The sequence below is a fragment of the Diaphorobacter aerolatus genome, assembly GCF_014489535.1.
GTDB classification, from domain to species: domain Bacteria; phylum Pseudomonadota; class Gammaproteobacteria; order Burkholderiales; family Burkholderiaceae_C; genus Diaphorobacter_A; species Diaphorobacter_A aerolatus.
The window spans coordinates 3,708,667-3,939,352 of record NZ_CP060783.1; the positions used below are offsets into that span (position 1 = coordinate 3,708,667).

Here is a 230,686-nt window from a genome sequence, read left to right on the forward strand (position 1 = left end):
GCAATCCCGTCAAGCTCTCGGGCGCCCAGCCTGCCGAGTTCACTGCGCCCCCTAGGCTCGGTGCGCAGACCGAGGCGGTGCTTGGCGCGGAACTGGGCTACTCGCCGGAGCGCATCGGGGAACTCCGTGCGGCCGGCGCCATTGGTTGATTGAGGAGCGAGTCATGGAGCAGATATTCATCACCGACGTGGCACCGCGCGACGGCTTGCAGAACCAGCAGATCGAGGTGTCTACCGAGGCCAAGCTGGAACTGATCGCAAGGCTTGTGTCGGCCGGAGTCAACAGCGTCGAGACGACGAGTTTTGTCTCGCCCAAGGCCGTGCCGCAGATGGCGGATGCGGGCGAGCTGGTGCCGCAGGTGAATGCGCGCTGGCCGCAACTGCGCAGCTCGGTGCTGGTGCCCAACCTCAAGGGTCTGGAACGCGCACACGCATCCGGTGCCAAAGAGATCGCCGTCGTGCTTTCGGCCACCGAAACCATGAACCGCAAGAACATCAACATGGGGCTGGCCGAGGCGCTAGAAGTCAGCGAAAAAACGCTGGCCGCCGCGCACGCGCTGGGCCTGAAGACGCGCGCCTACGTGGCCGTGGCATTTGAATGTCCGTTCGAGGGCGAGACCTCGCTCGATGAAGTGCTGCGCCTTGCCGCGCGCATGCATGCGGCGGGCGCGGGCGAAATCGTGATCGCCGACACCATCGGCGCCGCCGCTCCGGCGCAGGTGAAGGAACGCATGACGGTCATTCGTGATGCCGTCCCGCTGTCGCAACTCGCCATCCATCTGCACGACACGCGCGGCATGGGCGTGGCGAACGCTTGGTCGGCGCTTGAGGTCGGCGTGCGCCGCTTCGATGCCAGCGCGGGCGGCATTGGCGGCTGTCCGTTTGCGCCGGGCGCGGCGGGCAACCTCGCCACCGAAGACCTGGTGTTGATGGCGCGGCAAAGCGGTTTCGAGACCGGCATATCGCTCAACGGCCTGCTGGACGCGGTGGCGTTCGCCGAAGCGCAGTTGCAGCGGCCATTGGGTGGGCGCAGCGGTGCCTGGCTGCGCCGCACGCGCGCCCAGCGCGAGACGACGGCAGCGAGCGCCTGAACCCGTTGCGCCGCAAAAAAATCGAGAAGGAGACAACGCCATGCACACCCCAAGCCCACATCCGGCCCTGAATCGCCGCACCTTGCTCAGCGCGTTCACCTGCCTGTCGGCAAGCGCCGTCATGCCTGCGTTCGCTCAGGGCGATGCCGCACAATTTCCCGGCAAGCTCGTGACGCTGGTCGTTCCGTATTCGGCGGGCGGCGGCACCGACATCATCGGCCGTATGCTCGCGCAGAAGCTCGGCGAGCTGTGGGGCAGTCAGTGGTCGTCGAAAACCGCACAGGCGCGAACGGCGTGATCGGCACGCAGCACGTGGCCAAGGCCGCGCCTGACGGACTCACCTTGCTGCTCGTCGTCGGGTCGCATGTGATCAATCCGGTGCTCATGAAAAGCCTGCCCTACGACACGATGAAGGCCTTCACGCCGATTACCAACATTGCCACCTCGCCCATGGTGCTGGTGGCGGCCGCCGACGGGCCTTACAAGACGCTCAAGGACTTTGTGACCGACGCGCGCAAGCAGGATACGGCGGTCGGCTATTCGGAAGGGCAGACACGCCTGACCGGAGAGTTGATCCGGCAGGCCGGGAATCTGAAGATCACCGGTGTGGCCTACAAGGGCGGCGCGCCGATCATGGTCGACGTGATGGGCGGACATCTGCCTGCGGGCGTGACTAGCGTGCTCACGGCGTTGCCGCATGTGAAATCAGGCAAGCTGCGCGTCATCGGCGTGGCCGCACCCAAACGCATGGCGATCTTTCCCGACGCGATGACCTTCCAGGAGGCTGGTCTGACCGGCGTGGAATCGTTCAATTGGTATGGCATGTTTGGCCCGGCCGGCGTTCCCGACGCCATCGTCGCGAAGATCAATCAGGGACTGCACAAGGTGGCCGAAGACCCGGCGGTGGTCAAGCAGATGCAGGATCAGGGCGCAAACATCGTGCTCTCGCCGCCCGCGGAGTTCCGCCAGTTTCTGGAAAACGAGGCGAAGAAATGGAGCGCCGTTGCACAGCGCGGGGGAATCAAGCCCGAGTAGTGCAGCACGGCTTTCAATGAAAAAAACTCAGGAGACAAGCACATGAAGATTTCGCGCGTGAACATTGCGCTGCTTTCGCTGGGCCTCGGCCTTGCAGGCGCGGCACACGCCCAGGAGGCCGCATGGCCGACCAAGCCGGTGCTGCTGATCATGCCCTACACCGCAGGCGGCCCGGCCGACGCCATCCTGCGCGCCATCGCACCCGATCTGCAAAAGCGCTGGGGGCAGCCACTGGTCATCGACTACAAGCCTGGCGCGAACGAAGTGCTGGGCGCAATGGAGGTGGCCAAGGCCAAGCCGGATGGCTACACGCTGCTGATCGCCACCGATGCGACCTATGCGCTGAACCCGCTGCTCAAGACCAAGCTGGCCTTCAATCCCGAGAAGGACTTCGCTCCTGTATCGCTCATGATGCGCGCGCCGCTGCTGTTGGTGACCAGTCCGCAATACCCGGCGAACACCGTCAAGGAACTGGTCGAATACGCACGCAAGCATCCCGAGAAATCGAGCTATGCGTCCACCGGCATCGGCGGCTCCAACCATCTGGCGATGTCCTGGTTCAACAAACAAAACGGCATCCAGAGCGTGCATGCGCCGTACAACAACCTGAGCCTGTCCTTGCAGGATGTGGCGGCTGGCCGCGTCGATATGTCGCTGGTCGTCACGGGCGGCGCGCGCGCATTTCTCGAAAAGAAAAACGTCAAGCCGCTCGCGGTCAGCGGCAGCCACCGCCAGCCCCTGATTCCCGACGTGCCGACGTTTGCCGAGGCGGGCTTCAAGGACTACGAGGCATCGGTCTACTTCGGTCTTGCGGCTCCGGCGGGCACGCCGCTGGCGATCCGTCAGCGCATTGCGGCGGACATCGGCGCGCTGATCAGCGCGCCGGAGTTTCAGAAAAAATATTTGTCCATCTACGGCTTTGACGCGGTGGGCAGCACGCCGGAGGCGTTTGCCGCGTTTCTCCAGAGCGACAAGGCAGCGACGATCAAGCGCATCGAGGCCGCTGGCGTGCAACCCGAATGACAGCAGAAGGATTTAGTTCATGAACAGCAACAACACCAACGCAACAACCGGCCATGAAGTGGATGCACAGTGGGTGCATCTGCAGTATTCCGAGGCCGCGCAATTCAAGACGGTATATGGGTTCTCGGGCCAGCAGGGCGTGGTTCATCTTGAGGGCATCCGGTACGTGCCGCGCGGGGTTTCCTGCGACACCTTGCTGGTCTATATGCACCCGGCGAGCACGTTGCAATTGCTGCCCATGCCCACCGCGATGGCACGGGCCGGCGTGCACGTGCTGTGCGCCGGCAGCCGTTATGCGCGCAACGACACCGCGCTCATCATGGAGCACGTGGTGCGCGATCTTGGCGAGTACATGCGCCACGCGCGCGAGGTCTGGGGTTATCGCAAGGTGGTGCTCGCGGGCTGGTCGGGCGGTGGTTCGCTGTCGCTGTACTACCAGTCGCAGGCCGAGTCGCCGAGCGTCACGCACACGCCTGCGGGAGATGCCTACGATCTCACGAAGGCCGGACTGCTGCCTGCGGACGCCTTCGTGCTGCAAGCCGCGCATGTCTCGCGCGCGGTGGTGCTCCAGGACTGGATCGACCCGAGCGTGCTCGACGAGGACAATCCCGACGTGCGTGATGACAGCCTCGATCTCTACCACCCCGACATCAAGCCGCCCTACAGCGCCGAGTTCATGGCGCGGTTTCGCCAGGCCCAACAGGATCGTGTGCAGCGCCGCACGGCATGGGTGAAGGGCATGCTCGAAGAACTCAAGCGCCGCAATGGTCGCGAGGTCGAACGCGGATTCGTCACGCATCGCACGATGGCCGATCCACGATTCCTCGACGCCGCACTCGATCCCAACGACCGGCCCATCGGCGTGTGCTACATGGGCCACCCCGAGACGGCGAACAGCGGGCCCATCGGTCTCGCGCGGTTTTCGACGCTGCGCGCCTGGCTCTCGCAATGGTCTCCGCAGGACACGAACGCGCTGGGTGACCGCTGCGCGCAACAGATCACCGTGCCGTTCCTGGCCCTCGAGCACAGCGCCGACGACGCCGTGCCGCAGCAACATACGCGCATGGTGTTCGAGAAGGCGCGCAGCACCGACAAGGAAATGCAGGTGATCAAGGGCGCGACGCATTACTTCGTCGGCCAGCCCGAGCTGCTGCAGAGCACGGTCGAATTGACGTTGCGCTGGTTGAAGGAGCGCGGCTTTTGCAACCCATGATTGCTAAGGAACGGAGATCGCCATGCAGTTCAGGAAAAGACACCTCGTAGCAAGCGCCGCGCTGCTGGCGTCGGCAGCATTGCTGCCGCTCTCGTCCGCTTGGGCCGACACCTACCCGAGCAAACCGATTCGCCTGATCGTCCCGTTCGCGCCCGGCGGCGTGACCGACACCGGCGCGCGCGTGGTGGCCGAAAAGCTCGGCGAGCGACTCGGTCAGCAGGTGGTGGTGGACAACAAACCGGGTGCCTCGGGCAACATCGGCACGCAGCAGGCCGCGACGGCCGCACCCGATGGATACACGCTCGTGGTCGGTTTTGACGGCACCATGGTGATCAATCCGCATGTCTACAAGAAAGTCCCGTTCGATACGCTCAAGGATTTCGCGCCGGTCAGCAAGATTGGCGATGCGGCGTTGATCATCGTGACGCATCCATCCGTCCCTGCGAAGGATCTGCCCTCGCTCATCGCCTATTCGAAGAGCACGCCCGCCGGTGTCTCCTATGGCAGCGCGGGGACTGGCAGCACGCCGCATCTCGCGGGTGAGCTGCTGAAGGCGAAGACCGGCGCGAACTTCGTGCACGTGCCCTACAAGGGCGGCGGCCAGGCCATGGCCGACGTCGTCGGCGGCACGCTGCCCATGCTCTACACCGCCGTGGCGGGCGCCTATCCGTTCGTGAAGCGCGGACAGATCAACGCGATTGCGATTTCGTCTGCGAAGCGACTGCCGTCGCTGCCTGATGTGCCCACGGTGGCAGAGTCGGGCGTGCCGGGATTTGTGGTCAATTCGTGGATCGGAATCCTCGCGCCCGCGAAGACGCCGCAGGCCATCGTCGACCGGTTGCAGAAGGAACTGAACCACGTGGTGCATCTCCCCGAGATCAAGGAGCGGCTCGCCTCGCTCGGTATCGAGTCGTCGGGCAACACACCGGCCGAGTTCCGCGCCGAGATCGAGGCCGACCTCAAGAAGTATGCCGATGTGGTGAAGACTGCAAACATTCGTATGGAATAGTGCTATTGCCAACCGGATCCGCCTGCAACGCGTTAGAGTGCCGTCCTCATGAGCATCTGCAATGGATCAGAATGATGGCAATGCGTCGGAACTCAACGGATTCAACGGGAAGGACACTTCATGGGAATGATGCGCATGGCGCGTGCGGGTTTGGTGGCGGCTCTTGCGGTGGTGACCATGCTGGTCGGCTGTGACGATCAGCGCATCAAGGAGCTGGAGGAAGGCGTCTCCACCGAGATGGACGTGCGCGCCAAATTCGGCGAGCCGGAGTATGTCTGGCAGGAACCCGACGGTTCACGCACGTTTGAATACAACCGCCAGCCCATGGGGGCTCGCAACTACATGATCACCATCGGCACGGACGGCAAGATGAGCGCCCTGCGCCAGGTGCTCGCGCCGCACAATTTCGAGAAAATCCAGCCCGGCATGTCGCAGGTGCAGGTACGCCGCATCCTCGGCATGCCCGCCAAGGCCGTGCCCTACGAACTCAAGCAAACCGTCGAGTGGGACTGGAACTGGATCGATCCGCCGACACGGCAGATGCATTTCACGGTCGTGTTCGGGCCCGATCATCTGGTCAAGAACAGCTACAGCGCGGAGAAGTTGCACGACGGGCCGTGACAAAATGGCCTGTGCACTAGCGGTTTATTCATCAATGAATTAATTCAGCGATTGTTCGGAAATCTATGAATAATCGTTGCCGCTGATCGAATTGCAGCCGTGCTGTATTTATTTATAGATTTTCAAAAATACCATTTTTTGCTACGATCTATGAATGCCTCGTCAAAACACAAGCCCTTCCGACTACCCGCTTGCTGTCTTGCAGCAGATTGAGCGGCTTGCACAGAACATCGTCATTGCCCGCAAGCGACGGGGCGAGACGCAGGGTCAGTGGGCCAGGCGTCTCGGAGTTTCGCAACCCACGATGGCCCGCATCGAACGCGGAGATCCTTCGGTCGCGATGGCTTCCTATGTGATGTGTATGTGGCTCATCAATCAGGCCGAAGGGCTGGCGGATCTGGTTGCGCCTGAAAAGGATCATGCCGCGCTGGAACGCGAGGTGCAAAAGGTGGCTGGATCCGCCGTTCGTAGCGGCGTGTCACGCAAGCCTTGGCCCGTCGTTCGAGAATCCCGGCAGCCATCGCGCGTGTCCGAGCCGCAGCCAAGGCCACCGGCCGGAAGTGGCAACGCGGCGGCGGTGGCGGCGGGTCTGGCAGCTCTGGTGAATTCCGATGCCAAGCCGCATGCCGGAGATTCCGAAAAATGAGCGGCACCCGCGTAGACCCGCGCAGCTACGTGCCGCAGGATCGGCTCTACCTCTGGGCGCTGATCAATCCGGCGCAACCGATGCTGGCTGGCGAGCTGGGGCTCTCACCACTCATTCCCGACTGCGCGACTTTTCGCTACGACGCAAAGTGGTGGCACTTTCCATTGAGCGAAGACCTACCGCTCTTGAGTGACCATGAATTCAGCGCAGGCGAGAAGGCCAGCGCACCCGGTGCCATCGATGACGCGCGCCCGGACCGTTGGGGCGAACGCATCATCCGCCATATCGACCGGCCCGCTCGGCTGTCGATTCTGGAAATGCTGCTGTTTGCGGGCGATGATCGCTTTGGTGCGCTGGGCGTTTCCATCTCGGCACAAAAATACATCCCGCGCCATCTCGGGCCTTATCCGCGATTGCGCGATTTGTCGCAATTGAATGCCGCCATCGAGGACATTCAGGCCCACGCTCCACTATCCGACGCCCTGCAACGGCTGGTGCAGCCCGGCGTCACCCTTGGGGGCGCGCGGCCCAAGGCCCTGTTGCAGACCGATGACGGCCCTTGCGTAGTCAAGTTCAGCGAGTTGGACGATGCGGTGGACACGCCGCTTGCTGAACATGCCACGATGACGCTGGCGGCGCTTGCAGGCATCGAGGTTGCCAGCACCAAGGCCTTGCCGATTCCGCAGCGCCGCCTGCGCAGCAAGCGCCACGCACTAACGATCAAGCGCTTTGATCGCATGGGCGATTTGCGTCTGCATTGCGTGTCTGCGCGAACCTTGCTGCGCGCCGCGCGACTCGAAGAAAGCTATCCAGCGCTAGCCACAGTATTGCTGCGCATCGCCCATCCGGACCGCCAGCAGTCAATGCGCGAGGAGCTGTTTCGACGCATGGTCTTCAACATCCTGATGGACAACACCGACGATCATGAACGCAATCACAGCGTCCGACTGGGCTTCGACGGTTACTATGAACTCACTCCTGCCTATGACGTGCTGCCGTCGCTGCAGAACCTGGGCTACCAGGCGATGATTGTCGGGACAGCCGGTGCGGAGTCGAGCATCGACAACGCGCTCACTCAAATCAATGAGTTCGGCATCAAGCAGGCACGTGCCTTGGAACTGATACGACGGGTCGCGCAAACCGTCGATCATTGGGAAGCGCATTTTGTGCGCGAGGGGGTGAGCCCTGCGGACATGGAATTGCTGCGTGCCAGCATCGACAGGGACGCGCTCAAGCGGCAGCGCAGGGAATTCTGCTGAACAGGAATACCGCGCTTCATTGAGCCGAATTCGAGGAGGCTCCAGTAGGTGTGACAGCCCTGGACGGCTCCACGGACGAAGGCGTGGCCGGGGGCGCGTTGTGCGGCTCGCGATAGCGGATCGTGATCCCGCTGCCGTCGTCCTTCTCATCGTCGCCGAGCATCGCGTCAGCCGCCTTGCCCACGCCCTTGCCGACGATCTTTACCGTGCCGATGGCGGCATCTGCGGCAAGGCCCACGACCGAAGTGGTCACGCCGATCACCGTGCAGCCGGACAGCGTGCACGCGGTCAACGTTACGCCGAGCCATGAAAAAGCCCCTCGCTTTTGGGGATCGAGGGGCCTTTGATTTTTCATGCCGTTAGCTGGGCGCCACCAGTGCTCGATCAATGGATGCGCATGCCCGGCGTGGCACCGGGAAAAGGTTCGAGCACATAAATGCCGGGGTGGGCCTTTTCATCCGCGTGGCTTGCGGCGAGCACCATGCCTTCGCTCACGCCGAACTTCATCTTGCGCGGCGCAAGATTGGCCACCACCACGGTGAGCTTGCCTTGTAGTTGCTCGGGTTTGTACATGCTGCTAATGCCGCTGAACACGTTGCGCATGCGGCCTTCGCCCACGTCGAGCGTGAGCTGCAAAAGCTTGGTCGAGCCTTCCACCGGCTTGCACTCCACGATCTGCGCAATGCGCAGGTCGATCTTCGCGAAGTCGTCGATGGTGATGGTCGGCGCGATTTCCTCGCCGCCGGGCAGCACGGCCTCAACGACGGGAGCGGGCGGCGCTTCGAACAGCGCGTCGAGCTGCTTGACGTCAACGCGCTGCATCAGATGCTTGTACTCACCGATCTGGTGATCCCTGCCGAGCGGCTTGCGGATGTCGTCAAAGAATTCGGGCGGCACGATCAGGAAGTTGGCGACCTCCGCAGCCACCTGCGGCAGGATCGGCTTCAGGTAGATCGTGAGAATGCGGAAGGCCTCGATGCAGGTGGTGCACACGTCCTGCAACCGTGCCTGCATGTCCTCCTTCTTCGCCAGTTCCCACGGCTTGTTGGCATCCACGTAAGCGTTCACGCGGTCGCACAGCAGCATCACTTCGCGCACGGCGCGCGAGGTGTCGCGGTTTTCATAGGCCGCGATGATGGCCGGCTTTTGCTCGCGCAACTGGGCGATCAGCGCCTGGCCGTCAGCGCCCATCTCGCCGAGCTTGCCGTCAAAGCGCTTGACGAGGAAGCCCGCCGCGCGCGAGGCGATGTTCACGTACTTGCCGATCAGATCGGCATTCACGCGCGCCATGAAGTCTTCCGGGTTGAAGTCGATGTCCTCGTTCTTGCCGTTGAGCTTGGCGCCCAGGTAGTAGCGCAGCCATTCGGGATTCATGCCGAGGCTCAGGTATTTGAGGGGATCAAGGCCGGTACCGCGGCTCTTGCTCATCTTCTCGCCGTTGTTCACCGTCATGAAGCCGTGCACGCAGATCTTGGTCGGCGTCTTGCGGCCGCTGAACTTGAGCATCGCGGGCCAGAACAGCGTGTGGAACGTGATGATGTCCTTGCCGATGAAGTGGTACTGCTCGAGCGCCGGATCGGCCATGTAGGCGTCGTAGTCTTCACCACGCTTGTTCAACAGTTCCTTGAGCGATGCGAGGTAGCCGACCGGTGCATCCAGCCAGACATAAAAATACTTGCCCGGCGCATCCGGAATCTCGATGCCGAAGTAGGGCGCATCGCGGCTGATGTCCCAGTCGTCGAGGCCCTCGCTGGTCGAGCCGTCGGGGTTGGTGCGAACGCCGAACCATTCCTTGATCTTGTTGGCCACCTCGGGCTGAACATGCTGGCTGTCCTGCGTCCATTCGGTGAGAAAGGCCACGGCGCGCGGATCGGAGAGCTTGAAGAAAAAATGCTCCGACGACTTCAGCACCGGCTTGGCCCCGAGAGCGCGGAATACGGCTGGATCAGATCGGTGGGCGCGTACACGGCACCGCAGACTTCGCAGTTGTCGCCATACTGGTCCTTGGCATGGCAGCGCGGGCATTCACCCTTGATAAAGCGGTCGGGCAGGAACATGTTCTTCTCGGGATCGAAGAACTGCTCGATGGTGCGCGTCTCGATGAAACCGGCCTTCTTCAGATCGAGATAGATCTGTTTGGAAAGCTCGTGGTTCTCGGCGCTGTCGGTGTTGCTCCAGTTGTCGAAGGCAATGTGAAAGCCGTCGAGATACTGCTTGCGGCCCGCGGCGATGTCGGCCACGAACTGCTGCGGCGTCTTGCCCGCCTTCTCGGCGGCGATCATGATCGGCGCGCCATGCGCGTCGTCGGCACCGACAAAGTGAACCTCGTTGCCCTGCATACGCTGCGCACGCACCCACGTGTCGGCCTGGATGTATTCCATGATGTGGCCGATATGAAAGTTGCCGTTGGCATACGGCAGTGCGGTGGTGGCGAAAATCTTGCGTGCAGTCATCGGTTCGGGCTTTCGGTGAGCCCGCGAAATGCGGGTTCGGACGGAACCGGACATTGTAATTGGTGAAGACTTTCAGCGCGCCTGCCACGGCGACGCCCAGCCGAAGAACGCGCAGATGTCGTCGCGCCTGGCGATGGCATCGGCGCGCCCGAGCGCCATCAGTTCCTGCGTGAAACCGGTCTCGAACAGCAGATAGCTCGCAAGCGCCGCGCCCCCACGGCGGGCGAGGTCTTCTGGCCTTCGCCGGGCATCTTCACACCCACCGCGCCGAGCAGGGTGCGGATGGTGATCGGCAGATCGATGATGTGCCGCGCGGCAATTTCATCGATGCGCTGGCTGGGCGAGAGCACCAGCAGATTCAGTGGCCGAAGCGGGCTGCGCGCGCGGGCTTCGGCGGGGATCAGGGACAGCGTCTGGTTGATGCGTTCGGCGCGTTCGATGTCGACCGAGAGCGCATCCAGAAAGATGCTCGACAGCGCATGTCCGCCAATCTGTGCGAGCGAGGGGTAGGGCGGCTCGGCACCGTGAGGCAATTGCGCCTCGGGCTCCCGCATGCGACCTGCGCCGACGATCAGCACGCGATCAGCGCCGAGATGGATGGCCGGCGCAATCGGCGCGGTCTGTCGCATCGAGCCGTCGCCCAGATAGTGGGCCTGGCCGCTGAATGACACCGAGCGCGCTGGAAAGATGAACGGAATGGCCGATGACGCGAGCAGATGGCTGTGCGTGATGTCGGCGCGGACCGCCTTGCGCTGCGAGCGAATCCACGGCGCGCGCTCGTCGCGCGACTGGTAGAAGGTGATGTGTTCTCCCGTGGTGTAGCTCGAAGCCGTCACGGCCAGCGCGCTCAGGTGGCCGTCGTGAATCAACTGGGGCAATCGGTCGAGTTGCACCAGTTCCTTGAGCAATCCCGCGAGCGGCTCGTTGTTGAGCAGCGCGTGCGGCCTGACCTTGCGCCAGCGCGCAACCGTCCATCCGAGCGACAGCAGGGTCAGCCAGTGCGCGCCGCTGCGCATCACGCTCAGCGAGTCGGCGCGGTAAACCTGTTCGGCCCGGAAATTCCGCCAGACACCGGCCAGCTTGCGCACCGTGTCGTCGAAATGGTCGGCACCGCAGGCCAGCGCGGCGGCGTTGATCGCGCCTGCCGAGGTGCCGCACATGATCTGGAACGGGTTGCGCTCGTGCCTTTGATCGCAGGCGGCACGCAGATCGGCAATCGCCTCCATGACGCCCGCCTGATACGCCGCGCGGGCACCACCGCCGAGAGAACCAAACCTGTGATCGGGGCGGGGCCGGGCGGTGCTTGCATGGCGGTGGACGGAGGATGATCAGCGGGTGCGGGACCTGGATTTCAGCAGCATGGCGGCAAGCGCGTCACCTTCGAGCAGCAGCAGGCCGTGCTCCTTGGCATGGCCCGCGCGCTGTCGGAGACGCTGCCCTGCAGCACCACGTACACACCATGATCGGCCTTGAGTCGCTGCACGGCATCGCTGAGTTCCTTGAGCGACTCCAGGCCATGATTGGCGGCCTTCCAGCGGCGCGCGCTCACGAGCGTGAGCGTGCCATTTTTTTCGAGTTGCAGATCGACCGCAGCAGTCTGGCCCGCCACGCGCTGCACGGACTGGCCTTCATTTTTCCAGGCGTTTTCGAGTGCGGCGCAAAAGTCCTTCCACGACATTGCGGCGGCCTCGGCGCGGATGGCTTCGACCTTGGCACCGCTCGGGGCCTTGAACTGGCGCCATGCAGCCATGCAGCCGATGACGAAGATCGGCGCAGCGCCCAGCGCCGCAAACGGCGCGATGTCCCTGGGCAGCCATGCCAGGCACGCCGTGACGATGGCGGCGGAGATTGCAAAACTGATCCACCACGGCGAACGCAACAGGATTGCGAACAGGGAGTTCTCGGCCATCTTCAACTTCAAGGGACACCTGGCTTCATGAAAGGGATGAAAAAAGGGAAATTCGGGGAATGCCACGCGCCGGCGCATGGAACTCAGCTTCGATAGACTACCCGACTCCTGAGGAGTAATTAAAGTATGGCCATTACAGAACAGGGTCTCATGGAGGCCCTCGCCCACGTTCGCGACCCCTACACTGGCAAGGATTATGTGAGCACGCGCGCGCTGCGCAACGTCACCATCAGCGGCGGCGATGTCGCGTTCGACGTGGAAATCGGCTATCCGGCCAAGAGCCTCGTGCCTCAGTTGCGCCAGGAACTGGTGTCTGCGGCCAAAAAGCTTGCGGGCGTCGAGAACGTGTCGGTCAACATCGCGAGCAAGATCATTGCGCACTCGGTACAACGCGGCGTGCAGTTGCTGCCGGGGGTGAAGAACATCATCGCCGTGGCCTCCGGCAAGGGCGGCGTGGGCAAGAGCACCACCGCCGTGAATCTGGCACTGGCGCTGGCCGCCGAGGGTGCGAATGTTGGCCTGCTCGATGCGGACATCTACGGGCCGAGCCAGCCGCTCATGACCAACACCAGCGGCAAGCCCGAGAGCCTTGATGGCAAGCTCATGGAGCCCAAGCGCAGCATGGGCCTGCAGATCAACTCCATCGGCTTTCTGGTGGACGACGAACAGGCCATGATCTGGCGCGGCCCGATGGCCAGTCAGGCGCTGGAGCAGCTCATCATGCAGACGCGCTGGCAGGATCTGGACTATCTCGTTGTCGACATGCCGCCCGGCACGGGCGACATCCAGCTCACCATGTCGCAGAAGGTGCCGCTCACCGGCGCGGTGATCGTGACCACGCCGCAGGACATTGCGCTGCTGGATGCCAAGAAGGGCATCAACATGTTCCAGAAGGTCAACGTGCCGATTCTGGGGCTGGTCGAAAACATGGCGGTGCACATCTGCAGCAACTGTGGTCACGCCGAACACATCTTCGGCAATGAGGGCGGCAAGCGCATGGCGCAGGAATACGGCATGGAGTACCTCGGCGCGCTGCCACTCGCGATGTCGATCCGCGAGCAGGCTGACAGCGGCAAGCCAAGCGTCGTGGCGGAGCCGGATGGCGACATCGCCGCGATCTACAAATCGATTGCCCGCTCGGTCGCGGTGAAGATCGCGCAGCAGGCCAAGGATTTTTCGGCCCGGTTTCCGACCATCACGGTGAGCAAGAACACCTGAGCGGCGGTGCCGCCGGATGGAAAAATAAGAATGGCACGGCGGATAAAAAGAGGCGAAAGTAGCCGCATCGCCGCCTTCGGGAGACAGCACCATGAGCGAGCAGAAGATCGAGTTCTACAAGGGCCCAGCGGGCGGCTGGGGCGCGCTCAACAGCGTGAAGAACGCGCTGCTTGCGCACAACATACCGCTCAAGGGCGTGAAGACGCTGCTTGCTGCCAACCAGCCCGATGGTTTCGACTGCCCTGGCTGCGCATGGCCGGATCGCAATCACGCATCGACGTTCGAGTTCTGCGAAAACGGTGTGAAGGCCGTGGCCGCCGAGGCGACGGCGCGGCGCGCAGGCCCCGAGCTGTTCGCGCGGCATACGGTCAGCGAGCTGGCAGCGCAAAGCGATTTCTGGCTTGAAGATCAGGGTCGGCTCACGCAGCCGATGGTGTATGAGGCCGCCGATGATCGCTACCGGCCCATCGGCTGGGACGATGCGTTTGCGTTGATTGCGCGGCATCTGAACGCGTTGCCCGATCCGGATCAGGCCATTTTCTACACCTCGGGCGCACCAGCAACGAGGCCGCTTTTCTCTATCAATTGTTCGTGCGCGAGTTCGGCACCAACAATTTCCCCGACTGCTCCAACATGTGCCACGAACCAAGCGGCAGCGCGATGCGCTTGCAGATCGGCGTGGGCAAGGGCACGGTCGAGCTGGTGGACTTCGAGCAGGCCGATGCGATCTTCATCTTCGGCCAGAACCCCGGAACCAACCACCCGCGCATGCTTGGCGAGCTGCGTGAGGCGCACCGACGCGGCGCGCGCATCGTGAGCTTCAATCCGCTGCGTGAACGCGGCCTTGAACGCTTCGTCGATCCACAGGATAAGCTGGAGATGGCGACCCTGAGGTCCACGCCGATCAGCACGCATTACTTTCAGCTGCGCGTGGGCGGTGATCTGGCGGCGGTCAAGGGCATGATGAAGCATGTGCTCGAGCAGGACGACGCACATGGCGACGTGCTGGACCATCGGTTCATTGCCGAACACACGAGCGGCTTTGACGCACTCGCGCACAGCCTGCGCAGCGAAGCCTGGCAGGTGCTTGAGCAGGAGTCCGGCCTCACCGAGGCGCAGATGCGCAGCGCGGGCGATGTCTATGTCGGCGCGAAAAACGTGATCGCCTGCTGGGGCATGGGCATCACCCAGCACATGCACTCGGTGGCGACGATCCAGATGATCGTGAACCTGCTGCTGCTGCGCGGCAACATCGGCCGCCCCGGCGCAGGCGTATGCCCGTGCGCGGCCACAGCAATGTGCAGGGCGACCGCACCATGGGCATCTGGGAGAAGCCGCCCGCCGCGCTGCTTGATCGCTTGCGCGAGGTCTACGGTTTCGCGCCGCCGCGCGAAGATGGGGTCGACACGGTGAAAGCCATCGAGCACATGCGCGACGGCAAGGCCAGGGTGTTTTTTGCGCTCGGCGGCAACTTCGCGGCAGCCACGCCCGACACCTACGAGACCTGGAAGGCGCTCGGCAACTGCGATCTCACCGTGCACGTGGCCACCAAGCTCAATCGCAGCCATGTGGTGCATGGCAGGCAGGCGCTGATCCTGCCGTGCCTGGGTCGCACCGAGATGGACATCCAGAACGGCAGGCCGCAAGGGGTGACCGTTGAGGATTCGATGAGCATGGTCCACATCTCCATGGGCATCAACCTGCCCGCCTCGCAACATCTGCTGTCCGAGCCCGCCATCGTCGCGCGGCTTGCGCATGCGACGCTGGGCGAGCGCAGTCGCGTGGACTGGTTGCGTCTGGCGGGCGACTACGCGCTGATCCGCGACGACATCGAGAAGGTCTTTCCGGACTTCGCGAATTTCAATCAACGCGTCGCAACGCCCGGCGGTTTTCGTCTGCGCAACACGGCGAGCGAACGCGTGTGGAATACGCCTGCGGGCAGGGCGACGTTCTTCGCGCACGACGTGCCGCGCGACACGCCTTCGCACCGTGCACGCGAGCGCATGCGCGATCAGCGCGTGTTCACGCTGCTCACCACACGTTCGCACGACCAGTACAACACGACCATTTATGGCATGGACGACCGGTATCGCGGCGTGTTCGGCCAGCGCCGCGTGGTCTTCATCCATGCAGATGACATCCGCGCACTCGGCATGCAGGATGGGGATCGCGTCGCCATCCACACCGTGTGGGACGACGGGCAGGAGCGCTGCGTCGAGGGCTTCCGGCTCGTCGCCTACGACATCCCGCGCGGCAACCTGGCCGCGTACTACCCCGAGACCAACGCGCTCGTGCCGCTGACGGCGGTGGCGGCGAATGCGGGAACGCCGACGTCCAAATCGATCCCCGTGGTGCTGCGACCGCATCTGAAAGAGGTCACTCAATGACGGCAGACGCCGCGCTTCCGCTGGCGCTGCGCCTCGTGATGGCGCTCGACGAAGAACTGCGCGCCCACGGCGATGATCGCGTGTCCGTCGCGCGGCTGTGCAAGATGCTGGACGCAAGCGCCAGTGCGTTGATGCGCGAGGCCACCCTGCTTGGCGATGCGGAAATCGCCGGCCAGCGCGGCCCGGGACTGCTGCGCATGGAGCAGGAAAACGGGCGCTGGATGGTGCGACTGACGGATGCCGGACTCGCGCTGCTGGTTCGACAGCGCGCGTGCGGCGAGTCCACGGGAGATTGATGGAGTTGCGGTTGCGGGCGCGTGCGCCCGCGACGATCAGAAGTCCCGCTCAAGCGCCAGTATCTGCGCGGCGATTTGCTCCACGTCGGCCTGCGTGAGCGCACTGGCCTCGATGCGCTGGCGCTGTTCCCAGGTGTCGAAATGGCTGGATTGCGAGCGCTGGTAGTGCGGGTCGTAGTGCAGCCGCATCAGCTCGTCAAACAAGGGCGACAGCGACCTGTCGCGCGCCCAGGTCTGCCAGCGCCCCACGGTTTCCTTGCCCAGCGATTCGGTCAGCACGCCGAGTTTGCCCACAAGCGCTTCGACGTCGTCTCCGAGGTAGGCATAGTCGCGCAGCAGGTAGGCAAGGCGCGCTTCGTGCGTGGCGGCGATCTCGATCGTGGGAGCCGCGCGCATCTTCGCGACCAGTGGCAACGGAACGGTCAGGCGGCCGATGCGCGCGCTTTCGCCTTCCACATAGAGCGGACGCGACAGATCGAGTGTCTCCAGCACCGCGCCGATCTGGGTTTCAAAATTCTTCTGCGTGGGCTGGGGCGTGCCCGGCAGCGTACCGAGCAGCGAGCCCTTGTGTCGCGCGCAGTGTTCAAGGTCGAGCATCTGCGCGCCCTGCGCCTCGAGCGCTTGCAGCACGCGTGTCTTGGCGCTGCCGGTCGCGCCGACGATCACCCGCAAATCGAGTCTGGGAACAATGTCCTCGATCTGCGAGATCACATGTCGGCGAAACGACTTGTAGCCGCCCGCGAGCTGCTGGGCGTCCCAGCCGACGAGTCGCAACCAGTGCACCATCGAGCCACTGCGCATGCCGCCGCGCCAGCAATACACCAGGGGTTTCCAGTTCTCGGGCATGTCTGCAAGCTGGTGCTTGAGGTGTTTTGCCAGATTCGCCGCAACCATTGCACCGCCGACGCGCCGCGCCTCGAACGCGCCCTGCTGCACATAGAGCGTCCCGACAATGGCGCGCTCTTCGTTGTCGAGCACGGGACAGTTGATCGCGCCAGGAATATGGTCCTCGGCGAACTCCGCTGGCGAGCGGGCATCGATGATGGCGTCGAACCTGTGGCGATCTGCGGGGCGTACGGGCTGGAAATGGGACATGGGTGCTTGCGATCCGGTGTCGGCACTATACCGGCAGCGTCCGCCGCCATGCGATGGCGTTTCCCCGCGCGCAACGATGCATTTGTCCACGCGGACCGGGGAACCCCGCAAATCTGGGATGATGGATGCAACTCTGTTTGCTTTTCACTGATTTGCCATGACATCCGCAACCCCGTCCCCCCATCCTGCTGCGCCCTTGCCTCGCCTCACCTCGCTTTCGCATGGCGGTGGTTGCGGCTGCAAGATTGCACCCGGCGTGCTGTCGGAGATTCTGAAGTCGAGCGGCGCCAATGCCGTGATTCCACCGGAATTGATGGTGGGAATCGAGACCTCGGACGATGCTGCGGTTTACCGTCTCAACGACGAGCAGGCACTGGTGGCGACCACCGATTTTTTCATGCCGATCGTCGATGATCCCTATGAGTTCGGGCGCATCGCGGCGACCAATGCGCTGTCCGACGTCTACGCGATGGGCGGCAAGCCGATCATGGCGCTGGCGCTGGTGGCCATGCCGATCAACCAGTTGCCGCTCGAGGTGATTGGCGCCATCGTGCGCGGCGGGCAGGACGTATGCCGCGCCGCGGGCATTCCGATTGCGGGCGGCACACCATCGATTCGGTGGAGCCGATCTACGGCCTCGTCGCGATGGGCCTGGTGCACCCGGATCGCGTGCGCCGCAACGCCGCCGCGAAGCCGGGCGACGTGCTCGTGCTGGGCAAACCGCTGGGCGTGGGCGTTTATTCGGCGGCGTTCAAGAAGCTCAAGCTGAGCGACGCAGGGTATCGCGAGATGATCGCCAACACCACCAGGCTCAATACCCCCGGCCCGCTGCTGGCCGAGTTGCCCGGCGTGCATGCCATCACCGATGTGACGGGCTTCGGGCTTGCGGGGCATGCGCTCGAGATGGCGCGTGGAGCGGGCTTGCAGGTGGTGGTCGATTGGGCCAGGGTGCCACTGCTGCCGGGCGTGGTGGAACTCGCGCAGGACGGCAACGTCACCGGCGCAAGCGGGCGCAACTGGGCGGCTTACGGCGAGCAGGTGCAGCTTGCGCAGGGACTGCATGCGACGACGCAGAATCTCGTGAGCGATCCGCAGACCTCGGGCGGCCTGCTGGTGTGCTGCACGCCGGACAGCGTTACCGAGGTGCTGGCGATTTTCGCGCGCGAGGGCTTTGGTGACGCGGCGGTGATCGGGCATGTCGAGGGCGGTGCGAGCGGCCTGCGCGTCGAGTGACCACGAGCCCATTGAAGTGATGAGCCATTCGGACAATTCCCATTGGTTGTGCGCAAGGCGGTGATCGAAGACACCGACACCATTCTGCGTTTCGTGCGCGATCTCGCGATCTATGAAAAGGCCGAGCACGAGGTGCTCACCACGCCCGAACACGTGCATCGGACGATTTTCTCGACCGACGCAACGGCGCACGCGCTGGTCTGCGAGCAGGACGGCGTGGCGCTCGGCATGGCCGTCTATTTTTTCAACTACTCCACCTGGCAGGGCCGCAACGGAATCTATCTGGAAGACCTCTATGTCGATCCGGCCGCGCGCGGCAAGGGCGCGGGCAAGGCGTTGCTCAAGGCGCTCGCGCGCATCGCCGTGGAAAAGGATTGCGGCCGATTCGAGTGGAGCTGTCTTGACTGGAATACACCGTCGCTTGAGTTCTATGACAGCCTCGGCGCGCTGCCGCAAAAGGAATGGATCCGCTACCGGTTGACCGGCCAGGCCCTGCTCGACCTCGCGGCGTGATTGCCGCGCTTGCAAGACAAGGGGCCTTTGTCCATCACGTCCCGGCGCGCTCCAGCATGGCATGCAGCAGCACGTTGCACCCGGCAGCGATGTGTTCCGGTTTGGCGTCCTCGATCTCGTTGTGCGAGATGCCGTCCTTGCAGGGAATGAAGATCATCCCGGCAGGCGCGAGGCGAGCCATGTAGACCGCATCGTGCCCGCGCCCGACACGGCATCCATGTGGGAATAACCGAGCGTCTCGGCCCCTCGGCGAACGGCTTCGATGCAGTCGGCGTTGAAGGGTTGCGCGGGATAGCTCGACACCAGATCGATCTTGATCGGCAGTCCGGTTTCCTCGCTGACCCGCGCGGCCACGGCGCGGATGTCTGCGTCCATGGCTTCACAGTCCGCATCGCTTGCATTGCGCAGATCGATGCTGAACTTCACCTCGCCGGGAATCACGTTGCGACTGTTCGGATGCACGTTCACCATGCCGACCGTGCCACGTCCGTGCGGCGGATGGCGGTGCGCGCAGGCCACCACTTCCTGCATCACGCGGGTGGCGACCTGTAGCGCGTCCTTGCGCAGCGCCATCGGCGTCGGACCGGCATGCGCCTCCATGCCGGTGACCGTGCAGTCGTACCAGCGAATGCCGAGCACGCCGGTCACGACGCCGATGGTCTTGTCGTTGTCTTCGAGCACCGGCCCCTGTTCGATATGCGTTTCAAAGTAATGCCCAATCGGGTGATCGCCGGGTTCCTCAGGGCCGATATAGCCAATGCGTTCGAGTTCCTGCTTCACGCTTTTGTTGTCGTTGTCCTTGGCGGCATAGGCGTGTTCCAGCGTGAAAGCCTTGGCGAAAACGCCCGAACCCATCATCACGGGAACAAAGCGCGAGCCTTCCTCGTTGGTCCAGAAAGCGACTTCGATGGGCGCCTCGGTTTCGATGTTGTGATCGTTGAGCGTGCGCACCACCTCGATACCTGCGAGCACGCCGTAGTTGCCGTCGAACTTGCCGCCAGTGGGCTGCGTGTCGATGTGGCTGCCGGTCATGATCGGCGCAAGACTGTTGTTGCGGCCTGCGCGGCGCATGAAACCGTTGCCGATCTTGTCGATGGTGACGCTCATGCCGGCCTCTGTAGCCCAGCGCGTGACGAGGTCACGGCCCTGCTTGTCCAGGTCGGTCAACGCCAGACGGCAGACGCCGCCCTTGGCCGTTGCACCGATCTCGGCAAGCTCCATGAGCGATTGCCAGAGCCGGTCGCCATTCACGCGCAGCTTGCTGATGACATCGGTGTTGTTGCTTGTCACTTTGGTGTCCATGTCGGTTATCTCCTGATGGTTATTTTGCAGCAGTTGCGAGTCGGCTCGCATGGTTTTCAACCGCCGTGGATGCGAGGTCCTGGATGCGGTCTTGCTGTGACCGAGACCCCCAAGGCCGCGAGCCGCCGACGACTGTACGAGCCCTTGAATTGTGCGAACAGGCCAGGACAGGGTATAATCCGTCCACGCGCTATGCACAGTCTCACCTTTTCTTAGCGCACGTACAACCCTAATAGGCCCCTTGGCTATTCCGGTTCATCCTTTATGAAGACACGGCTGCGGCCCTTGCTCTTCGGCGTTCGGTGAGTTTTTCCAAGTCCATTCCGGGCTTGCGGTTTCCCCTCTTTTTCGCTTGCAGCGTCTTTTTTGGCGCCTCGGAAAAAGAATCTCCAACTCACATTTTTTCGCGCTTCGGTTGTCGAAGGCGCGGACACCGAACATGTTCATCCCCAGCATCGTCGAACGAGTGGGTAGTTACCTCGTAACGCCACTCGTCAAATCCAACGACAGCGGCCAGTTTCTGGCCTCTGTGTCCATACGTCGCGGCGCCTACGACCGCATATTCCGGTTCGCGAGCAGCTTCCCGACCAGCGCTCAAGCCATGCAGCACGCGCTTGTCGAAGGCCGGGGCATGGTGCTCAGCAACCAACTCAACTGAACTGAAAAAGAACCAAGGCGGTGGTCCCTGACCGACCACCGTTCACTCTAGGAGTACTGTGTCAAAAGAAGAACTCATCGAAATGCAAGGCCGGGTTGACGAAGTGCTGCCCGACGCACGATATCGCGTCACGCTGGAAAACGGACACCAGCTCGTCGCCTATACCGGTGGAAAGATGCGCAAGTTCCGCATCCGCATTCTGGCCGGAGACAAGGTCACTCTGGAGATGTCTCCATATGACCTGACCAAGGGCCGCGTGACCTTCCGCCATATCGAAACACGCTCTGGCGCACCTGCGAAAACACCGTTCCGCAAGCGCCATTGATTCGCTCATTTTTTCAAACCCCAACGGTCCAGTTGTTCTGGCCCGTCTCACAACCAGGAAATTCAAAATGAATAATCGTCTCTACGTTGGCAACCTTGCCTACTCGACCACCAATGAATCGCTGACCCAGGCGTTCGGTGAATACGGCTCCGTCGCCAGCGCCAAGCTGGTAATGGACCGTGAAACCGGCCGCTCCAAGGGCTTCGCCTTTGTGGAAATGGAAACCGACGCTGACGCCCAAGCGGCGATCAACGCCCTCGACGGCAAGTCCATGGACGGCCGCGCCATCAAGGTGAACGTCGCCCGTCCCCAGAGCCCGCAGCGGCGGCTTCAGCGGCGGTGGTGGTGGCGATCGCGGCGGCTATCGCAACAACCGTTATTGAGATGACGTGACGGCGGTGCTACGGCGTCGCCTTGCGGATTCAAAAATTGAAAGCCCGGTCAATATTGATCGGGGCTTTTGTTTTGTCTGGGCGTGATGGGACTCTCATAAATTCCGTGTGTGAGGCATATGTTGAGCAACGGGATTTCTTAGGTCCCGCTGCCCAGTCAACTCGTCTTCGGTCTGGTCTTGGTGCCTGCGTAGTTGGAGGACGTACTTGCGATTTTTCGATGAGGGACTTATGAGAGCGAAATGCTGAAATTCAACACGGCTTTCGACGAGCCGTTATCTCGTGCCAAGCTTCGCGCACCGAATTCTGACACGCCCGAATAATATTTTCCTTTGCTTTGGTGCTGGAATGCGATTTGCATCTTTCGTATACTGGAAGACCAATTGGTCACAAATATCGCCATGCCAATCTTTATTACTCCCGGGCCACTGTGCTCGTCTTCATCCCAGTTCAAGGCGCTGGGTTCACAAGGCAATAGAGATTTGGCTCACCCGCAGCTCCGGCCAGGGCCAATCTGCGCTTCTTCAACTTATGAGCCCAAGCGGTTGAGTTTGGTCGATGAAGTGAATCTTTCTCCGCTCCAATTTACGTCTGGGAAAATGTGCCGGCGAGATGAGCATCTTCTGGGCTTTCTGCCAACAGTAGAAAAGGAGAAGACAGTTCTAGTGGCTGTGATCGTCGGTGGTTTGACCAGCACCAATCCGTTCGGTCACGTCGCGATAGCCATTGAGGGGTACGGCACCTTCTCATATGGAACGGACACGCCCGCAGGCACTGGACTGAGCGACTATCTTGCTAAACAAGGCGGGTACCGCTCTAGTGTTGTCTATTCTATTGAGACGACGGAAGCGCGAGCGCAATTGATAGCAGCGCGTGCAAAAAGTTTTGTTGGCAAGAAGTTACCAGATCCAACCAAAGACCCTAGAGGTTTCGCAGATACTTGCGCAACTAGAACAATCAAGGCGCTGGAGGCTGGCGGATATAGCAATCCCAAGCCGACGCTATTTGGCAGTGCGCCGTCAATGTTCCCTCGGGACGCTGAGAATTACGGTCGTGAATATGGTACGCAACTTCAATTGAAAAAAGGCGATACCGTTCCTGACATCTTCAAAAAATTTCAGAAGAAAGATTGAGATGCCCTTTTTGGCTGCCATTCTGGTCGTTGTTTGCATGTCAGGGGCGGCGGTGTTCACATTTTTTATTTCGGGATCTGCATCCGAAAAATATGAAACTTCGCTGCTGCAAGCTCAGTGGGAAACCATCGACAAATCGGCGGTTCAGGTGCCTCAAATCATTCACGTGCAGTCTGAGCGTGAATACGTCGTACTGGCCGAGCCATACAAGGGCGAAGTGCTTTTGACGTTGATGAATCCCGAAGATGATAAATCGGTAAGAACATTTCCCAGCGATGCATATGTCCCTTCCCGTGCTGCTGTTGCACTCGCCAAAGCTACGCCACAAGCAAGCACCGAAGTGGTCAGGCAGTTGAGCGCAAGGGTTAAGTGACCTGTTGGGTGGCTCGCGCTTTTCACTGCCGGTGCGTGTGCTATATCGCTGGCCGACGTAGTTGGCCGTCAACTTTATTGGTTTGGGGCGGAAAAGAGCAGGAGTCGAACCTACCGACCGCGCTTGGCGCAATCCACCGGGTTTGAAGCCCGGGCGCCCCACCGGGGACGCTTCTCTTCCAATATTCTCGCAATCATGAGGATGATCGGGAATACGACTTGTTTGTTTGCTACTCGCTTGCTCGCTCTCGCGTCGCTCAGTCCGTCTTGCTGCTGCTCGCGCTATCGAACAGAGAGGTGCCGGGTCTGAGCAGGTGCTGGTCTTTCACGCGGCGGGTGAAGCCCACGCGATCAAAGAATTCCAGCAATTGAATTGCGCGTTTGCGGCCGAGGCCGGTGGCGTCGCGGAAGGCTGCGGCCTCAAGGCCTGCATCCGACGAATTGCACCAACGCGCGATTTCTGCGAGACGCTCGATTGTATCGAGCGGATAGAACAAATCCTTCACCACCTGAAAAACTTGGCCACGGCGCGCAAGGCTTGCCAGCGTCTGGCGGATCATCGTTTCGGGGATTTGCGTATCAGCGGCCAAGGTACGTACCCAGGGCGGATCGAATTGCCCGTTGACGAGCAGTGGCAGCAAGCGTTCCGCGATCTGTTGCTCGGCCTCGTTCATGCGCACCGCGTGTTCGGGGCGATGCAGCCAATGGCCGCTGCGCATGATGCTGCCGTCAGCCACGAGTCGTTCGACGAGGAAAGACCAGAGCGCGTCGTCGGCGCGTGGCACGGCGAGGCGTTTGAGGCGCTTGACGTCCGGCCCGATTTCGTCAGGTGAGGTGGTGTGAAACGACTGTAGCCGCTCCAGCACATGCGCTTTCAAGGATTGCAGCGCGGCGGGCGACAGGGCCATGTTGCCATTGGCAAAGCGTTCGGCCTCGCCGGGCAGCGCGATGGCGGCCGGTCCCGTCATGCCTTCTGCGCGAGCGGTCTGTTGCAGATCGAGGCCGTGTGCGGATTGCGCGAGCAGGGCGCTCCATCGCGTCGCACGATCCGGCAATGCCTGGGCTTTCAGCGCAGCGATGCGTTCCGGCGTGCCGCGATAACGCTGTGGTGCAAACGGATCGAGCACGCGTATGCCGGCCAGGGTGCGGGTGGCCGAGGCGTCTCGCAGCACGCCGCGATCTCCGTGCCAGGCGGCTATGCTGCTGCGCAGAACGATTTGTGCGAGCGCGGTTTCCCCGGGCTCAAGCACCGGGCGCTCCAGCAGCACGATGCTGCCGACGACGTCGCTGGTGCCCATGTGCACATGCACGTGGGTGCCCGAGCGCAGAGCGCGTTCCTCGTCGGGCCACAGCGTGCATTCCACGTCGATTCGCGTGGTCGAAAGCGCAATGCCGACGTTGCTGATCCAGTCCCCGCGACGCACCTCGTCCTTGGCGACACCGGCGAGCGCAAGCGCCGAGCGCTGGCCTTGCGTGGCCGATTCGGCCTGGCGGTTCAGCGCGTGGATGCCGCGCACGCGCACGCGTTTGCCGCCCGGGCTCAGCGCGAGTTCGTCTCCGACGGAGACCGTGCCGCTGGTGATGCTGCCGGTCACCACCGTGCCCACGCCAGTGAGCGTGAACGCGCGGTCAACGGCCATGCGGAATGCGTGCGGGCTCGAAGATGCAGATGAGGACGAGGACGATGAACCAGCCGCGTCATGCTCAGCGGCCTTCTTCAACAAGTGCTGGCGCAGGGATTCCATCCCCTCGTTGGAGATGGCCGAGACTTCGAACACCGGCGATCCGGCCAGCGTCGTGGCGGCCAGCAGCGTGTCGATTTCCGCGCGCACCTGCGCCAGTCGCTCGGCACGCGTTGCGGCGTCGAGCCGGTCGATCTTGGTGATCGCAACGGTTGCACGTTGCAAGCCCAGTAGCGAGACCACGGCGAAATGCTCGCGCGTCTGCGGCATCACGCCATCATCGGCGGCGACGACGAGCAGCGCGTGGGCAATGCCCGTGGCTCCGGCGAGCATCGTGTGCAGCAGCTTTTCGTGGCCCGGCACATCGACGAAACCCAGAGCGACACCGTCATCCGCATGCAGGTAGGCGTAACCGAGTTCGATGGAAATGCCGCGTCGTTTTTCTTCAGGGAGCCGGTCGGTCTCCACGCCCGTGAGCGCGCGAACCAGCGATGTCTTGCCGTGGTCGATGTGTCCTGCGGTGCCGATGATCATGGGCTCAATGTTCTGCTGCGGTGTCGGGCCAGGGAGTTCAAGCGTCTGCCATCGCGGTGGCAAGGGCTGCAAGCTGCGCGGTGAACGTGGCTTCGTCGCGCGCTTCGAGGCAGCGCAGGTCGAGCCACAGCGTGTCGTCCGCAATGCGCCCGATGACGGGACGTGGCAGCCCGCGCAGGGCGGCTTCGAGCTTTCCGAGTGCGCGTCCGGCGCGTTTGACGTGCATGGGGCGAATCGCGAGGCCGTAGCTTGGCAGCGTGTCCACGGGCAACGCGCCGCTGCCGATCTGGCTGAGCATGGGGGCCGCACTGACCTCGTATTCGTCACCGACGGCGGTCTGCAACGGGATGGCGAGGGCCTGTGCCTGCGCCTTCATCTGGGCCTGCGGTCGCGTGAACAGGCGCAGCGTGGTCAGGCGTTCTGCGAGGCGTTCGGGCGAGAGATAGAGCTGCAACACCGGCTCGAGCGCCGCGAGCGTGAGCTTGCCCACGCGCAGCGCGCGCTTGAGCGGATTCTTCTTGATCGTGGCGATCAGGTCCTTGTTGCCGACGATGAGTCCCGCCTGCGGGCCGCCGAGCAGCTTGTCGCCGCTGAAGGTGACGAGGTCCGCGCCCGCCGTGATGGTCTCGCGCACCGTGGCCTCGTGCGGCAGGCCGTATTGCGCCAGATCGATGAGCGTGCCGCTGCCCAGATCGACCGCGAGCGGCAGGCCGCGCGCGTGGGCAATCGCGGCCACTTCGGATTCCGGAACGCTTTTGGTGAAGCCCGTCACCTCGTAGTTGCTGCAATGCACCTTCATGAGGAGCGCCGTGTCGCCGGTGATGGCCTCGGCGTAGTCCTTGGGATGCGTTCGATTGGTGGTGCCGACCTCGATCAGCGTCGCGCCTGCGCGGCTCATGATGTCGGGGATGCGGAACGCGCCGCCGATCTCGACGAGTTCGCCACGCGAGACGATCACTTCCTTTTTTGCTGCCAGCGCGTTGAGCGTGAGCAGCACCGCTGCCGCGTTGTTGTTCACGACGGTGGCGGCTTCTGCGCCGGTCAGCTCGCGCAGCAGATCGTTGACGAGATCGTCACGGTCACCGCGACCGCCGGTGGCCAGATCGAATTCGAGATTGGCGGGCGTGGTCAGGGCCTGCACCACGGCCTGCACGGCCGCATCGGGCAGCAGGGCGCGACCGAGATTGGTGTGCAGCACGGTGCCGGTCAGGTTGAACACCGCCCTGAGCCTCGGCGCGAACTGGTGAGCAAGCCGCGCCGCCGCCTGGGCGGCGATGGCGTCTGGCGCCAGGTGCTCTGCGGAGACCTCACCCGCGAGCGCGGCGGGACGCAGCGTGTCGATCGCGTCGCGCACGGCCCGGGTGCTGGCGCTGGCGCCGTATTCGGCGATCAGCGCCTTGAGCGCGGGCGTGCCGAGCACACGGTCCACGGCGGGCAGGCGAGCGGCGAATGAGGGCGGTGCGTGTTCGGCGGTCATGGCGCTTGAGAGGGGCGTGGATGCGTCAGGCGGTGGCGTCGGGCGGCGCGTCCGTCTCGGCCATGGGCAGCAGCGGGTTGATGCTTGCGCGGGCGAAGTCGGTTTCGCTCATCAAGAGGTCCAGCATCAGCGTGGCGAGGTCGTCGGCCAGCGGTTCCGCGAATGGATCCTTCTCCTGGTTGGAGATCTTGCGGTAGGTGTGGCACACGTCGCAGGTCTCGGCGAACACCGTGTCGTCCGCGCCCTCGAGCTTCTTGTATCTCACGCCCTTGGTGCTTTCACAGTGGCTGCATTTGACGCGCACCATGTGCCATTCGGTGCAGCAGGCACCGCAATGCAGATAGCGCAGGCCGGCATCGCGTCCGCCGATGCGGATCACGCTCGCAACCGGCGCCGTGCCGCAGATCGGGCAGACCGTGGCCGGATCGGTGTAGGGAACATCGCTTTCCGACAGGCGACCCGCGCGGTCGGCGAACACCACCTGCAATGCGGCCATGACGATGGGCGCGGCCGCGAGGTCGGCGCTCTCCGTGAGCAGGCCGATGAGCACGCGGCGCGCGAGCGCATCGCGGTCTTCACGGCCCATGCCCGCGAGTGCGGCAAGGGTCGGCTTGAGCGGGTCGGGGATGTCCTTGCCGGACTGGAGGTCGGCAACGATCTGGTCCAGCACGGCGTGCCATGCGGGATCGACGTGACTCGCTGCGGGCAGCAGCGGCATCGAATGTTCCTGGGCCTGCGCGATCAGCGCGCTGTCGGGCGCGGCGGTTTGGACGCTCGCGGCTGCCTTGTGCTGGGCGCGAACGAGTTGCGCGAGAAACCGCAGGTAGTCGGCGATGGGATTGCCATCGGCCTGCTGCTCGAGGCGAGCGGCGCGCTCGGCAAACAGTTGTGCGGTCTGCGGCAGGCGCACGCGCTGGGGATTGGTACGGTCGAGAGCTTCGATATCGCCCGGTTGAAGAATGCGTTGCACTGCGATGGAACTCCAAAAAAGAAACTGCCGCCGACCGGCACGCAAGCAGGCAATCGGCGGCAGGGCAGGGCGAGTGTGGCTATGTTAGCTGTTGTCGCCCGTCATCTTGCGATACCAGCCGCGATGGTGCTGTTTTGCCCATGCGCGTGTCACGGTGCCGTACAGCATGGCGCGGATGGTGCCGCGCGTCCAGATGGCGGCGTAGACGTGCAGGATGATCAGGCCGATCATCCAGACGGCGGCCACCGCGTGCAGCACCGATGCGAAGCGCACCAGGCCGACGGGCAGGTTGAGCCACGCGCGCCACATCATCACGCCGGAGATGATGAGCAGCAGCATGCCGATCACCAGACCCCAGAACAGCACCTTCTGGCCGCCGTTGTACTTGCCCTGCTCGGGCATGTTGTGATCGTTGCCATCCACCATCTTGTTGACGTTCTTGAGCCATTCGATGTCGCGCTTCTCGATCAGGTTGAGCGACGCGAATCGCAGCGCCATGACCATGAAGAACACGAACATCACCACGCCCACATAGGGGTGCAGAATGCGCGTCCACGGCCCACCACCAAACAGCATGGTGAGCGGATAGAACGCCGGATGGAAGAACGCCAGGCCCGAGAGCGCGAGCAGGATGAAGCAGATGCCCACAATCCAGTGGTTCAGGCGCTCCGAGGCCGTGTAGCGCGGCAAGTCGTGGGGATTGCGTCTCATGGCATCATCTCCTCATTCTTCTGCTTGGGAGTGGCACCCACGCCCTTGGCATCCATCTCGTCTTCCAATTCCTTGGAAACGTCGTTCGGTCCCTTGGTGATGTAGTGGAACAGGCTGCCGAGCGCGGCTGCACCGAGTGCAAACATGGCCAGCGGCTTGGAGACACCCTTCCACACGCTCACCATCGGGCTGATGGTCGGCGCATCGGGCAGGCTGGCGTACAGCGACGGCTTGTCTGCATGGTGCAGAACGTACATCACGTGCGTGCCGCCTACGCCTTGCGGGTCGTAGAGGCCGGCGTTCTTGAAGCCGCGTTCATTCAGGTCCTGAATGCGTTCGGCCGCGTGGTCCTTCATCGCCTTCTTGGTGCCAAAGACGATGGCGCCGGTCGGGCAGGTGGTGACGCAGGCCGGTTCGCGGCCCACCGCGACGCGGTCGGAACACAGCGTGCACTTGTAGGCCTTGTGGTCCTTCTTGGAGATGCGCGGCACGTTGAACGGGCAGCCGGTCACGCAGTAACCGCAGCCCACGCAGTTTTCCTCATGGAAATCCACGATGCCGTTGGTGTACTGCACGATGGCGCCCGGCGAAGGGCAGGCCTTCAGGCAGCCGGGGTCGGCGCAGTGCATGCAGCCATCCTTGCGGATCAGCCATTCCAGATTTCCCGTGGCCTCGTTGTCGTATTCGGTGAATTTCATCACCGTCCACGCGTTCTCGGTCAGGTCGGTCGGATTGTCGTAGGTGCCATGGCATTCGCCGGGCTCCTGGCGCAGATCGTTCCACTCCATGCATGCCGTCTGGCAGGCCTTGCAGCCGATGCATTTGGAGACGTCGATGAGTTTGGCGACCTCGCCGGACTGCGGCGACCGCGCCTGGGGCGGCGGGGTCGTCGTGGCCGAGAGGCGCATGATATCGAGTGATTGCAGTGACATCAGTGGCTCCTCTTAAACCTTCTCAACCTTCACGAGGAAGGTCTTGAATTCCGGCGTGTTGCTGTTTCCGTCGCCGACGAACGGCGTCAGGATGTTGGCCAGATAACCCGGCTTGGTCAGGCCCTTGAAGCCCCAGTGGATCGGTATGCCCACGTGGTGCACCGTCTTGCCCTCGATCTTCATCGGCTTGATGCGCTTGGTGACCACGGCCACGGCCTTGATCGCGCCCCGCTTGGAAGACACCCTGACCCGGTCGCCCGCGGCAATGCCCAGTTCCTTGGCCAGCGCCTCGCCGATTTCGACGAACTGCTCCGGCTGCGTGATGGCGTTCACCAGCGAGTGCTTGGTCCAGTAGTGGAAGTGCTCGGTCAGGCGGTAGGTCGTGCCGACGTGCGGGAACTCGTCCGCCTTGCCGAAGGTTTCCCAGATGTGCGGGAACACCCGTGCCGCCGGCGAGCTGGTGGCCTTGGGGTTGTTCGGGTACATCGGGTTCTTGCCGATCGGCGTGTCGAACGGCTCGTAGTGCGTTGGGAACGGCCCTTCGGCCATGCCCTTGCGCGCAAAGAAGCGCGCGACGCCTTCGGGGTTCATCAGGAACGGACCGTTGCCGGTTTCCGGCGCAATGCCGACGCCCGTGTCGGGTACGTCCGCGCCCACCCAGGCCTTGCCATTCCATTCCACAAGCTTGCGCAGCGGATTGAACGGCTTGCCCGCCACGTCGGCGGAGGCCCGGTTGTAGAGCACGCGGCGGTTCGCGGGCCAGGCCCACGCCCAGTTCAGCGTGTTGCCGATGCCGGTCGGGTCGGAGTTGTCGCGGCGGCCCATCTGGTTGCCCGCGCTCGTCCAGGCGCCTGCGTAGATCCAGCAGCCCATGCCGTCGTACCGTCATCGCGCAGTTCGCCGAATCCGGAGACCTGCTGGCCTGCGGGGCGCAGCACCTTGGTCGCATCCGCCGGGTCTTTGAGATCGGCCAGCGCCTTGCCGTTGTACTCCTTGGCCAGCTCTTCCGACGACGGATGGGCAGGCTGGGCGTACTTCCAGTCGAGGTTCATGATCGGATCGGGGAACGCGCCGCCGTCCTTGCCGTACAGCGCCTTCAGGCGGATGTGCAGCGCGGACATGATGGCCACGTCGGTCTTGGCTTCACCCGGTGCCTCGGCGGCCTTCCAGTGCCATTGCAGAACACGCGACGAGCTCACGACCGCACCATCTTCCTCGGCGAAGCAGGTGGTGGGCAGACGGAACACTTCGGTCTGGATGGACTTGGTATCCACGTCGTTGAACTCGCCGAAGTTCTTCCAGAACTCGGAGGTCTCGGTCGCGAGCGGATCCATGACGACCAGGAACTTCAGCTTGGACAGGCCGTCACGCACCCGCGTGCTGTTGGACAGCGCCGCGATCGGGTTGAAGCCCTGCGCGATGTAGCCGTTGACCTTGCCTTCGTTCATCAACTGGAAGATCTGCAGCATGTCGTACTGCTTGTCCAGCTTGGGAAGGTAGTCGTAGGCCCAGTTGTTCTCTGCCGTCGCGGCATTGCCCCACCATGACTTCATCAGGCTGACGTGGAACTTGGGATAGTTCTGCCAGTAGCTCATCTGGTTGGCGCGCAAAGGTTTTTGCGTGCGTGCCGTGATGTAGCCCTGATAGTCCTGCTCGGCCTGATTGGGCAGAGTGAGGTAGCCCGGCAGGCTGTTGGACAGCAGGCCCAGATCGGTCAGGCCCTGGATGTTGGAGTGACCACGCAGCGCATTCATGCCGCCGCCCGCCACGCCGATGTTGCCGCACAGCAGTTGCACCATCGCGGCGCAGCGCAGGATCTGCGAGCCGGTGGAGTGCTGCGTCCAGCCGAGCGCGTACATGATCGTCGCGGCGCGACCGGGCACGGCCGTCGAGGCGAACTTCTCGGCCACGTGCAGGAACTTCTCCTTGGGCGTGCCGCAGACGCTCTCCACGCGTTCGGGCGTGTAGCTCTCGTAGTGCTTCTTCATGAGCTGGTAGACGCAGCGCGGGTTCTGCAGCGTCGCGTCGGTCTTGACGTAGCCGTCTTCACCGAGCTCGTAGTCCCAGCTCTTCTTGTCGTAGGTGCGCTTTTCTTCGTTGTAGCCCGAGAAGATGCCGTCCACGAATTCAAAGTCATCGCGCACGATGAAGCTGAAGTCCGTGTAGTTCTTCACGTACTCGTGGTGGATCTTGTCGTTCGTGAGCAGATAGTTGATGAGACCGCCAGAAAGACGATGTCACTGCCCGAACGGATGGGCGCGTAGAAATCCGCCACCGAGGCTGAACGGTTGAAGCGCGGATCGACCACCATGAAGTGCGCCTTGTTGTGCGCCTTCGCTTCGGTGACCCACTTGAAGCCGCAAGGGTGCGCTTCGGCGGCATTGCCGCCCATGATCAAAATAACGTCCGCATTCTTGATGTCGACCCAATGGTTCGTCATCGCTCCACGGCCAAACGTCGGGGCAAGACCTGCCACCGTCGGGCCGTGTCAAACACGGGCTTGGTTATCGAATGCCAGCAGGCCCATGAACGGGCCACCTTGTGTGTGATGTATCCGGCCTCGTTGCTCGATGCCGAAGCGGCGAGCATGCCGGTGGTGAGCCAGCGGTTGACCGTCAGGCCGTCAGCGGTCTTGGCGACGAAGTTCGCATCGCGGTCGTCCTTGAGCAGCTTGGCGATGCGGGTCAGCGCGTCGTCCCAGGACATGCGCTTCCACTCGCTGGATCCGCGCGCGCGGTACTCGGGTACAGCAGGCGGTTGGGGCTGTTGATGAAGTCGAGCAGCCCGGCGCCCTTGGGGCACAGCGTGCCGCGGTTCACCGGATGGTCGGGATCGCCCTCGACGTGGATCACGGAGGAATGGGCGTTCTTGCCGCCCGAACCCAGCGAATACATCAGGAGGCCGCAGCCGACCGAGCAATAGGTACAGGTCTGACGCGTGACCGTGGCCGACGTGAGCTTGAACTCACGCACCTCCGCAAGTGCAGCCGTGGGCGAAAAGCCCATGGCCACGAGGCTGGAGCCAACCAGGCCCGCCCGCTCATGCGGAAGAAATGTCTTCTGTTCATGTCCATGACAGATCCTCCTTGGTTGATAGTGATTGGAAATTCATCGCAGTAGCTTCAGGGGAACTGATTTCATGCGGCACGGACGACAGGCCCATGCCAAATGCTCCAGTGCGTTCAGGCGCTGGAGGACTCAACAACCGGTCGTGGTCACGATGTCGGCGAAGTGCTGCGGTGAAGCAGACGGGGGTGCATGTCCACTTTCGCGAGAATTGGCTGGATGCGCTTGACATCGTGGCTGATAGACGAGTGCTGATAATCTTAACTGTTTGATTCAATCCCCTCAACGAGGTACAGGTCTAGAGGGAAACGCGGAATGGCGCACTGGTATCGTTGTGGTATGCAAAATTCCGATAGCAATTCCACGAGTGACGGCGGCAGTTGCCAGATGGCAGAAATGAATGCGGTGACGCTGCCCGCGCTGGTGAGCGTACAGGCGCGCCAATGGGCCGTAGGTCAGGAGCAGCCGCAACTGCTGTCACGTGAGGTGTCGGCCGAGGTGCCGGTGGCCATGGTTTTCAATGGCATTTCACACGCGGTGATGATGGCAAGTCCTACGGATTTGGTCGAGTTTGGCGTTGGTTTTGCGATCAGCGAAGGCATCGTCGATGGTCGCGACGATTGCCGCGACGTGGAATTCCGCGTCCATGGTGCTGGAACACCCGACGCCAGTTGCGCCGTTCACATGGAAATCGCGTCGCGCCATTTCGTGCGCCTGAAGGAGCAGCGCCGGACCCTGGCCGGGCGCACCGGTTGCGGCGTCTGCGGAATCGACAGCATTCAGGCGCTCGATCTGCACCCGAGCAGGTGCCCGCGCCCGAATGGCGTTCGCAGTTCGGTGTGGAGGCGATCACTGCCGCGTTCTCTGCGCTTTCCGCCAAGCAGGCGCTCAACGCGCGTTCCGGTTCGCTGCATGCGGCGGGTTGGGCCAGGCCCGATGGCACGCTCGGCCCTGTGATGGAAGATGTCGGACGCCACAATGCGCTCGACAAGCTGATAGGCAAGCTGGCGCTCGCAAACGAACTCGGCCAGCCGGGCTTCGTCGTGATGACCAGCCGCACCAGCTACGAACTGGTGCGCAAGTGCGCGCGCGTCGGCATTGCCGCGTTGACCACGATCTCCGCGCCCACGTCGCTGGCGCTGCAACTGGCCGACGAAGCCGGCATGCAGCTCTGGGGATTCTGTCGTCCGCCATCGGCCGTGCGCTACGTCTGAAATGGACCTGTCGCTGAGCCGTTTCATCTGCCGTTTGACTTTCGCCCCCATTTTGAATTGATCTGATATGAGCAACGTAACTTCCATTTCCGCAGGGGCTCTGGGCTGGCGGACCCTGTGGCGCGATCTGCGCGCGGGCGAGTTGCGCTTGCTCATCGTCGCGGTAACGCTCGCGGTCGCGGCGCTGACCTCCGTGGGCTTCTTTTCGGATCGTCTGCAAAGCGGTTTGCAGCGCGATGCCTTGCAGTTGCTTGGCGGTGACATCGTGATCGTGAGCGACAACGCAACGCCCGAGCGCTTCGTGCAGGAAGCCGCAAGGCTCGGCTTGAAGAGTTCATCGACGCTGAGCTTCCCGACCATGGCGCGAGCCAGCGACGCGCAGGGCGGGGCCAGCAAACTCGTGGCGCTCAAGAGCGTGGATGCCAGCTACCCGCCGCGTGGGCAATTGCAGGTGGCCACGCAAGCGGCGCAGCCGGGCTCGGGCACCACGGAGATTCCCGCTGCGGGCGAGGTCTGGGTCGATGCACCCTTGCTCGATGCGCTGGCCATCGGTGTGGGGGACGCGCTGCTGCTCGGTGATGCGACGTTCAAGGTCGGCCGCATCATCGTGCAGGAGCCTGATCGCGGCGCGGGCTTCATCAGCTTTGCGCCGCGCGCGCTGATCAATGCGCAGGATCTCAACGCCACGGGACTGGTTCAGCCCGCAAGCCGCATCACCTACCGGTTCGCGGTGGCTGGCGAAGCGCCGCGCGCGGTGCAGCAGTTCAAGGACTTTGCGACGCGGCTCACCGATGCGCACGAGGTGCGCGGCGTGCGCGTGGAGTCGCTGGAGAGCGGCCGCCCGAGATGCACCAGACGCTGGTGCGAGCACAGAATTTTCTGAACCTGGTCGCGCTGCTGGCCGCCCTGTTGTCCGCCGTGGCCGTGGCGCTTGCAGCACGCGGCTTTGCCAATGAACACCTCGACGCCTCGGCGATGCTGCGCGTGCTGGGGCAGAGCCAGCGCACCATTGCCTGGGCCTACGCCATCGAGTTCGCGCTGATCGGTTTGTTCGCCAGCCTGCTCGGTGTGGCGCTGGGCTTTGCGGTGCACTATGTGTTCGTGTGGATGTTCGCGGGCTCGTGAATGCGGTGCTCCCGGCGGCAAGTCTGTGGCCGGTGCTGTTCGGTCTTGGCGTGGGGCTCACGCTGATGTTTGCGTTTGGTCTGCCGCCGGTGTTGCAGCTCTCGCAGGTGCCGCCGCTGCGCGTGATCCGCCGTGACGTCGGTGGCTTCAAGCCGGTGTCGCTGGCGGTGCTGGGCGTCGGCATGGCGGGCTTTGCCGTGCTGCTGATGGCGGTGAGCCGCGACCTGAAACTGGGCGGCATCGCGGTCGGCGGATTTGCGGCGGCGGTGGTGCTGTTTGCCGCGCTGGCCTGGCTTGCGGTGAAGGCGCTGCGCCGTCTGGTGAACGAGGCCACGGCACCGCGCTGGCTGGTGCTGGCGACGCGGCAGATTTCCGCGCGTCCCGCCTATGCGGTGGTGCAGGTCAGCAGTCTGTCGGTGGGCTTGCTGGCGCTGGTGTTGCTGGTGCTGCTGCGCACCGATCTCATCAGCAGTTGGCAGAAGGCCACGCCACCCGATGCGCCCAATCGCTTCGTGATCAACGTGCTTCCCGAACAGGCCGAAGGTTTCCAGCAGGCGCTCAAGCAGTCGGGCGTGCAGAAGTTCGATTGGTATCCGATGATTCGCGGCCGTCTGGTGGCGGTCAACGGCAAGGACGTCAGTCCCGACGATTACGCCGAAGACCGCGCCAAGCGACTGGTGGACCGCGAGTTCAATCTCTCGAATGCGGCCGAGCCGCCCGAGCACAACCTGATCGTCGGTGGCGCCTGGAAGGCCGGGGAGCAGGGCGCGCTGAGCGTCGAGGAAGGCATTGCAGACACGCTGGGCCTGAAGCTGGGCGACACGTTGCGCTTTGACATCGGCGGCATCCAGAACGAAGCGAAGATCACCAGCCTGCGCAAGGTCGATTGGGCGTCGATGCGCGCGAATTTCTTCGTGATGTATCCGGTCGCGAATCTTCCCGACGTGCCCGCCACCTATCTGGCCGCCTACCGCGCGCCGGACCGACCGGGCTTCGACAACGCGCTGGTTCACGAGTTTCCGAACATCACCAATGTCGATCTGAGCGCCACGCTGCAGCAGGTGCAGACCGTGCTTGGGCAGGTGATTCGTGCGGTGGAGTTCCTGTTCGGCTTCACGCTCGCGGCCGGTCTCGTCGTGCTGTTCGCGGCGGTGACCGCCACGCGCGAGGAGCGTGCGCGCGAGTTCGCGATCATGCGCGCCGTGGGTGCGCGTGGGCAGTTGCTGCGCCAGGTGCAGCGCGCGGAGTTGGCTGGTGTCGGCCTGCTCGCGGGTTTTCTCGCGAGCATCTTGGCGGTTGCCGTGGGCTGGGCGCTCGCCCGCTACGTGTTCGATTTCAATTGGAGCGCACCGCTGTGGGTGCCGCTGGCCGGAGCCGTGAGTGGCGCCTTGCTGGCGCTGGCTGCGGGCTGGTGGGGTCTGCGCGAAGTATTGCGCCGACCGGTGGTGGATACGCTCAGGCGCGCGGCGCAGTAATAGTTTGCACGGCGCCGTGAATGACGTGGGCGTCCGTTATGCTCGACCGCAGCGACTTTCTACATGACTGAACCATGGGTGACAGAGAATTTTTCCGACCGGCTCGCGAGTGCCGAAATAGAGACCATGCCGCAGGAAACCCCAACCGTGGCTGAGGCACGCGTCTCGTTCCTGCGCTGGATGGTGGAGGGGTTGCGCGCGTCGCTGCTGCTGCGTCCGCGCATTGCGCTCGATGCCGTGCCGGGGCCGTGGAAGCTCGCCTTTCTGGTGTTGATTGCCAACCTGATCGACGTGGCCATGGACCGCCTGTCCCTTCCGGACGAGGTGCAGTTCAACTACCAGGGGTGGCTCGGACAGTGGAGCCTGTGCCTCATTACGCTGTGGTGGGCCTGGTGCCTGATGCCGCGCGCCCAGATGGGCGCATTGCCCGCGCTCGGTCGCGCCGTGGCCTGGTTTGCGTTGCAGACCTGGGCGGCGTTGCTGCCGCTGGTTGCCTACTACGGCGTGATGTACTGGATCAAGGTGGCGGACGACCAGTCGGTTCCTGCCTGGGTGGACGACCTCTCGATGAGCCTGGTGGCCGTGGTCTGGATGTTTGCGGTCTTCTGCAAGCTCGCGCGTGTCTACTTTGGCGGCTGGCTGCGCGCATTCGTGCTGACGGTGGGCTTGTTCGTGATCGTCATTGCGGCGTTCTCCAGAACCGATGCCGAGACCTGGCTCGCCACGCCGGACGAGGCCGCGCAGGTGGAGGTGGTGCCCGGCGAAGATGACTCCGATGACGGCAACGATGACGGCGACGACACGCCGGACTCTTCGGAGTCGCAATGGATGGAGGCCGCCCGGAGAACCCTGGAAGTGGTTTGAGCAATGCGGCGTCCGCAATGCCGGACAATCACCGGTTTCCAGCGCAGATTTTTCTTTCTATTTTCGTATGTCCGACGAAGCCATCGATCCCAACGCTTCTCCCGTCACGCCCTTTGAATGGATTGGCGGCGAAGCCAAGGTGCAGGCGCTGGTCACGCGCTTCTACGACCTGATGGATCTGGAGCCCGTTTACAAGGAATTGCGCGCGGCGCATGGGCCAGCACTCGATGATGCGCGGCAGAAACTGTTCTGGTTTCTCTGCGGCTGGCTCGGCGGCCCGGACTACTACCAGGAGCGCTTTGGTCACCCGCGTCTGCGTATGCGGCATTTTCCGTTTGCCATCGGCATTCAGGAGCGGGATCAGTGGGTCGCCTGCATGAATCAGGCGATGGAGGAGACCGGCGTGCCCGACGATCTGCGCGAGCGGCTCAACCAGAGCTTCATGGGCACGGCGGACTGGATGCGCAACCGGTAGGCCCGCGTTCGACCTGTGTTGGCGGCCAGCGCGACGGCCTCGGGCGACGGTTCGCATCAAAACAACGTCATGCACGTGTCAAATCTGCTGACCAGACTCTGGACTTTTGAATTGCAGAGTCCATCTTTATGTCGCACCCCTCATCAGCGCTCCATCGTCGCCATGTTATTGCCGCTGCTGCGGCCTCCGTGGTGCTCGCCGCCTGCGGCAGCAGCGATCATGACGTCGATCCACAGACCCAGCCCGCAACCGCCAGACTGGCCGTGCTGAGCACGACCGATCTGCACTTCAACGTGCGCAGCTATGATTATTTCAAGCTCGCCGAAGACAAGAGCTACGGCTTTGAGCGCACGGCCACGCTGGTGCGCGCGGCGCGCAAGGAGTTTCCGAACACGCTGCTGGTGGACAACGGCGACACGATCCAGGGCACGGCGCTGGCCGACTACGAAGCCGTCGTCAAGACGATTCCGTGCACGCAGCAGCTCTCGATGTACAAGGCCATGGGCGCGCTGGGCTTTGACGCCGGCACGCTAGGCAATCACGAATTCAACTACGGCCTGCCGTTTCTCAATCAGGTACTCGGCGGTGGAATGGACGTGGAAGGGGTCGATGCCAAGCAGAAGTGCTCGGGCAACGGCTATGCGACCGTTCTGTCCAACGTCTACAGCAGCAAGAGCAAGAAGCCCTTGGTGCAGCCCTACACCATCCTGGAGCGCACGGTCGTCGCCAAGGACAAGGATGGCAAGGACGTCAAGCTGCCGATCAAGATCGGTGTGATCGGCTTCACCACTCCCGGCATCATGAACTGGGACAAGCGTTATCTGGAAAACAAGGTCTACACGCAGGGCGCGGTGGAGGCGGCTCAGCAGTACCTGCCGGAGCTGAAGAAGAACGGTGCACAGATCGTCGTGGCGCTGCTGCACGGCGGGCTCGACGGGACGGCCTACTCCGCGACGATGGAGAACCCCGGCCTGCACCTGTCCAAGGTCCCCGGCATCGACGCGATGGTGATGGGCCATCAGCACGGCGTGTTCCCCGACACGGCGGCCACACCCGCATTCACGCTGACCGGTGTGGACAACAAGGCGGGCACCGTGAATGGCGTGCCTGCGGTGATGGCCAGTTCCTGGGGCAAGGCGCTGGGCGTGATCCAGTTGTCGCTCAAGTGGGATGGCAAGGCGTGGAGCGTGGACAAGACGGCCAGCAAGAGCGAGTTGCGCAACATCCAGAGTGGCAAGGACGCAGCCGGTAAGGCAGTCTACGTGGACGCCGATGCAACGATTGCGCCGCTGATCGAGCCGCAGCATCAGGCGGCGATCACGTACGTGAAGACACCAATCGGCACCACCGATTTCCGCATGAGCACGCTGTTCGCAGACGTCGGCGACCCGGGCGCGATCCAGTTGGTGAACCAGGCGCAGCGCGACTACGTGGCCGCGTACATCCAGTCGAATCTGCCGCAGTACAAGGATCTGCCGGTGCTTTCGGTGAGTGCGCCGTTCAAGTCGGGATTCCAGGGCGCGGCGGACTACACCGACGTGGCTGCGGGCTCGCTGTCGATCTCGAGCGCGGCCGATCTGTACCTCTATCCGAACACGGTCTACGCGGTGAAGGTCAACGGCGGCGACATCAAGGACTGGCTCGAGGCCGCTGCCAAGCGCTTCAACCAGATCGACCCCGCGAAGACCGGTGAGCAGCAGCTCATCAGTACCTTTCCGGGCTACAACTTCGATATGTTCACCACGCCCGACGTGCAGTACCAAATCGACGTGACGCAACCCGTCGGCAGCCGCATCAAGAACCTCACCTACCTGGGCAAACCCATCGAGGCGGCCAAGGAGTTCGTGATCGCAACCAACAACTACCGCGCGACCAGCGGCAAGAGCTTCATTCCCAAGCTCGACGGTTCGTCCACCATCTGGGCATCGCCCGACGCGAACCGCGATGTGGTGATCGACTACGTGAAGAAGAACGCCAGCATCACGCGCAACACCAACGGAAACGCAAAGAGCTGGAAGTTCACGCAAGTGGCGACCGCCGGTGACGTGGTATTCAGCTCCGGCGCAGGCGCACTGAGCGTCGCGCAGGCGGCAGGCCTGGCAAACGTGACCTTGCTCGCCGCCGACGACGGTTCGGGCAAGGGCACGTCGAAGTACAAGCTCGATCTGTCCAAGTAACAAGTCCGCGACGGACTTGCGAACAAACCGCCGGTCATGATGACCGGCGGTTTGTTCTTTTTTCTTTCAAGGCGGCGCTGCGATTTCCGTTTTTACGGACGCCAAAGGCATGCGTTGGCCGAAAGGCTTGAGCGGTCGAGCACCGCCTTGAGGTCCATGACGACATAGCGCCCGTCCGTTTTTGTCAGGCGTTCGATGAGTCGTTCGAGCGACAGCGCCATATTTTTGAAAGCCAGATGCGGCACGTTCAGCATGACGGCGTCGGCCGGCCTCAATTGCTCGATGTCGATGAGATCGAAGCCGTATTCGTGCCTGAACTCGACCGGATCGGCGTGCGGATCGGCGACCTGCGTCGTGATGCCGTATCTGCGAAGTTCCTTCACGATGTCCGCAATTTTCGAATTGCGGATGTCGGGCACATCTTCCTTGAAGGATGCACCGAGAACGGTGACCATGACGCCCGGGCGCATGAGCCCCTCGAGCGCGAGGCGCTTGATCAGTTGATTGACGAGAAACCCCGCCATCGAATCATTGGTCTCGCGCGCTGCAAGAATCAGCTTGGCGGGATAGCCTTCCACGGCGGCCTTGTGGCTCAGGTAGTAAGGGTCCACCGAGATGCAGTGGCCACCCACGAGCCCGGGCTTGAACGGCATGAAGTTCCACTTGGTTCCCGCCGCTTCGAGCACCTCGTGCGTGTCGATACCAAGCCGCGAAAAGAGCTGGCTGACCTCGTTCATGACGGCGATGTTCACGTCGCGCTGCGTGTTCTCCAGAATCTTCGCGGCCTCTGCGACCTTGATCGTGCTCGCGGCATACACCTCGGTGATGCGCCCGTAGATGCTTGACAGCAGGCGCAAGGTTTCGGGCCTGTCCGCAGAGACCACCTTGACAGTGTTGTGCAGCGTATGCACCCGGTCTCCGGGATTGATGCGCTCCGGCGAATAGCCGATGGAAAAATCCGCCGGATACGAAAATCCAGAGGTTGCGCACAGCAACGGCAGGCACTCTTCCTCGGTCGCACCTGGGTATACCGTGCTTTCGTAGACCACGACGGAGCCTTTGCGCATTTGCTGAGCCACGATACGTGTGGCGCTCAGCACGTGGCTCATGTCGGGAACGTGGCCTTCTTTGACGGGCGTGGGCACGGTGATGATGTATACATGCGCCTGCGACAGCGCGTCCGCGTCCGATGTGATGAGCATTTCGAACCTTGTATTCATCGCTTCGGGAGTCAATTCGCCGGTGTCGTCCTGGCAGGTCGCTAGTGCCTCAATGCGTGATTTTTTGACATCGAATCCAATGACCGGGAAATGTTCGGCCAGCGCAAACGCAAGCGGTGCGCCGACATATCCGAGCCCGACCACCGCGATACGGTTGGAAATGCTTTCGGTTTGGAAGTCGGGTGAGGCGGCGTATGGCAAGCTCATAGTGGTATCAGAATCATTGACCATTTCGTGTCATCCATGCTTTCAGGTAATCGAGTTGTGATTGCGCGCTCGCAATCTGTGCGTGCAGGATGTATTGCTCTACCGCCATGCTCCGTTTCATCCGTTCGCCGTCGGTCGTCGATACCGACGCGAGACGCAACTGAGCGGAGGTGAGTAGTTCTTGACGGGCCTGATAACTTTCGAGCAGAAGTTCTCCTGCGGAGATCCGACCTAGTACGGCCTCCTTTGCACGCAAGAACGTTTGAGTCTGGTCACCATGTTTTTCACGCAACCATTGGGTAGTCAATTCAACGACACGAGCGCTTGCGCGTTCCGATTCGGCCTGCCCGATATTCCAGGATGCTGTTACGGCGACAAAGCCCTGTCTGTTGCTGGAATTCAGATTGGTCCGCATTCCGGCTGCGTAGCTCACGTCCCACGCGTTTGGACGATTCAAACGCGCGCCAAGATCCACGACCTGCGCGCGAGCGTTTACTGCTCGCTCCAATAGCACTTGAATGGGCTCTTCAGCCTCGGGTAGCAGGGACTGAGCATGAACCTTGCGTACGCGTGCCGTGGCTATTTCGCGGCGCACCATTTCGACCTGATCGAAAGCGGCCTTCACGTCGGTGAGACGAGATTGCTGGGCCATCAGAAGTTCTTGCTCCCATCGCAGATTCGTCTGAGCTGAGGTCAGCGCATGTTGCCATTTGTCTTCGGCGCGAATGATCGAAAGGAGCTCTGCTCGCGCTTCGGCTTGGCCAACCTGCTCAAGCAATTGCCTCTCGCTGCGGTAGGCATTGCACTCCGCCAAGGCCAACTGAGTGGTGAGTTTCGCACGTTGATGTCGCATCCACGAGTGACGCACCCCGACGGTCATAGAGCGTTCCGCTGTGACCGGGTCACCGATACTTGTGAAGACATCCGGCGATGCAAGCAACGCACTGGTGGCCTTGGACTGTGCTTCGGACAATTGGCAGAACGTGTCAATTTCGGAGGCGTGGCCTTGGGCCGTAGTGGTCAAAAAAATCAATGCCATTGGTGCTGACATTACGATTTTTCGACAGCGACGAGAAATTTTTTTCATTGAGATTCACCCCTCTTTGGATATTCAAAGAAACAATGGGGCCGAACCGAGAAAGAGAACCTGCTCTTTCGCAGCAGACGGGTTTTCGAGATCAAGCTGGATGAGAAAACCGCGAATATCACGCTGAAATATGGGGTGAAAGCCCTTTTCTTCGTCGCTACCTATCCATTTGACAGTGCCGACGCGAGCGCAGGCTACGACCTTAGCCCAGCAAGAATATATGGCTTTGCCCATCGCAACGGCGGATTCGTTTTCGTAGGGCACGAACGCAAATAGGGCGGACAATTCGTTGTCTTGTGCAATGCGAAAGTAAGGTGTGGCCTCGACCGTGTCCACAATGGCTTGAAGTTCCTGGATTTCTGTATTCTTGTTTTTCAGTTCGGCGTTGTTTCGAAACCTCTGGATTTCCAGTGCGGCAAGTTGTTGTTTGAGTGTTGCGACGCGCGATTGAGACTCCAATGCCTTGCTCGATTTTGCATCACCGCGCATGGTGTCGATACCGCTGTTGAGATCATGAATTTGTTGGCTGAGCGCGACCGTCCCCAATTTGGCTGAGGTAACGTTACTTTCCATTGAAACAACCTGAGCTCGAGCACGCGCGGCGACCTCCTTGGTAATCAGTCCGGCCGCCAATTCCTGATCAATGCTTTGTTCTGTCGCCTTGCTTGCCGCGAGAATGGTGCTGGCACGGTAGTCATCGGCCATTTTGGACGATTTCAATTGGCTAATTGATTTGACGAATGCCGCATTCGCCACAGTTTCTTCCCGCAGTGCCAGGTCATAGCGAGCCATCAAGTTCCCCACGGCGATGGCTTGCTCATCGATGACAGCGATTTCGCGCCTCAGGCTTTCACTCGCAATTTGCAGCGTTGCGAGTCCTTGGCGTGCTCGAAATGCTTCTGCGCCTGTAGCCATGACCCGCGGAGACGCTTTTGTGAGAATGATGGGTGCGACCCATGTGCGATTGGCTGAATAAAGAATTATGGTAAAGAAATAAGATGAAGCGACCAAAAGCACGGTTATGAGTATCGCAGCTGCCAAGGTTCGATACGATTGCAGGAATATTTTTTGAAATACAGTCATCGGGGAAAAATTTCGATAAAGCGCACGACGCTTATCCGTCAATGGCGGAAGAAAATATATGAGATTTATTAATTTGGACGGTAAATCGTCTTGAGAAACGTTATCAGGAATTCAAGGTGCGGAAGATATTTCACGGGTGCCCCATGAGCCGATATCAAATGTGCAAAGAGCTAGTAGCGTGATGATAACGGAATCCATCATGAACCATGCTCCCCGAGAAGAGCCTTTATTGGGTATTTGATTGGCACGGAACCGGTGGCTATGGTTTGAATGGATCGGTTATAAACAAGTGCTGTGACAACAAAAAAAGAACAGAACATCAAAAAAGAAATTGCAAGTACATCAAGAGTATGTCCTAGCCCCGCCATGGGAATGGCTGTAATCAGATATAATGCCCATATTATGATGAGTAGTTCAGGAATGATTGCGACGGCTGCTGCGCGAACCCCCATGATTTGGAAATGCTGAGGCAATCGCATCAAAGTCCAAAATGTGTCCCGCATTGCAGACCTGCGCCAACGCAGTTGTTGCCCAAACAACTCATTAAACCGTGTAGGTGCAGAAGTCCAGCATATCGCTGCCGGATTGATCAGAGTTTTCCATCCTCGCATAAGAATCATGTGAGTCATAAATCGATCTTCGCCATCTCGCACCTTCATCCCGAACCAGTTTCGCGCGCGAACCTGCGACGCGACTGACAAAAATACCTCGCGGCGCATTGCAAACAGGCACCCACTGATGCAGAACACGCGCCCGTGCACGTTCTGAATCATCTTTCCTACCTGGAAGGTCATGAAATACACAAGCGTCTGGCAGAGTGTGAAAATGTTTTCGTTGACATTGAGGATGCCGATGTGCCCGCCCACAGCGCCTACTTTCGGGTCGCAGAAACATGCAACCAGTTCGCGAATCACTTTGGTATCGAAAATACAATCGCTGTCGATGCAAATCACGATCTCGCCATTGGAACGCGCAAGAGCGTTGATTATGCTGATGTGCTTTCCTGAGTTGACGGAATTTCTCAGCACTTGAATATGATGAGGGTGCTTGGACTGAGCTTTCAATAGGTAATCATAAGAGTCATCAACACTACAATCATCAATGGCCACGATCTCCAGTTTATCTGTGGGCCAATCCGCATTGAGAACGCTGTTGATTGTCTCGAGGACATGCATCCCCTCGTTGTATACCGGCAGCAAAATGCTCACGCGAGGCTGATGGGTATAGTCCTTGAGAGGTTTGGCGGCTTTGGTGATAAGTCTGAGAAGCAGACCTCCTGTAAAAAAGTAACAAAGAAGCATGAGCGGCACTAAATGCCACAGTTGACGCTGTACTTCAATCATCAATAGTGATTCCGCGAAAATATGATGGCATTACCATAAAGTCAGATGCATATTGGTTTATGAGTCAATTGAATGGTCTACGGTATCCCGGTAAATGGATTTATAGTTGTATTCTTGCACCGATGCCAATCGACTATTTTTCGAACGTGAAATTATGTATTGTGAATAAGGTTGTGAAAAAAATATCAACCGTATTGGTTTGATTTTTATCATCTAAAGCTTTAGACTTTAAACGCGCTTGTGAGTATTTATAGGTATTTATTTGGAGAAGAGATTGTTTGATTATTGATGCGCCCTGATGGAGAATCGAATCTTCATTGTTGTGGGTGAGCTTAAATGCGAAAATTGGGCGACTTTCTATCGCGTTATTTTGTATTTTGCGGAGAATGCTGAGGATATTGAGGTGGATATTACTCGGGGATTTATGCATCCCTGTGCTTTGAGTAATTAATTAACTCGTTTGGACTCGCGCATCGTTCAACTGAGCGATGGCAGTAAATCATCAGCCTTGGGGCAAGGCTTGACTGATTGAGGCTGGTCGTAGCGCGCGAACCGTCGTCTGATAGCCATATCCATCGAGAGGATTTTCAATGCGGCAGACCACCCAATTCCGCGTTGTTATCTGTGCTTCGATCCGATTCGTGGTGAGGATCCCTTGCGCTGCTGAGGCTGAAGCAGCACCACCAGCGCCCCGGCGCCACCCTCCGCGGGCGGGCCTGTACAAACGCCAGTACTTCCTTTTTCTGTACCAGCCAGCTTTGCACGCGGCCCTTGAGTACGGGCGTCTTTCCGGGCGAGCCCAGACCTTTTCCGTGTACCACGCGCACGCAGCGGATGCCGGTGCGGAACGAAAGGCGGATGAATTCGCCAAGTGCCTCGCGCGCCTCTTCGGTGCGCAGGCCATGCAGGTCGAGCTGGCGCTGGATGCTCCACTGGCCCGAGCGCAGTTTGCGAGTGACGTCGGCGCCGATGCCTGGGCGGCGAAAGCTCAATTGGTCGTCGGTGTCAAGCAGGGTGCTGACATCGAATGCGTCGCTCAGCGACTCGCGCAACACGCGTTCTTCATCCAGCTCGCGCTGTACGGGCAGGGGTTCGGGAGGCTCGGGCGTGTGCCACAAGCGGTCGTTCTGGCCGCGCAGGGCCTGGACCGTTCCGACCGCGTTGCGAAACAGGTTGTGCTCGCGCTGTGCCTTGCGCTGCGCTTCCGCGAGCGCGCGTTGGCGCTCGGCTTCGCGGGCGGTGGCCTCTGCGATGGCGTTGCGCAAGGTCTTGAGATCGGCGAGGGAACGGATTTTGATGTTTGACATGGCACAAACCGGGCAATGGTGTTTGTACCGCATGCGGGTGGGGTTTGGGGAAGAGGGGTAACTGGGCGGCTTAAGTGGGTGGGGTGCTAAGGGGTTGAGGTTGGAGGCCGGGACTGCCCCCGGCGGGGCAATCACTTTTTGCTTGCGCTCAAAAAGTAATCAAAAACGCGCTTTGAAGTCACGCGGTGGAACTCACTTTGCGCTGACGCGCGCCGTTCGGACAACCCCGCGAGTCAGTGGAATGCGGGGAGGAGTGCTCGGCACTTCGCGTTGCTCGTGCCTTTGATTGGCACGGGCTGCCCCGGCAGGGCAATCACTTTTTGCTTGCGCTCAAAAAGTAATCAAAACGCGCTTTGAAGTCACGCGGTGGAACTCACTCTGCGCTGACGCGCTCCGTTCGGACAACCCCGCGAGTCAGTGGAATGCGGGGAGGAGTGCTCGGCACTTCGCGTTGCTCGTGCCTTGGGTGGCACGGGCTGAGGTGGTGGTTATGCGGTTTGGTTCGGAGGGGAGGGATCGCCCCTGGCGGGGCAATCACTTTTGGCTTACATCGTTCCGTCGTCTGCCATCGACAGTGCTACGCCCTTGGCGACGATGAAATGATCGAGCACGCGCACGTCGACCAGGGCCAGTGCCGATTTGAGCAATTGGGTGAGCTGGATGTCTGCCGCGCTGGCCTGGACCTTGCCGCTCGGGTGGTTGTGGGCGAGGATTACGGCGGCGGCGTTGTGGTGCAGGGCGCGGATGACCACCTCGCGCGGGTAGACGCTGCTTTGGGTCAGGGTGCCGCGAAACAGTTCTTCCATGGTGATCAGGCGGTTCTGGCTGTCCAGGAACAGGACGGCGAAGACTTCGTGCGGTTTGGCGGCGAGCTGTAGCAAGAGGAATTGCTTGACGCTCTGCGGCGAATCAAACACCGTGTCACGGCTCAGTTGTTCCTTCATGGCGCGGCGGGCGAGTTCGAGGACGGCGATGAGTTCCGCGCGCTTGGCGGGACCCAGGCCCTTGATGCGCTTGAGATCGCCGTCGCTGGCGTTCAGCAGGGCGGATATGCCGACAAAGCCCGTTGGAATGGCGGCTGGCTGGGCTTCGCTGGCCGGCTCGCGAATGCTCGTGGGGTTGGGGCGGGCAGGCCGATCAGCTCCTGCGCCAGTTGCAGCACGCCCTTGCCTTGAATGCCGGTGCGCAGCAGGATCGCCAGCAGTTCGGCGTCTGACAGGGCCTGCGGGCCGCGTGCCAGCAGCTTTTCGCGGGGGCGTGACTCGGTGGGCAGGTCTTTGAGGGGCATGTCGGTACGGCCAACGCCGGGATAAGGGAATCCCCGATTTTTTACAATGGCGGCTGTTTAGCGAGGCCATTCATGTCAAGTTCCACTCCCTCTACCGATTCCTCCGTGCCCACCGTGCAGGCCGGATCCTTTCTCACGCTGCACTATCGGCTGTCGGGGCCTGCCGGGGACGTGATCAACACGTTCGATGGCCAGCCCGCGACACTGACGCTCGGCACGGGCGAACTGGCCGAGGCCGTGGAGGCCAGGCTCATCGGCATGGCCGAGGGCACGCGTGCCACCTTCGAGTTGCCGGCTGGTGTGGCCTTCGGCGAGCGCAATCCGGACATGAAACAATGGCTGGCGCGCAAGGTGCTCAATGATCTGGGTGATCCGATGGAGCAATACACCGTCGGCGATGTGGTGCAGTTTCCCACGCCCGACAACGCGGGCACCTTTGCGGGCACGGTGCTCGACGTGCGGGAAAGCGACGGCGCGGTGCTGTTCGATTTCAGCCACCCGCTGGCCGGCCTGCCGGTGACCTTCGAGGTGCAACTGATCGGCGTTCTCTGATCCTCAACAGAACACAAAGTAAACGACAGCCCCATGCAAAAACCCCAGGAAATCGTTCTCGCCGAGCCGCGTGGCTTCTGTGCCGGTGTGGATCGCGCGATCGAGATCGTCGAGCGCGCGCTGCAGAAGTTCGGTCGCCCGATCTACGTGCGCCATGAAATCGTGCACAACACCTACGTCGTGAACGATTTGAAGAACAAGGGCGCGATCTTCATCGAGGATCTGAACGAGGTTCCGCCCGGCGCTACGCTGGTCTTCAGCGCCCACGGCGTGAGCAAGGCCGTGCAGCGCGAGGCCGAGGAGCGAGGCTTTCAGATTTTCGATGCGACCTGCCCGCTGGTGACCAAGGTGCACGTGGAAGTCGCGAAGCTCGCCAAGGAGGGCTACGAGTTCATCATGATCGGCCATAAGGGGCACCCCGAGGTCGAGGGCACGATGGGCCAGCTCTCCGAGGGCATTCACTTGGTGGAGGACGTGCAGGACGTCGCGACGGTGGCGCCTGCGCAGACCGAGCGTCTCGCGGTCGTGACGCAGACGACGCTGTCCGTTGATGATGCGGCGGCGATCACGGCGGCCGTGCGTGCGCGCTTTCCGAGCATCCGCGAGCCCAAGCAGCAGGACATCTGCTACGCGACGCAGAACCGCCAGGATGCGGTCAAGGTGCTGAGCCCGCAGGTCGATCTGGTGATCGTTGTCGGGAGCCCGACAAGCTCCAACAGCAATCGTCTGCGCGAGCTGGCGGCGCGGCTGGGAACGCCGGCCTACATGATCGACAGTGCCGAAGAACTCAGACACGAATGGTTCGACGGCATTGCCCGCGTGGGACTGACGGCGGGTGCCTCGGCGCCCGAGGTGTTGGTCAAGGAGGTGATTGCGCGCATCAAGGAGCTGGGTGCGACCTCGGTCCGCAAGATGGATGGCGTGGAAGAAACGCTCAAATTTCCGCTGCCCAAGGGGCTCAAGATCGATGCCGCGACGGGGCTGGAGATCGAGGTGCGCAAGGCTCCAGAGACGGGCGCTTGAGCATATTGTGAGCACGGCGTGGATGCTTGGACTCCGAGGGACTACTCATCTATTAATAGCGCTCAAGCTATAGTGGTTGTAGGATTAGATCGCATTGTCATAAAACCACCATCATCGTCGCGCTTACGCGCACTATGATGTCCGTATTGCGCTTCGGGTACTGTCCGAGCCCGGCATGCGCAAATTCATACAATTTGGGCTTCTTTACACCGGGGGAGTGCATCGGGCTCCCTGATCATGGAAATAGCAATACTTTTCGCCCTCATCCTGCTCAATGGCTTGTTTGCCATGTCCGAGCTGGCCTTGGTTTCTGCGCGCAAGACGCGACTGCAAAAACTTATAGATGAGGGCGACAGCGGCGCAAAGGCAGCCGTCAAGCTGGGCGAAGATCCCACGCGTTTTCTCTCCACCATCCAGATCGGCATCACCTCGATCGGCGTGCTCAACGGTATCGTCGGTGAGGCGGCGCTTGCGCAGCCGCTCGGTGCCTGGTTCGTCAAGATGGGCATGGAGGCCAAGATGGCTGGCTATGTCTCGACCGGTCTGGTCGTGGTGATCATCACCTATTTCTCCATCGTCGTCGGCGAACTCGTGCCCAAGCGCCTGGGCCAGAGCTATCCCGAGACGCTCGCCCGCCTGGTCGCGCGCCCGATCAACTGGCTGGCCATTGCGACCAAACCGTTCGTGCGGCTGCTCGCGAGTTCCACCGAGTTCCTGCTGCGCGCGCTCGGCGTGAAGGAGGGCTCGAGCAGCGCCGTGACCGAAGCCGAAATCCACGCCGTGCTGGCCGAAGGCACGAGCGCGGGAGTGATCGAGACGCACGAGCACCAGATGGTGCGCAATGTGTTCCGCCTGGATGATCGCCAGATCGGATCGCTGATGCTTCCGCGTGGCGACGTGGTCTATCTGGATGTCGAAGACCCGTTCGAAGCCAACCTCAAGCTGGTCGAGGAATCCGATCATGCGCGCTTTCCCGTGGTGCGCGGCAGCATGGAGAACGTGCTTGGCGTGATCAACGCGCGCCAGTGGCTTGCCCGCGCGGTGCGTGATCCGGCCGCGCGTGATCTGGCGGATCAGCCGCTCAAGGCCGCGCTCTATGTGCCCGAGACCATCAACGGTCTCGAGCTGCTCGACGAGTTTCGCCTGTCCGACGTGCAGATGGCTTTCGTCATCGACGAATACGGCGAGGTGCAGGGCATCGTCACGCTGCAGGATTTGATCGAGGCCATCACCGGGGAATTCCAGCCGCGCGACCCCGAAACCTCCTGGGCCATGGAGCGCGAAGATGGTAGCTGGCTGCTCGATGGCCATATTCCCGTGCCGGAACTCAAGGATCGGCTGCATCTCGCCAGCGTGCCCGAAGAGGATCGGGGCCGTTATCACACGCTGAGCGGCATGCTGATGTTCCTGACGGGCAAGCTGCCCGCAGAAACCGATGCCGTGCAGTGGGAGAACTGGCGCTTCGAGGTGGTCGACATGGATGGCAAGACCATCGACAAGGTGCTCGCCACGCGCCTGCCCGAGCCCGAGATCGATCTCACCGCAGAATCCATCTCCAGTTGATCGACTGACCGGAAGTCAGCGCACATTCAACTGCGCGTGCCGCGCGTCGTACTCATTGCGGCGTGCGGTTCGTTGTTGCAACAACAGTCTAAAATTCGCCCTCTATGCTTGACATCCTCCAACTCCGTAAAGACCTCGATTCGGTCGTCGCTCGTCTCGAGACCCGCAAAAAGCCGCAGACCTTTCTGAACGTGCCGGCGTTTACGTCTCTGGAATCCGAACGCAAGACGATACAGAAGCGCACCGAGGAGTTGCAGGCCAGGCGCAATGCGCTGTCCAAGCAGGTGGGCATGCTCATGGGCAAGGGCGAGAAGGACGCTGCGGAAGCGGCCAAGGCCGAAGTGGCGGCGCTCAAGGGCGAACTCGACTCGTCCGCCACGCGCCTCGACCAAATCCAGGTGGAAATGCTCGGCATGCTGCAGGCCGTGCCCAACCTGCCGCATGAAAGCGTTCCCGTCGGTGCCGACGAGCATGCAAACGTGGAAGTGCGCAAGTGGGGTGATCCGCGCGCCTTCGACTTCGAGGTGAAGGATCACGTCGACGTCGGCACCCCGCTGGGCCTGGATTTCGACATGGGCGTGAAGCTCTCGGGCGCGCGTTTCACGGTGATGAAGGGCGGCATTGCGCGACTGCACCGCGCGCTCTCGCAGTTCATGCTCGACCTGCAGACCGGCGAGCATGGATACACCGAGTGCTATGTGCCCTACGCGGTCAACACCGATTCGCTGCGCGGCACCGGTCAGTTGCCCAAGTTCGAGGCCGATCTGTTCGCGGCGCGAAAGGGCGGGCAGGAAGGCGAGCCCGTGCCCGACAACACGGCGCTCTACCTGATTCCGACCAGCGAAGTGCCGCTCACCAACTTCATGCGCGACGTGATCGTCGCTGAGGCCGAACTGCCGATCCGCCTGACAGCTCACACGCCGTGCTTTCGCTCCGAGGCGGGCAGCTACGGTCGGGACACGCGCGGCATGATCCGCCAGCACCAGTTCGACAAGGTCGAGATGGTGCAGATCGTGCATCCCGACAAGAGCTACGACGCGCTCGAGGAGATGACCCGCCACGCCGAGGCGGTGTTGCAGAAGCTCGGCCTGCCGTATCGCGTGATGCTGCTCTCGACCGGCGACATGGGCTTTGGCGCGACCAAAACTTATGACCTCGAAGTGTGGCTGTCGGGCCAGAACGCCTACCGCGAGATCAGCTCGATCTCCAACTGCGAGGCCTTCCAGGCGCGCCGCATGCAGGCGCGTTTCAAGAACGCTGCGGGCAAGAACGAGTGGGTGCATACGCTCAACGGCTCGGGACTCGCCGTGGGGCGCACGCTGGTGGCGGTGCTCGAGAACTACCAGAACGCCGACGGCTCGGTCACCGTCCCCGAGGTGCTGCGCCCGTACATGGGTGGCATTGCAATGCTCAGCCCACAAAAATAATCGCCCCCTCTTGTCATCCGCACAGATGACCACACGTTAAGGACTTGCTGAAACGGTTTCAGCAAGGGCCTGTTCACACAACCCACGGGGTCGCGCAAGCCAGACAGGGCCGCTCATGCTAGGCGCGTGACGCCGCGCGGGTAGGCACCCGCGCAAGGAACGCAACGCCGCAGGGGCGGCCCTGTCTGGCTTGCCCGAAGGGTTGTGCAGTCTTGGGCGGTCTGCGGCGTTGCAGTCTCTCGCAAGGTACCTACCTTGCTTCGAGCCTGCGCCTTGCATCCCATCCCAAGACTGCACAACGCGATCCCCGTGCGTTGGGTGAACAGGCCCTAGTCCTTTTCTCTTTGGATGGGAGTGCCTGCCATGTGGAAGCTCGGTCGTCTGTTCACTATGTTCCGCAAGGAAATCATGCTTGCCTGGGCCGTGCTGCGCGACCCGCGTGCACCGAATGCGGCCAAGCTGGTGACCGTCCTGGCGGCGCTGTATGTCGTGAGCCCGGTGGACTTCGTCTCGGACTTCATTCCCGTGCTCGGGTGGCTTGACGACGGGCTGATTGCCTATTTCCTGCTGCAGGTGGCCTTCAAGTTCCTGCCTGCGGATTTGCTGGATACGCTGCGCTCGCGCGTCAGCGCCCGCACTGCGGCAAAGGCGGCGGCGCGCTGAGTTTTTCCTGCTGGCGAACGGTTGAAAACCAAGATCGATAGAGGTATCGACGCGATTGGAAAATAAGAACAATTATCATCGGGCATGCTCTCAGACCCGACACCGTCCACCGCCCTGGGCGAGCCCATGCTGCCCGCGCACCAGCGCATTCCCGCCGACATCCATTCGCTGCCCGACTACGAGCGTCACGCGATCCGGCATGTGGAGCGCGATGCCTGGAACCACCTCCAGAGCGGAGCCGACCGGGAGGTGTCGCTCAGGCGCAATCGCGAAGCATTCGATGCGCTGAAACTGCTGCCCGAGCCGCTTGCCGATCTGTCGGGTGCGCATACGCGCACGCAACTGCTGGGCAGCGAGCATCTGAGCCCGATCATGCTCGCGCCGGTCGCCTATCAGCGTCTGGTGCATCCGCAGGGCGAACTGGCGACGGTGCGCGCGGCGATGGCGATGCAGACCGGCATGATGGTGAGCACGCTCGCCACGCACACGATGGAAGACATCGCCCAGGCCGCGCAGGCTGCCAGACGCGAGCTGGGGCGCGGGGCATCGCTGTACTTCCAGTTGTACAGCCAGCCGCTGCGCGAGGACACCCTGAGCCTTGTGCGCCGCGCCGAAGATGCGGGTTACGAGGCCGTGGTGTGGACCGTCGACGCAGGCATCAAACGCTCGCGATTTACGCTGCCGCCGGGTATCGATCCGGTCAATCTGCGCGGCGCGGCAAGCCCGCCGCGCCAGACCTCGGATCTGATGAGCGAACACATCGTGTTCGGCACGCCACTCGCAACCCAGGCGCCGGATTGGGACGATCTGGCCTGGCTGCGCAGCCAGACGGCGCTGCCCCTCATCGTCAAGGGCATTCTGTCGCCGACTGCGGCCAGCCGCGCGGTCGCCATGGGCGCCGACGCCATCGTGGTCTCCAACCACGGCGGGCGTGTGCTCGATGGCGTGGTCGCTCCCATCGAAGTGCTGCCCGCCATCCGCGCGGTCGTGCCGAGCCATGTGCCTCTGATCCTCGACAGCGGTGTGCGGTTCGGAACCGACATCGTCAAGGCGCTTGCGCTTGGCGCGACCACGGTGCTCGTGGGCAGGCCTCAGCTTCATGCGCTCGCGGTGGCCGGCATGCCCGGGGTCGCGCACATGCTGCATGTGCTGCGCGCGGAGCTGGAACTCGCCATGGCGCAAACGGGCTGTGCCATACTTTGCGATATATCAAAACGATTGATATATACAAATTGATAGCATTGTCTTGAAATCGTCGCGGCCGGCACCATCTATGTCCTATCGACGGATGCAGACCGGGCAGCGACTCACTGCACCTCACAAAGGAGCTGATTCACATGAACGCAATCAACAACCAACCCCAGCCACTCATTCTGAGTGCGCAAGCAATTGAAGGCCGCCTTCCCGGCCTTGATCCCTTCATCTTCGGGCCTACCACCAGGATCTCTATCCCGAAGGCAATGGCAAGCTAGGCCCGGACGCGGCGCTGCTCAATGGCCGCGACATCGGCATGGATTTCGCACGCCGCGACGGCTGGAACATGTACCACGGGGACACCGTTCCGGGCTTTCCGGCGCATCCACATCGCGGGTTTGAAACCGTGACCATCGTGCGCAAGGGTCTCGTCGATCACGCCGATTCGCTGGGTGCGACGGCGCGCTATGGCGAAGGCGACGTGCAGTGGCTCACCACCGGTGCGGGTGTGCAGCATGGCGAGATGTTTCCGATGGTGCACGAGGACAAGGGCAACACGCTCGACCTGTTCCAGCTCTGGCTGAACCTGCCTGCCAAAAACAAGATGGCCGACCCGGATTTCACGATGTTCTGGGCCAACGATATTCCGCATGTGGTGAGCACCGATGCGAATGGACGCCGCAGCGAGGTCGAGGTGGTCGCGGGCGACTATGCGCCCGTCGATGGCACGGCGGACAAAGGCGTGACCAAGGCCCTGCGTCCTCCCAAGGCCTCATGGGCGAGCGAGCCGAATGCCGACGTGGCGATCTGGATCGTCACGATGGAGCCGGGCGCAAGCCTCACGCTGCCTGCGGCGGTGGCGGGCCTGAATCGCGCGATCTACCTCACGACCGGCAAGACGCTGACCGTGGGCGACAACCGCTTCGATCAGCGCGTGATGCTGACGCTGCAGTCCGATCAGCCCGTGCCGCTCAAGAATGAGGGCAGCGAAACCATTGAGGTGCTGCTGCTTCAGGGCCGCCCGATTGGTGAACCGGTGGTGGCGCGCGGACCATTCGTCCTGACGACCGAGCAGGATCTGATGAAGGCGATGCACGACTTCCAGCGCACCGAATTCGGCGGCTGGCCATGGCCTACGCGTGCGCACACGCATGGCAAGGAAAAGCGCTTTGCCAGACATCCCGACGGGCGCGTGGAAACGCCGACGGAGTAATGCCAACTGGCGAGGGTCGAATGCGGCTCCTGCCCTCAACACCGACGGGCCCGAAAGGGCCCGTTTGCACATCTGTCGATGCCTTGCTGGCCGATCACGCCCATGCGGCGAAGAAACAGCATCACGGCGACGCCAGAATGCCGCCAACCGCGCGGGTGAGCGCCAGCACCATGCCCACGCCCGAGCCCATCGGAAGGCTGAGCAGGTAGCCGCTCATTCGCTCAGGTCTTCACGCCATCCGCAAGCACCGGCTGCACCAGCCATTCGCGGCCCTTGAGCATGCCATCCCAATAGACAGGCGGAAGAATGCGTTCCTTGAGCAGCCATGCGAGCGACGAGGGCCGCGTGCCATCGATCAGCCACTTGGGGAACGAAGGCGCGAGCTTGCCGCCGTAGAGAAATTCGGCCAGCACGATCTTGCCGCGCTCCACCGTCAGCGGGCACGAGCCGTAGCCGTCGTAGCTTGCCAGACCGTTGAGCACGCCGCGCGCGACCAGCACGTTGTTGGCAACCACCGGCGCCTGCTTGCGCGCCGCCGCCGCGGTCTTGGCATTGGTGGTGTTGGTGCAGTCGCCGAGCGCGAAGATGTTCTCGAACTTCTTGTGACGCAATGTGGACGGATCGACGTCAACCCAGCCGGCCGCATCGGCGAGCGGACTCACGCGGATGAAGTCGGGCGCTTTCTGCGGCGGCACGGCGTGCAGCATGTCGAACGGCAGGGTCACGCGATCCTTGCTGCCGTCCGCGTGGGCGCGCGCGAACGTGGCCTCCTTCTGCGGGCCGTTCACCGACACGAGCTGGTGCGAGAACTGCAGATGAATGTCGTAGGCCTTCACGTACTCCATGAGCGCGGGCACGTAGTCGGCCACGCCGAACAGCACGGCGCCGGCGTTGCAGAACTGGATGTCGATGTTCTTGAGCACGCCCTCGCGCTTCCAGTGATCGGCCGAGAGATACATCGCCTTTTGCGGTGCGCCCGCGCACTTGATCGGCATGGGCGGCTGGCTGAACACGGCCTTGCCGCCCTTGAGCTGCTGCACGAGTTCCCAGGTGTAGGGCGCCAGGTCGTAGCGATAGTTCGACGTGACGCCATTGCGTCCCAGTGTTTCGGCGAGCCCTTCGATGCCGTTCCAGTCGAGTTTGAGGCCGGGGCAGACCACCAACTGCTGGTACTTTACTACGCGGCAGCCATCGAGCACCACGGCATTGCGTTCGGGCTCGAACGCGGCCACCGCGACCTTGAGCCATTTCACGCCCGGCGGCAGCACGCTTGCCATGGTGCGTGCGGTATGAGACGGCGGAAACACGCCCGCTCCGACCATGGTCCAGCCGGGTTGGTAATAGTGCACGTCGGCGGGATCAATGATGGCGATGTCCAGGCCGGGCTTGCGCGTGAGCAGGCTGGCCGCCACCGAGATGCCCGCAGCGCCCGCGCCGACGATGACGACGTCGTGCGTCGCATCCACCACGTCCAGCGGCGTGCGCCCGCCGTTGGTGATGCGCCGTACCACGCCCGAGAGGTCGTAGCCCGCACTGCGCGCGGTCTCCAGAATCGTGGCGACGGGGCCTGGGCGCGCGCCTGGCTCAGCGCCCAGAGCGTTGCCGAGCGTGTGCCGGTACGGCAGTAGGCGAGCACTGGACCGGGCAGTTGCGTAAGCTGCGTGCCGAACTGCTGAGCCTGCTCGTCGGTCACCTTGCCGGATTCGACCGGCAGATAGGCGGCCTGCAAGCCGGATGCATTCGCGGCGCGTTCGATTTCGTTGAAACCCGGCTGATCGCCGGCCTCGCCGTCGGGGCGATTGCAGAGGATGGAGCGGTAGCCGGCGGCGGCAATGGCGGGCAGGTCGGCCGCAGTGATTTGCGCGCTGACGGCCAGCTCCTTGTTCAATGCCTTGATGTCCATGACGGTCTCCTGTTGTATGGTTTTGGACGCGCTGTGGACGCTGCCCGAATCACAGCGCGTTGATCGGAATCTTGAGGTAGTGGATGCCGTTGGCTTCGGCCGGAGGCAGGTTGCCCGCGCGCATGTTCACCTGCACGGAAGGCAGCAGCAGCACGGGCATGGCGAGCGTGGCGTCGCGCGCCTCGCGCGTGGTGACGAATGCGTCTTCCTCGATGCCATCGTGCACATGCACATTGTTCGCGCGCTGCTCGGCAACGGTGCTCGTCCATCGGAGTTCGCGCCCACCGGGCTGGTAGTCGTGACACATGTGGAGCATGGTCTCGGGAGGCAGCGAGAGCACGCGCGCAATCGAGTGGAACAGCGTGCGCGCGTTGCCGCCGGGAAAGTCGCAGCGCGCGGTTCCGTAGTCGGGCATGAACAGCGTGTCGCCGACGAAGGCGGCGGCGGGGCTTCGGGCGCATTGGCATCCTGCACCACGTAGGTCATGCAGGCGGGCGTGTGGCCGGGCGTGTGCATGGCGCGCAGTTGCAGATTGCCGATCGCAAACTGCTCCTCGTCCCGAAACAGATGATCGAACTGGCGACCGTCGCGCGCGAAACCTTCTTCTGCGTTGAACAGCTTCCCGAACACGTTCTGCACGGTGCGGATGTGCGCGCCGATTCCGACGCGGCCGCCGAGTTGCGACTTGATGAACGGCGCAGCGCTCAGATGGTCGGCATGCACGTGGGTTTCGAGAATCCAGTCGACGGCTGCACCCAGTTCGTTGACGCGAGCGACGATCTGCTCGGCCCCTTCACGCGAGGTGCGGCCCGACTTGGGGTCGTAGCCAAGCACGCTGTCGATGATGGCGCAGTGATTGCTGGCCTCGTCGAGCACGATGTAGCTGAACGTGCTGCTGTCCTTGTCGAAGAAGTGCTCAATTCGCATGGTGCCGGTTGCGTCGATGGTGTTTCATCATTGCGTTTTTCTTGCATGTTCACGTTCTGTGATCTAGGGCCTGTTCACACAACGCACGGGGATCGCGTTGTGCAGTCTTGGGATGGGATGCAAGGCGCAGGCTCGAAGCAAGGTAGGTACCTTGCGAGAGACTGCAACGCCGCAGACCGCCCAAGACTGCACAACCCTTCGGGCAAGCCAGACAGGGCCGCCCCTGCGGCATGAGCGGTCCTGTCTGGCTTGCGCGACCCCGTGGGTTGTGTGAACAGGCCCTAAATCAATTCAATAAACGTGCCAGCATCTGTTGAGTTGTTGGAAATCAAGGCAAGTGATTGTTTTGAAACGAGCTTTCCATCGTCTCCATGCGGCATGGATATTTGATGATGCGCAACGAATGGCAGTCTTTAACTCCCAAATGGCAGTTAATCTGCCATATGTCAGAATGGCTGCCATGCCAGCATCAGCCGCCAAACCACAGCCCAGTTCGCAATTGCCGCCGTCGTTGTCGCCGTCGTCTGCACCCCAGGTTCAGGCCTTGATCTCGTTTCTCGAGAATGACGCTCAGCCCGCCATCGTGTTGGATGCGCAATACACCATCCTTGCGGGCAATGCCGCGTATCGCCAGCAGTTCGGCACCGACGCGAGGCCATTCCTCGGGCAGAAGTGCTTTCGGGTTTCGCACGGCTACGACGCGCCTTGCGATCAGTCGGGCGAGCACTGCCCGATGGCGCAGGCGCGGGCGTTGCGGGCGCCGGACCGTGTGCTGCACGTACATCACACGCCGCGCGGGCCGGAGCATGTGGATGTGGAGCTTCGTCCGATCATGGACGAGCACGGCGAGATCGTCGCCTTCGTCGAACGACTGAACACCTTGCGCCATGCATCGCCGATTGCCGGACAGGCGCAGTTGGTGGGGCGTTCACCGGCCTTCAATCAGGCGCTCTCTGCGGTGCAGCGCATTGCGCCGTCGCGCCTGCCGGTGCTGCTGCTCGGCGAGTCCGGCACGGGCAAGGAATTGTTCGCGCAGGCCGTGCACGAGGCCAGCACGCGCGCGCAGGAACCGTTCGTGATCGTCGATTGCTCGGGGCTGCCCTATGACCTGTTCGAGAGCGAACTCTTCGGTCATGAAAAGGGCGCGTTCACCGGCGCGCACGTGCGCAAGGTGGGGCTCGTGGAGACCGCTCATGGCGGTACGCTGTTCCTCGATGAAATCGGCGACGTGCCGCTCGCGCTGCAGGTCAAGCTGCTGCGCTTGCTTGAGAGCGGCACGTTCCGGCGCGTGGGCAGTGTGGAGACGCGGCAGGCGGATGTGCGGCTGGTGGCCGCCACGCACCTGCCGCTGGATGCGATGGTGCGCGATGGCCGTTTTCGCAAGGATCTGTTCTATCGGCTCAATGCCTTGCCGATCCGTCTGCCTGCGCTGTGCGAACGGCCCGGCGATATTCCGCTGCTGGTCGAATCATTCCTGCGCCAGCAGGAGCCGGGCGGCAAGGCGCGCGCGGTCACCGCCGGGGCCATGGCGCGTCTCGTCGGTCATGCGTGGCCCGGCAATGTGCGCGAGTTGCGCAACGTGATAGCGCGCGCACGCCTGTTTGCCGATGGGGGTGCGATTCGCGAAGAGCATCTGCCCGAGGAGTTGCATGCGGCGACCGGGCCTTCCGGGCCGGGGCCTGTGTTGAGCAAGCCGCCGCCGCCATCCGTCGTCATGCGCTCCCGTGAGGTCTCGGATGATGCGCTGAGTGAACTGGCCGCCGACCGCCGCATGAGCCGCAGCGCGCTTGCGGCGCGGCTTGGCGTCAGCGAGCGCACGCTGTATCGCAGGCTGCGTAGATTGCAACTCCCGTAGCGTCTTCCTTGTTTGCGTAACTTTGTCTTTTTTGTATCGACATTTGTTTTTGATAGGCAAAACACCAATCCATGGAGCGGGCACAAGCTGCTAATGTCAGCTGGCTTTTCCGCACCCATGGCGCGGTTGCGCCGATCGGTTCGTGATCGATTTCGGCGGTAAAGACGCTGCGCCTGCATCACTTGCACAACAAAGGAGACCTATATGCAAACAAGAAAATTCTGGCCACTCGCACCGTTGGCACTGGCGGTGTTTCTCGCCAGTTGCGGCGGCAGCAGCCACAACAGCGACGACGCGTCGAACCTGATCGTCGATACCAACGCCAACAGTTGCACGACGCTGGGCAGCAATGGCGGATCGGTGGTGGTGGGATCGGGTGTGGCAGGTGATCCCGCATCGCCCGAACCTGCGTCCGGTTACCGCGTCGGCCTCAAGGCCAAGACCTCCAGCAGCTACATGGCCATCGCCAACACGCCGCTTGCAACCAAGGCCGGTTGCGATGTGCTCAAGGCCGGTGGCACGGCCGTTGATGCGGCCGTTGCGATGCAGGCCGTGCTGGGTCTGGTGGAGCCGCAGTCGAGCACCATTGCCGGTAGTGCGTTCATGGTTTACTACGACGCACAGAGCAAGAAGGTCGTCGCCTATGACGGTCGCGAAACCGCACCCGCAGCGGCCACGGGCTACTATCTTTCGCGCCAGAACCAGGCCGATCCGAACTCCGGCGCGCCGCTGCCGAGTGCGCGCCGCAGTGGCCGCTCCATCGGCGTTCCGGGTGTGCTGCGCATGCTCGAGATGGCGCAGAAGGAGCACGGCAAGCTGCAGTGGAATGGTCTGTTCGACTACGGCATCAAGCTCGCGGATGATGGCTTCAAGATCCCTGGCCTACTCGGCGATGCGATCAAGAGCAACGCCACGAGTCTTGCGCTCGATGGCAATGCGATGGCCACGTATTTCCACGCCGATGGCACGCCGCGCGTGACCGGCGAGACGATGACCAACAAGCCCTACGCGAGCACGCTGCGCGCGATTGCCAGCGGCGGCGCGGATGCACTGCACAAGGGCGACATTGCCAAGGCCATCGTCGCCAAGGCCGGGCAGACCGTCGGTGACGATGCCGCCAAGACTCCGATGACCCCGAGCCTGATGACGCTCGAAGATCTGGCCGCCTATCAGCCCAAGAAGCGCGAGCCGGTCTGCGTGAACTACCGCAGCGCCTACCATGTGTGCACCATGTCGCCTCCCTCGTCGGGCGGCATCGCGATTGCCCAGGGTCTCGGCATCCTGAGCCAGTTCGACATGAAGGCGTATGCGCCCGCAGCGCCGCTCAACGAAGGCGGCGTGCCGAGCGTCATGGGCGTGCATCTGTTGACCGAGGCCGAGCGTCTCGCCTATGCGGATCGCGACAAGTACGTGGCCGACACCGACTTCATTCCGCTTCCCGGCAAGGGCGTGTCCACGCTGCTCGATCCCGACTACCTGAAGAAGCGCGCATCGCTGATCAACGTGGACAAGAGCATGGGCACCGCGCAGGCCGGTGATCTTGGCGCGGTGCCGTTGGGCGTGGACAAGACGGTCGAACATGGCACAACGCATATCTCCGTCGTCGATGCTTATGGCAACGTAGTGTCGATGACGACCACGGTGGAATCCAGCATGGGCTCGTTCCACATGGTCAACGGTTTCCTGCTCACCAACCAGCTCACCGACTTCTCGGCAGCTCCGGTGGACAGCGCAGGCACGCCGATTGCCAATCGCGTGGCGCCGGGCAAGCGCCCGCGCAGCACCATGGCTCCGACCCTGGTGTTCAAGGGCGACAAGCCGGGTGACTTCGTGATGGCCACCGGCTCGCCGGGCGGCGGTGCGATCATCCAGTACGTGATGAAGACCGTGGTCGGCGCGCTCGACTGGGGACTCGATGCGCAGCAGGCCACTTCGCTGGTGAATACCGGTGCATCCAACAGCCCGACCACCGGCATCGACGGCTCGAACACCTCGCTTGATCTGACGGCGCTGATCGACGGTCTTAAGGCCAAGGGCCACACCGTGAACACGTCGGCGCAATCGAGCGGCGTGGCAACCATTCTGCGTGTCACCAAGGATGGCAAGACGCTGCTTCAGGGTGGTGCCGATCCACGGCGCGAAGGCATCGTGCTCGGGGATGGAGCGCTTTGATCGTCGGAGCGATGAAGGCGTGAAGCAGGGCGGCTTGCGCCGCCTTGCGGTCGTCACCCTCGGTGACCGATCCCTCAGATGACAACAGGGCGCTTCGTGCGCCCTGTGTTTTTGTCAGTTCATGGGATGGCTGGACATCATTCCAGCAATTGCCTGCACACGTTCTTGCCTGTGGTGGTCAGTTGCAGGCTGCCGCCCACCCATTCCAGCCAGTACAGCGACACCAGATCGTCGATCACCTCGTCGTCGATTTCGTTGGCGCGGCGTTTTTGCAGCAGTTCGGCCACCTTCGGCAGGACGCCGCGCAGCGTTTCCCGTCGGGCCTGCGGGACAGGAGACACTTGGTTCATACGAGCCCTTCTTTCTTCGAGCAGAAATGAGAAACCAGCCTACACCCTTGCCGGGCCGGGCGCTTCGGGAAATCCGTTGTGCGCCGCGTGGCTGATGTGACGCCCGGGCGCCGATGACTCCGCGCAGACAAGCAGTCCATTTTGCTGCATTTCCGTGAGCTTGCAAGCACGAGTTTCAGGCGAATGTGAGGGACGCGACGCCGCATTCGCGTGAGCGGACCGGGCGGGGCGCTGGAATGCAGGTGACAGCCAGCGATTCTCTCTGCCCGAATTGGCGGCATGATGCGTTTTCATCGCCAGCATGCAGGAACCCGTCCGGGACTGCACACCGACCGCAACAGGACACAAGGAATCACGCGCATGCCGCAAGACAAGCTCTCCTATCCGATGGATGCCCCGGCCGCCGGCCACTGGCGCGAAGTCTGCAAGGGCGTGTACTGGGTGCGGCTTCCCATGCCGCTGGCGCTCAATCACATCAATGTCTGGGTGCTCGAAGATGGCGATGGACTGGCGATCGTGGATACCGGTCCGCGCACCGAGGAAACGGTGGACATCTGGACCCGGCTGCTCGCCGCCGAGCCCTTCAACCGCAAACTCACGCGCGTGTTCGTCACCCACATGCATCCCGACCACGTCGGCATGGCCGGCTGGCTCACGCGGCGCTTCGGCGTGCGGCTGTGGATGTCACGACTCGAATATCTGACCTGCCGCGTCGCGGTCTCCGACATGAGCCGCGAGGCCCCCAAGGATGCGGTCGATTACTTTCATGAAGCAGGCTGGCCGGACTCGGCCATCGAGAAATACCGCGCGCGCTTCGGTGCGTTCGGCAAGATGATCTATACCTTGCCGGATAGTTTCCAGCGGCTCTCGCACGGCCAGCAACTGCGCATTGGAGATGGTGATTGGCAGGTGATCATCGGACGCGGCCATTCGCCCGAGCATGCCTGTCTGTACAACGCCCAGGAGAAGCTGCTGATTTCGGGCGATCAGGTGCTGCCGCGCATTTCATCGAACGTCTCGGTGCATCCACTGGAGCCGCTGGCCAATCCCATGGGCGAATGGATGGAGTCGCTCGACTGGCTGGAGAAGAACATTCCGGATGACGTGCTGGTGATGCCTGCGCACGATGAATGTTTTCACGGCCTGCATGCGCGCCTTGACCATTTGCGCAATGGCCAGCACCAGTCGTTTGAACGTTTGCGCGAGGCGCTGGCCAAGGAACCGATGCGCGTGGTGGATACGTTCAGCGCACTGTTCTCGCGTCCCATCGATGCCAATTCGATGCACTATCACCTCGCGACCGGCGAGGCGCTGGCGTGTTTGAACTATTTGCTGGATCGCGGCGAAATCGGCCGCGTGGTGAAGGACGGCGTGGCTTGGTACGCCGCCGCGTGATGAAGACCTGTCGAAGCTCGTCGGCGAAGGCGCCGATGACGCCTTCGCCGACGCTGCTACCGGATCGGTGGCAGCGGCCTCGCGCTTCTCTCACTTCCTCTTTTTATTTTTTGCCCGGCGTCGCAGCGAATTTCAGGGGTGTCGTCCTGTGCGCCGAGTGAATCTATTGAAACCTATTCGTTGATAGCATACGTGAAGGCGATGCTTTGTCGTCATCCAAGGGATCCAGAATATGCAAACAAACGTTGATCGCCGAAAACGGATGCGTGTTCGTAGCTATGAAAGCGCGGTGGGAAACGCGCGTAACCACGGTCATGAAATTGTCACTGGAAGCGACAATCATGCGTCGTTTCCCTCTGGAGCAATCGTGTTGGCGGATGGTGGGACGGGAGTGGCGTTCATGGTCGGCGCGGCATTTTTGGGTTGTTGGTTTTTTCAAACACCAGGTTCCGCGCCACAACTGAGGTTGGGGGAAATTTCGTGAGTGATGCAACGTCGCAGAGGCCGCTGGCGGCGCCGGATTCGGGCCTGATCTGTGGCTGGCGGTTCTTCCAGCATTCGAGCCAGCCGGCGCAGCCCGTGACGGCGGATGAGGCGGCGGCCTGGCTGGCCGCGCACGACGCAGCGACCGCCGCTGCGGACCCTGCCGACGCCGGTGCCGATGCAGGTGAAGCAGCGCCCGGCAAGGAATTTCTTTGGCTGCACTTCAATCTCTCGAATGCGTTGTCGCAGCGCTGGCTCGCGCGATACGCTGCGCTGCCCGACACCTTCTTCGAGGCCTTGCAGGAGGGGCTGACCTCCACGCGCATCGAGCGCGCCGACGACTGGCTGGTTGCGGTGCTCAACGACGTGAATTTCGAATTCAACTTCGAATCGGCCGATCTCGCGACGCTGTGGATCGGCGTCAATGACCGCCTGGTGGTCTCGGCACGCTCCAAGCCCTTGCGCTCGGTCGATGAGCTGCGCGCCGCGGTGCGCAGCGGCGACAATCCGGCGACGACGGCGGAGCTGCTCGAACATCTGATGCGGACCCAGGCCGACGTGCTGGTGCGCGTGGTACGCGAGACCACCGCGCGCGTCGATCAGATCGAGGACGCGATTCTTGCGCGGCGCTACGAGCATCCGCGCGCGCAACTGGGCAAGCTGCGCCGCCTGCTGGTGCGATTGCAGCGCCTGCTGGCGCCTGAGCCCGCCGCGCTGTTTCGTTTGCTTCAGCATCCACCGGGCTGGATGAGCGACGATGACCGTCAGGGTCTGGCGGCGGCCAGCGAAGAGTTCTCGCTGATGCTGCGCGACATGATGACGCTGCAGGATCGCATCCGCTTCCTGCAGGAAGAAGTGGCGGCCGCGCTCAACGAGGACAACGGCAACAGCCTGTTCGTGCTGACGGTGGTGACCGTGCTGGCGCTGCCGATCAACATTCTTGCGGGCCTTTTCGGCATGAACGTCGGCGGTATTCCGCTTGCGCAGGACGAACACGGTTTCTGGATCGTCGTGTTCATCGTCTTTGCGTTCACGGCAATTGCGGCATGGCTCGCGTTTCGCAGGAAGCGGCGCGACAAATAGCCGCGCGCGCCGTCACTCCTTCTGCGTGGCCGCGAGGCTCTCCAGAATCACTTCGAGCTGCGGACTCATCGGCAGATTGAGCGTCTGACCGCCGCCTGGCAGCTTGCGCTGGAACCAGCGCCGGTACTGGCGCTCGATCTCGCCATCGGCCGCCAGCGCCTGAAAGGATTCGGCGACGAGTTTCGCGAGTTGCGGATCGTCCTTGCGGAACATGACGCCATAGGGATCGTATGACAGGAAGTCACCTACCACCGCATACTGTCCCCGGCCGCCGGGTGTCTGCGCGATCAGGCCATAGAGCAGCACGTCGTCGGTGGCAAACGCGTCGGCGGTGCCCTGGGTCACCTGAGCGAACGATTCGGCATGGTCGCGCATCGGCGTGATCTGCAGATCGAGCTTGAAGCGATCGGACAGCTCGCGCAGCGTCTTCTCGTTGGTCGTGCCCGCGGTGACCGCGACCTTACGGCCCTTAAGCTGCAGGTAGTCGCGCACCGGCGAGCCCTTGCGCACCAGCAGCTTGGTGCCCGCGACGAAGAACGTGGGCGAGAACGCGACCGTCTTCTGACGCTCGCGGTTGCTGGTGGTGGAGCCGCACTCGAGATCGGCACGTCCCGAGGTGATGGCGTCGAATCGTGTGGCGGAAGTGACCGGCACCCAGCGGACCTCGACTGGCCGGTTGACTGCCTTCGCGATGGCCTGGACCAGCAGCCTGCACAGCTCGATCGAGTAGCCGATCGGCTTGCCCTGCGTATCGAGATAGGAGAACGGCACCGAGCTGTCGCGGTAGCCAATCGCCACGGCGCCGCTCGCCTGCACCTTGGCGAGCGTTCCCTCCAGATGCACGGGCGCGGACAGGCTGCTCAGCCAGGCCGTGCTGGCCACGGAAGCCGCATCCTGCGAGGGCGTCTGCGCCAAAACGGCGGTGCTGCAAATGAACGCCAGCGACAGGCACCAGACCCGTGGATGGCAACCAATGAGAGAGTGCACCTTCATCACGGCACCTGCGTTCAGGCCACGTCGGGTGTGGGCAGTGGCTGCGCCTCGCGCGCGGCCTCCGCATCGAGCTTGAGCGCGTGCGCTGCGGCTTCGTCCTCGGGCAGCAGTTCGCCCTCCCACTTGGCAACGACTGCCGATGCAATGGAGTTGCCGACCGCGTTGGTCGCCGAGCGGCCCATGTCGAGGAAGGTGTCCACGCCCAGAATCAGCAACAGTCCGGCTTCGGGAATGTTGAACTGGTTCAGCGTTGCGGCGATCACCACCAGCGATGCGCGTGGCACGCCCGCCATGCCCTTGGAAGTCAGCATCAGGATCAGCAGCATGGTGATCTGCGTGCTCAGCGGCAGATGGATGTCGTAGGCCTGCGCGATGAACAGCGTCGCGAAGGTGCAGTACATCATCGAGCCATCGAGGTTGAACGAGTAGCCCATCGGCATGACGAAGCTCGAAATCTTGCGCTTGACACCAAAGCGGTCGAGCGCGTCGAGGATCTTCGGGTACGCCGCCTCGGAACTGGCCGTGGCGAACGAGAGCATGAACGCTTCCTTGATGAGGACGATCAGCTTGAAGATGCGCGGGCCGAGGAACACGAAGCCAGCTCCCACGAGCAGACTCCAGAGCAGGAACAGGCCGAGGTAGAAGTCGCCCATGAACACGGCGAACTTGAGCAGGATGCCAAGGCCGTTGACCGCCACCGTGGCTGCCATCGCGGCGAACACCGCCAGGGGCGCGAGCTTCATCACGTAGCCGGTGATCTTGAGCATCACGTGCGAAAGCTCATCGATGGCCGAGACCAGTGTCTTGCCTTTCTCGCCAAGCGCCGCGAGCGCCACGCCGAAGAACATCGAGAACACGACGATCTGCAGAATCTCGTTGTTGGCCATTGCCTCCGCAAACGATTTCGGGATCAGATGGTTCACGAATTCCTTGAGCGTGAATTTGCCCGTCGCGAGGTTGGCCGAAGCACCGATGTCGGGCAACGGCAATCCCAGATCCTTGCCGGGTTGCAGCACGTTGGCAAGAATCAGTCCCAATATCAGGGACACGAGCGATGCGGTGACGAACCAGGCCATGGCCTTGAGGAACACGCGGCCCACGGACGCCGCATCCCCCATGTGCGCAATGCCGACAACCAGCGTGGAGAAAACCAGCGGTCCGATGAGCATCTTGATGAGTCGCAGGAACACGTCCGACATGATCGAGATGTAGCCCGCGATTTCCTTGGCGGCGTTCTTGTCGGGGAAATTGGCAAACACCATCCAGCCGACAAAAATGCCCAGCACCATGGCACCGAGGATCAGATACGCCGCAGGCATCTTCTTCTTGCCGACGGGCTTCGTTGCGGATGTTGCAGACATGCTCGCCTTTCCTTCCAATAGATATGGTTGTTGTATTTCGTCAGTCATGTTGTTGACGCCTATGCCGATTGTCCATCTGGTTTCTACCAGTAGCGGCGAGCGCGCGAGGAATGTGGCACACGCTTGGACAGCATTTACGCCATCCACTGTCGGGCCCTTTTTTTTGCCCACTACGGCCTACAGAATTTGTAGGAAACCGCCGCTTTTGTGAGCCGTTGGCATGGGCAAAAAATCAGGTTCCCGGGATGCCCCACGCCATCCCCGAAGTCAGGAATCACCATATGAAATTCATCTTGAACGAGCAGCCGGTCGAGCTGCAGGGCATCGCGCCCGATACGCCCTTGCTTTACGTTCTGCGCAACGACATGCAGCTCAACGGCCCCAAATACGGCTGCGGGCTTGGAGAGTGCGGGGCCTGCTCCGTGCTCATCGATGGCAGGGTCGCCCGCTCCTGTTCGATTCCGCTCAGCGTGGTCGAAGACGCGCACGTCACCACGCTTGAAGGCTTGTCACCCGCCGGCACCGCTGCCGCCAAGGCCGCTGTGGCGCAGGACGTGCAGATGCAGATGCTCGGCAAGGACGCCATCGAGGGCTCCGGCGCAGCCAGGCCATCCGCCCCGGCCTCGGGCGCGGCGATCACGCTGCACCCGGTGCAGCAGGCCTTCATCGAGGAGCAGGCCGCGCAGTGCGGCTACTGCACCAACGGCATGGTGATGGCGCTGGTGGCGCTGTTCGACAAGCAGCCGACGGCCAATGATGAGCAGGTCAAGCTGGCGCTGTCCGGCAATTTGTGCCGCTGCGGAACCCATGTGGAAATCATGCGGGCGGCGGCGCGTGCACGCGAATTGATTGCCCAGGGCGCCGCCACGAAAAAGATCAAGGAGGCCGCATGATCACGAAGACCGACACACCGGCCATCGCCCTCACGCGCCGCCAACTGCTCAAGGCCGGCGGCCTGGTGATGGTGGCATCTGCCACGGCAACTCATCTGTTTGCGCAGAACGCCGCACCGGCCGCACCGCCGGTCCCAGCATCGGTCGCGAAAACATTTCCCGTGCCTGCCGACAATCGCGTGGACAGCTTCATCGCCATCGGCCCCGATGGCAAGGTGACGGGATTCTGCGGTCACGTTGATCTCGGCACCGGCGTGCGCACGGCGCTCGCGCAGATGGTCGCCGATGAACTTGACGTGGCCTTTGATCGGGTCACCATGGTGCTCGGCCATACCTTCAGGACGCCCGATCAGGGCCCGACCATTGCCAGTGCCACGATTCAGGTCACCGCCAAGCCCTTGCGGCAGGCGGCGGCGCAAGTGCGCGAACTGCTCGTGACGCTGGCCGCGCAGCAATTCGGCGCGCCTGCATCGGCCATCACCACGCGCGATGGCGTGGCCCATGCGGGTGGCAAGCAACTGACCTATGGTGAGCTGGTGCAGGGCCAGAACCTGCAACTGCCGCTCAACGCCGAAACCGTGTTGCGACCCTCAAGCCAGTTCAGGCACATGGGCCAGTCGGTCGCACGTGTCGATATTCCGAACAAGGTGCTGGGCGCGCTCACCTATGTGCACGACCTGCGCCTGCCGGGCATGGTGCATGCGCGCGTCGTGCGTCCACCCTACGGTGGCGCGGATGCGGCTGCGCCGTTCGGCAGTGCGCTGGTTTCGGTGGACAAGGACTCGGTCAAGCATCTGCCCGGCATTCTGAGTGTGGTGGTGCAGGGCGACTTCGTCGCCGTGGTGGCCGAGCGCGAAGAGCAGGCGATTGCCGGCATGCGGCAGCTCAAGGTGCAATGGAAGGAATGGGCCGGTCTGCCCGATCTGTCGCTCAACGGACTGCACGCGACGCTGGTCAATCATCCCAAGAAGGATCGCAATCTGGTCGTGGAAGACGGCGCGCAGGACGCGATCAAGAATTCCGCCACCGTGATCGAGGCCGACTACGTATGGCCATATCACATGCATGCATCGATCGGTCCATCGTGCGCCGTGGCGCGCGTGACCGACGGCGTGGTCGAAGTCTGGTCCGGCACGCAGAACCCGCACGACGTGCGCAAGGACATCGCCAAGCTGCTCGGTGTGGACAACGATGCGGTGAACATTCTGCGCATGGAGGCATCGGGCTGCTATGGCCGCAACGGCGCGGACGATGTGAGTGCCGATGCCGCGCTGATCGCCAGGATCACCGGCAAGACCGTGCGTTTGCAGCTCATGCGCGAGCAGGAGAACGCGTGGGAACCCAAGGGCACGGCGCAGCTCATTCGCGTGCGCGGCGGGCTGGACGACAAGGGCCATGTGACGGGCTACGATTTCCGCACCTGCTATCCATCCAACGGCGCAACCGTGCTCGCCCTGCTTCTGACTGGCAAGGTGGCGAACACGGCAGTCGTGCAGGAAATGGGCGACCGCACGGCGGTGCCGCAGTATGAATACCCAAGCGCCACATCCTCAGCCAGGATGCCGCGCCGATCGCGCGCGCGTCGTGGCTGCGTGGCGTGTCCGCACTGCCCAACGTGTTCGCCCACGAATGCTGGATCGACGAGTGCGCCTACCGTGCCAAGGCGGACCCCATCGAATACCGCCTGCGTTATCTGAAAGACCCGCGCGCCGTGGCGTTGATCGAGACGATGAAGACGCAGTCGAACTGGCAGGCAGGTCCGGCGTTCCGGAGTCCGACGGCTGCGGGCGAGCGACTGGCGAAGGGTCGCGGCTTTGCCTACGCGCGCTATTTCCACAGCAAGTTTCCGGGCTACGGCGCGGCGTGGTGCGTGTGGGTGATCGACGTGACCGTGGACCGGCAGACCGGCAAGGTCGCGGCCCGGAAGGTCTACGTGGCGCAGGACACGGGTGCGATGGTCAACCCCGCCGGGGTGCGCCATCAGGCCCACGGCAACATCGTGCAGGCAACGAGTCGGGTGCTCAAGGAGTTCGTCACGTTCGACGGACAGGGCGTGACGGCGCTCGAGTGGGGTGGTTATCCGATCCTCAGATTCCCCGAGCTGCCGGAGATCGATCTGCAGCTCGTCGAGCGGCCCGATGAGGCGCCGATGGGCGCGGGGGAATCGGCCTCGGTGCCGAGTGCCGCAGCGTTCTCGAACGCGATTTTCGACGCGATCGGCGTGCGCCTGCGCGAGGTTCCGTTCACCCCCAGCCGTGTGCTGGCAGCGCTCAAGAACGCGCCTGCTGCACCCGCCGCCAATGCCGCAGCAGCTGCTGCGAGCCGATGAAAAGAGGGGGAACCTACATCATGCGTACCTTGAAAAAACTCGTTCTCATCGTGCTCGTGCTGCTGATCATCGTGATCGGCGGCTTCTTCGCGCTGACCCATCAACCGGCCATCGAACCCACGGCGCAGCCACCGGCCGGCAGCTTTTCACAGCAACAGATCGACAAGGGGAAATTGCTCGCGGCCATGGGCGATTGCGCGGTGTGCCACACGGCGCCCGGTGGTGTCAAAAACACCGGCGGCCTGCCGATGGCGAGCCCGTTCGGCACGATCTACACCACCAACATCACGCCCGATATCGACACCGGCATTGGCCGCTGGTCGTATGAAGCATTCGAGCGCGCCATGCGCCACGGCGTCAATCGCGATGGAAAGTATCTGTACCCGGCATTTCCGTACACCGCGTTCACACGCGTGAACGACGAGGACATGAAGTCGCTCTACGCGTTTCTCATGACGCAACCGGCGGTGAAGCATCAGCCGCCGGAGACGGCGCTGAAATTTCCGTTCAACATCCGTGCCGGCATTGCCGCATGGAACTGGGTGTATCTGAAGAAAGGCCCCGTGCCCGAAGACACCACCAAACCGCCCGAATGGAATCGCGGTGCCTACCTCGCGGAAGGCCTGGGCCATTGCAGCGCCTGCCATTCCCCGCGCGACCAGTTTGCGGGCGAGTTGGGCGGCGCGCAGAAGTTTGCGGGCAGTACGCTCGATGGCTGGAGCGTTCCCGCGCTGACATCGAAGACCAGCGCTCCGCTGCCCTGGACGGCCGAGGATCTCTACGCCTATTTCAAGCACGGCTTCTCGCCGCGCCACGGCTCGGCGGCGGGGCCGATGGCTCCCGTGATCCACGGCCTGTCGCAGCAAAGCGATGCGGACCTCAATGCGCTTGCCAGCTACGTCATGTCGTTCAAGGACGGCAACGCCAAGCCGGGCGACGCCGAAGCATTTGTCGCGGACAAGTTCAAGGAGTCGAAATTCGCCCTCGATCATGAGGGCTACCGATTGTTCGAAGGTGCGTGCGCGAGCTGTCACAGCGACGCGACCGGAGTGAAGGACAGCATGTTCGGCGTGCGTCCGCAGTTGGCGCTGAATACCAACCTGTATTCCGATTCACCGAACAACGCCGCGCTGGTGATCCTGAACGGCATACAGACCGCCGCCACGCCGACGACCGGCACCATGCCCGCGTTTCGCCACAACCTGAGCGACGCGCAGATCGCCACGCTGCTCAACACCATGCGCGCGCAATTCGGTCTACAGCCCTGGGCCGATCTGCCCGCTCAGGTCGGCAAGCTGCGCAAGGACAAGGAACCCGGCGCACACCGTTTGAGCGCGCACTGAAGCGAAGGCGTTTTCACACGACCCGGGCCTGTGTACACAACGGGGAACACGATCCATGTGTTCCCCTTTTTGCTTTCGCCTTCGCGTTCCGCCGCTTGCGATATAAAACCGCTATATTTCCAGCCATAGCGGCATGGCGCACCATCGCTGTGGCCAGCGCCCAAAATTCAAACAATCCGATTCGGGAGTCCATTTTGAGCCAGCAATTTCTCGTCATTTCAGGGGGAGAACTGTGGTTGCACGAGGCCGATGGCCGCAGCACGCAGATCGTCTCGCCGTTCGCCAAGGAAATGCTGCAGCGCGAGGCGGATCGGCAGCGCACCACGTCGTGGAAGCACGCCGACCGCGAGGACAGCAAGGGACTGATCGGCCCCGCGCTGTGGGGGCGTTCGGCGGGAGGCGATGGCAATCTGGCACCGGCGCGCTTTCTGCATGTGTGCAAGGCCGGTGAGCCGCGCACCATCTACTACGTGATGACGGTCGGGCGCACGGTCGGACTGTTCAGATACCAGCTCGATGAGCAGCGCGAGATTCGTCTCTTCCATCGTCAACAGACACAGATTCTCGGCCTGGCCTATTTGCCGCAAACCCGGCACGTCGTGCTTGCGGCCATGCATGGCGATGGCACGGCGCACCTTGAGGTCTATGACGAGGAAGGCACGCAAAAGGGCGCGATCACGCATGGCGACAGCATCGACGCCGCGCCAGCCGCCATGCCGGGTGCCGAGTCCACCGTGGTCTACCAGTCATGGGGGCTTGCGCGCAATGCGGACTCGGGTGCGGTCGTGGGCCTGGGTCAGTCCGCCGTGCATTGGGTGGACTATAAGGCGGGTGAAATGGACAGCCTGCTCGACGACAAGGAATGGGATTTCGTCGCGCCGCGCATTTCCGAAGACCGCGTGCTCTACTCGATTCGCAGACCTGCCGACAAGCCGTTGCACGAAAAGGCGGGCGGCGCCGCCAAGGACGCGCTGCTGATGCCGCTGCGCCTTGGCAAGGCGGTGTTCGGTTATCTGAACGTGTTCTCGATGCTGTACGGCAAGGAGCCGCTGCGCTCGGCCGGCGGACCGCGCGCGCCGGGGCTCGACCAGGATCTCGGTTCGCTCTGGCTGCACGGGCGGCGCATCGAACTCTCCAAGGTCCGCAACGACCCGGAATACGCGGGCAATCTCGTGCCCGCGTCCTGGAAGCTCATCGCCCAAGCAGGGCGCAACGCAGCACCCGAAGAGATCGCCAGCCATGTCGCGCAGTTCGACGTGCAGGCCGATGGCTCGCTGCTTTACTCGAACGGCTACGACATCTACCACTGGCAGCGCGGCAGCGCTCGCAAGCTCGCGCGGCGCGAACTGGTCGAAGGGCTGCTCGGGCTCTGACGTTGCAGCCGATCAGCGGGCGTTTTTGCCTTGTGTGATGGTGCGCGCGACCGCGGCAATCGCAGGCTCGATGGACTTGGTGTCGGCCTTGCCCTCTGTGACGTAGACCGCAGCAATGATCGGCGGGCGTTGCGGTGGCCAGAAGATGCCGACGTCGTTGACCGATCCGTTGCCCGAGGTGCCGGTTTTGCTGCCGATGATCCACCCCTGCGGCAGGTCTGCCGCGAGCCGTGATCGATTGGTGCGCGTGGCCTGAAGCCATTGCGTCAATTGCGCGCGGCTGGCGGGCGACAGCACGTCGCCGAGCACGAGTTGCTGCAGCAGCTTGACCATGGCGCGCGGCGTGGTGGTGTCGCGCGGATCACCCGGTGCGCTCTCGTTCAACGCGGGCTCCCAACGGTCAAGACGCGTGGTCTCGTCACCGAGCGAGCGGGCGAACGCGGTGAGTCCCTGCGGACCGCCGAGGGTCTGCAGAATCAGGTTGGCGGCCGTGTTGTCGCTCACGGTGATGGCGGCGTGGCATAGCTCCGCCAGCGTCATGCCCTCCTTGCCGACATGTTTTTCGGAGACGGGCGAGTATTCGACCAGCGCTTCGGCACCAAAGCGGATGCGGCGGTCAAGCTGTTCGCGGCCCTGATCCACGCGTTGCAGCACATGGGCTGCGGCCAGCCATTTGAAGGTGCTGCACATGGGAAAGCGTTCGTCGAGACGCTGGCCTTCCCAGCGCCCGTTCGCTGTGTCGAGCACGGCCACGCCAAGCCGTCCAGTGGACAGCGATTCGAAGTCCGACCACGGCTTGACGGGCGTACTGGCTTGCGGCGCGGAAGAGCATCCGGCCAGCGGCAAGGTGGCGGCGGCACAGGCGCTCAAGGTGTAGAGAGTGAACTGGCGACGTAGCATGGTGCTTGGCTTTCTTTCTTTGGTGGGTTGTATGGGTCCGGGGCAACGGTTGCAAGAATGCCAGCGAAGAGCGGCTGCGTACAATCAGGGTACATAACATTCATAACATTCATAACATTCCTGTGATGAAACGAAAGCAGCCAATCCTTGCCATCGCGTTGCAAGCGCCGTGGAGTCTTGGCGATTGCGGTGGCTCACGGTTTGCGGCGCTGTTCCTGCTGGCGCTGGCCGTCGCAAGGCGCGCCGGACATGTCGGCGTGCCAGCCCACGACCTGCACTTTGCCGGTCAGGCGGGTTCGGCCTTTCCCATGGCGCTGAGCCGGGCGTTCAAGCAATTCTCACGGGCCGGTATTGCGGTGGGATGGGGACGCAATACGGGCGCGGACATCGCCACGCTGTCCCTGCGCGGACGCATACATGGCCCGTTCTGGCTGGCCGATGGCGAACTGGAGCGCCTGAAGTTCTCAACCAACGGCAGGGCGGTCGCACCGGCGTCGCTCAAGAGCCTGCTCTGCACGATCACGGGTGCGGCAGCAGGATCGACGGATGTTCCGGCGCATGCTGATCTTGAGGCACGACTGGATCGATGGATTCGCGTTTTCGTGCTTCGCCAGTCTGCCGAAGAGGGGCGGCTCGCAATGCCCGAGGTGATGGACGGACTCTCGCGGGTGCGCTGGGACGCATCGCAAGGCCGCGATGCGTCACAGCGCTGGGCGCTGTCGTTGCAGGCGCGTTATGCGCGGCTTGCGCGGCAGGGTGGCGAGGCGCGGGCGTTGTATCGCGAGCTTCACCGGCTGTGCCGCTCGCCCGATCCAGTCGACGAACATGAAGAGTTTTTGCAGCGCACGCCGGTGCTCGAAGCCATGTCGGAGATCGGGCTCGCGTGGTGTGACCATCAGGACGACCGCAGCGCGGCGGCGTTGATGCGTTTGGAGCAGATGCGGTATCTCTTTGAAGGAGACGCGAGCCAGGCCTCGTTGCGACTCAGCTCGCGGCTCGCGGCGGAGTATTTCAATTTGCGCGCGCTGTGCAGGCGTGCCCTGCTGCTGGCGAGAACAAGCGACCAACGCGCGCACGATGCTTGGCAGGTGCTGCGCGATATGCAATTGGCGCTGGTGTGCGCGGTGGAAACCGATTCGCTCACACTCATGGAAGCGGTGGCATCCAACCTTGGCTATTCGTTGTGGCTGCTGGCTCCCGCGCTTCAGGAGCGGCTCGGTGCGAACGCCGGGCGACGCCTTGCGGTACGCTGGATCCTGACCGGCGAGGCGCTGGCCCGCCGCCACGGATTGGGGTCGGGCTCGTACTGGAACATCATCTACATCTGCCGCATTGCGCGTGGTGCCGTGGTGAACATGGGCGAGGATGCGGGTGCCGCAATCCCGTTCGTGAATTGGAGCGCACGCGTCTGGACGCTTCAGGAGCTGCGTTCCGAGCTTGCGCAGAGCGACGGCGATGCCAGCGATCCGGCGGGCCGCGAACTGCGTTCGCTTTGCGAGCTTCTGCTGCCTTCGTCGCTGCCGGACTGGCTCACGCTCACCACCCGCATGCTCGCGGCGGTCAGCGAGGATGCGGGCGATGCAAGCATCTCTGCCATTCAACGCTGCGCGGCAATGCTGGAGCATCTCTGGCAACTCGTGCTGCACGACAGGGCCGTCCCTGCGGCATCCCTGCGGCGCAGTCTGGAGTCGCGACTCGCATCGCTTGAGGTGGCCCAGCGCAAGTACTTCAGAGCCGATCTGGCGCGGCTGCCGCGTCTGTGACGCCGACGGCTGCGTTGGCGAGCATATTTCGGGGGCTTTGTCCGTGAGCGGAAATAGACTGTTCGCTATATTTCGATCAGTTTTCTCAACACATGTTTTCACGCACGTTTACTTATCAAAGCGCATTTGATCCAGTAAACCAAGGGTTTTCCCGCTGATTTCTCACGGTGTTTTTAACATCCCGCATTGCAAATTCGCCCGTTTGGAGTACAGACAAGCGCGCCAAATAACGATCTAATTCGTTTATCGGGCTTTGGTTTCTGATTGTGTTCATGAGAAACGTCGCGTTGCCGAAGTTTTGAGAATTCATACGACGACAGCAGGGTAGGGCGAGCCGAGTGGCTCGAAGGGAAGAAGCGCACGGGAGGTGGAGATCAGGCTGCAGCCATAGCAGCCGGAAGGCGTTTGATGCGGCAACCCAAAACAGTGGGCCGCCAGGCGAGATCGGAAGAAGATTCAAGCCGATGCAGCAAGCTGAACCAATGGTGGGGGAGGAGTTGCTGAGGGAGGTAAGCGCGGGCCGATACTGTGATGGTGTCGGCCCGTTCTGTTTTCCGCGAGGCGCGCGGTGAAGCGACAAGGCTGTGAAAGTCGCGATGAACAGCGAGATCAATCGCTGGTGACCGGCGTCCCGGCACAGTGATGTTGCAACACCACAATAGTCAATGTAAATAAAAACCAATATCATTCGCATTCTTTAAATTTACGTGAATTTTCAGAATGCTGATCCTGAGTTGGGTGGCGGCGATTGCGCCTGCCTGGTTTTTCTGTCTGGCCGCTCCCCGGTTTGATTCTCGCGTGCGCGGTGCCTTGGGCTTTGTGGCGGGCTCCGCGTTGCTGGCGCTGGCCACGGCGGCGCTCGTCTGGCAGGGTTTGGGTTTGGGCGAGGCCCTGGCCTGTGCACTCGGATTGTTGATGTTGGCCGTGCCATGCGTGAGCTGGTTTCATGCGGCGCGAACCAAGCGGCTCAAGGCATGAGCGCCGAAGCGTTGGACAAGGATTCGCCAGTGCACCGCCATCTGTTTTTCAAGGGGCTGGTGGCGCTCCTGCTTGGATTTCCGCTGTCGCTCTGGATCAGTTGGCTGCTCATGTACAGCGGCTGGGGCCGGTGATCGCGCCCGCGCGCGATCAAATTGCCATGTGGCTGGTGGTGCCGCTGTGGTGCATTTTTCTCTGCGTGGGTTTTCTGGCGCGCACCCGTCTGCGTTGCCTCGTGTGGTTCGTCGGTGCCAATCTTGGAGCGGCTGCGCTTTGGTGGGTTCTGCAATGAAGATCAAGGCGCAAACCCTTCGCGACTACCTCGACGTTCACAGTTGGGTAGGCATCGTCTGCGGCCTGTTGTTGTTCATCGCGTTCTACGCCGGTGCGTTCTCGATGCTGGAGCCCGAGATAAGGCAATGGACGCAGCCTGCAGTCTCCAAGCTCGACGTGAGTGCCGATTCCGACCAGGCGGTTCAGCAATTCCTGGCTCAACACCCGGACGCCAAAGGCCGGTTAAGCCTGCGCCTGCCGGGTGCAGACAGCGCGACCCCGCTGCTGCGGCTGTCCACGCGCGAGAGTGAGCAATGGTTCGAGTTGCAGCGCGATGGCAAGGTGCGCGAAGCCGGTGTGACCAGGGAGGCCGACAACAGCGGCAATTTTGTCGACTACCTGCACCGCAAGGGCGGTCTTCCGCTGCCGCTCGAATGGGCCGAACCGGTGATCGGCGTGGTCTCGCTCTTGTACGCGCTGGCGCTTTTCTCGGGCATCGTGGTGCTCCTGCCGTCGCTCGTGAAGGATTTGTTCTATCTGCGCATCGGTGCCAACTTCAAACGCATGTGGCTTGACGTGCACAACCTGCTGGGAGTCGCGAGCCTGCCGTTTCATATCGTCATCGCCCTGAGTGCGGCGGTGTTTGGCCTGCATGACTGGATCTACGCCGCGCAGGACCGGTTCATCTACCGCGATGGCTTGCAAGCCACGGTGCAGCGCGACGGCGTTAAGCATCCCGACGTGCAGCGCTCACAGTGGCTGCCGCCCACCGAGCTGATTCGCCAGGTACGTGAGCAGGCGCCGAATTTCGAACCCGTGGCGCTCGACTACGTCGGACTGGGCGGCAAGCGCACCGTGCTGATGATGGCGGGTTCGGACGACAGGCATTTCAAGCGCGGCGCGCAGTACGGCATGGCGTTTGTGAATCTGGCAACGGGCCAGATCTACGATCGCATGTATTTCCCCGGCGAGAAGGGAAGTGCGCTGAGCGCCTCGCTGGTGAGCTTTTTCTCGCTGCACTTCGGCAGCTTTGGTGGCAACCCCGTGCGCGTGCTCTATGTACTGCTCGGGCTCAGTGGCGCGCTGATTTTCTATACCGGCAATCTGCTGTGGATCGAGTCGCGCACCAAGCGCCTGCGCAAGACGCGCGAAATCGAAAAGCGTCCCCTGCATGTGCGCGTCATGTCCCACGCCACGCTCGGTGTCTGCGTCGGGTGCGCTGCGGCATTGCCCGCGACGCTGGTGGCCTCGCGATTGCTCGCGCCCCACGTGGTGGATATCGACAGCGTTCATCAGTGGACTTTTTATGCCCTGCTGTCGGGCTGCGTGGCGTTTGCAATGCGACTCGGCGCGACGCGCGCAGCACCGGCCCTGCTCTGGCTTGCCGCGCTCTGCAATGCAATGGTTCCGGCGCTGGCGTTGTTGAACCTTGCGCTGCCTTCGCTGTTCGCCGATGCGGCCTCGCGCACGTACCACGCCAACTTCCTGTTGCTCGAAGGGCTGTGCGCATTGCTCGCGTTGTTCTTTGGCTGGTTGGCCGTGCGCTATCGCAAGCGTGGGGGCTAGCACCTGCCGCGCGTCTTCCGTTTTTTTCTACCTCCAACATTCCACAAATTTCTTGCCATGCCATCACGTTCCGCCTTCAAGCCGCGTCTCAACCTCATTGTTCTAGCGCTCGTCGCCGCAAGCGCGGGTTCTGCGTCGCAGGCTCAGACCGCAACGCAGGACGCTGCGGGTGAAGCCCAGGCGCAGCAACCAGAAACGCTCCCGCAGGTCAACGTGCGCGACAAGTACGAGCGAGAGGATCTGCCGACGCTCGCACCGGGCCGCAAGGCCGCCAATGGCGCGCGTCTGGGCATTCTGGGTGCCACGTCGATCGTCGACGCGCCGGTCCATGTCAACGCCTACACGCGCGAGCTGGCCGAGGACTGGTCTGCGCTTTCGCTACAGGACGTGCTTGAGAACGATGCGGCGGTCGTCTTCACCACCAACAAGGGCCACTTGCTGCAGAACTTCAATCTGCGCGGCCTAGACGTGGGCGCCATGGACATCGCCACCAACGGCCTGTACGGCATTGCGCCCGCCAATTCCGTGCCGATTGAAATGTTCGAGCGCGTGGAGGTCATGCGTGGCCCGAACGTGCTGCTCTCCGGCATGCCGCCGCTGGCCAGCGTGGCGGGTTCGGTGAACATGGTGACCAAGCGCGCGCTCTCGCAGCCGGTTGCGGACCTGACCACCACTTATGTCTCGGACTCCTATTTCCAGGTGCATGCCGACGTGGGCAAGCGTTTTGGTCCCGAGCAGCGTCTTGGCGTGCGTTTCAATGGCGTGTATGGCTCGGGTGACATGGGCGCTGAAGACGAGACACAAAAACGCAAGATGGGCGCACTCGCGCTCGACTATCTCGGCGACAGATTCCGCGTGTCGCTCGATGCCTATAACAGCGTCAACAAGATCGATGGCGGCAGCCCCGGCATGTTCAGCTTTCTCGGCTCCGCAGCGATCCCCGGAGTGGGCATGGTGCTTGCGCCGCCCAGGGGTGACGTGAACATGTTCCGCGGCACCCATGGCCAGTACGACAACAGCGGCCTGCTCGCGCGCGCGGAAGTCGATTTCAATCCGAACTGGCAGGGCTACTTTGCCGTGGGCGCGTCCGAAGCAGAGGGCAAGGGCCTGCTGTTCGGCACGCGCGCCATCGTGACGGGCGCGAACGGCGCAACGCGCGGCGCGGTCTACAACGTGCTCACCAAGTCCGAACGCCGCACGGCAGAGGCCGGCGCAATCGGCAAGTTCGCCACCGGCAGCGTCCAGCACCGCATGCAGTTGTCGCTCAACGTCCTCAAGCACAAGGAAGGCACGTACAACACGCCGTGCAACTATTGCTACAACACCAACATGTACGACCCGGCGACGCCGAGCTTCCCGGCCGCTCCTGCCTGGAAGGGCTATACCACCGAAAACGAATTCCGTTCGGTGGCACTTGCCGACACCCTGAGCTTCGCCGACGAGAAGGTGCTGCTGACCCTGGGAATGCGTCATCAGACCGTGAAGACGCCGATGGTCGGCGGCGTTGCTTCCGACTACAGCAAGAGCCACCTCTCGCCCATGGCGGCGGTGATCGTGCGCCCCTGGGGTGAAAATGTCTCGCTCTTTGCCAACTACACCGAAGGCCTGGAGCAGGGCCGCATCGTCGGCACCGGATTTGCCAACGCGGGCGAGTCGCTGGCTGCCATGAAGACCCAACAGGGCGAGCTCGGAGTGAAGGTCAGGATGGGCGAGACCACGCACACGCTCAGCACCTTCCAGATCGAAAAGCCCTCGATCATCACCAACCGCAGCAACAACGTGCAGGCGATCGACGGCAAGCAGCGCCTGCGCGGACTGGAGTGGAGCGCATTCGGCAAGCTCGCACCCACGGTATCGCTGCTCAGCGGCGTGGAATACATCAAGTCCCGCCAGCTCAACACCGGCCTCGAAAACTATGGCGTTCCCAAGCTGCGCGCACGCATCGGCCTCGACTGGGAAACACCGGTCAAGGGCCTGACCGCCGGTGGCCGCCTGCTCTACACCGATGGCCAGTGGACCGATTCCGGCAACAAGCTGCGCGTGCCATCGTGGACGCGCCTCGATCTCACGGCCAAGTACGAAACCAGGTTCGGCAACACTCCCGTGCGCTTGAACGCGAGCGTGGAAAACGTGGCCAACAGGAAGTACTGGATCGGCACGTTCGCCGACGGCTTCGTGATGCCGGGCGCGCCGCGCACTTACCGGGCGTCGGCTACGGTGTCGTTCTGAGACTGAGTCACACCAGACGCGGGCTGGTGGCAGCCAGCCTGCTGCCGTTCCGCATCGTCCAATTCCGCGCCAGCGCGAGCCACGGCCCTTGATGGGAATGAGCAGCGAGAAAAGTCATACGGGACTTGCCATCGAGCGATCCACCAAGCAGTGAAACTGCAGGCAGTGGCCAAATTCGTTGCTGACTGGAAACGTTGGTGCGAACGTATTGTCAACAATTCTCATTTCGTTGAGTCGCGGATTCCGACGTCTTGCCCTGAAAGGGTGGTCGGTCAAGTTAGGTGGGCGCGTTCAAGACATGTGAGTGCTTATGAATTTTGGTTACTACCATATTCTTCCTCATAATCACTGTGTATCATCGGTAGCTGTTGTCTATTATTCTCAAATAATCCCCTCTGATACCGATTGCCTAAAGGGAATGCACATGTGGAGTTTTCAACGGAACAAGCTGGCCGCGGGCAAGCTTTCAGGGCGCCGGCCTCATATCGATATGAACATGGGTGCCATGGCGGTCAGTGCTGCCAATCGTAGTGAATTGAACCCGGGCAAAGTCTTGGCGTTGATATGTGCGTTGGCCTCCTCATCTGCGGCCTGGGCCGTGCCTGGCACACCAAGTGCGCCGCAAGTGGTGTTTCAGGAAGATTTCGACAATACGGGCATTGTCCAACCCACACTCGGCCCCAATGGCACGAGCGGAACCGATCCTGCGCAAGCGACGATGCTTCACACCTATGTGAGCGCTGCCCAGGACATCAATGGTGCCTTGGGGCAGACTTACATCGCCTCAGGCGTCTATTCTGGCGATGTCAACGTACCATTTTGGGAAAATGCGCAGTGGTGCAATGGCATATGGATGAAAGGCGACGTAGCCGGCAGCCAACCTTATCCCACCGCTGAGCTTCCTGCCCCTACGTGCGTGGAGTGGCGGGCGCAAATGGCAATGAGCCCAAATACTGCAGCGGCAACGGATACGCGAGCCCCCAGGATTCGTGGAAATGGTTGCAAGTGCTCTCGAACGTGCTCGGTCAGGTGACCAAATCGACGTCCGGGCCGGCGGATGCGAGCGCCACGGGCAATCACGCGATCGCCGCCTTCACCAATTTGCCTCTCAATCGCGCCGCCGCTGCCGGGACACCGGCCAACGTGGTGATTGAAACGGTCAAACCCATTCCAGTTCGCAGTGGCGGCCGCTTCGTCACTTTTTCTGTGGCCACAGCTGCAATGGGCTGCGCCGGTCCTACGAAGGATCCAAAGGTCTACAACCCGCAGTTCAATTTCAACTTGATCGACTTGACTAACAGCAACGTCGTTGAATTGACGCCTGTTGCGGTAGATCCTTGTACCCAGGGCGCGCTTTATGATGGGGCGCAGTTGCCTGCGCCAGCGAGTTCATATGGCGGCAACAAACCTGGCGTTTACGCAGGTCAGATCTTCGGCTCGAAGACGTACAAACTGGCTGGCAACTCGGTCAAGCTGCAGGTCACCAGTGAAAATTCCAATGGCGACAGCAACGACGCCGCATTCGACAACCTGCTGCTGATTGACGTAACGCCGCAACTGGATAAGTCGTTTGCGCCGGCGGCCATTTCACGCGGACAGAACGCGACCTTGACGTTCACCATCACCAATTCGAGCAGCCAGATCGGTTGTACCGGTGCCACTTGCCCGCTGCTGGAAGCCAGCGGCTGGGAGTTCTCCGACACCTTGCCTGCCGGACTGGTTTTTGCAAGTCCAGCCAATGCGCAAACCTCGTGCGGGCAGGAACGTCGGTGGGCACTAGTGGCACCAATGTTCTGAACGTCACCAATGGCCTGATCGGCGCCGGTGTTGCGTCGTGCACCGTAACGGTCGGTGTGGCGCTCGATCCTGCGGTCGCTATTCCAGCGGGAGGTCTCGATCTGACCAATGGTCCCGCCGTGCCGGGCGGCCCGACCACGGGGCCCGGCGTCATAACCACTCTTTATCTGAATTCCCCCAGCTCAGCCACCATCAAGGCATTGCCCAGCGCAGACATGCTGGCCGTCCGGCGGCATCTCAGGTCGTGAAGGCAGGAACACCTGTGACGGTCACGACCCAATGCAGGAATGCAGGCCCCGATGTCGCTGTGCAGGCCACGTGTCTGGTGAGCGGTATCCCGCCGGACGCTGGAAGCATCATGCAATCGTGCGTGCCGGCCTCTGGTTCGGCGAGCCTGAACCCTGGCGAAGCCATTGTCTGCACGACCACCTTCACGCCCCAAACCCGGGCACCGTTTCGTTGCTCACCGTCGCCGGGTCGACTTCGACTGATCCTGTGCCCGCGAACAACGAGGCGCCCAGTCCGGTGAATGTGGTGGTATTGGCCGCGGATATGCAGGCCACATCTGCGGTCACGCAGACCGTGAAGGTCGGCACGCCGGTTACCGTCTCTACGCAATGCGTGAACTTGGGGCCCGATGATGCGGCCGCTGCCACTTGCCGGGTGGACGGTGTTCCTGCCGACGCCACGGCTGTTTCTCAGTCCTGCGTACCCGCATCGGGATCGACCGGCCTGAAAACAGGCGCAGCCATTACCTGCACGACGACCTTCACGCCCGCCAAGGCAGAGACGGTCACACTGACAACGGTTGCAGGTTCCAGCACGCCGGATCTGGTGACTTCGAACAACCAGGCCCGAGCGTTGTTGTCGCAGCGACCACGTTGGCCGACATGCAGGCCACGGGCCCGGTCTCGGTGCCCATCGTTGCAGGCACTCCCGTGTCGGTGACTACGACCTGTACAAATGCAGGTCCTGATGCAGCAGCCACAGCGGCCTGTACCGTGACGGGCGCGCCTGCCGGTGCCACGACCGTCTGCACTCCGCAACCCCCGGTGACCAGTTTGGCTCGAGGTGCGTCGATCAGTTGCGTGACCAGTTTCACGCCGGACTCGGCCACTTCGGTGACACTCACGACCACCGCATCAAGCACAACGCCCGACAGCAACATGGCGAACAACACGGCAGTGACAACTCTCGGTGTTGGCACTGGTGTCGCCGCCGTTCCTACGCTGAGTCAATGGGCTCTGATGCTTCTGTCTGTCTTGCTGGCAGGGTTTGCAGCGATGAGAATGCGCCGCGTCCATATGAATTGACTCGTGGCGATATAGGGGGAATCGGCTTGCACGAGAGTGTCAGCCGGCTCCCCCCAACTGACTGACCGGCATGCGTCGCGAGTAGCGCAAGCTCAGGTTTTCGGAAAAGCCTTATCCGGTGGTTGCGCAAACGTGATGGTATTGCCGTCAGGATCGGTGAGCCGCGCAATCTTTCCGAAATCACCACGTTGCGCCTCGCCCAGATCGATCTGCTGGCTGCTCAGCGAGGCCCTGACGGTTTCAATGTCGGGCACGACGATTGTCATCATGCTGTTGCCAGCTCGGGACGCATCTTCCACCAACTGGATTCCCGCGATCCCGATTCCGCTCCATTCAACCAACATGTCCATGGATCGAACGTCGGGCGGTCGCTTGAAGTGAAATTCAGTGTAATAAGGCCTTGTCCGCGCCACAACGGGGCCGGAAGGCGCGCCGCTCAGGTGTTACAGGCTGAGTTCGATCATTCGTCCGTCTGCGGCGCGCACACTCATCAGCTCCTTGAATGCAGCCGCCTGCACGATGGGTGGCAAGGCGACGAAGCCGGTGTTGCGTACGATGACGTCGCCCTTTTTCAGCGCCCAATAAAGAAACTGCACGGTAGCCGTTCCTTGCTGAGACTCCTTGGGATTGGCGGCGACCAGCACATAGGTCAACTCTGAAAGCGGCCAGGTCCTCGCACCCGGTGCGTTGAGTATGGGGTTGCGCAGATTGGCGCGCAAATCGGCCCCGCGTACGGCAGCCAGAATGCTTTCTTCGGACACGGTGACCCATTGCCCATCGCGATTCTGTAGAGTGACCGCATTGAGTCGCTGCGACTGCACCCGGTCATAGGAGACATAGCCCACGGAGCCGGGCTGGGCGAGCAGGTTGCTCACCACCTCGTCCGTGCCGTTCACCGAAATGACGGCACCCGTCCATTGAGCCGTCTTGCCAATCTGCGCTTTCCAACGGACATCGCTCTCGACCAGATAGCGGATGAAGGTTTCGGTGGAACCCGAGGCATCGCGCCGTACCACGCGCGCGATGGACAGCGAGGGCAGCTTGAGTCCCGGATTCAGTGCCGCGATCCGCGTGTCGCTCCAATTCTGTATCTCTCCCAGGAAAATGGCCGAGAGCGTGGCCGCATTCAGGCGCAGCGCACCGGCAGCAACGCCGGGCAAATTCACTACGGGGACCAGCGCACCCACCACCGTCGGCACTTGAATCAGCCGGTCTGCCGCAAGCGCTTGCGCCGTCAGCGGATTGTCGGTGGCACCAAAGTCCACACTGCGCGCGCGAACCTTCGCGACGCCGTCCCCGAGCCCGAGGGTTGGTAGTTGACACGCGCGCCGGTCTCCGCAGCATAAGCCGCGACCCAGCGCTGATAGATCTGCGCCGGAAACGTGGCGCCTGCGCCATTGACATCGACAGCGCGAGACTTGTTGGGCGACGTTTGCGCCCATGCCAGCGGCACGCAGCCCAGCAGCGCGGCGGAAAGGCAGCAGAGGCGGCGGCCTTGAGAAGGGAATTGAGGCATTGGATACCTTGTTTTAGTCTATCGAAAGACACAGGTTCATTTGGTTTGCCTACATCATCGAACGTAAGAACGCGTTACACAAGTAAAGTCAGGCCCCAATAACGACAGATTTTCACGCCGACATTTCGGAATATCCCGCACGAATCCCTTGTAGGGCGCGGGTTTGCGAGGTTCCGAGGGTTCAATCAACCGGGATGTGGCTACCGTCAACATTTGCAAATTGTGAGCAGACCACGCGAGCACACGAGATTGCGACACAACCACCGGTGAGAGTTCTGCTTTCAAAGCGAGGGCGGCTTCCGAGCCTGCGTCTTGGCCTCGATTCGGCGAAGGGCGTCGTCCTATGCGCAGCGCTCGACGATGGCTACGCCGGTTCGACCCTGGCAGTTTTTGCCGTAGTAATCGATTATTTTGAATACCTTAGTGTGACAAAAATATTACTTGGCCGAAATATCACATTTGGTCTGTAGCAGCAGCGTGAAACATACCGCTGTGCAGAATGTTTAAAAAATTATTTCTGGATCGAATGCTCGTATGCCCCTATTTTGTTTGAAAGACCGAGAGTTTTAATCAGGCATGTAGTATGTTTTCGAGATGAAATCTATTACAAAATAAACCTTTATTTATTTTGCAAATCATAGGAGCATATGTCGTCGCCTGTGAGTGGACGCAAAGTCCGGTTGGGGCGACTAATTAATTAATTAAGTTAAGAAGTAGGGGTGAATTTAATGAAAAAAGTTTTTTATATTGCGGCGCTGGCAATTTGCTCCAGCGTCCTTCTGTCGCCGACCATGGCATCTGCTCAAGCCGCAGGAGGCTCCGTCATCGGCGTTTCCACGGAGGTCATGGCGGACGTCATTGCGGGCTGGAGCGCGAAACGAAGCATTCTAGGAAAGAATGTTTACAACGATGACGCCAAACCTGCTGTCGTGGGCGAAGTGGTGGACATAATCATCTCTCCCAAAGGCTCGGTTTCTTACGCCATTGTCAATGCCAGCAAGTTTCTTGGGCTTTCCAATCACCGCGTTGCCATTCCTGTCGAACAATTTAAATTTGACAGCAATCGCATCATATTGTCCGGTGCAACCAAGGACGCTTTGCGTGCGCTTCCCGTATTCCAGTACGCGGAAAAGAAATAACTGGTCGATTGCTATTTTCTGAATCAGGAGTGCAACCAACATGGCTGACAACATTGCAATCGTTACCTGGAATAATTCCAGTAAGGCGTACAAGGCATTGACCGACCTGCGTAATGGCAGTTGGGATTTCGACGTTGCGCAGGCCGCGATCCTGGAACGCAACGTCAATGGCAGCATTGATGTCAAAGACGCGGATAACGCTGTCATCGGTATGGGGGCGCTTGGCGGCGGCTTGCTCGGCATGCTCGTTGGCGTTCTGGGTGGTCCAATTGGCGTTTTGCTGGGCTGGAGTAGTGGTGCGTTGTTCGGCTCTTTGGCCGATGCTGACGTGGCCGACGACAGTGGGTCCATTCTTGCCGCAATGAGCCGCGCAGTGCTTCCTGGCATGACTGTGCTGCTGCTTGAGGTGGGTGAAACGACGCCAGAGGCATTGGACAAATTCGTGGCCAAGGAGGGCGGTACGGTAGTGCGTCGTCCCGCCGATGACGTCCGGGCTGAAATTGCCGCAGCACAAGATGCTGCGGAGTCCGCTGCTGCCGAAGCCCGTCGAGTGATTCACGAGCAAAAGAAGCAAGCCACTAAAGACAAGATCGAGGGCAAGTGGAACAGCCTGAAAGACGAGTTCAAGAAGACCTTCTCCTGACAAGCGTGTACCTACTCGAGTCAATTCATTAGGGCCTCTTCATCGATACGACGTCGGTCCATTCTCGAGCAAGATATCCCAGAGACCTGCCTTGGCAATCTCTGGGAATTTTTTTGCAGAACGACCTGGTTCGAATGATGTATCGATAGAGTGTGCGACGATGGCCTTCGCTCGGAGATGGGCCATGCGAGATGGCGATGTACGAGTCGGCCATGTGGCTGTTCTGCATAGAGCGATCGTGCAATTTTCGAACCGTGGGAGATGTCGGGTGAACGACTTGAAGCAAAGGCAAGAGCAGCTCAGCATGTTGCTTAAACTGGGGGTCGCGCAACTGGGTGCGGGGCATTTGACCAGCGCCACGGTTGCCGATGTAGAGCGCGCAGCTACGGCATGTGGGCTGGGCCAATTGACTGTATTGTCTACGGCTTCGACATTGGCGATTGAGCATGCTCCGCCCACGCAACCCGTGCTCGGTCGGGTAGCGCGGGTGACGCAAATTGACGTCATCAACTGCGAACAACTGCGCAAGCTGGCTCAGGTCAGCAGGTCAATCCGTTCCGGCCGTGTCGATGTCGGGGAGGCGGACCGGCAGATTGATGCTGCCACCGCGTTGAGCACTCCGTGGTGGTGGTCAACGATTGGGGCAACGGCAGTGGCGTTTTTTGTCACCCTTCAAGTGGGTGTCAGCCCATTTGTTGCAATGCTTGCCGCGATTTTGCACGCCTTGGTCACCGTCTTGGGCGCGGGTGTGGCGCGACTCGATTTTCCGCGGCTATTCAAATTTGCGGTGCAGGCCTTCTTTGGAGGTGCAATCGCGTTGGTCTTTGTCAGCGCAGGAGTGTTAACGGGCAATGCTGCTGCGGCGTGTGTTGCGGTAAGTTGGGCCATGCTGGTTCCCTTGCCGTTGGTGTTGGGAATTGCCGTCGATGCTACCAGTGGCGAATACCAGTCCGCATTGGTACGCGCAGTGGGCATTGTGGTGGCAGTGGGCGGAATCGCCATTGGTGCGATGGTTGCCACGGTGCTCGCGCGCAGCCTGCCTGATATCGCGACCACCAGTGTGGATTTACCCATCGTGCCACCACTTCTGGCAGTGCTTTTTTGCACGCTGGGGGCCATGGCCAATGCGTTTGCCAACAGCGGTGGCGCGCGCCTGCTGGTGCCTGCGGCCATCGCGGGCGCCGTGACCGGACTATGCAATCAGACGTTGCAGCATGTTGTCGGCGTGCCATCGCTCTGGGCTGGTGCGTTGTCGGCCGCGTTGTTGGGTTTTTTGGCCGTGCCGTGCGCCAAGCGGGCGGGCTATCCCGCAGCGGTATTGGCACTGATGGGAATTACGGGTGCCTTGTTGCCTGGGTTGACCGTATATCAAGGCATTGTGAATGCAATGGATGGCAACGCCAGCCGAGGCTATTTTGAACACACCGCGTTGGTCGTCACCGGATTGGGTATTGGGTCAGCCCTTGGTTTCCTGCTGGCATCCTACACAGGCAGGCACGGCCGGTGGGCGAGGCAACCGGGCGATTGAGATCGGTCGACCAGTGACCGGCTGGATGGTGTGAATGCGGGACGTTCCACGCAGGGACCACCGCGACAGACTTGCCTCGCACCTATATTTCAAAAGCGAGGCTTGAAATCATCTGTAGAACATCCATATGGATGGTGTTAGGATGGTTTCATGCCAAAAATAAGCACCTCAATCCCCAAACCCGTTCCCGAATCCGAAAAGCTCACCATCAACCTCGGTTACGTCGACCTGGGGCGCATCGATTTGCTGGTGGCTGAGGGTTTTTATTCCAACCGCAGCGATTTCATCCGCACGGCAATTCGCAATCGTCTGGATTCGCATGGCGAGGCCATCACTCAGGTGGTGGCGCGCAAGATGCTGGTCCTGGGGCTGCAACACCTGAGCCGCTCCGATCTGGAGGCGAGCAGGGCCGCTGGCGAACGCCTGCAGATCCGCGTGCTGGGCCTGGCCAGCATTGCCGAGGATGTAACGCCAGAGCTGGCGCTCGAGACGATTGAATCCATCACCGTGCTGGGCGCATTGCATGCCAGCAGCGCGGTGCGCGCGGCGCTTGCCGGGCGTATTCACTGAAGAACAGGAAACTCAGTATGAAGCAAGACTTTTATCGCCTGATGCGCGACGCGACCGCCATGACGCGCAGCGGCAACCTGGCTGCGGCAACCGAGGCCATTCAGCGCGCATTGGCGGGTGGGATGGCTGACGCTGGTTCCAACGCTCGCACGCCGGCACCCGGGCACGCTGCGAACCCTGTGAATCCTGCAAACGCGGGCATCGTCTTGGACGGGCTGACGCGCATCGTGCCGGACGACGAGGCGTGCGTACCCGCGACTCCGGTCGATGCATCTGCGCGGGATTGGGCTGCTGGTAGTGTCGTGGACAGGACGACACCTGCCGCAACGCCCGCGCCAAAAGCCGTGTCGGAACCCCGGCCGGAGCGCTGGATCGATGGCAGTTTTAGCCATCGGGGCCGCAGCGTGTCGTACAAACTGTTTGTCCCCGCAACCGTTGCTGGTGGCGGCTCGCGGGAGGGCCGGCCGCTTGTGGTGATGTTGCATGGCTGTACCCAAAACGCTGCCGATTTTGCGACCGGCACTCAGATGAATGCCTTGGCCAGAGCGCAAGACGCAATGGTGCTGTACCCCGAGCAAAACCAGAAGTACAACCCCAGCGCTGCTGGAACTGGTTCAAACCCCAGCACCAGCAGCGCGACCGGGGCGAGCCGGCGCTTCTGGTGGCGTTGACGAAATCCATTGTGAGCGACTACGACGCCGATCCCTCGCGTGTCTACGTGGCAGGCCTGTCCGCCGGCGGTGCGATGGCCGATGTGTTGGGGCATTGCTACCCCGATGTTTTCGCTGCAGTGGGCGTGCATTCTGGTGTGCCTGCCGGTGCGGCGACCGATGTGGTCTCGGCGCTGGCGGCAATGCGCTCCGGCCCAGCGGGCCATCAGTCATCGGGCCCGCGTCCGGTGGCGCCCACCATCGTGTTTCATGGCGACGCAGACAAGACGGTCCACGAGCGCAACGGTGCGGCCATAGTGGCTGCCGCTCACTCGAAGTCCACCACGGGCGATACCACCTCGGTGGCCGGGCAGCACGCCACGCGCACCGTGTACGCAGAGTCTGGAAAGAAAAGCACAGCAGAATATTGGCAATTGCACGGTGTGGGTCACGCCTGGTCGGGCGGCAGCGCTCAAGGTAGCTACACCCATCCCGGCGGAGTGGATGCGAGCGCGGAAATGCTGCGATTTTTTATGCAGCATCGTACTGAGCCATAAGGGCTTGGCAAATCGGCTTACTGCTCCAAAAGGTACTCCACCGTCGGTGCTCCATCTAAGTGCTGTTCAATCGCTCGCCATTCGCCACTGTCTTGCAGAGCGCGCACATGTGCAGCGTGTCGCGCGGCACTTTCCCATTGTTCAACCAGGACGTAGCGCAGCGGTTGTCCTTCGCTGATGAACACGCTTGCTTCAAGGCACCCGGGAACTTGCGGCAGATTCAGTTTGACTGATTGCATCAACTTCGCAAAAGCCTCCCGGCTTTCAGTGCGGACCTGAAACTGCACCAGCACGGTGGTCGCCGAGTGGGCTCGCTTCGCGTCTTGCGATACGACGAATTGCGGTGATGCCGCAGGCATCCATTGAACGAGGGAAGCAAGAGAAATTTTCAACACGGGTGACTCCAGATCGGTTGGCAAAACGATGTAGCGTTTGGTGGCGCAAGTCAGACCAAACGTCATGCCAACGATTGTTGCCCTTCGGCATTCAAGGCTGTAGCGGAAATTCGGCAAATGTGCCGGGAATCGGGCAGGTTTGCGATTTCGTTGAAACAACCACGCACGAATGGGTCGCGAAGCATGCCGCCACATGGAGCCGTTTTCAGGCGCTCAAATTTTGTTTCTGAATTTTTTTAGGGGTGCTCTGAAATTGCTTTTTATAGGTACTAATGAAGTGTGAAACGCTCTCATAACCTGCGAACAATGCAGCGTCTTGTATGGATGTTCGGCCATCCTGGAGCAACTGGTGAGCTGCTTGCATACGTCGCCGCACCAGCCACTGTTTGGGCGACTCTTGATAAAGCGTCTTGAAGCGGCGTGTAAACGTGGATTCGCTGCAGCCGCACAAAGCTGCATAGTCTTCTATGCGTAGATCGTATTGCCAATGTGCCTCCATCATGGATGCGATATCTGTCGATCTCTCATTCGCTCCGTCCGATGCCAATGCCTCACTAAGTGGGCGCAACCGGGGATCCGCATCTATCAGATGCAAAAGCTCCTCCAATTTGAGCAGTGCCAATGCGGACCGATCCGCGTAGCGGCCCTGGCCATAGATCGCCACGACCGAAGTCATGAATTCGGCGACTGGTTCTGTTGCCGGGCACACCAAGCATTTGTGGGCATCTGCCATGGAGGTGGAATGCGTGGCGAACGATGCAGTGGCCCGGACACTGCGTGTCTCAAGGCGTTGGCGTTGTAGCAGGGCCGGAGAGAATGCCGCAATCAGGGCTTCAAATGGCGCCTGATCGCCAACGGTGAAATCTGAAACTGCATAAACGCCTTTGGGAAAATACACCAAGTGCCCCGCCTGCACCGTTTGAGAATTTCCCAAGTGATCCCGAATGTCCTGCCTGCCTTGTCTCACATAGAGCAAAAGCGGGACCCGGATAAAGACGCCCACATCATGAAGATCCCTGCGCAACCGCTTGTGAATGAGCAAGTTAACGTCTGCCACCACGCAAACAGTGCAATGCGAATTGTTGAGTAGCGCCGTTGGCAAGATTTCTACACGTTGGGGCATAAGAATTTCACAAGGATTGAAAAACACTCCTTTTCAGGATACTCCGGGTGTAGTCACGGGTGGGCAGCTCGGGGTGGCGTCGCGAGCCTCGGCGATCAGAGTGCCGACCGTCGAATTGCCGATGATTGAATTGGTTAAATTTATTTCTAAATTCGTTTGGTGATACAAATTTTGATGAAGCGAATGCAGGTTCTGCGACGGTGTCTGCATCTCGCACAAGCCGTCGCCGAAACCGCCTCTCGGCGACGGCTTGAGGCTGCGTGAAGGACTGAGATGGCCCTTCAACTTCCATACCCCTAAAAATACATTTTGGCTATCGACGAAAAATATGCGATGGTATAAGCGGCCATGAGCTGTGCTGCATCGTGGGCGTCGCAGGGATAAACCACCGATGGACCAGCAATCAACGCAAGCACGTGGGCCGTGCCTGCAAAGGCCCGCGCGACCGATCAAGGAGAAAGTCATGTCGGCTGAAAGATTCTCTTTCCGGGCAATGCAACGTCGGTGCATGCTGCTGACGCTTGCCGTTGCAAGTTTCACCGCATCTGGTGCCGCGTTTTCGCAGCAAGGCGGCAGTGCCGCGGCTGCGCCGTCATCCTATGAGCCCACGCGCGGGCAGGCAGGTAAGGATGTGATCTGGATTCCAACGCCCGATGCGCCTGTGCAGCGCATGTTGCGGCTTGCCAATGTCACCGCGCAGGACCAGTTGATCGATCTCGGATCGGGCGACGGCAAGATCGTGCTCGCTGCCGCGCGTGCAGGTACGCGAGCGCATGGCGTCGAATACAACCCGAGATGGTGGAACTGTCAAAGCGCCGGGCGCGGGAAGCCGGTTTGCAGGAGCGCGCAACCTTTGAAAAGGCCGACATCTTCGAGATGGACTTCTCGCGCGCGACGGTGATAACCATGTATCTGTTGCCTGAACTGAATCTCAAGTTGCGACCGAAGATCCTGCAACTCAAGCCCGGCACGCGGGTGGCGTCGCACGACTTTCTGATGGGCGACTGGAAGCCCGATGAGACCTCTCGCATGGGTACCTCGTCGGTACATCTGTGGATCGTGCCAGCCGATGTGGGTGGGCAATGGCAACTGCTGCTACCTGGCCAATCAACGCTTGAGTTGACCATGGACCAGACCTTCCAGCAGTTCGCCGGCAAAGCCAATCTTGACAAGATGGAGACCACGCTACGCGAGACCCAACTGCTCGGAGACGCGGTGCAGTTCGCGTTCACAGACGAACGGGGAGTACTGCTTCGCTTCCGTGGCAAGGTGTCTGCTGACCGTATCGAAGGCACGTTCGATGCAGGTGATGTTCGCGGTCAACCATTCACGGCGCGGCGTGAAGGCAAGAAGGCGGCCAGCTTGACTGGCGCAATCCCGTATCGCGCAGACGAGGTGCAGTCGCTGGACACCCAATGAGCCCGCAGCAGGTCTCGGACACGCGGCCTCAACCGCAACCGACGCTGAGCCTGCGCCACGCGGTGGCCATCATCGTCGGCATCGTGATCGGCGCCGGCATCTTCAAGTCGCCATCGCTGGTTGCGCAATTCAGCGGCTCGGCCAGCACCATGATGTGGGCCTGGGTGCTCGGCGGTTTGATTTCTCTGCTCGGTGCGCTTTGTTATGCCGAACTTGCCTCCGCGTGGCCGCATGCAGGGGGTGACTACCACTTCCTCTGGAGAGCATATGGTCGGCGCGTGGCATTCCTGTTCGCCTGGGCACGGTTTGCGGTGATAACGACTGGCTCTATCGCGTTGCTCGGATTCGTGTTCGGTGACTACATGAGCGCGCTCTTGCCATGGGGTACCACGCATAGCGCAGCCATCTGGGCTGCGTTGGCATTGATTGTCCTGACCTGGCTGAATCTGCGCGGATTGCAGGCGAGTGCTTCCACGCAGAGCTGGTTGACGATGGCCGAAGTGCTAGGGCTTGTGCTGGTCATCGTGGCCGGGATCTGGCTCAGTACCGGCAACGGAAGCGCCATCGCACCCGGCACCATAGTGACTCAGGAGAGTAGCAGTGGGACGGGCATGTGGGGACTCGCAATGGTATTTGTGCTGCTCACTTACGGCGGCTGGAATGAGGCCGCGTATCTCAGCGCAGAAATGCATGGATCACGCAAACGCATCCTTCATGCACTGGTGATCAGCATTGGACTGATCACCGCGCTGTACGTAGCCGTGAACTGGGCTTACTGGCAAGGACTCGGAATGTCGGGAATGGCAGGCAGCAAGGCCGTGGCCGCTGACCTGCTCGAACGCGCCTTCGGAGCGGCGGGCCAGTGGGTGATGGCGGCGATGGTGGCGGTGGCTGCCATCACCTCGATGAATGCGACCATGATCGTCGGCGCCCGAACCAACTTTGCCGTGGGACGTGATTGGCCACAACTGGCATTTCTGGGCCGCTGGCAGCAGGCGCGCGGCGTGCCGAGCATTGCGCTGTACGCGCAGTCGGCGTGCGCGATGCTGCTTATCCTGCTCGGCGACACTATGCGCAGCGGCTTTCAGACCATGGTGGATTTCACGGCGCCGGTGTTCTGGCTGTTCTTCCTGCTCTCGACACTCGCTCTCATCGTGCTGCGCGTGCGCGAGCCGCACGCCGAGCGCCCGTTCCGCGTACCGTTTTATCCGCTACTGCCGCTGATCTTTGCAGGCGTGTGCGGCTATATGCTGTGGTCTTCGCTTGTCTACGTGCGCATCGGTGCATGGGTAGGCGTCGCGGTGCTGGCGGTGGGCGGAGTGCTGCTTTGGTGGCTTGAACGCGGAGCTGCACCTGCGGTTGATGACGCACGCGGAGATGGAAACCGTATTTGAAAATGGGGTGCGAGGCTTTTCATGACCCCGGATCGGTGCATGCAAGCGCTTGGGGGTAGAAATGGCTACCGGATTCACCCGGGAAAAGTGGCTTTGATCCCGGGCGCGGGTGCCTATGCAGCATCCAAGGCAGCAGTGGCGGTGCTGACGCGTACGGCGGCACTTGAGGCCATTGGCAGCGGGATTCGCATCAACAGCGTCAGCCCAGGCCCGTGGATACGCCCATGTCCTTGCGACCCGGCGAGGATCGCGCCGCTCGCATGGCGCAGACCAATCCCTCCAGGCGTGTTGCCAAGCTGGAGGAGATCGCAGCCGCCGCGCGCTGGTTGTGTTCCGACGAGGCGCAGTATCTGGTGGGGCACGATCTGGTGGTGGATGGAGGTGCGTCCATTTGAATTGGAAGAATCACATACATAGTCAATAGGTAGAAACGCCTCCCCAATTCGCGGGATGTGCAAAACGCCGTAAGTTGAATAGCATGCGCTACTTGTTTCAATAGTAAACAAACGTATGCATCGCACAAAAGCCACGCATTGTTAACGAGTGCGTTGCAATTGAGTGTCCGATCTCATTCAACTGCGGTGGGCCGGTGAGCCTGCTTGAAGAAAGCCAGTGCCATGAAGCGCCTATGTCCAAGCAATGCGTTGTCAGCCTCTGTCGCTGGGCGGATTCTCGTGTCGCAAATGTCGCGGTGGTCTGCCATCAGGATCATGTTTGCTGTCACGGCGCTACTGGGCTTCAGCGCTGTTTCGCAGGCGCAGAGCTGCGCTGTCGGCGAGACTCCGGCGGCGTTTGGATTTACCGGCGGCGAACAGACCACAACGGTTCCCGCAGGCGTGCACTCATTGACGGTGTACCTTAGCGGCGCACAAGGGGGCGCCGGTCGAAGCGGAGCGGGGACCATCGGCAATAGTCCTAACTCTCCTGGCGGAGCAGGCGGCCTGGGTGGCAGAGTGCGCGGTACGTTGTCAGTCACGCCCGGGTCTACCTTGTCAATCTGGGTGGGAGGCCAAGGCTCGCAAGCGGTCAATCCCGGTGGACTGGGTGAAGGCACGAATGGCATCGGTGGCGGCGCGACGGATCTGCGCGTGGGCGGCAATGGCATTGGCAACCGTGTTGCCATCGCGGGCGGCGGCGGTGGTGGCGGCAATGCGGGGTGGAGCGATTCCGTGGTCGCAGGGGGCGTGGGTGGTGTGGGGGTGGTGGTATCGGAGGCGCGGGTGCTACGGTGCCGAGTGGCGTTGGCCCCTACGGCGGTGGCGGTGGCACGGTGGGAACGGGCGGCGCCGCAGGGGTGGCTGCGGAAATTTTCCCGCCACTGCAGGAAATGCTACCGATGGCAAAGGCGGCGACTCACGCAATTTCTCGGGCTCCTTTGTCGGTGCCGGATATGGCGGCGGTGGTGGCGGTGGTGCGACGATCGGGGGCGGCGGGGGCGGCGCTGGCGTGGGCACGACAGGGTGCGCTCAAAACTGGAATGGCGGCGGCGGTGGCGGCGCGGGAGGCCGCTCTGCGGCGACGGGGCTCGCGGCCGTCGTTTTCAACAATGGGGTGCAATCTGGCGATGGCGCGGCCTTGATCTGTTTTGCGCAGACCGATTTTTCGGTGGGAGGCCCGGTTTCTGGTCACACCGGCCCGGTTACCTTGCAATTGAGCGCGACGAACCCCGCGACCAATCAGCAAGCGGTGGTCGCGCAAGCGGCAAGCTCTTATGTGTTTTCAGCACGAATTTCCAGCAACGCAGACTGGGCTGTTAGCGTATTGAGTGCGCCAGTGGGACAGTTGTGCAGAGTCAACCCGGCCAGCGGCACGGTAGTCGGCGCGGATGTCAGCAATGCCGCACTGAGCTGCACGACGGTATCGGTTGCATTGTCACCGTCAACACTGCCAAATACGGCTTTCAACACGGCCTACTCACAGACGCTATCGGCCAGCAGTGCCAACGGCGGTGCAGGCCCATACACGTTTAGGGTATCGGCGGGAGCGTTGCCTCCGGGTCTCGCGCTTTCAAGCGCGGGCGTGCTGTCTGGCACACCCATTGCCGCTGGCGCATTCAATTTCACCGTCAACGCGACATCGGGCAACGGCTTCATCGGTGCACAAGCCTATACGCTGGTCATCGCCAGGGCGGCTCAGGTCATCACCAACTTCGTGGCCACGCCTGCCACGCCGGTTTTCAGCGAAAGCGGCAATTTCAGTGTCTCTGCCACGGGTGGCCTTTCGGGCTTGCCCGTCACGTTCGGTGTCGCGCCCGCCAGTGCGGCGGTATGTTCGTCGGGTGGCGCAAACGGCGCAACCATTTCCATGCTTGCTGCCGGCACCTGCGCGATTCGGGCTGATCAGGCAGGCAATGCCAACTATGCGGCCGCCACGCAGGCTCAACAAAATTTCGTCGTCGGCAAGGCACCGCAAACCATCACCTTCACGTCGACGATTCCGACCAACGCCAAGGTTGGCGGAACCTATGCCAGCGCGGTGTCTGGGGGCAAATCCACAAGTGCAGTGGAACTGACCATCGATGCCAGCACCGCAACCCATTGCACGATATCCGGCAATGTGATCTCGTTTGTGGCGAAAGGTGCCTGCCTGATCAATGCCAATCAGAAAGGCGATGCCAACTACGCCGACGCGACGCAAGCTCAACAAACCGTGTCCATTGATCAAGCCGGAACGGTGGTGGCTGTGGCGTCCTCGCTCAATCCATCCAAACCTGGAGATGAGGTGGCGTTCACGGTCAATGTGGGCGTGGATCCCGCCAAACGTGCTCGCGCCAGTGGTGTCACAAAAGCTGCGCCAGTGCCCACGGGTACCGTCACCGTTTCAAACAAAGGCACCGAGCTTGGAGCGACGGCACTCGACGTCTCAGGCCAGGCAGTCGTCCGGACCAAAGCGCTGACCACTGTTGGCGACCACGTTCTCGTGATCAGCTACAGCGGGGATGCGAACAACGCAGCGGCCACATCCAGTTTTACCCAGACAGTGGTTGCCGCGCCGGTGATTGCGCCGACTCCTGTTCCGGCAACCAGCAGTGGGGCGCTGATGCTTCTTTCCGTTGCGTTGGCGGGATGTGTTGCCTTGGGGTTGCGCCGCGCCAGCATCGGTTGACCCATAGCGGAAGGGCGGGCCGTCCATAGCAGGCGAAGGGCGTTTACGCGAAATCGCGCGCACTCTCTACCCAGCGCCTGTGCCTCCATCACTGCTTAACGCCGCGCCGGTTGCAAACGTCAAGTCCGGAGAGGCCATGGCCACGATGAAAGCGGCGATTTCCTCTGGCCGCGCCATGCGTTTGAGGCCCCGCACCGCAGACTTACCCCATTGCGCCGCTCCGACTTGCCAGGCGGCGTCGGGCACATTCTCCATACCGGCGGCTCTTCGAACCAAGGCTGTGTCCGTGGTTCCTGGCAAGATGGCATTGATCCTTATGCCTTTGTCGCCATAGTCCAAAGCGGCTGACCGGACCATGCCAACCAGACCGGCCTTGGACGCAACATAGGCGCTTTGCGCCGCGCCGGCAACGTTGGCGACCGAGGACGCAATCACCAGAATGCGCCCACCGCCCGCAGCCAGCATTGGCGGCACCGAATGCTTCAGCGTGAAAAATCCACCGCGCAGATTGGTATCGATAACGTCCTGCCACTCGGCTGTGCTGTATGAATGCAGGGCTTTCTGCACAGTGATGCCTGCATTGGCCACCACGATATCCAATGAACCGTAACGCTGTCGTGCCTGCTCGATCAAGCGGGCTACGTCGTCCTCCACCCGTACATCCGCCTGCACATACTCAGCCTGTCCGCCTGCCTGCGAAATTGCTTGCTGCGCTGCCTGCCCCAACGCGGCACGGCGTCCGCAGAAAACGACCTTGGCGCCTTGTCTCGCAAACAGCTTGCATGTCGCCAATCCAATGCCGCTAGTGCCCCCGGTGACGACGACGACCTGGTTGGCAAAGCGCTCCGTTGCTTGCAGTTCCACCGATGCCGCGGGCTTTGAATTTGCTCCCAGTGCCGCACCTGCCACGGTGCCAACGGCGAGGCCCCGACAGAGCTGAGGACAGTTCGACGAACAGGGTTGAATGGTAAGGTGAAGGCCATTGTGATCCAATAAAATTAACAATGAACATTTCGATTGAAGCACATGAAATTAACGATGTAAATATTACATTGCTAGCAAATGTATTTGGAAAAGGCCGTTGAAGCATGACCACTGAAGCTTCGTCCAGAAAACGAGGGGAAAAACACGGTGACTTGAGAGCGGCGCTTATTGCCGCCGCCCTTGATGTGCTCGAGCGCGTGGGGCCTGAGCGCCTGTCGTTGCGAGAAGTAGCGCGTCTGGCCGGTGTGTCGCAAGCTGCGCCTTACAACCATTTTGCAGACCGCGAAGCGATCCTGGCCGAGTTGGCTGCATTGGGTTTTCAATTGCTTACCGAAAGGCAGGACAGCGCTCCTTCGCTATGCCTTGATGACCAATCCATGTTGGAGCAACTCGGCGTGGCCTATGTGCGCTTCGCGTGTGACAAGCCAGCGCTCTACCGCTTGATGTTCGGTGCCGGAGTCAACGGACAGGGCTGGCATGCCTATCCGACGGTCTCGAAAGCCAAGTCGCAAAGTTTTATGCCGGTTCGGAACGTCGTAGGGCGTTTGATTGCGCGTCCCGACGCTGTCGGTAAAAACGACGATGCCGCCATGGTGTGTTGGGCCGTGGTGCACGGTATTTCGATGCTGCTCATCGATGGGACATTGACTCAGCGGGTAACTTCCGCCGCTGAAGCAGATGATATGACGCGTCGATCCATTGCTGTGTTGCTCAATGGGCTAGGGCCCGTTCACCCAACCCACGGGGTCGCGTAGGGCAGACGTGGCCGCCAACGCCGGCCCCACAATACCCCAGTTATGTGGTGCGCGAAGCCGCACCTGTCGCAGAAGCCGTGAAACAAGGATCGGATTTCTCGCGCCGGTCCAAGCGCGTGGCGACCGCGGACGGCAAATCCCTTTCCACCCGCAACATATGGTTCATCTGAACAATAGACGAAAGTTCATATTTTCGCTCATCCGTTCTTATAAGGTTGGGGTATGATATTTTGCTATCACAGTCGACTGCCCGATTGGCAGGCCGCCTCGAGCGGCAGGGGTATTCAGGCTACCGCACCGACCCTGTAAGAGTTCGTCGCGGTCAAACCCTCTGCAGCATTGTTAATTTGTCCCGGAAAACATCTACGTCGCGTGAGATTTTCTTGGAAAATTTATTGAGTTGATATGAACCATTTTCTTTTGCCAGCTCGACAATTGTTCGCGGGAATTGCAATCATGAGCGCCTGCGCCCTGGCTGGCGCGCAGAGTTTGCCACTGGCTTGCACAAAAGGAAGCTTTTATCAGCTGAATACTCCGACTACGACGACGACAGAATTTTTCCGAATCGATCCAAGTACCAGTCCGTATACACGAAATCTTGTTTACACCATCACGGGTAGTTCACTCAATGGGTTGGCATATAACCCGCAAGACGGCTACATGTATGCCGTGAACAATTCGACGACTGCTGCCAACTTTAAACTTTTTCGCTTGGGTGCCACGGACGCCGGTATCAGCGCTCCAATTACCGGAGCCACTGGTATTTCGGCTACTCGCAACAGTGGCTCTTTTGATGCCCACGGCAACATGTTCATCGTAGATGGTGCTGCCCCGCAAAAGCTTTACAGGATCACGGGCGCTGCCAGCATGCAACCGGTCGCGTCGCAAATCACACTAGCCGCAGACACAAGCCCGCCAAGCGGCTTTACCGGTTTCCCCACGGCCTATGTTACCGATGTCGTATATAGCCCGGCGGAGAGCAATGCGGACTTGGTGGTGCTGTATGGGACAAGAGGGCCTGAAAGCGGCAGTGTCTACCTCTACCGAATTGCGATTGCCAACCCTTCTTCTGCCTCGCCTGGGCCTGCTCAAGTTTCTCGAAGAGTCGCTAGCGGGTTGCCCACTAACATACTCTATGGGTCTGCTTATTTTGACGCCAGTGGGCAGCTCTACGTTTCGGACAATGCCAATAAATTCTATAAGTACGACCCTGTGACTTTCAGGTTCACCCTGACCTCGACGGGTACCGGTACCACGTTGACCAATACGGATGGAACCAGTTGCATTGCGCTCCCCCAGCTTGATGTGGTCAAACAGGGAGCCACGCCAGCAATGGCAGGAAATGCGTATACCTTCGACGTCCCTTATACCGTCACGGTCGGCAATACAGGAACGGTGACTGCGCCAAGAGTTCAAGTAAGCGAGAACCTGCGCCAGACATTCTGGACAAATTCACCAAGCATTGCCATCGCCACCGCGCCCACAGTTTCCAATGGAAGCTGCACGACAAACCCGGCCTTTGACGGCGTAAATCAATTCGCCTTATTGTCCGGAAATGATTCCCTGGCCGCAGGCGCAAGCTGCACGATCTCTTTTGTGGTGCGCGTAGGTTACGCGGATGTCAGCGCAGTCCCTACAGCCTCCCAAAAGAATACCGTTTTCGCGAGCACTACAGATACCACGGCGGCAAATCCCGGACCGTCCTGGCCTGTCGGATTTGACGACACCACGGTACCGGTCAACCCGCCCGGACTGCTTGGAGATGACCGCTCCACCGACGGCGGCAGCCTGCCGTCCGTGCCCAATGGGGACGTTCCGAAACCAACCGAGGTTGTTTTTCCCCCTCCCACAGCCCCTCTCCAGGCGGATATGACCGTCGCCATTAGCGGCGTACCTAACACGGTCAACCCTGGCAGCGCCGTGAGCGGTCAAATCGTGTGTACGAACAGTGGTCCTGATGCCGCCACGAATGCAACCTGCGGTGCGACTGCCGTGGACAGCGATGGGAACGCAGTATCTGTCTTGGTGAGCAACTGCGCTCCGGTGCCTCCCGCTGCTCTGCCCGCAGGCAGCGCAATGACCTGTCAAATCAGCTACACCGCGCCAAACGCTACCAACGCTTCAGGGCGGCCCATTACAGGCGTCTCGCTGACGGCGACGACGAATGCTACCAATGACAGCAACCCCGCCAACAATAGCGCCACTCATCTCGCGACTCTTGCTACAGGCGGTGGTCCTGGCGATCCCGGCGGCCCTGGCGGCACTGACGGCATTAGCTCCGTACCCTCCCTATCTCAGTGGTCAATTGCGATTTTGACCTTGCTCCTGGGAATGTTGACGATTGCCGGGCGTCGAGTGCGTATCTTGTAAATCCGGCTGATCGCACTATCCGATCACCGGGTGAGGAATCGGCCATCTAGCGACTGGGCACGTGTCCGTTGACCGGCGAGGCAGATCATCCCCAACCTTGCGTTCTTCGGATCGGGCCACCGAATGCCCCCGGATTCCCCGCTGCAAAACAAGCTTGGCTAGCAATGCCCACTTGGCAAGATGCCCCGAAGGCGCGGCGGAGTCGTATCAAGTTTGGGGGGTGCCTTGTGACGTTACTCGAATAGTGCAGCGCCTCTGTTTTCCAGATCGTTTGTTTGTCGAAGCTACTTTTTTAGGATAAGTTCAATGCGTTCCGTTGCTTGCTTTCGCTTAAGTCTTTTGGCGGCGTGTGTCATGTTTGGTGCGCCCGGAGCTTGGGCTGCTTGCAGTGAGACTGCGGGGCGCTCCTATGCGCAGGCTGGAAGCACATGTACTGCAAACCTGAGTGCTTATACGGGCGCGAGTGTGAATTTATTGGCCGATGGGGCTGGCTCCGTGCTCACTACAGTGGGCGATGTTGCCTTGAACACGAACAATGCTACCGGTCTTGCGGGTGGCTTTGGTGTGGCGACGGCGAGCAACGGCAGCGTGTTGAAGATTAATGGCAATATCAAGTTGAACCAGCGCGGATCGACCAATAGTTACGGCCTCGCTGGTGGCCCGGTGAATCCTACTGGCACGGGCGGGGCAAATTCAGTCCTCGTTACTGGAGATGCGGAAATTGTGATGGGTAGCGGTGGGGGTACCCGACGGGCGATCATGTCCAATGGGGTTGGCAGCTTGCTCACAATTCAAGGGAATACCAAAGTCACGTCCACGGGTGGCGCGAGCCATCGAGGCATGAGTGCGGAGGGCGGTGGCCAAATTGAGTACGCATCGGCAAGTATTGACTTGCGGGGCGATACAGCGACTGACCTGGGGTGCGGGTAGTCGGCGGAATCACAGCTCAGGCGCATGGCACGGGCGACACGGAGATATGGGTCAACATGCCCGGGTCGTCGGGCTGGCTGGGAGACAGCGGCGGTACTTCGAAGATCGATGGCAAGTTGATGATTCATGCCCAAGGCGCAGGAAGCAACGCGGTGAATTTGCTTGGCGCGGGCACACAAATGACCATTGGAGCCGACTCGTCGCTGAGTAGTACCCAAGGACCCGGTGTCCTTCTTCAAGGTACTCCAACATTCAGCGCCGGTAGCGGCTTGACGGTAGATGCGCTCGATGCATTTGTGTTGACCGCTGCCACCACGACCATGAGCCTGACGCAAACTCAAGTTACGGCGCAAGACAAGATCTGGCTGGCAACAGGCGGCGGCGCTACGCAGTTCAATGGACATGCTGGGAAATATCAAGGGAGCAGCGCTGTAGATGCCGGCACAACGCTCAATTTGACTTTGGATACCGCCGCCCAATGGATTTTGACTGGCGATTCCTCATATACCCAGTTGAGCCTGGATAGTGGTGCGATTTATCAGGTCAGCGGTGCGAATCGCACGGTCACTGGACTGCTCGTCAATAGGGCTGGCGTGGTTGATTTGAGCGGAAACTCCCCACAGGTCAGCGATACCTTCACAACGGTAGGTTCCTACAGCGGTGGCGGGCAAATACGGTTGGATACGGCGTTGGGAGACTCCAGCTCGCCTACCGATATATTCGTGGTCAATGGCGATGTGAGTGGCGTAACCACGCTGGATGTTCGCAACGCAGGCGGTGTGGGCGCGGCTACCACCGGCAACGGAATACCCGTGGTACGGGTTACCGGTATGGCGCCTGCGGGATCGTTTGCATTGGCGACAGGCCAGGTCACGGCGGGTTCGTACACCTATGTCTTGAACCAGGTGGGAGACACATGGTATCTGCAGTCCAAAGCGCTTCCGACTGAAAGCAGCGTCACTTGCGCTCCGCTGGAGTTGAATGATGCCGACAATCAGGTTAGCGCCTGCACCATCAGGCTCAGTCAACCCGCTCCTGCTCAGGGCCTGACCGTCCATCTGGCTTTGCCTCAGGCCAGCTCGCGCTACAGCACCACCTGCACCCCGTCAATGCTGGTGCCCGCTGGGGCTACGACACTCAACTGCACCATAACCGCCACGCCCAACACGGCGGTGGGCGATGGCAATGTAGTGGCTACGCTGGCAATCAATCCTCCCACCGCAGCCGGGACGTATACGGTAGCAGGCGCACCGGCGGTGATCACAGTCAGGGACGATGATCAGACGACACCTCCGGTATCCAACGGAAATGCCACGCCGGTTCCCACGCTTGGCCAGTGGGCGTTGACACTGCTGTCCCTGGTCTTGGCAGGATTTGCTGCGGTTCGCCTGCGCCGGGTCTGGGCGCATTGATTTTTGCGGAGAGAATTGACCGCCAGACCGGCTTCTGCCCGCTTGAGCGCGTCAATGATCTGGCTGTCGGTGAAACGTGATTTCTTCATGGTAGAGATTCTCCTGTGAGAGTCTCTACTTTTCAGTGCGCTGGTTTCACGGGAGGATTACCATCCAGGCGAGTATGTTGCGCATGCTGCCCGCCCCGCAGGGGTTGAGAGCGGGGCGGGCTGTCCGATGACGGCCAGCAGCGGTTGTTCAATGCGCCGCTCAAACCACGACCCTTTTTGGATAAGCCAAGGCGATGAATGAGCGGGCACCGTTGTCGCCTGAATTTACTTTTGAATAAATGCCAACAAGTCAGCATTTATTGCATCGGCATTTTCGGTGTGCATGCCGTGCGAATAGCCCTTGTAGATTTTCAGCTCGCTGTGTGCCAGCAGTTTGTCTTGCAAGATAGCTGCATTTTCATAGGGTACCACCTGGTCGTTATCGCCTTGCAGCACCAAGGTGGGCACGGTGATTGCTTTCAAGTCAGCCGTTTGGTCGGTCTCAGAGAAGGCCTTGATGCCTTCGTAATGAGCTTTGGCGCTCCCCATCATGCCTTGGCGCCACCAGTTTTGGATAATGCCTTGCACAGGTTTGGCACCGGGGCGGTTGTAGCCGTAGAAGGGGCCACTGGGCACATCGATATAAAACTGCGCTCGATTGGCAGCGAGTGCGGTGCGGAAGCCGTCAAACACTTCCACGGGTGTGCCTCCAGGGTTAGTCGGTGTCTTGACCATTAACGGTGGCACCGAGCTGATCAGCGCTGCCTTCGCTACTCGTCCCTGGGGCTGACCGAACTGGGCCACATAGCGTGCAACCTGACCACCCCCAGTGGAGTGACCAACGTGGATGGCGTTCTTCAGGTCGAGATGCTCGGCTACCGCCGAGGCGTCGGCTGCGTAATGGTCCATGTCATGGCCTTCGCTGACCTGGCTGGAGCGACCGTGTCCACGGCGGTCATGCGCAACTACACGAAAGCCATTGGCAAGGAAGAACAGCATCTGATTGTCCCAGTCGTCAGCGCTCAGTGGCCAACCATGGTGAAAGACGATTGGTTGCGCCTCTTTGGGGCCCCAGTCTTTGTAGAAAATCTGGACGCCGTCTTTGGTGGTGACAAAGGACATGAAAAACTCCTAGGGGATTGAATAAATTGAGTGGTGCATGGCATTGTGGAAGGTAGAACAATGTCATTGCGCTACCGTGTAAGACGATTCCATGGGGCGATGTGCGGGCATGGCCGGGTTGCATTAGGTTGCATTGCTTCCCGAGAACTCATGCCACAAATTGACCACGGAATGAAGGTCTCGCAAGTACGATAAGCTTCAAGTCCTATTGAGGGTCAAGGCACCCTTACCGAAGGTTACGTATGAATATTGGTGAACTGAGCAAACGCACGGGCCTGTCCACATCACGCATTCGTTTTTATGAGCAAAGCGGCCTGCTGCAAGCGGCTGAGCGTGGCTTGAATGGTTACCGCAGCTACCCGCCTGAGATGGTGCAGATGCTGGAGCTGATTGCGATTGCGCAAGGCGTGGGCTTTAGCCTGGATGAAATTCGCGCACTATTGCCGCCGGGCCTTCAAGGCTGGGACCACGAGGCAGTGGTAGGCGCGTTGCGCCAAAAAATTGCCGATATCAAGGCCATGGAGAAAAAACTGCAAACCAGTAAAAAGCAGTTGCAGGCTTTGTTGACAGATATTGAAGCGCGCCCAGAAAACATGGATTGCCATGACAATGCACGCCGTGTGCTCTCACATGTTCTGGCACAGCAATCCGAATCTTTGACCTCCAAAGCAGCGGCTGAAGAAAAAATGGGCAAACTCATGCGCACGGGACACAAGAAGCGGGCAAGCGTGGCTTAGGCCTGCGGTAGTTTTGAAACAGGGCTTTAGCGCTTTGTCAAAGCCTGTACCACCTGCTTCGCAGTCGCTTTGGCCGACCCTGGATTTTGCCCGGTGATGAGGCGGCCATCGGCCACCACATATGAGGTAAAGGGCAGCAAGGCTTTTTGATAGTGCGCACCGCGCGTCTTCATCTCTTGCTCGGCGTTGTAGGGCATGGACTGGGCCACTCCAGCCAGAACTTCTTCTGTCCAAGAAAAGCCCGTGAGCTGCTTGCCCGCGACCAGCAAAGAGCCATTGCTGAGCCGCGTATTGAGCAGGCCGCAGTAACCGTGGCAAACCGATGCGACGATGCCATCTTGCTCCCAGATGCTGCGAGTGATTCGCTGCAGTCCCTCGCTATTGGGAAAATCCCACATCACCGCGTGCCCTCCAGTGAAGTAGATTGCATCGAAATCGTTCGCGAGGATATCGGCTGGTGCCGCAGTGTCAGCCAGCAGGGCCATGCACGCTGGGTCACTGAGCCAGGCTTTGGCCGAAGCATCGAAGAGCGGCCATTTGAGTGCGCGCGGCTCTAGCGGTACGGCGCCACCCAGTGGGCTAACCAATTGCTGCTGGTAACCTTGCGCAGCAAACACATCCCAGGCATGGGTCAGTTCCGACAGCCACAGCCCTGTGGCGTGCGCAGGGTCGTCGTAGTGAGCGACGTTGGTGACGACATGCAAGATACGTGGCGTACTCATGAAGACTCCTGCGCGATTTGCTTCAGGCCCTGTGCGTAGCTGGTGACTGCAAAACTGAGAAAGTGGCGCTTGAACTTGGACGAATCAAACACATTATCGTGTGCGTAGCGTGGCAGCAGCTCACGCAGTTCGCGCACGGGCTTGGAGACCCAGCCTGCAACCACCATGGCCCAGTGGCGTAGCACCTTGTAGCGCGGCTCAACCCCAAAGGTTGTAGCTGCCAAGTTTACAAAAGCCTGATAGGTCAGCCGCTCGTCCCAGCAAGGCAGATGCCAAGTCTGACCATACGCATCTTCTGCATTCCCAATGGCTGCCATGGCGCGGCTTGCATCGGGTGTCCAAATCAGGGTGCGCAGCTTGTCGTCACGCACAGGAACTTTGGCCTTCTGGCTCGCTTTGAGCGGGTCAATCACCAGAGTATTGGTAATACTCTGGGTTTTACCAGGGCCATAAAACTCTGGTGCGCGGGCAATAGCGACGGGTATATCGCCGCGTTGCATCTCAGCCAGCACCATCTCGGCCATCAAGGCACGCACGCGTCCCTTGCGACCCACAGGTGCAAAACCGGTTTCCTCGGTCTGCCGCTGCGCGTTTTGCGGGTACATGTAGGTGTTGTCAAAGTAGACAAATTTGGCATCCGCTGCCCGCGTGGCATCGAGTGCGTTGCGCAACATGGTAGGAAATTGCCTTTCCCATAACTCGGTGTCCGGTGGCAGCCCAGCGGTGAAATAGACGACTTCGCTACCACGTACTGCGTCCAGGGTTTGCGCAGCATTCATTAAGTCGGCCGAGACTAGCTCATCCCTATCGTTTACCTTGCGCGGATTACGGCTGACTAGGCGCAAATTCTGTGTGTAGTTGCGGTTCAATTCGCGTGCCAGCTCCACTGCGATTTGGCCATTGGCCCCCAAAATGGTTTGCATATCAACCTTTATGGCACTTTGTGTGATGAGAGGATAAGAATCTTAAGCTTCAAGCTTGGTTGAAGGTCAAGCGGTGGAGCTATATGTCCTTGATATCAGGTCGAAGAAAACTTGCTGGCTTTCTGTAAAGAATTAGTTTCTCCAACATGCTGGGGAGGTAAACGCCGGTGCTTGCCTGGGGGCAGACGGTGAATGGCCGCTTGGCGCAAAAATGAAGGACCGGTGTGGCCCTCGTCTGCTGTCCTCAGCGGATCCGCCAAATCTGCAGACCCGGCGTCAGAGCTTTGGCGATATCGAGCTCGCAGGACCGAGAACCCAGCCTCACTGTCGCCACCCGAGCCGCTGTAGTGGTCCACACAGGATTCCGCCGCACGCTATCCACCCATTTCACAAAATCCGTGTTACTTGCTGAGGGTACACAATTTGCCTGCTATAATGCTAGCTTCGACACTGCGGAGAGGTGGCAGAGTGGTCGAATGTACCTGACTCGAAATCAGGCGTAGGGGCGACCCTACCGAGGGTTCGAATCCCTCCCTCTCCGCCAAGATACAAACCGCTTGAATGCTATTCATCAGATAGCTTCAAGCGGTTTTTTTGTGTGTTGAGCGAACAGGTTGTACCGGTTGGATCGTCATCGGATTCCGCGAATCAGGCTGTCCGGGTTGTTGCATCGCGCGGCATTGCGTTCAATAGTTCGTCACCACGAAGGGAATCGCGGCCCGGATCGCCCGCTGCACCTGATCATTCCCTATGCGGTGGGCGGAACCACCGAGGTGATCGGCGGGACCCGCCGATGGCTACACGTTTGTCATGATACGGTGGAGCGCTCCAACCAGTCCTGGGCCAAGCTCCTCAAGCACATTCGATTTGAAAAACTCTGATCGGAACGCCCCCATGTATTCGCAGATCACCTTTCCCACACCCGCCATCGCCGTGCTCACGATCACCGATGCGGGCGCGCTCAATGTGTTGGGCACGCCGGTCATTCAAGGCTTGATTCAGGCGCTTGGCGAGCTTGCCGAAAACCAGGAATTGCACTGCCTGGTGCTGCGCGGCTCGGGTTCGCGCGCCTTTGTTGCGGGTGCCGACATCAAGGAACTGTCGCAACTGAATGCGAGCACGGGGCGTGCGTTCATCGGCGGGTTGCGCGATCTGTGCAATGCGGTGCGCCACTTTCCGGTGCCGGTCATCGTGCGGCTCGAAGGGCACACCCTCGGCGGCGGTCTGGAGTTGGCCATGGCCGGAGACCTGCGCATCGCCGCAGACAACGCGGTGGTCGGTATGCCCGAGGTCAAGGTTGGCATTCCCTCGGTGATCCATGCGGCGATGATGCCTGCGCAGATAGGTACGACGCGCGCCGCCTGGTTGCTCTTGACCGGTGAAAACATTCCCGCAACGCAGGCACGCGATTGGGGCCTGATCAACGAGTGCGTGCCACAGGATCAGCTCGATGAACGCATCATGCAGGTTGCGGTCGGGCTGGCGCAGATCGGTCCGGTCGTGCTGCGCCAGCAAAAGCGTTTGCTGCGTCGCTGGGAACGCATGACGCTCGATGCGGCGGTTGACGACAGCATTGCGGAGTTCGGCGAGGCCTTCAAGACCGGGGAGCCGCAGCATCACATGAATGCGTTTCTGGAGCGGAAAAAAGCTGCATCGAAACCGGATTGAACGAACGCGGCAAGCGCGCGCATCTGACGCGCTTGCATTGCAGCCGCATGCATGAGCATCCCGCCGTCGTGCATGGAAATCGGGAGAATCTCCCTTCAAGATGCCATGATCGGCGCATCGTTTTTTCATTTCCCCATGCAAGCGAAAGGCCGTTGCTCATGACTTCTCCAATCAAGGTCGCCCTCGTCACCGGTGCGAGTGGCGCGCTGGGTTCCGCCGTGGTGATGCATCTGCTGGATCAGGGATATCAGGTCGTGGCGCTGGAGCGGCGGCCCGAGAAAATTCAGGAGCGCTTTGGTGATGCGAATGCCCGCCTTCTCGCGCTTGCCTGTGACGTGACCGACACGGCAAGTTGCAAGGCTGCCTGTGCAGAGGCCACGCAACGCTTTGGGCGCATCGACGTGCTGTGCAATATAGCGGGCGGGTTCAGCATGGGGCCCTCGATTGCCGAGGACGCCATCGCGCAATACGAGCATCTGATGGCGTTGAATGCGGGCTCGGTCTTCAAGATGATGCATTGCGTCGTGCCCACCATGGTCGCGCAGCGTGCCGGCAGCATCGTCAACGTCGGCGCGCAGTCGGCACTGACCGGGCAGGCCAGCATGACGGCCTACTGCGCATCGAAGAGTGCCGTGATCCGCATGACAGAATCATTCGCCGCCGAATTCAAATCGCAGGGAGTGCGGGTCAATTGCGTGTTGCCGCGCACCATCGACACGCCACAGAACCGCAAGGACATGCCCGACGCGGATTTCACGCAATGGACGTCTCCCGAGAAGATCGCGCAGACGATGGGTTTTCTCGCATCGGAGCAATCGGCGGCTGTCAACGGGGCCAGCGTGGCCGTGTGATGAATCTTTTTGCGGGAGGCGTCGAATGCCGCTGTACATCGTCACTGTGTCAGTTGACGATGCCTGCCCTGTCGTGATGCGGACAGCACGGCCGGGTGCGCCCCTTCATAATTGGTGACAACGATTGTCGTTTCTTCACCGATTGGTTTTCGTGCCTTCTCCTTCTGCCTCTCCGTCTCCATCTGCGGCTTCGCCCGCCATATCATCTTCGCGGGTCACCGAGCCCTCTAAGGGCGTTGCGGCGGGGCTGATCCTCGGCATGGTGGGTGCGATTGCCTTTAGCGGCAAAGCCATCATCGTCAAGCTCGCGTATCGCCATGGCGTGGATGCGGTCACGTTGATCATGTTGCGCATGTTGTTTGCGCTGCCGTTCTTTGTGATCATGGCCTGGTGGTCGAGTCGCGGCAAGCCGGCGCTCACGCGGCGCGATTGGCTGGGGGTGATCGGCCTCGGATTCTCGGGGTACTACCTCGCGAGCTTTCTCGATTTTGCAGGGCTGGCCTATATCACCGCGGGGCTCGAGCGGCTGATCCTGTATCTCAGCCCGACCCTCGTCGTGGGGCTTGGCTGGCTGCTCTATCGCCGCCGCATCACCAGGGTGCAGGCGCTTGGCATGTTCATCAGTTATGTGGGCGTGCTGGCGGTGTTCGGGCAGGAGGTCCGGCTTCAGGGTAGCAGCGTGGTTTGGGGCGTGTTTCTGGTGTTTCTCTCAGCCGTGAGCTATGCGATCTATCTGGTCTACAGCGGCGAGATGGTGCGCCGACTGGGCTCGCTGCGGCTTGTGGGACTGGCCACTTCGGTGGCGTGCATCTGCTGCATCCTGCAATTCGTACTGCTGAGGCCGCTGTCCACCGCGTTTGCCGTCGCACCGCAGGTCGTCTGGCTCTCCGTGCTCAATGCGGTGCTGTGTACGGTGGTGCCGGTGCTGCTCACGATGATGGCAATCGAGCGCATTGGCTCGGCGATGGTGTCGCAGACCGGGCTGATCGGGCCGTTATCGACGGTGCTCATGGGTGTCTGGCTGCTCGATGAGCCATTCACCACGGGGATTGCGCTCGGCACGGCGCTGGTGATCGCCGGGATATTCGTGTTCACACGCGCTGGTGTGCACGCCAGACGCTAGGGCTGGCTCACCCAACGTGGGTTGCGGGAGCAACCTTATTATTGACCGCATCGCACAAGGAGATATGCACATGGATCTGGGAATTTCTGGGCGCTGGGCGCTGGTATCGGGAGCGAGCAAGGGACTGGGCTTTGGCTGTGCCGACGCGCTGGTGGCCGAGGGCGTGAATGTGATCGTCGTGGCGCGCACTGCCGACGCCATCGAGGCGGCGGGCGAGCGTCTGCGTTCGCGCGCCGCGCAAGGGGCGAAGGTGATTGCCGTGGCCGCCGACATCACCACGCAGGCGGGTCGCGATGCGGCGTTTTCTGCCGTGGGCGGCCCCGGGGTGAATCTCGATATCGTCGTGACCAATGCGGGCGGCCCGCCGACCGGTGACTTTCGTGATTGGAATCGTGAAGCGTGGATCAAGGCGGTCGATGCGAACATGCTCACGCCCATCGAGATGATCAAGGCAACGGTCGACGGCATGGCGGCGCGTGGCTTTGGCCGCATCGTCAACATCACGTCGAGCGCGGTAAAGGCCCCCATCGACGTGCTCGGCCTGTCCAATGGCGCGCGCAGCGGATTGACGGGATTCGTGGCGGGACTCGCGCGCAGCCCGATTGCGGGCAAGGGCGTGACGATCAACAATCTTCTGCCGGGCAAGTTCGACACGGATCGACTGGCCTCCACGCTCGGCGCGGCGGCGCAGAAGTCGGGCAAGCCAACCGATGAGGTGCGTGCGATGCAGGCCGCGCAAGTACCTGTCAAGCGCTTTGGCACGCCGCAGGAGTTTGGTGCGATCTGCGCGTTTCTGTGCAGCACGCATGCGGCCTACATCACAGGGCAGAACGTATTGGTCGATGGGGGCCTCTACCCGGGCACCTTCTGACGTTGCGCTGAGCAGCCTGCGCAATGAAAAACGCCCGTGCATTTCTGCCGGGCGTTTTGCGTCGTGGATTCCAGCGTTCAGTCGATGTGTGGCTCGGCAGGTGCGGAGGGACGATCCGGCGGCTCGAAGTTGTCGCGGAAGGTGAAGACGATGGACGTGAAGAACATCGACGCCAGCACCAGCGCAGACGCAATCATGATTGCAGCGACGACGGCGTTGCCAAGACCCGCGACGGCCAGCAGCGTGACGAAGAGACTGACGACGATGCCCGCACCGACGAACACGCCGAACCAGGCAAGGCTGAAAATGGTGAATGCACCGATGTTGCGCGCGCAGGCCACCACGCTGAAGAACAGCGCCTTTACCGGCGACACGCCGTGCCAATGGACCAGCCCCGGCGCGTGCCAGAACAGCATGGACAGCGGCACATACAGCGCCATCACGATCCAGGTCGAGATCACGAAGCCGCTGCTGGTGGCGATTTCCTGTGTCAGTGGCTCTGCGCCGAAATACACGCGGGCGAACTGGCCACCATCGAAGACCGAGGCAATGCCGATGATCAGCAGAAACAGCAGGGCGTAGATGCCGCCAAGCACGGCCAGCGCGCCCAGCCGCTGGCGGCCCGTGCGGAACGCATGGACGATGAGCGCCGGAGTCGGCACGCGGCCAAGGCTGGTTTCGGCGGCAGCCTCCATCATCACGAGCGTGGCTGCGGGCAGCAGCGCCAGCGCGATGATCGAGCCGATCATTGGAATCACCGACAGCAGCGACATCGCCGCCGTGGTGGTGAAAAACAGCAGCGTGAGTGCGAGCGGTTGACGCCAGAAAACGCGGATGCCCTGGCGAACCCAATCAACACCAGTGCGTGCCGGAACAATATGCAGTTTCATGGGAGAGTGTGGAGATGAGCGTGTGTCGGACACCACGCTGCGAACGCTGCGGTGGCCTCGCGGCTATTGCTGCGTTCAGAGCCTGAAGGCCGACGGGCACGCCGAACCATGGAAATGTAACCTAGTCGCCGCTCCCTGCGGTATTTCAGGGAAATGCGCGGCGAGTGCGCTCGGGCGATACGCGAGGCACGAGGATTTCAAAGTACCAGCGGGTGAGCGATGCGCTCGCGCAGCACGCGTTCGAAATGGCTGGGATCGTGAGGCGTGAGCATCGATGCTTCGCGCGGCAGATGGAAATCCCACAGACGCGAGATCCAGAACCGCAGCGCGCCCGCGCGCAGCATCGCGGGCAGCAGCGTGCGTTCGGCAGCGGTGAGCGGGCGCACGCTTTGGTAGGCATCGAGCATGGCGTTGGCGCGCTCGGCATCGTGCACGCCGGTGGGCAGATCGATGCACCAGTCGTTCAGGCACACGGACAGATCGAACAGCCAGGCGTCCACGCCCGCAAAATAGAAGTCGAAGAAGCCGGTGAGTTCCTCGCCCTCGAACATCACGTTGTCGCGAAACAGGTCGGCGTGCACCGGGCCGCGCGGCAGGGCGGTGTAGGCCGACGATTCGGCGACATGGTTCTGGAACGCCAGTTCGGACTGCAGCAGCGCCTTCTGCGCCGCATCGATGTGCGGCAGCACGACGGGAGCGGTCTCGTTCCACCAGGAAAGGGCGCGCAGGTTGGGTTGCTGGCGCTCGTAGTCGCGGCCCACCAGATGCATCTGCGCAAGCGTCCTGCCCACGGCGGCGCAGTGTGCGGCCTCAGGTGCAAGCTGGCTCTTGCCGCGCAGCTTGTTGACCACGGCAGCGGGTTTGCCGGCCACCGAATGCAGAATGTCGCCGCTCTTGTTGGCCGCCGGATCGGGCACGGGAATGCCGCCATGCGCCAGATGCTTCATCAGGTGCAGGTAAAACGGCAGTTGTTCGGCCGTGAGGCGCTCGAACAGTGTGAGCACGTATTCACCCTCATCCGTGGTGAGGAAGTAGTTGGTGTTCTCGATGCCGCCCTCGATGCCGCGCAGATCCTTCAACGTGCCCAGTTGCAACCGGCGCAGCAGTTCGCGCGCCTCTTTGTTGGAGACTTCGGTGAAGACGGCCATGAGTCAGAAAACGTGAGAGCTATGGGTTGAATCGCGATACGGGCGAGCGCCGGTCGGACTGCTCGCTGCGCATGCGGTGAAACCCGGTATTTTGCAGGCAGACGCGCGGGCCCGTCAGCCGGAGTGCAAAACAATGAAAAAAGGGAGCGAAAAAAGCGGGACGGTCAGAACTTGCGCAGCGTCCAGACGCGTGGCGCCTGGAACGATTCCGCACCGGCCTTGCTTGGGCCGCCGTCGCGCACGCCGTTGTTCGGCGTGACCTCGTATTCGGGAATCTTGCCTTCGGCGGACTTGGGCTTGACCGTGATGCTCTTGGTCTGGCCGCCCACACGCAACTCGTCCACGCGGCTGCCGCCGTCCTCGACGGTGAGGCGTTCGATGCGCTGGTTTCTACGGCCTTCCGCAGAGTCGGCCTGCTGCTCTTGCCTTGAAAGCTGATCGACCTGTTCGGGCGTCAACGGGGCAGGGGCAGCCGAGGGTGTCTGGGCTAGGGCAGAGCCGCCAGCCAGAACGGTCAGCAGCAGCAAGGAGGGGAGGGCAGTAGCGGCGCGCATGGGCGCATTGTAGAGCGAGCGTTCACCGATATGTCATTTTTTGTGCGCGTTGCGCTGTAGGAGCGCAGGCCGCCACGAAGTTGTCGGGCGCGGCGCGGCACAATGTCGGCATGAGCAATTCCAAGACACTGGTGCTGGTCGATGGTTCCAGCTACCTCTATCGCGCCTTTCACGCCATGCCCGATCTGCGCGCCGTGCCAGGTGATCCGACGAGCGCGGCGACCGGCGCGATTCGCGGCATGATCAACATGATGCAGGCGCTGCGCAAGGAAGTGGCGGCGGACTTCGCGGTCTGCGTGTTCGACGCGAGCGGTCCCACATTCCGCGACGAGATTTACGCCGAATACAAGGCGCAGCGCGCGCCCATGCCCGACGACCTGCGCTCGCAGATCGAGCCGATCCACGATGTGGTGCAGATGCTTGGCTGGAAGGTGCTTGCCGTGCCCAAGGTCGAGGCCGATGACGTCATCGCAACGCTCGCGCACATCGCGGCGCAGCAGGGCATCGACGTGGTGGTCTCGAGCGGTGACAAGGACCTGTCGCAACTGGTGAACGAACGCATCACCATCATCGACACCATGAACGGCAAGAAGCGCGACGTGGCGGGCGTCACCGCCGAATTCGGCGTGCCGCCGTCGCTGATGGTCGACTATCAGGCGCTGGTGGGCGACGCCGTGGACAACGTGCCGGGCGTTGCCAAGGTCGGCCCAAGACCGCCGCCAAATGGTTGCTTGAATACGGCTCGCTCGACAAGCTGATGAAGAACGCCGCCGACGTCAAGGGCATGGCGGGCCAGAATCTGCGCGATGCGATTGCCAGCGGCCAACTGGCCCTGAGCCGCCAGCTCGTGACGATGAAGACCGACTGCGACCTGGCCGACTATGTGCAGGGACTGCCGCTGCTCGATGCGATCACGCTGTCCGGACCGGATGCTGCGAAGCTGCTCCCGTTCTATGAAAAATACGGCTTCAAGGGCCTGGCGCGCGCGCTCGCGGGTGACGCGGCGGTGATTGCCGAAGTCAAGCCGCAAGCAGCGGCAGCCGACGCGCAGAACGATTTGTTCTCGGCGAAGACGCCGCCGCCACCGAAGTCGCCGTGCGTGCCCAGAATCGCGACGTGGTGTACGAGACGCTGCTGAGCGAAGCGGAACTCGATCACTGGATCGAGAGAATCGAGGCCGCCGAACTCACCGCCATCGATACCGAAACCACCTCGCTCGACGAACAGCAGGCGCGCATCGTGGGCATCAGCTTCAGCGTGGCGGTGGGCAATGCCGCCTATGTGCCCATCGCCCACGACGGGCCGGACGCGCCCGTGCAACTGCCCATGGAACTGGTGCTCGCCAAACTCAAGCCCTGGCTTGAGGATGCGAGCAAGAAAAAGCTCGGCCAGCACATCAAATACGACCGCCATGTGTTCGCCAACCACGGCATCAACGTGCAGGGCTACGCGCACGACACCATGCTTGAAAGCTACGTGCTCGAAGTGCACAAGCCGCACGGACTGACCAGCCTTGCCGATCGCCATACGGGCCGCACCGGCATCACGTATGAAGACCTGTGCGGCAAGGGTGCCAAGCAGATTCCGTTCTCGCAGGTGCCCGTGGAAAAGGCCGCTGCCTACTCGTGCGAAGACTCCGACCAGACGCTCGACGTGCACACGGTACTGTGGCCGCAGATCGAAGCCAACGAGAAGTTGCGCGGCATCTACGAGCTTGAAATGCAGACCAGCGAAGTGCTGTTCCGCATCGAACGCAACGGCGTGCTGATCGATGCGGCCGAACTGGCCAGGCAAAGCAACGATCTCGGCACCCGCATCGTGCAGCTTGAAAAGGAGGCTTACGACATCGCGGGCCAGCCGTTCAACCTGTCGAGTCCCAAGCAGCTTGGCGAAATCTTCTTCGACAAGCTCGGCATGCCGGTGGTGAAGAAGACCGCGACCGGCGCGCGCTCCACCGATGAGGAGGTACTCGAAAAACTCGCCGAGGACTACCCGCTGCCCGCCAAGCTGCTCGAGCACCGCAGCCTCAGCAAGCTCAAGGGCACCTATACCGACAAGATCGCCCAGCTCGCCGATGCGCGTGGCCGCGTGCACACGCACTATGCCCAGGCCGTGGCGGTGACCGGACGTCTTTCGAGCAACGACCCGAACCTGCAGAACATCCCCGTTCGCACGCCTGAAGGCCGCCGCGTGCGCGAGGCCTTCATCGCGCCCCGGGGCCGTGTGATCGCAAGTGCCGACTACAGCCAGATCGAGTTGCGCATCATGGCCCACATCAGCGGTGATGAGTCATTGCTGCATGCGTTCAAGGAGGGCATCGACGTGCACCGCGCAACGGCTGCCGAAGTCTTCGGCGTCACCGTCGATCAGGTCAGCAGCGAGCAGCGCCGCTACGCCAAGGTCATCAACTTCGGTCTCATCTACGGCATGAGCAGCTTTGGTCTGGCCAGAAATCTGGGTATCGAGACCAAGGCCGCTGCCGCGTATATCGACCGGTATTTCCAGCGTTATCCCGGCGTCAAGCAATACATGGACGAAACCAAGCTGCAGGCCAAGGCACGCGGCTATGTCGAAACCGTGTTTGGCCGACGTCTGTATCTACCGGAAATCAACTCCCCCAACGGCCCGCGCCGCGGTGCCGCAGAACGTGCCGCGATCAACGCGCCCATGCAGGGCACCGCTGCCGACCTCATCAAGAAGGCCATGATCGCCGTGCAAAAGGAACTGGACGAGAAGAAGCCCGGCATCCTGATGATCATGCAGGTGCACGACGAGCTGGTGTTCGAACTCCCCGAATCCGAGATGGATTGGGTGCGCGCCGAAATCCCCCGCATGATGGCCGAAGTCGCCGATCTCAAGGTGCCGCTGTTGGCGGAAGTGGGATTCGGGGCGAATTGGGAGAAGGCGCATTGATGTGGCGCTCCGCTCTTGGCAGTAGAAGACGCTATGGCTGATCAATGCGGAGGGCGGTATCGCGCATGCTCAAGGCCACGCGCGACACGATGCGCGATCCACAGGTCGGCAAGAAGATCGCTGAAAGCACAGGTGAAATCATGGCCCGCATTCCCTACGCAGACTTGAACAGCCCCACCATCAAACCCCTCGCCGACCGCATCACCGCCGAGCGGGGCAGCGTTCTGCATCTCTATCAGATGCTGCTCAACAGCCCATCGGTGGCCGAGGGCTGGCTCGGCTATCTGACGGCGATTCGCCAGAAGTCGTCGCTCGACGGAGCGCTGCGCGAGATGGTGATCATGCGCGTGGCGTTGCTCAATCACGCGCCTTACGAAGCCGAGCAGCACGCGCCGATTGCGCTCAAGGAGGGCATGACGCAAGCGCAGCTCGATGCGCTGGGCGATTGGCGCAACAAGAGTTCGCTGTTCGACGAACGCGAGCGCGCCGTGCTGGCTTATACCGATGCGATGACGCGCGACGTTCAGGTGCCCGATGACGTGTTTGCCGCCGTGTCCGCACATTTCAACGAGCCGCAGCAAATGGTGGAACTGACGGCCACGGTGGCGGCCTACAACATGGTGTCGCGGTTCCTGGAGGCGCTGCAGATTCATTCGCATGATGTGCGTTGATTGCGGCGCAGAGGATTTTTGGAGGCGTGGTTTAAGGTAACGCGCGCCTGTTGAGTGAACAGGCCCTGGACTCAGGCTTGCTTCGCATCCCAAGGAGCGTTGCGCCAGCGCGCCAGCAGAAAATCCATGAATACGGTGAGGCGTCGAGGCACCGGTTCGCGGCGTGCGCGCACCAGGCTGATCCGTGATGGTGCTGCCTCCCATTCGGGTAACACCCGGGCCAGCAGTCCAGTGCGCAATTCTTCGTGAACATCCCACGTCTCGCGCATCGAGATGCCAAGCCCCGCGATGCACCATGCATTCAGCACGTCGCCGCTGTCGCTGGAGAGTCAGCCTTGAACAGCTATCGTCTTTTCGCGTCGGCCACGGCGCATCGGCCAGATGTTTTGCAACAGTCCGGGATAGGCGAATACCAAGCAGTGGTGCGCAGCCAAATCTTCTGGCTTGGATGGTGTGCCCTGCTGCGCCAGATACTCAGGCGCGGCAACGAGGACACGGCGATTGTCTGCAACGCGCCGGGCTACAAGCCGCGAGTCCGTCAGTTCACCCATGCGGATGGCCAGGTCCAGATCACCCGCGTAGAGGTCTTGCAACTGATCGGACAGTCTCAGTTCAAACCCGACGTGTGGATGGTGGCGGCGAAAGTCCGCGATGGCTGGCGTGACGTATTTGCGGCCAAAGGGAGTCGGTGCCGTCAGGCGGATCGTGCCGTGCAATTCGTTCCTTCCGCTCGCGGCCAGCTCCTGCATGGCTTCCAGCATTGCCACGGCAGAGCGTGCTCGTTCGGCGATCGCCCGGCCCTCTTCGGTGATGCGCAGATTGCGCGTATTGCGCTCGAACAGCGTGACGCCCAGCGCCTGCTCCAGCCGGGCAACGCGGGCGCTGACCAGTTTGGGCGTCAGATGCAAGTCGCGGGCTGCGGCGGAAAAGCTGGCGCGCTCCATGACCTGCAGGAACACTTTCAGGTCATCAAGATTGCGCAAAGCCATTTGGTTGAAATGGGGGAAAGTGTTTGTTCATTTGGATGAATTTACAGCATAAAAAAAGACCAACAAAATGCCACTTCTTTTCTTATCGGAAGCAATCACCATGTCACGCATTCTTTTTGTTCTGACGAGCCATGACCGTAAGGGCCCAGCGGGGGCCGACGCTCCACCCAGCGGCTTTTATCTTTCCGAAGTCAGTCATCCGTACCAAGTGCTGACGAGTGCCGGTCACGCCATTGATTTCGTCAGCCCGAAGGGTGGCAAGACGCACGTCGATGGGCTGGATCTCAGCGATCCGGTCAATGCCGCGTTCTGGGACGATCCAGCGCTGCGAAGCGCCACCGAAAACACTCTGGCACCCGGGCAAGTCGACCCTGATACGTACGCCGCCATCTTCTACGCGGGCGGCCATGCAACGATGTGGGATTTTCCGCACAACACCGAACTGGCGACCATCGCTGCGAACATCTATGAGCGTGGCGGCGTGGTTGCTGCCGTGTGCCACGGCCCTGCAGGGCTGGTGAACCTCAAGCTGCGTGACGGGCGCTATCTGGTGGACGGCAAGAAGGTATCCGCATTCACCAATGACGAGGAGCGGGCCGTGGATCTTTATGACGTCGTTCCCTTTCTGTTGGCCGACGTGCTGAAGGAACGCGGCGCGCAGCATCTGCCCGCACCCAATTTTCAACCGCAGGTCGTGGTGAGCGAGCGGCTGGTGACGGGCCAGAACCCTGCTTCAGCACGAGGCGTGGCGCAATCCATGCTGCCGCTGTTGGGCGCGATGTAGTCAGGCACGAAAAAGCGCCTGTGCCAACGGCGCTTACCTCTTGAAATCGACTACCTCGCGTCTGTCGGCAGCGCAGTGAACTCCGTCGGAATCCAGCGATATCCTGTCCCCTCACGAGCCACGTGGCCGATACCGGGAAAGGGCAGGTGCGCGCCGGCAAGCCACCAGCCGTGCTCGGCAGCTTGTTGCAGGAGTCGCTGCCGGGTGCGCACGGATTGGGCATAGTCCTGATCCGGTTCGTAGGTCGCCTTGGGATCTGCAAACTGAACCGCGTGGTAGTGCGCCACATCGCCCCATAACAGCAATTGATCCTTTTCGTCGCTCTTGCCCCCGGAGCCTCCGTCGATCAAAAACGCGCTATGCCCCACGGTGTGGCCCGCTGCCGGTACATAGCGCACGCCGTCCGGCAAGGAATCGCCCTGGTCAAAGGTTTGCAGTTTGCCAGCCTGCTGGTAGGGCGCGAGCGCCTTGCGGGCCATGCCGAACAAGGGTTTGAAAAAATCCGTGGCGCTGGCTTCCTGCTTCGGATCCTGCCAATAAGCCAGCTCGGCGCGGTGGAGCCAGATCCTGGCGTTGGGGTAGGCCATTGCACCGTTGGAATCAAGCAATCCACACAGGTGGTCTGGATGCGCATGGGTGAGGAGCACATCCTGCACCGTGTCGGGGGAGATGCCTGCGGCCTTCAGATTGGGAAGCACCTGTCCGAGTCCTTTGCCAAAGCATTGAGCCGTACCCGTGTCGACCAGCATGGTGTGTCCCGCGCGCCGTACCAGATAAGCGTTGACGGCGGTCTGCAGTCCCTCAGGTGTTTCTGGCACGTAACGCTGCTTCAGCAGTGCGTTGACATGCGCTGGGGTCACTTGCCGGAGTTGCTTGCGCGGCAGAGTCACCGTGCCGTCGAACAATGCCAGTACCTGCAACTGGCCGATGTTTTGCGCGTAGAAGCCGGGGACTTGCTGCCACTGCGGTGGTGGAGTCTGTGCCATCGCGCCGCCGTTGAACGCCAGCATTGAGCAAAGGCCGAGCGCCAGCAGGGCAGCGCGGGTGGTTGGGAAAGATCGCTTCATGGATGCTCCTAAAGAGCCTCGATGGTGCAGATCCGCGCAGGTGTCAGGCGCTCAAATGATGACGCGTTGCGCTCACTGATTGCCGATGTCCGCGGGATGCAGTTGGTAGCGTGCTGCAAACTGGCGGTTGAAACTTTGGGTGGATCGATAGCCCACTCGCGCGGCCACGGTTTTTACCGGCAGGGTCGTCGTGGACAGCAGTTGCAGGGCGTGGCCCATGCGCGCATTCAGCAGCACTTGCGACAAGGATGTACCTTCGGCTGCGAGGTGACGGCGCAGACTCGCCCCGCTCAGGTTCAGCACGTCCTCCATGTCTCGGGATTGCCAGGGTCGTGCGGGCGTGGCCGCTACCAAAGCATGTATGCGGTCCGCGAGTCGCTGCGGTGGGGGCGCAAGCAGAGAGTGGTAGCCCTGTCGACACAGCCAGATCACGATCTGGACGAGCGTCACACGCGCTTGCTCGTAGTGACCTCGGTGCAGAGCCTGGCTCCAGTGGTGCAAACTGTCGGCCAAGGTGGCGATGGGAAGGCCGACGACGCGTGCTTCATCACGCCGCAGCGGCTGTGCCCACAAAATGCGCGCCGCGCTCAGCACCTCGTCGCAAAGATGCAGCGTCATGGTCAGGTAGCGGCCATTGTCGGCATCGGGTGCGTTGAAGGCATCCACCACGCACCGGCCAGTGATCAAAAACACATCGCCCGCTTTCAGGTGCACCGTCTGGTGGTCCCGGGTGATGCGTTTGGAGCCGTGCAACACCAAGCCGAACGTCGGACGCTCGACATCCACGGATTTGAGTGTGTGCGGTAACTGGGCCTTGATGTGCAGGCATTCGCCCGCCAGTTCGCAATCGGCCAGTGCTTCGAGCTGTGCCAGCAAAGCAGTGTATGGGGTGGGCATGTGGTTCATCATAGTTGAGAGGATTGCGGCCGCGTGCGGGCTACCCGTTGTCGGCCACGGTCTCATTCCATGAGGCAGGAAAGCATCGTCATACGCATGCCTGTAGACTGTTCTTCATCGCTCACAACCCTTCATTCAGGAGACACCCATGAAGCATGACGACATGAAACGCGATCTCGATTCACTGCTGCCCGGCAGCACGACGGAGGCGGGCGCGTCCCGGCGCACGGCGCTGAAAGTGGCGCTGGGCGTGGGATATGCGGCCGCGGTGGTGCCGGTCTGTGCGCAGACCGCCATCAAGACCTCGGCAGACGGTTTGACCGCAGGCGAGGTGCATTTCAATGTGAATGGTTTCCAGGTCAATGCCTACCGCGCGGTTCCCAAGGACAAGAAGAATGCGCCGGTGATTCTGGTGATCTCCGAAATCTTCGGCGTGCACGACTACATCGCCGACACCTGCCGTCGTCTCGCCAAGGAGGGCTATATGGCGATTGCGCCCGATCTGTTTGCGAGGCAGGGCGATCCGATGTCCTTTGGCGAGATCGCCAAGATTCAGAGCGAGGTGATCGCCAAGGTGCCCGACGCACAGGTGATGGGCGATCTCGATGCCACCGTGAAATGGGCGGGCGCCAACGGCGGTGATCTATCCAGGGTGGGCATTACCGGCTTCTGCTGGGGCGGGCGCATCACCTGGCTGTATGCGGCGCATGGCCCGGTCAAGGCCGGAGTGGCATGGTACGGGCGGCTCGTGGGCGACTCGACGCAGAACACGCCCAAGCATCCGGTCGATCTCGCGCCCATTCTCAAGGCGCCGGTGCTCGGTCTTTATGGTGAAAAAGATGGCGGCATACCCCTTGACACGGTTGATAAGATGAAAGCGGCCCTGAAGGAGGGCTCTGCCGCAGCCAAGGCGTCCGAGTTCGTGATTTATCCCGATGCGCCCCATGCCTTTCACGCCGACTACCGCCCGAGCTTCCGCAAGGAGGCCGCCGAGGACGGCTGGAAGCGCGCGCTGGCGTGGTTCAAGAAGCATGGCGTGAGTTGATTGAATCGGATTTCTTCTCCCGACCGCGAGCGGGGGCAGCCAAAACGAGGACAATGTGCGTCTTGGTGCCACCCCCGCTCAGCCAGCGTGCAGCCAGGCAGGAGGAAGCAAAGCCCTACGGGGCTTTTTTTGTTGATGAAATAAATGACCGTGCAGGCAGCTTTCTGCTTGCGGGAAGAGGCTATGCAATTAATAGCAATTTTGACTGCCACACTGGCTGCTGGCATTGGGAGTGTCTGGATCGCTGCGCTGTTGATGCGCTTTGGTCTGGGCAATGGCAACCGCGTGGGAACGCAGCATTTGCTGAGTCTTGCCGCCGGAGCGCTGCTGGCCACGGCCTTCATGCATCTGCTGCCCGAGGCGTTCGAGGAAAGCCACGCGCATGCGCATGATCTGTTTCCGATTCTGCTGGTCGGGCTGGTGTTCTTCTTCCTGCTCGACAAGGCCGAACTCTGGCATCACGGACACGAGCATTACGACGCGCACAGAGCCGAAGCGAGTGCTCACAACCACGCGCATTCCGGCCACGATCACCACCACGGCCATCAGGCCGCTCAAACGCCAGGGCATCCACACGGCAAAAAGGGCGGTGGTTGGTCGATCCTCACGGGTGACAGCGTGCACTGCTTTGGCGACGGCGTGCTGATCGCGTCGGCCTTCATGGCGGACATGCGGCTTGGCATCGTCGCGGCGGTGTCCGTGCTGGCGCACGAGGTGCCGCACCACATCGGCGATCTGGTGGTGATGAACCAGACCAGCGTGGATCGGCGCGTTGCGCTGATCAAGGTGTCACTGGCCGGAGCGGTGACGGCGCTGGGCGGGTTGGTGGGTTATTTCCTGCTCAATCAGCTGCATGACGTGCTGACCTATCTGCTGGTGATCGCGTCGAGCAGCTTTATCTACGTGGCACTGGCCGACTTGATTCCGCAACTGCAAAAGCGCTTGTCGGCAGCCGAGACATTTGCGCAGGTGGCCTGGCTGGTCGGCGGTATTCTGATCGTCACCGTCGTGAGCAGGCTCGCCCACGTGCATTGATTGATTGACTGACTGAGGCTTGGCTGTTTATTTTCGGGGCAGTAGCTGCGGTCACTGCAAGGTGAGCGCCTCTCGCACGGCGGACACCTGTCTGCGCGAGACGGGCAGCAGTTCGGCCAGCCCTTGCAGGCGTACCGCCCAGCCTTCGCCTTCCTCGATGTCGTAGTGCTTTTCCAGCGAGCGCAGCGCGCGGCGTGCGACCAGCATGCTGCGGTGCACGCGCATGAAATGCTCGGCATACCGCGTTTCAAGTTCGAGCAGGGCGCCGTCCAGGATGTAGCTGCGCGAGAAGGTGCGCACCGTGACGTATTTCTGCTCCGCTTTCAGGTACAGCACCTCGGCCATGGGAATGCGCACCGTGCGCCCACGCTCCTGGATCACCATCGCGGGTTCGTTGTCGGCAGTGGGAGTGGTCGCCGCGGGCGTCTGCTGCGCACGCGGCAGGCGCTGCACCTTGGCGATGGCCTGTTGCAGCCGCGCAAGGCGCACGGGCTTGGTCAGATAGTCGGCGACGTCCAGTTCAAAGGCACTCACGGCGTGATCGACGTGGGCCGTGACGAAGACGATGGCGGGCGGGTTCGGCAACTGCTGGATGGTCTGCGCGAGCGAGAGCCCGTCCTGGCCCGGCATGCGGATGTCGAGAAGCACCAGATCGATGTCCGCGCCCATGCGGTGCTGCAGCACGGCCTGCGCCTCGGCTGCATGCGCCGCTTCCTGCACGACATGTTCGGAACTGCAATCGGCCAGCAGGGTGCGCAAACGGCTGCGGGCCAGGGCTTCGTCGTCAACGATCAGAATGTTCATTCTGGAGGAGGTGCTAGGGTGGATTGGCGTGCGATGCGGGTAGCGCAATGCGCACGCGGTACAGGCCATTTTGCATGCCGGCGCTGAAGTCGCAATCCACGTCATGCAGCAAACGCAACCGTTCACGCACATTCGCAAGCGCAATTCCGTGGCCGCGCGTTGCGTGCGCTTGGCCTTCACCGGTTTCCGGCAAAGTGTTGGTTATCTGCAAAACCACGCGGCCGCCGCGCAGCTCGGTGGTGATGCGCAGCTTGCCGCCACGCGCGCTCGGCTCGATGCCGTGCTTGACCGCGTTCTCCACCAGCGGTTGCAGCAACAGCGGCGGCAGTTGCGCGAGATTGGCCGCCGCGTCGAGCTGCCACTGCACGCGCATGCGGTCTCCGAAACGCACCTGCTCGATGTCGAGATAGCGTTGCGCCAGCGTGATTTCCTCTTCGAGCGTGGAAGAGTTGCCCTGCTCGGCGAGCGCGTGGCGAAACAGGTCGCTCAGGTCTTCGAGCATGGCCTCGGCCTTGGCCGGCTCCTCGCGCACCAGTGCCACCGCGCTGTTGAGGGTGTTGAACAGGAAGTGCGGCCGGATGCGCGCCTGGAGTTCGGTGAGCCGCGCGGTCGTGGCGGCCGGCGTGCTGCCGCGCGCGCGAAGGTGCAGCGCTGCCACCAGCGCCAGCGCCATCAGGGCTCCGGCAAAGCCACTGGCGACGAGCGGCCAGTCACTGTTGTCCGCCAGCACCCAGATCAGCAGCTTGCACGTGCTCAGTCCCGCGACGAAGCCGAGCAGGGTGCCGAGCAGGTATTGCGCAAACGTCGGCAGCTGCTGCAACTGGCTCTTGAGCGCGCAGATGCACAGCAGCCAACCGAGCGTGGAGGGCAGCGCGCCGCCCGTGACCAGCGCGAGCCGCGTGAGCCAGTCCATGGGCGAGGCGGACTGGAACATCACGCCCACGCCGAGCACCACTTCCACGAACAGCACGGCGCGCAGGACCACGCCGATATGGCAGGCGTCGAACACCTGCAACCGCTCTTCCCGTGAGGGACGTTCGGCTGGTTTTGGGCTGACGGACGGAAGGGTCGATAAAATTTCGGTCTCTTGCATTGCGGCATCCGGCTTTCTCGGGTGTCGGAACAACCGGATTATTGCCCTCTCATGTCATCTTCTGCAGCATCGCAACCATCAAAAGACCAACTTGCCACCAAGGCAGAGGCATGGTCGGCCCTGTTTTCCGAGCCCATGAGCGACCTCGTCAAGCGCTATACCTCGAGCGTTTTCTTCGACAAGCGCATGTGGCAGGCCGACATTCAGGGCTCGCTGGCGCATGCCGAGATGCTGGCGGCGCAGGGCATCATCGGTGCGAGCGATCTGGCGGACATCCAGAAGGGCATGGCGCAGATCACGCGTGAAATCGAGGCGGGCGAGTTCGAATGGAAGCTCGATCTCGAAGACGTGCACCTGAACATCGAGGCGCGTCTCACGCAAATCGTGGGCGACGCGGGCAAGCGCCTGCACACGGGCCGCAGCCGCAACGATCAGGTTGCCACCGACGTGCGCTTGTGGCTGCGCGGCGAGATCGATCTGATCGAGGGCCTGCTCTCCGAATTGCAGCTCTCGCTCGTCGAGGTGGCCGAGCAGAACGTCGAAGTGATCCTGCCCGGCTTCACGCATCTACAGGTCGCCCAGCCGGTGAGCTTTGCGCACCATCTGCTCGCCTATGTGGAAATGTTCCGGCGCGATGCGGATCGCATGCGCGACGTGAAAAAGCGTGTCAACATTCTTCCGCTGGGCTCCGCCGCGCTGGCCGGAACCACCTACCCGCTGGACCGCGAGCGTGTGGCGAAGACGCTGGGCATGGACGGCGTGAGCCAGAACAGCCTTGATGGCGTGAGCGATCGCGACTTCGCCATCGAATTCACCGCCGCCGCGAGCCTGTGCATGGTGCATGTGAGCCGTCTGTCCGAAGAACTGATCATCTGGATGAGCCAGAATTTTGGCTTCATCCGCATTGCCGACCGGTTTACCACCGGTTCGTCGATCATGCCGCAGAAGAAGAACCCCGACGTACCCGAACTCGCGCGCGGCAAGACCGGCCGCGTCGTCGGCCATTTGATGGGCCTGATCACGCTGATGAAGGGCCAGCCGCTGGCCTACAACAAGGACAACCAGGAAGACAAGGAGCCGCTGTTCGACACGGTGGACACGTTGAAGGACACGCTGCGCATCTTCGCCGAGATGATCGGCGGCCAGATCGATCCAGCCACCGGCAAGAAGAACGGCGGCATCACCGTCAACGCCGCGAACATGCGCGCCGCGGCGCTCAAGGGCTATGCGACGGCCACCGATCTCGCGGACTACCTCGCGAAGAAGGGCCTGCCGTTTCGCGACGCCCACGAGACGGTGGCGCATGCCGTGAAGCTCGCGCAGCAAAAGGGCGTTGATCTCGCCGAACTCCCGCTTGCCGAATTGCAGGCGTTCAATCCGAACATCGAACAGGACGTGTTCGAGGCGCTGAGCCTCGAAGGCTCGCTGAACGCACGCAACACGCTGGGGGCACGGCGCCCGCGCAGGTGCGCCAGCAGATCGCAAACCATCGCGCACGGCTGGCTTGAGTCGAGAGTTCGGAGAGTTCTGTCCATGAGTGTTTCGCGTCGCCGGATTCTGTCCCTGTCCCTGGCCGCATCGGCGGCGGCGCATGCGCCATGGGGCCTTGCGCAATCGAACAAGTCCCTGCGGCTGCTGGTCGGCTTTCCGCCCGGTGGTGGCACGGATGCGATTGCGCGCGTGCTCGCCGACAAGCTCAAGGACGAACTCGGCGAGCCCGTCATCGTCGACAACCGCCCCGGCGCAGGCGGCCAGATAGCGGCGCAGTTGCTCAGGACATCACCCGCCGATGGCAGCACGCTGTTCGTCACGCACGATCACACGATCTCGATCCTGCCGCAGGTGGTGAAGAAGCCGGGCTTTGATCCCGACAGGGACTTTGTTGCGGTAGGCGGCTTTGCGAACTTTGTGAACTGCTTTGCGGTCTCTGCCGCAACGCCCGCGAAAAACTTTGGCGACTATCTGAGCTGGGTGCGAGAGCAGGGCCATGGCAAGAGCGCCGTGGGCATTCCCGCTCCCGCATCCACGCCGGAATTTCTGGTGCAACTGCTCGCAAGGCGCTACCAGCTTGATCTGCTGGCCGCGCCCTATCGCGGCAGCGCGCCGATGATCGCGGACATGCTGGGCCACCAGATACCGGCGGGCATTGGCTCGGTGCAGGACTTTCTCGAAAACCACAGAGCCGGGAAGCTGCGCGTGCTCGCAGTGCTGGGCGGCGCGCGCCAGGCCGCGCTGCCCGATGTGCCGACGTTCGCGGAACTGGGGCTCAAGGGCTTCGAAGATCTGCCCTACTACGGCATCTATGCGCCGAGCGGCACCCCCGCCGCGTTCATCGCACGCTTCTCGCGCGCGCTCGAAAAGGTGGTGGCGATGCGCGACGTGCGCGCGCAGCTCACCGCGATGGGCATCAATGTCGAATATCTCTCGCCTGCCCAACTGGCCGCGCGCGAACGTGCCTACACACAGGTCTGGAAAAAGATCATTCGCGAGAGCGGCTTTCAACCGCAGTGACGACGGCGAAGCCGATCCCGTGGCGGCTTCATCTGTTTTGTGATTTTTTGTAACGTTCCATTGTTGCAAGAATATCGACACCGCCGTGCCCTGCGGGTGTTTCAGCGGCCTGCAAACCTGTATTCACCAGTAACCCAGGCGAACAATGGATGCTGCGCGGCAGGATTTCCACTCGTCCCGGCCATCGTTGGCGTGGCGCGCGCTGACTCGCGCACACGGCACAATCAGGGACATCGCTCGCGATGCCGAACGGACGGACTGGAGGAGATCCATCCGCTGCGGCATTTCCCTGGCTTATCGAGAATTCCTACATGACAACAGGCACTACGCGCTTTCGTGGAGCAATCCTGACACTGGCACTGCTGGCGACCGGCACGGCGCAGGCATTGACCATTTCCAGTCTGTCACCGCAGGGCGAAGTGGCCCGCGTGCGGCAACTGGTCGCCAAGTTCGACACGGCGGCCGTGCGCTTCGGCGATCCCAAGGCCACCGCGCCGCTCACGGTTTCCTGCGACAACGCGGAGGCGGGCAAGGGCACGGGGCGCTGGACCGGCGACCGCGAATGGGTGTATGACTTTGCCAGGGACCTGCCGCCGGGCGTGCGCTGCACCGCCACGCTCAAGGCCGGTTTCAAGTCACCGGGCGATGCGGAAATCAGCGGACCGAAGTCCTACCAGTTCAGCACCGGCGGGCCGTTCGTGCGCCATATCCAGCCAGGCAGTTACCAGTCCATCGACGAGGAACAGTTCTTCACGCTGGCGCTGAATGGCGGCGCGACGCTGGAGAGCATCCGCCAGAACGTGTGGTGCGTGGCAGGCGGCGTGGGCGAGCGCATTCCGGTGCGCCTCATCGAAGGCAAGCAGCGCGAGGAACTGCTCAAGGCCCAGGGCATGGAGAGGGATTCCGCGCGCGATCCGCTCAGCTACGTGACCATGGCCTGCAACCGTCGGCTGTCCTCGGGTGTGGACATGCAGATCGTGTTCGGCAAGGGCGTGGCCACGCCGAGCGGCGTGCAGAACACGCAGGAAAAGCGCTTCGCGTACAAGGTGCGCGAGCCGTTTCATGCCGAGTTCACCTGCGAGCGTGAGAACGCTCAGACGGGCTGCCTGCCGATCCGGCCGATGCGACTGGTGTTCAATGCACCTGTCGCGCGCAAGCTGGCCGAGGGCGTTCGCCTGAAATCCTCGGCAGGCTCGGTGAAGCCCGATCTTGGCAGCGATTCCGCCGATGCGGACTCCGTCGTGACCAACCTGCAGTTCAACGCGCCGTTCACTCCCGGCGCCAAGTTCACGCTCGAGTTGCCCAAGGGCTTTGAGGATGCTTCGGGTCGTGCGCTCGACAACGCATCGAACTTCCCACTCGCGGTCTCGGCCGGTCAGATGCCACCGCTCGCCAAGTTCGCGGCGTCGCCGTTCGGCATCGTCGAGCGCTTTGCCGAAGGCCCCGATGGTCCGGTGCTCTTGCCGGTGACCTTGCGCAACGTCGAACAGGCGCTGTCCGCAAGCGGCCTCGATGCGGGCGCTGCCGCCAGGCTCGCGAAAGATCAGCCCTCCCGGGTCAGCACCCTCAAGCCGGGCACGGACGCGGAAATCATCCGCTGGTATCGCAAGGTGCTGCAATACAACGAGTGGTCGGTATCGCGCAAGATTGCCAGCCTCGATGTGAAGGGCGCACTGCCCAAGCGGCTCGAAGGCGAGGGCAACGAGCGCGAAGCCATCGTGCAGACGCGCGCAGTCTCGCTGCTCGGCGGGCAGGGCAATGTGAAGACGCTCGATGTGCCGAAGTCCGCAGGCAATGATCCGCGCCCCTTCGAGGTCGTCGGCATTCCGTTGCCGCTGGGTTTCCATGTGGTCGAGATCGCTTCGCCGATGCTTGGCAAGGCGCTGCTGAGCGAAGAGTTGGGCGAGAACCGTCCGATGTACGTGCGCACCTCGGCGCTGGTGACGAACCTGGCCGTGCACTTCAAGCTCGGCCGCGAAAATTCCGAGGCCTGGGTGACCACGCTCGACAAGGGTCAGGTCGTGCCCGGTGCCATCGTGCGCGTATCCGCCTGCGACGGGCGCGAGCTGGCGCATGCGACGACCAACGACAAGGGCATTGCCACGTTCGCCGACCTGTCTTCGCAGCCGGACAAGTGCAGCGACAGCGATTTCTACAGCAACGCCTATTTCGTCAGTGCGCGCGCCAAGGGGCAGACGGCGTGGAGGACATGGCCTTCACCTGGACCGACTGGCAGCGCGGCATCGAGCCATGGCGCTTCAACGTGCCCACGAGCAGCGAGCCCGATCCCGACCAGATCGCGCACACGGTGTTTGATCGCACGCTGCTGCGCGCCGGCGAGACCGTGTCGATGAAGCACTATCTGCGCACGCAGAACATGAAGGGCTTTGGCCTGCCCGATGGGACTCCGGCCACGCTGGTCATCACGCACTACGGCAGCGGCCAGCAATTCACCGAAGAGCTGCAATGGCGCAAGACGGCGAGCGGCGGGCTGAGCGCCGAAAGCAGCTTCAAGATACCGCCGGCAGCCAAGCTCGGCGAGTACGGCGTCGAACTCCGGACCGCTGGCAAGAGTCGCGAGCGGGGCTTTTCCTCCGGCTCGTTCCGCGTCGAGGAATTCCGTCTGCCGGTGTTCGATGGCCGCATCCAGCCCACCGACAAGAAGCCGCTGGTGCGGGCACGTTCGGTGCCGGTGAGTGTGCAGATCAACTACGTCTCCGGTGGCCCGGCGGCGCGGTTGCCGACACGCGTGTCGGCGATGCTGCGCGACAAGTCGCTGTCATTTGGCGACTTCGAGATGTTCAGCTTCCAGCCACCGCGCAAGCGCGACGCCACGCCCGGTGGCGAGGGCGACAACGAAGAGGCCAGTTCGTCGCAGGACAACCGCGTCATTGCCGACAAGCTGCCCGTGACGCTCGACGCCAAGGGCAGCGGCACGGTCACCATCGACAAGCTGCCGCAGTCGCGAGTGCCGCAGGACATGGTGCTGGAGGCGACCTACGCCGATCCGAACGGCGAAGTGCAGACGCTGCGCAGCACGCAGACCCTCTGGCCCGCGGCGGTGATCGCAGGCATCAGGACCGAGGGCTGGGTGTCGGCATCGAGCAAGATGAAATTCCAGGCGCTCGCGCTGTCGCTGGACGGCAAGGCGCAGGCCGACGTGCCCGTGGAAGTGCAGGCCGTGGCCCGCATCACCACCACCAGCCGCAAGCGCATGGTGGGCGGCTTCTACAGCTATGACAACAAGACCGAGACCAAGGACCTGGGCACGATCTGCACCGGCAAGACCGACAACCGTGGCTTGCTGTTGTGCGAATCGAAGATCGCCGAGGCCGGTGAGGTTGAGCTGATCGCCAAGGCGCGCGACAAGGACGGCAACGAATCGCTGGCCGCTGCCACCGTGTGGGTGACGCGTCAGGGCGAACTCTGGTTTGGTGGCGAAGACCATGACCGCATCGACGTGCTGCCCGAGAAGAAGAGCTACCAGCCCGGCGAGACCGCGCAGTTGCAGGTGCGCATGCCGTTCCGCTACGCCACCGCGCTGGTGACGGTCGAGCGCGAGGGCATTCTGAGTTCCGAGGTCGTGAAGCTCAACGGCCAAGACCCGACGCTGCACCTCAAGATTCAGGAAGCCTGGGGGCCCAACGTCTACGTGAGTGTGTTCGTGCTGCGCGGACGCCTGCGCGAAGTGCCGTGGTACAGCTTCTTTACCTGGGGCTTCAAGGCACCACGCGAATGGTGGAACGCGTTCTGGTACGAAGGCAAGGAATACGTAGCGCCCACGGCGATGGTCGACCTGTCCAAGCCCGCCTACCGCTTCGGCATGGCCGAACTGCGCGTGGGCACCAAGGGCCACCAGATCGACGTGAAGGTGGTGGCCGACAAGGAAAGCTACCCGGTGCGCGGCAAGGCGCAGGTGACGATTCAGGCCACGCTGCCCGACGGCAAACCGGCCGCGGGTGCGGAGATTGCGCTGGCGGCGGTCGATGAGGCGCTGCTCGCGCTCAAGCCCAACACCAGTTGGAACCTGCTCGAAGCCATGCTGCAGCGCCGCTCCTGGGGCGTGGAGACGTCCACCGCGCAGATGGAAATCATTGGCCGCAGGCACTACGGCAAGAAGGCCGTTCCCGCAGGTGGCGGCGGCGGCAATCTGCAGGCGCGCGAGCTGCTCGACACGCTGCTTCTGTGGAAGCCCTCGATCCAGCTCGACGCCAACGGACAGGCCAAGGTCGAGGTGCCGCTCAACGATGCGCTGACGACGTTCCGCATCGTCGCCGTGGCCGACGCGGGCGTGGCCATGTTCGGTACCGGCAGCACGCAGATCCGCGCGACGCAGGATCTGCAGATCATCAGCGGCCTGCCGCCCCTGGTGCGCGAGGACGACCAGTTCCGCGCGATGATCACGCTGCGCAACACCACCAAGAACCCGATGAAGGTCGAGGTCACGCCGCGCGCCGCGCTGCTCAACCTCGACAAGCAGACCGTTGAAATTCCTGCCAACGATTCGCGGGAAATTTCGTGGAACGTGACCGCGCCCGCGCAACTTGCGCAGACCCGCGCGCAGGCGCTGATGTGGGAGATCGAGGCGCGTGACCTGACCGCTGGCGCACGCGATGCACTCAAGGTGACGCAGAAGTTGATTCCGGCGATTCCGCTCACGGTGCAACAGGGCACGCTGATGCAGGTCGATGGCAGCGTCGCGATGAGCGTTGCGCCACCGGCCGATGCGATTGCGGGCCGCGGCGGCATCAAGCTGGCGCTACAGCCAAGGCTTGCCGAGGGGCTGCCAGCGGTGCGCGACTGGTGGATCAACTATCCATTCATCTGCCTTGAGCAAAAGACCAGCAAATCCGTGGGCCTGCGCGATGGTGCGATGTGGCAGTCGGTCATGTCGCAGTTGCCGACCTATCTGGACAACGACGGCCTCGCGCTGTACTTCCCGCCGCGTTCCGGCGACAGCAATCGGGGCAGCGATACGCTGACCGCTTACGTGCTGTCGGCAGCCAACGAGGCATCGGGTCTGCATCCCGAATTCACGCTGCCGCCCGAGTCGTTCGACAACATGGTGCGCGGCCTGACCGCGTTCGTGGAAGGCCGCCTCCAGCGCGAGTTCTGGAGTCCGCGCAAGGACCTCGACATGCGCAAGATGGCTGCCGTGGAAGCGCTCTCGCGCTACGGCAAGGCCACGCCGCGCATGCTCACCAGCATCAGCATCTCGCCCAACCAGTGGCCCACGCATTCGGTGATCGACTGGTTCATGGTGTTGCAGCGCATGAAGGACATTCCAGAGCGCGACAAGAAAATCGCCGAAGCCACGCAAATCCTGCGCGCTCGGCTGTCGTTCCAGGGCACCAAGGCGATCTTCAGCACCGAGCGCGACGACTACTGGTGGTGGCTGATGCAGAACGGCGACGTCAACATGGCGCGACTGCTGATCGCCGTGATGAACGATCCTGCATGGAAGGACGACATCGGGCGCATCGCCAACGGCTTCATCCAGCGCCAGCAGAACGGCGCATGGCACACCACGTCGGCGAACTTCTGGGGCGGTCTGGCGCTCGAGAAATTCAGCGCGGTGCATGAGTCGATTCCGGTCGCAGGCTTCACCAAGGCCACGCTGGGTGCGAACTCGGCACTCGTCGATTGGAGCAAGGTCGAGCGCGTGAAGGCCAGCGACGCGGGTGGCGCGATGCATCAGACCACCTGGTTCGGCGCGCCGGTGACGCCCGGCAACTTCCGCAACAACACCATGTTCCTGCCGTGGACGCCAGCGCCCGAAAACCTGAACGTCACGCAGGTCGGCAGCGGCAAGCCGTGGCTGACCGTGCAGTCCGTTGCCGCCATCCGCCTGAAAGAGCCATTCGCGGCGGGCTATGCGATCAAGAAGACCGTCACGCCGGTCGAGCAGGCCGATAAATCGCTGCCCGCAAACACCTACTCGCGCGGTGACGTGCTGCGCGTGAAGCTCGAAGTCAACGCCAGCGCCGACATGACCTGGGTGGCGATCACCGATCCGATTCCGGCCGGTGCCACCATTCTCGGCGGCGGCCTCGGCCGCGATTCCGAGATCGCAACCCAGGGCGAAAAGCGCGAGGGCTGGGCCTGGCCCGCATTCGAGGAGCGCAGCTTCGAATCCTTCCGCAGCTACTACCAGTACATCCCCAAGGGCTCGATCAGCATGGAGTACACCGTGCGCCTGAACAACGCAGGCGAATTTTCCCTGCCTCCGAGCCGCGTGGAGGCCCTCTATGCCCCGAAATGTTCGGCGAGTCTCCGAACGCGAATGTGAAGGTGGTGGGAGGGAAGTAGGGTTATGAAGCCGACTTTGAGGATCGCCGTGAGGGGCTTTGAAGTCGGCTTTATCGCCTATATCCAGACAGACCGCAGGAAAGAACATGCCGAACATCGTTTCCCCAAAGCAAATTGCAGCGTCCCTCACGGAGCTTTGGTCTCCACGGGTAGTTGGCGAAGTCGACGATTCCTATATCAAGGTCGCAAAAGTTCACGGTTCCTTGACATGGCATAGCCACGAAAACGAGGACGAGATGTTTCTTGTACTCAAAGGCCGTTTGCGCATAGAACTGGAGGGTAGTGCGGTTGAACTTGGTGAAGGCGAGATGTTCATCGTTCCCAAGGGTGTTCGTCACAATCCGGTCGCGGAAGATGAGTGCCAGATCATGCTAATCGAGCGCAAGTCCACTTTGCACACTGGTACGGAATTGACCGAAAAGACTCGCTCCTTGACTGAGCAGTTGCGTCCGGTATGAACTCGCTAAGCATGATTTGTCAGAGTCTGAATGACTGCGAAGGGTCGGACTGCGAGAGCCGCGCCTAGCGGCGAATTTTCTCGCATTTCCAGGCCCTCGGTACGAGTCGTTGAAGGACCGTCGAGCCATGCGCAATGTCCATCGCGATTTCATCGAGACCACCACAGGTCCATGCTCGAATAAGTGATCACCACCTCGGAAAAAATCCCATAGCCATGCTGCTCGGTCTCGCTGCCAATCGTTTGCACCACCACCATGCCGAAGGAGCGCTGTTTGAATTCCTGCGTCAGGCAGAGTCCGGGATTCGCGAATTGAAGATCGGTTTTCATGCGGTGGGGCGCACGTATGACGCGATCACGCAGACCGGGATGTTGCAGCACTATGCGCCGCTTGTGCGCTATCCGCATGGCAGCCGGGGCGGGTTGATGAAGCTGGTGGCCGAGGTGGTGGGGATGCCCGAGGCTGGGCGCACGCTCGATGGGGCGATCTATTTCATCGATCCGGTCGATCCATCGTCGATTTTTCCAGAGGCGCTCGCGCTCAAGCGCCAGTGCCTCATTCATGCGAAGCCGTTTCTTTCGACCGTGGCGAGTGCGCGGGACTGGCTTGAGATGGAGCGCATCCACGCCGGGCTTGCGCGCAATCCGCAGGCCGATCGCCTGCATGATTTCGAAAGACAGACCATCGCGCTGATCGCCCACGATGCGCTCAAGCCGACGATGCTGGAGTTCGCCGGTCGCAACTTCGAGTTGTTGTCGCGATTTGCGAGGCGCGTGGGAACGGGGACGACCGGGCAGCGGCTCAACGAGCTTGCGTGGAGCAGGGGCTGGCCTCTGGATCAGGAATGGGTCTACCGCTTCAACAGCGGCCCGCTCGGCGGGGATGCGCAGATTGCCGATCTGGTGCTGGATCGGCGCTGCCAGCGCGCGATTTTCTTTGAAGACCCGCATGTGGCACGCCAGCATGAGGCGGACATCCAACTGCTGGAGCGCGCCGTGACCACCGTGACGCATGAGGCCGTGTGCGTGACCGCGCCGCACATCGCGCAGCGCTGGTGCGATGCGGCGCTGCTGCGTGCCGTGCGCGCATGATCCGATTCGTGCGTGTCACGCAACCGTCATTCGGCTGGGCTACATTGGCGGTGCTGAAGCGAAGCAACGCGAACACCACGAAGCCGGTGACTGCCGATGTACCGCTCAGCGCTGAAGTTCCAGTGCGTTGCGCATTGGGCCAATTGCCGGAGCGCCAGCGCTGATTTTCGGGACGGGCAATGTCGCAGGTCGATGGTGATGCGGTGCCACGGTTTTTCGATACGGCATGCAGGACATGGGTATCTGAAACGGCGGGCGCGGCGATCTGCGGAGCCGACCGAATACGTGATGGCGACTGACGTTCCATACACCGTATCCGGTGCCTTCAGCGGCCGAGGGGACGGGGTTGCAATGACCTTGTTGGATAATGAATTTTCCCCGCAGCGTGCGCATGGGGCCAATGCCTGGATGCGTTGAGCCGCTGCCTGAATACCGCAACCCCTCTTTTGCCTTTCACTCACCCCTTCGTTCATGAATTCCGGGCTGGTCGATAACTTCGTTGCCGCATTGGGACGGATGCACCCGCGTGCACCGCTAGCGTGGCTGGTGGCCGTGGGAACGCTGGCGTTCAGTCAGCAGGCAAGCGCCTTGCCGAGCTTCGATGAGGTGCTGCAGGATTTTCGGTCCTCCGAGACGCTGGTGCTGTCGCGCGAGGGCGAGACGATCCAGCGCATGCGCACCGATGCCACGGTGCGTCGCGGCCAGTGGATCGGGCTTCAGGATGTCTCGCCCGCGCTTCGCACCGCGCTCGTACTCAGCGAGGACAAGCGGTTTTTCGAACACAGCGGCGTGGACTGGAGCGCCGCGTCGTCCGCCGCGTGGGGCAATCTCTGGAATCAGCGCACGCGCGGAGCGAGCACCATCACCATGCAGTTGGCCGGGCTGCTCGATGGCGATTGGCGGCAGGGACCGGGTGGGCGCAGCGTGGCGCAGAAGCTGGGTCAGGCCGTGGCCGCGCAGGTGCTGGACCGGCGCTGGCGCAAGGACCAGATTCTCGAGGCCTATCTGAATCTCGTGCCGTTTCGCGGCGAACTCGTGGGCATCGACGCGCTGTCACGCAGCCTGTTCGACAAGGCCCCGCACGGTCTCGATGAACGCGAGGCGGCGGTCGCGGCTGCGCTGGTTCGCGCGCCCAATGCCAGGCCCGCGCAGGTGGCGCAACGCGCCTGCGGGGTGCTTCGCGACATGCGAAAGTCGCAGGCCACGAGCTGCGATGCGCTCGACCTGTTCACGACGGGAGCATTGCAGCGGCGCGCATTCGATCCGAGCGAAGGCATTGCGCCGCACTACGCGCGGCAGTTGCTTGCGCAGTTGAAAAGCCAGGGCGCGAAAACGCCGTCGGCGCAGGTGCGATCCAGCATCAGCGCGCCATTGCAGCGCGTGGCGGTGGAGACGCTCAATCGTCATCTGCGCGAGCTGCGTGGTCGCAACGTGGAGGATGGGGCCATCGTCGTGCTCGACAACGCCACCGGCGAGGTGCTCGCCTGGGTGGGATCGTCGGGCATGTTGAGTCAGGCGTCCGAGGTGGACGGCGTGCTCGCGTGGCGACAGCCGGGCTCCACGCTCAAGCCGTTTCTTTATGCCGAGGCGATTGCCGAGAAGCGCCTGACGGCAGCCTCGCTGATCGAGGATTCGCCAGCCTATATTCCGACCGCCAATGGTCTCTACATTCCGCAGAATTACGACCGCCATTTCAAGGGCTGGGTGTCCGCGCGCACCGCGCTTGCGGCCTCGCTCAATGTGCCCGCGGTGCGCACGCTGGTGATGGTGGGCACGGACCGCTTTCATGAACAATTGCGCGCGCTCGGCATGCCGCTGCGCGAATCGGGTGGCTACTACGGCTACAGCCTCGCGCTCGGCAGTGCGGAAATTCCGCTTCTGTACCTGACCAATGGATACCGGACGCTCGCCAACGGCGGGCGCTGGTCGGGCGTTGCGATGCAGACCGCGCCTGCCGCCAGCGCTGCGGCGCAGGCTGCCTCCAGACAGGTGATCGACGAGGGTGCGGCCTTCATCGTGGGCGACATGCTCTCGGACACCAATGCCCGGGTGCGCACCTTCGGCACGGACAGCGTGCTCAATACGCGCTTCTGGACGGCGGTGAAGACCGGCACCAGCAAGGACATGCGCGACAACTGGGCGCTGGGCTGGTCGCAGCGCTACACCATCGGCGTGTGGGTGGGTAATGCCAGTGGAGCGCCCATGCACGACGTGAGTGGCACCAGCGGCGCGGCGCCGATCTGGGCGGAACTCATGGTCTGGCTGCACCGCAACCAGCGCAACCTTGTCCCGGCACCGCCCGCGAGTGTGGTGAAGACCCGCGTGCAGTTCGGCGCGCTCGATACCTCGGGCAACTGGCTTGAGAGCCCGCGCGAGGAATGGTTTGTGCGCGGTACCGAGCAGACGCTGTTTGCCATCGACGCGGTGGAATCGTCGGCCCAGACGCGGCAGGCGACGGCAGCAAGCACCACAACGCAGGCCAGAAAGACCAGGGCAACGGTGGCCCCCACGAAGGCATGCCCGCGCGGATTCTCTCGCCGGTCTCGGGAACGATTGTCGCGCTCGACCCCGACATTCCGCCCGCCCGCCAGCGCATGCATTTCATCGCGACCGATGCGCCCGAGGGCGCGCGCTGGCTGTTCAACGGCAAGGAGCAGGGGCGCGGCGCCAGACTGGCCTGGCTGCCCTGGCCGGGCCGCTACAAGGTGGAACTGATCGATGCCAAGGGCGCGGTGCTCGACGAGACTGCCGTCGAAGTGCGCGGCGCAGGGGTGCGCAAGCCCTGACTCGCCGCGCATGCGCCGCCTGCATGATTCGCGCATTGCCTGTACCATCGCGTTGAAAAAATAGCGAGTGATCGAGCGTTCACAGACAACGCGTAGCCACCGTGGTGCGGCGCGACGTTGCGATCCGCGTGGCCTCCATAACAAACCATTCCATCGCACCGTGCCGCATATCCTGGCTCCGCTCCTGTTCGTCCTGATCTGGTCATCCGGTTTTCTGGTGGGGCGCGGCGTCGCGGCGCATGCCGATCCGTTCTGGTTTCTCGCCCTGCGATTTTCGCTGGTGTGCGTGGTGTTCACGCTGGCCGCATGGTGGGCGCGCGTGCCGTGGCCCAAGGGCGCGCGAAGGGTGGGGCTGCACCTGCTGGCGGGCGCGCTCATGAGCGGCTTTTATCTCGGCCCGAGCTGGTGGGCGATGTCGCAGGGCATGCCGGCGGGCATCATGGCGCTGATCGGCGCGTTGCAACCCTTGTTCACCGCGTTGATCGCCGTGCTGGTGCTGCACAAGCGACTGTCGGGCACGACGTGGCTGGGGCTGGCGCTGGGCTTTGGCGGCGTGGCGCTGGTGCTCTGGCCGCGACTGGCGGCGGCGGACGCCTCGGCGCTGTCCCTGCCCGTGGTGTTGATTGCGGCGGGCAGCATTCTGTCGTTGACCGTGGGCTCGATGGTGCAGAAATCACCGCTTGCCGCGAGCGATCTGCGCACAGCCGGGGCGGTGCAGAACCTGGGCGCGGTGATCGTTCTGATCGTCATGGCGCTCATCTTCGGCAAGCCGTTCTGGGACAACTCTCCTGCGCTCTGGGGCTATCTTGCCTATGCGGTGCTGGCGCTGTCGGTCGCCGGCACGAGCCTGCTCATCTGGCTCATGCGCCGTGGCGAGGCCACGCGCACCACCGCGCTGCTGCTGGCGGTGCCGCCGCTTTCCGCAGTGCAGGGCTGGTTCTTCTTCGGCGAAACCATGGTCGCCATGCAATTGCTGGGCTTCGCGCTGGCGATTGTCGGGGTGGCGCTGGCACGGCGCTGAAAAAAATTCAAACGACCCGCAGAAGGCTTCAAACCGTGCCGCGGGAGGGAGCGCTACCATCGGCGAAATCCCAGATGAGACCACCGCCATGCCCGAACTCTCCAAAATGACCTGCATCGAAGACCTGCGTGAGGTCGCCGAACAGCGCGTGCCGCGCATGTTCTACGACTATGCGGACTCCGGCTCGTGGACCGAGACCACCTATCGCGCCAACACGACGGATTTCGAGAAGATCAAGCTGCGCCAGCGCGTGGCCGTGAACATGGAAGGGCGCAGCACCGAGGTGGCCATGGCCGGGCAAAAGGCGAAGATGCCGGTGGCGATTGCGCCCGTGGGGCTGACCGGCATGCAGCACGCGGACGGGGAGATCCACGCCGCGCGGGCCGCAGAGAAATTCGGCATTCCCTTCACGCTTTCGACGATGAGCATCTGCTCCATCGAGGACATTGCCGAGAACACCAGCGCACCGTTCTGGTTTCAGCTCTACATGATGCGCGACCGTGAATCGATGGCACGCATGATCGACCGCGCCCGCGCCGCCAAATGCAGCGCTCTGGTGCTCACGCTCGACCTGCAGGTGATCGGCCAGCGCCACAAGGACATTCGCAACGGCCTGACCGCGCCCCCGAGACCCACCGTCGCGAACATCATCAACCTCATGACCAAGCCGCGCTGGTGCCTTGCCATGGCGGGGACCCAGCGCCGCACCTTCCGCAACCTGGTGGGGCATGTGAAGGGCGTGAGCGACATGAGTTCGCTCGCCGCGTGGACCAACGAGCAGTTCGATCCGCGCCTGTCCTGGACCGATGTTGCCTGGGTGCGCCAGCAGTGGGAAGGCAAGCTGATTCTCAAGGGCATCATGGACGTCGAAGATGCACGACTGGCCGTGCACAGCGGTGCCGACGCCATCGTCGTGAGCAACCACGGCGGCCGTCAGCTTGACGGCGCGCCGTCTTCGATTCACGCGCTGCCCGCCATCGTCGATGCGGTCGGCAACCAGATCGAGGTGTGGATGGACAGCGGCATACGCGGCGGACAGGACGTGCTCAAGGCCTGGGCGCTGGGCGCGCGCGGCACGATGATCGGGCGCGCGATGGCCTACGGTCTTGGAGCCTTCGGAGAGGCGGGCGTGACGCGGGCGCTGGAGATACTGCACAAGGAGCTTGACGTGACCATGGCGTTCTGTGGCCACACCCACATCCACAACGTGAACACCGACATCCTGCTGCCCGGAACCTTCCCGACCAAGGACACGCCGCAGTATTGATTGGGGTGATTGCCTGCACCGTCGATAAAAAACAGAAAAAAGACGCCACATCATTTGCTTCGTGTGGCTTTCTGTGCCTGTTTTGTTTCCTTTTGTTTGTTTGGCGCGGGAAATTTGCATTGATTTACGTAGCAAGCACGCAGCAAGCTGCCGTCCTACAGTCCGTTTTCGCGTCAGCTCCCACACTTGCACCGATCCGTTAGGCCGAGCCTTGGCGGTAACCAACCCATATAGAGGAGTACGGACATGTTGGAAAACCTGATTCGAGAGATTGGCACGCGTTTTGGCGTCGGCGGAGATCAGGCGCGATCAATTGCGCAAATGCTTCTGGCCTATGTCACCAACCCCGCAACCGGCGGCATCACCGGCTTGTTGCAGCGCTTGCGCTCCGACGGGCTCGACGGCATGGTGCAGAGCTGGCTCGGCAATACATCAAACCCTGAAGTGCCCAGCAATTCGCAGGTGGAATCGATCTTCGGTTCCGGCACTGGCGGCGGAATGCTGTCGGCCATCGTTTCCCGTCTCGACCTGTCGCGCGAAAAGGTCGTGTCCGTCGTGGGCGCCTTGCTGCCCAGGCTGATCGGCTATCTCACACCCGGCGGCACGGTGCCAGCGGTCTTGCCCGCTGAAATTGCAACCTTGGCCGAAGGTGGCCGCGGACTGCTGGGTCCGGCGCTGCTCGGTACGGCGGCCGCATCCACGGTGCCCCCGGTCGCCACCACGGCTCCAGTCGCGGCTGCAAGCAGTTCCGGTGGCCTGGCCAAATGGCTGCCATGGATCATCGGTGCGCTGATCATTCTCTTCGGCATCAACTACTGCGCCAAGAAGAAGACCGACGCGCCAGCGCCTGCTGAAGTGCCGGCCGCGTCCGCACCGGCTCCAGCGCCTGCGGCACCCGCGTCTGAGCCCGCTCCGATGCCAGCACCCGTTGCCAGCGAAGCCGCAGTTCCTGCACCTTCGTCCGCTACCGACACAGCGCCTGCGGGTGCCGCCGTGCTTGACAGCATGGCGCAAGACATGCCGCTGCTGCGCGTGTTCTTCGATACCGGCAAGACCGAAGTTGCTTCCGAATTCGGTGCCAAGTCCAAGGCATTCGTCGATTACCTGAAGGCCAACGCCGACGTGAAGGCCGTGATCTCCGGCTTCAACGATCCTACGGGCGATCCGGCCAAGAACGCCGAGCTGTCCAAGCAACGTGCTGAGGCCGTGCAATCCGCCCTGGTGGCTGCCGGCGTTCCTGCCGACCGTACCGTGCTCGAGAAGCCCGCCGAGACCACCGACACCGGAGCGACCAACGCCGCTTCGCGTCGCGTGGACGTGATGATCCGCAAGTAATCACCGCGCTCGACGTCACAGCAAGGCCGCCGCAAGGCGGCTTTGCTTTTGGGGAAACGGGTTTCGACGACTGGTTTTGCTCCGACCGCTGTGAACGGGCCCTGGCCCGATTTCCAGAATAATGATCGGCATTCCCTTCATGACAAATCGGAGACCATGGTGAAACCGCTTCTGTATCTTGATGACATCCACGTCGGCCAGAAATTCGTGAGCGCGGAGCATGCGCTCGATGAGGCGCAGATCGTCGCCTACGCGCGCGAGTTCGATCCGCAGGTGTTCCACACGGATGCCGAGCTGGCGAAGAACACGTTCTTTGAGGGGCTGGCCGCCAGTGGATGGCATACCGCATCGATCACGATGAAGCTCGTGGTGCAGAGCCTGCCGATGTCAGCGGGCGTCATAGGAGCCGGTGTGGAAGAGTTGAGCTGGCCACGCCCGACGCGGCCCGGCGACGTGCTGCATCTGGAGTCGGAGATCCTCGAAATCATTCCGTCGCGCTCCAAGCCGGACCGCGCCATCGTGCGCATTCGCTGTGAAACCAGGAACCAGCGCGGAGAGGTGGTGCAGAGCTTCATCCCGAGGCTGCTCGCGTTCAAGCGCCCGGCATCCTGACATCTTGCGCGGGAGAGGCTGCCCTCGCCATCGAGCGCGGCCAGGCGCGGTGTGCGCCGCTATGCTTGCGGCTTCGCTTGCGCCGCTGGCGCGCGCACTCTGCTTTTTGAAATCGATCCATGTCCTCCGTGTCCGCCGCTCAGCAAGCCACTTCCGTGTTGACCGGGTATGCCTGGCTGTGGGTGCCCGTCGTGTTGTTCGCGGCGCTCGCTCAGACCGTGCGCAATTCGGCCCAGCGTTCGCTCACGGCCGAACTGGGCACGCTGTCTGCCACGCTCGTGCGCTTCCTGTACGGGCTTCCATTCGCCGCGCTTTTTCTGTGGCTGCTCTACGTGGTTCCGGACCAGGCACCCGCCGTGCCGCACATGAGCGGTGCCTACTTCGGCTGGATTGCGCTGGGGGCATTTTTTCAGGTGGCGGCCACGGCGGCGTTGCTGATGGCGATGAAGGAGCGCAACTTCGCGGTGGCGATCACGCTGTCCAAGACCGAGGTGCTGCAGGTGGCGCTGTTTGGCGCGATCTTTCTGCACGAGCTGCCCACCGCTTGGGCGCTGTTCGCCATGGTGCTGGCCACCGTCGGTGTGTTTCTGCTGTCGCTGCCGCCGCGCGGGCAATTGTTCTCGCTGTCCGCGTGGTTCAGCAGATCGGCGATGTATGGTCTCGCGTGCGGCGCATGCTTTGCGATTGCCAGCATCGGATTTCGTGGTGCGGCACTTGAGCTGAACGCCGAAACGCCCTGGCTTTCGGGCGCATGGGGCGTGCTGTTCGCGCAGGCCATGCAGTCCGTCGGCCTGGGCGCGTGGGTGCAGTTCAGGACCGAGCGTGGACTGGCGCCGCTCATGCGCGCATGGAAGATATCGATGCTTGCGGGCTCCATGGGCGCGGCCGCGTCGCTTGCATGGTTCACCGCCTACGCCATGCAGAGCGCCGCATCGGTCAGGACGCTGGGCATGGTCGAGGTGGTTTTCAGCTACATCGTCTCGCGCAAGGTATTCAGCGAATCGTTCTCGCGACCCGAGAAGATCGGCATCACCCTGGTGATGATCGGCCTGGTGCTGATCTGCCTCTTCGGCAACTGATTTCCCCTGTGTTGAACGGCGCTTGCCATTGCGGCAACAATAGCGTCCGTGACCGTTACCAGCAGCGCTCCAACGCCCCTTCTCCGCCGCATTGCCCATCTCGATATGGACGCGTTCTATGCGTCCGTCGAACTGCTGCGCTACCCGCAGTTGAAGGGCCTGCCGGTGATCATCGGCGGGGCTCGCCGGTCGGAAGATGATGCGCTGGTGGTCAAGTACGGTGAGCGGCTCGCGGACATTCCGGTGGCGGAGTTCCCGCTGCTCAAGGACTATGTCGGGCGCGGCGTGATCACCACGGCCACCTATGCCGCGCGCCAGTTCGGCGTGGGCTCGGCGATGGGGATGATGAAGGCCGCCAGGCTGTGCCCGCAGGCGATCATGCTGCCCGTGGATTTTGCGCAATACCGCAAGTTCTCGCGGCAGTTCAAGGACATCATCCTGTCGATTGCGCCGCGCATGGAAGATCGCGGCGTGGACGAGGTCTACATCGATTTCACCGAGGTGCCCGGCGGCCAGCGCGAAGGGGGCAGGGTGTTGGCGCGGCTGCTGCAAAAGACCATCCAGGACGCCACCGGTCTGACCTGCTCCATCGGCGTCGCGCCCAACAAGCTGATCGCCAAGATGGCCAGCGAGTTCAACAAGCCCAACGGCATTTCCATCGTGCACGAAGGCGATCTCGAAACCATGATCTGGCCGCTGTCCTGCCGCAAGATCAACGGCGTCGGCCCGAAGGCAGATGCGCGGCTCAAACAGCACGAAATCGAAACCATCGGCCAGCTTGCAGCGAAACCGCGCGACTGGCTGATTGCGAACTTCGGCAAAAGCTACGGCGCATGGCTGCACGACACCGCCTGGGGCAGGGACGAGCGACCTGTGGTGACCGAAAGCGAACCCGTCTCCATGAGCCGAGAAACCACCTTCGACCGCGATCTGCACGCCGTGCAGGACAAGGCAGAACTGGGACGCGTATTTACCGAACTGTGCATGCAGGTGGCAGCCGACCTGCAACGCAAAGGCTACGCGGGCCGCACCATCGGCATCAAACTGCGCTACGACGACTTCAAGATCGCCACACGCGACCAGACCATCGACCTCTACACGCAGGACGCCGCCACCATCAGGCGCATTGCAGGCCAATGCCTGAAACGCGTACCGCTGCAAAAACGCCTGCGCCTGCTGGGCGTGCGAGTGGGAAATCTGCTGCCGCAGGAACAGGCGCAATCCACGGAAAAAAGCGGCGAAAACGCCTCCCTGTTCTAAAAAACAGGCGCGAGCAACGCGAAGTGCCGCCTACACCTCCCCGAATCCCACTGACTTGCGGCGGTTGTCCGAACGAAGAGCCCGAAGGGCTCGCAGTGAGTTCTGCCGCAGGTATCTCAAGCGCGTTTTTGGTGACTTTTTGGGCAAGACCAAAAAGTTAGTGCGCCGCCGGGGCAGTCCCGGCCCCGGGAATCAAATTCCGATAATCGCTGAATACCCCGCCCAGCAACGGAGCCCCAAAAGTCCCCTCAGCACCCGCTGAGCCCCCCGCCATTCATTGCCTCGCGTTCCTCAAATTCCGAGGCAACGCCTGCGGCGCACTCGTGCGCAACGGATTGATGTCCAGTCCCCCACGCCGCGTATACCGCGCATACACCGACAACTTGATCGGCTTGCAACGGCTCCAGATATCCATGAATATCCGCTCGACGCATTGCTCGTGAAACTCGTTGTGGTTGCGAAAGCTGATGAGGTATTTGAGCAGGCCTTCCTGGTCGATCTGCGCTCCGCTGTAGCTGATCTGCACGCTGCCCCAATCGGGCTGCCCCGTCACGAGGCAATTGCTCTTGAGCAGATGGCTCACCAGTTCCTCGCTCACCGGGGTCTCGTCGTGGCGGGCTGTGAGCAGGGTGGGATCGGGGGTGTACCGGTCGCACTCGATGTCGAGTCGATCCAGCAGCAACCCCTGAAGCTCGCCCATTTTTTCCTGTTCGAAATTCTCGGCGGGCACCAGCTTCACGCCGATGGTGCGCGGCGTGTCGCTGCCGCGCCAGACGGCCTCGCTGACGTCGGCGCGAATGGCGTCGCGCACTTCCTCGATGCTCGAAAAGCGGCTGTTGTTGAAGCTGTTCAGATAGAGCTTGAAGGACTTGCTCTCGACGATGTTCGGGCTCTCGCACGGAATCGTGAAGTGCGCGAGCGCGACCTGCGGCTTGCCCCTGGCATTGAGCCATGAGACCTCATAGGCGGTCCACAGGTCGGCGCCAAAGAACGGAGGTGCCGCCGCGTCAACGATGCCGATCTCCTTGCGCTTGGTCTCGCGCGCGATGGGAAACAGCAGCGTGGCGTCGTACTGATCGGCATAGGCAGACGCCTTGCCGAGCGGCGATTGTTCGGGAGAAGATTTCATATCCAGGGTTGGAAGCAGTGTGGCGGCCTGCTGGTTCAAACAAACTCGCCTTGTCTTAGCCACTTGGTGGCGATCCATTTCTCGCCTTCGACGACGGGCGAGCCGCCGTGCAGCGTTTTGGTGCTGGCGTGCGGGCGCTCGTAGCTGAAGAACACCGCGTTGCCCTGGCGCGGGCCGACTTCGAGGTGGATGTCCGGGAACACCGTGCCACCGCCCTTGACGGGATTGTTCAGGTATATCACCAGCGTGCCCACGCGCTGCCCGCCGCGCTTGACGATGGTGGCCGTGCCGGGCTCGCCGGGATCGAAAAAATCGTAGTGCGGCTTGTACTCCGCTCCCGGGCCGTAGCGCAGGATTTGCAGGCCTTCGCCGTTTTCAAGAGGCCAGTTCACAAGCCTGGCGATGCGCGCCTCAAGCTTCTTCACGATCTCGTTCTCGCCGCGCTGAAAGAACATGCCCTCGCTGGTGCGGCTTTCATTGACCTCTTCGCCGCCGGTCTGGGTCTCCACCGTTTTGGAGCGCGCCATGCGCGGCGTGGCGGCTGCCATCAGCGCTTCGCATTCCTCGCGCGAGAGCAGGTTGCCGAACAGCACGATGCGCGGGTGGGCCACTTCGAGCAGCACCTCGACCTGACGATCACCGACGTCGATGAACAGCGGCGAATCGTCAAGTTGCGGCTCGGGAACGGGTGTGCCCTCGGGTTCCCCGTTCTGAACGGCCACGGCATTGAGGTGATCACGCAGAACCGCTTCGAGCGCATTGACGGCGACGTCTTCTTTCCAGCCCGATTCGGTCATCGATTTGAGCAGCGTGGGCGCGGTATGGCCGGCCTGCGCCTGGGCAATGATCCACTGGCGCAGCTCCGGCGTAATCGGTTGCTGCGAGGCGGATGCACGGGTCTTGGCGCTCGATGGGGAGGGCATGGTGCAGAGATTCCTTCGAGATGGTGGCTGGAGTTGCTTTCTCAAATTTCCGCGAGCCGGCGTCGAAACACCAGGCGCTCGGGCGAAGATGAACCGGAGTGCAAAGCATAGCCCTCCAGATTGAAACCTTCGAGCTGGTGTGGGGTTGCGACCCGGTTTTCGATGGCGTAGCGCGCCATCAGCCCGCGTGCGCGCTTGGCGTAGAAACTGATGATCTTGTACTGGCCGCTCTTGTAGTCTTCGAATGCGCACTCGATCACGCGCGCGTTGAGCGCCTTCAGGTCCACCGATTTGAAATACTCCTGTGACGCCAGATTCACCACGACCGGCGTGGTGTCGGCCCGCAGCCGCTTGTTCAGGTATTCGGCAATGCGCTTGCCCCAGAACTGGTAGAGCGTGGTACCGGCGTCCGTGGCGAGGCGCGTGCCCATTTCGAGGCGATAGGGCTGCATGCGGTCGAGCGGTCGGAGAACGCCATAGAGCCCGCTCAGAATCGCCACATGGTCCTGCGCCCATTGCAGGCTGTCCTGGCTCAGGCTGTGCGCCTGCAAGCCTTCGTACACGTCGCCGTTGAACGCCATCACCGCCTGACGTGAATTCTTGGCCGTGAACTTTGGTCGCCACGCCGCATAGCGGGCCACGTTCAGCCCTGCGAGGGCGTCGCTGAGGTGCATCAGCGAGGCGATTTCCTGCGGCGATTTCTGCTTGAGCACGTCGATGAGTTGGCGGGAATCGGGCACAAACTGCGGCAGCGTATGGGGCAGCCCGGCGGCCAGCGGTGTTTCGTAATCGAGCGACTTGGCGGGGACAGAAGAAACAACATGCCTGAATTCTCGCTTTCAAATCTGCAAATGAATACGGCCCGGAAATGGGCCGTATCGTAGGGAGCCAACCGGCCCTTATTGCTGCTGCTGTTGTTGTTGCTGCTGATCGATATCGAACGGCAGGCGCAGCTCACTCAGATCGCGGCGCGTTTCGACCAGCACCAGCGGGCCTTCGTCGATCACCACGGCCGCAGGACGCTCGCGCGGCACATGGACCGGCTTGGGCTCGGCGGCAATGGCGGCCTGCACGGCAGCGATCTTATCGGCGTCGGAATTCACCCACTGCAGGCCCGATGCCTGGGCGAGTTCGCTCAGCGATTGCAGCGGCAGAGCGTAGCTGCCCACACGCGGCATGCCGGCGTCGGCCACTACCGGCGCGGAGGTCGCAGCCGCCACGGGCTTCTCGACCGGCACGACGATGGCTTCTGCCGACGGCGACACCACGATGGTGGCGGGTGTTGCGACCTCAGGTGCCGGGACCGGTGCCTGAGGTGCTGGCGCGGCCTGCACCACGGGCTCGACGACGGCTACCGCCGCAGCGACTGCGGTGGTCGTCTGCGAGAAGTAGCTGCGGCGCGCGGGCTCTTCGCCCATATCGTTGGTCTGTGCCGGTTCCGCGGGCAGGGCGATGACCGCCTGCTGGGTATCGGCATCCTGCGTCGGCGCACCTGCGTCCTGGCCTGCTTCCGCACCGGTGTTGTTGCGACCCCGGCGATCACGGCCATAGCGGTCACGTGAGCGGCGCTCGCGGCGTTCGCCGTCAAAGGCGGTGCTGGTTGCCTGCGTGCCGTCTGCGTTCACGCCTGCATCGGCCTCGGCGCCGTCATTGGGCAGCGACAGATCGATATTGGGCATGGGCAGCAAGGCCTGCGCCTCGGCGGACGGAGCCGTTGCGTTGGCGTCGATGGTGCGCGGGGCGCGCTCACCACGTTCACGGCGCGGGCCGCGATCACCACGCTCACGGCGCGGACGATCATTGCCCATCGCGGATGCATCGTCCGGCTGCACACCGGCCGGAGCCGAGGCGTCCACGACGGGGATGCTGTTCGCGTTGCGCTGCTCATTGCCGTTGTTGTTATTGCGATCACGACCGCCGCGCGCATCGCGACGGTTGTTCTCGCCTTCCGAACGCTCGCCACGGCGGCCATCGTTGCGGCCTTCGCCGCCTTCGCGTGGCTGGCGGGGCTCGCCGTTGCGGTCATTGCGTTCGTTGCGTCGGCCACTCCGGCCCTCGCCACGCGACTCGCCGTTGGCAGCTTCGTTGCGATTGCCGTCACGGTTTCCGTTGCGCTCACCGCCGCGACGACGGTCGTTGTTGTTACGACCGCCTTCGCGACCTTCGCGGCGCGGCTCGCGGGTTTCTCCGGCAGGGGCCGTGGCTGGTGCGGCGACGGGAGCCGGCACGGGCGCGGGCGCCGGTGCCGGTCCAAAGCCGAGCACGCTCTTGATCCAGGCGATGAAGCCCATTTCCTGCGGACGTACAGGCGCTGCTGCTGCGGGAGCGGGTGCCGGTGTGGGCGCGGGAGCCGGTGCGGCTGCGCCAGCGCGTGGCTGCTGCTGACCTGCCGTGCGGGCAGCGGCGCGCGCGGCCGCATCGGGACGAGGCTCGACCTGCGGGGCCGGTGCATCGGGCAGCACACCCTTGATCACCGGGGTCTGCTTGTTGGTCGGCTCCTGCGAGCGACGCGTCACCTTGGTCTGGTCTTCCACCTCTTCGGCGAGCTGGTAGCTGGATTGCAGGTCTTCGAGGCGCGGATCGTCGTGCTTCAGGCGTTCGAGCTTGTAGTGCGGCGTTTCAAGCGACTTGTTCGGAATCATCAGCACGTTCACGCGCTGCTTGAGTTCAATCTTGGCGATTTCGGTGCGCTTTTCGTTGAGCAGGAACGAGGCCACTTCCACCGGCACCTGGCAGTGCACGGCGGCGGTGTTGTCCTTCATGGACTCTTCCTGGATGATGCGCAGGATCTGCAGCGCCGAGCTTTCCGTGTCGCGGATGTGGCCGGAGCCGCCGCAACGCGGGCAGTTGATGTGCGCGCCTTCGGAGAGCGCAGGCTTCAGGCGCTGGCGGCTCATCTCCATCAGGCCGAACTTGCTGATCGAGCCGAATTGCACGCGCGCACGGTCCTGGCGCAGCGCGTCGCGCAGGCGGTTTTCGACCTCGCGGCGGTTCTTCGACTCTTCCATGTCGATGAAGTCGATGACGATCAGGCCACCGAGATCGCGCAGGCGCATCTGGCGGGCCACTTCGTCGGCGGCTTCGAGATTGGTGCGGGTGGCGGTTTCCTCGATGTCGCCGCCTTTGATGGCGCGGGCCGAGTTCACGTCCACGGAGACCAGCGCTTCGGTGTGGTCGATGACCACGGCGCCGCCCGAGGGCAGGGTCACGGTGCGCGAATACGCCGATTCGATCTGGTGCTCGATCTGGAAGCGGCTGAACAGCGGCGCATCGTCACGGTAGCGCTTGACCTTGTTCGCATGCTCGGGCATCACGTGCGCCATGAACTGGTGCGCCTGCTCGAAGATGTCGTCGGTATCGATCAGGATGTCGCCGATGTCGCCATTGAAATAGTCGCGGATCGCGCGGATCACGAGGCTCGATTCCTGATAGATCAGGAACGCGCCACGGCCCGACTTGGCTGCGCCGTCCACGGCGTTCCACAGCTTGAGCAGATAGTTCAGGTCCCACTGCAGTTCGGGCGCGGTGCGGCCGATGCCGGCGGTGCGCGCGATGATCGACATGCCCTTGGGATACTCAAGCTGGTCCATCGCCTCCTTGAGTTCAGCGCGGTCCTCGCCCTCGATGCGGCGTGAAACGCCACCGCCGCGCGGGTTGTTGGGCATCAGCACGACATAGCGGCCAGCCAGCGAGATGAACGTGGTGAGCGCCGCGCCCTTGTTGCCGCGCTCTTCCTTTTCAACCTGAACGATGAGTTCCTGGCCTTCCCTGATCACGTCCTGGATCTTGGCCTGGCTGGGCGATACGCCTTCGGCGAAATATTGCTTGGAGATTTCCTTGAAGGGCAGGAAGCCGTGACGGTCTTCGCCGTAGTCCACGAAGCAGGCTTCGAGCGACGGTTCCACGCGCGTCACGACCGCCTTGTAGATGTTGCCCTTGCGTTGTTCGCGTCCCTCGATTTCGATTTCGTAGTCCAGCAGCTTCTGGCCGTCGACGATGGCCAGGCGGCGTTCTTCAGGCTGCGTGGCGTTGATGAGCATCCGTTTCATGATGCGTTTCCTTCTCGTTGTTGTATGCGGGCCGATGCGCTGCGTGATCGCAGCGGCTCGTCCCGCTAAAGTTCCATGACAAAAACTGGCTCATACACAGAGCCGCCAATGCCTAGCCAACGCAGAGAAACGAAAGGAATTGCCGAGTACCGACTACGGCCGATGAGTCAATGGGCGTTCAAAGACTGGCTCATCGGGCGTGGTGAGGGTGGGGCATGGATGAAGGCGAAGGGGATTGCGCGCTGCTTTACCGTGAAGAAAACAGCCTTGGGCACGATCCGGATGAATGCTTGCGGCGCAGGCAACACCACTGCCAAAGGCAGAAACCTTTGGTGCAGTGACATGATCCAAGCCGTCAATATCCACATACTTGTTGTCGCTTTGTCCGTTGGTCACCACGCCTCACAATTCAGGCCGGAGACCAACTCAGATTCCGTATTCAGTGTTTCAATGTGTTAGCCACTGACTTCTCACGGGCTAAAAATCGGGCAATTGCCAACTGTTTTTGCGCGTAAGACGCCTATGGGCATCAACCATGCTGCGCAACTCACTGGGCTGGTGGACTAAACTCCAGACAAATCAACCACTTACACATTCGTCGCGCAGGTGAAACACATTATAGAGGGCAAACCGGCAAAACCCGCCGCTCCGGTTTCCGCTTCCGCAGTTCGCATCGTCGAGGTCGATGCGGAATTCGCCGGTCAGCGGCTGGACAACTTTCTGATACGCGAACTCAAGGGCGTCCCCAAAACCCATGTCTACCGGATCATTCGCAGTGGCGAGGTGCGCATCAACAAGGGCCGCGCGAGCGCCGATACGCGCGTCGAGGCAGGGGATCAGGTGCGCGTGCCGCCGGTGCGCATCTCGGAAAAAGTCGCCGAAAAGGCCGAACGCCCTGCGCCGCCCAGGGAATTTCCGGTGCTGCTCGAAGATGACCATCTGATCGCCATCGACAAACCGGCCGGCGTGGCCGTGCACGGCGGCAGCGGGGTGAGCTTTGGCGTGATCGAGCAGTTGCGCCAGGCGCGACCCGCCGCGAGGTTTCTCGAACTGGTGCACCGGCTCGACCGCGAGACCTCGGGCATCTTGCTGGTCGCCAAACGGCGTTCGGCGTTGGTGGCGCTTCAGGATCAGTTTCGCGAGCGCGAAACCGGCAAGACCTATCTGGCACTCGTGACCGGTACGTGGCCGGCCAGGCTCAAGGTGATCGATGCGCCGCTGCACAAATACCTGCAGGAAGATGGCGAGCGACGCGTGCGTACCACCACGCCCGACGATCCCGATGGCATGCGTTCGATCACGCTCGTGAAGGTGCGCAGCAGCTTCGCGCCCAGGCCCTTGCAGGGAATTCCGGCAATGAGCCTGCTTGAAGTCACGATCAAGACCGGACGCACGCACCAGATCCGCGTGCACCTGTCGAGCCAGGGCCATCCGATTGTCGGCGACGACAAGTACGGCGATTTCGATCTCAACAAGCGCGTGCAGAAGCAAGGGCTCAAGCGCATGTTCCTGCACGCCTGGCGACTGCAATTCAACCATCCCGCGACCGGTGAGCGCCGCGAACTGCGCGCCGAGCTGCCACCCGAACTGGCCGATTTCCTGAGCCCCGACACTGCTATTTCCTCCCATGCCTGATTCCGATACCCCAACCCGCCGCTTTGACCTGATCGCTTTTGACTGGGACGGCACGCTCTACGACTCCACCGCCTGCATCGTGCGCAGCATTCAGGAGGCCGTGCGCGACGTGGGCGGCACGGTGCCGAGTGACGCGGACGCCGCCTGGGTCATAGGCATGGCGCTCGAACCCGCGCTCGCCAAGGCCGCGCCCGACGTGCCGGTGGAGAAATATCCCGAACTGGGCAACCGCTACCGCTATCACTACCTGCAGCATCACGATGACCTGAACCTGTTCGATGGCGCGCTTTCCATGCTCGAGGACCTGCGCCGCCGCGGACATCTGCTGGCCGTGGCCACGGGCAAGAGCCGACGCGGGCTTGATCATGTGCTCGAATCCAGGGAGCTGCACGGCGTTTTCGATGGCTCGCGCACGGCCGATGAAACTGCGGGCAAGCCGCATCCCCAGATGCTCAACGAGCTGATGGAGCAATGGGCATTGCGCCCGAACGCACGCTGATGATTGGCGACACCACGCACGATCTTCAGATGGCGGTACTGGCGGGCTGCCCAAGCGTCGCGGTCGCCTATGGCGCACACGACACCGGGGCTTTGCGGAATTTCATCCGCTCTACGTCGCGGAAACTGTTGCAAATTTGCATCAGTGGCTGTTGAAGAATGCATGACCGTCCGATGAGTTCATCCGCAGAATCCAGAAGCGTCGAACTGTGCGCGAGCAGCGAACTGGTGGACGGCGGCCGCGCCGTTTCGTTCGATGTGCGCTTTGCCGGGATCATTGCCGCGCGTTCGCGATCCGCTTTGAAGGTCGCGTGCATGCATTTCTTAATCGGTGCACCCATATCCCCATGGAAATGGACTACCAGCCCGACCAGTTTTTCGACGACACTGGTCAATGGCTTCTTTGCGCCACCCATGGCGCCGCCTATCGGCCCGACAGCGGTGAATGCGCTGGCGGCCCGTGTCGCGGCGGTCTGGTGAAAATTCCGCTCAGCGAAAGTGACGGCATGGTGCGCTGGCACACGGCGGACAACTTGCAACCTGTAGAGTTTTGATTCATGACTGATCCCACCCGCCCAGAGTTTCCAGGCTCCCAGGGCAGCGAACCTCCAGTACCGGATCTGTGGGGCAGCGAAAGCACCACCGGCAATCCGGCCTCCAGCGCCAACGCCTCTGCATCTGCGGCATCGGGATGGGAGCGCGGCGTGCTTGAAAAGCTGGTCTTTGCGACGATCAAGGAGCAGCGCGCGGCGCGGCGCTGGCGCAATTTCACGCGGCTGGCCTGGTTGCTGGTGATCATCACCCTGGCCGTGATTCTGTTTTCCAAGGAAAGCAGTACGGCGAGCAAGAGCACGCCGCACACGGCCGTGGTCGACATCAAGGGCGAGATCGCGGCAGGCAACGAAGCCAGCGCGGAATTCGTCGTCGCCGCGATGCGCAGCGCGTTTGAAGATACCGGTGCCCAGGCCGTGGTGCTGCTCATCAATTCGCCGGGCGGCAGCCCGGTGCAGGCCGGCATCATCAACGATGAAATCGTCCGCCTCAAGGCCAAGCACAAGAAGCCGCTCTATGCCGTCGTCGAGGAGACCTGCGCCTCGGCCGCGTACTACATCGCCGCCGCCGCCGACGAAATCTATGTGGACAAGGCCAGCATCGTCGGCAGCATCGGTGTGCTGATGGATGGCTTCGGCTTCACCGGCACGATGGAAAAGCTCGGTGTCGAACGGCGTCTCCTGACCGCGGGCGAGAACAAGGGATTCCTCGATCCGTTCAGCCCGCAGACCGAACAGCAGCGCCAGTACGCGAAGCAGATGCTCGACCAGATTCACCAGCAATTCATCACCGTCGTGAAAACGGGCCGGGGTGATCGACTGAAGGAAACGCCCGAAACCTTCTCGGGCCTGTTCTGGACCGGTGAGACAGCCGTCGCCATGGGCCTGGCCGACCAGATGGGCAGCCTCGACTACGTGGCCCGCGAGGTGGTCAAGGCCGAGGAAGTGGTGGACTACACGCGCCGCGACAACGTGGCCGAACGCCTGGTCAAGCGCTTTGGCGCGGCAATGGGCGCGGGGGCGGCAAAGTCGCTGCAATCCTCGGCATTGCAACTGCGCTGACGCGTTTTTGAAGGTTTGATACAAAAACGGCGCGGCCCTGAAAGCCGCGCCGTTTGGCGTTTTTTGAGCGGTTTTTTTACTCGCCTCAGGTACCGATGGCAAATACCGTTGGCGTGCGGTTGTCGACCGGGCAGGGCAGGTCGCGCCAATGCTGGGTTGCGCGACTCTGGATGTTGGCGTTCGCAAGCGTCAGTCCGCTGGCCATCGCGAGACGCGTACCCGGCTGCAAACCGTGCAGCAAGGCCTGCCAGATGGCGGCGTTGCGGTACGGCGTCTCGATGAACAACTGGCTCTGGCCATGTTTGATGGCAAGCGCCTCCAGGTCCTTGAGGCGCTTGCTGCGCTCGGCGGCGTCCTGCGGCAGATAGCCGACGAATGCGAAATTCTGGCCATTGAGCCCGCTGGCCGCGAGCGCGAGCAGCAACGAAACCGGGCCGACCAGCGGCACGACCCGGATGCCGAGTTCATGTGCGGCCCTGACCACGGAGCTTCCGGGATCGGCCACGGCAGGCATGCCCGCCTCGCTGACCAATCCGATGTCTTCGCCTGCGAGTGCGGCTGCGAGCAGCGGTCTGGCATCGAACTGCGCGTTGCCGCGACCACCATGGTCTCCCTTCTTGTGCACTTCGCGCGGCAGTTCCGTGATGCTTTGCTCCTGCAAGGTCCTGGCAAGCGGGTGAACCGCATCCACGCGCTTGAGATAGGCGCGCGTGCTCTTGGCGTTCTCGCAGATCCAGTGACCCAGCGCCGCAGCCTGTTTGAGCGTGCCATCGGGCAGCGCTTCGGTGAGCGGGGCCTGGCTGTCACAACCGAAGTCGAGCGGTGCGGGCACGAGATAGAGACTGCCCTTCGGAGGAGACGAGACGGCGCTCATGGCAGCATCAACCCGGCTGCGCGCAGCATCTGGCAGGTGCGGATCAGCGGCAGTCCGATGAGCGCGGTCGGGTCGTCGCTTTCAATGGCGTCGAGCAGCGAAATGCCCAGGCCCTCACTCTTGGCGCTGCCCGCGCAGTCGTAGGGTTGTTCGGCGCGCAAATAGCGTTCGATTTCGGCATCGCCCAGTTCGCGAAAGCGCACCTGCACCGGCGCGAGATCGGTCTGGCTGAAGCCAGTGTCAAGACACACGACCGAAACCGCCGTGTGAAACACCATGGACTGGCCACGCATTTGCTGCAACTGGGCTACGGCGCGTTCGTGGGTGCCCGGCTTGCCGAGTGGCTCGCCGTGCAGGTCGGCCACCTGATCCGAGCCGATGACGATGGCTCCTGGATGTTGCGCGGCCACCGCGTGCGCCTTGGCCGCGGCAAGACGCAGCGCAAGCTCGCGCGGGCTCTCGTCCGGGCGCGGCGTTTCGTCGACGTCGGGCGCTGCAACCTCGAAGGGAATGCGCAGGCGCTCCAGCAATTCGCGTCGATAGCGCGACGTGGAGCCCAAAATCAGGGTACGGGACTGGGAAGTGGATTGCTGCATGCTCCGATTCTCTTACACTGCATGCATGACTAAGGAACTCTCCCCCGATCGGCTGGACATCAAGGCCTTCGCTCAGGCTGGTGGGCACCTGTCCGGACATGATTCGCTGCTCAAATACAAGCGCCTCGCCGAAGAGGCCAAGGGTCTGCATCCCGATCTGATGGTGGATTGGGTGGTAGACGGTGAAATCCGCACCGTTGCCGGCCTCGGGTCGCAGGTCTGGCTGCATCTGAAGGTGCACGCGACCGTGCCCATGCAATGCCAGCGTTGCCTCGGGCCTGTGGATGTGCCGCTCGACATCGACCGCGACTTCCGTTTCGTGGCCGACGAAGCAACCGCCGAGGCGCTGGACGATGAATGCGAGGAAGACCTGTTGGTGCTGAGCCGCGAGTTCAACCTGCGCCAGTTGATCGAGGACGAATTGCTGCTGGAGTTGCCCGTCGTGCCGCGCCACGATGAATGCCCGTCGCCGGTTGCCATGCAATCCACCGACGAGGATTTCGAGGAGGCCAACACCCAAAAGACCAACCCGTTCGCCGCGCTCGCGGGCCTGCGCAAGGACGAGGGCCCCAAGCACTGACAAGAGCGAAGCGCGAGCCGCTTTTGAAGTTGGCGCACGCAAATCGGTTGGATCGCATTTGCAATTGGGCTATAATCAGCGGTTTCGCGCGAAACCCACACGTGTCTTTAATGGGCTGATCGCGTTTTCTTACCAACCCTTTTCAGACCGTAGGAGCCATCATGGCTGTTCAGCAAAACAAGAAGTCCCCCTCCAAGCGCGGCATGCACCGTTCGCACAACGCCCTGACAGTTCCGGGTGTTGCAGTGGAGCCCACCACTGGTGAAACACATCTGCGTCACCACATCAGCCCCAACGGTTTCTACCGTGGTCGCCAGGTGCTGAAGAACAAGTCCGAAGCCTGATCTTCGAGGCTTTCAGCATTTCAAGGCCCGCTGCTACAAGCCGGTAGCGCGGGCTTTTGTCGTTTTGGTTCTCCGTATTTTTTTGTTCGTGCGGTTTTCACCGCCTGACCATCCGCCTAAATGATCAAACTGGCTGTCGACTGCATGGGGGGCGACCATGGCCCGAGCGTCACGTTGCCCGCGTGTCGTCAATTTCTCGAACATCACCCTGACGCCCATCTTCTTCTGGTAGGGCAGGAGGCCAGCCTGCGTGACTTCAGGCACGAGCGCGTCACCGTAGTCCCAGCCACCGAAGTGGTGAGCATGGAGGACTCGGTTGAAACCGCCTTGCGTCGCAAAAAGGACTCGTCGATGCGCGTGGCGATCCAGCAGGTCAAGGACGGTGCGGCCCAGGTCGCCATTTCCGCCGGCAATACCGGTGCATTGATGGCGATCGCGCGCTATTTGCTCAAGACGCTCGACGGCATCGACCGTCCCGCCATCGCCACCCAGATGCCCAATGAAAAAGGCGGCGCCACGACGGTGCTCGATCTGGGCGCGAACGTGGACTGCACGGCGGATCACCTGTTGCAGTTCGCGGTGATGGGCTCGGCCCTGGTCTCGGTGCTGCAGGACTGTGAGCAGCCCAAGGTCGGTCTTCTCAATATCGGAGAAGAGGTCATCAAGGGCAGCGAAGTCATCAAGCAGACCGGCGAGCTGCTGCGCGAGGCGGGCGCGCGTGGCGACCTGAACTTCTACGGCAATGTGGAAGGCAATGACATTTTCAAGGGCGTCGTGGACATCGTGGTCTGCGACGGTTTTGTCGGCAACGTGGCGCTCAAGGCAACCGAGGGAGTTGCGTCGATGATCGTGGGCGGCCTCAAGAGCGAGTTCAAGCGCAATATCTTCACCAAGCTGGCTGCGCTCGTGGCCTATCCGGTGCTGTCGGCGCTGATGAAGCGCATGGACCACCGCCGCTACAACGGCGCTGCGCTGCTTGGTTTGCGCGGGCTGGTGTTCAAGAGCCATGGCTCCGCCGATGCGCTCGCCTTCGAGCATGCGCTCAACCGCGCGTATGATGCAGCTCGCAACAACCTGCTTGACCGTGTGCGCACCCAGGTCGCCCATGCGGCCCCCTTGCTCGCGGCTGGCGCGGCATCCGTTTAGTTAGTTCGATTCACAAGTCGGCCACATATTAATGAGACGCTATTCACGTATTACAGGCACGGGCAGCTATCTGCCACCGCGCCGTGTGACCAATGATGACTTCGTGGCCCAGTTGGCCGAACAAGGCATCGAAACCTCCGATCAATGGATCGTCGAGCGCACCGGCATCCGCGCACGCCATTTCGCCGAACGCGACGTGGCCAGCAGCGACCTGGCTCTGGAAGCCTCGCGCAAGGCCCTCGAAGCCGCGGGCATTACCGCCGAGGACATCGATCTCATCATCGTGGCGACCTCCACGCCGGACATGGTGTTCCCGTCCACCGCCGCCATCCTGCAGGGCAAGCTCGGTGTGCATGGCTGTCCGGCGTTCGACGTGCAGGCGGTGTGCAGTGGTTTCGTCTACGCGTTGACCGTGGCCGACTCGATGTTGAAGTCGGGCGTCGCGACGCGTGCGCTGGTCATCGGCGCGGAAGTCTTCAGCCGCATTCTGGATTACAAGGACCGCACGACCTGCGTGCTGTTCGGCGACGGCGCGGGCGCGGTGGTGCTTGAGGCCTCTGACGAGCCCGGCATTCTTGCCTGCGACCTGCATGCCGATGGCCGCCATGTGGACATTCTGTGTGTGCCCGGCAACGTCTACGGCGGCGAAATTCTCGGCGACCCGCTGCTCAAGATGGATGGTCAGGCGGTGTTCAAGCTCGCCGTGGGGGTGCTGGAAAAAGCGGCGCGCACCACGCTCGAGAAGGCCGGACTGACCGAGGCCGATATCGACTGGCTGATCCCGCACCAGGCCAATATCCGCATCATGCAGAGCACGGCGCGCAAGCTCAAGCTGTCGATGGACAAGGTCATCGTGACCGTCGATCAGCATGGCAATACCTCGGCTGCCTCGATTCCACTGGCGCTCGATCACGGCGTGCGCAATGGTCAGATCAAGCCGGGCCAGACCCTGTTGCTCGAAGGCGTGGGCGGCGGCTTTGCCTGGGGTGCCGTGCTGCTCAAGATTTGATGCATTGAAAAAATCCGCGCTCGCCGATTTCAAGGCGCGGCAGCGGCCAAATGAAATTGCATAACGACAAAAATACCGATTCAAAATGTCCAAAACCTTTGCATTCGTATTCCCGGCCAGGGCTCGCAGTCGGTCGGCATGCTCGACGGTTGGGGTGACAACGCCGTTGTGGCCGAGACCCTGCGTGAGGCGTCCGACGCGCTTGGCGAAGATGTCGCCAAACTGATCCACGAAGGTCCGAAGGAAGCACTTGCGCTCACCACGAACACGCAGCCGGTGATGCTGGTGGCAGGCGTGGCCGCGTGGCGCGTGTGGCGTGCGGAAGGCGGCGCGTTGCCCGTGGCCGTTGCGGGGCACTCGCTGGGTGAGTATTCGGCGCTGGTCGCATCGGGCGTGCTGACGCTTGCCCAGGCCGCGCCGCTGGTGCGCCTGCGTGCCGCTGCCATGCAGGAGGCTGTACCGGTGGGCACGGGTGCCATGGCCGCAATTCTGGGTCTCGATTCGGACAAGGTGATTGCCGGTTGCGCAGAAGCGACCGCCAGCTTTGGCGTGGGCTCCGGCGAAGTCGTCGAGGCCGTGAATTTCAATGACCCCGCACAGACCGTGATCGCCGGAACCAAGGCCGGTGTTGACAAGGCCTGCGAGCTGCTCAAGGCGGCGGGTGCCAAGCGCGCCCTGCCGCTGCCGGTGTCGGCACCGTTCCATTCGAGCCTCATGAAGCCAGCCGCAGAGAAACTGCGCGCGGCGCTGGCCGCGACCGAACTGGCTGCTCCGCAGATTCCCGTGGTCAACAACGTGGATGTGGCGGTGCAGACCGATCCGGAAAAGATCCGTGACGCGCTTTATCGTCAGGCCTTTGGTGCCGTGCGTTGGGTGGAGTGTGTGCAGGCACTCAAGGCGCGCGGCGTTTCGCATATCATCGAATGTGGTCCGGGCAAGGTGCTGGCGGGGCTGACCCGGCGCATCGACGCCGATCTGGTCGGCGCTTCCATCTATGATCCGGCCACTCTGGCTGAAACCAAAGAATTGCTGGCATGAGCGAAACCACAAACACTACGGCGCAGGTAGCGCTGGTCACCGGCGCAACGCGCGGCATTGGCGCCGCGATTGCGGCTGAACTCGCCGAACGCGGCTATCGCGTGATCGGCACCGCCACATCCGATGATGGCGCGGCGCGAATTGATGAAGCGCTCGCTGCCAAGGGCGGCAAGGGCGTGAAGCTGAACGTGACGGACGGCGCCGCCGTCGATGCGTTGATCGACAGCCTCGTCAAGGAATGGGTGGTCTGCATGTCCTGGTGAATAACGCGGGCATCACCCGCGACACGCTGGCCATGCGCATGAAGGACGACGATTGGGACGCGGTCATCGACACCAATCTGAAGGCCGTATTCCGTGTAAGCCGTGCGGCTATTCGCCCGATGATGAAGCAGCGCTTCGGCCGCATCATCAGCATCACGAGTGTGGTGGGCGCGTCGGGCAATCCGGGCCAGGCCAACTACGCTGCGGCCAAGGCCGGTGTGGCGGGCATGACGCGTGCGCTGGCTCGCGAGCTTGGCAGTCGCGGCATCACCGTGAACTGCGTGGCGCCGGGATTCATTGCGACAGACATGACGGCAGGTTTGCCCGATGAGCAGAAGGCTGCTCTGAAGGCACAGATTGCCATGGGTGACCTGGGCCAGCCGAGCGACATCGCTCATGCTGTGGCCTATCTCGCCTCCAAGGGTGCAGGCTATGTGACGGGGCAGGAATTGCACGTCAATGGCGGCATGTACATGTAGTACAAACAGTTGGTGCCGGTTGGTCCGTACGGCTGGCTGTTAGGGCGATTGTCCGAAACAGTTAAAATCGCGGATTCATTCACAACCCCCTGAGGGAAACCATGAGCGATATCGAAGCACGTGTCAAGAAAATCATTGCCGAACAACTCGGTGTGGAAGAGTCCCAAGTAACCAACGAAAAGGCCTTCGTGGCTGACCTGGGCGCTGACTCCCTGGACACGGTCGAACTGGTGATGGCTCTGGAAGATGAGTTCGGCATCGAGATTCCTGACGAAGACGCAGAGAAGATCACGACGGTGCAGAACGCCATCGACTACGCCAACACCCACCAAAAGGCCTGATAAGGTTTTTTGTAGATCAGCAGAAAGTTTGCACGCATGAGCCGTCGTCGCGTTGTCGTGACCGGTCTGGGTTGTATCTCTCCTGTAGGCAATACAGTGAGCGAGGCCTGGGCCAACCTCCTTGCCGGTCAGTCCGGCATTGATCTCATCACCAAGTTCGACGCGTCGAATTTCTCCTGCAAGATTGCGGGTGAGGTCAAAGGGTTTGATGTGGAAAAGTACATGAGCGCGAAAGACGCGCGCACCATGGACTCCTTCATCCACTTCGGCATCGCGGCTGCGGAGCAGGCTGTCATCGATTCGGGCCTGCCCTTGGGCGAAGCCCTGTCCGACGACCTGGCCACACGCATCGGTTGCGTGATCGGCTCCGGCATTGGTGGACTTCCGCTGATCGAAAATACCCACGCAGAATTGGCTGCGCGCGGCCCGCGCCGTGTGACGCCGTTCTTCGTTCCCGCTTCCATCATCAACATGGTGGCGGGCATGTGTCCATGCGATTCGGGTTCAAGGGCCCCAATCTGTCGGTGGTGACGGCCTGTACGACGGGCCTGCATTGCATCGGCGAGGCAGGGCGCATGATTGAATATGGCGATGCCGATGTGGTGGTCGCAGGTGGTACGGAGTCCACGGTGTCTCCGCTGGGCGTGGGCGGTTTTGCCGCGATGCGCGCCCTGTCCACCCGCAATGACGACCCCAAGACGGCGTCGCGCCCCTGGGACAAGGACCGCGATGGTTTTGTTCTGGGTGAAGGTGCGGGCATGATGGTGCTCGAAGAGTACGAACATGCCAAGGCGCGCGGTGCCAAGATCTACGCCGAATTGGCGGGATATGGCATGAGCGCGGACGCCGGTCACATGACCGCGCCCAACATGGACGGCCCGCGTCGCGCAATGCTCAACGCGATGCGCAATGCGGGTGTCAATGCCGATCAGGTCGATTACCTGAATGCGCATGGCACGTCCACGCCGCTGGGCGATCTCAACGAAACCAATGCCATCAAGGCGGCCATGGGCGACCATGCCAAAAAGATGGTGGTCAGTTCCACGAAGTCGATGACCGGTCACCTTCTGGGTGGCGCCGGCGGCATCGAGAGCGTGTTCACCGTGCTGGCGCTGCGTGACCAGAAGGTTCCGCCAACGATCAACATCTTCGAGCAGGATCCCGAGTGCGATCTCGACTACTGTGCGAACGTCGCGCGTGACCTGAAGATCGACATCGCGGTGAAGAACAACTTCGGCTTCGGCGGCACGAACGGCACCCTGGTGTTCAAGCGCGTCTGATGACGCGTACCCTCGGGAGGTGAACGTGCCGATTCTGCGTGTTCACTTTCGCGCGGAGTACATGTTTCCATGAGCGACGGGCACATCCATCGCGCCGACCGGCACGCGCCGGCGCTGCGCTTTGCTTTGCACCGCCCGGCACGACTGGGCTGGATTCTCGGTGTTCTGTCGTTGCTGCAACTGGCGCTGCTTTGGTGGTGGGCCCTGAGTGGCCAACCTGAACAGCTGGTACTCAAACTGTGGGTGGCGTGCGTTTTGTGGCTGCTCGCGACCGGATGCGCTGCACACTGTTGGTGGCATGCCTGCCGGGGATCCATCCGCTGGGATGGATTGCAGTGGGAATGGCAAACGCCTTCCGGCAAGACCATGCTGCTCGAAAAGCCTGCGGTACGGCTGGATTTCCAGTCGATCCTGCTGGTGCAGGCGCGGCAGTGCGGCTCTTCGCGCAGCGTCCATCTATGGCTGGAGCAGCGGGACGACCCGCTGCATTGGCTGGCCTTGCGGCGTGCGGTATATTCGCGCGCCCTCGGCGAACTTTCGACCTCCTGACCAGGGTGGCCAGACCTAGAACGATGCCAGAATCACTCTGCGCGACAACGACCTGTACATGACCCCATCCCAAACCGAGAAGGCTCCCGAAACCAACAGCGATTTGCAGCTGGTGGAGCGCACGCTTGCGGGCGACCAGCGGGCCTTCGAGATGCTGGTGGTGAAGTACCAGCGCCGCATCGAGCGCCTGATCGGCCGCATGGTGCGCGACGTGGACCTGATCCCGGATATCGCCCAGGAAACCTTTCTGCGGGCCTATCGTGCGCTGCACCAATTTCGCGGCGATGCGCAGTTCTACACCTGGCTGTACCGCATCGCGGTGAACACCGCCAAGAAGTCACTGGTCGATCTCAAGCGCAATCCGCTCATTACCGAAACGGCTTTGCGATCAAATGATGATGAAGATGAAACTTCTGGCAATCCTTTTGAACTAACTACGGACGAGACCCCCGAAACCGTACTGGCTGCTCAGGAAATTGCAGCAGCAGTGAACGCCGCCATGGAGGCATTGCCTGAAGATTTGCGTCAGGCAGTGACGTTGCGGGAAATCGAGGGCTTGAGTTACGAGGAAATTGCCGAGGCCATGAGTTGCCCGATCGGCACGGTGCGTTCCCGGATCTTCCGGGCGCGCGAAGCGATTTCGGCGCGTGTGCGGCCGCTTCTGGACAAGCAGTCGGGCAAGCGTTGGTAGGCATATCTGAACAAACAATGCAGTGAATGCGGGTGACACCATGAATGGCGATGTAGTGATGCGTGAGCAGTTATCGGCGATGGTCGATGGCGAGCTTGTGAGCGCGCAATGCGCTCAGGTGGTTGCGTATACGGAATCGGACGAGGGCCGTGCCGCGTGGCACGCGTTCCATCTTGTCGGCGACGTGTTGCGTTCCTCCGAGCTGGCACGTCCACCAAGCTGCGATCTGGTGTCGCGCCTGCGGGCGCAACTGGCCGAGGAATCCAGCGCGAAGCCGTTGCAGCGCGGCGAAACCAGCCAAATCGCTGCCGTCGTTCAGGAGCCGGTGGCTCGTCCTGCGGCCCAATCGGCGGTGCCCCTCGTCGTCGATCAACCCGTGCACGCGGCCAACAACGAAGTCTTCCGCTGGAAGATGGTCGCCGGTTTCGCGTCGCTCGCGGCGGTGGCCACCATCGGCTGGAATGCCTATTCGAGCCTGGGGGCCACGCAGCCGGGCGTTCAGGGCAGCATGCAATTGGCCGCGGCGCCGGTCGCTGTACCAGGTCAGAATATGGCCCAGGCCAACACCACTCAACTTGCAATGAGCCTGCCGGAGCAGGGCACTCCCGGCCAAGCCCCGGTAATGATCCGTGATCCGCGTCTCGATGAGTTGCTGGCGGCTCACAAGCAGTACGGCAGCACCTCCGCGTTGCAGATGCCGGCCGGATTCCTGCGCAACGCAACCTTCGAGGCTCCTGCGCGCTGATCGATGGATTTCGGGCTTTGAAGCGGTATGGTTGAGCGGCTGATTTGTCAGATGGCGCGCTGGCGCCGCGCGGTACGGCTATCCGCACGAAGACTCTGTGTCGCATGGCTGGTTGCCGGTATTCCGCTGTGCGCCTCAGCAGCCAGTGTGGTTCAGGAATCATCTGCCTGTGAACCGCCCGACATGTCCAGAGCGCAGCTTGAGCAGCTCGATGTGGCCGGATGGCTCGAGCGCATGCGCCAGGCCACGGAGCTTCATACCTACAGCGGCAAATTCATGGTGACGTCCTCGTCCCGCATCATGAGCCATTCTCGGATCTGGCATGTGTGTTCGGGTCAGCGCCAGATCGAACGGCTTGAGGCCTTGAATGGCACGCCGCGCATCGTGTATCGCCAAAACGCCGAGGTGCGGACATTCCTGCCGCATGAGGGAGTGGTGCGCATCGAGTCGCGCGAAATGCCGCGCAGGTTCGTGCGAGTCAAAGGCATCGGCAATGAGTCCCTCGTCGCCCACTATGTGGCGCAGTTGTCCAAAAGCGAGCGCGTGGCGGGCAGGGAGGCCGATCTGCTCCAGGTGCGTCCGCGCGATGCCTCGCGATTCGGATATCGCATATGGCTTGATCGCTCCAGCGGTCTAGTGTTGAAGTGGCAGACCGTCGCGCCCAGTGGCCGCGTGCTGGAAGAGGCCGCGTTCTCCGAGATCGATATGGGCGCACCGCTGAGCGGTTCGCAGATCGAGGCGATGATGAATGACGTGATGGGTTATCGCGTGATCAGGCAGGCGCGCACGCCGACCACGCTGGAACGCAATGGCTGGTCCCTGCCTATTCCTGTGAAAGGCTTCGTGTTGCTGGGCTGCGCCGAAAAACAAAAGCAACAATCGAAGGACGCGGCTCAGGCGAGCCTCGAATCGCAATCGACACCAGAGGCCCGGCCGCTCAAGCCGGCGGGCGTGCAATGCGTTTATTCCGATGGCCTGGCCAGCATCTCCGTGTTTCTCGAACCGTTCAGCGCAGAGCGTCACACCTATGGCGCGCAGGCGCTGCGCCTGGGCGCGACGCATACGCTGTCGGGACGTGTTGCCGGTGACGGCTGGGTCACGATGGTCGGGGAAGTGCCGCTCACCACGCTGCGCGATTTCGCTTCGGCTATAAAGCAGATGCCCTAGGTGCTGGACTCGGCCCGGAGTTGAGCGCATGCCGACCGGGACGAAATTCATCGGGCCGCGGAACCAATTGGCGCATTGTCCTTCACAGGGTAAGCGGCTCATTTGCTAAATTTGAAAAGATACCTTGAGAGGTTCAGATGTTGAGGATTGATCAGAAAACATTACACGGCTATGCGCTTGCTGTCGCCACCGCAATGACGCTGGGCATCGCGATGGTGCCTGCGCAACCGGCGCTCGCGCAGCCTGCGGCGGCGGCGCGTGGACTGCCCGACTTCACCGACCTGGTGGATCAGGTCGGGCCGGCCGTGGTGAACATTCGCACGACGGAGCGCGTCACACCGGGCGAATCCGCCACCGGCATGGACGAGGAGATGCGCGAGTTCTTCAAGCGTTTCGGCGTGCCGATTCCCAATATCCCCAAGCAGCAATCACCCCAACGCCGCAACCAGCAGCCCGAGGAGCAGCCGCGCGGCGTGGGCTCGGGCTTCATCCTGAGCAGCGACGGCTTCGTGATGACCAATGCGCACGTGGTGGATGGCGCCGACGAGGTGATCGTCACGCTGACGGACAAGCGTGAATTCAAGGCCAAGATCATCGGCGCGGACAAGCGCTCCGACGTGGCCGTCGTGAAGATCGATGCCACCGGCCTACCTGCGGTGAAGATGGGCGACGTGAACCGCCTGAAAGTCGGTGAATGGGTGATCGCCATCGGCTCGCCGTTCGGACTCGACAACACCGTGACTGCGGGCATCGTGAGCGCCAAGCAGCGCGACACCGGCGACTATTTGCCGCTGATCCAGACCGATGTGGCGGTGAACCCCGGCAACTCCGGTGGACCGCTCATCAACATGCGCGGCGAAGTGGTGGGCATCAACAGCCAGATCTATTCGCGCTCGGGAGGCTTCATGGGCATCTCGTTTGCGATTCCAATCGACGAGGCGATCCGCGTGAGCGATCAATTGCGGGCCAGCGGCCGCGTGACGCGTGGTCGCATCGGCGTGCAGATCGAGCAGGTCTCCAAGGACGTTGCGGAATCGCTAGGCATGGCCAAAGCCCAGGGCGCGCTGGTGCGTGGCGTGGAAGTGGGCTCGCCTGCCGAGAAGGCCGGCATTGAGGCGGGTGACGTGATCACCAAATTCGATGGCAAGGCCGTGGAGAAGACCGTTGATCTGCCGCGCCTCGTGGGCAATACCAAGCCCGGCACGAAGGCCAATGTCACGGTGTTCCGTCGTGGTCAGACGCGCGAATTCCCGATCACGATTGCAGAGATCGATCCGGATGAGAAGGCCGCCGCAAGCAAGAATGCACCGGGCGCCGTCAAGCCCAAGGCCTCGGCGGCTGCCGAGCAACTCGGGCTGATCGTGGCGGAACTCACCGACGCGCAGCGCAAGGAACTCAAGCTCAAGGGTGGAGTGCGCGTGACCGAGGTGACCGAAGCCGCGGCGCGTGCCGGTCTGCGCGAGGGCGACGTGATTCTGAGTGTCGCGAATACCGAGGTTCACAGCGTCAAGGAGTTCGATGCGGTAATCGCCAAGGCCGACAAGAGCAAGCCGATCAACGTGCTGTACCGGCGCGGGGAGTGGGCGCAATATGCGTTGATTCGTCCCTCGCGTTGAGGAGTGTTCAACACCCTTGCAATGCGGAAAATCAGGTCTTTAAGCCCTCTCCCGGGTCCGGGAGCGGGGCTTTTGGCAAGTAGCGGGACCGGAAACCGATCCGGTTTCGGGGTTTTTTGCGGTTTCCACCACTCGGGTGTGCAACTTTCCTTCTGCAATTTTCTATAGAATGGCGGCGGTTCTACAATCAATATGGGTATAAAAAATTAACTTTCCCTCATGATGTGGGATATGTCCAATTGATGCACAAGCAGTCCACAGATCACACACAAGTTGTTCAGGAAGTTCGTGCTAGAATTGTTGATAACCTGTGAATAAATATCCCGTTGCAATGCGGCAACGGCCCTTCTCTGCGCTGGGATGGGCTTCCGGAACAGGCCTTTTTGCCTACAATGAAGCTCCAACTATCGCAGTTGCCAAAGATTGTTGGTTTAGGGCGCGTCGCTTTTTGACGCGCCCTTTTTTCTTGTGCGCGTCTTTGCAATTCAAACACTTGTCGTTTTCCGTTGATGAATCACATCAGAAATTTTTCGATCATTGCCCACATCGACCACGGCAAGTCCACGCTCGCTGACCGTCTCATTCAACGTTGCGGAGGTCTTGCAGATCGTGAGATGGAAGCCCAGGTTCTGGACTCGATGGACATCGAGAAAGAGCGTGGGATAACCATCAAGGCGCAGACCGCCGCGCTTCAATACAAGGCGCAGGACGGCACGGTCTACAACCTCAATCTGATCGACACGCCCGGCCACGTCGACTTCTCGTATGAAGTGTCGCGTTCGCTGTCCGCATGCGAAGGCGCGCTGCTGGTGGTCGATGCATCGCAAGGCGTGGAAGCTCAGACGGTCGCGAATTGCTACACGGCGCTCGATCTCGGTGTGGAAGTGCTGCCGGTGCTCAACAAGATGGATCTGCCGAATGCCGATCCGGAGAACGCCAAGGCCGAGGTCGAGGATGTGATCGGCATCGACGCGACCGACGCGATTCCATGCTCGGCCAAGACCGGCATGGGCATCGACGAGATCCTCGAAGCGGTGGTGGCCAAGATTCCCGCGCCCAAGGGCGATCCTGCGGGCCCGCTGCGCGCGATGATCATCGACAGCTGGTTCGATTCGTATGTCGGCGTCGTGATGCTGGTGCGTGTGGTTGACGGCGAACTGAAAAAGGGCGAACGCTTCAAGATGATGGCGACCAGTGCCGCATACGAGGCCAACAGCCTGGGCGTATTCACGCCGGCAACGCTGCCGCGCGATGCGCTGCGCGCGGGCGAGGTGGGCTACATCATTGCTGGCATCAAGGAACTCAAGGCCGCGAAGGTCGGCGACACCATCACGCTCGAAAAGAAGCTGCCGAACAATCAGGGGCCAGCCAGCAAGGCGCTGCCGGGCTTCAAGGAAATTCAGCCACAGGTGTTCGCCGGTCTCTACCCGACCGAGGCGAATCAGTACGATGCGCTTCGCGATGCGCTCGAAAAACTGCAGCTCAACGATTCGTCGCTGCGCTTCGAGCCCGAAGTCTCGCAGGCGCTGGGCTTCGGTTTTCGCTGCGGTTTTCTGGGCCTTCTGCATATGGAGATCGTGCAGGAGCGGCTGGAGCGCGAATTCGATCAGGACCTGATCACCACCGCGCCAAGCGTGGTCTATGAAGTGGTCAAGGGCGACGGCGAAGTCATCCAGGTGGAAAACCCCTCGAAGATGCCGGAGCAGGGCCGGATCGAGGAAATCCGCGAACCCATCGTGACTGTGCATCTGTACATGCCGCAGGAATACGTCGGCCCGGTGATGACGCTTGCCAACCAGAAGCGCGGCGTGCAGATGAACATGGCCTACCACGGCCGTCAGGTCATGCTGACCTACGAACTGCCGCTCGGGGAGATCGTGCTCGATTTCTTCGACAAACTCAAGTCTGTGTCGCGCGGCTACGCTTCCATGGACTACGAGTTCAAGGAGTACCGCGCGTCCGACGTGGTGAAGGTCGACATTCTGCTCAATGGCGAGAAGGTCGATGCGCTGTCGATCATCGTTCACCGTTCACAGGCGACGTACCGCGGTCGCGCGGTCGCGGCCAAGATGCGCGAAATCATCAGCCGCCAGATGTTCGATGTGGCGATTCAGGCGGCCATCGGCGCGAATATCATCGCGCGAGAAACCATCAAGGCATTGCGCAAGAACGTGCTGGCAAAATGCTACGGTGGTGACATTACCCGCAAGCGCAAGCTGCTCGAAAAGCAGAAGGCCGGCAAGAAGCGCATGAAGCAGATCGGCTCGGTCGAAGTGCCGCAGGAAGCGTTCCTCGCGATTCTGCAAGTGGAAGATTGAAGAAGACAATTCAGGAAGTAGAAGGCTTTTGCCCATGCAAGTTTTGACATCTTTGATCCTCGCGGCCTTCGTTGGCTACATCGGTGCCTGGTACGTAGGCGCAATCGAGGGTAATTTCGCGCTGCTGCTCTTGCTCGCCACCATCGTGACCGGTGCTTACTGGCTGGCCGAGCGCTTCTATTTTCTGCCGCGCCGCAAGCAGGCGGCAGCGGCATTCGCGACCTCGACCCAGCAGCGCCGCGAAGAACTCGAGCGCATGGGCATCCGCCCCGACGGTGCGGACGACCTTCAGGCCGCTCAGCACAAGCTGATCATGCAGCCCTGGTGGCTCGACTGGACTGCGGGTCTGTTTCCGGTGATTCTGGTGGTGTTTCTGTTGCGCTCGTTCCTGTTCGAGCCCTTCAAGATTCCTTCGGGCTCGATGTACCCCACGCTCTGGGTCGGCGATCTGATCCTCGTGAACAAGTACACCTATGGTCTGCGCCTGCCGGTGGCCAACACCCGCATCACCGATGGCAACAAGCCCAAGGCGGGCGACGTCATCGTGTTCCGCTACCCACCGCAGCCCACCGTGGACTACATCAAGCGCGTGATCGGCACACCGGGTGACACCGTGGCCTATCTGAACAAGCGCCTGACCATCAACGGCAAGCCTGTGCCGACCACCAACCTGCCGGACTTCTTTGAAGAGGACGCGATGCGCTACTTCAGCCAGTTCCAGGAAAAGATCGGCGAGAAGCCGCACAACGTGCTGAACAACAAGGAGGCCCCAGCCTTCGTGCAGGGTGCGAGCAACTTCCAGCATCGCGATCTGTGCAACTACAGCGTTGAAGGCGTGACCTGCAAGGTCCCTGAAGGCCAGTACTTCGTGATGGGCGACAATCGCGACAATTCGCTGGATTCACGTTACTGGGGATTCGTGCCCGAAGCCAATATCGTCGGACGCGCATTCTTCATCTGGATGAATTTCGGCAACTTCAAACGTATCGGCTCATTCAACTGATCCTGACCCGACCACCTTTTCCATCAACAACATCAAATTTCACACTAGAGGGAACCCTGGACATGGCACTGCACCGCAACTCCACTCTCCGCTCGCGCCAGCGCGGGCTTTCTTTCGTGAGCCTGGTTTTCATCCTCGTGATCGCGGTTGCAATCGGGTATGTGGCGACGAAGTCGTTCCCTCTGCTCATGGAGTGGCAGGCGGTCCACAAGGCAGTGAAGAAAGCGGCCGCAGAAGGCAGCAACGTGCCTGCCGTGCGCGCAGCGTTTGACCGTGCCGCGACGATTGACGATATCCGGTCCATCTCCGGCAAGGATCTGGAAGTCACCAAGGAAAACGACAACGTCGTCGTCTTCTACGAATATTCGAGCGAAATTCCTCTTTATGGACCTGCATACCTGCTCTACCGGTTCAAGGGTTCTTCCAAGTAGTGCCATCAGTTGAACTCCAGTCACTGCAGAATCGTCTGCAGCATGCATTCAAGGACTCCGCGCTGCTGCAGCGCGCGGTCACGCATCGCAGTTTTTCCGCAGACCACAACGAGCGCCTCGAATTCCTGGGTGACTCCGTCCTGAGTCTGGCCGTCTCCACCATGCTTTATCGGCGTCTTCGGGATCTTCCCGAGGGTGATCTCTCGCGCATGCGTGCCCATCTGGTCAAGCAGGATTCACTGCATCGCATCGCCACGCAACTGAAGGTCTCCGAGGTTCTCCGTCTGGGCGAGGGCGAATCCAGGTCCGGCGGCAAGCTGCGGCCCTCGATTCTGGCCGATGCCGTGGAGGCGCTGATCGGCGCGGTGTATCTCGATTCCGACTTCGACACCGCGCAGGCCATGGTGCATCGCTTTTTCGAGGGCGTCGATCTCAGTCCCGAACAGCAGGCCGCCGCCAAGGACGCCAAGACCGCGTTGCAGGAGTGGCTGCAGGGCCGCAAAATGCACCTGCCGCAGTACCGTGTGGTGGCGACGGTCGGTGCTGCGCACAAGCAGACGTTCGACGTGGAATGTGAAATCGCCGAACTCGGTCTGATCGAACACGGAAAGGGCGCGTCGCGCCGGGCAGCCGAACAGGCTGCGGCCACAACGCTGCTCGCCACATTGAAAGCAAGACACGCATGACGAACGCCTCGAAACCTCCCGCGCCGGACACGGCAGAACCTTCCGACCATCAAAATCCGAACGTCGATCTCGACGCCATGCTGGCGGCCGCCAAGCCGGGCGCGTCGGCTTCAACACCGGTGGATGCCACAGGCCAGCGCTGTGGCCTGATCGCCATTGTCGGCAAGCCCAACGTCGGCAAGTCCACGCTGATGAACGCGCTCGTGGGCCAGAAGGTGTCGATCACCTCGCGCAAGGCGCAGACCACGCGCCACCGCATCACCGGCATCCGCACCAAGGACGGCACTCAGTTCGTGTTCGTGGACACGCCCGGTTTCCAGACGCGCCACAGCACCGCCTTGAACAAATCGCTCAACAAGACCGTGATGGGAGCGATTGGCGACGTGGATCTCATCCTGTTCGTCGTCGAAGCCGGCAGCTTCACGCTGGCCGACGCCAAGGTGCTGAGCCTGTTCAAGCCCGGTATTCCCACGCTGCTGGTCGCGAACAAGCTCGACACGGTGCACCGCCGCGCCGAAATCGCGCCGTGGCTGCGCGACATGCAGGAGCGTCATCCATTCGCGGAATTCGTGCCGATGTCGGCCAAGAACAAGGGCGACATCGAGCGGCTGTTCGGCATTGTCGGGAAATACCTTCCCGAGCAGCCCTGGTGGTATGCCGAGGACGAGCTGACCGATCGCAGCGAAAAATTCCTCGCGTCCGAGACCGTGCGCGAAAAGCTGTTCCGTTTCACCGGCGACGAGCTGCCCTATACCTCTACCGTCGTGGTCGACAAGTTCGAGGAAGAAAAGAGCAAGCAGCACAAGCGCTTCATCAAGATTGCGGTAACCATCGTGGTCGAGCGTGACGGCCACAAGGCCATGGTGATCGGCGACAAGGGCGAGCGCCTCAAACGCATCAGCACCGAAGCGCGCCAGGAGCTTGAAAAGCTCATGGATGCCAAGGTGTTCCTGGAGGTCTGGGTGAAGGTGCGCTCCGGCTGGGCCGACGACGAGGCACGTGTGCGCTCGTTCGGTTACGAGTGATCTGTTCGCGGGGCCGCGCCATTGTGGTGGTTGCGGCTCGCCTCATCTGACATGGCCACCAAGCGCATCAGCGATGAACCAGCGTTCATCCTCCATCAATACGACTGGAGCGAGTCGAGCCTGATTCTGGAGGTGTTCACGCGCCACCATGGCCGGGTGGCATTGGTGGCCAAGGGCGCGAAGAAGCCGACCTCGAATTTCCGCTCCGTGCTGCTGGCCCTGCAACCGCTGCGCGTGACCTATAGCGTCTCCGGCGAAGGGCACGGAGACATCCACGCGCTGCGGGGAGCGGAGTGGGCAGGTGGTCACGTCATGCCGTCGGGCGACGCGCTGCTCTCGGGCCTCTACCTCAACGAACTGTTGATGCGATTGCTCGCGCGCGAGGACACGCATGCGCCGCTCTTCGATACCTACGCCGGGGTCGTGCGGGTGCTGGCCAGCGAGCATGGTGATGCGCTGGAGCCGGTACTGCGCAGCTTCGAGCTGGTGTTGTTGCGCGAGATCGGCCTGTTGCCAGATCTGCATGTCGAAACCAATACGCTCACCGCGCTCGATGCCGAGCGGCGCTACACACTGGTTGCCGAGGGCGGCCTGCGTGCGGCTGCGGCTGGGGATCGCGCGACGCTCACCGGATCACACTGGCAGAGCCTGCATGCCGCGCTCGGTGGCGAGGACCGTTATCTGGCGACCTTTCGGACGCTCGTCGGCGATGGCGCGCAACTCGCAAGCGACCTTAAGCCGCAACTGCGCGCGCTTGTGCAATACCATTGCGGAAGCCCGATGCTGCGTACCCGCCAACTCATGATGGATCTGCAATCGTTATGACGACCCAAACCTCCCCACGAACTGCCCTGTCGGTCAACGTCAACAAGGTTGCCCTGGTGCGCAACACCCGCCATCTGGGCATTCCCAGCGTGACGCGCGCCTCGCAACTGTGTCTCGAGGCGGGAGCGCAGGGCATCACGATTCACCCGCGGCCCGATGAGCGCCATATCCGCGCAAGCGACGTGTATGAACTCGCAGAGCTTCTGAAACGCTGGCCGGATGCGGAGTTCAACATCGAGGGCAACCCGACGCAGAACCTGATGGAGTTCATCCGCCGCACGCGCCCGAATCAGGCGACGTTCGTGCCCGACAGCGAGGATCAGTTCACCAGTGACCATGGCTGGACGTTTCCGCAGGATGCCGAGCGCCTGAAGCCCCTGATCGACGAGTGTCGATCACTCGGTGTGCGCGTGAGCCTGTTCATGGATGCGATCCCCGGGCAGATGGCGGCGGCGAAGGCCGTCGGTGCTGATCGTGTGGAGCTGTATACCGAACCCTATGCCGCAAGCTGGGCCACAGCGGACAAGGAAACGCAGCTGGAGATCTATGCCGCCGCCGCGCAGGCGGCGCTCGATGCGGGTCTTGGCGTCAATGCCGGGCATGATCTGAATCGCGACAACCTTCCCGATTTCGTGGCGCGTGTGCCAGGGCTGCTCGAAGTCTCGATTGGCCACGCGCTGATCGCCGATGCGCTCGAACTGGGCTACGCCGAAGCCGTGCGCGCCTATCAACGCAGCATCGATGCCGGCATGGCGGGCAAGCGATGATCTACGGAATCGGCACTGACATCTGCGACGTGCGGCGCATCCGCGCGAGCCTCGAGCGCAACGGCGACCGGTTTGCCGAGAAGGTGCTCTCACCGGGCGAGCTCACCACCTGGCGCGCGCGTTCCGCACGTTGGCCGGAGCGCGGCATTCGTTATCTGGCCACACGCTTCTCCGCCAAGGAAGCATTCAGCAAGGCGATTGGCCTCGGCATGCGCATGCCGATGACCTGGCGAAACTGCGAGATCGCCAAGCTGCCCAGCGGCCAGCCGGTCATCGTGCTGCATGGTGAACTCAAGACCTGGTTCGAGGCCAAGGGGCTGAAAGCGCTCATTACCGTCACGGACGAAACCGACTACGCCGCGAGCTTTTGCGTGGTGGAACACGAAGACGCGCCGCGTGCGTCGTCGCGCGCTCAGCGCGAACCTCAAGATTGACCGAACAACAGACCGCCATGAAGAACGCAAACACCAACGGACCGGCCCCACACGCGCCCCTGATCATCGACGTCGCAGGCAAGGCGCTCACCGACGTGGACCGCAGGCGCCTTGCGCATCCGCTGGTCGGCGGCATGATTCTTTTCACGCGCAACTGGGAGACTCGCGATCAACTGCTGCAACTGTGCGCCGACATCAAGACCGTGCGCCCGGACCTGTTGATCTGCGTGGATCACGAAGGTGGTCGTGTACAGCGCTTCAAAACGGATGGGTTCACCCATATCCCGTCCATGCGCGCGCTGGGCGAGTTGTGGATGAACGATGGCAGCGGCAGCAAGTACCGCGAAGGCTCGGGAGCCATGCGAGCGATGGATGCGGCGACTGCGTCGGGCTACGTGCTCGGCAGCGAGCTGCGCTCCTGCGGCGTGGATTTCAGCTTCACGCCCGTGCTCGATCTCGATTGGGGCGAGAGCGGCGTGATCGGTGATCGCAGCTTCCATCGCGACCCACGCGTGGTGGCAAGCCTGGCGCGCAGCCTCATGCACGGCCTGCTGCAATCCGGCATGGCCAATTGCGGCAAGCATTTTCCTGGCCACGGTTTTGTGAAGGCCGATTCGCACATCGAAATTCCCGTCGATGCGCGCGGTCTCAAGGCGATTCTTGCCGACGACGCAGCGCCGTATCCGTGGCTGTCCACCGTGCTTACGGCCGTGATGCCTGCCCATGTCATCTATCCAAAAGTCGATGCCCGTCCCGCAGGCTTTTCGCAGAAATGGCTTCAGGACATTCTGCGGGGCCAGATGCGCTTTGACGGCGCGATCTTCAGCGATGACCTGAGCATGGAGGCTGCCCGGCGCATCGACGGTGCTGTCCTGAGCTATTGCGATGCCGCATGCGCGGCGCTCAATGCCGGCTGCGATCTTGCGCTTCTGTGCAATCAGAGCGTGGGAGACGGAGCGATCGTCGACGAGTTTCTCGACGACATGGACAAGGCGCTCGATTCCGGAAAATGGCGCCCTGAAGAAAACAGCGAGGCGCGCCGCGTTGCCCTGTTGCCCGAGACGCTGCCCCGGCCCTGGGACGAATTGATGGTGCAGCCCGCCTACATGCATGCGCTGGATCTGTTGCCTTAAGCGCCACCTCAGCATCGCGACATAGATTGCCTGCAGGACTTGCGGGCGCGTTCCGCAGATTCACAAGAACAAGGAACACCATGAGTCTCAAAGACAAGCTGCGCAACGCGGCACAGATCACGCGTCAGGCGTTCGCGCTGGCGCGACCGTATTTCGTGTCGGAAGAAAAAGTGCGCGCGTGGGGTCTGCTCGTTGCCATCATCGCGCTCAATCTGGGTGCGGTCTTCATGCTGGTGCAGTTCAACGAATGGAACCGCGTGTTCTACGACGCGTTGCAGGAAAAGCAGGCAGACGTGTTCTGGCGGCAGCTCGCCAAATTCTCCTGGCTCGCGGCGATCTACATCGTCATCGCGGTCTACAAGTTCTACCTCACGCAATTGCTGCAACTGAACTGGCGCAAGTGGCTCACGCAGCAGATGCTCACCCGCTGGCTTGCGGCCAAGGCTTTCTACCGGCTGGAGTTGGGGCGACTGGACGGCAGCAACGTGCCGGACAACCCGGACCAGCGCATTCAGGAAGACCTGAACCTGTTCACCACTTACACCGTATCGCTCGCGATGGGGCTGCTCAACGCACTGGTCACCTTCGTGAGCTTTGTCGGGATTCTCTGGGGACTGAGCGGTGTGATGGACGTGCATGTGCCGCAGGCGCTCGGTGGCGGCACCTGGGAGATCGCGGGCTTCATGGTGTGGATGGCGGTGCTGTACTGCATCATCGGCACGATCATCACGTTCTGGGTGGGTGCTCCGCAGGTGCTGCTCAACAACCGCCAGCAGCGGTTCGAGGCCAATTTCCGGCGCTACATGATTCGCGTGCGCGAACACGCCGAAGCGATTGCGCTCGACGGCGGCGAACGCGTGGAAGGCGGGCGCCTGACGGAGCGCCTGGGTGACGTGCTCGGGAACTATCTGGCGCTGATCCGCAAGCAGAAGAGCCTGATCTGGTTCACCACTTTTTTCGCTCAGGCCGCAGTGGTGTTTCCGTTCCTGATCGCCGCGCCGCGCTTTTTCAGCGGCGCGATCCAGCTCGGTCAGCTCATGCAGATCGCGTCGGCGTTCGGCCAGGTATCGGATTCGCTGAGCTGGATCGTGAACAACTACCAGGACATTGCCGCATGGCGTGCAACCACGCAGCGTCTGGCCGGTTTCGACGAAAGCCTCGCGCAGCAGAGCGCGCATCGCACGGACGGAGCGCGACTGGAAAACGCGGATCATCTTGAGACCGAAGGGCTTCAGGTGGCGCTGCCGCGCGGCGAGGTGATTCTCTCGAACGCCGCATTGAAAATCAACGCCCGTGAACGCGTGCTCATCAGCGGCGCATCGGGCAGCGGCAAGTCCACGCTGATGCGCGTGTTCGCAGGGATATGGCCGTTCGCGAAGGGCCGCATCGAGCGTCCGCAGGATGCGATGTTCATTCCTCAGCGTCCGTATTTTCCTGATGGTTCGTTGCGCGAAGCGCTGGCGTACCCGGAGCCCGCGTCGCGCTACGGCGACGAGCAATTGGTGCAGGCGCTGGAGCAGGCCAGCCTGCCCAGGCTCGTGGCACGCATGGACGAAAAGAACGTCTGGAATGCCGTGCTCTCGGGTGGCGAGCAGCAGCGGCTTGCGATAGCCCGCGTGCTGCTCAAGCGTCCGGCCTGGGTCTTTGCCGATGAGGCGACCAGTGCGCTCGACGGGCCGACCGAGGCGCATGTCTATGATCAACTGGCGCAACTGGTGCAGGAGCGCGACGGAGCGCTGATCTCCATCGCGCACCGCGACAGCGTGCAGAGGTTTCACAACCGCAACTGGAAACTCGACCCGCAGAGCCAAAGCATCGCCGAGCAACCGGGTCAGGCCGTGGGATGATGGTGTGCCGAATGGGCGGCGACAGTAAGAACCGGAGAGCATCGCGATGCGTGTAGGAGTCTTGACTGGCGGGGGCGATTGCCCGGGTCTGAACGCGGTGATCCGCGCCGTGACCAAATCACTGATTCACCACGGGCACTGCGAGGTGCTTGGCATCGAAGACGGATTCGAAGGCTTGATGCTTCCCGTGCCACGCGTCAGAGCGCTCGGCTGGGACGAGGTTTCGGGCATTCTGCATACCGGCGGGACGATTCTCGGCACCAGCAACAGCGCCAACCCCTTGCGCGGTGACGCTACCGTTGCGCAGGTGAGGCACAACGCGCGGGAACTGGGGCTCGACATGCTGGTGGTGATTGGTGGTGACGGTACCATGTCACTCGCCTACGGGCTGCACCAACGCATCGGCCTGCCATGCGTGGGCGTGCCCAAGACCATCGACAACGACATCGCCAACTGTGATCGCAGCTTTGGCTTCGACACGGCGGTGGCGACCGCCACCGAGGGACTGCGCCGCATCGAAAGCACGGCATACAGCCATCACCGCGTGATGATCGTCGAGACCATGGGGCGGCATGCGGGCTGGCTCGCGCTCGAGTCGGGCATCGCAGCGGGCGCGGACATCATTCTTTTGCCGGAAATCGATTTCGACGTGGAGATCGTCGCCGCGCGTTGCAGGCAGCGCGAGCAGCGCCAGCGCTACTCGATCATCTGCATCGGCGAAGGCGCCAAGGAAAGCGGCACCCGCCAGACGATGCGCGAGCGTGTCGCGCACAGTCCCGAGCCGCTGCGCCTGGGTGGCGTGGCGAACGTGCTGCGCGAGCGCCTTGCGCCGCATCTCCAAAGCGAAGTGCGTGCCACCGTGCTGGGTCATCTGCAACGCGGTGGCGATCCGACCGCCTTCGACCGGGTGCTGGCTACGCGCTTCGGACACCGCGCCGCGCAACTGGTGATCGAGGGGGCAACAGGACGAATGGTGACCTTGCAGCGCGGCGAAATTTCCAGCGTGCCGATGTCGGCCGTGGCCAACGTGCAGCGCACCGTGCCGCTGGATCACGATCTGGTCACGACGGCGCGCGACATCGGGATCTGCTTCGGCGACCAGTGATTTAGCCAAGGGCCTATACGCCCAGCCCACGGGGTCGCGTAAGCCCGAAGGGCTGCGCAGTCTTGGTACAGGCCCTGTGCCTTCAGGGAAACGTTGCCGGCCTGGGTGCGGCCGGGCTCTCTCCCAGAGCTTGAATCGCGGTGTGCTGCTTGTTTTCCGGAAGCGACTGGCCCTGCGGCCAGCGGCGCACGACGCGCTGGAAGATCAGCGAATTGGGAATCTGCAGCAGCGTGCCCGGCGCGGGTGCGGTCGAGTCTTCGAGCGTGGTGTAGAGCAGGTTGATATCGACGACCTTGCCCACGGCGCCGAGCTTCTCGGCGGTATCCAGTACCTCGATATGGTCGCCCACGCGAAACGGGCCGACCACGAAGATCAGAAAAGCGCAGAACAGGTTGGAGAGTACGCTCCAGGCCGCAAAGAATGCGACGGCGCCGACCGTGGCGAAGCCGGTGAATGCGGTCCACAGCACCGATGCGGAAACACCAAGACGCTCCAGCACCAGTAGGACCGCGCTCAAAAGAATGAGCCAGCGCACCACGACGGTGACCGGCATGGTCAGTTCGTGCGGAAACTGGTAGTGATTGCCCGCGCGCTTCATGACGCGCTTGAACATGCTGTGCAACAGGATGGCACCGGCAATGATCAGCACGATCTGGAAGCCGGGGATGAGCAGTTCGAGTGAATTCTGCATCCACTCGGGCAGGTAGGTTCTCCAACGAAGAGGCATGTCAGGCTTGGGATTTCACATCAAAGGGAACCTTGAACCATACCATCGTTGCCGGGAAAACCTGCGGCCAGAGCAGCTCAGCGTTTGCGTTGCTCGATGGTGTCCATCTGCATCTCAAAGCTGAAGAACCGGTCGCGCCCCTGTGCCTTGGCGGCGTAGAGGGCTTCATCGGCGCGCATGACCATGGTGATCGCGCTGGTGTTGTCGTCGGGCACGCAGGTGGTGATGCCGCCCGAGAGCGTGAGCACTGGGCTGAGCGGTGAGTCGGGATGGGTGACGCCGCGTGTCTTGAGCAGGCCGCCCAAGGCCCGCGCGAACGTCATGGCACCGGCGCGCGGCGTGTTGGGCAGGATCAGCGCGAATTCCTCGCCTCCGTAGCGCGAGGCCACGTCCCGCGGGCGCACGCAGACTTCGCGCAGCACGCGAGCAACTTCGCGCAGCGCGACGTCGCCCTGCACGTGACCGGCGGCGTCGTTGAAGCGTTTGAAGTGATCGAGATCGCAAAGCATCAGCGTGAGCGGCGTGTGGTCGCGGCGCGCGGCCATGATTTCGGTGTGCAGGATGCGATCAAAGCCGCGCCGGTTGACGAGGCCCGTGAGCGGGTCCATCTCCACCATCTCATTGAGACGCTGATTCGCGACATGCAGCTCGTCCGTCAGCGTGACCAGCCGACGACGCATGGCGTGCAGGCGCCGCATGGCGCGCAGCTTGGCGGCCAGCACGATGGGCTTGACGGGCTTGACCAGGTAGTCGTCGCCGCCTGCCTCGATGCCGCGCCAGACGTCGAGATCGCCATCAAGACCCGACAGAAAAATGATGGGCGTCCAGCCGCCGGGTTCCAGCTCGCGCATGCGCTGCGCGACCCAATAGCCGTCATGCGTTCCAGGCAGGCGGATATCGAGCAGCACCACGTCCGGCCGACGCAGCTTGAACAGCCGCAACGCCGGGTCGGCATCGCAGGCCTCCAGCACTTCGGCGACTCCGGCGCGACGCAGCTCGTTGGCCAGATGGGCGCGCACCGATGCGAGGTCTTCCACCAGCAACACCGAGAACGGGCGATCAGGCGGCGGCGAATGGGTGTCGTTGAGTGACTGGCTCATGCTGCTCGCACGGTTCGCGTCGGCGCGTTTTGGTGGTGGTGATGAAAGGCGGTGAATTTATTGTTCGCGGCGCAGGGCAGGGAACAGGATGATGTCGCGGATGCTGGGGCTGTCGGTCAGCAGCATCATCAGGCGGTCGATGCCGATGCCGCAACCGCCCGTGGGTGGCATGCCGTATTCGAGCGCACGCACGAAATCGTGGTCGAAGTACATCGCCTCGTCATCGCCACCGTCCTTGGCGTCGACCTGCGCATTGAATCGCGCGGCCTGATCTTCGGCGTCGTTGAGCTCCGAGAAGCCGTTGCCGAATTCACGCCCGGTGATGTAGAGCTCGAAGCGCTCGGTCACTTCGGGGCGCTCGTCGTTGGCGCGCGCGAGCGGCGAGATTTCCGTCGGATGCTCCATGATGAATGTGGGCTGCCAGAGCTTTTCCTCGACCACTTCCTCGAAGTACAGCACCTGCAGGCTCGCCAGAGTGCGCTTGGACAGCCTGTCCTTTTCCTCGTTCATGCCGAGCTTTCTCAGCGCATTGACGAGCCAGTCGCGGTCCGTGACGTTTTCGCCCGCGTCGGTGAATTTCACGATGGCTTCGGGAATCGTCAGGCGTTCAAACGGCTTGGAGAGATCGACCGGTTTGCCGCCGTATTCGAACACCAGCGAACCACGCGCATTCCTTGCGGCATCGCGCACGATGGCTTCGGTGTAGTCCATGATGTCCTGGTAGTTCCAGTAGGCTGCATAGAACTCCATCATCGTGAATTCAGGGTTGTGGCGAACGGAAATGCCTTCGTTGCGGAAGTTGCGGTTGATCTCGAACACGCGCTCGAAGCCGCCGACGATCAGGCGCTTCAGATACAGCTCGGGCGCGATGCGCAGGTACATCTCCTGATCGAGCGCGTTGTGGTGCGTGGTGAAGGGCTTGGCATTCGCGCCGCCGGGGATCGGATGCAGCATCGGCGTCTCGACCTCAAGAAAGCCGTGCTCCACCATGAAGCTGCGAATACCGGCCACGGCCTTGCTGCGCGCAATGAAGCGCTTGCGGGCCTCCTCGTCGGTCATCAGATCGACGTAGCGCTGCCGATACTTCACTTCCTGATCGGCCACGCCGTGGAACTTGTCCGGCATGGGGCGCAGGCTCTTGGTGAGCATGCGGATCTTCGTGACCTTGATCGACAGCTCGCCCGCCTTGGTCTTCATCAGCGTGCCTTCCGCGCCAATGATGTCGCCGAGATCCCACTTCTTGAAATCGGCGTAGGGCTCCTCGCCGATGGCGTCGCGCGTCACATAGAGCTGGATGCGGCCCGTCGAATCCTGCACCGTGGCGAAGCTCGCCTTGCCCATCACGCGCTTGAGCATCATGCGGCCAGCGATGCTGACGGCGATGTTCTGGCCTTCGAGCGCTTCGGCATCGGCCTCGCCGTGTGCAGCGGCCAGGTCGCCCGCATGGTTTGCGGGCTTGAAGTCATTGGGAAAAGCCACGCCTTTGCCCTGAGTCTGCGCTTCACGCAGCGCCTTGAGTTTTTCACGGCGCTCTGCGACGAGCTTGTTCTCGTCGACGGGGACTGCAGGAGTGTTCGTAGGCTGATCGGATGACATAAGGAATGGGGTTGTTGCCCGAAGGGGTGACAATAGCGGCGGTCAAAGCTCCGTGGCCCGGGGCGATGCGCGCTGGAAAACCTTCAATTTTAAGTCCATGCGCGCAAAACGGGCTCGCAAGGGCTTTCGGCTTCGATTGTGGCGAACGGCAGTCTATGAAAATTACCATTGTTGGCGCGGGTTATGTGGGGCTTGTGTCCGCCGCATGTTTTGCGGAATTGGGCAACCAGGTGCTTTGTGTCGAGCGCGATGCCGCGCGGGTCGAGCGCCTGCAAAGGGCCGAGGTGCCGATCTTCGAGCCCGGCCTTGTGGAGTTGATCGCCAAGAACCAGGCTGCGGGTCGGCTCGCATTCACCACCGACATGAAGGCCGGAGTGCGGCATGCCGAGATCCTCTTCATCGCCGTGGGCACACCGCCCAAGGGTGATTCCAGCGCTGATACCAGCCAGGTGCTGGCGGTGGCAGAGCAGATCGGCGAGCACCTGTCGCGTTTTCTCGTGGTCGTCGATAAATCCACCGTGCCGGTGGGAACGGCCGACAAGGTGCGGGCCGCGATTGAACATGCGTTGAAGAAACGGCCTGCTGGCCAAGCCAGGAAGTGGCCCGATTTCGCGGTAGTCTCGAACCCGGAATTTCTCAAGGAAGGTGCGGCGGTCGAAGACTTCATGCGCCCGGATCGCGTGGTGATCGGCGTGAGCGCTGATGCCGCAGGCAAAAAGGCCGAAGCGCTGCTGCGCCAGGCCTATGCGCCGTTCAACCGCAATCGCGAGCGCCTGATCGTGATGGACGTGAGGAGCGCCGAACTCACCAAATACGCGGCCAATGCGCTGCTGGCCACCAAGATCAGTTTCATGAACGACATGGCGAATCTCGCCGATGCGCTGGGCGCCGACATCGAACAGGTGCGCAAGGGCATAGGCTCGGACCGGCGCATCGGCTATGACTTCATCTACGCGGGACTGGGTTATGGCGGCTCGTGCTTTCCGAAGGACGTTGCCGCCATCTGCCACACGGCGCGCGAGGCAGGCGAACGCATGCGTGTCGTCGAGGCCGTGCGTGCGGTGAACGACGCGCAGAAGGAACGCTTCGTGCAACGCATCGCCGCGCACTTCGGCGACTCGCTCGAAGGGCGCACGATTGCCGTCTGGGGACTGACCTTCAAGCCTGCCACCGACGACGTGCGCGAGGCCCGAGTCGTCATATCGTCAAGCGTCTGGTGGCGATGGGCGCGAAGGTGCAGGCCCATGATCCGCAGGTGCAATCGCTCGCGCAACTGATGCCCGGGGAAAACACTGTAAGGCTGGCGCGCAGCGTGAGTTTCGTGAACGATCCGATGGCGGCGTGCGAGGGAGCGGACGCGCTCGTGATCGCGACCGAATGGAAGGCATACCGCAGTCCCGACTTTGCCGCGATGCGCAAGCTGCTCAAGGCGCCCGTGCTGTTCGATGGCCGCAATCTTTTCGATCCGGCGGAGATGCGTCGCCTTGGCTTTCACTACCAGGGTGTGGGCCGCAGGTCGGCCTGATCCGCAATCGCATCCATGAACCCACCCCAGCCTATCCCGGACGCGACCGCTGCGCGCGGCTGGCTGCATAGCGTGGGGGGAGCAGCGGTGTGGACGCTGGCGCAGCATCTGTCGTTCTTTGCCTGTGCATGGTGGGTGTCGTGGTGGGCCGGGGCAGAGCGTTTCGGCGCGTTTGGACAGGGGCTCGCGCTGTCGGCCATGCTTGCGGCGGCGGTCACGTTTCGTCTCGAATACGCCGGGCAGCTCGAGCGGCGCGAGCGTCGTGCGGCGGCGCTGTTTTCCCTTGCCGGAGCGGGCGCAGCAGTGTGCACCGCGGTTCTCTTGATCGTGCTTGCCCTATCGCGCCAATGGACGGATGTACCCGCGTGGCTTTGGGCCGGGGCGTGCGCTTTGTTGCCGCAATCGGGCGTGCTGGTGCTCGCCGCCCGCGTGGCACGGCGGGGCAACGTGGTGAAGGCCGCTGCGCTGCGCAGCCTGCCTGCGCTGCTGATGGTGCTGCTGCTGGTGCTGGCGTGGATGATTGGACGCGAGAGCTGGATCGAGTGGACGATTCCGCTGGCCGCGTGGCTTGGGTGGCTGGCCGCTTTTTGGGGGAGTCGATCACGCCATGTCGCGGCAGTGCGCCAACCGGCAGCGGCGCGGGTTGCGCGATTTCATCTGCGCTTTGTACGCGCCGAGTTGCCAGGATTCCTGCTGAACGCGGCCGCCAATCACGGCCAGGTGCTGCTCATCGGCATGCTTGCCGGTGATGCGCTGGCTGGCACGGCGGCGCTCGGGTTGCGCATCGCCATGCTGCCGACGAGCGTATTCGGGCTTGCGCTCGCGGACCGGCTGCGCGCGCGTGTCGTGGCGCTCGGCCGCACGCGCGAATTGCCCGCGCTGGTGCGGCTTGCGATCAAGCGCATGACCGGCCTGTCGCTGATGGTGCACGCCATCGGTGCCATCGCCGTGCCCTGGGTGCTGCCGTGGCTGTTTCCTGCGCAGGGGCCGGTGCTCGTGACCATGGTGCTGTTGCTGCTGCCGCTCGGCGCGATCCGGTTGGTGGCGAGCCCGCTGGCGTTTACGCTGCCGTGGCGTGGCTGGCTGGGCTGGAGCCTGATCGGACAATGCCTGCTGTTTGCCTGCGCGTTGCTGTCCGTGGTGCTGGGCTTGCCGGTTGCGGGACTAGGCGGTGTTGCAGCCGCTTACGCAATCAGCGCTTCACTCGTGTATTTGGCGTATCTTCTGGCGTCTCTCAAGGCCATTCGGATGGATACTTGAGGCTGTCGCCCTTCCATTGTTCGGGCGTTCGTTCAGATCGCATGCGGTGCGCCGACCAGACTAACAACCATTCTTATGACCAGACAGGGAAAAGTAGGCGCAGAGCGCGAAGCCGGGCTTGCGCGCAGCCACTACACGGACGAAAGCAATTTCACCCCGGAACACTTGTATTCGATGTCGTTCCAGATTCGTCAGTTGCGCAGCTTTCGGCCCGCCGTGTGCTGGAGATCGGCATCGGCAATGGCTTTGTCTCGACCTTTTTGCGGCAGTCCGGTGTCGAGGTCGTGACCGCCGACATCAATCCCGCGCTCGAGCCCGACATTTGTGCGCCGCTTGCAGACCTGCCGCAGCATCTCAAGGGTGAGCAATTCGACGTGGTGTCGTGCTGCGAGGTGCTAGAGCACATGCCGTTCGGGCAATTCGGCACGAATCTCGACATCCTCAGAAGCCTCGCACCCAACGCCTTCATCTCGCTGCCGGGGCATTTTCCCTGGGCCGGTTTTATGGGGCGCTTCGGCATCCACAACCGCTTTGTCGACGTATCTCTCGGCATACGCATCCCAAGCCGTCGCCGTTTGACGGACGGACATTTCTGGGAAATATCGTCCGAATGGCAGACGCGGCGCTCGGCCTTGGTGGCGCAGATGCGCGAGCGTTTTGCCACGGTGAACAGCGGCGTGTTTCCCATGCACCGTTACCACTACTTTTTCCGCTGTTCGGACCAGGGGGCGGTATGAATCTTCTGCCCGCTACGCCGAAACTTCTGTCGGTGATCGCGCCTTGCCGAAACGAGCGTGATCACATCATCGCTTTCTGCGGCAACGTCGCCGGCATGCAGTTGCCCGAAGGCTGGCAACTGGAGGTGCTGATCGCCGATGGCCGCAGCGACGACGGCACGCGGCAGTTGATCGAGGACTGGTGCGCCAGGGATGCGCGCTTTCACTGCGTGGACAACCCGCTTCGCATCGTCTCGCCCGGCCTCAATCGCTGCATCGAACAATCGCGCGGCGAGATCATCGTGCGGCTCGACATCCACAGCGAATACGCGAACGACTATCTGCTGCAGTGTGTGGAAGCACTCAAGCGCACCGGCGCCGACAACGTGGGCGGCGCATGGCATGCCAAGGGACGCAGCCTGATGCAGAAGGCCGTGGCGGCGGCATTCCAGTCGCCCTGGGTGGCGGGCGGTGCGCGCTCGCGCGATCTTGACTTTGAAGGCGAAGTGGACACGGTCTATCTCGGCTGCTGGCCGCGCGAGAGCTTTTCGAGAGTAGGCGGATTCGACGAACAGCTCGTGCGCAATCAGGACGACGAGCACAACCTGCGCCTGAAGAAAAACGGCTTTCGCATCTGGCAGAGCAGGGCGATACGCTCGAGTTACTTCCCGCGTGCCAGTCTGTCTCAGGTATTCCGGCAGTATTCGCAATACGGCTACTGGAAGCCCTTCGTGATGAAGAAACATGGTCAGGCCGCGGCGCTGCGGCATCTGGTGCCGGCGGCCTTTCTGCTGGCGTTGTTGGCTGCGCTGATACTGGCCGCGACCGTGACGGCATGGCCGTTGCTGCTGTTGTTGGCGGCCTATGCCGGCCTATTGCTGTTGGCGCTTTGGGGCATGCGGTCTCGACTCGAGACGGGCATGGCCGCGCGTGTTGTGGGCGTCATCTGCGCTTATCACTTTGGCTACGGCTGGGGCTCGCTGTGCGGCTGGCGCGACGTGCTGCTTGCGCGTGGCCCGCAACCGCAGTGGGGAGCGCTCACGCGATGAGCGCGCCCACACCTTCGCGCGAAGCCGACGACGTTCGCGAACGCTATGCGCGCCGCGATGGCGTGCGCGACGCCCATCGATACAGCCTCAGCGATCCGTACGCGCTCGCCGCATGGCAGGAACGCCAACGCAAGCTGCTGCGCCTGCTGTGCGGCGCAGGGCTTGATGATTTCGCGCAGCTCGATGTGCTCGACGTCGGCTGCGGCGGCGGAGGCCATCTGCTCGATCTGCTGCGCCTTGGCGTGACGCCGCAAAGATTGCAGGGCATCGAGTTGCTGGCCGAACGGGCGCAGGCTGCACGCACGGTGCTACCCACCGCCTGCCGCATCTGGAATGCCGATGCACTCGATCCGCAAATGGAGTCGAGCCTGCCTGTAGCGAGCCAGGACATCGTCGTGCTGTTCACGGTGTTCTCCTCGATTCTTTCGGACGCCGTGCAGCAGCAACTCGCCGCGCGTGTCTGGCAGTGGCTCAGGCCCGGTGGCGCGGTGCTGTGGCACGATTTCGTCTACGACAATCCACGCAATCCCGATGTGCGCGCCGTGCCGCTCAAGCGCCTGCGAGAGCTGTTTCCCGAAGCGCGGATCGAGGCCCGGCGCATCACGCTTGCGCCGCCGCTCGGGCGCGCCGCATGCCGCGTGAGCCCCGCGCTGTATCCGCTGTTGAACGCGGTTCCGCTGCTGCGCACGCATGTGCTATGCCTGCTGTCCAAACCCTTGTGATGTGAACGCGATGAGCCCAACCCGAAACATGCTGCCCTTTGCCTTGCCCGATGTGGGAGAAGAGGAAATCGCCGAAGTCGTGGACACGCTGCGCTCCGGCTGGCTGACCACCGGGCCGAAGGCCAGACGCTTCGAGCAGGCATTCGCCGAGTTTCTGGGCGACGCGTCGCTCGAGACGGTGGCGGTGAATTCGGCAACCGCAGGACTGCATCTCGCACTCGAAGCCGCAGGTGTCGCGCCGGGCGATGAGGTCATCACCACGACGCATACCTTCACCGCAAGCGCCGAGGTGATCCGTTATCTCGGCGCCAACCCGGTGCTGGTCGATATCGAGGAACACAGCTGGTGCATCGATCCGCGCGAGATCGAAAAGCACGTCACCGCGCGCACCAAGGCCATTATTGCGGTGCACTTCGGTGGCCGCAGCGCGAACATGACGGCGATTCTCGACATCGCCAGACGGCACCGGCTCAAGGTGATCGAGGATGCCGCTCACGCCTTGCCCTGCACGCATCGCGGCGCGATGATCGGCACGCTCGAGAGCGATGCCACGGTGTTCAGTTTCTATGCCAACAAGACGATGACGACGGGCGAGGGCGGCATGCTGGTCACGCGCGATGCCGCGCTCGCCAAACGGGCGCGCACCATGCGCCTGCACGGCATCGACCGCGATGCTTTCGCGCGCTTCAATTCCACGGTGCCCGCGTGGCGCTACGACATCGTCGCGCCGGGCTTCAAATACAACATGACCGACATTGCGGCGGCCATCGGCCTCGTACAGTTGCGGCGCGTGCGCGACATGCAGCAGCGCCGCGCCGACATTGCACGGCAGTTCGATGCGGCGTTTGCGTCGATGGAGGGAATCGTCACGCCGCCTCAGGCGCAAGCTGGCGACGTGCACTCCTGGCACCTCTATCCGATTCTCGTGCCACCGCGCGTTGATCGTGATCGCTTCATCGACGCGATGTTCGCGCAGGGCATAGGCATGAGCGTGCACTACATCCCGCTGCACCAGCAGAGCTACTGGCGCGCCTCATGCAGACTCGACGCGCGGGATTTTCCCGTCAGTGAGTCGATGTACCAGCGCACGGCGTCGCTGCCGATCTATACGCGCATGACGGATGCCGATGTCAAACGCGTGATTGCGGCGGTACGCACGGTGCTCGATCAGCAGGAGAGCCGGTGAGTGCGAGCAAGCGGATCATGGATTTGCTGGGCGCATCGCTCGTTCTGCTGCTATGTTCGCCCGTGCTTCTGGCGTGCGCGGTGGCGGTGAAGGCGAGTTCGCCCGGGCCGGTGCTCTTTCGTCAGGATCGCGTGGGTCTCGGCGGCAAGCGCTTTCGCATCCGCAAGTTCCGTACGATGCATGTGACCGACGGCGCCGGGCCGCAGGTGACCGCAGCCGGGGATGCGCGCATCACGGCGGTCGGACGGGTGCTCAGGCGCAGCAAGCTCGACGAGCTGCCGCAGCTCATCGACGTGCTGGTGGGTAACATGAGCCTTGTCGGGCCCAGGCCCGAGGTGCCGCGCTACATCGCGCAATATCCCGAAGAAGTGCGCGCGAAGATTCTTTCGGTGCGTCCCGGCATCACCGACAACGCGGCGATTGCGTTTCGCGACGAGGAGCGCATGCTGGCCGCGAGCAGCGACGTCGAGCGCACCTATGTCGAGCAGATCATGCCGATCAAACAGCGCTACTACCTCGACTACGTGGCGCATCGCAGCGTGGCGGGTGATCTGGCGATCATCGGCAGAACGGTTTGGGCCATTGCAGGCCCCAAGAAACGGTGATCATGAGTGTGAATGGAATTCATTGGAGTCGCGACAAGGTGCTGTTCGCGCTGGCCGACGTCGTCATGGTGGCCGTGGCATGGGCCGTGGCGTTCTGGCTGCGTTTCAACTTCGAGCTGCCGGCCGAGTACCGCACGATGGCGCTCGACACCATGCCGTGGGCCGTGGCCTGCATGGTCGTGGGACTTGCGATGGCGCGGGTGCAGCGTCAGGCATGGCGCTACGTGGGGCTGGCCGATCTGCGGCAACTGGCCTGGGGGTGCTCTTGGGAGTGCTGGCGACGGTGGCCTGCGTGATGGTGCTGCGTTATCCCGGATTTGCGCGTTCCGTGTTTCCGATCTTCGGCCTGCTGGTGCTGGCCATGCTGGCCGGAGCGCGTGCCACCTGGCGCTCGATTGCCGAACAGCGGCACGCGCGCAGCGGCGCTGGCGGGCAGTCCTCGCTCATCATCGTCGGCACGCTCGAAGAGGCCGATCAGGCGCTGCGCACGCTCAAGGGATCGCAGGGTTGGCAGGTGGTGGGCATTGTCTCGCCGCGTGAGCAGGACGTGAGCCAGAGCCTGCAGAACGTGAGCGTGCTCGGTACGGTCGAGCGATTGGGCGACATCGCCGTCGCACACAACGTGCATTCGGTGCTGCTCGCAAGCGCGCCGGGCTCGGCGCTGCGCCGCGAAGCCCTGCTTCGCTGGTCGGGGTCGCAGCTCAATCTGCTGACGATGCCGAGTGCCGACCATTGGCTCAACACGCCGACGACCGATCTTCGCAAGGTCGATCTCGAAGACCTGCTGGGCCGCACGCCCGTCGCGCTGGATGCAGGGGATCTCGCCGAATGGCTGTCGGGGCAGACCGTGATGATCACGGGCGCCGGGGGCTCGATCGGTTCGGAACTGTGCCGCCAGGTCGCGCGCTTCGGCGTCTCGCGTCTCGTGTGCGTGGACGTGTCGGAGGCGGCCATCTACACGCTGGAGCAGGAACTGCGCATCGCGCATCCCGAGATGCTCGGCAACTACTACACGGCCAATGTGCGCGAACTCGAACGCATGCTGGCGATAGCGCAGAAGCACCATCCGGTGGTGATCTTTCATGCGGCGGCCTACAAACACGTGCCGCTCATGGAAGAGAGCAACGAGGTCGAGGCGCTGCGCACCAACGTGCTAGGCACGCTCAACCTGGCACGCGTCGCGGGCGAATGCGGAGCGCAACGCTTTGTGCTGGTCTCCACCGACAAGGCGGTGAATCCAACGAGCATCATGGGAGCGAGCAAACGGCTGGCCGAGCGCGTGGTGCAGGCGATGGCGGCGCGCCATCCCGACACCGAATACGTCGCGGTACGCTTTGGCAACGTGCTGGGATCGAGCGGTTCGGTCGTGCCCTTGTTCACGTCGCAGATCGCGCGCGGCGGGCCCGTGACCGTCACACACCCCGAGATCGTGCGCTACTTCATGACCATTCCCGAAGCCGCGCAACTCGTGGTGCAGGCCGGGCGTCTCGGGCAGTCGGGACAGATCTACGTGCTCGACATGGGCGAGCCCGTGAAGATCGTCGAACTGGCGCGACTGCTGATCCGCCTCTCGGGCCGTACCGAGGCCGAGGTACCCATCGTGTTCACCGGTCTGCGCCCCGGCGAAAAGCTGTTCGAGGAATGGCTCGCGAACGACGAAACCACCTCGGCCACCAGCCACCCGCAACTGCGCGTGGTGCAGCAGACGGCGACCGTGCTGTCCTCGCACGAACTGGAGCAATTGCAGGCCTGGGTGCGCGATCTTGGAGCCGCGCCTTCCCCCCATCTGCTGCGCAACGGCCTGCACGACTACGTACAGGAATATCGCGCGCGCGGCGCCTGATCGAGGCTTAGTGTGATCTTCAGGAGTTTGTGTTCATTCCCCAATAAAACTCCTGCTTCATGTGCAGCAGTCTTGGAGACTGGGGTGGAGCGATACCGCGCACCCAAGACCATCACGAACCAGCGCAGCCGCGGCAGCGGCCTGCATTGCAATAGTGTCCTGGTCGGGGTGAGAGGATTCGAACCTCCGGCCTCTACGTCCCGAACGTAGCGCTCTACCAGGCTAAGCTACACCCCGATGGTGGTGGTTGTTGTGTTGCTGTTCGAGTCAGATGCGGCGATCAAGCAGCGAAGCTGCCAATTGTAGCAGTCCTTCGGTGTAGCGATTGGCTGGCAGGCCAGCGATGGCGTCGATGGCCAACTGGGCTTGGGAGGCGGCGGCCTGGCGGGTGGCGTCGAGGGCTCCGGTGGTTTTGACGATGTCGATGACTGCGGGAAGGTTGTCGGTTTCACCGACTTCGATGGCGTTCCTGATCAGCGCGCACTGATCGGCGCTGCCGCGTTGCATGGCGATGATGAGCGGCAGGGTGACCTTGCCTTCGCGCAGGTCGTCGCCGAGGTTTTTGCCCATCTCGACGGCGTCGCCGTCATAGTCGAGTACATCGTCGATCACCTGGAATGCGGTTCCGAGCGCCTGACCGTAAGCGGCGCAGGCGCTTTCGATGTGCTCTGGGCTGCCTGCGAGAACGGCTGCGAGCCGCGCGCTGGCTTCGAACAGTTTGGCGGTCTTGGAGCGGATCACGTTCAGATAGGCCGCTTCGCTGAGCGACGCGTCGTGCGTGTTCATGAGTTGCTGGACCTCGCCCTCGGCGATGATGTTCGTGGCCTCGGCAAGAATGTGCATGATGCGCATGTTGTTGCTGTCGACCATCATCTGGAAGGCGCGCGAGTAGAGAAAATCACCCACCAGCACGCTTGCCGGATTGCCGAAGTTCTCGTTCGCCGTGGGCCGGCCGCGACGCAGGGTGGATTCGTCGACCACGTCGTCGTGCAGCAGCGTGGCGGTGTGGATGAACTCCACGACGGCTGCCAGATTGAAGCGCTGCGCGTCCTTGTAGCCGAGCGCGCCTGCCATCAGCAGCAGCAGGGCGGGGCGCAGCCGTTTTCCGCCAGCGGCAATGATGTACTGTGCGACCTGGCTCACCAGCGGCACTGAGGAGCTGAGCCGTGCGGCGATGACTTTGTCCACTTCGCGCATGTCGTCGGCGATCAATGCGAGTGTCGTGGCGGTGCTATTGTTGTTGGCGGCCAAGGTGATGCAGTCAGAAGATGTTGTCAGAGACTCAAATTATAGGAAGGACGGATCGCCATGCTGCCGGTCGAGGCGTAACCTGCCGAAAATCGTTGAAATGTGCATGCGGGAGGCAGTATGCATGAACGGGTTCAGGCGGCCATTTCCGGGTTTCTGAGGCGCTCTTGTCAGCAACGTGCCGGTCAGGGTATACTCTTGGGTTCCGTGAAAGTTCGTTCGCGGAGCTCATTCAAAAGAGGTTTACATGTACGCGGTCATAAAAACCGGTGGCAAGCAATATCGCGTTGCTGCTGGCGAAAAAATCAAAGTAGAACAGATTGCTGCGGACGTAGGCCAGGAGATTGTGATCGACCAGGTTCTGGCAGTCGGCAACGGCGCTGAACTCAAGGTTGGTGCACCCCTGGTGTCCGGCGCATCTGTGACAGCAACGGTGGTTGCTCACGGCAAGCACGACAAAGTGCGCATCTTCAAGCTGCGTCGTCGCAAGCACTATGCTAAGTCTCAAGGTCACCGTCAACAGTTCACCGAACTGCTGATCGGCGCTATTGCTGCTTAAAGGGTATATCTCATGGCACAGAAAAAAGGCGGCGGCTCTACGCGAAACGGTCGTGATTCCAAGCCAAAAATGCTTGGCGTCAAGGCTTACGGTGGTGAACTGATCAGCGCTGGCTCGATCATCGTTCGTCAACGTGGCACACGTATTCACCCGGGCGTGAACGTGGGTCAGGGCAAGGATCACACCTTGTTCGCGCTGGTGGACGGTCATGTGACGTTTGGGCACAAGGGTGCCTTGAACAAGCATACCGTGAGCATCACTCCAGCGTAACTACGCGCTGAACTCACAGCAAAGCCCCGATCCTCGGGCTTTGCTGTTTTTGGATTTTTGTTTTTGTACTACAAAGCCTTCGGCTTCGACGCCAAGCCTGAAGCGCCATCTTCTAGGCATTGTGGTTCTTGATCGAGATGCACCTGACGTTCTCGATGCCGTATTGCGGTGCTGTTGCCGCGCGTTGTCTCTGGCATCCTGCTTGGGGCTCAAGTCCTTTGCTTCCAGTGTGGAACGGGCAATTTTGTAAACTCCAAGACCATGAAGTTCGTTGACGAAGCCTATATCGACATTTCCGCCGGTGACGGGGGCAATGGCTGCGTGTCGTTCCGCCACGAGAAGTACAAGGAATTTGGCGGGCCGGATGGGGGTGATGGTGGACGCGGGGGCATGTGTTTGCCGTGGCCGATCCGAACTTGAACACGCTCGTCGATTACCGCTTTTCGCGTCGCCACGATGCGCAGCGTGGCGAGCATGGCAAGGGGTCGGACATGTTCGGTGCGGCGGGCAAGGATGTCACGCTGCGCATGCCGGTCGGCACGATCATCACCGATGCCGAAACGGGCGAAGTGCTGTTCGAGCTGCTGAATGCGGGCGAGGTGATCACCATTGCCAAGGGCGGCGATGGTGGGTTCGGCAATCTGCGTTTCAAGAGCGCGATCAATCGCGCGCCGCGTCAGAAGACGCCTGGTTTTCCAGGCGACAAGCGCAATCTGAAGCTGGAACTCAAGGTGCTGGCGGACGTGGGTCTGCTGGGCATGCCGAATGCGGGCAAGTCCACGTTCATTGCGGCGGTGTCGAACGCGCGTCCAAAGATTGCCGACTATCCGTTCACGACGCTGCACCCGAACCTCGGGGTGGTGCGTGTCGGGCCCGAGCAGAGCTTTGTGATTGCCGACATCCCCGGTCTGATCGAAGGTGCGTCGGAAGGCGCGGGCCTTGGTCACCAGTTCCTGCGCCATCTGCAACGCACGCGCCTGCTGCTGCACATTGTTGACGTCTCGCCGTTTGACGACAACGTCGATCCGGTCGAACAGGCCAAGGCCATCGTGGAAGAACTGCGCAAGTACGATGCCGATCTCTACAGCAAGCCGCGTTGGCTGGTGCTCAACAAGCTGGACATGGTGCCGGAGGAAGACCGCGCCAGGCTGGTCAAGGATTTCGTCAAGCGCTTCAAGTGGAAGGGACCGGTGTTCGAGATCTCCGCGCTCACGCGCGAGGGTTGCGAGCCGCTGATCAAGACGATTTTTCAGCATGTGCATGCCGAGCAGGTTGCGCAGAACACGCCCGAGGAAGTGGACCCGCGCTTTCTGTCGGACTCCGATGTCGATACGCAGACCGATCCGCGATTTGCGCCTCGCGACGATGAATAGGCGCAGCGTGGTTTCATAATGGCGCCTGCCCGATGAATGATGGCCGTGCGCCCGCGTGGTCCACATCGTCGGGCCATCTACAGCCATACATATAGCTAGATCAATGGTCTCCAATGTTTTGAGCGATGCGCGTCGCATCGTGGTGAAGGTCGGCTCCAGCCTTGTAACCAATGAAGGCAAGGGCTGGATGAGATCGCCATCGGCGAGTGGAGTCGCCAGTTGGCGGCGCTGGTGCATGGCGACGGCGGCGTGCGACGCGAGGTCATCATGGTCTCCAGCGGTGCGATCGCCGAGGGCATGAAGCGCCTGGGCTGGACCGCTCGCCCCAGCGAGATTCATGAGCTGCAGGCGGCAGCGGCCGTGGGGCAGATGGGCCTGGCGCAGATGTACGAGACCAAGCTGCGTGAACACGGCATGCGCAACGCGCAAGTGCTGCTCACCCATGCCGATCTGGCCGACCGCGAGCGCTATCTGAATGCTCGCATCACGCTGTTGACCCTGTTGCGGCTTGGCGTGGTGCCGGTCATCAACGAGAACGACACGGTGGTGACGGACGAGATCAAGTTCGGCGACAACGACACGCTGGGAGCGTTGGTTGCCAATCTGGTCGAGGCCGACGTGCTGGTGATTCTCACGGACCAGAAGGGGCTCTATACCGCCGATCCACGGCGCGATCCGAATGCCCGATTCGTCGACGTGGCCAATGCCGGAGATCCGGCGCTGGAAATCATGGCGGGCGGCGCGGGCTCCAGCCTTGGCAAGGGCGGCATGATCACCAAGATTCTCGCGGCCAAGCGCGCCGCAGGCTCGGGCGCATCGACCGTGATCGCTTGGGGGCGTGAGAAGGATGTGCTGATCCGATTGGCGGGTGGCGAGGCGATTGGCACGCTGCTGGTCGCACAGACCCAGAAGACGCAGGCACGCAAGCAATGGATGGCCGATCACCTGCAAATGCGCGGGTCGGTGACCGTGGACGCCGGCGCGGCGGCCAAGCTCATCGGCAGCGGCAAGAGCCTGTTGCCGATTGGCATGCTGGCGGCGGAGGGCGACTTTGTGCGCGGCGACGTGATAGCGATCCGGGATGAGAACGGCATCGAGATTGCGCGTGGTCTTGCGAACTACACCTGCGCCGAGGCGCGGCTGCTGTGTCGCAAACCATCCTCGGAGTTCGAGCAATTGCTGGGCTATATCGCTGAACCCGAGATGGTGCACCGGGACAATCTGGTGTTGACGCACCATTGAGGCAAGTCTGTGCACACAACCGGAAAGCCCGGATTTCCGGGCCCCGAATTTACGGTCACAGTGCTCGCGCCTCAGTCTTCCTGAGGCGCTCCGGGGGCGTGCATCGGCGCGAGCACGGCGTTATCCGGCTGTGGAATCCGTCCTTGCGGATTCGGATCAAAGCTTGCGCCCGGCGGCAGTTCCATGCCGGGTTTGAGCATCATCGAATTGAAGCGTGTGGCCGTCGGTTGAACAAGGTCGGCGGCGGGACCGACACCCGCTCCTTCGCGCGCACGCATGCCGCTGCGCAGGTAGCGGTTGCGCTGTTCGTGGCGCGGCAGAAAACGCGCGAGTTCAGTCAGCGCCATTTCATAGACGCCGCGCTTGAATTCCACGACCACGTCGAGTGGAACCCAATAGTCGTTCCAACGCCAGGCGTCGAACTCTGGATGATTGGTGGCACGCAGGTTCAAATCCCAGTCGTGACCCACCAATTGAAGGAGATACCAGATCTGCTTCTGGCCCTTGTAATGTCCGCGCGCATCACGGCGGATATACCGGTCAGGCACCTCGTAACGCAACCAGTCCCGCGTGCGGGCAATGATCCGGACGTGATCGGGCATAAGCCCGACTTCCTCGTGAAGCTCCCGGAACATGGCTTGCTCGGGGATTCCCCGCGATCAATACCACCTTGAGGGAACTGCCAGCTGTGTGTCCGGATCCTTTTTCCCCAGAATACCTGGTTCCTCTGGTTGAGCAGGATGATGCCGACGTTCGGGCGAAATCCGTCCCGGTCGAGCATAATCTAACCCCAAATTCAAAAACTGTGACCATTATGCACGGTACCCTGCATGCGGCAAGCGGGCTTACCTCAGTGGCGTGAGATCGATAGATGAAAGCTACCCAATTCCTTATTTCCACCCTCAAAGAAGCCCCGCCGATGCGGAAGTCGTCAGCCACCAGTTGATGACGCGGGCGGGCATGATCAAAAAGCTGGGCGCGGGCATCTATAACTACATGCCGATGGGTCTGCGCGTGATTCGCAAGGTAGAAGCTATCGTGCGTGAAGAAATGAACCGTGCCGGCGCAGTCGAGTGCACCATGCCGGTCGTTCAGCCCGCAGAATATTGGCAAGAAACTGGCCGTTTCGAGCAGATGGGCGCGGAGTTGCTGCGCATCCAGGATCGCCATGGTCGCGACTTCGTGATTCAGCCGACCAGCGAGGAGGTCGTCACCGACATCGCGCGCCAGGAGTTCCGCAGCTACAAGCAGCTGCCCAGGAACATCTATCAGGTCCAGACCAAGTTCCGCGATGAGCGCCGCCCGCGCTTCGGCCTGATGCGCGGACGCGAGTTCATCATGAAGGACGCTTACAGTTTCGACCGCGATCCGGCAGCTGCAACGATCAGCTATCAGAACATGGCTGCCGCGTATCGCCGCATTTTCGACCGTTTTGGCCTCAGTTACCGTGCAGTTGCTGCAGATTCGGGTGCCATCGGAGGAGACCTGAGCGAAGAGTTCCAGGTGATCGCCTCGACCGGCGAAGATGCCATCGTCTACTGCCCGAGCAGCGAATACGCAGCGAATATGGAGAAGGCCGAGGCCTTGGCGCCAACCCATGCGCGCCCCGCTGCCAGCGCGGCCCAGACGCTGACGCCCACGCCCGGGAAATCCACCTGTGGTGAAGTTGCCGAATTCCTGGGTGTTGATTTGTCAACAACTGTCAAGTCTTTGGTTTTGGCCACGGATGAAGTCAATGATCAAGGCGAGGTCGTCAAGTCGCAGGTTTGGCTGTTGCTGCTGCGCGGCGATCACGACATGAACGAAATCAAGGTCAGCAAGGTTCCGGGCCTGAATGTGGGCTTCCGGTTTGCCACGCTGTCCGAGATCGAGGAACACTTCGGCAGCAAGCCCGGTTATCTGGGCCCGCTGAATCTGAAAAAGCCCGTCAGGATCGTTGCCGATCGCGATGTGGCATTGATGGCCGACTGGATTTGCGGAGCGAATCAGGCGGACCACCACATCACGGGCGTCAACTGGGGCCGTGATCTGCCCGAGCCCGATCTGGTGGCCGACATCCGCAACGTGGTTGCGGGCGACAAGTCACCGGACGGCAAGGGAGAGCTTGCGATAGAGCGCGGTATCGAAGTCGGACATGTGTTCTACCTCGGCACCAAATACAGCAAGGCGATGAATGCCACCTTCCTTGCGGAAGATGGCAAGCCGGCATTCTTCGAGATGGGTTGCTACGGCATTGGCGTGACGCGGCTGCCTGCTGCAGCCATCGAGCAGAACCATGACGAGCGCGGCATCATCTGGCCCGACGCGATTGCTCCATTCACCGTGGTGATCTGCCCCATCGGCATGGATCGCAGCGAGGAAGTGAAGACCGCCGCCGAAAAGCTGTATGCCGAATTCCAGGCGGCGGGCGTTGATGTATTGCTGGATGACCGTGGCGAGCGCCCTGGGGCGATGTTTGCGGATTGGGAATTGATCGGTGTGCCGCACCGTGTGGTGATCTCCGACCGGGGCCTGAAAGAAGGTCAATTGGAATATCAGAATCGTCGCGATACGGCAGCGACGAAGGTCGCGGTAGGCGACGTGTTTGCGCATGTGAAGGAACGTTTGAAGGTATGAGACCGAGCGAAAGTGTCATCGAGGGGGAGTGAAAAAGCAGGAGCCGGGCGGCGTATCGCGTCGTTCGCTCTTGTTGTCCCTGTCTGCTGCGCCGTCATTGGGAGCGGCGGGACTGCTCGGCATGCCGCAACTCGCGCATGCCGGAAGCCAATTGGAAGAGCCGCTCATGGACTCGGTGCGCACTGCGCTCACCTCTGCCGTCAGCAATCAGCTACCGCCCGAGCCGCTGTTTTCCTCGACCGAGGCGCGCATCATGTATCTGCGCTGGCTCGGCACCATGAGCGAGAAACTGCGCAAGCGCAAGCCCGAGTGGGAAGTGCGCCGCGACTTCCTTCAGACCATCTGGTATGAATCCAAGCGCGCGGGTCTCGATACCTCGCTCGTGATGGGGCTGGTGCAGGTCGAGAGCGCATTCCGCAAGTTCGCCGTCTCACCCGTCGGTGCGCGCGGCTATATGCAGGTGATGCCATTCTGGACGCGCGTCATCGGTGATGGCGACGCCGGCAAGCTGTTCAACATGCAGACCAACCTGCGCTTTGGCTGCGTGATCCTGCGTCACTATCTGGATCGCGAAAAGGGCGACGTCTTCATGGCGCTTGGCCGCTACAACGGCAGCCGTGGCCGCGACCCTTATCCGAACGCGGTGTTCGCGGCGCAGCGCAACTGGATCTTCAACGAGAAAGTGACTGCGGCCTGAGCGGCAGCGCGCGTATCCAGGTCCAAGAAGCTGGCATGTCGCCAGCTTTTTTATTGATCGGGGCCCGACTCATGCGATCACTCCCCTTCGGCTGATGAGCGCGCACCGGTCTCGGTGAGTCGCGAAACCATCACCTGGTCGATGCGGTAGCTGTCCACGTCCAGCACCTCGAACTTGTAGCCGCCAAAGTTCACGCTGTCCGTGCGACGTGGCACGCGGCGCAGCATCACCATCAAAAAGCCTGCGAGCGTTTCGTATTCGTCATCGTGCGGCAGTTCGTTGAGATGGAGCGCGCGCAGCACGTCTTCGATGGGCGTGACGCCGTCGATGAGCCAGGAGTTCTCGTCACGGCGCACGATCTGCTCCTCGTCATCGGGACCGACCAGATCGCCCATGACCGTGCTCATCACGTCGTTGAGCGTGACGACACCCACCACCAGGCTGTATTCGTTGACGATGACCGCAAAATCCTCGTGCACCTGGCGGAACTGGTCGAGCACCTCGGCGAGCGTGAGACGGTCCGGGACGATTAGCACCTTGTGAACCAGTTGCTCATCGCTGAGCGACAGGGTCTGGTTATTGAGCACGCGCTGGAACAGGTCCTTGGCGTCAACATAGCCGACCACATGGTCGATGTCGCCATCGCAGACCGGGTAGGTCGAAAACGGTTCTTCGGCGATGCGCGCACGGATCACCTCGTCGGGGTCGTCGTGCAGGAAAAATGCGATGCGTTCGCGCTGCGTCATCGCAGAGGCCACGGTGCGCGAATCAAGCTCGAACACGTTGGCGATGACCTGCTGCTCGCTCGCCGCGAGCAAGCCGGCACGCGCGCCGGCCTCGGTCATGGCGAGGATGTCCTCGGAGGTGATGCGGTCGTCGCGCACGGTCTCCACGCCGAGCAGCTTGAAGATCAGATCGGTGGTCTTGCCGTAGAACCAGACGATGGGCGTGAGCAGGCGCATGCACCACTGCATCGGCGTGAGCACGCGCACCGCCCAACGCTCGGGCTCGGCCATTCCGAGACGCTTAGGAAACAGGTCCGAAAACAGGATGAACAGCGACATCACGATGAAGAACGAGGCCAGGAAACCCACGGTCTGCGCGGTCGATGAGTCGAGCCAGATTCCGAAAAGCCGGGCCAGCGACGGCGTGAGCGCGCCCTCGCCGACAATGCCGCCGAGGATCGCCACGGCGTTCTGTCCGATCTGGATGACGGTGAAATAGTCCCCGGGCGATTCCTGCAGCTTCAGCACCTGATCCGCGCGCATGTCTCCGTCCACCGCCAGTTGCCGCAAGCGCAGTCGGCGAGAGGCGGCAAGCGAAAGTTCGGCGAGCGAGAAGAATGCGCTGAGCAGAATCAGCAGCGCGATGGCGAAGAGGCTTTCGGGAAATTGCATTGACGAGGCGGCGGTCCGGCACGGGAGCAGCCGCAAAAATGGGGTTCACGCAGTGTAGCGGGCAGCGGGTACGCGCGCGGACGCTTGTCCGTGGCCTGCGAGGGTTGAATTGACGGTATTCGTGCGCCTTGGGCGCGCCTTGGCAAGAACCGGATCAACGCCAACAAAAACGCCGACCAGAAGAACTGATCGGCGTTTTCAAATGACTGTGGGTTTGACGAGCTTACTCGGCGGCGGGGCTTGCGCCCAGCACTTGCTGCAGTTCGCCCGATTCGTACATCTCCATCATGATGTCCGAGCCGCCGATGAATTCGCCCTTCACGTAGAGCTGGGGAATCGTGGGCCACTGGCTGTAGTCCTTGATGCCCTCGCGGATTTCCTGATCGTCGAGCACGTTCACGGTGGTGACATTGCGTGGATCCACGCCGCAGGCCTTGAGGATCTGGATTGCACGGCCAGAGAAGCCGCACATCGGGAAACTGGCGTTGCCCTTCATGAAGAGCAGCACATCGCTGCCCTTGACGAGTTGGTCGATGCGTTGATTTACGTCGCTCATGGAATACTCCTGAAATTCGGATGCCCTTCATTGCGAATGCAGGGCTCAATGGGTCGATTATTCCACTGTCTGGTCAGGCGGTGGGTTTTCAAGGATTTTCCCGCCCGTGCACCGGGCGATGCCGGCCAGATCCGCGCGGCTTTGCACCGCGCCGAAGCCTGCCTGCAAAAGCAGTGCGTGAACGGCTTCGGACTGGTCCCAGCCATGCTCTAGCAGCAACCAGCCGCCTGTATGCAACCGGGCGGGCGCTTGTCTGATGATGAGACGGATGTCGTCCAGACCGTCGTTGCCGCTGGCCAGCGCACTCAGGGGTTCGTGTGTGAGCGCGGCCAGATGCGGATCGCCCGACGGGATATAGGGCGGATTGCTCACGATCAGATCAAAGGGGCCGTCAACACCTTCAAGCCATGAGCCTTCCCTGAAAGTGACGGGCAGGCGCAGGTCGCTCGCATTGACCCGCGCGACGGCAAGTGCATCGGGGCTGGCGTCGATTGCAAGCACCTGCGCGTCGCGTCGCTCGACCTGCAATGCCAAGGCGATGGCGCCACTGCCGGTGCCGAGATCGACGATCCGTGGCGCGGGGATATCGGCAATGACTTCCAATGCCCAGCTCACCAGCGTCTCGGTGTCGGGCCGCGGGTCGAGCACGCGCGCATCCACCGCGAGCGATAGTCCCCAGAATTCCTTGCGCCCCGTGAGGTACGCCACCGGCTCTCCCGCCGCGCGGCGCGTGCAGAGCGCTCGATAGGCTTCGAGTGCTTCGGCGCCAAGAGTGTCCGTGTCATGCGCGAGCAGCCATGCGCGATCCCCCGCCTGTCTGCCGAGGACGCGCAGCAACAGCATCTGCGCGTCGATGCGCTCAAGGCCGCCATCGGCCTGTGCCGAAAGCAGGGCTTGGGCAATCGTGAGGCCGTTGGCGCTCGGCAATCTGGTCGGCACGTCGGGCGGCATCAGTGATTGAGTTCCAGCTCTTCGAGCAGTTCGGCCTCGCGCGCGTGAGCGAGCGCCTCCAGCACCTCGTCCATGTCGCCCTCCATGATCGCGAGCAGCTTGTAGAGCGTCAGATTGATGCGGTGATCGGTGAAGCGGCCCTGCGGGAAGTTGTAGGTGCGGATGCGGTCCGAACGATCGCCCGAGCCGATCAGGCCCTTGCGCAGCGCAGCCTCCTTGGCGGCGCGCTCGCTGCGTTCCTTTTCCTGGATGCGGGCCTGCAACACCTGCAGGGCCTTGGCCTTGTTGCTGTGCTGGCTGCGGCCGTCCTGGCACTCGGCGACGATGCCGGTCGGCAAATGCACGACACGCACGGCGGAGTCGGTCTTGTTGATGTGCTGTCCGCCCGCGCCCGAAGCGCGGAAGGTGTCGATGCGCAGATCGGCGGGATTCAGCGTGACGGCCTGGTGTTCGTCGGGCTCGGGCATCACCGCCACGGTACAGGCACTCGTGTGTATGCGGCCCTGCGTCTCGGTCGCGGGCACGCGCTGCACGCGGTGGCCGCCGGACTCAAAACGCATGTGGCCATAGATGTCGTCGCCCTCGATGCGCAGCACCACTTCCTTGTAGCCGCCGAGTTCGCTTTCGTTGGCGGACATCACCTCCACCTTCCAGCCCTTGGTGGTGGCGTAGCGCGTGTACATGCGGGTCAGGTCGCCGGCGAACAGGGCAGATTCGTCACCGCCCGTGCCTGCGCGAATTTCGAGAAAGGCGTTGCGCGCATCGTCGGGGTCTTTGGGCAACAGCAGGCGCTGCAGTTCTTCTTCAAGCTGGACGAGTTCGGCTTCGCCATTCACGATTTCCTCGCGCGCCATCTCGGCCATCTCGGCCATGTCGGGGTCTTCGAGCATCTCGCGCGCACCGGCGAGATCGGATTCGACCTGGGCATGGCGCCTGTAGCGACCGGCGATCTGGGTGACCTCGGCGTGTTCCCTGGAGATCGAGCGGTACTGCTTCATGTCGGACATGATGTCCTCGCGCGAGAGCAGGAAGTCCAGCTCTTCAAGGCGCTGGGCGTACTTCTCCAACTGGATTCTGAGAAAGGGTTTCATCGTCGATGAGATTCGGTGAGGCCGCGTCGGGTTGCAGCGACAGCATGAAAACGCCGCGTGGCGCGCATGCACAGAGAAAAATTACCGACTGCGAACGAGCCGGTCCACTGGAGAGCGCCGCTAACGCTCTTTGCGCAGGAACAGGCGCTGCACGGTGTCGGCGGTCTGGGCGCGCTGCTCGGCGTCGCCCTTGTGCAATTCGGCCATGGTGCCGTGCAGCATCTTCTGCGTGATGCCACGCGAAAGCGCCTCGAGCACGGTGTCGATGTCCTCGCCTCTGGCGAGGAGTTTCCTGGCGCGGGCGATTTCCAGCGCGCGCCATTCGTCGGTCTGGGCGTTGATCTGCTGGATCAGCGACACGGAGCCGCCCTGCGGGCTGCGCTGGTCGAGCCAGTGCATGAAGCTCTGCACGCCGTGATCGATGATGACCTCGGCCTGCTCGACCGCTGCCTGACGCTGGGCCTGTCCGGTGCGCACCACGTGGGCGAGATCGTCCACGGTGTAGAGATACACGTCGCGCAGGTCCTTGACCTCGGCCTCGATGTCGCGCGGAACCGCCAGATCGACCATGAAGATCGGGCGGCGCTTGCGTTTCTTCAGGGCACTTTCGACCGCGCCGAGACCGATGATCGGCAGCGTGGAGGCGGTGCAACTGATCACCGCATCGTATTCATGCAGATGCTCGGGCAGATCGGCCAGGCGCATGGTGTTGGCGCTGAACTGCGAGGCGAGTTTTTCGCCGCGCTCCAGCGTGCGGTTGGCAATCGTGATCTGCTTGGGATGCCGCGCCGCAAAATGCGTGGAGACCAGCTCGATCATTTCGCCCGCGCCGACGAACAGCACCTTGATCTGCGAGAGGTCTTCAAATAACTGGCTGGCCAGGCGCACGGCGGCTGCCGCCATGCTGATGCTGTGGGCACCGATTTCGGTGGAGCTGCGCACTTCCTTGGCTACGGCAAAACTGCGCTGGAACAGTTGATTGAGCGTCGTGCCCAGCACACCGGCGGTTTCGGCCGCACGCACGGCGTTCTTCATCTGGCCGAGGATCTGCGCCTCGCCAAGCACCATGGAATCAAGGCCGCTGGCCACACGGAAGGCGTGGCGCGCGACCAGATCATTTTCAAGCGTGTAGGAGTGCGAGCGCAGCAGCGTGGGGCTGACGCCGCCCGAATGGGCCAGCCAGTCAAGCGTGTGGTCAAGTGCCGGAGCGTCGGCGGCGCAATAGATTTCGGTGCGATTGCAGGTGGAAAGGATCGCCGTTTCCACGCCCGGATGGCGCATGGAATTGCTGGTCAGGGCCTGGCGCAAACCGATCAGCGTCGGCGCGATCTGATCGATCGCGAACGCAAAACGACCGCGCATATCGAGAGGCGCGGTCGTGTGGTTGATGCCTAGAGCCCAAACTGCCATCCCGCGATTATAAAATTTGTACGGGATCAAGGTGCGCTGCCGCGAATGGCTGACTTGATCTGAGTCATATTTATGAATCCCTTTATTGCGCTGAACCATCTTCTGAACTTCGTCGCACCAGCCTTTGTGATCGCCGTGGTGATGGTCGGCTGCGGCCAATTGTTCTTTCGCCAGCGCGCGAAACTCATTGGCTGGATTAAACCTGTTGCTATCAATTTTATTGTTGGCTGCGCGGTGTTACTCGCCGGGTTGTGGTACTTCGGCAACGACGGGAAATGGCTTTCCTATATGGCGTTAAGTGTTGCGATTGCTACTACGCAATGGGTCTTGTTGCGCGGCTGGTGGGCTTGAGCGCGCGCGGGCGTGGTCTCCGGGCGTCATTTTTCGCCCCAACCATCGTCGGCGCGAGGCAATTCGAGGCCTTGCCTTGTCGAGCATGAACCGCTTCACCGCGCTCCGGTGAGCTGCTCCGTGACCGGATCTGAACCGTCCGGTGTGTTCTGTACGGGAGAGGTCACCGACGTGGTCGCTGGTGGCGAGAGATACAGTCCCGCGTCGCGCAGCGCCTTGAGGATTGTGAACAGCAGGTCGCTGCGCACGCCGCCGGTGCTGCGCGGATTGCCGATGTAGCCGATGCACAGGAAGGTCAGCGTTCCGTTCTGGATGCCTTCGAGCTGCACGATGGGCGCGGGCGTGTCCTGGATTGCGGGGTGTCCGGTGTAGGCCGCGAGAATGATTTCGCGCATGCGTTCGGTGTCGGTATCGAGCGGCGCGGGCAGGCGCATCAGTACACGGCCCGGCGCGCCGGACGTGGTCATGTTACGCACGGGTTTAGTGATGAATTCGGAGTTCGGCACGATCATGGTCGAGCGGTCGAAAAGCTGGATTTCCGTGGCGCGTACGTTCACGCGGCGCACGTCGCCCTCGGTGTCGCCGAGCATCACCCAGTCGCCCACGCGCACCGGGCGTTCGGCCAGCAGGATCAATCCCGAAATGAAGTTCTGCACGATGGCCTGCAGGCCGAAACCGATACCCACGGAGAGCGCGCTCGCGACCCATGCAATGCGCTCCACGCTGATGCCCAGGCCTGCGAGCGCGGCTGAGATGACCACCACCGCGCAGACATAGCCGAGCAGGGTGGTGATCGAGCTTTGCATTCCGGCTTCGAGCGAGGTATTGGGAAAATACCGGTTGGCCAGCCAGCGCTTGAACACATGGATCGCGAGAAAGCCCAGCGCCATCACCGCCACCGCCGTCATCAGGGCTTGCGGTGCGATGGTGAAGTCGCCGATCTTGAGGTTGTGATCGACCGAGGTGCCGCGACGGAACACCTCGTCGGGCGAGGTGCCAAATGGCGCGAAGAGCGCGATGACCATGTAGAAGAACAGCAGTACGCGCAGCACGCCCGACGTCAGCACGGCGGCCTGATCGAGCAGCTTGGCGTCGAGCCCGAGCGCCTCATGCAGGCGCGCGCCGACACCGCCCCGGGAGGAGATCAGCGTATCGCACAGGTCATCAGCGAGCTTGAAGACCAGATACATGGTGGACACAACGACGATCGACCAGACCAGTTGCCTTGCCATCGTCGCCGAAAGCGCCACGAAGCCGAAGGCGAGCGAGGCGACGATGGCAATCAGCGCAATGGCCGCGGCCGCGGCGAGCAGGCCGAACCACCACGGGCGAATCACCGGCTGCGCGGCTGCGCGAGCCTCCTGCTTGCCATTCTTGTCCTCGGCGTCCGCGGCCTCTTCGGCGTCACCCTGTGCCCGCAGGTCGCGCAGATGCCTCATCGATGCGAGCGTGATGGCTGCGACCGTCAGCGAAAAGACGATATGCACCAGCACCTCGGACGAGATGCTCACTCCCGACAACGCGCTGATCTGCGTGGCAAGTCCGCCCAGTGCCGAAGAAAGCGCAAACCACCACGGGAACGGGCTCAGGTGGCGTGCCATTTCGTCCGGGATGGGCAGCAGCCGCCAGGTCGGGCGCTTGGCCGAGAGCAGTCCGTGGCCGAGCGCGATGACGTAGGAAGCGTAGGCCGCCATCTGCACGCAGATGGTCTCGAGCGCGCGCAGGCGCTCGTCGGCCGCTGCATTCATGAGGATGCCATTCCAGGCGAGCTTGACCGCCAGGGTCACGATCAACACATTGAGCACCACGGCGGTCGCAAGCATCAGCGTGCGCCGCAGTCGCCCCGAGGGCAGGCGTGCGGGCAGCACCCGCACCAGCATGCGCTCCGCCGCCCAGGTGCCGCCGATCAGCAGCGCGAGCGCGCCCAGCATGTGCAGAACGAAGTTGTTGCGCTTGCGAGGCGTGGAAGTCGCCTCGATCACGGCGACCCGCAAGTCCTCGCCCAACTCCTGGAGTCGCAACTGATCGCTGCGCATGCCGCTCTTCCACTGCCGCCAGAAGGCCGGCGACAGGGGTGATTCCACGCGCGCCGTGAGTGCCGCCTGGAACTGCGCGCGGCGTTGCTTGAGGATGTCGGCGCTGCGCTGCCCGGTGTCCACGCTGATGAGCCGCGCGAGCTTCAGGTCCGAGTCCACCAGCGTGCGCTGCTTGTTCAACGTGCTGCGCTGTTCGGCGACGTCGGGCGCGTCGGCGGGCGTGGCACCATCAGGCGTTGGGCCGAGACCGGCAAGTCGCGAGTCGAGATCTGCGAGTTGCTCGGTGCGCTGTTTGACGATGCGGTCGGCCTCGGTGCCGATCACCATGAGTTGCGACAGCAGCTTGCGCGCGTCGACTTCCTCGTTGAGCTTGACGGGAATGCTCTCGAGTTGCTTGCGCAGATCATCGGGCTGTGGGAGCGGCGGGTCGGCTTCGTCGCTGGTCTTGCCAGCGCCCGGTGAGGACGCGGTGGTGGCCCGGGGTGCTGCGGGCGGGTCTGCGGCAAGCACGGAAGACACGCTCAGGAACAGTGCCGCAAACAGTGTGAGGCTCAGCCAGAGCGCGCGCAGTCGCAGGGCCGCGAATCCGGGGAACTGGAGCCAATGGTCGCAGAAGCGGCAGGCGAATTTTCGGCGGAAGTCCGGTGTGGCATGCGTGCGGTTGGGGCAAACGGGCAGACAGCTACTCTAGCGCCCTCGGCTGACGCCCGGCGTAGGCAAATGGCGGACAAGGGTTTTGAGCCCCGCCATTGCCATCTTTCCTGCGCTGTTCGCGACTCGTCGCTGTCAGGCTGCGGGGCTGAACAGATCCACGCGATCAGTGATGATGCAATCCGTGCCGATGTCGAGCAGGCGCTGGGCTTCCCATTCATCGTTGACGGTGTAGCTGCTGCAGCGCATGCCTGCCGCGTGCACGCGCCTGACCAATTCCGCATCCCAGAGTGCGTGGTTCAGCACCATCGCGACGCAGCCGAGTTCCTGCGCGATCCGGATGTCGGCCTCGCCCGTGCCATCGGACCATTTGTCGACCAGCAGCCCGCGCGGAATGTCGGGCGCGGCGGCCTTTGCGCCGCGCAGCGAATCGGGTTTGAACGAGGTGAACAGCGGCGGCACGGCTTCGCGGGCCAGATGCGATTCATGAGTTCGCCGCTCGCGAAGCCCGTGCGCTCTTCCTGGCCCGGCGTGGGTTTGATTTCCACGTTCAGATGCAGGTGATTGGCAAGGCACCAGCGTGCCAGGGCTTCGAGTGTCGGCAGGTTCTCACCGGCAAACGAACGCGAATGCCAGGCGCCCGCGTCGAGCTGTGCCAGCTCGCCCATCGTGCGATCACTTCCCGTGCCCTCGGCATTGGTGGTGCGCTTGAGGTCGGTGTCGTGCATCAGGAACAGCACGCCGTCCTTGCTGAGCTTGGCGTCGCATTCGAACATGCGGTAGCCGTAGCTTGCTCCCATGCGAAACGCCACCATGGTGTTCTCGGGCGCGAGCTTGCCTGCGCCTCGGTGCGCAACCCAGCGCGGATAGGGCCAGGCGGCCAGGGAGGTCATACGCGTTCTCCAAACTTGATCAGATTGCCGTGCGGATCGATCACGTAAAGCTCGCGCATGCCCCATTCACGATCCTGCGGCGGCTTGAGCGCGAGGCCGCGCGCTGTGAAATCGGCATGCAGCGCGTCGGTATCGCCACGCACATAGCACGATGAAAGGCGAGGCAATTCGGTGTTGTCGCCGCACGGCCAGAAATGGAGTTCGCAACCGTCGCGCTCGACGATCAGATATGTTCCAGGCATCGAGAGCGCCGTGCGAAAGCCGAGCTTGTGAACGTAGAAGCTCTCGCTGACCGCAAGATCCGGCGAAGGGAGTACCGGAACCGTGGAATGAATCAGCGATGCCATGGTCGTCCCTGTCAAGCGGGCACGTCAGATGCGTTTGCCGGTCGCCGCGTCGAAGCCGTGAATGCGGTCGGGGCGCGGCGTGACGTGGATGAGGTCGCCATTGTTCGGCATGAACGTGCCTTCCTCGACACGCACGGTGAGCAGTTCGTCGCCGCCACCTTGCACGCGGCCATAGATCAGGCGTTCGGCGCCCAGCAGTTCGACCGTGTCGACGATGACGGGCCAGCCGCTGTTGGGCGTGACGTCCAGATGCTCGGGACGAATGCCGAAGATCGTGCCGTCCCGGCCGCCCGGTGCGCTCTTGAGCAGGTTCATCGGCGGCGAGCCGATGAAGCTCGCGACAAAGGTCGATGCCGGCGTGTGATAGACCTCTTCGGGCGTGCCGAATTGTTCGACGCGGCCACCGTTCATCACGATCATGCGCTGCGCGAGCGTCATCGCCTCGACCTGATCGTGGGTGACGAACAGACTGGTGATGCCGAGCTGGTTATGGCGTTTCTGGATTTCGATGCGTGTCTGCGCGCGCAGCTTGGCGTCGAGGTTGGAGAGCGGTTCGTCGAACAGGAACACCTGCGGATTGCGCACGATGGCGCGGCCCATGGCAACGCGCTGACGCTGGCCGCCCGAGAGCTGGCGCGGCTTGCGGTCGAGCAGGTGCGAGAGTTCGAGAATCTTGGCCGCAGCATCGACGCGCTGCTTGATCTCGTCCTGCGGCACGTTCTTGATCTTCAGGCCGTAGGCCATGTTGTCAAACACGCTCATGTGCGGATAGAGCGCGTAGTTCTGGAACACCATGGCGATGTCGCGCTGCGCCGGTTCGAGGTTGTTCACCACGCGATCACCGATCGAGATCGTGCCGCCGGAGATTTCTTCAAGCCCCGCGACCATGCGCAGCAGCGTCGACTTGCCGCAGCCCGACGGGCCGACGATGACGATGAATTCACCGTCCCTGATTTCTGCGTTGACGCCGTGGATCACTGGCACGGCGGCCTTGCCGACTCCGTATTGCTTGACGACGTCTTTGAGTGTGATGGATGCCATATGAAAAAAATCTTTTGAATTCGTTCTGTGGAAGAGGCGGGCGGGTTCTCGTGCTGGCGGATTACTTTTCGGTATCCACCAGACCCTTCACGAACCACTTCTGCATCAGAATCACGACGAGCGCGGGCGGCAGCATCGCAATGATGGTGGTGGCCATGGCCACGTTCCAGTCGATGGCCGCTTCGCCCCGCCAGCCACCATGCGCTTGATGCCGATGACCACGGGATACATGTCTTCCGACGTGGTCATGAGCAGCGGCCAGAGATACTGGTTCCAGCCGTAGATGAACTGGATCACGAACAGCGCTGCAATCGACGTCTTGGACAGCGGCACCAACACGTCCTTGAAGAAGCGCATCGGGCCCGCGCCATCGATGCGCGCGGCTTCCACCAGTTCGTCGGGCACGGTCAGAAAGAACTGGCGGAACAGGAACGTGGCGGTCGCCGATGCGATCAGCGGCAGCGTGAGACCCGCATAGCTGTTGAGCATTCCGAGATCCGCGACCACCTTGTAGGTCGGCAGGATACGCACTTCGACCGGCAGCATCAGCGTCACGAAGATCGCCCAGAAGCACAGTTGCTTGAACGGAAAGCGGAAGTAGACGATGGCGAATGCCGAAAGCAGCGAGATCGCGATCTTGCCCACGGTGATGATCATCGCGGTCACGAAGCTCACCCACATCATGTGCACGAGGCTGGTGTTCGAGCCGATCTTGCCGGAGCCGAACAGCGCGGCCTTGTAGCTCTCGAGCATATTGGTGCCGGGCCACAGCGGCATCGGCGCCTGCACGATCTCCTGTGCGGTATGGGTGGAGGCGATCAGCGCCAGATAGATGGGAAAGGCCACGATGGCCACGCCGAGAATCATCACGGCGTGGGACAGCACATCGAGCCAGGGACGTCGGTCAATCATGCTCAGTACTGCACTTTCTTTTCAACATAACGGAACTGCACCACGGTCAGCGCTATGACGATGAACATCAGGATCACCGACTGCGCGGCCGAGCCGCCGAGGTCAAGCGCCTTGAAGCCGTCGAGATAGACCTTGTAGACCAGGATCGTGGTCGACTGGCCGGGGCCGCCATGCGTGGTCGCGTCGATGATGCCGAAGGTATCGAAGAACGCGTAGACGATGTTGATCACCAGGAGAAAGAACGTGGTGGGCGACAGGAGCGGCAATTGCACGTTCAGAAAACGGCGCCACGGGCCGGCGCCGTCGATGGCGGCGGCTTCGAGCAGCGACTTGGGGATCGATTGCAGGCCCGCGAGAAAGAACAGGAAGTTGTAGGAGATCTGCTTCCACACGGCGGCCATCACGATCAGCGCCATGGCCTGGTTCTCGTTCATGAGAAAGTTCCAGTTGTAGCCGATGCGCTCCAGAAAATACGACACCACGCCGAGCGATGGTGAGAACATGAACACCCACAGCACACCGGCGATCACCGGCGCGACGGCGTAGGGCACGATCAGCAGCGTCTTATAGACCATGGCGAAGCGCACGATGCGGTCCGCGAAAATGGCGAGCGCCAGAGAGATCGCGATGCCGACGCCCGCAACAAGCACCGAGAAGACGGCGGTGCGATAAAAGGATTCGAGGTAGGACTCATCCTGGAACAGTTGCGCGAAGTTCGCGAACCCCACCCATTCCTTGCTGAGACCGAATGCATCCTCCATCTGGAAGGATTGCAGGATGGCCTGGGCGGCAGGCCAGAAAAAGAAGACGCCAATGATCACCATCTGCGGCAGCAGCAGCAACCACGGGAGCCAGGCGGAGCGGAAAAGTACTCGTTTTTCCATATGCCTTCAAAAACCAAAAAACCGCCGCGACCTTGGTGAGGCCACGGAGGTATGAAAAAAGTGATGTGAAATCATGCCGCCCGAGGGCGACATGAACCGCACGCGATGCTTGTTGCTTACTTGCCCTTGTTGGCTGCTTCGAAGCGAACCAGCAGTTCGTCGCCACGCTTGACGATCGCATCGAGCGCGTCCTTGGCCGACTTCTTGCCTGCCCAGACCTGTTCGAGTTCTTCGTCCTCGATGGTGCGGATCTGCACGTAGTTGCCGAGGCGGATACCGCGCGAGTTGTCGGTCACCTTGCGGATCATCTGGTTCACGGCGGTGTCGGTGCCGGGGTTCTTCTGATAGAAGCCGGACTTCTCGGTCAACTCGAACGACGCCATGGTCACCGGCAGATAGCCGGTGCGCTGGTGGCTGGCGGCCTGCACCTTGGTCTGCGAGATGAACTCGAAGAACTTGGCGACGCCCTTGTATTCCTCGGCCTTCTTGCCGGCCATGACCCACAGCGACGCGCCACCGATCACGGTGTTCTGCGGCGCACCCTTGGCGTCCGGGTAGTAGGGCAGGTTGGAGATGCCGTAGGCGAACTTGGCGTTCTTGGCGACGTCACCGTAGAAGCCCGACGATGTCTGGATCATCGCGCACTCGCCCGAGACGAAAGAAGCCTGTGGCAACGAGCCACGACCCTTGTAGACGAATTCACCGGCCTTGGCCGCCTTCTCGAGATTTTCGATGTGGCGTGTGTGCAGCGGCGAGTTGATCTTCAGGCGGGCCTTGTAGCCTTCCTTGCCGAGGCCGTTCTGGTGCGTGGCGAACTCCACGTTGTGCCAGGTGGAGAACGATTCAAGCTGCGTCCAGCCCATCCACGCGAGCGTCATCGGGCAGGTGTGGCCGCTTGCCTTGAGTTTCTTGGCTGCTTCGAACACTTCGGGCCAGGTGGTGGGTGCCTTGTCGGCATCCAGGCCAGCCTTCTTGAAGGCGTCCTTGTTGTAGTAGAAAACGGTGGTCGAGCTGTTGAACGGGAAGCTCAGCATCTGGCCGTTGGGAGCCGTGTAATACGAAGCCACGGCGGGGATGTAGGTCTTGGGATCGAACGGCACGCCGCTGTCGGCCAGCACCTTGGCGACCGGCACGGTCGCGCCCTTGGAAGCCATCATGGTCGCGGTGCCCACTTCGAACACTTGCAGGATGTGCGGAGCGCCACCCGAGCGGAACGCGGCCACGGCGGCGGTCATGGTCTCGTCATAGGTACCCTTGTACGTAGGGATGACCTTGTAGTCTTTCTGGCTTTCGTTGAACTGCTTGGCAAGGTCGTTGACCCACTCGTTGTTCACCGCCGTCATCGCGTGCCACCACTGAATTTCGGTCTGCGCTTGTGCAGCAATACCAGTGGTTGCGACGAGAGTGGCCAGCGCCAGTTGCTTGATCCGCATGTAGGCTCCTAGGGGGTAGAGGAAGTTGGTTCGAGGCGAGATGGTAACTCGCTCAATGTGACAGGAAGATGTCGTTGTCGCACAGCCGCAGGCCACTCACAACAGGGGAAATCCCGTGAAGCAGTGCGCTTGCAACGCCTTTTGAAAATGACAGTCACAATTGAATGTCACGAATTGTGCACTACCGGGACGCGGCTGCATAAGCCCCGATTGTCATCGGGTCTGCAAGGTTTTGTGCGATGCACAATGCTGTGCGAATTGCGACACATACATTTGCGGAGAAGGGGCTCGCCATGACTGCCAAGACATCGCTCGACAAAAGCAAGATAAAGTTTCTGTTGCTCGAGGGAATCCACCCGGCGCGCTCGACGTGCTGCACGCTGCGGGTTACAGCCAGATCGAATCGCTCAAGGGCGCGCTGCCCGAAGACGAACTCAGGCAACGCATTGCCGATGTGCATTTTCTGGGCATTCGCTCGCGCACCCAGCTCACGGCAGACGTTCTTGCCCACGCGCACAAGCTGGTGGCCGTCGGCGCGTTTTGCATCGGCACGAACCAGATCGATCTGAAGGCGGCTCGCGAGCACGGGGTGGTCGTCTTCAACGCGCCGTATTCCAACACCCGCTCGGTGGCCGAGCTGGTGCTGGCCGAGGCGGTCCTGCTGCTGCGCGGCGTGCCCGCGAAGAACGCCATCGTGCATCGCGGCGGCTGGAGCAAGAGCGCCGAACATTCGTATGAGACGCGCGGCAAGACGCTGGGCATCGTCGGCTATGGCTCGATCGGCACGCAGCTCTCGGTGCTGGCCGAGTCGCTGGGCATGAAGGTGATCTTCCATGACGTGGTCAGCAAGCTGCCGCTGGGCAATGCGCGGCAGGTGGGATCGCTCGACGAACTGATGGCGCACAGCGACGTCGTTTCACTGCACGTGCCCGAGCTGCCGTCCACGCAGTGGATGGTTGGCGCGCCGCAACTCGCGCGCATGAAGCCCGGCGCGATTCTGATCAATGCCTCGCGCGGCACCGTGGTTGAGATCGATGCGCTCGCGGCGGCGCTGCAGTCCGGCCATGTGGGCGGTGCGGCGGTGGACGTGTTCCCGGTCGAGCCGCGCTCGAACACCGAAGAGTTCCTGTCACCGCTTCGGGGCATGGAGAACGTGATCCTCACGCCTCACATCGGCGGCTCGACGATGGAGGCGCAGGCCAACATCGGCCTGGAGGTCGCGGAAAAGCTCGTGAAGTTCAGCGACAACGGCACGACCACCTCGTCGGTGAACTTCCCCGAAGTGGCGCTCCCCGAACACCCGGGCAAGCACCGCCTGCTGCACATCCACCGCAACGTGCCCGGCGTGCTTTCGCAGATCAACAGCATCATGTCGGACAACCACATCAACATCTCGGCGCAGTACCTGCAAACCAACGAGACGCTGGGCTATGTGGTGATCGACCTCGACGCCAAGTCCTCCGATCTGGCGCTCGAAAAGCTCGCGCAGGTGCCGGGAACCATCCGCACGCGCATGTTGTTCTGACGCGGCCTGGGAAGCGCCCTCTGGGTGGCTTCCCGGCGGATGGCCATGGTTTCCGAGAACCATGCAGGAATGCCGTGGCTCTTGCTGCGGTGCAGCGGGAAGTAAGCGGCTGACATAAAATCGCACCCCGAGGCACGTGGGCCAGGCCTTTTCGCTGGTTCCACACATCCAGGTTGATCCCCATGAATGTTCCGATTGCGCTGGCTGCCCTGCAGGCGCAGGGCGAAGAGCCCACCCGTTTGCGTGAGATTCCGTATAACTACACCTCGTTTTCCGACCGGGAAATCGTGATCCGCCTGCTCGGTGCATCTGCCTGGGGCGTGCTCGATCAATTGCGCCGCGAGCGCCGCACGGGCCGGTCCGCACGCATGCTGTACGAGGTGCTCGGCGACATCTGGGTGGTCCAGCGCAATCCGTATTTGCAGGACGACCTGCTGCACAACCCCGATCGTCGCAAGATGCTGGTGGATGCGCTGATCCACCGCCTCGCCGAGATCGAAAAGCGCCGCCAGCCCGATGAGCATGCCGAGCGCGACCGGCTCGTGGGCGTGCTGGTGGCGGCCGCGCGCCGCGCCATCGGCGAGTTCGACGCCACGCTGGTCGAGGCCTCGGAGTTGCGCAAGAGGGTGCAGAAGCGCCTTGGCAAGCACACCGCCAAGGACAACATCAAGTTCGATGGACTGTCGCGCGTGTCGCATGTGACCGACGCGACCGACTGGCGCGTGGAATATCCGTTCGTGGTGCTGACCCCGACACCGAGGCCGAGATGGCCGCGCTGGTCAGGGCCTGCATCGAACTCGAGCTGACCATCATCCCGCGCGGCGGTGGCACGGGCTACACCGGCGGCGCGATTCCGCTGACCTGGCGCAGCGCGGTGATCAACACCGAAAAGCTCGAGGCGATGACCGAAGTCGAGATGCGCCGCCTGCCGGGCGTGGATCGTGAGGTCGGCACCATATATACCGAAGCCGGCGTGGTGACGCAGCGCGTGGCCGACGCGGCCGAGCGCGCGGGCTTCGTGTTCGCGGTCGATCCGACATCGGCCGAAGCCTCCTGCATCGGCGGCAACATCGCCATGAATGCGGGCGGCAAGAAGGCCGTGCTGTGGGGCACGGCGCTCGACAATCTCGCGAGCTGGCGCATGGTGACGCCCGACGCCCAGTGGCTCGAAGTCACGCGCATCGGCCACAACCTCGGCAAGATTCACGACGCGGAAATGGCGAGCTTCGAATTGCAGTATTTCGAAGCCGACGGCAAGACGCCGATCCGCACCGAACGCCTCGACATTCCCGGCAAGACGTTCCGCAAGGAAGGTCTGGGCAAGGACGTGACCGACAAGTTCCTCTCGGGCCTGCCGGGCGTGCAGAAGGAAGGCACGGACGGCCTGATCACGAGCGCGCGCTGGATCGTGCACCGCATGCCCGATCACACGCGCACCGTGTGCCTCGAATTCTTCGGCAACGCCAAGGACGCGGTGCCCAGCATCGTGGAAATTAAGGACTTCATGTTCGCCGAGCAGAACCGCTCGGGCGTGCTGCTGGCCGGTCTTGAGCATCTGGACGACCGCTATCTCAAGGCCGTCGGCTATGCCACCAAGAGCAAGAAGGGCAACGGCCACCTGCCCAAGATGGTGCTGATCGGCGACATCGTGGGAGACAACGCCGACGACGTCGCCAAGGTGGCCGCCGAGGTCGTGCGCATTGCCAATTCGCGCAATGGCGAAGGCTTTACGGCGGTGAGCGCCGAGGCACGCAAGAAATTCTGGCTGGATCGCAAGCGCACCGCCGCGATCAGCCGCCACACCAACGCCTTCAAGATCAACGAGGACGTGGTGATCCCGCTGCCGCGCATGTGGGAGTACACCGACGGCATCGAGCGCATCAATATCGAGCTGAGCCTGCGCAACAAGATCAAGCTCTGCGACGCGCTGATCGACTTCTTCGAGCGCGGCAATCTGCCGCTGGGCAAGCAGGACGATGCGGGCGAGATTCCGTCGGCCGAGCTGCTCGAGGACCGCGTGAGCCAGGCAATTGCGCTCGTCAAGGACATTCGCGGCCTGTGGCAGGGCTGGCTGCACAACGTCGAAACGCTGTTCCCGCAGTTGCAGGATCACACGCTGCGCGCGAGCTGGAAGACGCAGCTCAAGGCACCGCTGGCGCAGATCTTCAACGGCGCGCCGTTCCAGCCCATCCTGGCCGAAGTGAACGCCACACACCAGCGCGTGCTGAAAGGTCGTGTCTGGGTGGCACTGCACATGCACGCGGGCGATGGCAACGTGCACACCAACATTCCGGTCAACAGCGACGACTACGACATGCTGCAGACCGCGCACGAGGCCGTGGCGCGCATCATGGTGCTGGCGCGCAGTCTCGATGGCGTGATTTCGGGCGAGCACGGCATCGGCATCACCAAGCTGGAGTTTCTGACCGACGACGAACTCGCGCCGTTTGCCGAGTACAAGCGCCGGGTCGATCCGCATGGGCACTTCAACCGGGGCAAGCTGATCCGCAATCAGGACGCGTTGCTTGCCGACCAGAACCGGCGCAGTCCGGAGGCCGGGCAGGCGCATTCGCGTGCGTCGCTGATGTTCGCCGATCTGACCAATGCCTACACGCCGTCGTTCGGGCTCATGGGCCACGAGTCGCTGATCATGCAGCAGAGCGACATCGGCGCGATTGCCGATTCGGTCAAGGACTGTCTGCGTTGCGGCAAGTGCAAGCCGGTGTGCGCCACGCACGTGCCGCGCGCCAACCTGCTGTACAGCCCGCGCAACAAGATTCTCGCGACGTCGCTGCTGGTCGAGGCCTTTCTCTATGAGGAGCAGACGCGCCGGGGCGTGTCGATCCAGCACTGGCAGGAATTCGAGGACGTGTCGGATCACTGCACCGTCTGCCACAAGTGCTTCACGCCCTGCCCGGTGAAGATCGACTTTGGCGACGTCACCATGAACATGCGCAACTTGCTGCGCAAGATGGGCAAGAAGAGCTTCCGTCCCGGCAACAAGCTGGCGATGACGATGCTGAATGCGACCAATCCCGACACCATCAAGTTCATGCGTGGCGCAATGGTCAACGTCGGCTTCAAGGCCCAGCGCGCGGCGGTCGATCTGCTGCGCACGGTGAGCAGGAAGCAGACCGCGCATCCCCCGGCGACGGTGGGCGCGCCGCCGCTCAAGGAAGAGATCATCCACTTCGTGAACAAGAAGCTTCCCGGAGGACTGCCCAAACGCACGGCACGCGCCTTGCTCGACATCGAGAACAAGGACTACGTGCCGATCATCCGCGATCCCAGGACCACCAGTTCCGACACCGAGGCCGTGTTCTATTTCCCCGGTTGCGGCTCCGAGCGTTTGTTCAGCCAGGTCGGTCTTGCCACGCAGGCCATGCTCTGGCACGCCGGCGTGCAGACCGTGCTGCCGCCGGGCTATCTGTGCTGCGGCTATCCGCAGCGCGGCTCGGGCCAGTTCGATGTGGCCGAGAAGATGATCACCGATAACCGCGTGCTGTTCCACCGCGTGGCGACGACGCTGAACTACCTCGACATCAAGACGGTGGTGGTGAGCTGCGGCACCTGCTACGACCAGCTCCAGGGCTACCAGTTCGACAAGATCTTCCCGGGCTGTCGCATCATCGACATCCACGAATACCTGCTCGAAAAAGGCATCACGCTCGCGGGCAAGGGCACGTACATGTACCACGACCCCTGCCACACTCCGATGAAACTGCAGGAACCGATGAAGACCGTGAAGGCGCTCGTCGGCGACAACGTGCTCAAGAGCGAACGCTGCTGCGGTGAGTCGGGCACGCTGGGCGTCACGCGGCCCGACATCTCCACGCAGATCCGCTTTCGCAAGACCGAGGAAATCCGCAAGACCGAGGCCGTGCTGCGCGAGAGCGGGCAGGTGGGCGCCAAGGAAAACCTGAAGATCCTCACAAGCTGCCCCAGCTGCCTGCAAGGCCTGAGCCGCTATCAGGACGATCTGCAAAACGGTCTGCTCGAGGCCGACTACATCGTCGTCGAGATGGCGCGCGAGATTCTTGGCGAGAACTGGATGCCCGAGTACGTGAAACGCGCCAACGAGGGCGGCATCGAGCGGGTGCTGGTTTAGGGCCTGGTCGCGTAACGCCGCAGGCCACCCCTGCGGCCTCGCGTGATCGTGTCGTCACCTTCGCCAATGCGCTCACCGGTCTTTATGGACATGCTCTCGGCCTATGATGGCGGCCATGCATTCACACCCGACACAGCCTGAGTCCCCCAACTGCGTGCTTTGCCGCGAAGACGGCGGCGCGCTTGTCTGGCGTGGCTCCAGGCTGCGCCTGATTCGGGCGAGCGAGGAAGGCTTTCCCGCGTTCTACCGCGTGATCTGGAATGCGCACGTCGCAGAGTTCTCCGATCTGTCACGCGCTGACCGTGCGTTCTGCATGGAAGTCGTGGCGGCCGTCGAACAACTCGTTCGCGAGCATCTCAAGCCCGCCAAGATCAACCTCGCGGCGCTCGGCAACATGGTGCCGCACCTGCATTGGCACGTGATCGCGCGCTGGGAGTGGGATTCGCACTTTCCGGCACCCGTCTGGGCCAACGCTCAGCGCTCGCGCGATGCCGAAAAGGAAGCGGCGATTTCCGCTCGGTTACCCGCGCTCGATGCGCTGCTGCGCGAGCGCCTTCAGGCCGAATTCGCCTGAAAATTCCATCTGACAAACAACGCTTCTTCAAGCAGGAACAATCAAACACATGGCAGGCATCACACCGGGTTCGCCCATGCCCAATCCATCACCGTGCATGAGCAATCACGCCAGCTGGAGGTGACGTTTTCCGATGGCGCGGCCTTTCGCATCCCTTTGAGCTGATGCGTGTTTACTCCCCGTCCGCCGAGGTGCAGGGCCATGGTCCCGGCCAGGAAGTGCTGCAGACCGGCAAGCGCGACGTCACGCTGGTCAGTCTCGAGCCGGTGGGCAACTATGCGGTCAAGCCGACGTTTTCCGACGGGCACGACAGCGGCATCTTCTCGTGGAACCTGCTCTACGAATTGGGGGCAAACGAGGCCCAGCTCTGGGCCGAATACGAATTCCGCCTCAAGGCCGAAGGCATTGATCGCGATACCCCGATGCCCGGTAAAAAAACGCACGGCCATGGTCATGGCTGCGGTGGGCACTGATTCCGGCCGACGCTCGCGCTGCGTCACAATCCAGGGTCTCCAAGACCCGGTTTGTCATTTCTTTTTTTCCTCAAGTCCCGCACGGGCGCGTGGTTGTCGCTGTACCTCGCGCCCGCACGCGCCTAGCATCACCACATCATGAGCAACACACATTTCGGATTCCAGACCGTTGACGAGAACGAGAAGGCACGCCACGTGCGCGGCGTGTTTGACTCCGTCGCTTCCAAATATGACGTGATGAACGACCTCATGTCCGGTGGGCTGCATCGCGCATGGAAGGCCTACACGGTGATGGTCGCCAACCTGAAGGAAGGCAATCAGGTGCTCGACATCGCTGGCGGCACCGGCGATCTGGGGCTGGCGTTCGCCAAAAAGGTTGGCCCGACCGGCACGGTGATCCACACCGACATCAACGAGGCCATGCTGCGCGTGGGCCGTGATCGCCTGATCAACAAGGGCACCGTGCTGCCCACGCTGGTCTGCGACGCGGAAAAGCTGCCGTTTCCCGACAATCATTTCGATCTGGTCAGTGTGGCGTTCGGCCTACGCAACATGACGCACAAGGACGCGGCGCTCAAAGAAATGAACCGCGTGCTCAAGCCGCGCGGCCGTCTGCTGGTGCTTGAATTCTCGAAGATCGCCAAGCCGCTCGAGAAGGCCTATGACTGGTATTCGTTCAGCGTGTTGCCGCGCATCGGCAGCATGGTGGCGGGTGATGCAGACAGTTACCGTTATCTCGCCGAATCGATTCGCATGCATCCCGGGCAGGAGGAACTTAAAACCCTTATGAAACAAAGTGGCTTCGGGCATGTGGACTATCACAATATGACTGGCGGTATTGTGGCGTTGCATGTTGGAATTAAGTGCTGAACGATCCCGATAGCTGAAATCAAACTTTGAAAAAAGAGCGTGAAGGGGCCAGTGCACAACTAAATGGAGAACCGATGATGAAACTGTGGTCTGTAGTCTTGGTCGCGATGCTCGCTTTTTCGATGGGCGACGCCGATGCAAAGCGCATGGGTGGCGGAAAATCGATGGGCAAGCAATCCTCTAACGTGACGCAACGTGAAGCCGGTGGTCCGGGTGCTGCACCCGGTGCACCTGCCCAGAACGCCAACAGCGCCGCTCCAGCGCGTCAACCCGGTTCTCCCGGCGCACCTGCTGCGGCACCCAAGAAACCCTGGGGTGCCATGCTCGGCGGCCTGGCCGCCGGTCTCGGCCTTGCCTGGCTCGCGAATTCGCTCGGCCTCGGCGAAGGTTTTGCCAATATCCTCATGATTGCCTTGCTGGCGATGGCGGCGTTCTTTGTGATCCGCCTGATCATGCGTTCGCGCGCTGGCGGTGGCGGTAACAACCGGGCCTCGACCGGTGCTTCGGGCTCGCCGTTCGCCTTCCAGGGCGCGGGCAACGCCAATCCGTCGCAGGCCGAGACACCGCGTCAGTACAACCCCGACAAGATCGGCAACGACGCATCGGCCCGTCCTTTTGACCACAGCAACATGGCGTTCTCGCCAGCCGCTGGTGCAGCAACTGGCGCGGCGGCAGCGGCGGGTGGCTCGATGATCGGCTCGGCACTCTCGGGTTCGCAGAACTGGGGCGTGCCCGATGGTTTCGATACCGATGGTTTCCTGGCCGCCGCCAAGCGCAACTTCATCACGCTGCAGGCCGCCTGGGACCGCGCGGACATTTCCTCGCTGCGCTCGATGATGACTGACGAAATGGTCTCCGAAATCCGCTCGCAACTCAACGAGCGCGAAGCCAACCGCGCCGACGGTCAGCCCAACCAGACCGACGTGGTGATGATCGAAGCGCAATTGCTTGGCATCGAGGACCTGGGCGACGCCTACATGGCCAGCGTCGAGTTCTCGGGAATGATCAAGGAAGAGGCTTCGGCGGGACCGTCGCCGTTCCGCGAGGTATGGAATATGACCAAGCCCAAGGCGGGTGGAAGTGGGTGGTTGGTGGCTGGAGTTCAGGCTCTGCAATAAACCGTCTGTAGCCACTGGCTGTGTTGGGGGAGCGCCTTCTCTGCTGATGCGGGGAGGGCGTTTCTGTTTTTGTTTTGTCTTTGTTTTTGTGTTTGTGTTTTGTTTTTTGCTGCTGGCCGGGTCTCGCCCCGGCGGGCGACCTACTTTCTTGTTCGCAACAAGAAAGTAGGCAAAGAAATGCGCCCTGCTGTTCACGACCCTGCGCTTCGCTTCGGGCAACCTGATTCTGGAGATTCGTCCGGTACACGGCAGAAACTCCCTGCGCTTCGCTCCGGTCAGACATCTGCCGTGAGCCAGATGTGGACGTTTCTGCGTCACTTGACGCAGAAACAACCGGCCAAATCACCAGAATCAGGCGTGAACAGAAGGGGGGATCGGCACGTCGCTGCGCTCGTGCTGGTAATCGTCAGCAGGGTCAACTTTTCTTTGGCTACTTTCTTTTTTTTGATAAAAAGAAAGTAGCTGCGCCGCCGGGCGCAATCCCGGCCCGGGAAACAAACACAAAACAGCCCTTACAGACATGGCCAACATACAAATGAAAGCATTGAAAACAGCTTTTGAAGGTCAATCGCCCTCGCACCCGATGGCATCCATCCAAGTTCAGGGAATAATCGAGGGGTTATGACACCAAAGTCCCCATTCCCCTTCCTGGACGGATTGTTCGAACGCATATCGAGCGGCCCGCAACCTCCCCAGTGGCTCGTACACGAGATGCAGCACCGCGCGGTGCTGTTTCTGAACCATGTGTTGATGCAGGAACCCGAAGCCATGGACCGGCTGTCCTCGCAGAGCGGTCGCGTGGCGCGTGTGCAGTGGCGGTCGTTTTCGATGTCGGTGCAGATCACGCCTGCGGGATTGCTGGACACAGCGCCGTCGATGATGACGCCCGATCTGCGCATCGAGGTGGTGGAGACTTCTCCGCTGTCGATTGCGCGCAATGCGATGCGTGGCGACAAGCCGACCATTCTGATCGATGGCGACGTCAAGTTCGCCGCCGAGATCAACTGGCTCGTGGACAACGTGCGCTGGGATGTTGAAGAGGATCTCGCGCGCGTGATCGGCGATGCTCCCGCGCATGCCGTGGGTTCGGCGGCCAGGCGCGTGGCGCAGGCGTTGCGCAGCTTTGTGAATTCGATGCCGTTTTCGCGCGGAGACGTTTGAGCGCCATGAGTCGTTTTTTTCGTGGCTTCACGATTGTCTGGACGTGTCTGCGCTACGGACTCGATGAGCTGGTTCTCAACAGTTTCCGCAACCCGGTGCTGAGCCGCATTGCGCGGTTCACCAATTTCGGGCGCAAGCTCAATGCGCCGCGCGGGCAGCGGCTGCGCGAGGCGCTGGAGAGCCTGGGGCCGATCTTCGTGAAGTTCGGTCAGGTGCTGTCCACGCGCCGCGACCTGATGCCGCCCGATATTGCGGACGAGTTGGCGCTGCTGCAGGACCGTGTGCCGCCGTTCGATCCGAACGTGGCCGTGGAAACCATAGAGCGCGCGTTTCGCAGGCCGGTCGATGAGGTGTTCATATCGTTCGACCGCGTTCCGGTGGCCAGCGCGTCGATTGCACAGGTGCACTTCGCGGTGATCCGTGACCGCAATGGGGTGCAGCATGATGTCGCCGTGAAGGTGCTGCGGCCCGGCATGCTGGGCGTGATCGACAAGGACCTGGCGCTGATGCGCATGATGGCCGGCTGGGTCGAGAAACTTTCGGCCGACGGCAAGCGCCTCAAGCCCATGCAGGTGGTGGCCGAGTTCGACAATTACCTGCACGACGAACTGGACCTGATCAAGGAGGCCGCCAATGCCGCGCAACTGCGCCGCAACATGGAGGGGCTGGATCTGGTGGAGATTCCCGAGATTTTCTGGGACTTCTGCCATCCGCAGGTGTTGGTCATGCAGCGCATGAACGGCGTGCCGATCAATCAGATCGAGAAACTGCGCAATGCGGGCGTCGACATCCCGAAGCTCGCGCGCGATGGCGTGACGATCTTTTTCACGCAGGTGTTTCGCGACGGTTTTTTTCACGCCGACATGCACCCGGGCAATATCCAGGTGAGTCTGGAGCCCGAGACCTTTGGCCGCTATATCTCGCTGGATTTCGGCATCGTCGGATCACTTACCGAGTTCGACAAGGAATACCTTGCGCAGAATTTCACCGCGTTCTTTCGCCGCGACTACAAGCGCGTGGCAGAGCTGCACATCGAAAGCGGTTGGGTTCCTCCGACCACGCGGGTGAACGAGCTGGAGTCTGCGATTCGCGCGGTGTGCGAGCCGTACTTCGACCGGCCGCTCAAGGAAATCTCGCTCGGTATGGTGCTGCTGCGCCTGTTCCAGACCTCGCGCCGTTTTCAGGTCGAGATCCAGCCGCAACTCGTGCTGCTGCAGAAGACGCTGCTCAACATCGAGGGGCTGGGTCGCCAGCTCGATCCGGAACTCGATCTGTGGAGCACCGCCAAGCCGTTCCTTGAGCGCTGGATGCTGGACCAGATGGGTCCCAAGCGCGTGTGGCGCGAGCTGCGCGCGCAGGCACCGCTGTACGCCAAGCTGCTGCCGCAACTGCCACGATTGATGCACGACTATCTGCAGCAAAAGCCCAAGGACTACGGACGCGATCTGCAGGAGCTGCTGGCCGAGCAAAAGCGCACCAACCGCCTGTTGCAGCGCATTGCCTACGGCGGTGTCGGGTTCGTGCTGGGTTTGCTGGTCATGCAAATCCTGATGCGCCTGCGTCATTTCTACTGATAATCCCCCGTTCTTTTTCCTTTCTTTCCCACAACTCATCTTTGTCAGGAGTGCCAGCGTGTTGCTCTTCATGGTGATTGCCTACCTGTTCGTCACCATTGGCATCGGCCTGTGGGCCGCGCGGCGCGTGAAGAACACCGCCGACTTCGCCATCGCGGGTCGTCATCTGCCGATGTACATGATCATCACCACGACGTTCGCGACCTGGTTCGGCTCGGAGATCGTGCTGGGCGTGCCGGCCAAGTTCATCGAGGGTGGTTTGCGCAACGTGGTCGAAGATCCGTTCGGCGCGGGCATGTGCCTGATTCTGGTGGGGCTGTTCTTTGCGGCCAAGCTCTACCGCATGACGCTGCTGACCATCAGCGACTACTACCGCGAGCGCTATGGCCGCACCATTGAAGTGGTGTGCTCGCTGATCATCATGCTGAGCTATCTGGGCTGGGTGTCCGCGCAGGTCACGGCGCTCGGGCTGGTGTTCAATCTGCTCTCGGGCGGTGCGATCAGCATCCCCTGGGGCATGACGATCGGCGTGCTGTCGATTCTGGTCTACACGCTCTGGGGCGGCATGTGGTCGGTGGCGGTGACGGACTTCATCCAGATGATCATTCTGGTGGTGGGCCTGGTGATCCTCGCGGTGTTCGCGAGCAATATGGCGGGCGGTGCGGGCCGGGTGATCGACCTGGCGACCAGCCGCGACCTGTTCAAGTTCTGGCCCGAGCCAAGCTGGCATGACATCATCTTTTTCATCGGCGCAGCCATCACCATGATGTTGGGCTCGATTCCGCAGCAGGACGTGTTCCAGCGCGTGATGTCGGCCAATTCCGAGAAGGCAGCGGTGCGCGGCACGGTGATTGGCGGCACGGCCTATATCTTCTTTGCCTTCGTGCCGATGTTCCTCGTGGCGAGCGCGCTGCTCATCATGCCGGCCGAGACGGCGGCGCTGCTCAAGGACGATCCGCAGAAGGTGTTGCCCACGCTCGTCATGGACAAGATGCCGCTTGTGATGCAGGTGCTGTTCTTCGGCGCGCTGCTCTCGGCGATCAAGTCCTGCGCCTCGGCGACGCTGCTCGCGCCGAGCGTGACCTTCACCGAGAACATCTGGCGTCAATTCCGCCCGAGAAGGTCAGCGACCGCGAGGTGCTGTTCACGATGCGCGTGAGCGTGCTGGTGTTTGCGATGTGCGTGCTCGCATACTCCATCAGGATGCAGGGCACGCCGATCTACGAGCTGGTGTCGAGCGCCTATCAGGTGCCGCTCGTGGGTGCCTTCGTGCCGCTGGTGTTCGGCCTGTACTGGAAGCGCGCGAGCACGCAGGGTGCCATCGCGGCCGTGGTGCTGGGCATAGGCGTGTGGATCGTCTTCATGCTCACGCCGGCGCTGCACCAGGCCTTCCCGCAGCAACTCGCGGGCGTGCTTGCGGCGATGGTCGGCATGGTCGCCGGTTCGCTGATGCCACAGATGGTGACCAATGCCCACGCGGGCCATCATCCGCTTGCCGGAGCGGAACAAGCCACTTCATGAAGGGAAATAGGTGGCAACGCCTATAATTGAGGGTTTTTCATACCAGCTCCAATCGGTTTTCATGCCTATCTACGCCTACAAGTGCGGCTCCTGCGGTTTTGCCAAGGACGTCTTGCAAAAATTTTCCGATGCGCCGCTCACCCAGTGTCCTGAGTGCGGCGCCGAGGCGTTTTCCAAGCAACTGACGGCACCCGGTTTCCAGCTCAAGGGAACGGGCTGGTATGCCACGGATTTCAAGAACAGCGGCAGCAAAAATAACGCCAAGGCCGAGCCCAAGCCCGCAGGCGATGCTGCGGCGGCCCTGCGCCTGCGGGCTCCGGCGACAATGCCGCCGCCGCCGCCGCCGCACCGGCTCCCGCTCCCGTGGCTGCGCCTGCTCCGGCGGCCACCGAGGCGAAGGCGTAAGCACGATCATGATGTCTGCCTTCAGACGCTGGTTGCTGACGGGCCTGCTCGTCATCGTGCCCGGCGTGATCACCGCGTGGGTGCTTCACTGGATCGTCTCCACGCTCGACCAGACGCTGCAGATCCTGCCGGGCGACTGGCAGCCTGACAAGCTGCTGGGCATACACATTCCCGGCTTCGGCGTGCTGCTCACCCTGATCATTTTGCTCAGTGTCGGCGCGCTCGCCACCAACTTCGCGGGGCGCAAGCTGGTGGAGTGGGGCGACCGTCTCGTTGCGCGCATTCCCGTCGTGCGTTCGATCTATTCGAGCGTCAAGCAGGTGTCGGACACCTTGTTCTCCGAAAGCGGCAACGCGTTCCGCACGGCCGTGCTCGTGCAATGGCCGCGTGAAGGCGTGTGGACGGTGGCGTTCGTGACCGGTGCGCCCACGGGCGAGGTGGCGGCCTACCTGCGCGACGAGTTCGTGAGCGTCTACGTGCCGACGACGCCGAACCCGACCGGTGGCTATTTCGTGATGGTGCGCAAAAGCGACTGCATCGAACTCGACATGAGCATCGACGCGGCGCTGAAATACATTGTGTCGATGGGCGTGGTGACTCCGCCGGACCCGATCGCCGTTCACGATTCCAGACAGTAAACCGACACACAAACAAATCAGTGCAATTGACGCGTCCCGTGCGGGCGCAGGAAGTTAGACCATGGCAATGCGTACCGAATACTGCGGTCTTGTGACCGAGGCCCTGTTGGGCCAAACCGTGACCCTGTGCGGCTGGGTGAACCGTCGCCGCGACCATGGTGGCGTGATCTTCATCGACCTGCGCGACCGCGAAGGCTATGTGCAAGTGGTCTGCGACCCGGATCGCCCGAGATGTTCAAGGTGGCCGAAGACCTGCGCAACGAATTCTGCGTGCAGGTCAAAGGCCTGGTGCGCGCGCGTCCCGAAGGCACCACGAACGACAAGCTCAAGAGCGGCCAGATCGAGGTGCTGTGCCATGAACTGAACGTGCTCAACCCGTCGGTCACGCCGCCGTTCCAGCTCGACGACGACAACCTCTCGGAGACCACGCGTCTCACGCACCGCGTGCTCGACCTGCGCCGCCCTACATGCAGCGCAACATGATGCTGCGCTACAAGACCGCGATCCAGGTGCGCAACTATCTCGACAAGCTCGGCTTCATCGACATCGAAACGCCGATGCTCGGCAAGAGCACGCCCGAAGGCGCGCGCGACTATCTGGTGCCAAGCCGCGTGCACGATGGCGAATTCTTCGCGCTGCCTCAGTCGCCCCAGCTCTACAAGCAGATGCTGATGGTGGCCGGCTACGACCGCTACTACCAGATCACCAAGTGCTTTCGCGACGAAGACCTGCGCGCCGACCGCCAGCCGGAATTCACGCAGATCGACTGCGAGACCTCGTTCCTCAACGAAGAGGAAATCCGCGCGATCTTCCAGCAGATGATCACCGAGGTGTTCAAGCAGCAACTGGACGTGGATCTGGGCGAATTCCCGATCATGACCTATCAGGACGCTGCGTTCCGTTTCGGCTCCGACAAGCCCGATCTGCGCGTGAAGCTCGAATTCACCGAACTCACCGAGGTGATGAAGGACGTGGACTTCAAGGTGTTCTCCACGCCGGCAACCACCAAGGGCGGCCGCGTGGTGGCGTTGCGCGTGCCGGGCGGCGCACAGATTTCGCGCGGCGAGATCGACGCCTACACCGACTTCGTGAAGATCTACGGCGCCAAGGGTCTCGCGTGGATCAAGGTGAACGAAGTCTCCAAGGGCCGCGACGGCCTGCAGTCGCCCATCGTGAAGAACCTGCACGATGGCGCGATCAACGAGATTCTCAAGCGCACCAACGCGCAGGACGGCGATCTGCTGTTCTTCGGTGCCGACAAGGAAAAGGTCGTCAACGACTCCATCGGCGCGCTGCGCCTGAAGGTCGGCCACAGCGACTTCGGCAAGAAGAGCGGCCTGTTCGAGAACAAGTGGGCACCACTGTGGGTGGTGGACTTCCCGATGTTCGAGCATGACGAGGAAAACAACCGCTGGGCGGCCGTGCACCATCCGTTCACATCGCCCAAGGACGGCCATGAAGACCTCATGGACACGGACCCCGGCAAGTGCCTTGCCAAGGCCTACGACATGGTGCTCAACGGCTGGGAACTCGGCGGCGGTTCGGTGCGTATCCACCGCGCCGACGTGCAGAGCAAGGTGTTCACCGCGCTCAACATCTCTGCCGAGGATGCGCGCGCCAAGTTCGGCTATCTGCTCGATGCGCTGCAATACGGAGCGCCGCCGCACGGTGGCCTCGCGTTCGGTCTCGACCGCCTGATCACGTTGATGACCGGTGCCGATTCGATCCGCGACGTGATTGCCTTCCCCAAGACGCAACGCGCGCAGGACCTGCTCACGCAGGCTCCGTCGCCGGTCGATGAAAAGC

Annotated in this window: 174 protein-coding genes, 3 tRNA genes and 39 pseudogenes (2 of these 216 running past the window's edge); 146 read left to right on the forward strand and 70 right to left on the reverse strand. The window is 62.0% G+C overall.

Going from position 1 to position 230,686, the window contains the following annotated elements; genetic code table 11:
* The 10 genes from H9K75_RS17245 to H9K75_RS17285 all read left to right on the forward strand — a co-directional run.
* A protein-coding gene (locus H9K75_RS17245) for a CaiB/BaiF CoA transferase family protein (RefSeq protein ID WP_187723550.1) crosses the window boundary here: on the forward strand, positions 1 to 149 show its end. 1,048 nt of this gene lie to the left of the window's left edge; 149 of the gene's 1,197 nt are visible here — the last part of the coding sequence; its start codon lies beyond the left edge, outside the window; the stop codon is at positions 147 to 149.
* A 14-nt stretch (positions 150 to 163) separates the two neighbouring features.
* On the forward strand, positions 164 to 1,090 hold the full coding sequence (locus H9K75_RS17250; RefSeq protein WP_187723551.1) for a hydroxymethylglutaryl-CoA lyase: 927 nt from the start codon (positions 164 to 166) through the stop codon (positions 1,088 to 1,090).
* A gap of 40 nt (positions 1,091 to 1,130) precedes the next feature.
* Positions 1,131 to 1,388 carry a hypothetical protein gene (locus H9K75_RS24120; protein ID WP_226858285.1) on the forward strand — a complete coding sequence of 86 codons (258 nt, stop codon included), beginning with the start codon at positions 1,131 to 1,133 and terminating at the stop codon, positions 1,386 to 1,388.
* On the forward strand, positions 1,352 to 2,125 hold the full coding sequence (locus H9K75_RS17255; RefSeq protein WP_264293836.1) for a tripartite tricarboxylate transporter substrate-binding protein: 774 nt from the start codon (positions 1,352 to 1,354) through the stop codon (positions 2,123 to 2,125). The genes H9K75_RS24120 and H9K75_RS17255 overlap by 37 nt, the downstream gene beginning before the upstream one ends.
* A gap of 42 nt (positions 2,126 to 2,167) precedes the next feature.
* On the forward strand, positions 2,168 to 3,148 hold the full coding sequence (locus H9K75_RS17260) for a Bug family tripartite tricarboxylate transporter substrate binding protein (protein WP_187723552.1): 981 nt from the start codon (positions 2,168 to 2,170) through the stop codon (positions 3,146 to 3,148).
* A 19-nt stretch (positions 3,149 to 3,167) separates the two neighbouring features.
* Entirely contained in the window at positions 3,168 to 4,361 is a 1,194-nt protein-coding gene (locus H9K75_RS17265) for an alpha/beta hydrolase family protein (RefSeq protein ID WP_187723553.1), read from the forward strand.
* A gap of 22 nt (positions 4,362 to 4,383) precedes the next feature.
* Positions 4,384 to 5,370: a Bug family tripartite tricarboxylate transporter substrate binding protein gene (locus tag H9K75_RS17270; RefSeq protein ID WP_187723554.1), complete on the forward strand. Its 987-nt coding sequence runs from the start codon at positions 4,384 to 4,386 to the stop codon at positions 5,368 to 5,370.
* A gap of 120 nt (positions 5,371 to 5,490) precedes the next feature.
* On the forward strand, positions 5,491 to 5,991 hold the full coding sequence (locus H9K75_RS17275; protein WP_226858287.1) for an outer membrane protein assembly factor BamE: 501 nt from the start codon (positions 5,491 to 5,493) through the stop codon (positions 5,989 to 5,991).
* Positions 5,992 to 6,145: 154 nt separating this feature from the next.
* Positions 6,146 to 6,637, forward strand: coding sequence for a helix-turn-helix transcriptional regulator (locus tag H9K75_RS17280; protein WP_187723555.1), 492 nt, complete (start codon positions 6,146 to 6,148; stop codon positions 6,635 to 6,637).
* Positions 6,634 to 7,896, forward strand: a complete 1,263-nt coding sequence (locus H9K75_RS17285; protein ID WP_187723556.1) for a type II toxin-antitoxin system HipA family toxin — start codon at positions 6,634 to 6,636, stop codon at positions 7,894 to 7,896. The genes H9K75_RS17280 and H9K75_RS17285 overlap by 4 nt, the downstream gene beginning before the upstream one ends.
* Before the next feature lie 16 nt (positions 7,897 to 7,912).
* Here the strand turns inward: H9K75_RS17285 and H9K75_RS17290 are convergent, their stop codons facing one another.
* From H9K75_RS17290 to H9K75_RS17305, 4 genes and pseudogenes are all read right to left on the reverse strand, one after another.
* Positions 7,913 to 8,188: a hypothetical protein gene (locus H9K75_RS17290; RefSeq protein WP_187726179.1), complete on the reverse strand. Its 276-nt coding sequence runs from the start codon at positions 8,186 to 8,188 to the stop codon at positions 7,913 to 7,915.
* A gap of 92 nt (positions 8,189 to 8,280) precedes the next feature.
* Positions 8,281 to 10,349, reverse strand: a pseudogene (gene metG, locus H9K75_RS17295) (methionine--tRNA ligase).
* A gap of 72 nt (positions 10,350 to 10,421) precedes the next feature.
* Positions 10,422 to 11,658, reverse strand: a pseudogene (locus tag H9K75_RS17300) (patatin-like phospholipase family protein).
* Between the two features lie 42 nt (positions 11,659 to 11,700).
* Positions 11,701 to 12,258 carry a restriction endonuclease gene (locus tag H9K75_RS17305; RefSeq protein ID WP_319016838.1) on the reverse strand — a complete coding sequence of 186 codons (558 nt, stop codon included), beginning with the start codon at positions 12,256 to 12,258 and terminating at the stop codon, positions 11,701 to 11,703.
* 126 nt (positions 12,259 to 12,384) lie between these two features.
* Here H9K75_RS17305 and apbC point away from each other — a divergent pair, with 126 nt between their 5' ends.
* The 3 genes and pseudogenes from apbC to H9K75_RS17320 all read left to right on the forward strand — a co-directional run bounded on the left by apbC (position 12,385) and on the right by H9K75_RS17320 (position 16,159).
* Positions 12,385 to 13,476, forward strand: coding sequence for an iron-sulfur cluster carrier protein ApbC (gene apbC, locus H9K75_RS17310; RefSeq protein WP_187723557.1), 1,092 nt, complete (start codon positions 12,385 to 12,387; stop codon positions 13,474 to 13,476).
* 91 nt (positions 13,477 to 13,567) lie between these two features.
* A pseudogene (locus H9K75_RS17315) lies at positions 13,568 to 15,863 on the forward strand (FdhF/YdeP family oxidoreductase).
* Positions 15,860 to 16,159: a hypothetical protein gene (locus tag H9K75_RS17320; protein WP_226858288.1), complete on the forward strand. Its 300-nt coding sequence runs from the start codon at positions 15,860 to 15,862 to the stop codon at positions 16,157 to 16,159. Before H9K75_RS17315 ends, H9K75_RS17320 begins: the two are co-directional and overlap by 4 nt.
* Before the next feature lie 36 nt (positions 16,160 to 16,195).
* Here the strand turns inward: H9K75_RS17320 and mnmH are convergent, their stop codons facing one another.
* Positions 16,196 to 17,254 carry a tRNA 2-selenouridine(34) synthase MnmH gene (mnmH, locus tag H9K75_RS17325; protein ID WP_187723558.1) on the reverse strand — a complete coding sequence of 353 codons (1,059 nt, stop codon included), beginning with the start codon at positions 17,252 to 17,254 and terminating at the stop codon, positions 16,196 to 16,198.
* A 157-nt stretch (positions 17,255 to 17,411) separates the two neighbouring features.
* Between mnmH and selD the strand changes: the two are divergent.
* Both selD and H9K75_RS17335 read left to right on the forward strand, forming a co-directional pair.
* Positions 17,412 to 18,487 (forward strand): annotated as a pseudogene (selD, locus tag H9K75_RS17330) (selenide, water dikinase SelD).
* Between the two features lie 42 nt (positions 18,488 to 18,529).
* Entirely contained in the window at positions 18,530 to 19,000 is a 471-nt protein-coding gene (locus tag H9K75_RS17335; RefSeq protein WP_187723559.1) for a GNAT family N-acetyltransferase, read from the forward strand.
* A 34-nt stretch (positions 19,001 to 19,034) separates the two neighbouring features.
* On the opposite strand, the pseudogene H9K75_RS17340 reads toward H9K75_RS17335, so the two are convergent.
* Positions 19,035 to 20,302: pseudogene (locus tag H9K75_RS17340) on the reverse strand (Zn-dependent hydrolase).
* A gap of 439 nt (positions 20,303 to 20,741) precedes the next feature.
* Here H9K75_RS17340 and H9K75_RS17345 point away from each other — a divergent pair.
* The 5 genes from H9K75_RS17345 to H9K75_RS17365 all read left to right on the forward strand — a co-directional run bounded on the left by H9K75_RS17345 (position 20,742) and on the right by H9K75_RS17365 (position 23,183).
* Positions 20,742 to 20,960, forward strand: a complete 219-nt coding sequence (locus H9K75_RS17345) for a hypothetical protein (protein ID WP_187723560.1) — start codon at positions 20,742 to 20,744, stop codon at positions 20,958 to 20,960.
* Between the two features lie 58 nt (positions 20,961 to 21,018).
* A complete protein-coding gene (gene infA, locus H9K75_RS17350; RefSeq protein WP_187723561.1) occupies positions 21,019 to 21,285 on the forward strand; it encodes a translation initiation factor IF-1 in 267 nt (88 codons plus the stop codon).
* Between the two features lie 67 nt (positions 21,286 to 21,352).
* Positions 21,353 to 21,673, forward strand: coding sequence for an RNA recognition motif domain-containing protein (locus H9K75_RS17355; protein WP_319016839.1), 321 nt, complete (start codon positions 21,353 to 21,355; stop codon positions 21,671 to 21,673).
* 387 nt (positions 21,674 to 22,060) lie between these two features.
* Positions 22,061 to 22,810 (forward strand): hypothetical protein, encoded by a 750-nt coding sequence (locus H9K75_RS17360; protein ID WP_187723562.1) that lies wholly within the window; start codon positions 22,061 to 22,063, stop codon positions 22,808 to 22,810.
* A gap of 1 nt (position 22,811) precedes the next feature.
* Positions 22,812 to 23,183, forward strand: coding sequence for a hypothetical protein (locus tag H9K75_RS17365; protein WP_187723563.1), 372 nt, complete (start codon positions 22,812 to 22,814; stop codon positions 23,181 to 23,183).
* An 88-nt stretch (positions 23,184 to 23,271) separates the two neighbouring features.
* Here H9K75_RS17365 and H9K75_RS17370 read toward each other — a convergent pair.
* The 7 genes and pseudogenes from H9K75_RS17370 to fdnG all read right to left on the reverse strand — a co-directional run bounded on the left by H9K75_RS17370 (position 23,272) and on the right by fdnG (position 32,561).
* A tRNA-Sec gene (locus H9K75_RS17370) sits at positions 23,272 to 23,363 on the reverse strand.
* A 76-nt stretch (positions 23,364 to 23,439) separates the two neighbouring features.
* On the reverse strand, positions 23,440 to 25,398 hold the full coding sequence (gene selB / locus H9K75_RS17375; RefSeq protein WP_187723564.1) for a selenocysteine-specific translation elongation factor: 1,959 nt from the start codon (positions 25,396 to 25,398) through the stop codon (positions 23,440 to 23,442).
* A gap of 37 nt (positions 25,399 to 25,435) precedes the next feature.
* On the reverse strand, positions 25,436 to 26,875 hold the full coding sequence (gene selA / locus H9K75_RS17380; protein WP_187723565.1) for an L-seryl-tRNA(Sec) selenium transferase: 1,440 nt from the start codon (positions 26,873 to 26,875) through the stop codon (positions 25,436 to 25,438).
* Positions 26,876 to 26,900: 25 nt separating this feature from the next.
* On the reverse strand, positions 26,901 to 27,845 hold the full coding sequence (fdhE, locus tag H9K75_RS17385; RefSeq protein ID WP_187723566.1) for a formate dehydrogenase accessory protein FdhE: 945 nt from the start codon (positions 27,843 to 27,845) through the stop codon (positions 26,901 to 26,903).
* 84 nt (positions 27,846 to 27,929) lie between these two features.
* On the reverse strand, positions 27,930 to 28,556 hold the full coding sequence (locus tag H9K75_RS17390) for a formate dehydrogenase subunit gamma (RefSeq protein ID WP_187723567.1): 627 nt from the start codon (positions 28,554 to 28,556) through the stop codon (positions 27,930 to 27,932).
* Positions 28,553 to 29,488: a formate dehydrogenase subunit beta gene (fdxH, locus tag H9K75_RS17395; RefSeq protein ID WP_187723568.1), complete on the reverse strand. Its 936-nt coding sequence runs from the start codon at positions 29,486 to 29,488 to the stop codon at positions 28,553 to 28,555. Before fdxH ends, H9K75_RS17390 begins: the two co-directional genes overlap by 4 nt.
* 12 nt (positions 29,489 to 29,500) lie before the next feature.
* Positions 29,501 to 32,561: pseudogene (gene fdnG, locus H9K75_RS17400) on the reverse strand (formate dehydrogenase-N subunit alpha).
* A 331-nt stretch (positions 32,562 to 32,892) separates the two neighbouring features.
* Between fdnG and H9K75_RS24850 the strand changes: the two are divergent.
* From H9K75_RS24850 to H9K75_RS17425, 6 genes and pseudogenes are all read left to right on the forward strand, one after another.
* Positions 32,893 to 33,510, forward strand: coding sequence for a formate dehydrogenase accessory sulfurtransferase FdhD (locus H9K75_RS24850; RefSeq protein WP_264293843.1), 618 nt, complete (start codon positions 32,893 to 32,895; stop codon positions 33,508 to 33,510).
* A complete protein-coding gene (locus H9K75_RS24855) occupies positions 33,393 to 33,767 on the forward strand; it encodes a formate dehydrogenase accessory sulfurtransferase FdhD (RefSeq protein ID WP_264293844.1) in 375 nt (124 codons plus the stop codon). Before H9K75_RS24850 ends, H9K75_RS24855 begins: the two co-directional genes overlap by 118 nt.
* 67 nt (positions 33,768 to 33,834) lie before the next feature.
* A pseudogene (locus H9K75_RS17410) lies at positions 33,835 to 36,367 on the forward strand (ABC transporter permease).
* A 63-nt stretch (positions 36,368 to 36,430) separates the two neighbouring features.
* The gene (locus H9K75_RS17415; protein WP_187723569.1) at positions 36,431 to 37,231 is read left to right on the forward strand and encodes a hypothetical protein; all 801 of its coding nucleotides are present in this window, start codon (positions 36,431 to 36,433) and stop codon (positions 37,229 to 37,231) included.
* A 67-nt stretch (positions 37,232 to 37,298) separates the two neighbouring features.
* Positions 37,299 to 37,706 (forward strand): group II truncated hemoglobin, encoded by a 408-nt coding sequence (locus tag H9K75_RS17420; protein WP_187723570.1) that lies wholly within the window; start codon positions 37,299 to 37,301, stop codon positions 37,704 to 37,706.
* Positions 37,707 to 37,834: 128 nt separating this feature from the next.
* Entirely contained in the window at positions 37,835 to 39,883 is a 2,049-nt protein-coding gene (locus tag H9K75_RS17425; protein WP_187723571.1) for a bifunctional 2',3'-cyclic-nucleotide 2'-phosphodiesterase/3'-nucleotidase, read from the forward strand.
* Between the two features lie 92 nt (positions 39,884 to 39,975).
* Here H9K75_RS17425 and H9K75_RS17430 read toward each other — a convergent pair whose 3' ends face one another.
* From H9K75_RS17430 to radC, 6 genes and pseudogenes are all read right to left on the reverse strand, one after another.
* Positions 39,976 to 41,310 carry a nucleotide sugar dehydrogenase gene (locus tag H9K75_RS17430; protein ID WP_187723572.1) on the reverse strand — a complete coding sequence of 445 codons (1,335 nt, stop codon included), beginning with the start codon at positions 41,308 to 41,310 and terminating at the stop codon, positions 39,976 to 39,978.
* Positions 41,311 to 41,323: 13 nt separating this feature from the next.
* On the reverse strand, positions 41,324 to 42,397 hold the full coding sequence (locus H9K75_RS17435) for a hypothetical protein (RefSeq protein WP_187723573.1): 1,074 nt from the start codon (positions 42,395 to 42,397) through the stop codon (positions 41,324 to 41,326).
* A gap of 24 nt (positions 42,398 to 42,421) precedes the next feature.
* Positions 42,422 to 43,480, reverse strand: coding sequence for a hypothetical protein (locus H9K75_RS17440; RefSeq protein WP_226858289.1), 1,059 nt, complete (start codon positions 43,478 to 43,480; stop codon positions 42,422 to 42,424).
* A gap of 197 nt (positions 43,481 to 43,677) precedes the next feature.
* Positions 43,678 to 44,823, reverse strand: coding sequence for a glycosyltransferase (locus H9K75_RS17445; protein WP_187723575.1), 1,146 nt, complete (start codon positions 44,821 to 44,823; stop codon positions 43,678 to 43,680).
* Positions 44,824 to 45,441: 618 nt separating this feature from the next.
* Positions 45,442 to 46,163, reverse strand: a pseudogene (locus H9K75_RS17450) (Smr/MutS family protein).
* Between the two features lie 512 nt (positions 46,164 to 46,675).
* A pseudogene (gene radC, locus H9K75_RS17455) lies at positions 46,676 to 47,418 on the reverse strand (RadC family protein).
* 72 nt (positions 47,419 to 47,490) lie between these two features.
* Here radC and H9K75_RS17460 point away from each other — a divergent pair.
* From H9K75_RS17460 to H9K75_RS17490, 8 genes are all read left to right on the forward strand, one after another.
* Entirely contained in the window at positions 47,491 to 47,970 is a 480-nt protein-coding gene (locus H9K75_RS17460) for an FKBP-type peptidyl-prolyl cis-trans isomerase (RefSeq protein WP_187723576.1), read from the forward strand.
* Between the two features lie 33 nt (positions 47,971 to 48,003).
* Complete coding sequence (gene ispH / locus H9K75_RS17465) at positions 48,004 to 48,993, forward strand: 4-hydroxy-3-methylbut-2-enyl diphosphate reductase (RefSeq protein WP_187723577.1); 990 nt, start codon at positions 48,004 to 48,006, stop codon at positions 48,991 to 48,993.
* Between the two features lie 237 nt (positions 48,994 to 49,230).
* Positions 49,231 to 50,556: a hemolysin family protein gene (locus H9K75_RS17470; RefSeq protein ID WP_187723578.1), complete on the forward strand. Its 1,326-nt coding sequence runs from the start codon at positions 49,231 to 49,233 to the stop codon at positions 50,554 to 50,556.
* A gap of 104 nt (positions 50,557 to 50,660) precedes the next feature.
* A complete protein-coding gene (serS, locus tag H9K75_RS17475; protein ID WP_187723579.1) occupies positions 50,661 to 51,983 on the forward strand; it encodes a serine--tRNA ligase in 1,323 nt (440 codons plus the stop codon).
* Positions 51,984 to 52,346: 363 nt separating this feature from the next.
* Positions 52,347 to 52,646 (forward strand): YkvA family protein, encoded by a 300-nt coding sequence (locus H9K75_RS17480; protein ID WP_187723580.1) that lies wholly within the window; start codon positions 52,347 to 52,349, stop codon positions 52,644 to 52,646.
* 84 nt (positions 52,647 to 52,730) lie between these two features.
* The gene (locus H9K75_RS17485) at positions 52,731 to 53,882 is read left to right on the forward strand and encodes an alpha-hydroxy acid oxidase (protein ID WP_226858290.1); all 1,152 of its coding nucleotides are present in this window, start codon (positions 52,731 to 52,733) and stop codon (positions 53,880 to 53,882) included.
* Positions 53,883 to 53,983: 101 nt separating this feature from the next.
* Positions 53,984 to 54,118 carry a hypothetical protein gene (locus H9K75_RS24860; RefSeq protein WP_264293845.1) on the forward strand — a complete coding sequence of 45 codons (135 nt, stop codon included), beginning with the start codon at positions 53,984 to 53,986 and terminating at the stop codon, positions 54,116 to 54,118.
* A 38-nt stretch (positions 54,119 to 54,156) separates the two neighbouring features.
* On the forward strand, positions 54,157 to 55,053 hold the full coding sequence (locus H9K75_RS17490; protein WP_226858291.1) for a pirin family protein: 897 nt from the start codon (positions 54,157 to 54,159) through the stop codon (positions 55,051 to 55,053).
* Between the two features lie 221 nt (positions 55,054 to 55,274).
* Here H9K75_RS17490 and H9K75_RS17495 read toward each other — a convergent pair.
* Both H9K75_RS17495 and H9K75_RS17500 read right to left on the reverse strand, forming a co-directional pair.
* Positions 55,275 to 56,956, reverse strand: a pseudogene (locus tag H9K75_RS17495) (TIGR01244 family sulfur transferase).
* 49 nt (positions 56,957 to 57,005) lie between these two features.
* Positions 57,006 to 57,883 (reverse strand): annotated as a pseudogene (locus H9K75_RS17500) (MBL fold metallo-hydrolase).
* Positions 57,884 to 58,343: 460 nt separating this feature from the next.
* Between H9K75_RS17500 and H9K75_RS17505 the strand changes: the two are divergent.
* Together H9K75_RS17505 and ggt are read left to right on the forward strand one after the other, a co-directional pair.
* Complete coding sequence (locus H9K75_RS17505) at positions 58,344 to 59,738, forward strand: sigma-54 interaction domain-containing protein (protein ID WP_187723581.1); 1,395 nt, start codon at positions 58,344 to 58,346, stop codon at positions 59,736 to 59,738.
* Positions 59,739 to 59,942: 204 nt separating this feature from the next.
* Entirely contained in the window at positions 59,943 to 61,910 is a 1,968-nt protein-coding gene (gene ggt / locus H9K75_RS17510) for a gamma-glutamyltransferase (RefSeq protein ID WP_187723582.1), read from the forward strand.
* A 137-nt stretch (positions 61,911 to 62,047) separates the two neighbouring features.
* Here the strand turns inward: ggt and H9K75_RS17515 are convergent, their stop codons facing one another.
* Positions 62,048 to 62,260 (reverse strand): hypothetical protein, encoded by a 213-nt coding sequence (locus tag H9K75_RS17515; RefSeq protein WP_226858292.1) that lies wholly within the window; start codon positions 62,258 to 62,260, stop codon positions 62,048 to 62,050.
* Between the two features lie 360 nt (positions 62,261 to 62,620).
* Between H9K75_RS17515 and H9K75_RS17520 the strand changes: the two genes are divergently transcribed.
* From H9K75_RS17520 to H9K75_RS17530, 3 genes are all read left to right on the forward strand, one after another.
* Positions 62,621 to 63,655 carry an MBL fold metallo-hydrolase gene (locus H9K75_RS17520; protein ID WP_187726091.1) on the forward strand — a complete coding sequence of 345 codons (1,035 nt, stop codon included), beginning with the start codon at positions 62,621 to 62,623 and terminating at the stop codon, positions 63,653 to 63,655.
* A gap of 232 nt (positions 63,656 to 63,887) precedes the next feature.
* The gene (locus H9K75_RS17525) at positions 63,888 to 64,139 is read left to right on the forward strand and encodes a hypothetical protein (RefSeq protein WP_187723583.1); all 252 of its coding nucleotides are present in this window, start codon (positions 63,888 to 63,890) and stop codon (positions 64,137 to 64,139) included.
* Positions 64,136 to 65,221, forward strand: a complete 1,086-nt coding sequence (locus H9K75_RS17530; RefSeq protein ID WP_187723584.1) for a transporter — start codon at positions 64,136 to 64,138, stop codon at positions 65,219 to 65,221. The genes H9K75_RS17525 and H9K75_RS17530 overlap by 4 nt, the downstream gene beginning before the upstream one ends.
* A gap of 12 nt (positions 65,222 to 65,233) precedes the next feature.
* Here the strand turns inward: H9K75_RS17530 and H9K75_RS17535 are convergent, their stop codons facing one another.
* Together H9K75_RS17535 and H9K75_RS17540 are read right to left on the reverse strand one after the other, a co-directional pair.
* Positions 65,234 to 66,214, reverse strand: coding sequence for an amino acid ABC transporter substrate-binding protein (locus H9K75_RS17535; RefSeq protein WP_187723585.1), 981 nt, complete (start codon positions 66,212 to 66,214; stop codon positions 65,234 to 65,236).
* 14 nt (positions 66,215 to 66,228) lie between these two features.
* Positions 66,229 to 67,575 carry a dicarboxylate/amino acid:cation symporter gene (locus tag H9K75_RS17540; RefSeq protein WP_187723586.1) on the reverse strand — a complete coding sequence of 449 codons (1,347 nt, stop codon included), beginning with the start codon at positions 67,573 to 67,575 and terminating at the stop codon, positions 66,229 to 66,231.
* A gap of 281 nt (positions 67,576 to 67,856) precedes the next feature.
* On the opposite strand from H9K75_RS17540, the gene H9K75_RS17545 reads away from it, so the two are divergent.
* The 3 genes and pseudogenes from H9K75_RS17545 (at position 67,857) to H9K75_RS17560 (ending at position 73,513) form a co-directional block, all read left to right on the forward strand.
* Positions 67,857 to 68,468: a (2Fe-2S)-binding protein gene (locus H9K75_RS17545; RefSeq protein ID WP_187723587.1), complete on the forward strand. Its 612-nt coding sequence runs from the start codon at positions 67,857 to 67,859 to the stop codon at positions 68,466 to 68,468.
* Positions 68,465 to 72,140 (forward strand): annotated as a pseudogene (locus H9K75_RS25605) (molybdopterin cofactor-binding domain-containing protein). The gene H9K75_RS17545 and the pseudogene H9K75_RS25605 overlap by 4 nt, the downstream one beginning before the upstream one ends.
* 194 nt (positions 72,141 to 72,334) lie before the next feature.
* Complete coding sequence (locus H9K75_RS17560) at positions 72,335 to 73,513, forward strand: hypothetical protein (RefSeq protein ID WP_187723589.1); 1,179 nt, start codon at positions 72,335 to 72,337, stop codon at positions 73,511 to 73,513.
* A 12-nt stretch (positions 73,514 to 73,525) separates the two neighbouring features.
* Here H9K75_RS17560 and bla read toward each other — a convergent pair whose 3' ends face one another.
* A complete protein-coding gene (gene bla, locus H9K75_RS17565; protein ID WP_187723590.1) occupies positions 73,526 to 74,413 on the reverse strand; it encodes a class A beta-lactamase in 888 nt (295 codons plus the stop codon).
* A gap of 125 nt (positions 74,414 to 74,538) precedes the next feature.
* Here bla and H9K75_RS17570 point away from each other — a divergent pair, with 125 nt between their 5' ends.
* The 9 genes from H9K75_RS17570 (at position 74,539) to H9K75_RS17610 (ending at position 83,267) form a co-directional block, all read left to right on the forward strand.
* A complete protein-coding gene (locus tag H9K75_RS17570) occupies positions 74,539 to 76,176 on the forward strand; it encodes a hypothetical protein (protein ID WP_187723591.1) in 1,638 nt (545 codons plus the stop codon).
* Between the two features lie 720 nt (positions 76,177 to 76,896).
* Entirely contained in the window at positions 76,897 to 77,154 is a 258-nt protein-coding gene (locus H9K75_RS17575) for a hypothetical protein (protein WP_187723592.1), read from the forward strand.
* Positions 77,151 to 77,288 (forward strand): hypothetical protein, encoded by a 138-nt coding sequence (locus H9K75_RS17580; protein ID WP_187723593.1) that lies wholly within the window; start codon positions 77,151 to 77,153, stop codon positions 77,286 to 77,288. Before H9K75_RS17575 ends, H9K75_RS17580 begins: the two co-directional genes overlap by 4 nt.
* The gene (locus H9K75_RS17585) at positions 77,255 to 77,446 is read left to right on the forward strand and encodes a hypothetical protein (RefSeq protein ID WP_187723594.1); all 192 of its coding nucleotides are present in this window, start codon (positions 77,255 to 77,257) and stop codon (positions 77,444 to 77,446) included. Before H9K75_RS17580 ends, H9K75_RS17585 begins: the two co-directional genes overlap by 34 nt.
* The gene (locus H9K75_RS17590; protein ID WP_187723595.1) at positions 77,443 to 78,993 is read left to right on the forward strand and encodes a PepSY-associated TM helix domain-containing protein; all 1,551 of its coding nucleotides are present in this window, start codon (positions 77,443 to 77,445) and stop codon (positions 78,991 to 78,993) included. The genes H9K75_RS17585 and H9K75_RS17590 overlap by 4 nt, the downstream gene beginning before the upstream one ends.
* A gap of 57 nt (positions 78,994 to 79,050) precedes the next feature.
* Positions 79,051 to 81,222, forward strand: coding sequence for a TonB-dependent receptor (locus H9K75_RS17595; RefSeq protein ID WP_187723596.1), 2,172 nt, complete (start codon positions 79,051 to 79,053; stop codon positions 81,220 to 81,222).
* Positions 81,223 to 81,532: 310 nt separating this feature from the next.
* A complete protein-coding gene (locus tag H9K75_RS17600; protein ID WP_187723597.1) occupies positions 81,533 to 82,255 on the forward strand; it encodes a hypothetical protein in 723 nt (240 codons plus the stop codon).
* Positions 82,228 to 83,019: a DUF7933 domain-containing protein gene (locus tag H9K75_RS17605; RefSeq protein ID WP_226858295.1), complete on the forward strand. Its 792-nt coding sequence runs from the start codon at positions 82,228 to 82,230 to the stop codon at positions 83,017 to 83,019. The genes H9K75_RS17600 and H9K75_RS17605 overlap by 28 nt, the downstream gene beginning before the upstream one ends.
* Entirely contained in the window at positions 82,992 to 83,267 is a 276-nt protein-coding gene (locus H9K75_RS17610; protein ID WP_187723599.1) for a hypothetical protein, read from the forward strand. Before H9K75_RS17605 ends, H9K75_RS17610 begins: the two co-directional genes overlap by 28 nt.
* Before the next feature lie 183 nt (positions 83,268 to 83,450).
* On the opposite strand, the gene H9K75_RS17615 is transcribed toward H9K75_RS17610, so the two are convergent.
* Both H9K75_RS17615 and H9K75_RS17620 read right to left on the reverse strand, forming a co-directional pair.
* Positions 83,451 to 83,708, reverse strand: coding sequence for a hypothetical protein (locus H9K75_RS17615; protein ID WP_187723600.1), 258 nt, complete (start codon positions 83,706 to 83,708; stop codon positions 83,451 to 83,453).
* 104 nt (positions 83,709 to 83,812) lie between these two features.
* Positions 83,813 to 84,199, reverse strand: a complete 387-nt coding sequence (locus H9K75_RS17620) for a hypothetical protein (protein ID WP_187723601.1) — start codon at positions 84,197 to 84,199, stop codon at positions 83,813 to 83,815.
* Positions 84,200 to 84,266: 67 nt separating this feature from the next.
* Here H9K75_RS17620 and H9K75_RS25610 point away from each other — a divergent pair, with 67 nt between their 5' ends.
* Complete coding sequence (locus H9K75_RS25610) at positions 84,267 to 84,332, forward strand: hypothetical protein (protein ID WP_404826444.1); 66 nt, start codon at positions 84,267 to 84,269, stop codon at positions 84,330 to 84,332.
* Between the two features lie 92 nt (positions 84,333 to 84,424).
* Here the strand turns inward: H9K75_RS25610 and H9K75_RS17630 are convergent, their stop codons facing one another.
* From H9K75_RS17630 to H9K75_RS24865, 3 genes are all read right to left on the reverse strand, one after another.
* Positions 84,425 to 84,682 (reverse strand): VOC family protein, encoded by a 258-nt coding sequence (locus H9K75_RS17630; RefSeq protein WP_187723603.1) that lies wholly within the window; start codon positions 84,680 to 84,682, stop codon positions 84,425 to 84,427.
* A gap of 93 nt (positions 84,683 to 84,775) precedes the next feature.
* On the reverse strand, positions 84,776 to 85,597 hold the full coding sequence (gene pstS, locus H9K75_RS17635; RefSeq protein ID WP_264293846.1) for a phosphate ABC transporter substrate-binding protein PstS: 822 nt from the start codon (positions 85,595 to 85,597) through the stop codon (positions 84,776 to 84,778).
* Positions 85,567 to 85,848, reverse strand: a complete 282-nt coding sequence (locus H9K75_RS24865; protein WP_264293847.1) for a substrate-binding domain-containing protein — start codon at positions 85,846 to 85,848, stop codon at positions 85,567 to 85,569. Before H9K75_RS24865 ends, pstS begins: the two co-directional genes overlap by 31 nt.
* Before the next feature lie 728 nt (positions 85,849 to 86,576).
* On the opposite strand from H9K75_RS24865, the gene H9K75_RS17640 reads away from it, so the two are divergent.
* The 6 genes and pseudogenes from H9K75_RS17640 (at position 86,577) to H9K75_RS17660 (ending at position 90,935) form a co-directional block, all read left to right on the forward strand.
* Positions 86,577 to 86,987 (forward strand): PRC-barrel domain-containing protein, encoded by a 411-nt coding sequence (locus H9K75_RS17640; protein WP_187726092.1) that lies wholly within the window; start codon positions 86,577 to 86,579, stop codon positions 86,985 to 86,987.
* Positions 86,988 to 87,027: 40 nt separating this feature from the next.
* Positions 87,028 to 87,630: a DUF1269 domain-containing protein gene (locus H9K75_RS17645; protein ID WP_187723605.1), complete on the forward strand. Its 603-nt coding sequence runs from the start codon at positions 87,028 to 87,030 to the stop codon at positions 87,628 to 87,630.
* Positions 87,631 to 87,898: 268 nt separating this feature from the next.
* Complete coding sequence (locus H9K75_RS17650; RefSeq protein WP_187723606.1) at positions 87,899 to 89,158, forward strand: threonine/serine exporter family protein; 1,260 nt, start codon at positions 87,899 to 87,901, stop codon at positions 89,156 to 89,158.
* 150 nt (positions 89,159 to 89,308) lie between these two features.
* Entirely contained in the window at positions 89,309 to 89,728 is a 420-nt protein-coding gene (locus tag H9K75_RS17655) for a CopG family transcriptional regulator (protein ID WP_187723607.1), read from the forward strand.
* Positions 89,729 to 89,850: 122 nt separating this feature from the next.
* Positions 89,851 to 90,255, forward strand: a pseudogene (locus tag H9K75_RS25615) (PHB depolymerase family esterase); the annotation flags it as partial.
* The gene (locus tag H9K75_RS17660; RefSeq protein WP_404826445.1) at positions 90,216 to 90,935 is read left to right on the forward strand and encodes an extracellular catalytic domain type 1 short-chain-length polyhydroxyalkanoate depolymerase; all 720 of its coding nucleotides are present in this window, start codon (positions 90,216 to 90,218) and stop codon (positions 90,933 to 90,935) included. The pseudogene H9K75_RS25615 and the gene H9K75_RS17660, both read left to right, overlap by 40 nt.
* A gap of 17 nt (positions 90,936 to 90,952) precedes the next feature.
* On the opposite strand, the gene H9K75_RS17665 is transcribed toward H9K75_RS17660, so the two are convergent.
* Both H9K75_RS17665 and H9K75_RS17670 read right to left on the reverse strand, forming a co-directional pair.
* Complete coding sequence (locus tag H9K75_RS17665) at positions 90,953 to 91,396, reverse strand: putative quinol monooxygenase (protein WP_226858296.1); 444 nt, start codon at positions 91,394 to 91,396, stop codon at positions 90,953 to 90,955.
* A gap of 139 nt (positions 91,397 to 91,535) precedes the next feature.
* Positions 91,536 to 92,480 (reverse strand): helix-turn-helix transcriptional regulator, encoded by a 945-nt coding sequence (locus tag H9K75_RS17670; protein ID WP_187723608.1) that lies wholly within the window; start codon positions 92,478 to 92,480, stop codon positions 91,536 to 91,538.
* Between the two features lie 768 nt (positions 92,481 to 93,248).
* Here H9K75_RS17670 and H9K75_RS17675 point away from each other — a divergent pair.
* From H9K75_RS17675 to H9K75_RS17695, 5 genes and pseudogenes are all read left to right on the forward strand, one after another.
* On the forward strand, positions 93,249 to 93,872 hold the full coding sequence (locus H9K75_RS17675; RefSeq protein WP_187723609.1) for a class I SAM-dependent methyltransferase: 624 nt from the start codon (positions 93,249 to 93,251) through the stop codon (positions 93,870 to 93,872).
* Positions 93,869 to 95,266 carry an APC family permease gene (locus tag H9K75_RS17680; protein WP_187723610.1) on the forward strand — a complete coding sequence of 466 codons (1,398 nt, stop codon included), beginning with the start codon at positions 93,869 to 93,871 and terminating at the stop codon, positions 95,264 to 95,266. The genes H9K75_RS17675 and H9K75_RS17680 overlap by 4 nt, the downstream gene beginning before the upstream one ends.
* Before the next feature lie 39 nt (positions 95,267 to 95,305).
* Positions 95,306 to 95,661: pseudogene (locus H9K75_RS17685) on the forward strand (SDR family oxidoreductase).
* A gap of 315 nt (positions 95,662 to 95,976) precedes the next feature.
* Positions 95,977 to 96,399: pseudogene (locus H9K75_RS25620) on the forward strand (glycine-rich protein); the annotation flags it as partial.
* Positions 96,400 to 96,712: 313 nt separating this feature from the next.
* A complete protein-coding gene (locus tag H9K75_RS17695) occupies positions 96,713 to 98,371 on the forward strand; it encodes a putative Ig domain-containing protein (RefSeq protein WP_264293848.1) in 1,659 nt (552 codons plus the stop codon).
* Positions 98,372 to 98,437: 66 nt separating this feature from the next.
* Here the strand turns inward: H9K75_RS17695 and H9K75_RS17700 are convergent, their stop codons facing one another.
* A complete protein-coding gene (locus H9K75_RS17700; RefSeq protein ID WP_226858297.1) occupies positions 98,438 to 99,235 on the reverse strand; it encodes an SDR family NAD(P)-dependent oxidoreductase in 798 nt (265 codons plus the stop codon).
* Between the two features lie 224 nt (positions 99,236 to 99,459).
* Between H9K75_RS17700 and H9K75_RS17705 the strand changes: the two genes are divergently transcribed.
* The 3 genes from H9K75_RS17705 (at position 99,460) to H9K75_RS17715 (ending at position 104,822) form a co-directional block, all read left to right on the forward strand.
* Positions 99,460 to 100,110 carry a TetR/AcrR family transcriptional regulator gene (locus tag H9K75_RS17705; RefSeq protein ID WP_187723613.1) on the forward strand — a complete coding sequence of 217 codons (651 nt, stop codon included), beginning with the start codon at positions 99,460 to 99,462 and terminating at the stop codon, positions 100,108 to 100,110.
* A gap of 405 nt (positions 100,111 to 100,515) precedes the next feature.
* Positions 100,516 to 102,480: an IPTL-CTERM sorting domain-containing protein gene (locus tag H9K75_RS17710; RefSeq protein ID WP_187723614.1), complete on the forward strand. Its 1,965-nt coding sequence runs from the start codon at positions 100,516 to 100,518 to the stop codon at positions 102,478 to 102,480.
* Positions 102,481 to 103,466: 986 nt separating this feature from the next.
* Complete coding sequence (locus H9K75_RS17715) at positions 103,467 to 104,822, forward strand: IPTL-CTERM sorting domain-containing protein (protein WP_187726095.1); 1,356 nt, start codon at positions 103,467 to 103,469, stop codon at positions 104,820 to 104,822.
* A 314-nt stretch (positions 104,823 to 105,136) separates the two neighbouring features.
* Here the strand turns inward: H9K75_RS17715 and H9K75_RS17720 are convergent, their stop codons facing one another.
* Positions 105,137 to 105,973 (reverse strand): alpha/beta fold hydrolase, encoded by an 837-nt coding sequence (locus H9K75_RS17720; protein WP_187723615.1) that lies wholly within the window; start codon positions 105,971 to 105,973, stop codon positions 105,137 to 105,139.
* A 242-nt stretch (positions 105,974 to 106,215) separates the two neighbouring features.
* Here H9K75_RS17720 and H9K75_RS17725 point away from each other — a divergent pair, with 242 nt between their 5' ends.
* A complete protein-coding gene (locus H9K75_RS17725) occupies positions 106,216 to 106,710 on the forward strand; it encodes a MerR family transcriptional regulator (RefSeq protein ID WP_187723616.1) in 495 nt (164 codons plus the stop codon).
* A 26-nt stretch (positions 106,711 to 106,736) separates the two neighbouring features.
* On the opposite strand, the gene H9K75_RS17730 is transcribed toward H9K75_RS17725, so the two are convergent.
* Positions 106,737 to 107,432, reverse strand: coding sequence for a type 1 glutamine amidotransferase domain-containing protein (locus tag H9K75_RS17730; protein WP_187723617.1), 696 nt, complete (start codon positions 107,430 to 107,432; stop codon positions 106,737 to 106,739).
* A complete protein-coding gene (locus tag H9K75_RS17735) occupies positions 107,429 to 108,355 on the reverse strand; it encodes an NAD-dependent epimerase/dehydratase family protein (protein ID WP_187723618.1) in 927 nt (308 codons plus the stop codon). Before H9K75_RS17735 ends, H9K75_RS17730 begins: the two co-directional genes overlap by 4 nt.
* Before the next feature lie 454 nt (positions 108,356 to 108,809).
* Here H9K75_RS17735 and H9K75_RS17740 point away from each other — a divergent pair.
* The 6 genes from H9K75_RS17740 (at position 108,810) to H9K75_RS17765 (ending at position 112,868) form a co-directional block, all read left to right on the forward strand.
* Positions 108,810 to 108,899, forward strand: a tRNA-Ser gene (locus H9K75_RS17740).
* 118 nt (positions 108,900 to 109,017) lie between these two features.
* Positions 109,018 to 109,236, forward strand: a complete 219-nt coding sequence (locus H9K75_RS17745; RefSeq protein ID WP_187723619.1) for a hypothetical protein — start codon at positions 109,018 to 109,020, stop codon at positions 109,234 to 109,236.
* 13 nt (positions 109,237 to 109,249) lie between these two features.
* The gene (locus tag H9K75_RS17750; RefSeq protein ID WP_187723620.1) at positions 109,250 to 110,023 is read left to right on the forward strand and encodes an enoyl-CoA hydratase; all 774 of its coding nucleotides are present in this window, start codon (positions 109,250 to 109,252) and stop codon (positions 110,021 to 110,023) included.
* 158 nt (positions 110,024 to 110,181) lie between these two features.
* Positions 110,182 to 110,874 (forward strand): SDR family NAD(P)-dependent oxidoreductase, encoded by a 693-nt coding sequence (locus tag H9K75_RS17755; protein WP_187723621.1) that lies wholly within the window; start codon positions 110,182 to 110,184, stop codon positions 110,872 to 110,874.
* A 259-nt stretch (positions 110,875 to 111,133) separates the two neighbouring features.
* Positions 111,134 to 111,997, forward strand: a complete 864-nt coding sequence (locus H9K75_RS17760) for a DMT family transporter (RefSeq protein WP_187726096.1) — start codon at positions 111,134 to 111,136, stop codon at positions 111,995 to 111,997.
* 70 nt (positions 111,998 to 112,067) lie between these two features.
* Positions 112,068 to 112,868 carry an SDR family oxidoreductase gene (locus tag H9K75_RS17765; protein ID WP_187723622.1) on the forward strand — a complete coding sequence of 267 codons (801 nt, stop codon included), beginning with the start codon at positions 112,068 to 112,070 and terminating at the stop codon, positions 112,866 to 112,868.
* A gap of 77 nt (positions 112,869 to 112,945) precedes the next feature.
* Here the strand turns inward: H9K75_RS17765 and H9K75_RS17770 are convergent, their stop codons facing one another.
* From H9K75_RS17770 to H9K75_RS17780, 3 genes are all read right to left on the reverse strand, one after another.
* The gene (locus tag H9K75_RS17770; protein ID WP_187723623.1) at positions 112,946 to 113,758 is read right to left on the reverse strand and encodes a BPSS1780 family membrane protein; all 813 of its coding nucleotides are present in this window, start codon (positions 113,756 to 113,758) and stop codon (positions 112,946 to 112,948) included.
* A gap of 197 nt (positions 113,759 to 113,955) precedes the next feature.
* On the reverse strand, positions 113,956 to 114,906 hold the full coding sequence (locus H9K75_RS17775) for a homoserine kinase (RefSeq protein WP_187723624.1): 951 nt from the start codon (positions 114,904 to 114,906) through the stop codon (positions 113,956 to 113,958).
* Between the two features lie 164 nt (positions 114,907 to 115,070).
* Entirely contained in the window at positions 115,071 to 115,460 is a 390-nt protein-coding gene (locus H9K75_RS17780) for a hypothetical protein (protein ID WP_187723625.1), read from the reverse strand.
* A gap of 110 nt (positions 115,461 to 115,570) precedes the next feature.
* Here H9K75_RS17780 and polA point away from each other — a divergent pair.
* Positions 115,571 to 118,373, forward strand: a pseudogene (gene polA, locus H9K75_RS17785) (DNA polymerase I).
* A gap of 140 nt (positions 118,374 to 118,513) precedes the next feature.
* Complete coding sequence (locus tag H9K75_RS17790) at positions 118,514 to 119,044, forward strand: carboxymuconolactone decarboxylase family protein (RefSeq protein ID WP_187726097.1); 531 nt, start codon at positions 118,514 to 118,516, stop codon at positions 119,042 to 119,044.
* Positions 119,045 to 119,115: 71 nt separating this feature from the next.
* On the opposite strand, the pseudogene H9K75_RS17795 reads toward H9K75_RS17790, so the two are convergent.
* Positions 119,116 to 120,033, reverse strand: a pseudogene (locus H9K75_RS17795) (LysR substrate-binding domain-containing protein).
* Positions 120,034 to 120,133: 100 nt separating this feature from the next.
* Here H9K75_RS17795 and H9K75_RS17800 point away from each other — a divergent pair.
* Positions 120,134 to 120,817 carry a type 1 glutamine amidotransferase domain-containing protein gene (locus H9K75_RS17800; protein WP_187723626.1) on the forward strand — a complete coding sequence of 228 codons (684 nt, stop codon included), beginning with the start codon at positions 120,134 to 120,136 and terminating at the stop codon, positions 120,815 to 120,817.
* A 50-nt stretch (positions 120,818 to 120,867) separates the two neighbouring features.
* Here H9K75_RS17800 and H9K75_RS17805 read toward each other — a convergent pair whose 3' ends face one another.
* Entirely contained in the window at positions 120,868 to 121,884 is a 1,017-nt protein-coding gene (locus H9K75_RS17805; protein WP_187723627.1) for an MBL fold metallo-hydrolase, read from the reverse strand.
* Positions 121,885 to 121,956: 72 nt separating this feature from the next.
* Entirely contained in the window at positions 121,957 to 122,781 is an 825-nt protein-coding gene (locus tag H9K75_RS17810; RefSeq protein ID WP_187723628.1) for a helix-turn-helix transcriptional regulator, read from the reverse strand.
* Positions 122,782 to 122,929: 148 nt separating this feature from the next.
* Here H9K75_RS17810 and H9K75_RS17815 point away from each other — a divergent pair, with 148 nt between their 5' ends.
* Positions 122,930 to 123,826 carry a dienelactone hydrolase family protein gene (locus tag H9K75_RS17815; RefSeq protein ID WP_187723629.1) on the forward strand — a complete coding sequence of 299 codons (897 nt, stop codon included), beginning with the start codon at positions 122,930 to 122,932 and terminating at the stop codon, positions 123,824 to 123,826.
* Positions 123,827 to 124,009: 183 nt separating this feature from the next.
* Positions 124,010 to 124,861 carry a ZIP family metal transporter gene (locus H9K75_RS17820; RefSeq protein WP_187723630.1) on the forward strand — a complete coding sequence of 284 codons (852 nt, stop codon included), beginning with the start codon at positions 124,010 to 124,012 and terminating at the stop codon, positions 124,859 to 124,861.
* 51 nt (positions 124,862 to 124,912) lie between these two features.
* Here H9K75_RS17820 and H9K75_RS17825 read toward each other — a convergent pair whose 3' ends face one another.
* Entirely contained in the window at positions 124,913 to 125,665 is a 753-nt protein-coding gene (locus H9K75_RS17825; protein ID WP_187723631.1) for a LytR/AlgR family response regulator transcription factor, read from the reverse strand.
* 13 nt (positions 125,666 to 125,678) lie between these two features.
* Positions 125,679 to 126,758 (reverse strand): sensor histidine kinase, encoded by a 1,080-nt coding sequence (locus H9K75_RS17830; protein WP_187723632.1) that lies wholly within the window; start codon positions 126,756 to 126,758, stop codon positions 125,679 to 125,681.
* A gap of 51 nt (positions 126,759 to 126,809) precedes the next feature.
* Between H9K75_RS17830 and argH the strand changes: the two are divergent.
* Both argH and H9K75_RS17840 read left to right on the forward strand, forming a co-directional pair.
* Positions 126,810 to 128,266: pseudogene (gene argH / locus H9K75_RS17835) on the forward strand (argininosuccinate lyase).
* A gap of 25 nt (positions 128,267 to 128,291) precedes the next feature.
* Positions 128,292 to 129,269 (forward strand): Bug family tripartite tricarboxylate transporter substrate binding protein, encoded by a 978-nt coding sequence (locus H9K75_RS17840; RefSeq protein ID WP_187723633.1) that lies wholly within the window; start codon positions 128,292 to 128,294, stop codon positions 129,267 to 129,269.
* Between the two features lie 28 nt (positions 129,270 to 129,297).
* Here the strand turns inward: H9K75_RS17840 and H9K75_RS17845 are convergent, their stop codons facing one another.
* Positions 129,298 to 129,441, reverse strand: coding sequence for a hypothetical protein (locus H9K75_RS17845; protein ID WP_187723634.1), 144 nt, complete (start codon positions 129,439 to 129,441; stop codon positions 129,298 to 129,300).
* A gap of 139 nt (positions 129,442 to 129,580) precedes the next feature.
* On the opposite strand from H9K75_RS17845, the pseudogene H9K75_RS17850 reads away from it, so the two are divergent.
* From H9K75_RS17850 to dinB, 10 genes and pseudogenes are all read left to right on the forward strand, one after another.
* A pseudogene (locus tag H9K75_RS17850) lies at positions 129,581 to 135,578 on the forward strand (alpha-2-macroglobulin family protein).
* Positions 135,579 to 135,664: 86 nt separating this feature from the next.
* Positions 135,665 to 136,036: a cupin domain-containing protein gene (locus tag H9K75_RS17855; RefSeq protein ID WP_187723635.1), complete on the forward strand. Its 372-nt coding sequence runs from the start codon at positions 135,665 to 135,667 to the stop codon at positions 136,034 to 136,036.
* A 215-nt stretch (positions 136,037 to 136,251) separates the two neighbouring features.
* Entirely contained in the window at positions 136,252 to 137,127 is an 876-nt protein-coding gene (locus tag H9K75_RS17860) for a methylglyoxal synthase (protein WP_187723636.1), read from the forward strand.
* A gap of 516 nt (positions 137,128 to 137,643) precedes the next feature.
* A pseudogene (gene pbpC / locus H9K75_RS17865) lies at positions 137,644 to 139,913 on the forward strand (penicillin-binding protein 1C).
* 160 nt (positions 139,914 to 140,073) lie between these two features.
* Positions 140,074 to 140,934: a DMT family transporter gene (locus tag H9K75_RS17870; RefSeq protein WP_187723637.1), complete on the forward strand. Its 861-nt coding sequence runs from the start codon at positions 140,074 to 140,076 to the stop codon at positions 140,932 to 140,934.
* 88 nt (positions 140,935 to 141,022) lie between these two features.
* Positions 141,023 to 142,201, forward strand: a complete 1,179-nt coding sequence (locus H9K75_RS17875) for an alpha-hydroxy acid oxidase (RefSeq protein ID WP_187723638.1) — start codon at positions 141,023 to 141,025, stop codon at positions 142,199 to 142,201.
* 246 nt (positions 142,202 to 142,447) lie between these two features.
* The gene (locus H9K75_RS17880; protein WP_187723639.1) at positions 142,448 to 143,536 is read left to right on the forward strand and encodes a YidB family protein; all 1,089 of its coding nucleotides are present in this window, start codon (positions 142,448 to 142,450) and stop codon (positions 143,534 to 143,536) included.
* Positions 143,537 to 143,692: 156 nt separating this feature from the next.
* Entirely contained in the window at positions 143,693 to 144,148 is a 456-nt protein-coding gene (locus H9K75_RS17885; RefSeq protein ID WP_187723640.1) for a MaoC family dehydratase, read from the forward strand.
* Between the two features lie 119 nt (positions 144,149 to 144,267).
* Positions 144,268 to 145,227 (forward strand): DMT family transporter, encoded by a 960-nt coding sequence (locus tag H9K75_RS17890; protein WP_187723641.1) that lies wholly within the window; start codon positions 144,268 to 144,270, stop codon positions 145,225 to 145,227.
* A gap of 105 nt (positions 145,228 to 145,332) precedes the next feature.
* Positions 145,333 to 146,487: a DNA polymerase IV gene (dinB, locus tag H9K75_RS17895; protein WP_187726098.1), complete on the forward strand. Its 1,155-nt coding sequence runs from the start codon at positions 145,333 to 145,335 to the stop codon at positions 146,485 to 146,487.
* Between the two features lie 274 nt (positions 146,488 to 146,761).
* Here the strand turns inward: dinB and queF are convergent, their stop codons facing one another.
* The 5 genes and pseudogenes from queF to H9K75_RS24140 all read right to left on the reverse strand — a co-directional run bounded on the left by queF (position 146,762) and on the right by H9K75_RS24140 (position 152,932).
* Positions 146,762 to 147,616: an NADPH-dependent 7-cyano-7-deazaguanine reductase QueF gene (queF, locus tag H9K75_RS17900; protein WP_187723642.1), complete on the reverse strand. Its 855-nt coding sequence runs from the start codon at positions 147,614 to 147,616 to the stop codon at positions 146,762 to 146,764.
* Positions 147,617 to 147,651: 35 nt separating this feature from the next.
* A complete protein-coding gene (locus H9K75_RS17905) occupies positions 147,652 to 148,539 on the reverse strand; it encodes a 2OG-Fe(II) oxygenase (RefSeq protein WP_187723643.1) in 888 nt (295 codons plus the stop codon).
* Positions 148,540 to 148,580: 41 nt separating this feature from the next.
* Positions 148,581 to 149,362, reverse strand: a pseudogene (gene yaaA / locus H9K75_RS17910) (peroxide stress protein YaaA).
* A gap of 76 nt (positions 149,363 to 149,438) precedes the next feature.
* A complete protein-coding gene (locus tag H9K75_RS17915; protein ID WP_187723644.1) occupies positions 149,439 to 152,588 on the reverse strand; it encodes an Rne/Rng family ribonuclease in 3,150 nt (1,049 codons plus the stop codon).
* 167 nt (positions 152,589 to 152,755) lie between these two features.
* Positions 152,756 to 152,932 (reverse strand): hypothetical protein, encoded by a 177-nt coding sequence (locus H9K75_RS24140; RefSeq protein ID WP_226858298.1) that lies wholly within the window; start codon positions 152,930 to 152,932, stop codon positions 152,756 to 152,758.
* Between the two features lie 262 nt (positions 152,933 to 153,194).
* Here H9K75_RS24140 and H9K75_RS17925 point away from each other — a divergent pair, with 262 nt between their 5' ends.
* The 4 genes and pseudogenes from H9K75_RS17925 (at position 153,195) to H9K75_RS17940 (ending at position 156,334) form a co-directional block, all read left to right on the forward strand.
* Positions 153,195 to 154,223 carry an RluA family pseudouridine synthase gene (locus H9K75_RS17925; RefSeq protein WP_187723646.1) on the forward strand — a complete coding sequence of 343 codons (1,029 nt, stop codon included), beginning with the start codon at positions 153,195 to 153,197 and terminating at the stop codon, positions 154,221 to 154,223.
* Positions 154,216 to 154,888: pseudogene (locus H9K75_RS17930) on the forward strand (HAD family hydrolase). Before H9K75_RS17925 ends, H9K75_RS17930 begins: the two are co-directional and overlap by 8 nt.
* A gap of 7 nt (positions 154,889 to 154,895) precedes the next feature.
* Positions 154,896 to 155,275: pseudogene (locus H9K75_RS17935) on the forward strand (Rieske (2Fe-2S) protein).
* A 3-nt stretch (positions 155,276 to 155,278) separates the two neighbouring features.
* On the forward strand, positions 155,279 to 156,334 hold the full coding sequence (locus H9K75_RS17940) for a S49 family peptidase (RefSeq protein ID WP_187723647.1): 1,056 nt from the start codon (positions 155,279 to 155,281) through the stop codon (positions 156,332 to 156,334).
* Positions 156,335 to 156,419: 85 nt separating this feature from the next.
* Here H9K75_RS17940 and H9K75_RS17945 read toward each other — a convergent pair whose 3' ends face one another.
* A complete protein-coding gene (locus tag H9K75_RS17945) occupies positions 156,420 to 157,208 on the reverse strand; it encodes an SAM-dependent methyltransferase (protein ID WP_187723648.1) in 789 nt (262 codons plus the stop codon).
* Entirely contained in the window at positions 157,205 to 157,804 is a 600-nt protein-coding gene (locus tag H9K75_RS17950) for a Maf family nucleotide pyrophosphatase (RefSeq protein ID WP_187723649.1), read from the reverse strand. Before H9K75_RS17950 ends, H9K75_RS17945 begins: the two co-directional genes overlap by 4 nt.
* A 25-nt stretch (positions 157,805 to 157,829) precedes the next feature.
* Between H9K75_RS17950 and H9K75_RS17955 the strand changes: the two genes are divergently transcribed.
* From H9K75_RS17955 to H9K75_RS18070, 24 genes and pseudogenes are all read left to right on the forward strand, one after another.
* Positions 157,830 to 158,384, forward strand: a complete 555-nt coding sequence (locus H9K75_RS17955) for a YceD family protein (RefSeq protein ID WP_187723650.1) — start codon at positions 157,830 to 157,832, stop codon at positions 158,382 to 158,384.
* Between the two features lie 161 nt (positions 158,385 to 158,545).
* Entirely contained in the window at positions 158,546 to 158,728 is a 183-nt protein-coding gene (gene rpmF, locus H9K75_RS17960) for a 50S ribosomal protein L32 (RefSeq protein WP_187723651.1), read from the forward strand.
* Positions 158,729 to 158,848: 120 nt separating this feature from the next.
* Positions 158,849 to 159,874 (forward strand): phosphate acyltransferase PlsX, encoded by a 1,026-nt coding sequence (gene plsX, locus H9K75_RS17965; protein ID WP_187723652.1) that lies wholly within the window; start codon positions 158,849 to 158,851, stop codon positions 159,872 to 159,874.
* Between the two features lie 31 nt (positions 159,875 to 159,905).
* The gene (locus tag H9K75_RS17970; protein ID WP_187723653.1) at positions 159,906 to 160,883 is read left to right on the forward strand and encodes a beta-ketoacyl-ACP synthase III; all 978 of its coding nucleotides are present in this window, start codon (positions 159,906 to 159,908) and stop codon (positions 160,881 to 160,883) included.
* 85 nt (positions 160,884 to 160,968) lie between these two features.
* A pseudogene (fabD, locus tag H9K75_RS17975) lies at positions 160,969 to 161,921 on the forward strand (ACP S-malonyltransferase).
* Positions 161,918 to 162,663, forward strand: a pseudogene (fabG, locus tag H9K75_RS17980) (3-oxoacyl-ACP reductase FabG). Before fabD ends, fabG begins: the two co-directional pseudogenes overlap by 4 nt.
* 101 nt (positions 162,664 to 162,764) lie before the next feature.
* Positions 162,765 to 163,004, forward strand: coding sequence for an acyl carrier protein (gene acpP, locus H9K75_RS17985; RefSeq protein WP_003058049.1), 240 nt, complete (start codon positions 162,765 to 162,767; stop codon positions 163,002 to 163,004).
* Positions 163,005 to 163,040: 36 nt separating this feature from the next.
* A pseudogene (gene fabF / locus H9K75_RS17990) lies at positions 163,041 to 164,284 on the forward strand (beta-ketoacyl-ACP synthase II).
* Positions 164,285 to 164,353: 69 nt separating this feature from the next.
* On the forward strand, positions 164,354 to 164,833 hold the full coding sequence (locus H9K75_RS17995) for a hypothetical protein (protein ID WP_187723655.1): 480 nt from the start codon (positions 164,354 to 164,356) through the stop codon (positions 164,831 to 164,833).
* Between the two features lie 58 nt (positions 164,834 to 164,891).
* Positions 164,892 to 165,524 carry an RNA polymerase sigma factor RpoE gene (rpoE, locus tag H9K75_RS18000; protein ID WP_187723656.1) on the forward strand — a complete coding sequence of 211 codons (633 nt, stop codon included), beginning with the start codon at positions 164,892 to 164,894 and terminating at the stop codon, positions 165,522 to 165,524.
* 40 nt (positions 165,525 to 165,564) lie between these two features.
* Positions 165,565 to 166,269, forward strand: coding sequence for a sigma-E factor negative regulatory protein (locus H9K75_RS18005; RefSeq protein ID WP_187723657.1), 705 nt, complete (start codon positions 165,565 to 165,567; stop codon positions 166,267 to 166,269).
* 183 nt (positions 166,270 to 166,452) lie between these two features.
* Positions 166,453 to 167,436, forward strand: a complete 984-nt coding sequence (locus H9K75_RS18010) for a MucB/RseB C-terminal domain-containing protein (protein WP_187723658.1) — start codon at positions 166,453 to 166,455, stop codon at positions 167,434 to 167,436.
* A 194-nt stretch (positions 167,437 to 167,630) separates the two neighbouring features.
* Entirely contained in the window at positions 167,631 to 169,052 is a 1,422-nt protein-coding gene (locus H9K75_RS18015) for a DegQ family serine endoprotease (protein WP_226858299.1), read from the forward strand.
* Between the two features lie 509 nt (positions 169,053 to 169,561).
* Positions 169,562 to 171,370, forward strand: coding sequence for a translation elongation factor 4 (gene lepA, locus H9K75_RS18020; protein ID WP_187723660.1), 1,809 nt, complete (start codon positions 169,562 to 169,564; stop codon positions 171,368 to 171,370).
* A gap of 34 nt (positions 171,371 to 171,404) precedes the next feature.
* On the forward strand, positions 171,405 to 172,373 hold the full coding sequence (gene lepB / locus H9K75_RS18025; protein WP_187723661.1) for a signal peptidase I: 969 nt from the start codon (positions 171,405 to 171,407) through the stop codon (positions 172,371 to 172,373).
* Positions 172,374 to 172,435: 62 nt separating this feature from the next.
* A complete protein-coding gene (locus tag H9K75_RS18030; RefSeq protein WP_187723662.1) occupies positions 172,436 to 172,804 on the forward strand; it encodes a DUF4845 domain-containing protein in 369 nt (122 codons plus the stop codon).
* Entirely contained in the window at positions 172,804 to 173,490 is a 687-nt protein-coding gene (gene rnc, locus H9K75_RS18035; protein WP_187723663.1) for a ribonuclease III, read from the forward strand. Before H9K75_RS18030 ends, rnc begins: the two co-directional genes overlap by 1 nt.
* A complete protein-coding gene (era, locus tag H9K75_RS18040) occupies positions 173,487 to 174,515 on the forward strand; it encodes a GTPase Era (RefSeq protein WP_187723664.1) in 1,029 nt (342 codons plus the stop codon). The genes rnc and era overlap by 4 nt, the downstream gene beginning before the upstream one ends.
* A gap of 51 nt (positions 174,516 to 174,566) precedes the next feature.
* A complete protein-coding gene (gene recO, locus H9K75_RS18045; protein ID WP_187723665.1) occupies positions 174,567 to 175,340 on the forward strand; it encodes a DNA repair protein RecO in 774 nt (257 codons plus the stop codon).
* Positions 175,337 to 176,107: a pyridoxine 5'-phosphate synthase gene (locus H9K75_RS18050; RefSeq protein ID WP_187723666.1), complete on the forward strand. Its 771-nt coding sequence runs from the start codon at positions 175,337 to 175,339 to the stop codon at positions 176,105 to 176,107. Before recO ends, H9K75_RS18050 begins: the two co-directional genes overlap by 4 nt.
* On the forward strand, positions 176,104 to 176,541 hold the full coding sequence (acpS, locus tag H9K75_RS18055) for a holo-ACP synthase (RefSeq protein WP_187723667.1): 438 nt from the start codon (positions 176,104 to 176,106) through the stop codon (positions 176,539 to 176,541). The genes H9K75_RS18050 and acpS overlap by 4 nt, the downstream gene beginning before the upstream one ends.
* 17 nt (positions 176,542 to 176,558) lie before the next feature.
* Positions 176,559 to 177,674 (forward strand): beta-N-acetylhexosaminidase, encoded by a 1,116-nt coding sequence (nagZ, locus tag H9K75_RS18060; RefSeq protein ID WP_187723668.1) that lies wholly within the window; start codon positions 176,559 to 176,561, stop codon positions 177,672 to 177,674.
* Between the two features lie 80 nt (positions 177,675 to 177,754).
* The gene (locus tag H9K75_RS18065; RefSeq protein WP_187723669.1) at positions 177,755 to 179,521 is read left to right on the forward strand and encodes an ABC transporter ATP-binding protein/permease; all 1,767 of its coding nucleotides are present in this window, start codon (positions 177,755 to 177,757) and stop codon (positions 179,519 to 179,521) included.
* Positions 179,522 to 179,567: 46 nt separating this feature from the next.
* The gene (locus H9K75_RS18070; RefSeq protein WP_187723670.1) at positions 179,568 to 180,626 is read left to right on the forward strand and encodes a 6-phosphofructokinase; all 1,059 of its coding nucleotides are present in this window, start codon (positions 179,568 to 179,570) and stop codon (positions 180,624 to 180,626) included.
* An 82-nt stretch (positions 180,627 to 180,708) separates the two neighbouring features.
* On the opposite strand, the gene H9K75_RS18075 is transcribed toward H9K75_RS18070, so the two are convergent.
* The 3 genes from H9K75_RS18075 to lysS form a co-directional block, all read right to left on the reverse strand.
* Entirely contained in the window at positions 180,709 to 181,353 is a 645-nt protein-coding gene (locus H9K75_RS18075) for a mechanosensitive ion channel family protein (RefSeq protein WP_187723671.1), read from the reverse strand.
* Between the two features lie 77 nt (positions 181,354 to 181,430).
* Positions 181,431 to 182,453, reverse strand: coding sequence for a diguanylate cyclase domain-containing protein (locus H9K75_RS18080; RefSeq protein ID WP_187723672.1), 1,023 nt, complete (start codon positions 182,451 to 182,453; stop codon positions 181,431 to 181,433).
* A 57-nt stretch (positions 182,454 to 182,510) separates the two neighbouring features.
* Positions 182,511 to 184,049 carry a lysine--tRNA ligase gene (lysS, locus tag H9K75_RS18085; protein WP_187723673.1) on the reverse strand — a complete coding sequence of 513 codons (1,539 nt, stop codon included), beginning with the start codon at positions 184,047 to 184,049 and terminating at the stop codon, positions 182,511 to 182,513.
* 155 nt (positions 184,050 to 184,204) lie between these two features.
* On the opposite strand from lysS, the pseudogene H9K75_RS18090 reads away from it, so the two are divergent.
* From H9K75_RS18090 to H9K75_RS18125, 9 genes and pseudogenes are all read left to right on the forward strand, one after another.
* Positions 184,205 to 185,574 (forward strand): annotated as a pseudogene (locus tag H9K75_RS18090) (UDP-glucose dehydrogenase family protein).
* Positions 185,575 to 185,589: 15 nt separating this feature from the next.
* The gene (locus tag H9K75_RS18095; protein WP_187723674.1) at positions 185,590 to 186,834 is read left to right on the forward strand and encodes a polysaccharide biosynthesis protein; all 1,245 of its coding nucleotides are present in this window, start codon (positions 185,590 to 185,592) and stop codon (positions 186,832 to 186,834) included.
* 218 nt (positions 186,835 to 187,052) lie between these two features.
* Positions 187,053 to 187,571 carry a class I SAM-dependent methyltransferase gene (locus tag H9K75_RS18100; RefSeq protein WP_187723675.1) on the forward strand — a complete coding sequence of 173 codons (519 nt, stop codon included), beginning with the start codon at positions 187,053 to 187,055 and terminating at the stop codon, positions 187,569 to 187,571.
* Complete coding sequence (locus H9K75_RS18105; protein WP_187723676.1) at positions 187,568 to 188,599, forward strand: glycosyltransferase family 2 protein; 1,032 nt, start codon at positions 187,568 to 187,570, stop codon at positions 188,597 to 188,599. Before H9K75_RS18100 ends, H9K75_RS18105 begins: the two co-directional genes overlap by 4 nt.
* Positions 188,596 to 189,321 carry a methyltransferase domain-containing protein gene (locus H9K75_RS18110; RefSeq protein ID WP_187723677.1) on the forward strand — a complete coding sequence of 242 codons (726 nt, stop codon included), beginning with the start codon at positions 188,596 to 188,598 and terminating at the stop codon, positions 189,319 to 189,321. Before H9K75_RS18105 ends, H9K75_RS18110 begins: the two co-directional genes overlap by 4 nt.
* A 10-nt stretch (positions 189,322 to 189,331) precedes the next feature.
* Positions 189,332 to 190,507: a DegT/DnrJ/EryC1/StrS family aminotransferase gene (locus tag H9K75_RS18115; RefSeq protein ID WP_187723678.1), complete on the forward strand. Its 1,176-nt coding sequence runs from the start codon at positions 189,332 to 189,334 to the stop codon at positions 190,505 to 190,507.
* Complete coding sequence (locus tag H9K75_RS18120) at positions 190,504 to 191,112, forward strand: sugar transferase (protein ID WP_404826360.1); 609 nt, start codon at positions 190,504 to 190,506, stop codon at positions 191,110 to 191,112. Before H9K75_RS18115 ends, H9K75_RS18120 begins: the two co-directional genes overlap by 4 nt.
* Before the next feature lie 2 nt (positions 191,113 to 191,114).
* The gene (locus H9K75_RS24145) at positions 191,115 to 191,408 is read left to right on the forward strand and encodes a hypothetical protein (RefSeq protein WP_226858301.1); all 294 of its coding nucleotides are present in this window, start codon (positions 191,115 to 191,117) and stop codon (positions 191,406 to 191,408) included.
* On the forward strand, positions 191,372 to 192,955 hold the full coding sequence (locus H9K75_RS18125; RefSeq protein ID WP_226858302.1) for a polysaccharide biosynthesis protein: 1,584 nt from the start codon (positions 191,372 to 191,374) through the stop codon (positions 192,953 to 192,955). Before H9K75_RS24145 ends, H9K75_RS18125 begins: the two co-directional genes overlap by 37 nt.
* 160 nt (positions 192,956 to 193,115) lie before the next feature.
* Here H9K75_RS18125 and H9K75_RS18130 read toward each other — a convergent pair.
* Positions 193,116 to 193,192 (reverse strand) — tRNA-Pro (locus H9K75_RS18130).
* 30 nt (positions 193,193 to 193,222) lie between these two features.
* Positions 193,223 to 194,152 carry a polyprenyl synthetase family protein gene (locus H9K75_RS18135; protein ID WP_187726101.1) on the reverse strand — a complete coding sequence of 310 codons (930 nt, stop codon included), beginning with the start codon at positions 194,150 to 194,152 and terminating at the stop codon, positions 193,223 to 193,225.
* A 298-nt stretch (positions 194,153 to 194,450) separates the two neighbouring features.
* Between H9K75_RS18135 and rplU the strand changes: the two genes are divergently transcribed.
* The 4 genes and pseudogenes from rplU (at position 194,451) to proB (ending at position 197,647) form a co-directional block, all read left to right on the forward strand.
* Positions 194,451 to 194,762 (forward strand): 50S ribosomal protein L21, encoded by a 312-nt coding sequence (gene rplU / locus H9K75_RS18140; RefSeq protein WP_166307970.1) that lies wholly within the window; start codon positions 194,451 to 194,453, stop codon positions 194,760 to 194,762.
* Positions 194,763 to 194,774: 12 nt separating this feature from the next.
* Positions 194,775 to 195,032: a 50S ribosomal protein L27 gene (gene rpmA / locus H9K75_RS18145; RefSeq protein WP_187723679.1), complete on the forward strand. Its 258-nt coding sequence runs from the start codon at positions 194,775 to 194,777 to the stop codon at positions 195,030 to 195,032.
* A gap of 261 nt (positions 195,033 to 195,293) precedes the next feature.
* Positions 195,294 to 196,405 (forward strand): annotated as a pseudogene (gene cgtA / locus H9K75_RS18150) (Obg family GTPase CgtA).
* Positions 196,406 to 196,508: 103 nt separating this feature from the next.
* Positions 196,509 to 197,647 (forward strand): annotated as a pseudogene (proB, locus tag H9K75_RS18155) (glutamate 5-kinase).
* 71 nt (positions 197,648 to 197,718) lie between these two features.
* On the opposite strand, the pseudogene H9K75_RS18160 reads toward proB, so the two are convergent.
* Positions 197,719 to 198,428: pseudogene (locus H9K75_RS18160) on the reverse strand (RNA pyrophosphohydrolase).
* A gap of 90 nt (positions 198,429 to 198,518) precedes the next feature.
* On the opposite strand from H9K75_RS18160, the pseudogene H9K75_RS18165 reads away from it, so the two are divergent.
* Both H9K75_RS18165 and H9K75_RS18170 read left to right on the forward strand, forming a co-directional pair.
* Positions 198,519 to 200,263: pseudogene (locus H9K75_RS18165) on the forward strand (proline--tRNA ligase).
* Between the two features lie 28 nt (positions 200,264 to 200,291).
* Positions 200,292 to 200,960, forward strand: a complete 669-nt coding sequence (locus tag H9K75_RS18170; RefSeq protein ID WP_187723680.1) for a lytic transglycosylase domain-containing protein — start codon at positions 200,292 to 200,294, stop codon at positions 200,958 to 200,960.
* A gap of 77 nt (positions 200,961 to 201,037) precedes the next feature.
* Here H9K75_RS18170 and H9K75_RS18175 read toward each other — a convergent pair whose 3' ends face one another.
* The 5 genes from H9K75_RS18175 to hemA form a co-directional block, all read right to left on the reverse strand.
* On the reverse strand, positions 201,038 to 202,357 hold the full coding sequence (locus H9K75_RS18175; protein ID WP_187723681.1) for a hemolysin family protein: 1,320 nt from the start codon (positions 202,355 to 202,357) through the stop codon (positions 201,038 to 201,040).
* Between the two features lie 223 nt (positions 202,358 to 202,580).
* Positions 202,581 to 202,913 (reverse strand): Grx4 family monothiol glutaredoxin, encoded by a 333-nt coding sequence (grxD, locus tag H9K75_RS18180; protein ID WP_187723682.1) that lies wholly within the window; start codon positions 202,911 to 202,913, stop codon positions 202,581 to 202,583.
* A 57-nt stretch (positions 202,914 to 202,970) separates the two neighbouring features.
* Positions 202,971 to 203,864, reverse strand: coding sequence for a peptide chain release factor N(5)-glutamine methyltransferase (gene prmC / locus H9K75_RS18185; protein WP_187723683.1), 894 nt, complete (start codon positions 203,862 to 203,864; stop codon positions 202,971 to 202,973).
* Entirely contained in the window at positions 203,864 to 204,955 is a 1,092-nt protein-coding gene (gene prfA, locus H9K75_RS18190; RefSeq protein ID WP_187723684.1) for a peptide chain release factor 1, read from the reverse strand. The genes prmC and prfA overlap by 1 nt, the downstream gene beginning before the upstream one ends.
* 120 nt (positions 204,956 to 205,075) lie before the next feature.
* Complete coding sequence (gene hemA / locus H9K75_RS18195; protein WP_187723685.1) at positions 205,076 to 206,365, reverse strand: glutamyl-tRNA reductase; 1,290 nt, start codon at positions 206,363 to 206,365, stop codon at positions 205,076 to 205,078.
* Between the two features lie 72 nt (positions 206,366 to 206,437).
* Here hemA and H9K75_RS18200 point away from each other — a divergent pair, with 72 nt between their 5' ends.
* Entirely contained in the window at positions 206,438 to 206,716 is a 279-nt protein-coding gene (locus tag H9K75_RS18200; protein WP_187723686.1) for a hypothetical protein, read from the forward strand.
* A 95-nt stretch (positions 206,717 to 206,811) separates the two neighbouring features.
* Here H9K75_RS18200 and H9K75_RS18205 read toward each other — a convergent pair whose 3' ends face one another.
* The 7 genes and pseudogenes from H9K75_RS18205 to ugpB form a co-directional block, all read right to left on the reverse strand.
* Entirely contained in the window at positions 206,812 to 209,271 is a 2,460-nt protein-coding gene (locus H9K75_RS18205; RefSeq protein WP_187723687.1) for a DUF3772 domain-containing protein, read from the reverse strand.
* A gap of 267 nt (positions 209,272 to 209,538) precedes the next feature.
* Positions 209,539 to 210,296, reverse strand: a pseudogene (ugpQ, locus tag H9K75_RS18210) (glycerophosphodiester phosphodiesterase).
* Positions 210,293 to 210,643 carry a bleomycin resistance protein gene (locus tag H9K75_RS18215; RefSeq protein WP_187723688.1) on the reverse strand — a complete coding sequence of 117 codons (351 nt, stop codon included), beginning with the start codon at positions 210,641 to 210,643 and terminating at the stop codon, positions 210,293 to 210,295. The pseudogene ugpQ and the gene H9K75_RS18215 overlap by 4 nt, the downstream one beginning before the upstream one ends.
* Before the next feature lie 24 nt (positions 210,644 to 210,667).
* Positions 210,668 to 211,684 carry a sn-glycerol-3-phosphate ABC transporter ATP-binding protein UgpC gene (gene ugpC, locus H9K75_RS18220; RefSeq protein WP_187723689.1) on the reverse strand — a complete coding sequence of 339 codons (1,017 nt, stop codon included), beginning with the start codon at positions 211,682 to 211,684 and terminating at the stop codon, positions 210,668 to 210,670.
* Between the two features lie 61 nt (positions 211,685 to 211,745).
* Positions 211,746 to 212,596: pseudogene (gene ugpE, locus H9K75_RS18225) on the reverse strand (sn-glycerol-3-phosphate ABC transporter permease UgpE).
* Between the two features lie 2 nt (positions 212,597 to 212,598).
* The gene (gene ugpA, locus H9K75_RS18230; RefSeq protein WP_187723690.1) at positions 212,599 to 213,480 is read right to left on the reverse strand and encodes a sn-glycerol-3-phosphate ABC transporter permease UgpA; all 882 of its coding nucleotides are present in this window, start codon (positions 213,478 to 213,480) and stop codon (positions 212,599 to 212,601) included.
* Positions 213,481 to 213,596: 116 nt separating this feature from the next.
* Positions 213,597 to 214,913 carry a sn-glycerol-3-phosphate ABC transporter substrate-binding protein UgpB gene (gene ugpB, locus H9K75_RS18235; RefSeq protein ID WP_187723691.1) on the reverse strand — a complete coding sequence of 439 codons (1,317 nt, stop codon included), beginning with the start codon at positions 214,911 to 214,913 and terminating at the stop codon, positions 213,597 to 213,599.
* A gap of 293 nt (positions 214,914 to 215,206) precedes the next feature.
* Between ugpB and serA the strand changes: the two are divergent.
* The 12 genes and pseudogenes from serA to aspS form a co-directional block, all read left to right on the forward strand.
* Positions 215,207 to 216,438: pseudogene (gene serA / locus H9K75_RS18240) on the forward strand (phosphoglycerate dehydrogenase).
* A 182-nt stretch (positions 216,439 to 216,620) separates the two neighbouring features.
* Positions 216,621 to 220,546 (forward strand): annotated as a pseudogene (locus H9K75_RS18245) (DUF3683 domain-containing protein).
* 115 nt (positions 220,547 to 220,661) lie between these two features.
* Positions 220,662 to 221,120 carry an HIT family protein gene (locus tag H9K75_RS18250; RefSeq protein WP_187723692.1) on the forward strand — a complete coding sequence of 153 codons (459 nt, stop codon included), beginning with the start codon at positions 220,662 to 220,664 and terminating at the stop codon, positions 221,118 to 221,120.
* A gap of 49 nt (positions 221,121 to 221,169) precedes the next feature.
* A pseudogene (locus H9K75_RS18255) lies at positions 221,170 to 221,593 on the forward strand (gamma-butyrobetaine hydroxylase-like domain-containing protein).
* Positions 221,594 to 221,731: 138 nt separating this feature from the next.
* Positions 221,732 to 222,463, forward strand: coding sequence for a bifunctional demethylmenaquinone methyltransferase/2-methoxy-6-polyprenyl-1,4-benzoquinol methylase UbiE (ubiE, locus tag H9K75_RS18260; RefSeq protein WP_187723693.1), 732 nt, complete (start codon positions 221,732 to 221,734; stop codon positions 222,461 to 222,463).
* 74 nt (positions 222,464 to 222,537) lie between these two features.
* Positions 222,538 to 223,581, forward strand: coding sequence for a Tim44 domain-containing protein (locus H9K75_RS18265; RefSeq protein WP_187723694.1), 1,044 nt, complete (start codon positions 222,538 to 222,540; stop codon positions 223,579 to 223,581).
* Between the two features lie 621 nt (positions 223,582 to 224,202).
* On the forward strand, positions 224,203 to 224,742 hold the full coding sequence (locus H9K75_RS18270) for a ubiquinone biosynthesis accessory factor UbiJ (RefSeq protein ID WP_187723695.1): 540 nt from the start codon (positions 224,203 to 224,205) through the stop codon (positions 224,740 to 224,742).
* A gap of 5 nt (positions 224,743 to 224,747) precedes the next feature.
* Complete coding sequence (ubiB, locus tag H9K75_RS18275; RefSeq protein WP_187723696.1) at positions 224,748 to 226,316, forward strand: ubiquinone biosynthesis regulatory protein kinase UbiB; 1,569 nt, start codon at positions 224,748 to 224,750, stop codon at positions 226,314 to 226,316.
* Between the two features lie 58 nt (positions 226,317 to 226,374).
* Positions 226,375 to 227,837 (forward strand): annotated as a pseudogene (locus tag H9K75_RS18280) (sodium:solute symporter family protein).
* Between the two features lie 61 nt (positions 227,838 to 227,898).
* Positions 227,899 to 228,242, forward strand: a pseudogene (locus tag H9K75_RS18285) (FmdB family zinc ribbon protein).
* 11 nt (positions 228,243 to 228,253) lie between these two features.
* Positions 228,254 to 228,880 (forward strand): DUF502 domain-containing protein, encoded by a 627-nt coding sequence (locus H9K75_RS18290; protein ID WP_187723697.1) that lies wholly within the window; start codon positions 228,254 to 228,256, stop codon positions 228,878 to 228,880.
* 61 nt (positions 228,881 to 228,941) lie between these two features.
* Positions 228,942 to 230,686, forward strand: a pseudogene (gene aspS / locus H9K75_RS18295) (aspartate--tRNA ligase) (it continues 53 nt past the right edge of the window).

Bases quoted from the DNA above. Each gene is read 5' to 3' on its own strand.
- H9K75_RS17250 (WP_187723551.1), top strand. From the start codon at position 164: ATGGAGCAGATATTCATCACCGACGTGGCACCGCGCGACGGCTTGCAG.
- H9K75_RS24120 (WP_226858285.1), top strand. From the start codon at position 1,131: ATGCACACCCCAAGCCCACATCCGGCCCTGAATCGCCGCACCTTGCTC.
- H9K75_RS17260 (WP_187723552.1), top strand. From the start codon at position 2,168: ATGAAGATTTCGCGCGTGAACATTGCGCTGCTTTCGCTGGGCCTCGGC.
- H9K75_RS17265 (WP_187723553.1), top strand. From the start codon at position 3,168: ATGAACAGCAACAACACCAACGCAACAACCGGCCATGAAGTGGATGCA.
- H9K75_RS17270 (WP_187723554.1), top strand. From the start codon at position 4,384: ATGCAGTTCAGGAAAAGACACCTCGTAGCAAGCGCCGCGCTGCTGGCG.
- H9K75_RS17275 (WP_226858287.1), top strand. From the start codon at position 5,491: ATGGGAATGATGCGCATGGCGCGTGCGGGTTTGGTGGCGGCTCTTGCG.
- H9K75_RS17280 (WP_187723555.1), top strand. From the start codon at position 6,146: ATGCCTCGTCAAAACACAAGCCCTTCCGACTACCCGCTTGCTGTCTTG.
- H9K75_RS17285 (WP_187723556.1), top strand. From the start codon at position 6,634: ATGAGCGGCACCCGCGTAGACCCGCGCAGCTACGTGCCGCAGGATCGG.
- H9K75_RS17305 (WP_319016838.1), bottom strand. From the start codon at position 12,258: ATGGCCGAGAACTCCCTGTTCGCAATCCTGTTGCGTTCGCCGTGGTGG.
- apbC (WP_187723557.1), top strand. From the start codon at position 12,385: ATGGCCATTACAGAACAGGGTCTCATGGAGGCCCTCGCCCACGTTCGC.
- H9K75_RS17320 (WP_226858288.1), top strand. From the start codon at position 15,860: ATGACGGCAGACGCCGCGCTTCCGCTGGCGCTGCGCCTCGTGATGGCG.
- mnmH (WP_187723558.1), bottom strand. From the start codon at position 17,254: ATGTCCCATTTCCAGCCCGTACGCCCCGCAGATCGCCACAGGTTCGAC.
- H9K75_RS17345 (WP_187723560.1), top strand. From the start codon at position 20,742: ATGTTCATCCCCAGCATCGTCGAACGAGTGGGTAGTTACCTCGTAACG.
- H9K75_RS17355 (WP_319016839.1), top strand. From the start codon at position 21,353: ATGAATAATCGTCTCTACGTTGGCAACCTTGCCTACTCGACCACCAAT.
- H9K75_RS17365 (WP_187723563.1), top strand. From the start codon at position 22,812: ATGCCCTTTTTGGCTGCCATTCTGGTCGTTGTTTGCATGTCAGGGGCG.
- selB (WP_187723564.1), bottom strand. From the start codon at position 25,398: ATGATCATCGGCACCGCAGGACACATCGACCACGGCAAGACATCGCTG.
- selA (WP_187723565.1), bottom strand. From the start codon at position 26,875: ATGACCGCCGAACACGCACCGCCCTCATTCGCCGCTCGCCTGCCCGCC.
- H9K75_RS17390 (WP_187723567.1), bottom strand. From the start codon at position 28,556: ATGAGACGCAATCCCCACGACTTGCCGCGCTACACGGCCTCGGAGCGC.
- fdxH (WP_187723568.1), bottom strand. From the start codon at position 29,488: ATGTCACTGCAATCACTCGATATCATGCGCCTCTCGGCCACGACGACC.
- H9K75_RS24850 (WP_264293843.1), top strand. From the start codon at position 32,893: ATGCAAAATTCCGATAGCAATTCCACGAGTGACGGCGGCAGTTGCCAG.
- H9K75_RS17415 (WP_187723569.1), top strand. From the start codon at position 36,431: ATGACTGAACCATGGGTGACAGAGAATTTTTCCGACCGGCTCGCGAGT.
- H9K75_RS17420 (WP_187723570.1), top strand. From the start codon at position 37,299: ATGTCCGACGAAGCCATCGATCCCAACGCTTCTCCCGTCACGCCCTTT.
- H9K75_RS17425 (WP_187723571.1), top strand. From the start codon at position 37,835: ATGTCGCACCCCTCATCAGCGCTCCATCGTCGCCATGTTATTGCCGCT.
- H9K75_RS17430 (WP_187723572.1), bottom strand. From the start codon at position 41,310: ATGAGCTTGCCATACGCCGCCTCACCCGACTTCCAAACCGAAAGCATT.
- H9K75_RS17435 (WP_187723573.1), bottom strand. From the start codon at position 42,397: ATGAAAAAAATTTCTCGTCGCTGTCGAAAAATCGTAATGTCAGCACCA.
- H9K75_RS17440 (WP_226858289.1), bottom strand. From the start codon at position 43,480: ATGACTGTATTTCAAAAAATATTCCTGCAATCGTATCGAACCTTGGCA.
- H9K75_RS17445 (WP_187723575.1), bottom strand. From the start codon at position 44,823: ATGATTGAAGTACAGCGTCAACTGTGGCATTTAGTGCCGCTCATGCTT.
- H9K75_RS17460 (WP_187723576.1), top strand. From the start codon at position 47,491: ATGTCAAGTTCCACTCCCTCTACCGATTCCTCCGTGCCCACCGTGCAG.
- ispH (WP_187723577.1), top strand. From the start codon at position 48,004: ATGCAAAAACCCCAGGAAATCGTTCTCGCCGAGCCGCGTGGCTTCTGT.
- H9K75_RS17470 (WP_187723578.1), top strand. From the start codon at position 49,231: ATGGAAATAGCAATACTTTTCGCCCTCATCCTGCTCAATGGCTTGTTT.
- serS (WP_187723579.1), top strand. From the start codon at position 50,661: ATGCTTGACATCCTCCAACTCCGTAAAGACCTCGATTCGGTCGTCGCT.
- H9K75_RS17480 (WP_187723580.1), top strand. From the start codon at position 52,347: ATGTGGAAGCTCGGTCGTCTGTTCACTATGTTCCGCAAGGAAATCATG.
- H9K75_RS17485 (WP_226858290.1), top strand. From the start codon at position 52,731: ATGCTCTCAGACCCGACACCGTCCACCGCCCTGGGCGAGCCCATGCTG.
- H9K75_RS24860 (WP_264293845.1), top strand. From the start codon at position 53,984: ATGAACGCAATCAACAACCAACCCCAGCCACTCATTCTGAGTGCGCAA.
- H9K75_RS17490 (WP_226858291.1), top strand. From the start codon at position 54,157: ATGGATTTCGCACGCCGCGACGGCTGGAACATGTACCACGGGGACACC.
- H9K75_RS17505 (WP_187723581.1), top strand. From the start codon at position 58,344: ATGCCAGCATCAGCCGCCAAACCACAGCCCAGTTCGCAATTGCCGCCG.
- ggt (WP_187723582.1), top strand. From the start codon at position 59,943: ATGCAAACAAGAAAATTCTGGCCACTCGCACCGTTGGCACTGGCGGTG.
- H9K75_RS17515 (WP_226858292.1), bottom strand. From the start codon at position 62,260: ATGAACCAAGTGTCTCCTGTCCCGCAGGCCCGACGGGAAACGCTGCGC.
- H9K75_RS17520 (WP_187726091.1), top strand. From the start codon at position 62,621: ATGCCGCAAGACAAGCTCTCCTATCCGATGGATGCCCCGGCCGCCGGC.
- H9K75_RS17525 (WP_187723583.1), top strand. From the start codon at position 63,888: ATGCAAACAAACGTTGATCGCCGAAAACGGATGCGTGTTCGTAGCTAT.
- H9K75_RS17535 (WP_187723585.1), bottom strand. From the start codon at position 66,214: ATGAAGGTGCACTCTCTCATTGGTTGCCATCCACGGGTCTGGTGCCTG.
- H9K75_RS17540 (WP_187723586.1), bottom strand. From the start codon at position 67,575: ATGTCTGCAACATCCGCAACGAAGCCCGTCGGCAAGAAGAAGATGCCT.
- H9K75_RS17545 (WP_187723587.1), top strand. From the start codon at position 67,857: ATGAAATTCATCTTGAACGAGCAGCCGGTCGAGCTGCAGGGCATCGCG.
- bla (WP_187723590.1), bottom strand. From the start codon at position 74,413: ATGCTACGTCGCCAGTTCACTCTCTACACCTTGAGCGCCTGTGCCGCC.
- H9K75_RS17570 (WP_187723591.1), top strand. From the start codon at position 74,539: ATGAAACGAAAGCAGCCAATCCTTGCCATCGCGTTGCAAGCGCCGTGG.
- H9K75_RS17575 (WP_187723592.1), top strand. From the start codon at position 76,897: ATGCTGATCCTGAGTTGGGTGGCGGCGATTGCGCCTGCCTGGTTTTTC.
- H9K75_RS17580 (WP_187723593.1), top strand. From the start codon at position 77,151: ATGAGCGCCGAAGCGTTGGACAAGGATTCGCCAGTGCACCGCCATCTG.
- H9K75_RS17590 (WP_187723595.1), top strand. From the start codon at position 77,443: ATGAAGATCAAGGCGCAAACCCTTCGCGACTACCTCGACGTTCACAGT.
- H9K75_RS17595 (WP_187723596.1), top strand. From the start codon at position 79,051: ATGCCATCACGTTCCGCCTTCAAGCCGCGTCTCAACCTCATTGTTCTA.
- H9K75_RS17600 (WP_187723597.1), top strand. From the start codon at position 81,533: ATGAATTTTGGTTACTACCATATTCTTCCTCATAATCACTGTGTATCA.
- H9K75_RS17630 (WP_187723603.1), bottom strand. From the start codon at position 84,682: ATGGACATGTTGGTTGAATGGAGCGGAATCGGGATCGCGGGAATCCAG.
- H9K75_RS24865 (WP_264293847.1), bottom strand. From the start codon at position 85,848: ATGCCTCAATTCCCTTCTCAAGGCCGCCGCCTCTGCTGCCTTTCCGCC.
- H9K75_RS17640 (WP_187726092.1), top strand. From the start codon at position 86,577: ATGAAAAAAGTTTTTTATATTGCGGCGCTGGCAATTTGCTCCAGCGTC.
- H9K75_RS17645 (WP_187723605.1), top strand. From the start codon at position 87,028: ATGGCTGACAACATTGCAATCGTTACCTGGAATAATTCCAGTAAGGCG.
- H9K75_RS17655 (WP_187723607.1), top strand. From the start codon at position 89,309: ATGCCAAAAATAAGCACCTCAATCCCCAAACCCGTTCCCGAATCCGAA.
- H9K75_RS17665 (WP_226858296.1), bottom strand. From the start codon at position 91,396: ATGACGTTTGGTCTGACTTGCGCCACCAAACGCTACATCGTTTTGCCA.
- H9K75_RS17675 (WP_187723609.1), top strand. From the start codon at position 93,249: ATGGTGGAACTGTCAAAGCGCCGGGCGCGGGAAGCCGGTTTGCAGGAG.
- H9K75_RS17680 (WP_187723610.1), top strand. From the start codon at position 93,869: ATGAGCCCGCAGCAGGTCTCGGACACGCGGCCTCAACCGCAACCGACG.
- H9K75_RS17705 (WP_187723613.1), top strand. From the start codon at position 99,460: ATGACCACTGAAGCTTCGTCCAGAAAACGAGGGGAAAAACACGGTGAC.
- H9K75_RS17710 (WP_187723614.1), top strand. From the start codon at position 100,516: ATGAACCATTTTCTTTTGCCAGCTCGACAATTGTTCGCGGGAATTGCA.
- H9K75_RS17715 (WP_187726095.1), top strand. From the start codon at position 103,467: ATGCCCGGGTCGTCGGGCTGGCTGGGAGACAGCGGCGGTACTTCGAAG.
- H9K75_RS17720 (WP_187723615.1), bottom strand. From the start codon at position 105,973: ATGTCCTTTGTCACCACCAAAGACGGCGTCCAGATTTTCTACAAAGAC.
- H9K75_RS17725 (WP_187723616.1), top strand. From the start codon at position 106,216: ATGAATATTGGTGAACTGAGCAAACGCACGGGCCTGTCCACATCACGC.
- H9K75_RS17730 (WP_187723617.1), bottom strand. From the start codon at position 107,432: ATGAGTACGCCACGTATCTTGCATGTCGTCACCAACGTCGCTCACTAC.
- H9K75_RS17735 (WP_187723618.1), bottom strand. From the start codon at position 108,355: ATGCAAACCATTTTGGGGGCCAATGGCCAAATCGCAGTGGAGCTGGCA.
- H9K75_RS17750 (WP_187723620.1), top strand. From the start codon at position 109,250: ATGTATTCGCAGATCACCTTTCCCACACCCGCCATCGCCGTGCTCACG.
- H9K75_RS17755 (WP_187723621.1), top strand. From the start codon at position 110,182: ATGACTTCTCCAATCAAGGTCGCCCTCGTCACCGGTGCGAGTGGCGCG.
- H9K75_RS17760 (WP_187726096.1), top strand. From the start codon at position 111,134: ATGGTGGGTGCGATTGCCTTTAGCGGCAAAGCCATCATCGTCAAGCTC.
- H9K75_RS17765 (WP_187723622.1), top strand. From the start codon at position 112,068: ATGGATCTGGGAATTTCTGGGCGCTGGGCGCTGGTATCGGGAGCGAGC.
- H9K75_RS17770 (WP_187723623.1), bottom strand. From the start codon at position 113,758: ATGAAACTGCATATTGTTCCGGCACGCACTGGTGTTGATTGGGTTCGC.
- H9K75_RS17775 (WP_187723624.1), bottom strand. From the start codon at position 114,906: ATGGCCGTCTTCACCGAAGTCTCCAACAAAGAGGCGCGCGAACTGCTG.
- H9K75_RS17780 (WP_187723625.1), bottom strand. From the start codon at position 115,460: ATGCGCGCCGCTACTGCCCTCCCCTCCTTGCTGCTGCTGACCGTTCTG.
- H9K75_RS17790 (WP_187726097.1), top strand. From the start codon at position 118,514: ATGGCCCGCATTCCCTACGCAGACTTGAACAGCCCCACCATCAAACCC.
- H9K75_RS17800 (WP_187723626.1), top strand. From the start codon at position 120,134: ATGTCACGCATTCTTTTTGTTCTGACGAGCCATGACCGTAAGGGCCCA.
- H9K75_RS17805 (WP_187723627.1), bottom strand. From the start codon at position 121,884: ATGAAGCGATCTTTCCCAACCACCCGCGCTGCCCTGCTGGCGCTCGGC.
- H9K75_RS17810 (WP_187723628.1), bottom strand. From the start codon at position 122,781: ATGCCCACCCCATACACTGCTTTGCTGGCACAGCTCGAAGCACTGGCC.
- H9K75_RS17815 (WP_187723629.1), top strand. From the start codon at position 122,930: ATGAAGCATGACGACATGAAACGCGATCTCGATTCACTGCTGCCCGGC.
- H9K75_RS17820 (WP_187723630.1), top strand. From the start codon at position 124,010: ATGCAATTAATAGCAATTTTGACTGCCACACTGGCTGCTGGCATTGGG.
- H9K75_RS17825 (WP_187723631.1), bottom strand. From the start codon at position 125,665: ATGAACATTCTGATCGTTGACGACGAAGCCCTGGCCCGCAGCCGTTTG.
- H9K75_RS17830 (WP_187723632.1), bottom strand. From the start codon at position 126,758: ATGCAAGAGACCGAAATTTTATCGACCCTTCCGTCCGTCAGCCCAAAA.
- H9K75_RS17840 (WP_187723633.1), top strand. From the start codon at position 128,292: ATGAGTGTTTCGCGTCGCCGGATTCTGTCCCTGTCCCTGGCCGCATCG.
- H9K75_RS17855 (WP_187723635.1), top strand. From the start codon at position 135,665: ATGCCGAACATCGTTTCCCCAAAGCAAATTGCAGCGTCCCTCACGGAG.
- H9K75_RS17860 (WP_187723636.1), top strand. From the start codon at position 136,252: ATGCTGCTCGGTCTCGCTGCCAATCGTTTGCACCACCACCATGCCGAA.
- H9K75_RS17875 (WP_187723638.1), top strand. From the start codon at position 141,023: ATGCCCGAACTCTCCAAAATGACCTGCATCGAAGACCTGCGTGAGGTC.
- H9K75_RS17880 (WP_187723639.1), top strand. From the start codon at position 142,448: ATGTTGGAAAACCTGATTCGAGAGATTGGCACGCGTTTTGGCGTCGGC.
- H9K75_RS17885 (WP_187723640.1), top strand. From the start codon at position 143,693: ATGGTGAAACCGCTTCTGTATCTTGATGACATCCACGTCGGCCAGAAA.
- H9K75_RS17890 (WP_187723641.1), top strand. From the start codon at position 144,268: ATGTCCTCCGTGTCCGCCGCTCAGCAAGCCACTTCCGTGTTGACCGGG.
- dinB (WP_187726098.1), top strand. From the start codon at position 145,333: ATGGACGCGTTCTATGCGTCCGTCGAACTGCTGCGCTACCCGCAGTTG.
- queF (WP_187723642.1), bottom strand. From the start codon at position 147,616: ATGAAATCTTCTCCCGAACAATCGCCGCTCGGCAAGGCGTCTGCCTAT.
- H9K75_RS17905 (WP_187723643.1), bottom strand. From the start codon at position 148,539: ATGCCCTCCCCATCGAGCGCCAAGACCCGTGCATCCGCCTCGCAGCAA.
- H9K75_RS17915 (WP_187723644.1), bottom strand. From the start codon at position 152,588: ATGAAACGGATGCTCATCAACGCCACGCAGCCTGAAGAACGCCGCCTG.
- H9K75_RS24140 (WP_226858298.1), bottom strand. From the start codon at position 152,932: ATGTCACTGCACCAAAGGTTTCTGCCTTTGGCAGTGGTGTTGCCTGCG.
- H9K75_RS17940 (WP_187723647.1), top strand. From the start codon at position 155,279: ATGACTGATCCCACCCGCCCAGAGTTTCCAGGCTCCCAGGGCAGCGAA.
- H9K75_RS17945 (WP_187723648.1), bottom strand. From the start codon at position 157,208: ATGAGCGCCGTCTCGTCTCCTCCGAAGGGCAGTCTCTATCTCGTGCCC.
- H9K75_RS17950 (WP_187723649.1), bottom strand. From the start codon at position 157,804: ATGCAGCAATCCACTTCCCAGTCCCGTACCCTGATTTTGGGCTCCACG.
- H9K75_RS17955 (WP_187723650.1), top strand. From the start codon at position 157,830: ATGACTAAGGAACTCTCCCCCGATCGGCTGGACATCAAGGCCTTCGCT.
- rpmF (WP_187723651.1), top strand. From the start codon at position 158,546: ATGGCTGTTCAGCAAAACAAGAAGTCCCCCTCCAAGCGCGGCATGCAC.
- plsX (WP_187723652.1), top strand. From the start codon at position 158,849: ATGATCAAACTGGCTGTCGACTGCATGGGGGGCGACCATGGCCCGAGC.
- H9K75_RS17970 (WP_187723653.1), top strand. From the start codon at position 159,906: ATGAGACGCTATTCACGTATTACAGGCACGGGCAGCTATCTGCCACCG.
- acpP (WP_003058049.1), top strand. From the start codon at position 162,765: ATGAGCGATATCGAAGCACGTGTCAAGAAAATCATTGCCGAACAACTC.
- H9K75_RS17995 (WP_187723655.1), top strand. From the start codon at position 164,354: ATGAGCGACGGGCACATCCATCGCGCCGACCGGCACGCGCCGGCGCTG.
- rpoE (WP_187723656.1), top strand. From the start codon at position 164,892: ATGACCCCATCCCAAACCGAGAAGGCTCCCGAAACCAACAGCGATTTG.
- H9K75_RS18005 (WP_187723657.1), top strand. From the start codon at position 165,565: ATGAATGGCGATGTAGTGATGCGTGAGCAGTTATCGGCGATGGTCGAT.
- H9K75_RS18010 (WP_187723658.1), top strand. From the start codon at position 166,453: ATGTCCAGAGCGCAGCTTGAGCAGCTCGATGTGGCCGGATGGCTCGAG.
- H9K75_RS18015 (WP_226858299.1), top strand. From the start codon at position 167,631: ATGACGCTGGGCATCGCGATGGTGCCTGCGCAACCGGCGCTCGCGCAG.
- lepA (WP_187723660.1), top strand. From the start codon at position 169,562: ATGAATCACATCAGAAATTTTTCGATCATTGCCCACATCGACCACGGC.
- lepB (WP_187723661.1), top strand. From the start codon at position 171,405: ATGCAAGTTTTGACATCTTTGATCCTCGCGGCCTTCGTTGGCTACATC.
- H9K75_RS18030 (WP_187723662.1), top strand. From the start codon at position 172,436: ATGGCACTGCACCGCAACTCCACTCTCCGCTCGCGCCAGCGCGGGCTT.
- era (WP_187723664.1), top strand. From the start codon at position 173,487: ATGACGAACGCCTCGAAACCTCCCGCGCCGGACACGGCAGAACCTTCC.
- recO (WP_187723665.1), top strand. From the start codon at position 174,567: ATGGCCACCAAGCGCATCAGCGATGAACCAGCGTTCATCCTCCATCAA.
- H9K75_RS18050 (WP_187723666.1), top strand. From the start codon at position 175,337: ATGACGACCCAAACCTCCCCACGAACTGCCCTGTCGGTCAACGTCAAC.
- acpS (WP_187723667.1), top strand. From the start codon at position 176,104: ATGATCTACGGAATCGGCACTGACATCTGCGACGTGCGGCGCATCCGC.
- nagZ (WP_187723668.1), top strand. From the start codon at position 176,559: ATGAAGAACGCAAACACCAACGGACCGGCCCCACACGCGCCCCTGATC.
- H9K75_RS18065 (WP_187723669.1), top strand. From the start codon at position 177,755: ATGAGTCTCAAAGACAAGCTGCGCAACGCGGCACAGATCACGCGTCAG.
- H9K75_RS18070 (WP_187723670.1), top strand. From the start codon at position 179,568: ATGCGTGTAGGAGTCTTGACTGGCGGGGGCGATTGCCCGGGTCTGAAC.
- H9K75_RS18075 (WP_187723671.1), bottom strand. From the start codon at position 181,353: ATGCCTCTTCGTTGGAGAACCTACCTGCCCGAGTGGATGCAGAATTCA.
- H9K75_RS18080 (WP_187723672.1), bottom strand. From the start codon at position 182,453: ATGAGCCAGTCACTCAACGACACCCATTCGCCGCCGCCTGATCGCCCG.
- lysS (WP_187723673.1), bottom strand. From the start codon at position 184,049: ATGTCATCCGATCAGCCTACGAACACTCCTGCAGTCCCCGTCGACGAG.
- H9K75_RS18095 (WP_187723674.1), top strand. From the start codon at position 185,590: ATGAACCCACCCCAGCCTATCCCGGACGCGACCGCTGCGCGCGGCTGG.
- H9K75_RS18105 (WP_187723676.1), top strand. From the start codon at position 187,568: ATGAATCTTCTGCCCGCTACGCCGAAACTTCTGTCGGTGATCGCGCCT.
- H9K75_RS18110 (WP_187723677.1), top strand. From the start codon at position 188,596: ATGAGCGCGCCCACACCTTCGCGCGAAGCCGACGACGTTCGCGAACGC.
- H9K75_RS18115 (WP_187723678.1), top strand. From the start codon at position 189,332: ATGAGCCCAACCCGAAACATGCTGCCCTTTGCCTTGCCCGATGTGGGA.
- H9K75_RS24145 (WP_226858301.1), top strand. From the start codon at position 191,115: ATGAGTGTGAATGGAATTCATTGGAGTCGCGACAAGGTGCTGTTCGCG.
- H9K75_RS18135 (WP_187726101.1), bottom strand. From the start codon at position 194,152: ATGCGCGAAGTGGACAAAGTCATCGCCGCACGGCTCAGCTCCTCAGTG.
- rplU (WP_166307970.1), top strand. From the start codon at position 194,451: ATGTACGCGGTCATAAAAACCGGTGGCAAGCAATATCGCGTTGCTGCT.
- rpmA (WP_187723679.1), top strand. From the start codon at position 194,775: ATGGCACAGAAAAAAGGCGGCGGCTCTACGCGAAACGGTCGTGATTCC.
- H9K75_RS18175 (WP_187723681.1), bottom strand. From the start codon at position 202,357: ATGCAATTTCCCGAAAGCCTCTTCGCCATCGCGCTGCTGATTCTGCTC.
- grxD (WP_187723682.1), bottom strand. From the start codon at position 202,913: ATGAGCGACGTAAATCAACGCATCGACCAACTCGTCAAGGGCAGCGAT.
- prmC (WP_187723683.1), bottom strand. From the start codon at position 203,864: ATGCCGCCCGACGTGCCGACCAGATTGCCGAGCGCCAACGGCCTCACG.
- prfA (WP_187723684.1), bottom strand. From the start codon at position 204,955: ATGAAACCCTTTCTCAGAATCCAGTTGGAGAAGTACGCCCAGCGCCTT.
- hemA (WP_187723685.1), bottom strand. From the start codon at position 206,365: ATGGCAGTTTGGGCTCTAGGCATCAACCACACGACCGCGCCTCTCGAT.
- H9K75_RS18200 (WP_187723686.1), top strand. From the start codon at position 206,438: ATGAATCCCTTTATTGCGCTGAACCATCTTCTGAACTTCGTCGCACCA.
- H9K75_RS18215 (WP_187723688.1), bottom strand. From the start codon at position 210,643: ATGGCATCGCTGATTCATTCCACGGTTCCGGTACTCCCTTCGCCGGAT.
- ugpC (WP_187723689.1), bottom strand. From the start codon at position 211,684: ATGGCATCCATCACACTCAAAGACGTCGTCAAGCAATACGGAGTCGGC.
- ugpA (WP_187723690.1), bottom strand. From the start codon at position 213,480: ATGGAAAAACGAGTACTTTTCCGCTCCGCCTGGCTCCCGTGGTTGCTG.
- ugpB (WP_187723691.1), bottom strand. From the start codon at position 214,913: ATGCGGATCAAGCAACTGGCGCTGGCCACTCTCGTCGCAACCACTGGT.
- H9K75_RS18250 (WP_187723692.1), top strand. From the start codon at position 220,662: ATGCATTCACACCCGACACAGCCTGAGTCCCCCAACTGCGTGCTTTGC.
- ubiE (WP_187723693.1), top strand. From the start codon at position 221,732: ATGAGCAACACACATTTCGGATTCCAGACCGTTGACGAGAACGAGAAG.
- H9K75_RS18265 (WP_187723694.1), top strand. From the start codon at position 222,538: ATGATGAAACTGTGGTCTGTAGTCTTGGTCGCGATGCTCGCTTTTTCG.
- H9K75_RS18270 (WP_187723695.1), top strand. From the start codon at position 224,203: ATGACACCAAAGTCCCCATTCCCCTTCCTGGACGGATTGTTCGAACGC.
- ubiB (WP_187723696.1), top strand. From the start codon at position 224,748: ATGAGTCGTTTTTTTCGTGGCTTCACGATTGTCTGGACGTGTCTGCGC.
- H9K75_RS18290 (WP_187723697.1), top strand. From the start codon at position 228,254: ATGTCTGCCTTCAGACGCTGGTTGCTGACGGGCCTGCTCGTCATCGTG.